We start from the raw sequence: 229,502 nt of genomic DNA, 5'->3' as shown, positions 1-229,502 counted from the left end.
CGGCATGGTGATCGCCTGACCGATCCCCATCAGCCGGTCACGCTTGAGCACGATTCCCGCGATGGCCACGGACAGGCACGAGAAGAATGCGGCCCCCAGCACCACCACCACGACCACACCCAGCAGGCGCACCGGATTCCACGTCATCCCGACCCCGAGGAGTGCCGCCGCAACCACGACCACCACGGCCTGAGCCACCGCGCGGACGCCGGCAGCGAAGGCCTTGCCCGTCACGAGAGCCGCACGCGGAGTGGGTGTCACGAGCAGTTTGGTCAACACCCCGGCGTCCCGCTCCCAGATGATCTGGATGCCGTAGAAGATCGCGACGAACAGCGCCGACTGGGCGATGATGCCCGGCGCCAGGTAGTCCAGATAGGGGACGTCGCCGGTCGGGATCGCACGGATGCGGCTGAACGTCTCCCCGAAGATGACCAGCCACAGAATCGGCTGGATCGCACGGGTCACCAACTCCGACCGGTCGTGGCGCAGTTTCTGCAATTCCACCAGGCAGAACGTCACGATCCGCGACAACAACCGGAGTACACCCCGGAGCGGCGGTTCAACCCATACGGCGGGCGGTGCGGCGGGCGCTACGAACATCCCGGAGCCCTCCCTTCTCGTCGGCGGTGAGACTGTCACCGGTGAAATGGCGGAAAACGTCGTCGAGCGTCGCGCCGGGCCCCAATTCCGCGACGAGCCCCGACGGTGACCCCACCGTCCGCAGTTCGCCGCGGTGCATCAGCGCGACCCGATCACACAGTGCCTCGGCCTCTTCCATGTAGTGGGTGGTGAGCAGCACCGTCATCCCGTACTGCTTCTGCATCTCGGTGACACGCGTCCACACCGAGTCCCGCGCGACCGGATCGAGCCCGACCGTCGGTTCGTCGAGCACCAGCAGCGACGGCCGGTTGACCAGTGCCTGCGCGAGTTCGAGGCGGCGGACCATGCCGCCCGAGAAACTCGACGCCACCCGGTCGGCGACGTCGGTGAGATCCACCATCTCCAGCACCTCGTCCACCCGGCTGCGGCGCTCGGACCGCGGCACGTCGTAGAGGCGGGCGAACCAGGAGACGTTCTCGCGGGCGGTGAGTGCGCCCTCGATCGACAACTGTTGCGGCACATACCCGAGCAGTCGCCGGACGGCCATGGCAGAGGTGCGCACCTCACACCCGAAGATGCTCACGTCACCGTCCTGCAGCGGAAGAAGGGTGTTGAGCAGACGGATCGTCGTGGTCTTCCCCGCCCCGTTGGGCCCGAGCAGGCCGAAGCACTCCCCCGCCTCGATCACGAGGCTCAGGTCGTTCACCGCGGTGTAGTCCCCGAACCGGTACGTCACGTGCGACAGTTCCAGCGCGTCGGGGGACCGCCGCTGTCGGGCGGCGGTGCGGTCCCTGCGAAACATCATCTGACGACCTCCTGATCGCTCTCCACGGCTCGGTCCGGGTGCAGCGCTCCGGCGAGGCGGGTGATGGCGGGAATGGCGGATTCGATGGCCTCCCGGTCCTCCGCGCTCAGGGCGTCGAAGGCGGCGGCGACCTGCACGTTGCGACGGTCACGCCAGCGCTCGACCTGCGCACGCGCCTCGTCGGTGAGTGCGAGGCGGGCGACGCGACGGTCGGACTCGTCCCGCACCCGTTCGATCAGACCGGCGTCGGTGAGTTGCCGCACGAGAGTGGAGACCGTGTTCGCGGCGAGGCCCAGGGCCGCCGCCGCTTCCGCGACGGACGTGCCGGGCCTGCGGCGCAGCAGGCGCACCAATTCCACCTGCGACCCCGTCAGCGGCGTTTCCGGCCACGGGCGGCCGACCAGTCGGCGGGTGTGCCTGCGCAGGAGTCCGATTGCGGCGAAGAGCTGTTCGGCAGGCGCCAGGTGGTCGGGTGCCTCGTTCTGTGCCATGAGGACAATATAGCTCTGTTTCAGAGGTATTACGAGGGGCGGCTACGCTCGGGCGTGCAACCGTGTTCGGACAGCCGAGAGTGACGAGGAGACGACTGTATGTGCCTGGTCCTGTTCGCCTGGCATACCCGCCCCGATCTCCCCCTCGTCGTCGCGGCCAACCGGGACGAGTTCTACGCCCGCCCCACCGAGCCTCTGCAGTGGTGGGGAGACGACTTCGTCGCGGGTCGCGATCTCCTCGCCGGCGGAACGTGGATGGGTGTCACCGCCACCCTGCGATTCGCCGCCGTCACCAACGTCCGCAACGGCACCCCGTCCACCGGCGCCCGGTCCCGCGGGGTACTGCCCGTCGACTTTCTCCGCGGCCGGCTCTCACCCGCCGACTACGCCGAGCAGGTGGCCGCGAACGGCGCCGACTACGGCAGCTTCAACCTGCTCGCAGGCGACACCGAGGAATTGTGGTGGACCACCAACCGGCCCCACGGTCGCAGCCAGCGGGTGCAGCCGGGCGTCCACGGCCTGTCCAACGCCGAACTCGACACACCGTGGCCGAAGGTCACCGGCGGCACACAGGCGTTCGCCGCCGCGCTCGCCGCCGACGACGGCAGCCCCGACGCCGACCCGCAGGGGTATTTCGACGTCCTCGCCGACAGCGACCCGGCACCGTGGGACTCCCTGCCCGACACGGGCATCGAACCCGAACTCGAACGCGCCCTCTCGTCCCGGTTCATCCGCTACCGCGACTACGGGACCCGGGCGTCGACCCTGCTGCGGATCAGGTCGGACGGGACCTTCGACATCACCGAACGACGGTTCGACGAGAACGGAGCCCTCCTCTCAGGTGAGTGACAGTGCCACTCACGTCAGGCGAGGGAGGAACGGATGACGCCCGCCGTCTGATCGAGCGCGATCCGGCTCGGCGACTTCGGCATTCCGCGCAACCCGAAACCGTCACCCGCGGTGCGGGGAACCACATGCAGGTGGACGTGGAACACCTCCTGCCCGGCGGCGATCCCGTCGGCGAGAAACAGGTTCACGCCCTGCGCCCGCATCGGACCGTGCCGCAGCGCAGTCGCGATCCGCTGTCCGGCCGCGAACACCGCCGCCCCGTCCCCGGGGTCGAGGTCCGCGAGCCCGCTCGCGTGCCGCCGCGGGACCACCAGCAGGTGCCCGGACGTCCACGGCCGGATGTCCAGGAAGGCCAGCACGGCGTCGTCCTCGTACACGACACTCGCCTCGGACCGGCCCGAGACGATCTCGCAGAAAATGCAGTTCACGGCGTGTGCACCTCCGGTGCTTGTGCGCCTTTTTGGTAGTCCCCGCTACCAGAAAGGCGCACGGGCGGCGGAGCCGCCTACAGGATCGGGGACGGCTGGTACGCGGCCGCCTCGGGGTGGGCGTCGACGAGCTTCTGCACCTGCGCCACGACCGTCGCGACCTGCGACTCGGCGGCACCGATGAACGCCTTCTTGTCGGCGAGGGCCTCGTCGAGCGCGGCACGGTCGAGCGGCAGCCGGTCGTCGGCGGCGAGGCGGTCGAGGAGGTCGGGTTCCTTGCCCTCCTCGCGCATCGCGAGGGCGACGGCGACGGCGTGTTCCTTGATCACCTCGTGCGCCGTCTCCCGGCCCACTCCCGCGCGCACCAGGGCCATCAGGACCTTGGTGGTGGCGAGGAACGGGAGGTACCGGGTGAGTTCCTTCTCGATGACGGCGGGGTAGGCGCCGAATTCGGCAAGCACCGTCAGGAACGTCTCGATCAAACCATCGATCGCGAAGAAGGCGTCCGGCAGTGCGACGCGGCGCACCACCGAGCAGAACACGTCACCCTCGTTCCACTGCGCGCCCGCCAACTCGGCGGCCATCGACGCGTAGCCGCGCAGCACGACCTGCAGTCCGTTGACGCGCTCGCAGGACCGGGTGTTCATCTTGTGCGGCATCGCCGACGATCCGACCTGGCCGGGCTGGAAGCCCTCGGTGACCAGCTCGTGTCCGGCCATCAGGCGGATGGTGTGCGCGAACGACGACGGCCCGGCCGCCACCTGCACCAGCGCGGACAGCACGTCGTGGTCGAGCGAGCGCGGGTAGACCTGGCCGACGCTCGTGAACACGTGGGCGAACCCGAGGTGCTCGGCGACCTTCTGCTCGAGCGCCTCGAGCTTGGACGCATCACCGTCGAGGAGGTCGAGCATGTCCTGCGCGGTGCCCATCGGGCCCTTGATGCCGCGCAGCGGGTAGCGGTCGATCAGCTCGCGCAGCCGGGTGAGTGCGACGAGGAGTTCGTCGGCGGCGGACGCGAACCGCTTGCCCAGCGTGGTGGCCTGCGCCGCGACGTTGTGCGACCGGCCCGCCATGACGAGGCTGCTGTACTCGGCGGCGCGCTCGGCCAGCCGGGCCGCGACGGCGACACCATGCGCGTGCACGTGTTCGAGCGACCGCAGGATCTGCAGCTGCTCGACATTCTCGGTGAGGTCGCGGCTGGTGAGGCCCTTGTGCACCTGCTCGTGTCCGGCGAGGGCGTTGAACTCCTCGATGCGCGCCTTCACGTCGTGACGGGTGACGCGCTCGCGGTCGGCGATGGAGTCGAGGTCGACCTGCTCCAGCACCCGCTCGTAGTCGGCGAGCGCCTCGGCCGGCACGTCGATCCCGAGTTCCGCCTGAGCACGCAGCACGGCGAGCCACAGCTGACGCTCGAGGACGATCTTGTGCTCGGGCGACCACAACTCGACGAGTTCGGGGCTGGCGTAACGATTGGCAAGGACGTTCGGGATGCGGCTCACGAGTCCTCAGTTTACGGCCGGGCTAGAGCTGAACGTGGTCCGGCCGGTCGAGGGCGGGCGCAACCACGTCGACGACGTCGAGCAGCATCGCCCGCGCAAGAGCCCGCAGGTCGGGGTCGTGCTCGCCCAGCGCGGTCACGACGGCTCCGTCGACGACGGCGACGAGCCGCCGGAGTTGCTCCTGCCGGACGTCGCGGTCGGAGCGTCGCAGGGCCTCGGTGAGGACATCGTCGAGTTGCGCGCGCAGCCGCAACTGGACCTCCCGCAGTTCCGGCCGACGCGCACACGCGGTGAACCGCTCGTACCGGGAGATCAGCCGTTCGCGGCAGTCTTCGCTGATGAGGGCCGGACCGACGAGCAGGTCGAGGAGGAGGTCGACGGTGGATTCGCGGCCGCGGCGTCGGTGCGTGACGTCTTCGACGCGACTGCGCATGACGGCCAGGTCGCGTTCGCCGTTGCATTCGACGGCCTTCGCGATCAGGTCGTCCAGCGACTCGAAGTAGTAGGTGGTAGACGCCAGCGGAAGGTCGGCGCGGGTGGCCACCGAGCGGTGCCGTACGGCGTCGAATCCGCCCTCGAGCAACAGATCGGCGGCAGCCTCGACCAGCGCCTGTCGGCGCCGTTCGCCCTTCGGAGTTGCCGCTGATGACACCAATTCATCCTGCCAGCCGCGGGCCCCGAACCTGGGCGAATTGGACGACAGACCGTGAAGTATGTGAACGCCGGAACCCACCCGCGTAGCGACGGATCGGTGCGGGTGTCGGTGCTCGGCACGGTGACACCGCCGGGCCTCATCGGGTACGGCCTCGGCTACGGGGTCGTGCGCCGCGACCGTCACGACCGGCTTCCTCGAGAATCCGGGCGGCGAGTACGACACGAGTTGCCTCGAGCAGGTGCGGGTGCCGGTCTTCAAGACCAGCTGACGGCCCGCGGTCGGCCGGCGAGGCGACGAAGCCGCACGGCCATCGTCACCATCGCCGGGAAAGTCACGGCGAGGAGGGTGAGCCGCTGGAGAAGCCCGGCAACCTCGTGCAGTGGTGCGCCGCCGGGCATCGCGAACCGGCCGAGCATCACGAAACAGCCCAGACCGATCACCCCGGCGACCCCGACGTATCGCGCCAGGCCGCGCCAGCGCGGATCGGCGGCGAACCGGCGCGACAGCACCACCAGGGCCAGGGCGCTGCAGGAGAAGAACATGACACCCGCGATCACATGGTTGCCGGGGTCGTACGCGTTCCCGCCCTCGTCCTCCCGCAATGGGAACACGGCGGCGAGAACCAGTCCCACCCCCGCGGTGCCGAGCAGACCTGGTCCTGCCCAGCCGAACCGCATCGCGGCGATCCCGCGGTGCAATCCGACCGCGAAGATGAGCAACAGCGCGGCGAAAGCCAGGAAGTTCAGCTGCTGGATCCACCCGCGCGGGTCGGCTTCGAGAGCACTGATCGGGTCGGTGATCGGGTTGTAGTCGTCCCGCAGAAATGCCTCCTGGACGACGAACCCCGCGGTGAACAACAGCGGACCCGCCGCGCCCGCCGTGGCCGCCCACCTTTGGAAGCCGGGGCGCGACACGAGAACTGACGTGGTGACCATGACGTCGACGCTAGCGCGACGGCACCGGTCCCGGCATCGGAGAAATCACCCATCCGGGTCCGGGTGAAACGTGGGTAGTAGTACCCACGATCAGTTGTTCGGAAGGACCGCCCCGGTCGCGGCGTCGACGTCGACGTCGTAGTCCCAGCCCTTCGCGTCGCGGATGTGGATGTGCCACACGGCCACTCCATCGCGTTGCTGTTGCTCCGAGTTCGCGACCGAGCCGCCCGGCACCGTCGCGACAGCGATCTGCTCCGCCTGCTGCTGGGTCACCGCTCCGGCGGCCGGAGCGGGGGCGGGTGTCGCGGTGGTTTGCTGGTTCTGATCGTCGGGGACGATCGCACCGGTAGTCGCGTCGACGTTCACGTCGTAGTCCCAGCCCTTGGCGTCGCGGATGTGGACGTGCCACACCGCTTTTCCGTCCCGCAGCTGTTGCTCGGAGTTCGACACCGTGCCGCTCGGGACCGTCGCGACAGCGATCTGCTCCGCTTGTTCCTTGGAGATCGCCGCTGCCGCAGCTGTTCCGGTGGACGACGTCGACATGGAGGACGCCGTGGTCGTGGCTGCCGTTGCCGCACTGGTGGTGGACGACGTGTCGCCGCTGTCGGAGCCGCATCCGCCCAGCAGCAGCGCGGACGCCGCCACAATCGGGATCAAGCTCGCGCATCGCACACTTCTGGTGGACATGGTGGCTCCTCGATCGCTCGACGGCGTGAACCTGCCAGTCAGAATACGGGAGCGCGGTCTGTTTCGGACCGAGTGCGCAGAAGTTACGGAGCCGCCTCGGGATTCGTCACCTCAACTGCGCAGCCACCGACGGCGTCACCACGTCCGGCAGGACCGCCGCCCGAAATTGCGACGGGCCAGCACGAGCCAGACGACCGGCAGGAAGACGAGCGGGGGGACGCGGACCAGTGCGACCCACAGGATCGCCGCGAGGACGGCCACCACGAACACCAGGGCCCGCAGTGCCGCCGCCTCCCGTCGCGGATCACGCCGCCGGGCGGGCTCGGGTTCGGAGGTGACGCGCTGCTTGGCCGGGAGGTCCGCGAAGAGGGGCACCAGATCGGCGGCGGTCTTGGCGAGGTACGCCTCGCGCACCCGCTCGTCGAACTCGTCGGTCTCGAGCCGTCCGGCAGCGAAGTGTTCGGCGAGTGCCGCCGCGGCTTGTTCTCGTTCCAGGGTTCCGATGCGGACCCCACCAGGAACGGGTGGCTGTGGATGACTGATGTCGCTCATGTCGTCGCCTCATACCCGGTTGTAACACTGTAATCCTAGCCACAGTGTAGGCCTTCTACTGCTGGTCGCGCCCGTGCAAGCCGTCGCGGCGCTGTTCCTCCGCTCGCTCCCGGCAACGCCGCACGAACTCGGCTTCCTCGGGGTCGGCGGGCAGCCGGTCGCCCGGGGTCTTCTGCGGCCGCCCGGCGACGAGCCACAGCACCGAACCGACGAGCGGAAGCAGCAGCACGATCACCAGCCAGCCCTCTTTCGAGAGGTTCCGGAACTGGTCGTCGTCGGTGGTGACGGCGTCGGCGAAGCACAGGACCCACAACACGAATGCGAGCAACGCGACGTACAGCATCGCTGTTCTCCTTGCCTGGCGCGCCCGAACACACGGTGCGCCCAAGTCCATCGAACAACTGCTGCGGCGCCGCCGCAAGAGCCGTGGTCGCGAACCTTCGGTTACAGCCAGCGACCCAGTCGCAGCAGCGATTCCCGGACCTCGGCGGTGGATCCGGCGAACGACAGCCGAACGGTCCGGTCGCCGTGAACGGTGTCGAAGTCGATGCCGGGGGCAAGCGCCAGACCGGTGTCCTGCAGGAGCCGCGAGCACCATTCCGTCGACGTCACGCCGTGGGATCCGCCCAGCAGGTGCCCGATGTCGGCGTACACGTAGAACGCGCCGTCGGCGGGTGCGAGATCGGTGATGCCCAGTTCCGGGAGTCCGGTGAGCAGCAGTTCCCGGTTGACGGCGTAGCGCTGCACGTGGCCGTCGAGTTCGACCCTCGATTCCTCGGTGAACGCGGCGATCGCCGCATATTGCGAGATGGCCGGCGGGCACACCGTCATGTTCGAGGCCAGGCGCTGCAACGGTCGCCGCAGCCCCTCGGGAACCAGCATCCAGCCCAGCCGCCAGCCCGTCATCGAGAAATACTTCGACACCGATCCGACGACGACGGATTCGCGGGACGTCTCCCACGAACTCGTCATGGCCTGCTCGCCGTATCCGATGCCGTGGTAGATCTCGTCGGAGATCAGCAGGGTGCCGTGGTCGTCGCACCAGCGGGCGAGTGCAGCCAGTTCGCCGGGGTCGATGACGGTGCCGGTGGGGTTGGCGGGGCTCGCGACGATCAGTCCGGCCGGCGGCTCGAGCAGAGCGTCGAGCATCGCGACCGTCGGCTGGAACCGAGTGTCCGCCCCGCAGTCGATCTCGATGACGTTGCAGCCGAGCGCGGCGAGCGTGTTCCGGTAGGCGGGGTAGCCGGGGCGGGCCACGACGACGGTGTCGCCGACGTCGAAGGCGGCGAGGAACAGCAGCGTGAACGCGCCCGACGAACCGGTGGTCACGACCACGTCCTCGGCGTCGACGCCGATGCCGGACTTGGCGGAGTGGTATCCGGCGATCGCCTCGCGCAGCGGCAAGATCCCGAACGTCTCCGTGTAGCCGAGCAGATGCCCGTCGAGCACTTCCCGCGTCGCGCGGAGAACCGGCTGCGGGGCGGGAGTGGACGGCTGCCCGGCCGCGAGCGTCAGCACGTCACCGTGAGTGCGCTGACGTTCGGTGGCCGCCTTCCACACGTCCATCACGTGGAAGGTCTGGATGTTGGATCGCTGAGATTCGGGACGCACCCCTTGACGCTAGCGTGATGCGATCACTTCCCCGCCAACGCGTCCCGCTGCGACTCGACCGTCTCCCGGATGGCGCCCACCACCGCGGCGACCTCGGGTCGGCGCAGCGACTCGGCCCGCGCGACGAGCCAGTACGCCAGCTCGGCCTCGACCTGCCCGGGCAGCACGCGCACGAGGTCGTCGTGGCGGTCGGCCATGAAGCAGGGCAGGAGCCCGATGCCCGCCGACGCCCGAGTGGCCTCGACATGCACGAACACGTTCGTCGACGTCACCGATTCGCGCATCGACACGGTGAGTCGCTGCGCGAGGTCGAGTTCGTCGACCTGCAGCATCGAGTCGATGAAGTAGACGAGTGAGTGGTAGGCGAGATCCCCCACCTGTCGCGGTGTGCCGTGCTCGGCCAGGTACGACCGCGCGCCGTACAGCCCGAGGGTGTAGTCGGCCAGCCACAGCGCCTCGGCGCGATGCACCTGGGGTTTGCCGACCACGATTTCGATGTCGAGTCCGGAGCGATGCTGCGACGCCCGGCGCGTGATCGCGACGATCTCCACGGACACCTCGGGATGCCTTCTGCGGATCAGTGCGCCGGCGGGCGCGGCGATGTAGGCGCTGAATCCGTCGGTCGCCGAGACGCGGACGACGCCTTTCAGGTGGTCGGCACCGCCGGGTTCGGCGACGAGTCCGTGGACGGCGGCCTCCACGCGTTCGGCCGCGGTCAGTGCCTGCCGCCCGAGGTCGGTGAGTTCCCACCCGCCCGCGGCCTTCACGAGAACCCGGCCGCCGAGGCTTTTCTCCAGATTCGCGATCCGGCGCGAGATGGTGGTGTGGTTGACCCCGAGGTCGTCGGCTGCGGTGTTGAAGCGGCCGGTCCGCCCCACGGCCAGCAGGACGAGCAGGTCGTCGGCGCTGGGCTTCGCTGTTCCGGACGTCATTTCTGCATATTTGCACATGGCGACTGCATGTTGCGTCATTGTGTGCGCACAAATATGCATCAATACTCGGCAGGACAAATGAACTGTGTCCCCAGTCACAACGGGGTACGGAGTGGAACGAGGAGCGACAGATGAGCGTCGACGAAACCGCGCACGTGAAGGAAGCCCCGCCGTCCGGGCTGAAGAAGGTGGTCGGTGCGTCCATGGCCGGCACCATCGTCGAGTGGTACGAGTTCTTCCTCTACGGGACAGCTGCGACGCTGGTGTTCAGCAAGGTCTTCTTCGCGGCCGGAGACAACGAACTCGACGCGATCATCGCGGCGTTCGTGACGTACGCCGTGGGCTTCGTCGCCCGGCCACTCGGCGGCATCGTGTTCGGTCACTTCGGCGACAAGTTCGGCCGCAAGCAACTGCTCCAGTTCAGCCTTCTCCTCGTCGGCGCGGCCACGTTCCTGATGGGTTGCCTGCCCACCTACGGCCAGATCGGCTACTGGGCCCCCGCCCTGCTCGTCACGCTCCGCTTCATCCAGGGATTCGCCGTCGGCGGCGAGTGGGGTGGCGCGGTGCTGCTGGTGGCCGAGCACAGCCCGAACCGTTCCCGCGGTTTCTGGGCGTCGTGGCCGCAGGCCGGAGTCCCGGCAGGCAACCTCGTCGCGACCGTCGTCCTGCTGATCCTCACGACGACGCTGTCCGATGCGGCGTTCCTGAGCTGGGGCTGGCGCGTCGCGTTCTGGCTGTCCGCGGTGATCGTCCTGGTCGGCTACTACATCCGTACCAAGGTGACGGACGCCCCGATCTTCATCCAGGCGCAGAAGGAGGCGGAGCACATCAAGGAGACGTCGTTCAGCGTCTTCGAGGTGCTCAAGCGCTACCCGCGTGGCGTGCTGACGGCGATGGGCCTGCGTTTCGGCGAGAACGTCATGTACTACCTGGTGGTCACGTTCTCGATCACCTACCTCAAGGTGGTGGTCCACACGGACACCGCGCAGATCCTCTGGTGGATGCTGATCGCCCACGCCGTGCACTTCGCGGTGATCCCGCTGGTCGGGCGGCTCTCGGACACCATCGGCCGCCGTCCCGTCTACATGATCGGCGCGCTGACCGCGGGCACCTGGGGCTTCTTCGCGTTCCCGATGATGAACAGCGGGCACAACGCCGTCATCCTCGGAGCGATCATCATCGGCCTGGTGTTCCACGCGTTCATGTACGCCGGTCAGCCGGCGATCATGGCCGAGATGTTCCCGACCCGCATGCGCTACTCGGGTGTCTCCCTCGGCTACCAGGTGACGTCGATCGTGGCCGGTTCGCTGGCGCCGATCATCGCAGCCAGCCTGCTGAGCAAGTACCACTCGTCCGTTCCGATCGCGGTCTACCTGGCGATCGCCTGCCTGATCACCGTCGTCGCCGTCATCGTCGCCCGGGAGACCAAGGGCATCTCGCTCGAATCGATCGACGCGGCGGACGCACGGATCCTCGCCGACGAGAAGGCGGGAACCTCGGCATGACGGAACAGAACCTGGCCGGGCGCACCGCCCTCGTCACCGGCGGCGCCAGCGGCATCGGCGCAGCCTGCGCCCGGACGCTGGCGGCGCGCGGAGCGCACGTCACGGTCGCCGATCTCGACGAGATTGCCGCCAAGACGCTGGCCGACGACATCGACGGCACCGCGTGGCACATCGACCTCCTCGACACCGACGAACTCACCGAACTGCGCCTCGAGACCGACATCCTCGTCAACAATGCCGGTATCCAGACCATCAGCCCGCTCGAGGAGTTCCGCCCCGAGGACTTCCGGCGCATCCAGAAGTTGATGGTCGAGGCCCCGTTCCTGCTGATCCGCGCGGCACTGCCACACATGTATGACGCGGGATTCGGACGCATCGTCAACGTGTCGTCGGTCCACGGACTCCGCGCGTCGCCGTTCAAGGCCGCGTACGTCACCGCCAAGCACGGCCTCGAGGGACTGTCGAAGGTGACGGCGCTGGAGGGCGGACCGCACGGCGTCACCAGCAACTGCGTCAACCCCGGATACGTGCTGACACCGCTGGTGCAGAAGCAGATCGCGGATCAGGCCCACGTGCACGGCATCAGCGAGTCCGAGGTGATCGAGAAGGTGATGCTCACCGAGAGCGCGATCAAGCGGCTCGTGGAACCGTCGGAGGTGGCATCGCTGGTCGGGTGGATCGCATCCGACGACGCCGGCATGGTGACCGGCGCGTCCTACACGATCGACGGAGGCTGGACGGCCCGGTGACGTGGCCGGCGGTGCGTTCGAATCCGATCGCACCGCCGGTTTCGTCTCAGGGAAGGGCGATGCGTCCCTCCACGGCTGCCAGGCCGATGTCCTTGCGGAAATGGCTTCCCGGCAGCTTCACCGCGGAGATCTTGGCGTATGCGTCCGCACGCGCCTCGCTCAGGTCCGCCCCGACCCCGACGACGCTCAGCACGCGGCCGCCGGCGGAGACCACCTGCCCCTCGACCAGTTTGGTGCCCGCGTGCAGGACGCCATCGCCATCGGCACCGGTGATCACGTCACCGGTGCGCGGCGTGGCCGGGTAGTGCTCGGCCGCGACCACGACGGTCACCGCCGAGCCGTCCTGCCATTCGAGGGGCGCGACCTGATTGAGCGTTCCGGTGGCCGCCGCGTTCAGCAGTTCGCCGAGCGGGCTCTTCAGCAACGCGAGCACGGCCTGGGTCTCGGGGTCACCGAAGCGGCAGTTGAACTCGACGACCGCCGGCCCGTCCTTGCCGATCGCCAGCCCCGCGTACAGCAGCCCACTGAAGGCACTGCCCCGGGCTACCAACTCGGCCGCGACCGGCTTCACGACATCGTCGACGATCTGCGTGACGGTCTGCTCGGGCAGCCACGGCAGCGGTGTGTAGGCGCCCATGCCGCCTGTGTTGGGACCGGTGTCGCCGTCACCGACGCGCTTGTGGTCCTGCGCGGGCAGCAGCGGCACCACGGTCTCGCCGTCGACGACGCAGAACAGCGACACCTCGGGACCGTCGAGGAAGGATTCGAGCAGGACGGGGTGACCGTTCTCGAGCAGTTCGGCCGCGTGATCGCGGGCGGCGTCCCGGTCGGTGGTGACCACGACACCCTTGCCCGCCGCCAGGCCGTCGTCCTTGACCACCCAGTTGGGGCCGAAGCGGTCCAGTGCCTCGTCCAGCTTGGCGGGCGAGTCGACGATCTCGCTGTGGGCGGTCTTCACACCGGCGGCGGCCATGACGTCCTTGGCGAACGCCTTCGAACCCTCGATCCGCGCGGCGTCGGCGGACGGACCGAAGCAGGCGATGCCCGCCGCACGGACGGCGTCCGCGACACCCAGCACCAGGGGTACCTCGGGTCCCACCACGACGAGGTCGGCGCCGAGCTTCTTCGCGAGAGCCGCCACCGCCTCCCCCGACGCGATGTCGACGGCATGCTGCTCGGCGATCTTGCCGATCCCGGCATTGCCGGGCGCACACATCAGGGCACTGACACCCGGATCGCGAGCAAGGGCGAGAAGGAGGGCATGTTCACGGGCTCCGGAGCCGATAACGAGTACGCGCACGGGTGTCAGCCTACGGGCCGGGCCTGGGCACCGTTCCTGCGAGTACCGCCCGCGGTTGACAAGTACTCACTGGTGCCGTGTGGTCCGCGGCGGCAAGGCCGAACACCAGGGCAGGCGCGATGCCTCCCGTGTACGCCCGGTTGTAAAGCCCGCCGGTGTCCGATCCGGCGGCGAACAGGCCGCTGATCGCGCCGCCCGCCGCGTCGAGGACGCGGCCGTGCTCGTCGATGCGGATGCCGTGGAACGGGAAGGTCAGAGCCGGGCATGCCTCGACGAGGTAATACGGACCCTCGTCGAGCGGCGCTGGGTCGAAGCGACGCGGGGGCTGCGCGTCCGTACCGGACGCATGAAGAGACCGGATCTGATCCGCGATGGCGGCGCCGTCGTAGCCCCACTCCTCGGGAAGGTAGGCGAACTCGTCCAGATTCTCTGCGATTCCGCACCGCCCACCCCGGCGCTGCGCGAGGTCGAACTTGTCGAGTGCGGCGGCGCCTTCCACGTAGGTGCCGGTGATCCATTCGCGGTATACCCGCGCGTCGGCGACGAGCAATCCTCGAGACTCGGGCTGTTCGAGCAGGTCCATCGTCGTCAGATGGTCTCCGACCGTCTCGTCCGTGAACCGCCGGTTGTCGAGGTTGAACAGCAGCGCATGCTCGCTGTAGTAGAGCGACAGCGCCACGAAATCGGACGGATCGCGAAAGCGGACACCGGTGGGTACGAGGTGGCCGTAGAAGCCGGACCGATCCGTTCCGGTCGCTGCGCCGACGGATTCGGCCAGGCGTAGTCCGTCACCCGCACTGGCGGGATTGGAACGCAGTTGCATCTCGGACGCCGCGGGGTGGATGTGCGCGGCGGCCAATGCGGAATTCGCCTGGAAACCCCCGGTCGCGAGAATGGTTGCCCGGGCTCGCACTTCACATTCCGTGCCGTCCGAGAGCCTGACACGGGCGCCGACGACGCCACCGTCCGACGTGAGCAGCGCGAGCGTCTCCGCGCTCGAGTACAGTTCACCGCCGTGACTCCGGATTCGCCGGCGGCACTGGTCGATGTAGTGATTCGTGTCGAACTGGTGGCCGGTTCCGTAGCGGAGAACGGTCACCGCGTCCGCGCAGTCGACGCCGAGCGACCGGATCCAGTCGATCCCATCGCGAAACCCGTCGACGAGCGCCCGGCGCAGGGCCGGGTCACCGTCCGGGTTGACCTCGTCCATGACCTGGTGCGACGGCGCGGTCCAGGCATACCCGGCGAATTGGGCGGACCCGCCGATCGCCGCGGACTTCTCGACGACGACGACCGATCGTCCACGGGTCGCCGCCCGCGCTGCCGCAGTCAACCCGGCCATTCCGGCGCCGATGACGAGTACGTCGGTTTCGATTTCTGGCATCTGGTGTTCCTCATCCTCTTCGACCGAGCACTGGCACTACCTGCATCACCGTATCCCCTCAACTGAAGTCAGTTCAAGAGTTTTCGTCGACGGGACCACCCCTGGGAGAACTTGATCGCGATGTGATTGCCGACACAGCATTTCCTCTATACCATCCATCGAACTGAACTCGATTCAAGGAGCGGATGTGCGGAAAATACTTCTCACCGTCGGCGTGGTTCTCGCCACGACGTTGACAGCCTGCGGGACGCAAGCCGGCGACGGCGACCCGGGCGGGCCGATCAAACTCGGCGCATGGCTTCCCCTTTCGGGGCCGCAGGCTTCGGGAGGTCTTCCTCAGGAAGCCGGTACCCAGGCGTTCTTCGACCAGCTCAACGCCGCAGGGGGGATCAACGGCCGCCCCGTCGAGTGGACTCCCGTCGACAATGCCTTCGACCCGCAGCAGACGATTCAGGTGGCGCGACAACTGGTCTCACGCGACAAGGTCGTCGCCATCGTCGGCGCCAACGGCACGGCCACCACGGAGGCAACGTTCCCGTTCGTCCTCGAACAGAACAAGATCCCCATCTTCGGGACCTACGGCGGCTCCGGCGCCTGGTACGACCCGCCGCGGGACGGCCTGTTCGGCAGCCAGACGCTCTACGAGAACCAGGCGCGCGCCGCTGCGCAATGGGCCCTCGACGAGGGCGCGAAGAAGGTCACCGTCATCCGCAACGATCCGGCCGCGTTCGTGAATGTGGGCGCGGTCGCGACGGCCGAACTCGAGAAGGCCGGGGCGCAGGTATCGACGGTCGAGGTCAAACTCGGGACCACGGACTACAGCCCGTTCGTGTCCCAGATCCGTTCGTCTGCACCCGATGCAGTCCTGACGATCCTGCCGATCCAGGAGGCGGCTGCCTACCTCAACGAGATGGCTCTGCAGGGTGTCAAGATCCCCAGCTACGGCTACTCCCCCACGGTCGGTAACAGCCTCCTCGACCTCGCGGGTGCGAACGCGGAAGGGTTCCGTGCCGTGTCGCTGACGCTGCCGCCCACCGCCGACGACCCGGAGGTCGAGGAGTACCGGCAGGCGCTCGCGAAGTACAAGCCGGGCGAGAAGCCCGACTTCTACTCACTGGCAACGTATGGCTCGGCGAAAGCGTTCGCTCAGGTCCTCGCCGGCATCGACGGCGACATCACGTCGAAATCCGTCACCGACGCGATCACCACGAGCGGCACACTCGACACCGGCGTGATGCCTCCTCTCACGTTCAGCTCCGACGAGCATCTCGGCACCGACAGTGTGGTCCGGGTCCAGGTCGAGGGTGGCAAATTCGTCCCCATCGGAGACTTCGTGTCACCGCAGTAGCACGCCGAAAAACGCCTCCAGGTCGGAAATCCCGACCTGGAGGCGTTTTTCGTTGTCGAAGGCGAGCAGTCAGACGGTGAAGCGTCCACGGTTGCTGAGGAGCACCGCACCCACCACGTTCCTGGCTTGTTCCGAAGCGAGGAAGAGCACGTTGTCCGCGATCTCGTCCGGTGTCGCATAGGGCACCGGTGTGTTGTTGACCCACTGCACTTTCAGTTCTTCCGGTGTGCGAGCGGCCATGCCGGTCTCCGTCGGACCGGGAGCGACGAGATTGAGTCGGACGCCGAAGGCCACCACCTCCTTGGCGACGGCCTGACAGAACGCATGAACAGCGGCTTTCGACGCCGCGTAGTGCGGGTATCCGATCAAGGTGTCGAACGCCGACGACGACCCGATCACGACGATCGCGCCGCCTTTCGGCTTCATCGCCCGCACCGCGGAGCGGACCACGTGAAACGTGCCGTCCAGATTGACCGACATCACGCGGCGCCACTGCGCGTCGGTGAGATTCGCCGTCAGGTCGATCGGCGTGCCCGCGGCAGCGGCGTCCGTGATGATCTTCTTGGATTCCGGGTCGTCCACGCCGGCAGCGTGGACGACGACGTCGAGCCGACCCTCGGCGGCGAGGACTTCCGCCATGACGGCGTCGACGGCCTCCGGGTCGGACACGTCGACGCCTCGCACGATCGTCGTGGGGTCGTCGCCGTGCCGCCGGCGCACATTCTCGGCCGCGATGTCGGCCACGTAGACGCGGGCAGCACCCTCACCGACGAGCTGCGCGACGACGGCCGCCCCGATTCCCGATCCGCCGCCGGTGACCAGGGCGATCGCGCCCTCGAACCTGCCCTGTCCTGCCGTCCGAGACATAGTCATGATCTCCGTACTCCCCTTTCTCCGTACCCGATCGAGGTCGGGACAATTCAGTGCAGTTCACCGGTGGGGGCAGGGATGTCCGTACCGAAGTACGCTGCCTCGGCGGTCCGAGCGAATTCCGGCGTGCCACTGTTGCCGCGCGCGACGACCTCACCCTGACGCAGAACGACGACCTCGCTGCAGGATTCGAGCGCGCGCGCGAGTGACTGGTCGAGCAGAATCGTGGTGATGCCGCGGCGTGCCAGCGCATTGACCTGTGAATAGACCTCGTCGACCATCGCCGGGGACAACCCCAATGCGGGTTCGTCGAGGATCAGAACGTCGGGGTCGGCCATCAGCGCCCGGGCGATGGCGACGAGTTGCTGTTCGCCGCCGGACAACGAGCCTGCCGGTATGTCCATGCGAGTGCGGACGCGTTCGGGGAGCCCCAGGCGCAGCTCTTCGAGCCGAGTCCGCAAGGTGCGACCGGAGATTCCTGCGGCATACGCCGCGACCTCCAGGTTCTCCCGCACCGACAGGGTGCGGAACAGCGCGCGGCCCTCGGGAACGAGGCTGAGGCGCAGTGCGTCCGTGCCGGTGACCGTGCGGGTGCCGCCGGTCGACTGCAGGTCGCCGTGCAGGATCCGCCCCAGAGTGCTCTTACCGGCACCATTCGCGCCGACGATGCCGAGAATTCCGCCCGCATGCACGTCGAGATCGATGCCGGACAATGCCTGCACACCCGCGTAGTGGTGCTCGATCCCCCGCACGGAGATCAACGGAGTCGACGTCCGGTCGATCTCGGGTGCGATCAGCGTCGTGTCGATGTTTCCGAGGTACGAGTCGCGGACCTGGCGGTTCTGCAGGACCGTGTCCGGGGTTCCGTCGGCGATCAGCTCGCCGAAGTCGAACGCCACCACCCGGTCTGCGACGGAGAACAGGTCGTCGAGGACGTGGTCGATGATGACCACCGACGTGCCGGAACCCGAGAGTCGCCGGATGTGGCCGGCGAGGGTGTGCCGTTCATCCGCGTCGAGGCCACCGAACGGTTCGTCGAGCACCATCAATCGCGGGTTGTCGGCCAGCGCCGCGATCGCACGGGCCAGGTCGACCCGTTTCTGCAGCCCGAACGGCAGTTCGTCGGGGAGTCGGTGCACGTGGTCGGACAATCCGACACTCGAGAGGACCCGCACCGCACTGTCGCGATCGGTGCGGCGCCCCCAACGGTTGACGACACTGACGTTTTCGAGAACGGTGAGTTCCGCGAAGAGTTCGGCGTGCTGAAAGGTCCGGCCGAGGCCGAGCGAGCGTCGACGAGTCGCGCGCACCCCGTGCAGTGGCCTGCCACCGAGTTCCATCGTCCCCACCACTTCACCGCCACCGATCAGGCCGCAGAGGGCGTTGACGAACGTCGTCTTGCCTGCGCCGTTGGGCCCGATGATCGCGAGCACTTCACCGGCACCCACGCGGAGGTCGATGTCGTGCACGGCCTGGAGCCCGCCGAAACGAACACCGAGCGCCTCTGTCTTCAGCACGGGCGCCGCGGCGTCATGGCCGGGCGTGTCCGTTCCCGAGTCCGACGTGCCGAGCAGGCCCGGTGGGGACGTCGGCAACGTGGGACGGCCGAGTGCACGCGTGGCAGGGACGAACCGGTGCAGCAGCTTTCCCGCCGTCGGGACGATTCCGTCGGCGAGGAACAGCAGGATGAGAATCAGGACACCCCCGATCAGGTACGGCTGGTCGATCGACAGCGACGACGACAACGTCGGTGCGGATGCGAGGAACGCCCCACCGAGAACGGCGCCGATCACACTGCCGGTCCCGCCGAGCACGGTCGCGGCAATCAGGTTGACCGCGAACACCATCGAAAATCCCTCCGGGCTGATGAAGCCCGACAACAAGGCCAGGAGCACACCCGCCAGACCCGCGACACCCGCGCTGATCGCGAACCCGAGGCTCGATTGCAGTTCGGGAGCGATACCGATCGATCTGCCGGCCAGGGGGTGCGTCTTGGCCGCAACCATGCGCATGCGAATGGTCGTGCGGCGCATGAACACCGACACCGCTATGGCGAGACCGAGAACTCCGACGGCCAGGTAGGTGACGTCATCGGACGACGGAACGAGGTCGCCGAACGCGGAGTCGAAGGTGTCGACCGGCACGCCTTGGTCGCCGCCCGTCACGCTCTTCCACGCGCCGATGATCTCGAGCGTCACCAACGTGAACGCCAACGTCAGGAGCGCGACATACAGCACGGAGAAGCGGGAACCAGCGAACCCGAGAAAGCCTCCCAGCACTGCACACAGAGCAACGGCGACGACGGACGTGAAGGCCAGTCCCCAATCGTGACTGCTGCCGTACGCCGTCGCGTACGCGCCGATCGCGACCATCGCGGGATGCCCGATCGACCAGATACCCGTCCACCCGGCCAGAAGCGAGATGGACAGGACGATCAGGCCGTACACCGCGGCAAGTCCGACCGTATAGATCTGGTAGCCCGGCACGAGTCCGGCAGAGAGCAGCACCGCAATCGTCAGGATCGCTGCGGCCGGTCCGCCGAGAAGTTGGCCGGCGCTGTACAGCCGCCGGGCCGGGCCGCCTGCGCCGCGGCCCGAGATGTCCTGTGTGATCATGGATATCAGACCCTCTCGAAGGTTTGGCGGCCGAAGATGCCCTGGGGACGGATGAGCAGCACGAGCACCGCCACGCAGAAGACGAACGTGTCGCGGAAGCTAGCGGAGATATAGGCCGCCGCCAGGTTGTCCAGCACACCGATGACGAGCCCACCGATGACCGCGCCGTACATGCTCGTCAGCCCGCCCAGGAGAATGCCGGCGAACGCCCGGAACAGCACGGGGGCGAGGATCACCGGCGACACCCCGGTCTTCGGGGCGTACAAGAAGACTCCCAGCACCGCCAGCGCCATGCCGAGTGCCCAGGCGATCCGCGCAACCTTGTGGGCGTTGATGCCCATGATCTCGGCGGTCTCGGCCGATTCCGCGACCGCACGCATCGCGGATCCGACCGGTGTGCGCGTGAACAGATACGCGATGGCCGACACGGCCAGCGCGGCGAGCAGAATCGTCGCGAGGTCCTGCAGCATCAGGTTCGAGTTGCCGATCGAGATCGTGCCGTCGATGAGTTGAGGGAATCGTCGCGGCTGCTCTCCCCAGTACTGGCCGATCAGATGTTCGACGATGATCGACAGCCCCATCGTGACGACGAGCGCGGCGAAGAGCTTGCCCTGCCCGAGCGGCCGAATCAGCGCTTCCCGCACCACGACTCCGCTGAGGGCGCCGAAAACCACCGCGACGACCAGGGCGACGACAATGCCCGCGCCGGCGCCGTACGCACTGAGGGCAACGTAGATGGCGAGCGTCGACAATGACGCCATGGCGAAATTCATGACGTCGGTGGATCGGAAGATGATGACCAATCCGAGTCCGATGAGACCGTACACGGCACCGTTGGCGATGCCGGTGGTCAAAGTGATGAACAACTGGTCCACAATGCCTCCGAGGGGCGGCCGGAATTCGAATTGAGTTGACTTCAGTTCAAGTAACGTAGATGACCGCGGGTGTGAGCGCAACCACACCCTGCAGCCCCTGCGAGCACTTGTTAACCGCGGGCGGTCGACAAATACTCACAGGCCGCGGAGCGGCCCTCGGCGACGGCGTGGGCGACCTTGCGCGGCACGAGCGCGTCGCCGATGACGTGCACGCGTGCGCTGCGAGGCGCGAGCAGCGACCAGTCGATCGAGCGCCGCTCACCCGCCACGACGATGCGGTCGACGTCGAGCCGCGACCGCTCCCCCGACAAGGCGTTCTCGAACTCGACCAAACCGTCGGACACCGCGACGAGCGACGACAGCACACGGACGTCGACCGGTGCGCCCGACAGCCGGCGCAGGTACTGAACCCGACCTTCGGCGGGAAGACCCGACGCGAAGGCCGCGGCCGGCGTCAGGACCGTGACCCGGCCGGCGCCGGCGGCCAGCGCGGCCTCGACCGCACTCGCCGCGGGCCAGAGCCCGAATCCGTCGTCGATCACGACGACGTGTCCGGCGCCGCGCAGCGCCGCCCCTCCCCCGGCCAGCGCCTGCGACGACAGCAGCGTGTTCGTTCCTTCCGCTTCGGGCGGAAGCATTTCGACGGCGCCGACGGCGAGGACCACCTCGTCGAAGTCCTCCAGTTCGGCGGCGCTCACCGTGTGGCCCAGACGGATGGCGACTCCCGGCATGTTGGCCGAGTAGAAGTCGAGGAGGCGACGCCAGCCGCTGCGGTGGGGCGCGTCTGCCGCTGTCGCGAGCTGGCCGCCGATCCGCTCGCGCTGTTCGAAGAGCGTGACGTTCCGATCGGGTCCGAGCCGCATCGCACACTCGAGCCCGGCCGGGCCGGCGCCGACGACGGCGATCCGCCGCCGGTCCCCCGACGAGCGTGTCGGCCCCAGCGTGAGCGGGTGCGCCGGGCGCGCGGAATGCCCGGGCGGCGCGAGTTCGGGATTGACCGAGCAGAGCAGGACGGGGTCGAATGCCCTGCAGTCCTCGTTGCACGACACACACGGCCGGACCGAGGCTTCCCGGCCGGTCAGTATCTTCCTCGGGAAGTTCGGGTCCGCGATCAGCGGTCGTGCCACGCCGACGAGGTCGGCTCCCGAACGGAGCGCGGTGTCGATGGACGCACCGGTACGGAACGCCTGTGACACCAGCAGCGGTGCCGCGACTGCGGCGCGCAACCGGCCGACGGCATCGAGGAGCGGTGGGTCGGTGACGGCCATGTCGCGGACGTAGGTGGTGCGTACCCCGACGGTGACGTTGACGTAGTCGAAGCCCGAGAGGTGTGGCAGCACCTCACAGAGCCCGTCCAGGCTCAGGCCGGCCTCGTCGTCGCCTTCCGTGGAGACGCGCACACCGAGGACGACACCGGGGCAGGCGTCGCGAACCGCCGACGCAATTCGGTCGAGAATCTGCACCCGCCGGGACACCGTCGCGGCGTCGCGGCCGACATTGGTGATCGGCGAGAGGAATTGCGCCAGCAGATACCCGTGGGCCGCGTGCAGTTCGACGACCGGGAATCCGGCGGACCACGCGTGGACGGCGGACACGCGAAAGGCGTCGACGATCTCGTCCACGTCGGCGGGCGAGAGGGCGCGAGGCCGCGTCGGTTCGCGCGGCGAACGGACCGCGGACGGCGCGACGGGATGGCTCCACAACTCGGCGCCGAGTGTCTCGCGCCCGAGATGCACCAGTTGGCATGCCGCCACGGCTCCCTCCTCCGTGATCGCCCGCGCCCGAGCCTCCAGGCCGGCGAGGACTTCGGGGCGCCAGGCCTCGGTGATGTTGCCGTTGCGGTTGGTCGAACCGGGTGACACCACCGTGCCGCCGACGATGAGCATCGCGGCACCGCCGGCCGCGCAGCGCCGCCAGTAGTCGTCGTCGCCGCGTGCGGGGATGCCGCCGGCGACGGCGCCCGAGGCGTGCGGCGTCCCGACGAGGCGGTTTGCCAGCCGTAGCGAGCCGATCTGCAGCGGCTGCGCTGCGCGTGGTGTCGTCATATCTATCCCCTAACTGAACTGGATTCACTTCACGCTAGCAGGTGATTGACATCACAAGGACACTTCTTTAGATTCAAACTGATATCAGTTCAATTTAGCGAGGAGCAACATGTCGTTCGTTCTCGTCCACGGCGCAGGAATGGGGGCCTCCTGCTGGGAGCCACTCCTTCCTCTTCTCGAACAGGACACTCTCGCAGTCGATCTCCCCGGACGGGGACGGCGGCGCTCCGTCGACCCGCGGTCCGTCACCCTCGACGACTGCGCCGCCGCCGTCATCGACGACGTGGTGGCGGCCGGCCTCGAGGACGTCGTCCTCGTCGCACACTCCTTCGGGGGCGTGACGGCCCCGCGGGTCATGCAAACACTCGCTCCCCGACTACGGCACGTCGTCTACCTATCCGCCGTCGTCCCGCCCGACGGCACGCGGGTGATCGACCAGATCGACCCGGACGTCCGCACCGCCGTGGAAGCGTCGATAGAAGACGGTGTGTACCGCCAGGATCCGACGGGCGCCGCCGCGATGCTCTGCAACGACATGGATGCCGAGCAGACGGGCTGGACGATCGATCAGCTGGTCGACGACTGCGGCGCCCTCCTCACCGAGTCCGTCGATCTGTCCGGTCTCCGCGCCGACATCCCCCGTACATACGTACGTTTGACCAAGGACGCCTGCTATCCACCCGAATTGCAGGAGAGATCGGCGGCCGTCGTCGGCGGAGACACCGTCTTTCTCGAATCCGGCCACATGGCCATGGTCACGATTCCCGACCGCGTTGCTGCACTGCTCCACGCTCTCGCGTCGTAGGCCCCGTTCGACTCCCCGATTCGTCACCGAACACCCAGGTTCGCACCCGCCGAACCGATTCCGGAAGGACTTTCCTGCCATGAGAAAAGTGCCGATCAAGCTGATGGCCGTCGCGGTGGTCGCAGCTTTCGCCTCCGCCGCATGCGGTTCCAGCGGTTCCGGCGTCAACCAACCCGTGTCGGGCACGTGGGACGACGTCGTCGCGGCCGCCAAGGGCGAAGGCAGCGTGCTGCTGTACTCGAGCCAGAATCCCGCCAATCTCGAGGCCCTCAAGGTGGCATTCGAGCAGGAGTACCCCGAGATCTCGCTCGAGTACGTCCGCGGAACCGACGCCGACATCAACCCGAAGGTCGAGGTCGAGAATCAGACGAAACGCGGCACCGCCGACGTCCACATGCTCACCGACGCCGCCTGGATCGAGACGGCCGCGAAGTCGGGAACCTACTCGACGGATCTCGTCGGGCCGGCTTTCGATGCGCCGGAGTACGAACCACAGAAGAGCATCATTTCCGACAAGTTCTTCCTGACGAGTGCGGCGGTGTTCGCCCTCGGATGGAACACGACAGCGCTTCCCGGCGGTCTGCAGAAGCCGTCAGACCTTCTCGATCCGGCGCTGAAGGGCAAGATCGGCATCGTCAACCCGTCGGGCATTGCCTCCTACGTCGACTTCTACCGATTCTTCGAGAAGAACTTCGGCGCCGATTATCTGCAGAAGCTCGCCGACCTGAAACCGCGCATCTACCCGAGCGCGCTGGGTGTCGCTCAGGCCCTGACCTCCGGTGAGATCGTCGCCACCCCGGTGGTGCAGCCTCTGGTGCGCGAGAAGGAATCCGGTGCACCGGTCGACTGGGCGCTGCCCTCGCCGCCCTGGGGAACGCCCTGGTTCACGCACGCCCTCTCCGCGGCTCCGCACCCGAACGCCGCTCAGGTGCTGGCGAATTTCATGGTGACCCCGGCCGGCCAGAAGGCATTGTCGCTCGGCTACGCGAGCGCCCTCCCCGGCATCGAGGGTGCCGTCGCACGTGCCCAGGACATCGCACTGCCCAACCCGTCCGATCTGACCCCCGAATCGCTCACCGAATATCAGTCCGACTGGGAAAAGCGATTCATCCAGTGACGACGCACGAAACGCGACTGCGTGACACCTGCGCTCTCGTCACCGGTGCGGCACGGGGGATCGGCGCCGCGACCGCGAAACTCTTCCACGCCCACGGGGCGACCGTGTATCTGTGCGACGTCGACGACGACCTCGGGAACGACGTCACAGCGAAACTGGGTGCGGGAGCCCACTATCGACACCTGGACGTCACCGACGAATCGCAGTGGTCGCGCGTGACCACCGAGATGGCGGATCGCGGGCACCCGCTACGGGTTCTCGTCAACTCCGCGGGCGCCGCCTCCAAATCGTCGATCATGCAGACCTCGCTCGCCGAGTTGCGACGCATGATCGACCTCAATCTGGTGGGCACGTTCCTCGGACTGCAGGCCGCGGGCGCCGCGATGACCACAGGCGGATCGGTCGTCAACCTGTCTTCGCTGCGCGGTGTCCTCGCCACCGCCGAACTCGGCGCGTACGGCGCGTCGAAGTTCGGCGTTCGCGCCCTGACACGGGTTGCGGCGCTGGAGTTCGCCGAATCGAATATCCGGGTCAACGCGGTCTGCCCGGGCAGCATCGACACGGCGATCACCGCGGGCGCCGATTTCGCGAACGACGACATGGACGCCTACGTGAAAAGCATTCCGTTGCAACGCCGCGGTATGCCGCTCGAGGTTGCGAAGGCGATCCTGTTCCTCGCGAGCGACGACAGCAGCTACGTCACCGGCACCGATCTGATGATCGACGGTGGAACCTCCGCGGGCGCCCGGACTCCGAAGCGCTCGTCGCCGTGACCGGGACCCTTGCAGGCCGTTCACACCACGGCTATCGTCAAATGAACTGAATTCACTTTATTTCTGACCAACCACTCGCAACCAAGCAGGTGCCAGGTGACATCGCAATTCCGGGTTTCCAACCTGACCAAGACCTTCGGGTCCAATACCATCGTCGACCAACTCGACCTCGATATCGAGGACGGTGAATTCCTCGTTCTGCTCGGCCCCAGCGGTTGCGGGAAAACGACCACGCTCCGCTGTATCGCCGGCCTCGAGACCCCCGAGGGCGGGTCGATCACGTTCAAGGACCACACCGTGTTCGACGCGTCGGCCCGGATCAATGTTCCGGCCTACAAACGCAACATCGGCATGGTCTTCCAGTCCTACGCGTTGTGGCCCAACATGACGGTGCGCGAGAACATCCGATACCCGCTGAAGGTACGACGGATGAAGAGCGCCATCGCCGCCGGCCAGGTCGAGACCGCAGCGGGGATGGTGGATTGTGGCGCCCTGCTCGACCGCTACCCCTCCCAGCTCAGCGGTGGGCAGCAGCAGCGTGTGGCGGTGGCTCGTGGTTTGGCCGCGCAACCCGATCTGGTGCTGTTCGACGAGCCGCTGAGCAATCTCGATGCACGACTGCGCGATCAGGTCCGCTCCCAGATTCATCAACTCCACCAGCGGCTGGGCTTCACCGCCGTCTTCGTCACCCATGATCAGGCCGAGGCGTTTGCGCTCGGCGACCGGCTCGCTATCATGAAGGCGGGCAAGATCGAGCAGTACGACACCCCGGAGCGGGTGTACGAGTCCCCGTCGTCCGACTACGTCGCCGCGTTCATCGGCATGGCGAATCGACTCGAACTCGTTCGGCGCCATGAGGGGTGGACGACGCGAGCGGGCACTCCGGTCGATCTGGGTGCGGCCGGCATCCGTGGCGGACACATCGGCGGCGACGCCGCACTGGGCAGAATGCGTCCCGACGACCTCTCGCTCCATCGTTCGCTCGACGAGGTGGCCCCGGGCGACGTCGGTCTCACCGGCGAACTCGTCACCTCGGAGTACGGGGGGCGCTATTTCGACGTGACGGTCGACGCCGGAGGTGAGCGGTTGTACCTACGCGCGGATGCCGGACGGCACGGGACCTGGTTGCGTGGCGCCACCACGGGATCTCCGCTGGTGGTCAGCTTCTCCCCCAGCGCGCTGCGGGTGTTCCCGCATCCCGACGGGCACGTCGATCTGCAGATACCCGAGTTCGCCACCGCCACTGCTCGATCGGAGGCGTGATGGCTACGGTTGCCCTGAACCGCGGCGTGCGTCCGCTCGTCGTCAGTGCGGTGTGGCGAACCCGAATCGGGTACGGCGCGCTGATGGTGGTCCTCGCGTACCTCATCGTGCTCCCGCTCTTCCGGCTGCAGTCGCTGGCGTTCGAGGACGGCGCGCGCGGGTATCAGGCCCAGTACGGGCGGTACGACATCGCGCAGACCATCCGGACGACCATCGCCCTCGCCGTCACGTCACTCGCCATCGCCATGGTGTTGGGCACGGTGCTCGCGTTCGCGGCCACCAGGCTGCCCCGCCGGCTGAGTTTCCTCCGGATCGTCCCCATCCTGCCCATCGTGATGCCCGCAGTCGCCAATGTCGTCGGCTGGGCGTTCCTTCTCTCCCCGGGTCCCGGGTACCTGAACGCACTCCTGCGGAAACTCCCCTGGTGGAACACCATGGACTCCGGACCGATCGATGTCTACAGCACGCCGTGGATCATCATTCTCACCGGTTTCGGACTCACCTCGTTCGTCTACCTCTTCGTCAGCGCGGGAATGCAGAACATCAGTTCCGAGCACCTCGAGGCCGCGCAGATCAGCGGTTCGTCGACGCTCGGGGTGTTCTTCCGTGTTGTCCTTCCCCTGCTTCGCCCCTCCCTGGTCTACGGCGGCGGAATTGCGCTGCTCCTCGGATTGGGCCAGTTCACCGGACCGCTCCTGCTGGGCCAGAACACCGGCGTGAAAGTGCTCACCACCGAAATGTATCGCCGGGTGTCGGAGTCGCCGGCAGACTTCGCCGCGGCAGCGGCGGCGGGTTCACCGCTCGTCATCTTCGGTGTCGTCGTCGTGCTCGCGCAGAAGATGCTGCTCGGCAATCAGTCGCGCTTCGTCACGCACGGGGGAAAGGCGTTCGCACCGAACACCGGTCGCTCGGCCTGGGCCGCGGTGACGATCTCCGTCTATGCGTTTCTCGCGCTCGTCGTCCCGCTGATCGGACTCGCGATCGTGGCCCTGTCTCCGTACTGGTCGGAAACACTGTCCTGGAATCTGTTCACACTCGACAACTTCCGGGCGCTGTTCCGGACGGCGAGCATCGTCGACTCGGTGTCCACCAGCCTTCTCACCTCCGTCGTGGCGGTCGCGATATGCGTGCCGATCGGCTACCTCACCGCCACGCTGCTCGTGCGCGGTCGCCGACACCGGGTTCTGGGCACCATCGGTGACGTCATCACAGCTCTGCCCCTGGGCATTCCCGCGGTGATCTTCGGCGTCGGGTTCCTGCTGACCTACACCCAGCCGCCGCTGATCCTGTACGGCACCAAAGCGGTCATCATCCTCGTCTACGTCGTGCTGATGGTGCCCTTCTCCACCCGAATGCAGATGACGGCGATGCTCTCCCTCGGGGAGACCTACGCCGAGGCGTCGGCAACCAGTGGTGCGAGCCCGTTCGTCACCAACATCCGGGTGATCCTGCCTCTCATGCGGCCGACCGTGCTCAGTGCCGTCGCCCTGATGTTCATCCTGCTGACCCACGAATTCGCTGCCTCCCTGCTCGTGCGGGCCGCCACGACGCAGGTGATGGGTACGCTGCTGTTCGACCTGTGGGAGAACGGTTCCTACCCGCTGGTGGCGGCGATGGCGCTGCTCATGACGGCGGTGACCAGCATCGGTGTCGTCATCGCGATGCTGGTCGGTGGTCGAAACGTGTTGACCAATCTGTGATGTCGCCCAGCCCTGCCCGATCCGAACGAAGAACGAGGAGTCAAGATGACTGTCGGCCCTGACCGACTCAAGGACAAGGTCGTCGTGGTGACGGGTGCGACCGGTGGAATCGGCGTCGAGATAGTCCGCAGACTCGCCGACGAGGGCGCTCACGTCGTCGCGACCGATCTCGACGAATCTGCCTGCCACGACCTGCTGCGCACTCTCGCCCGGCCCGAGCGACATGCCGCACATGCCCTGGACGTCGCCTCCGAGGACCAGTGGGAGGCGGTGTTCGCCGCAACCGAAACGTCGTTCGGCGCACTCCACGCCCTGATCAACAACGCCGCCATCGGCAGCGTCGCCACGGCCGAGGACGAAACCCGTGCACGGTGGGATCACGTGATCGGGGTCGGCCAGACCGGCACGTGGCTCGGCATGAAACATGGCGGCCCCCTGATCGGGCGCAGCGGCGGCGGTTCGATCGTGAACATGTGCTCGATTCTGGGCACCGTGGGCGGTCTGGGAAACAGCGTCGCCTACGCGGCCGCGAAAGGCGCCGTCCGCACGATGACCAAGAACGCCGCACTGCACTGGGCGAAAGCGGGCGTGCGGGTCAATTCGCTGCACCCGGGGTTCATCGGCACGGCCCCGCTGCTCGAGCGCTGGGAAGGGAGCGAGCGTCATCGCGAGATGCTCGCGGGGACGCCGATGGGACGGCTCGGGCGCGGTGAGGAAATCGCGGCCGCGGTGGCATTCCTCGCGGGCGACGACTCCAGCTTCGTCACCGGTTCGGAGATCTACGCGGACGGTGGGTGGACGGCGGCCTGAGCCGGGCAGACGAACATGGCCTCCGCGCAATGCGGAGGCCATGTTTCTGTGTCAGACGGCGTCGTCATCCCAGGCGGCACAGCGTCTTCCCCACGGTGCGGCCGCCCAGCATCGCGACGATGGCGTCCGGCGCCGACTCGAGACCGTCGAACACAGTTTCCGCGGCAACGAGCCGACCGTCGCGGAGGTAGCTCCCGACCTCGGCACGCATGTCGCCGAGCAGATGGTCGTAGGCACCGGCCCGGAAGCCCTTCACCGTGAGGTTCTTTGCCACGATCTGAAAGAGGTTGTCCGGGCCCGTCGCCTCCCTCTCATAGGACGCGACGGCGCCCGCCATGGCAACTCGGCCTCCCCGCCGAAGGTTGTACAGGGCGGCCTGGAGATGCGTTCCGCCGACGTTGTCGAAGTACAGATCGATGCCGTCGGGCGCCGCGCCGACGAGTGCGTCGGTGAGATCCAGGGTGTGGTAATCGAACGCGGCGTCGAGGCGTAGTTTCTCCGACAGGAACCGGACCTTATCGGCGGATCCCGTACTGCCGACCACGTAATGACCTCTGAGCCGGGCAATCTGCGCAGCGATGCTACCGACTGCTCCCGCCGCCGACGAGATCCAGACGACGTCTCCGGCCGTGAGTTCACCGATGCAGTGCAGTCCCACATAGGCGGTGAGCCCGGAACTTCCCAGCGCGCCGAGATACGACTGCGGCGGATGCTCGCTCGTGTCCAGTTTTGTCACTCCGCCGGCCCCTGCCAGGGTTTCACTATCCTCCCGGATCACGGCGAACTCACGAAAGCCGTTGATGTGCAGCACCGTGTCGCCCGGTTCGAAACTGCCCGCCCGGGACCGGATCACCTCGCCGACGGCCAACCCGGCCAGCGTGTCCCCGAGCCGGAACGGCGGTAGATAGCCGGCGGGTCCGGTGGGCCCGAGACGCATCCGGACGGACGGGTCGATCGACAGCCACGAGTTGCGCACGAGAATGTCGCCGGGACCCAGTTCTTCCGGAACCGTCACCACCTCGAGAGAGAAGTCTTCCGATCGAACTTTCCCCTGGGGATGACGCGCCAGTTTCAGCTCACGACTCTGCACGGGAATCCTTCCATCGAAGTTGCGGACCGCCGGATGTTCGAACGGCCGATCGCTGCCCGGATGCCGCTCAGGCAGCGGAGAAGACGTCGCGGCCGTCTCGGCGGCGAACGGTGATCTGGCCTCGGTCGACCAGGGTGTCGAGGTGCGCGAGAGTCTCGCAGGTGGCGATCATCCGGTTGAACGGGTCCAGTGTGGCGAACGGCCGTTCCCGGCGGGTCCACGTGACGGCCTCCGCCACCGCCGTCGCGGTCACCGGCCCCAGCGACGCCAGCGCGGTGCGCATGGCGGCGAAGCGCCCGTCGTGGTGCGCGAGAAGTTCCTCGACCCGGCGATGAACGCTGGGCGTCGGATCTCCGTGCGCCGGCAGCAGTCGCGAGTCGGGACGGTCGAGCAAGCGGGACAGCGAATCGAGGTAGCGCCCCAGGGGCAGGTCCCACTCGCCGAGTTCGAAGCCGATCGACGGCGTGATCGAGGGCAGGACGTGGTCACCGCTGAAGAGCAGTCCCCGCTGCGTGTCGTGAAACACCATGTGCCCCTTGGTGTGGCCGGGCGTGTGCACGACGTCGAGCGTGTGCTCCCCGATCCGCAGCGGACCCGCGGCGAGCCAGCGATCGGGCGCTTCCCAGTCCGAGGGGTGGAACGGCTCCGCCGCGGTCAGGGCCTCGACGGTGTCCGCCAGGACGGGGGCCCCGGCGCGGCGGAGTTCGTGGAGCGAATCCGTCGGCACATTGCTGCCGAGCGCACTGACCGCCGCCAGTCCGTCGGCCTCGGCGACACCGAGGTGGACGCGTGCACCGTGACGGCGGCGGAGTTCGACGGCGAACGTGTAGTGATCGCGGTGCACGTGGGTGACGTAGATGTCGTGAATCTCCTCGGTGCCGCGGCCGATCCGGCGCAGTGCGCGCTCCATCTCCTCGAAGGTGGTGTCGACTCGCCAGCCGCCGTCGACGAGGGCCAGGCCGTCCGGAGTCTCGAGGGCGTAGACGTTTACGGCTCCGAGACCGTCGTTCGGCATGTGGAGGGGAATGCGATGGACACCGGGCGCCACCTCGTAGCAGCCCGGCTCCATCCACCCTGCCCTCATGATTCGCCGCTGCCCACTTCGACCATCGTCTTCTCCTCGCCCATGACGAGGATTCGCTTTCCGCGCATCTGGCCGACGTTGTCGACTGCCGCTTGCCATTGCGGGCTGGCGAGCGCGGCGTCGAGGTCCTCGCGGGAGTCGAAGCTCAGGATCGACACGCCGTCCCACTCCCGGGACCGGTCGTCCATCGCGTCGAGCACTTCGGTGTGCTGCCATCTCCGCAGGCCGGGGAGCGGATAGGTGACCTCGGCGTGCTCGCCGCGCCACCACTGGATGAACTGCTCGTGGCTCCAGTCGTGCGGACGGGAGGCCAGGACGATCAAGTTGTACATCACTACTCCATTGCTGACATGAATTAGGTTCAATTACTGACGGTGCGCGAAAACCGCCCCACGAGCGCCGCAGATTATGCGCGAACGATACGCAGGGTGGCGTCGCGAACCTGCCTGTTGAGCTGGTCGACGCTCATGTCGCCGTCGGGGCGATACCAACGCCACACGCTGACGACGAGTCCGAGGACGAGTCGGGCCATCAATCGTGGATCGGCGTCGGCGAAGGCCCCGGCACCCATCCCCTTCGCGATGAGAAGAGACCATGCCTCTTCGATCGAATTCACCAGCGCGCGTGAGGTCTGACGCTCGGCTTCTTCCTTCTCGGACTGACGGGGCGTGGCCAGCAGATCCATGTGGCTCTGGAGGATGCGACGCTGCAGGGCGTCCCGAGGGGTCGCCTCCAGCGCGCTGCTGACGGCGGCGCTCAGCGCCTCCACCGGGTCGTCGATGCCCTCGATGGCGGCCGTGAAGCGTTCGAGCGACTCCGCCAACTCCAGACGCATGATCGTCAGCAGGCAGTGCGCCTTGGACTCGAAGTAGTGGTAGAGCGCGGTCTGGCCGATGCCGACCTCGCCGGCGATCGACGCCCACTTCGTGTGCTCGAAGCCCACTTCCCCGAAGCGTTCGATTGCGGCCGTGAGAATGAGCCCGCGCTTGGAACGCGGACCATCGCGGAGCGTCATGGCTTCTACGGACACGGGATCCCCATCCATCTGTTGTCGGGTCGGTACCGGAAAGACTACCTGAACTGAGGTCGGGTCGGGTTGACTTCAGGGGCTGGCGGTGCCGGCGAGCAGGCGTGTTGCGAGACTCACCGCATCCGGTCGAGACAGCTTCCCGACCCGGTTCTGCGGCAGATCGTCGATCGTGAAGACGAACTCCGGCCACTTGAACTTCGGGAACTCGTCGTCCCCGAGGTGCGCGGTCACCTCGGCGAGGGTGATCGGTGCACCGGTGCTCACGACCAGGGCTGCGGCGCGTTCACCGAGTAGTTCGTCCGGCACCGGGACCACACACACCTGGGACACCGTCGGGATGCGCGCGATGGCCGCCTCGACCTCGTTGATGTCGATGTTGCGGCCCCCGCGAATGATGATCTGCTTCTGCCGCCCCATGACCCGGATGCTCCCGTCCTCCGCGACTTCGACGAGGTCGCCGGTGGGCAGGAACCCGTCCGCGGTGAGTTCGGGCGGTGCGGGGACCCCGGCTCGGGCATACCCGACGAAGAGGGAGGGTCCGCTGACCTGAGCATCGCCGACCCGCCCCGGCGGCAGCGGAGCGCCGTGTTCGTCGACCGCTCGGACGACGGTCCCGGGGAAGGGACGACCGTCCCGCCCCAGGCGCACGGCCGGCTCGTCCGAGGGCAGCGGGGTGGTGTGCCCGAGGCATTCGGACATGCCGAACACCCGCAGGAACGTCGTCCCGAGGGTCTGTTCGGCGCGACCGAGCGCGCCGGCGTCCATCGGGCCGCCGCCGACGGTCATCGCTCGCAGCGACGTCAGCGCTCCCGCCGCGTCCGGCGCGACCGCCAGTTGCAGCGCCATGGTCGGGACGAGCATCGTCCACGCAACCCGGTGTTTCCTCACCACCTCGAGGGCGGCGGAGGGCTTCCAGCCGTCCATGCAGACCATCGGTGCGGCCAGCATCGCCGGGAGATACAGCCCGAAGCAGAACGCGGCCACCGACGAGAGCGGAACGAACGCGGCGACCGGATCTCCGGGTTCGAGACCGACCGCGTCGATCGTGCACCGGCAGGCGTACCGGATCGCCGGTTCCGACTGCACCACGCACTTGGGATGTCCCGTCGACCCGGACGTCATCGCGATCGCGACCCCACCGTTCCACCGTGCGACGTCGCTGACCGGTGATCGCGACCAGCGCACAGCCCAGCCGGCCAGCGCGGTCGCCTCTTCCGAGAATTGCTCGTCCGATGCACCCCAGTGCGCCAGCGACTCCTGGTCTGCGATCACCACGTCGGGTGCGATGTCGTGCAGGGCCACGGCGAACTCCGACGGCGTCGCATGCCTGCTGAACACTGCGACGACGCCGCCCCGCAGACCCACCGCGAGTGTCGCGGTCAGTGTCCGCCAGCTGTTGTCCGCCTGCACGAGCACGGTGGGCGATCCGCCGGGGCCCGCGTCCAGCAGTGCGGCGAGTTCGATCGCCGCCGCCGCGATGCCCGAGGCGGTGTACTCGCCCGCGGCGTCGACGACCGCAATCTCATCCGGCGAACTCTGTGCGCGAGCAACGAATTCGCGAGCCAACTCCCACATCCCGCAGACCTCCTGTTAACCGAACCATTGTCATTCTCAGTCATCACGTGCCGGATCGCGCCGGCTTCGCCGGTCACGGCACGAGGACGGCGCGCCCGGTGATCGCTCCGCGGCGCAGGCGGTCGTAGACGTCGAGGGCGTCGTCCAATCGGTATGCGGCCGACTCGACGCTCAACTGCCCTCGATGCGCGAGGTCGACCACCGCCTCGAGATCCGCGCGCGTTCCCCAGAACGGGGCGCTGACCTGCCAGCCGTTGGGTAGTCCGAGGTTCTTGCCGACCGTGAGCCGGCCTCCCCCGCTGCCCACCGTGACCAGCCGGCCACCCGGACCGAGCAACTGCGCGGCCGAGTCCATCGTGGCCGGCGAGCCGACGAAATCGAACACCACGTCGGCATCGGCTCTCGCCACGTCGGCAACCTCCGGGACCGCGCGATCCGCCCCGAGCCGGCGGGCGAGGTCACGCGAGCCCTCCCGCGGATCGACCGCGACGACCGTGCCGGCGCCGAGAGCGCGCAGGATCTGGACGGCGAGATGGCCCAGTCCCCCGACACCGACCACCACGACGACGGAGTGACTGTCGACCAGATCCCGGTTCGTGCGAATCGCGTGGTACGCCGTCAGGGCGGCGTCGGCGAGCGGGGCGGCACTCTCGGGAGCGAGCCCCCGGGTGCGCACCACGAACCGCTCCGAGGGAACGATCATGGCGTCGGCCAGACCGCCGTCGTAGCCGAGACCGCTGCCGATGGCCGGAAGCAGGCCGTCCGCCCGCGGGCGCAGGTCGTGGCAGTAATTCTCCCTGCCTCGCCTGCAGTTGCGGCATTGCCCGCAGGACCAGACGCCGTGGACCACCACGGACTGGCCGATCCACGAACTGTCGGCGTCGGGGCCCGCGCCGACGACGGTTCCGGCCACCTCGTGCCCGAGCGTGAGCGGGAGCGGGTAGTCGAAGACGCCCGCGGGGGCGTCCATGACATGCAGGTCGGATCGGCAGAGTCCGGCCGCCCGGACCTCGATCAGCAGTTCGGCGCCCTGTGGTTCGGGGACGCGCACGCGCAGGACCTGCGCGGGTTCACCCCAGGCGGTCATGCGCACGGCGCGCATCGTGTCGATGGTCATCGTCCTGCCGCCTACCTGGCCGTCCAGCCGCCGTCGACGACGAGCGTCTGTCCGGTGACGTACGACGACGCGTCCGACGCGAGGAACAGCACGGCACCGTCCACTTCACCCGCCCGGCCGCCGCGGCCGAGCATCGTGTTGCGGCGCACCCAGTCGGCTGAACGCTGATTGCTGAACAGTCCGTCGGTCATTTCGGTATCGAACCATCCCGGCACGACGGCGTTGACACGGACGCCCCGCCTGCCCCACTGACCCGCCAGCTCGCGGGTCAGACCGAGGATGCCCGCCTTCGACGCCGCGTAACTCGCACCGCCGATGGGGGCCGTGGACACCAACCCGATCACCGAGGAGATGTTGATGATCGACGTCGCCGCGTCCTCCGGAACGGACGACGTGGCGTACGTGGCGAGGTGGAAGCCCGCGGCCAGGTTCACATCGAGAATCGACGAGAACCCGTCGGCGGTTTCGTCCTCCGCATTCGGAGGTCCGGGCGTACCGGCATTGTTGACCAGGACGTCGACGCGGCCGGTCCGCTCGCGGGCGCGGTCGACCAGCCGGCGGCGGTCGGCGTCGACGGTGATGTCGCATTCGACGGGGACCACGGTGTCGACTTCCTCGGCCAGCGCCGCGAGCCGATCGACCCGGCGGGCGGCCGCGAAGACCGTGGCGCCGGCCGAGGCCAGCGTCCGCGCGAACCCCATTCCCAGCCCGGACGACGCACCCGTGACGACAGCGACGCGACCGTTCAGCTGGAACAGCTCGGGTACGTGCATGTGGTTGCTCCTACTCCTGTTCGTGGCACGCGCGTCAGTAGACGGCGGTGCGTCCGCCGTCGACCGGGATCACGGCGCCCGTGGTGTAGCCGGCGCGGTCCCCGGCCAGATGCACGACGAGGCCCGCGATTTCATCCGGATGCCCCAGCCGCCCGGCGGGGAGCCGGTCGACGATCTTGCCGACGAACTCGTCGTCCCAGTCGGCCGCCATGTCGGTCGCGAATCCGCCCGGCATGATGCAGTTGACCCGCACCGTGGGCGCGTATTCCTGCGCGAACGCCATCGTCAGCGCGTTGAGACCGTTCTTCGACGCCGCGTACATCGCCTCGGGCGGGCTGGGCCGCAGCGCACCGATGCTCGAGATGTTGATGATCGATCCGCCTCCGGCCGCGCTCATCCTGGCGCCGGCCACCGCCATCAGCCGGAACGGGCCCTTGAGGTTCACTTCGATGGTCTTGTCGAACAGCGACTCGGACACCGACTCCAATGTCGGTGACAGGGGCGCGATTCCAGCGTTGTTCACGACGACGTCGAGCTTCCCGAATCGGGTGACGATGTGGTCGACCGCGGTTTCGATCGCGTCCCACTTCCCGACGTGCAGGGCGAGCGGTTCGGCGATCCCGCCGGTGTCCCGGGCGATCGCCTCGGCCGCGGCGACGCACGCATCCTCCTTGCGGCTCGACACGATCACGGTGGCTCCGGCGGCGGCCAGCCCACTCGCGATGGCGTAGCCGAGCCCGCGGGTGGCCCCCGTGACGAGTGCGACCTTGCCCGTCAATTCCTGTGTCGTGGTCATGCGTACTTCTTCAGTTCGAGGCGCGCGATCGTGCGCAGGTGGACTTCGTTCGGGCCGTCGGCGATCTGCAACGCCCGGGTGATCGCGTACAGCCGGGCCAGGATCGTGTCGTCACTCACCCCGGCGGCGCCGTGCGCCTGGACGGCGTGGTCGACCACCCGATGAGCGATCTCCATGGCGGCCACCTTGATCGCGGCGACTTCCGAGCGGGCGGCGGCGTTGCCGCGGGTGTCCATCAGCCACGACGCCTTCAGGACGAGCAGCCGGATCTGGTCGATCTCCATCCGGCTCCGCGCGATCCACTCGCGTACCACGCCGCGGTCGGCGAGTGGACCACCGAATGCGTTGCGCTGCAGGACTCGTCGGCACATCAGTTCGAGGGCGCGTTCGGCCATGCCGATCGCCCGCATCGCGTAGTGCATGCGTCCCGGCCCGAGCCGGCCCTGGGCGATCGCGAATCCGTCGCCCTCGGCGCCGAGCATGTGGTCGGCCGGCACCCGCACATCCGTGAACTGGACCTCGCCGTGGCCGAGCCGGTCCCGGTAACCGAACATGGGCAGATCGCGGAGCACCTCGACGCCGGGGGCGTCCGCGGGCACCAGGATCATGCTCTGCTGCCGGTACGTCGGAGCGTCTGGGTCGGACTTGCCCATGAAGATGACGAGCTTGCAGTCGGGGTCGAGAATGCCCGAGGTGTACCACTTCCGGCCGTTGAGGACGTACTCGTCACCCTCGCGGCGGATGGTCGAGGTGATGTTGGTGGCGTCGGAACTCGCGACGTCCGGCTCCGTCATCGCGAACGCCGACCTGATCGTGCAGTCGAGGAGCGGCCGGAGCCAGCGTGCCTGCTGCTGCGGGGTGCCGTACATGGCGAGAATTTCCATGTTGCCGGTGTCGGGTGCCGAGCAGTTGATCGCCTCGTTGCCGATCACCGAGCGTCCGACCATCTCGGCGAGCGGCGCGTACTCGAGGTTGGTGAGCCCGGCACCCCACTCGCCGTGAGTCATGAAGAGGTTCCACAATCCGAGTTCGCGTGCCTTCGCCTGCAGGTCCAGCATGACCTTCGGCTGCTCGTGCGGGTTGTCGTTGGAGCTGATCTGCTCGTCGTACACGGCCTCGGCCGGATAGACGTGTTCGTCCATGAAGGTGCGCAGCTGTTCGAGCAGTCGCTCGGTGCGTGCGGAGTATTCGAAGTCCACGTGTCGTCCTTTCTGATCAGGCGAGTAGCGCGGTGCCACCGCGGATGAGCTGGGAGATGGTGTCGGGCAGCCGTTCCTGATCGGGGTCGTGGTGGCGGCCCTCCCGGTGCCTGCGCAGGTTGTGACCCATGATGGCCGCCATCTTGAGACGGCCGAGTGCGTTGAACCAATTCATGTCCCGCAGTTCCGGGCCGTCCCCGGTGTAGAGGGCGATCAGTTCGTCCTCGGACGGGAGGCCCGGCACCACGCGCCCCACTCCCGGAAAGTTCGCGCCGTCGGCGAAGACCAGGAACCAGCCCAGCTCGACCCGCGGATCACCGAGGCTCCAGATCTCCCAGTCGATCAGTGCCGCCGGCTCCGTGTCCTGCGCGAGGATGTTGCCGAGCCGGTAGTCGCCGTGCACCAGCGTCGGCGACAGCGCTTCGGGGAGATCGGCGGCGAGGAGACGCAGCAGTTCGTCGCCCCCGCCCACGAGTTCGGGGGGAACGGCGTCCAGGGTGCGTTGCCATCGCGCCAACTCCGCGCCCGGCGACAACGGATCTCCGGCGGCCGGGATGGTGTCGACAGGCACCGCGTGCAGCAGTGGCAGCACCGCGGCGGCCCGGCGCATCCGCGCGGCCGCGACCGCCGGCTCGACCGGGGGTGTGTCGAGCACCGGCTCGAGTGACTCCCCGGCCACGCACTCCATCGCGAACCATGCGGGCCCGCTCTCGTCGACGGCGACGATGCGGGGCACCGGAACCTCCGTCGTTCGGAGCGTGTCCATGATCCGCGCCTGGCGCAGCATGTCGTGCCGGCCGATGGGACGTTGGCCCTCGGGTACCGCCTTGACGACGAGGTCGCCGTCGCCGGTCCGGACTTTGTAGGTCAGCCCGGAGTGCCCTCCGAGCAACGGCTCGAGCGGGCCGACGTCCAGTCCCGGGTTCTGCTCGCGCAGCCGCCGCGCCACACGGTCGTCGAGGGTGATCGTTGCAGTCACGGGCGGGGCTCCCTCGGCAGGCCGAGCACACGCTCGGCGAGGATGTTGCGCTGGATCTCGTCGGTGCCGCCGGCGATGCGGTATCCGGGCGCGCCGAGCACGTGCTCGGTCCACGCGAACGTTCCCCACTCGCCCGAGTCGGCGATCAGATCGCGACCCAGCAACAGCCGGACGACCTCCGAGGTTCGTGCCATGGTGTCGGTGGCGAGCAACTTGCCTACCGAGGCCTCCGGGCCCGGGTCCTTGTCGGCGACCACGGCCGCGGCCACCCGCATTCCGGTCACCCGCTGGACGTAGCTGCGCGTCACGAGATCTGCGACCTTGTCGCGCTCGATCTCGGACAGTTCACGGCCAAGGTGCCGGGCGAGTTCGATCGCCTGATCCGCGTTGGCCAGGCCGAGATTCCCGGCGTCGAGCCGCTCGGCCGCCAGCACGGTCAACGCGACCGGCCACCCTTGGCCCACCGGACCCAGCCGGTAGTCGTCCGACAGTTCGACGCCGTCGAGGTAGACCTCGTTGAAGGAACTGCCCCCGGTCATCTGGCGGATCGGCCGGACGGTGACCCCGGGGGCGTCCATCGGGATCAGGAAGACGGTGAGGCCTGCGTGTTTGGGTGCATCCGGGTCGGTGCGGCACACCGCGACGCCCACGTCGGCGACCCGCGCGCCGGACGTCCAGACCTTGTGTCCGGTGATCGTCCACCGGCCGTCGCGTTCGACGGCCCTCGTGCGGACCGCCGCCAGGTCGGATCCGGCTTCGGTTTCGGAAAACAGCTGGCAGGCAATGATGTCGGTGCGGAGCATCGCCCGCACGTACCGCTCGCGCTGCTCCGGTGTTCCCCACTGCGCAATGGCGGGTGCGACCAGTTGCTGAGTGACCGAGAACATTTCGGTTCGGCGGGGGACGTCGAACGCGTTCTCCTCTCGCCGGAAGGCGAGCACATAGGACATCGGCAGGTCGCGTCCACCATATTCGGCCGACCAGTTCATCGAGCCCCAGCCGGCGTCGAACTTCGCCTGCTCGTATGCGCGGATGTGGTCGGTCTCTTCGCGCTCCTGCTCCGCGGTCCAATTCTCGAAGACGGCGACCGAGTCGGGTCCCACTCCCCACTTGATCTGGGTACGCGGCTCGGCGACCGTCCTCAGCCACGCCCGCGCGTCGTCCACGAACTGGTCCAGGCCGGGCATCGTTGCTTGATTCATGGCTCTTCCTCAGACTGACAGGACGGTGCAGGCACTGATCCCGGGGGCACCGTAGACGTGGGTGAATCCGATGCGCGGGTTTCCGGGGACCTGGCGGGCACCGGCCTCCCCGCGCAACTGCGTGACGATCTCGTGTATCTGCCGGAGACCGGACGCGCCGATCGGTTCCCCGTTCGCGATGCAGCCACCGTCGGTGTTGATCGGGATCCGTCCGCCGATCTCCGTTTCGCCTGCCGCGATGAGCTTTTCCTGTTCGCCGTGCTCGCAGAATCCGCATTCGGCCAGGTGCATGATCTCGGCACCGCTCTCCGTGTCCTGGAGTTGTGCCACGTCCACGTCGGACGGGCCGAGGCCGGCCTGCTCGAATGCCGCGGTTGCGACGGACGTGCTCACGCTGGGTGGGGTTCCCTCACCCTGAATTGCCGGGCCGAACACTTCGAAGGAGCCGAACCGGCGGGTGCCGGCCGCAATGCCCCGCAGTTGCACAGGTCTTCCGCCGAGTCGCCGGACGGCGGCCTCGCTCGCCACGACGACGGCCGCACCGCCCTCGCCGGGTGAGCAGAACATGTACCGGGTCAGGGGGTCGTTGACCATGTCCGCGGCGGCGATCGCCGCAGCGGAGAGGGGTTCACGCCGCCAGGCGTTCGGGTTCAGGGACCCGTTGCGATACGCCTTCTCCGCCACGGCGGCCAATGTGGGCGCGGTGATCCCGTGTTCGCGCATGTACCGCGCGATCTTGATGCCGAAGAACTGTGTGGTGACCATGAGACCTGCCTCGCCGTAGCCGACGGGCAGACCCCAATCCTCCGGTGCGGGATCGAACGCGCCGCGCGGATGTTTGTCGAAACCGACCGCGAGTGCGATGTCGGCGGCGCCCGCACGGATGGCGTTGACGGCCGACACCAGCGCGCTACCGCCGGTCGCGCACCCGTTCTTGACATTGGTGAACGGGATCCCGGTGAGTCCGAGTTCGGACACCAGGGTGTCGGCAAGCCCGGAACCGTCGCTGCCACCGAACGCGACCTGAACATCGGTCCACGCGATGCCGGCGTCGGCCAGGGCGGACGCGATCGCGTCCAGGGCGAGCCCGCGACCCGTCGTGTCGGGCTGACGTCCGAATTTCGAGAGTCCGGCCCCGATGATCGACACGGTGGACATCAGCGGGTCTCCTTCAGATACGCGTCGGTGGCGAACCGGGGCACCGGTGCCGTGGCGACCAAGGTCACCGGCGCCCCACCGTCCAGCTCGGCGAAGTCGTGGCATTCGAGCACGGCTTCGATCCTGATTCCCTCGGGGAGTTCGACGTATCCGACGGCGAACGGCGAGAACCCGTCCGGCGGCGGAACATACGGCGGGGATTTCGGGGCGAACCGCTGAACGGTGTACGCCCAGACCGTTCCGCGTGCACTCACCGTGAACGGCGCCATCGACGTTCCGGCACACCTCGAGCACACGCGGGTGGCCGGGAACGCGACCGCCCCGCAGTCCGAGCAGCGGCGTGCGTCGAGCGCCGGCGCGGTGTGTGTCTCGCCCATCCTCATCCTCTCCTCGGGATTCGTCGTCGCGGTCGGATCAGCGACCGACCCACTTCGGTTCACGCTTTTCGAGGAACGCGTTCACGCCTTCTCGCGCGTCCTCCGACTGCAGCGCGTTGCCGACGGCGAGGTGCTCCATCACCATGAGCGACTGGATGTCCGCGTCGAGACCGCGGTCGATGCACATCTTGGTGAGCTTCATCATGAACGGGCTCTTGTCGACGATCGGTGCGATGAATTCGGCGAGGAGCTTGTCCAGATCGTCGGCCGGCGCCGACGCGTTGATCAGGTCGAAGGCCTCGGCCTCCTTGCCGGTGAGAAGCTTGCCGGTGAGCATGAGCTCCTTGGTCTTGCGCACGCCGATCATGCGGGGCAGGCGGTAGATCGGGCCCGCACCACCGAACAGCGCACGCCGGATGTGGAAGTCGCCGATCCGGGCGTCCTCGGCGGCAATCGCGAAGTCGCACGAGATCATCAGCTCGAATCCGCCTGCGGTGACGAAGCCTTCGAGGACCGCGACGGACGGGGTGTTCATCGAGTACAGGCGGTCGCACACCCGGGCCGACAGCACCGCGACGTCCATCGCGGTGGTGGAGCCGACGTACTTCTCCCGCAGTTCGTCGAGGTCGAACCCCGAGCAGAAGGTGCCCTCACGCCCACGCAGGACCAGGACCTTCAGGTTGGGGTCGCTGTCGACCTCCACGATGATCTCGTCGAGGCGGTGCAGCAGTTCGACGGTGACCGCATTCTTCTTGTGCGGGCGGTTGAGCCACACACGGGCGACGTCGCCGTCCTTCTCGAGCACGATGTGGTCGGTGTCCACCATGTCGGTGTCCTTTCGGGAAAATGAAACTGAACTGGATTCACTTCAGTTCTACTGGGTCGAGGGGAGCCCGTCAATAGCGGGGGAAAGAGTTTTCGTTTTTCGGCCGCCGGCAGGCGGCCCGGTGTCACAGTCCGACGAGATCCGCGATACGACTGCGGTGCGCCCGCGAATCCCCCAGCAGCGGTTCGTCGCCGAGCGCGCGACGCACGTAGGAATGCGCCGCATGTTCCCAGGTGAAGCCGACTCCCCCGTGCAATTGCACGGCTTCCGACGCGGTGGCAATCACGGCCTCGGTGCAGACCGCGCCCGCGACAGCGGCCGGAAGGGCCGCGGCGCCAGGATCTTCCGAGAACACGGCCGCGGCATACCGCGCCGCCGATCGGGCCTTCTCGAGCTCGACGAGAGTGTTCGCCAGTCGATGCTTGACGGCCTGGAACGATCCGATCGCCCGGCCGAACTGACGGCGCTGCATGGTGTATTCCACTGTGCTGTCGAGTAATCGCTCGATCATCCCGACATGTTCACAGGCCAACCCGATCACCGCGAGGCTGTGCAACGCTTCGACCGTGCGCGGTGCGTCGCCGGGTCCGACGAGACGTACCGCCTCCGCGTCGTCGAAGAGCAGATTCGCCTGCCGTCGACTGGGATCGACCACCGGAAGTTCCGCTCTCCGCACCGACGCGGCCCGCAGATCGATCGCATAGAGACCGGGCCCCTCGTCGGACTGCGCGAGTAGCACGACCACATCGGCCGCGCCGCCCTGCACGACATTCGTTGCCCGACCGGACACCGACCATCGGTCACCGACCCGGGTGGCGTCGACGAAGTCGGTCTGTGCGCTCAGGGCGGTGACCGTGGCGACGAGTTCGCCCTGGACCACTCGATCGAGCAGTTCCTCGGCCCGGTGCGACCGCTCGGCCGCGAGCAGGGCGTGGACTCCCAGTGTCGCGGACGTGAGCACGGGTTCGCTGACCAGGGCGCGGCCGCACTCCTCCAGGACGATCCCGAGTTCGACCACGCCGTACCCCAGCCCGCCGCGATCCTCGGGCACCGCCAGCGCGGCGACGTTCATCTCCTTGACGAGCAGCGACCACAACTCGGCGGAATACCCGATCTCGGATTCGGCGGCGACGCGACTGTCCTCGAGCGTCGAATGCCGGTCGAGCAACCGGCGAAGTACGTCCCGGATGTCGTCGTGCTCGGCGACGGGAGTCATCGCCAAGGGTTCGGTCTCGGGCCAGGGGCGGGAATGGGAGGACGGCATTGAACTCTCCTTGAAATTGACGTGAGTTCAGTTTAGTTTCGCAGAACCCAAGACGGCAAGGACTCTCGACAGACCCACCGGTGTTGAACTAAGTTCATTTCATGACCGATGCACTCGTGATCGAGCAGTACTACGCGATCCTCGACAGCGGCCGGATCGACGACGCGGTGGCCTTGCTCGACGAGCAGATCCAGTTCGCGATCGTCCTCCCCGGTACCGTCCGTCGCGGCCACAGCCGCGCCGACATGCTCAGCTACCTGCGGGGACGACCCCCGGTCGATCGACGGCACGTGCTACTCCGCACGAGCAGCGCGGGCGACGTCCAGTTCGCGTACGGCTCCGTCGTCGAAAACGAGACGACGACGACCGGCTACTTCCTCGCCGCCATGCACCTCGACGCCGACGGCGCCATCGACGCCTACGAGGTGTCCTTCGACACGGAATTCAGCATTCTCACACGGGAGTTGGCACATGACACACGCGACTGACCTGGGCCGGGAGACGTCACCGACCCCCACACTGGTCGCGTGGTTCGCGATCATGGATTCCGACGATCCCGACCGCGTCCTGGGCATGATCGCCGACGATTTCCGGATGTCGATCCAATTCTCCACCGGGGGCGGCAATGCCGCCGAGTTCGTCGGCGATCGGGCGGGCCTCGTCGGATACCTGCAACAACGCGAGAAGAGCGTGCTGGTACACGAGGTCCTGGCGGGTGCCCGGGTAGGAGACGTCGAGCTGGCTCTGGGACGCACCACCCGGAACGGCGAATTCGAGGCCTCGTTCAACACCTCGGCGCAACTCGACGAGTCGGGTCTCGTGCGAAGACTGCTCATCTGCCGCACGCCCGAAATCTCGTTCGCCTACTGAAACAGCTGTGCGCGCTTGCCGACCGCGAACGGTCGGCAAGCGCGCACAGCCGGTTTCGATCAGGACGTGAGGTCGTACAGCGTCACTCCGTCGACGGTGACGGCGGTGAAATTCGCCTCCACCCAGGTGGAAATCTCCGACGCGGTACCGTCGCCACCCATTCCGCCGCCTCGGCCGCCGGAGATGAAGTAGTGGATCCGACCGTCGGCCACGTACTGCTGGAACTGCTCGAGGGTCGGTGACGGATCGCTGCCGTTGAACCCGCCGATCGGCATCACCGGATCCTCGGTGGCCAGCTGGTAGCCGGACGCACTGTTGGATCCGATGGCCGCGGCCACCCAGGTGTAGTTGCCGGAATTCTGCTCCAGCAGCGACACCAGTTCCGTGCCGGGGTTGCTGCCGGAGAGAAGTCCCCCGGCAGCGCCGCCACCGAAGCCGCCCATACCGTCGGTGGCACCTGCCGCCGCACCGCCCGGCATGGCGGGCATCGTCGCGCCTGCCGCGCCGTCCGTGCGGCCCATGCGTCCGGCGCCGTCCATGCCGCCGGGGCCACCCATGCCGCCGAAGCCTCCGCGCCCGCCTTCGACGGTGGGTCCCGCCGAGACGATCGAGCCGGTGTGCGGCGTCGCGATGGTGTTCACGGCGTACGCCGTCGGTCCGGCGAGTCCGGTGAACAGCGCGGCCAGTACGACGACCGCCGCGATCCGGCCGCGGGTCGACGCCGGGATCAGCACAGCCACCGCGGCGAGAATGCCGACGACGACCACCGCCCACTTCAGCCACGGCACGAACGACGCGCTGCGGCCGAGCAGAACCCAGGACATTACCGCGGTGGTCAGGAGCGTCACGGCGAGAACCGCACGCACCCACGAGGCGTCGCGCCGTCGCCACAGTGTGACCGAACCGATCGCCACCAGAGCGGCCACGGCCGGTGCGAGTGCCACGGTGTAGTACGCGTGGAAGATGCCCGCCATGAAACTGAACGTCAGGCCGGTGACGAGCAGCCACAGGCCCCACACGAGGAACGATGCACGCTGGGTGTCCACCCGGGGAGCCCTGCCGCGCAACGCCAGACCGGCGACGAGCAGGATCAGTGCGGCCGGGATCAGCCACGCGATCTGACCGCCCTGAGCCGACTCGAACATGCGCGTGATGCCGGTGCTTCCCCACATTCCGCCACCGCCGCCGGGTCCGCCCGCGGGCATGCCGCCGCCGGGTCCGCCCGCGGCCATGCCCCCGCCCGTCGCGGCGTCGCCTGCTCCAACCATCGCCGCCGCGGCGTCTCCCCGATTGCCGCCGGGCGTGACGCTGCCGGTTTCCTCACCGTTCAACCGGCCGAGACCGTTGTAGCCCAGCGTGAGTTCGAGGATCGAGTTGTTCTGCGAACCGCCGATCCAGGGCCGAGACGACGCCGGCCACAGTTCGACGGTCAGCAACCACCATCCGGCGGAGACGATCATCGCGCCGAGCGCGGCGAAGCACTGGGCGAGGCGTTTGCCGAACTTCGGCGGTCCCGCGACGAGATAGGTCAGGGCCAGCGGCGGGACGACGAGCATCACCTGAAGCTGCTTGGTCAGAAAGCCCAAACCGACGAACACGCCGGTCAGCACCATCCAGCGGGTGCGCCCGTCCTCCACGGCCCGCAGCATCGCCCACACGGCGGCGATCATCAGGAGCACCAGCAGGGCGTCGGGGTTGTTGAACCGGAACATCAGCACGGCGATCGGCGTCAGCGCGAGCACCAGTCCCGCCAGCAGACCGGCCGGGGCGCCGAACCACCGCTTGACCGTGGCATACAGCAGGGCGACGGACCCGACGCCGAGCAGCGCCTGCGGCACGAGCATGGCCCAGGAACTGAGCCCGAAGATCCGGACCGACAGCGACATCAGCCACAGCGACATCGGCGGCTTGTCGACGGTGATGGAGTTGGCGGCATCGGACGACCCGAAGAAGAACGCCTTCCACGACACCGATCCCGCCTGGACCGCCGCGGCGTAGAACGAGTTGGCCCAGCCGGAGGCGCCGAGCCCCCAGATGTACGCCACCGCGGTCCCCGCCAGGAGCGCGCCGAGCGCCCACGGCTCCCACCGCCTCCGCGTGGGAGGCGGTGGCGGCGATTCGACCTTCGGTTCTTCGAGGGTCGTGGTCATGCGTGAACTCCTTCGGGACGAGCGTTCCGGAACACCCAGCGCAGGGCTATGAAACGGCTGATGGTGGCGACGAGATTGGCCAGGACGAGCACGGCGAGTTCGACGTGCTTCGACGCGTCCGGGGCCGCCGAGTGCAGGACGAACAGCGAACCGCTGGTGAGCAACAGTCCGAAGGCGAACACGAACAGGCCCTGCAGTTGATGGCGGGCAGCGCCTTCGGATCCGCGCACACCGAACGTGAACGCCCGGTTCGCGGCCGTGTTCAGGACGGCGGTGACGAGCAGCGAGACGGCGTTGGCCCACTGCGCGCCCAGAACCGGATGCAGGATCAGATACAGCAGCGCGTACGCCACGGTGGACGCCACGCCGATCACCGCGAACCGGGCCAGCTGCCCGACCATGCCGCGGGGAACCCCGGGCACCAGCGGCTCGCGACCGAAGCTGTCGCGCAGGCTGCCGATCGGCAGCGAACCGGTCGACAGCGCGCGGCCCACCCGCCACACACCCTTGAGGTCGGCGACCGCGGTCGCGACGATGTCGACGCGGCTGTCCGGGTCGTCCACCCAGTCGACCGGTACCTCGTGGATCCGCAGGCCGGCCCGCTCCGCCAGCACCAGCAACTCGGTGTCGAAGAACCACCCGGTGTCCTCGACCAGCGGCAGGAGCCGCTGGGCGACGTCGGCGCGCATCGCCTTGAACCCGCACTGCGCGTCCGAGAACCGCGCGTGCAGCGCGCTGCGGAGGATGAGGTTGTAGCTGCGGGAGATGAATTCGCGCTTCGGACCGCGGACCACCCGCGACGAGCGGGCGAGGCGGGAGCCGATCGCGATGTCCGAATGCCCCGACAGCAGCGGGGCGATCAGCGGCATCAGGGCGTTGAGGTCCGTCGACAGGTCGACGTCCATGTACGCGACCACCTCGGCGTCGGACGTGCTCCACACCGCGCGCAGGGCGCGGCCACGGCCCTTCTCGTCGAGGTGCACGACGCGGACGCCGTCGATCTCCTCGGCCAGCCGGTCCGCCACCGCGAGGGTGGCGTCGACGCTGGCATTGTCGGCGATGGTGATGCGGGCGGAGTAGGGAACGTTCTCGTCGAGGTGCCGCCGCAGCCGGCGCACGCAACGTTCGAGACCGGCTTCCTCGTTGTAGACCGGCACGACAACGTCGAGCACGGGCGAGGTCTCGGAAATCTCGATTCGTCTCATGGCGCCCGGTGCGCGGGAGAGGGAGTTCGTCGTCATGAGTCCAAGATTCGGCCCGTACGCTCCGACCACTCTGGACGGAGGCTGGGAGTTTCCTGTGCGCTTCGCGCCCGTGAGTGCTTCTTGACGGCGGAAGGTTGATAAGCACTCAGGAGCGGCGAAGCCGCATAATGGCGGCCATGGGATCTGTATTCAGCGCCATCATCAACGGAGATCTGCCCGGACGGTTCGTGTGGGAGGACGAGGACGTCGTCGCGTTCCTCACGATCGCCCCCGTCACGCAGGGCCACACGCTCGTCGTACCTCGCGAGGAGGTGGACCAGTGGCAGGACGTCGACGGCGTGATCTGGAACAAGGTCATGGACGTCGCCCGGATCGTCGGGCAGGCCGTCCGGCCGGCATTCGACGCACCGCGGGCGGGGCTGCTCATCGCCGGCCTCGAGGTGCCGCACCTGCACCTGCACGTGTTCCCCGCCTACGACCTCGGCGATTTCAACATCAGCAACGCCGAGCAGAACCCGTCCCAGGAGTCGCTCGAGGAGGCGCAGGCGAAGCTCAAGGCGGCGCTGCGCGAACTCGGCCACGGGGACAACGTCCCCGACTGACCCCTAACTCGACCGGGGCAGCTCCACGCGGAACGTGGCGCCCTCGCCGGGCCGGCTGTCGACCGTCACCGACCCGCGGTGGGCCGCCACGAGGGCGGACACGATGGACAACCCGAGTCCGCTGCCGCCGCTCTCGCGGGTCCGGGACGCGTCGGTGCGGTAGAACCTCTCGAACACCCGGGCCGCGTCCTGCTCGCTGAGGCCCGGACCGGTGTCGGCCACCTCGAGCACGACGCTCTGCTCGGTGGTGCTGAGCCGTACCGTCACGTCCGCGGTCGCGGGCGTGTGCTTGACGGCGTTGGCGAGCAGGTTGCCGAGGACCTGCCGCAGCCGGGCCTCGTCACCGATCACCTCGGGGGTTCCCGGTCCGGGCAGGATGTCGAGCGCGATCGACCGATCTGGGGCGACGGCACGCGCGCCGTGCACGGCGTCCGATACGACCGACAGCAGGTCGACGGGCCGGGTCTCGAGGGGGCGCTGGGCATCGAGCCGGGCAAGCATCAGCAGATCCTCCACCAGGAGGCCCATCCGCGACGCCTCCCCCTCGATGCGGCTCATCAGGGTTTCCGTGTCGGTCATCGCACCCTGCCGATACAGCTCGGCGAAACCGCGGATGGTGGTGAGCGGGGTGCGCAGCTCGTGGCTCGCGTCCGCGACGAACCGGCGCATCTTCTCCTCCGAGCGCCGCGCCGACTCCTCCGACGCTTCGGTGGCGGCGAACGCGTGCTGGATCTGGGCGAGCATTCCGTTGAGCGCCACGGACAGTCGTCCGATCTCGGTACGGTCGTCCCGTTCCGGGACGCGCCGGTGCAAGTCCCCCGACGCGATCGCCGCGGCCGTCTCCTCCACTTCGACGAGGGGACGCAGGCTGCGCCGGACGACGAAGTAGGCGACCACCCCGAGGACGATCAGCACCACCACGCCGATGATGAGTTGCAGCACGATCAGCCGGTTCACGGTTTCGTCGTTCTCGGTGAGCGTCATCGCGACCGTCGTCTCGATTCCGTCCGGCGCAGTGGTGGTCAGCACCCGCCACCGCACGTCGGAGCCGTCGGCCGAGCCGACCGTCACCGGCACGGTCGCGGGATGGTCGGGCAGCGCGGGCGACACGTCTTCGTCGTTGATCTCCCGGAGCACGGTGCCGTTGGGCAGTGTCGTCCGGACGTAGAACGGGCTCGGGGGGCGACCGGGATTCGGTTCGTCCGGCGGCGGCAGCGGACGGGCCCCGTGGGGCTTCGCCCACCCCTGGGCCGCGTCGTGCAGTTGACGGTCTACCCGGCTGGTGAGGGAATTCTCGAGCGCGGACGTCACCGCGACACCCGACGCGAGTAGCCCGAGCGCGGCGAGGAGGAGCACCGCTCCGACGAGCGTGAACCGGAGCGGCATCGAGCGAATCCACCGTCGCGCAGGCCTGTTCGGAGCGGCAGGGGGTGCCGCCGCGGCCGACTCCCGGCGAGTCGCGGGCGCGGTCATCGCCGCGGTTCGCGCATCACGTAGCCGACTCCGCGGAGGGTGTGGATCAGCGGCGTCTCACCTGTGTCGACCTTCCGGCGGAGGTAGGACACGTACGACTCGACGACCCCGACCTCACCGCCGAAGTCGTAATTCCAGACGTGGTCGAGGATCCGCGGCTTGCTCAGCACCGTGCCCGCGTTGACCATGAAGTACCGCAGCAGCGTGAACTCCGTCGGAGACAGCGACACCAGGTCGCCCGCCTTCCAGACCTCCCGGGTGTCGTCGTCGAGTTCGATGTCGGCGAACTTGATGCGGGCGGACTGCTCCTCCACCGACACCTTGCCTGCCCGCCGCAGGATGACGCGAAGCCGGGTCACCACTTCTTCGAGGCTGAACGGCTTGGTGACGTAGTCGTCCGCGCCGAGGGTGAGGCCACTGATCTTGTCCTCCACGGCATCCTTCGCGGTGAGGAACAGCACCGGTGCGTCGACACCGTCGGCGCGCAACCGCTTGAGCAGGCCGAACCCGTCCATTCCCGGCATCATGACGTCGAGAATGACGGCGTCCGGACGGAAGGTGCGTGCCGTGTCGAGTCCCTCGGCCCCGGTCGACGCCGTCGCCACCTCGAATCCCTGGAATCGGAGACTCACGGAGAGCAATTCGAGGATGTTCGGTTCGTCGTCGACGACGAGGACGCGGGCTTCGACAGGCTTCTCATTCACGCAACCCATCATCACTCGTGACGCTGGATCGTTGCTCGAGGTTTCCTGGGAGATTCCTGTGAGCCGGTACCGCCGGCCCGTGTGGGTGGGACTTCGCTCGTCAGTTGACCACGATGTTGAGGTTGAACACGACCCCGCCGAAGGTCAGGATCGTGTTGGCCAATCCGAGTGTGACACCGCTGTTGAGTGCCCCGAGCAGTCCGAGCATCATGACCTCCATCGTCGCCCCCGGGAAGGGGTGGTGGCGCGCTGTCCGTGCGCGATGCGGATGACACTAAGTCAAGTCCGGAGAATTCGTGGCGACACGCGCACGCGAATTACTTTGAATGAAATCACCGATTCTCATCCGGCGAAAAAGGGTGAAATTCTCGGCGAATGGGCGAGGATGGGACAGTTGCGCTCCGGAGCCGGGAACGAGGGTCGACACGCAAGAGGCAACCCCGCCGTCGATCGGGCAGCGGGGTTGCGTGAGGGGTGCAGTTGCGTTGACGGGCAGGTGAGTTCAGGCAACGACGTTCAGGTTGAGTACCACTCCGCCGAACGTCCCGATCGTGTTGGCGAGTCCGAGGGTGAAAGCGCTGTTGATTGCGGCAAGCAGTCCGAGCATCATGGTGTGCCTCGTTATCTTCCGTGGTATATGCACAGAATTTCCCTGTCGGGCTCGACAATAAATGAGGCCGCATCGGTGTGCGGAATAATGCGCGCATTCGCGATCGTGCGCGGTCCACGAGTCTGTGGACTCGCTCACCACTCACCGGCGCGGAGCGCCTCGTTGGGTACCGTGGATTTCGTCGACACGACATCCGGACGAGCGCACCGTACCCGGCCAGCGACAAGACGGTGCCCGGAGGTTCGTCATGGCGTGGATCGTGCTCGTGTTGTCGGGAATCCTGGAGGCAGTCTGGGCGACCGCGCTCGGCAAGTCGGAAGGCTTCGGCAAACTCGGACCCAGTGTCGTGTTCGGCGTCGCGTTGATTCTGAGCATGGCCGGTCTGGCCTTCGCGATGCGGAGCCTCCCCACCGGAACGTCGTACGCGGTGTGGGTGGGTATCGGCGCGGCACTGACCGTCGGGTACGCGATGGTGACCGGCGCCGAAAGTGCGTCGCTGGTGAAGATCCTGTTGATCCTGGGCATCGTCGGCTGCGTCGTCGGACTGAAGGTTCTGCACTGACCGCAGCGAGACGCTCGATGCTTGTGTGTCGCGGGTTACAGTAATCCCATGAACCTGGTGTCGTTGATGACCCTCCCGGTGCGCGTCGGTCTCGCGGCCGCCGATGTCGGTCTCGGAATCGCCGAGGCCAGCCTGGGCACCGTCCGGACCGCGGTCGCCGGGACCGGTGTCGTCACGGGCATGAGCACCCAGGGCAGCCCGCTCCAGGTGATCAGCCAACTGTCCTCACTCGCGGCCAACGACAGGCCACTCGGGCAGGCACTCCAGCCGGGTGGGCCGCTCGACCGCCTCCTCGCCCCCGGCGGCCCGGTCGACCGTCTCACCGCGGAGGGCGGCACGCTCGAACGACTGCTCGAACCGGGCGGCCCCCTCGAACGGGTGCTCGCGAAAGACGGCCCGCTCGATCGGGTACTCGCCGAGGACGGCACGCTGGAGCGACTCCTCGCCAAGGACGGCCTGCTCGACCGTCTCACCGCCGAACAGGGACCCCTCGAACGGCTGACCGCGCAGGACGGCGCCGTCGAGCGGCTCACCGCTCCGGGCGGACTCGTGGATCGGGCGCTCGCCGAGAACGGCATCCTCGACACGCTGCTGTCGGAGGGCGGTGCGTTCGAACGCCTCATCGCCGAGGGCGGACCGCTCGACCAGATCGTGGCGCTGTCCGAGACGTTGACGGCGCTGGCACCCAACCTCGAGCGGATGAGCGCCAGCATCGACCTGCTGCAGGAGACGGTGGGGGTTCTCAGCGCCGCCGTCGGACCTCTCGGTGACCTGGCCGGCAAGTTGCCGGGACGCTGGTTGAAGGGCAAGGGCGACCGCCCGGGCGTCGACTACACCCTCGGGCCCGCCTGACCGGCGGCGACGCTGCCGCCACTCCGTGCACGTGTCGGTCTCCGGGCGACCGGCCCACCGCGTCCGACACCTGCCTCTGGTATGTATTTCGCATGACACGAACCATCGTTGCGCTGTTGATCCCTGCCGCCCTGCTGCTGGGGGCGTGCAGTTCCGAATCGACCACCACCGAAGCCGAGTCCACGGCGAGCGCAACGAGCGAGGCCGCCGAGGCGGCGTCCGCCGACCTGCCCGCGGTCGCGGACCTGTGCAAGGGGCTGCTCCAGTACGCGAACGGCGCGGAGGCGCGCGCGCAGCAGACCGGTGAGACGTTCGACCGCACGAAGGCCCTCGACGACCTGTTCACCCAGTCTGCCGAGACGGCCGAGTGGAAGGACGCTCCGCAGGAGCGCAAGGACCAGATGACCCAGGCCTACGACGCCGCCAAGACCGGGGCCTGCTGACCCGTTCCCCACCACAGGACGCGAACGCCCGAGCCACGACGCACTGCCGGTCCCCCTCGCGGGGGACCGGCAGTGCGTCGTTGGGGGTGCGTCAGCTACCGACTCCGACTATCTCTTGAGCGATGCCGGCCAACCGAGTCTGGGCCGCGGAGACCACGCCCTGGCGATTCTTGTGAGCTTCCTCGTAGGCGACGACGGTGCGCACGTCGGAGGGATCGGTCAACTCCTTGATCGCGGCGACGGTCTGCGACACGTTGAGATCGTCGTAGTCGGCGATCGGGAGTTCGTCCGCCTCCAGGACGCCACCGGCGGAGCGTGCCGAGTGGATCGCGTCGGCGATCCCGCTCGCTCCCTCGTTGCGAGTGACCTCCTCGGCCGTTTCGAGGGCGGCGTCACGAGAGGCGGCGAGTGTCTTCGCCGCGACGTCGCCCGCGTGGGCGCCTCGCCCGAGCAGCGCGCTCAGCATGGGCGGGGTGGCGCGAGCAGAGTCCAGGGCGCGGTCGATGCCGCGCGCAGACCACGAGACCGGGACGTTGATCAGCCGGATCGTGGCACCGGTCGCAGCCTGGAACGGGGTGCGTCGCAGGGCGGCCGGTCCACCGAGCGCGTCCTCGGCGAGCACCGTGGTCAACCAGTCGACGGTCGCGGCATGTGCGGTGATCAACCGATCGGCCAGCCGGACGACATCGGTCTTGCCTTCGGTGGTCGCGAGGGCCTTCACGTATCGGGCGCGATCGAGCAACTGGTGCTCGAGCGCGAGATCGCCGAGCAGAGCCTCGTCGAACGGTTGCGCCTGTTCCGCCATCGCCTTCAGCGCCGCCGCTACCCGGCCGAGCAGCGGGCCGACGATCTCGGGAACTCCCCCGAGGTCGCGGATGGCACGGTCGATCGCCTGCGCGCGGAGGCGGCCGTTTTCGGCGTTCTCGGTGAGTTCTCGGCGCACGGCTTCGGTGCGCGCCTGCGCGACGCGGGTTTCGGCAACCTGGATTTCGGTGTTGGTGAGGTCCAGGACGGCGCGCAACTGGGTGATCAGGGTGGGAACGGTGGAAATGGTCACAATGTCTCCTTCGCGTTCGTGAGGGTGCGTCGGTCGGGTCAGATCAGGCTCGAAATGAGAAATGCGGCCAGGACAACGCCGGCCAGGACGGATACGGCAGTCGCGGCCGCGAGGATCACCGAACCGGACACGGTCATCGCCGGCACCGCGGCGAGGAGTGCCGCGACGAGGCCGGTTCCGAGCGAGAACCGGCGGTCCGGCTCCTCCTGCTGGTTCTTCGCGTGCCGGGCACTGCGCGTGCGGAAGGGCGTAGGTGCAGCAAGGGTCATGGTGCGATATCCCGTCTGGAGTCGAATGCGGACTGCCGCAACATCACCATCGGCGTGCGGCCCGTTCGAGTCGTCAACTTATCTGCTCTCGTGGATACAGATTTTATTCTATCGGCTGAGCAGTGAAGTTCAACCCGTCAGCGCAATAGAGAAGCGGCCGACAGCGGATTCACGAAAAGAGAACCGCTCCAACCAGCACAGATGGCTCATCTGCCCGATCCCAGCACTCGAGAAGTTTCGGGTGGAGTTCACTCCCCGCCCGCGCTGCGATCCGGTCCGTCCAGCCGCGACGACAGTTCCGCATTCTCGGATTCGAGCGCCAATATCCGCTGAATACCCGCGACGTTCACGCCCTCCTCCATGAGCTGGGCGATGCGTGCCAGCCTGGTCAGATCGTCATCGCTGTACCTGCGGGTGCCGCCACTGGTCCGGGCCGGCGTCAGCAGCCCGCGACGTTCGTACAGCCGCAGAGTCTGCGGGCCGATGCCCGTCAACTCCGACGTCACCGCAATTCCATAGACCCCGCGACGCGAGCGGGGAAGGACATCGATGGTCACAACAGGCTCCCTTCTGCTTAAGGAACACCTGATGTTAACAAACGAATGAAATGAATCTGCCATTAGCGATATAGATTTTGCATTTTCTCCTGCTCAGGCCCCACGGGCTGAAGCGAGGACGTGCAGCGGGTGACGTAATCTCGGACCCGAACCGAACACGAACCGAGGCCGCCCCGGCAGGGTTCGTGGAGGTGTCGTGGCCGGGAGCGCCACGGCCTCTGCGCCAGAGACGAGAGAACCGTGCCGCGCACTCAGGAACACGCCGACCGTTACCGGGACGCTCTGACCGCACTCGCGGCGGCCACCCAGCGACCGGCAAACGTGGTCAATACGGGCGCCGGCTATGCGATCCGGGTCGATTTCGAGTACAACCGTTACCTTCTCGCGTCAAACGCCACCGAGGGACTCACCGACAGCGTCGGGGACACGTCCGAATGGCGGGTCAGCCTCTACCAGGGCGTCTCGGACGGAACCTCCGACGAACTGCTCGCCGCCGCGGAGCACGCGTGGCTGGTCGACGCATTCGATCTCGCGTTCGCGGACATCCGGGCCGAGGGTAAATGGCAGACGGCCGACGCCGCGTTCGACGAGTTCACCCCCACCGACGACGGGTCCGCGAGCTAGCAGGCCGACACCCCTCAGGCGCGGCCGGGCACCTCGGACTGCACGAGCTGCTCCAGTTCCGCGTTTCGCGCTGCCAGAGCGGCGTTCTCGGCTTCGAGGCGGAGGATCTGCCCGATTCCGATCAGATTGACACCGGCTGCAACGAGTTCGGTGATTTTCTGAAGTCGCGCGACATCGTCTTCGCTGTAGCGGCGGGTTCCGCCCCCCGTGCGGGTCGGAGCGATCAGCCCACGCCGCTCGTACAGGCGCAGGGTCTGCGGCCCGATACCCGTCAGCTCCGACGTTACCGAGATTCCGTACACACCCCGCTGCGAACGAAGCGGCACATGAGATGACGTCACCGGGTCTCCCTTCTTCTCAGGGGCGGACCAATCCTATCAAGCCGCGATTCACACAATATGCGGCAGGGGGCGCAGGTTCGCTGCGAGTCGAGCGCCGATCCTCTCCGAGCGCAGACGGCACGCCGAGCGGACATGTGCCCGCCGAGCAGCAATCTTGCCGATATGGGTTGAACTTCTCCGCATAGCGCTGTACAACAAAATCTATATTCTTCAACGCAGATAAGTTCGCTTCACGAACCGCACCCAGGAGAGTCGATGAACACGCCCCACGCGGAGAACACCCCCCACGACGGAGACGTCCTCGTCCTCGGCGCCGGCAGCGGCGGAGCGATCGCCGGTGGCCTGATCGCCACGCTGGCCCTCAGCGCGCTCTCCCTGTTCTCGTCCCTGCCGACGTGACCGGTCCCGCGTTCACACTTCCCGACCACTTCCCTTCACGACAGGACACCGCGCCGATGCCCGCCCACTCCACATCCCACGCCTCCACCACCACGCGAAGCGGGGCAACGATGAGCACCGAGGAAATCAAGGCCCGGATCGAGGCGATGTTCGCCGACGACGCCGCCGACTCGTACCCCGCACTCGTCGAATAGCCACGCCGCCGCCGATGCCGGCCGGTCAGAGAAGGGCAGAGCCATGAACGCGACCACCCAGCTCGTCGAACCGTCGTGCGAGATCCGCCGCATCCCGGCGCGGACGAAGCCGACACATCACACCGTGTCCCGCGACCGGGACCAGTACCGGGACGTGCCCGCGCAGTGCGCGGCGATCGGCCGGCTCGCCGCCTCCGACCCACGCCGTGGCGTACTGCGGCACCGGCTGATCGAACGATGCCTGCCGCTGGCCGAGCACATCGCCCGGCGGTTCCACGGCCGGGGAGAACCGCTCGACGACCTGATCCAGGTGGCCCGGCTCGGCCTGGTCAAGGCCGTCGACCGCTTCGACGCCCGGTGCGGAGAGAACTTCGTGTCGTACGCCGTGCCGACGATCACCGGCGAAGTGCGCCGACACTTCCGGGACACCGGCTGGGCCATGCGTGTGCCGCGCAGCATGCAGGAACTGCACCTCTCCCTCGCCAAAGCGACAACCGAACTCACCACCACACTCGGACGCGCCCCGACCGCGAGCGAATTGGCCGAGGCCCTGGGAATCGACAAAGACGAAGTGGCGCAGGGACTCCGGGTCGCCGACGCCTACAGCACCCTGTCGGTCGACTTCCCGCTCGGCGAGAACGAGCGTCCGTTGTCGGAGACGATCGGCGATCTCGACCCGTCCCTCGCCCACGTCGAGGACCACGTGATCCTCGAGCCCCTCCTGACGTCGCTTCCCGACCTCGAGCGGACCGTCCTCGTCCTGCGCTTCTTCGGGAACATGACCCAGTCGCAGATTGCCGCGCGGGTGGGAGTCTCGCAGATGCAGGTGTCCCGGCTACTGACCAAGACCCTCGCCGACCTTCGCGGAAAACTCGCGGACGTCGGCGGTCAGGCGCCCTGACCGACGGCGAGGAAGTCTTCCCAGGTCCGCTTGCCGGTGGTGCCGCCGATCGACAGATTTTCGCCGGCCCGGTACGCGCGGCCGGCCTTCCCCGGCATCCGCACCGGCATCATGAGTCGATGCCTGCCGTTCGCCCGCAGGTATCCGCGAGCCAGGTCGGCCATTCCGTAGATCGTCGGTCCGGGCAGGTCGGGCACCAGGCCCGCCGGCGGTGCGAGCGTCAACTCCACCAGCCGCGCCACGACCTCGCCCGAGTCGACCGGCTGGAAGCGCAGGCCGCCCGGGACCGGGATCACCGGCAGCCTGGCCACCTTCGACATCATGCTCAGCACCAGTTCGTGAAATTGGGCTGCGCGCAACGTCGTCCACGGCAGTCCTGATTCCGCCACGGCCCGTTCGGCGCCCGCCTTGGAGGCGAACCAGCCGAGTGGAACCCGATCGGCCCCGATCACCGAGATGTACACCAGGTGCCGCACCGTGGCCGCCGACGCGGCTGCCGCCAGATTCCGGGTCGCGACCTCGTCACCCTTGGGGCCGCCCGCGAGGTGCAGCACGGTCTCGACGCCGTCCACCGCGGCCTCGATTCCCGTGCCCTCGAACAGGTCACCGGCCACGTACTCGACGCCGTCGCCGGACTCGCGGAGGTGCCGGCTGAGCACACGCACGTCGCGACCCGCCGCCCGGAGCAGTGGTACCACCTGGCGTCCGAGCGTGCCGGTTCCGCCGGTGACCAGAATGGGTGATGTCATGATCTCTCCTATTCGTTCGACAGCTGATGTCGGTGGTTCTACTGCCAAGACCCGCCGCGAGGGAGGAATGTGACACCGTGGACGACCGCGACGTGCCGACCGTTCGTTTCGAGGAACATCGGCCGCGCCTGCGGGCGGTCGCGTACCGGATGCTCGGCTCGGCGAGTGAGGCCGACGACGCCGTGCAGGAAACCTGGCTGCGGATGAGCCGCGCCGGCATCGACGAGGTCGAGAACCTCGAGGCGTGGCTGACCACCGTGGTGTCTCGAGTGTGCCTGAACGTGCTGCGATCCCGCGAACAGCGTCGCGAGGAACCCCTCGACGCCGTGGTCCACGACCCGGTCTCGGGGCGCGACGCCGGCGGCGATCCCGAGCACGAAGCGATGCTGGCCGACTCCGTCGGTCTGGCGCTGCTGGTGGTCCTCGACACGCTGACGCCGGCCGAGCGCCTCGCTTTCGTGCTGCACGACATGTTCGACGTGCCGTTCGACGACATCGCGCCCATCGTGGGCCGCTCCTCCCCCGCGGTCCGGCAACTCGCCAGCCGTGCCCGCCGACGGGTGAAGGGCGCCGCCCCGGCACCGGAGTCCGCGGATCCGGATCGCCGGCGACGCGTCGTCGAGGCCTACCTGACCGCCACCCGCGCAGGCGATTTCGACGCGCTCGTCGCACTGCTCGATCCGGATGTCGTGCTCCGGGCCGACGCGGCGGCCGGACCCACACGAGCGCCCCTGGTGATCCGCGGCGCGCGGGTGGTGGCCAAGGGCGCTCTCGCCTCCGCCGAGCGGGCGCGCTCCACCGAGACCGCGTTCGTGAACGGCGCGGTCGGGCTCGTGATGGCTCCGCACGGACGGCCGTATGTGGTGCTCACCTTCACGATCGTCGACGGCTGGATCACCGAAATCGACGTCATCGCGGAGCCGGATCGTGTGCGCCGCCTCGAACTCGCCCCTCTCGGTGACTGACAGGATCCCACTGCGGGCGCCGAGTGAAACATGCGACGGAACGGGCCAAGCCCGCGCTTCTATTCGCAACAGTTCCTCGACACCCTCACCACGCCGGAGGAACCCACCCTCCCTGATCGCGTTCGCGAACTCGTCGAACTTCCTCGACTCCACCCGCGCCGAACTCGCGAAACGCCCGGGACGGGCCGACACACTCGACCGCATGAAGAGCGTGGGAAGTTGGAATCCACTGTGGGACAACTTGCCCCAGTGGGATCCGGAGTGGACCGAGCAGTTCATGGCCATGAACGCCACTCCTCGCCGACCGCCTCGGCCTACTCGGCGCCCTGCAGCCGGCACCGCTGGTGTACGTGCTGGCGATCGTGGCCCTGTCCCTCGGCAAGCGGACGTACCCTGCCGGACTCGCGGGGCTCGGGGCGCAGAGTGCCACCGCAGCGGTCAAGGCCTAGGCTTCGTCGGTCGACACAACTCGACAAGTCCCGGTGTCAGCCACCACCGGGACTTGCCGAATCAGCTTCGTGAACGCCCCGCAAGTGCCACGCTTGAGACCATGGACAGCAACAATTCGATGGGTGATCGGTAATGGCCCGGCCGGTACGCGTCGTCGTTCTCGGGGCCGGCTCGTGGGGAACGACGGTGGCTGGTCTCGCCGCCCACAACACACCGACTCTGCTGTGGTCGCGAAATGCGGAAACCGCGGACGAGATCAACACCGAGCACCGCAACTCCCGCTACCTCGGCGACCGCCCACTCCCCGACTCGATGCGGTCCACGGCCGACCTGGTGGAGGCCGCGCAGGAAGCCGACGTTCTCGTGGTGGGGGTTCCGTCGCATGCGGTCCGCAGCACACTCGCTCAGATCACCAACGAGGTCCGAGCGTGGGTGCCCGTGCTGTCGCTGGCGAAGGGACTGGAACCGGGAACCCGGTTGCGTCCCACCGAGGTGATCGCCGAATGCCTGCCCGGTCATCCGGTCGGGCTTCTCGCGGGCCCCAACATTGCGCGGGAGATCGTCGACGGACTGGCCGCGGCATCCGTCGTCGCCACCCAGGATGTTCGGGTGGCCACCGCGTTGCAGCCGTTGTTCGCGTCCGCCGTGTTCCGCGTCTACCGCAACACCGATGTGCTCGGTTGCGAACTCGGTGGCGTGCTGAAGAACATCGTGGCCATCGCGTCGGGGATGGCCGACGGCCTGGATGTCGGCGACAACACCCGCGCGATGGTCCTGGCCCGCGGGCTGGCCGAGATGACCCGGCTCGGGGAGGCGATGGGCGCGAATCCGCGGACGTTCGCGGGACTCACCGGGGTCGGAGACCTCATCGCCACGTGCATGAGTCCCAGTTCGCGCAACCGCCGGGTGGGTGAGTTCATTGCCCGCGGCATGACGGTCGACGAGGCCGTCGCCAAGCTGGGGCAGGTGGCGGAGGGCGTAAAGACCGCCCCCACGGTGATGGAGTTGGCCCGGGACTACAACGTGGACATGCCCATCGCTGCGGAGGTCGAGGCCGTGGTCGCGGGGCGGCAGACTCCGGAAGGCGCCTATCGTGGCCTGCGGAAAGTCGCTGCCGGCGGGGAGCACGAGGTGGCGTGACCGCACAACTGCAACCGGTAGTAGCACTATCTAGACGTTTCTAAGCAATCTCCTAGAAATCTGGGGCAGACTCCTGAGTGGAGGTATCCCGGCTAGCAGCGTCGTGCGGGGACGGCTGCGTGAGAGAAGTCAGCGATGAGTTCACCGACCTCGGTTGGTCCCGGAGACTCGTCTGCGCACGCCTTTCCGCTGTCCCCCGCACAGAGGGGGATGTGGCTCGCGCAGCACGTCGACCCCGCGGTTCCCGTGTCGGTCGCCCAGTACGTCGACATCCGCGGCGAGCTGGACCGTGATGTCCTGACGGCGGCGTGTGCGCAGGCGGCGGACGAATTCGAATCGTCCTTCCTGACAATCTCCGAGACCGACGGGGAACCCGTGCAACGGGTGGAACCGGGACTGGGTGTGACAGTCGGGTACGTCGATTTCCGCGACGCGCCGGATTCTGCAGCGTCGGCGCACGCGTGGATGCGCACCGAGACGGCCGCGCCGATCGATGTCCGGCGGGAGCGCCTGGTGGTCACGTACGTGCTCCAGGTCGGGACGAACCACTATTTCTGGTACTCACGCGCCCACCACATCGCGCTGGACGGTTACGGTTCCATCACGATGGTCTACCGGGTCGCCGCGCTGTACTCCGCCACGGTGCGGGGACTGCCGCCGCCCCCGAACAAAGCCGTCGGTCTTCGCCGTATCCACGAACTCGAGATCGGTTACCGCGAGTCCACTCGCCGGGAATCCGACCGGGACTACTGGTCCGAGACGATGCGCGGCGTCACGCACTCGAGCACCTTGGCGCGCGGCTCCGCACCGGCGACCGCCGACTCCCGGAGCGTCAGCGGAACGTTGACGACGGAGACCGTCGATCAGCTCGAGAAGTGTGCGGCGGTGCACGGCGCCAATCCTGCGACGCTGGCCGTCGCTGCGGTCGCCGGGTATCTGGCGAGGATGAGCGGCGAGGACGATGTCACGCTCAGCCTGCCGGTGTCGGCCCGCACGACGGCTGCGCTGCGCCGGTCCGGTGGCATGGTGTCGAACGTGGTGCCGCTGCGCATCGCGTCTGCCGGGGCGAGGACTGTGGGTGATCTGGTGTCCCGCACGCGGCTCGCGATGTCCGGCGCTCTGCGGCATCAGCGGTACCGGCACGAGGACATTCGCGCCGATCTGGGACTGTCGCCGTCCGGGCCGCGCCTGTTCGGCCCCCCGGTCAACATCATGCTGTTCTCGGAGGAGATCGAACTCGGCGCGCTGAAGGGCCACTTGCAGGTGCTGTCTTCGGGTCCGATCGAGGATCTCCTCGTCAATCTGTACCGGTACGGGCCCCGCGGACAACTGCACCTCGATTTCAAGGCGAATCCGCGACTGTATTCGCCGGACGACGTGGAGGGTCACCACACGAGGTTCCTGCGGTACTTCCGGCACTTCCTCGGCGCCGATGCGTCCCTCCCGGTCGGTGAGCTCCCGGTCCTCACGGACGACGAGACGGCTGCACTGGTTCCCGCCAACGGACCGCCTGGCAGCGCGCCCGTCACGCTCCCCGACGTGTTTCGCGCTGCCGCCGCACAGGATCCGGACGCCACCGCTGTGGTCTGTTCCGGCCGCGGAATCACGTACCGCGACCTCGACGCCGGCTCCGACCGGATCGCTGCGGCGCTGGCGCAGTTCGGTGTCGGGTCCGGCGACGTCGTGGCGCTCGCTTTTCCGCGGTCGCTCGACTACGTGTGCGCGGTCTGGGCCGTCGCGAAGACGGGGGCGGCCTTCCTGCCGGTGGATCCGACCTATCCGGTTGCGCGGGTGCGGCACATGCTCGACGACTCCCGGGCAACGGTCGGGTTGACCACTGCGCAGTACTCGTCGAGTTTGCCGGACACGACCGAATGGCTTCTGCTCGACGACACCGACGGAGCCGAACCCGAGTTACTCGCCCGGGCAACACGACTCGACGACGTCGCCTATCTCATCTACACGTCGGGGTCGACCGGCGCACCCAAGGGGGTGGCGGTCACCCACCGCGGGATCGCCGATCTCGTTTCTGCACAGCGCACTCGACTCGACCTCGACAGTTCGGCACGAGTTCTGCACGTCGCGTCGCCGAGCTTCGACGCCTCGATCTTCGAGCTGCTGATGGCCTTCGGCTCCGGTGCCACGCTCGTGGTCGCCCCGGCCTCGGTGTACGGAGGAACACTACTCGCACAGCTGATGACAGCCGAGCGCATCACGCACGCGGTGATCACCCCGTCCGTCCTGGCGTCGATCGACCCCGGCGAGGTCGACGGTCTCCGCGTCCTCGTCGTCGCCGGTGAGGCGTGCCCCCCGGAGCTGTTGTCCCGGTGGGCCTCCCGGTGCTCGGTCATCGACGCGTACGGACCGGCCGAGACCACCGTGATGGCGACCGTCGGCGATCCCCTCCCCGCGGCGGGCCCGGTCACCGTCGGCCGGCCGATCCGCGGGACGCGAGCGGTGGTTCTCGACCACAGGCTCCGCCCGGTCCCGGTCGGTGTGCTCGGCGAACTGTACGTCGCGGGTACGGCCTTGGCCCGCGGCTACCATCGCAGGGCGCGGCAGACGTCGGAGCGGTTCGTCGCCGACCCCTACGGACCGCCCGGCACCCGCATGTACCGCACGGGCGACACCGTCCGCTGGACTCGCGACCACGAACTCGAATATCTCGGCCGCAGCGACGAACAGGTGAATCTCCGCGGTCTGCGCGTCGAACCCGGAGAGATCGACGCCACCCTGCGCCGCCACCCGGCTGTTCGTTTCGCCGTCACCGTGATTCGCTCGCAGGCCACCGGTGATCAGCTCGTGTCGTATGTGGTGGGAAAGGATGTGAGCGAGCAGGCGTTGCTCTCGTACCTCACCGCCGAACTGCCCCCGCATCTCGTGCCGGCCGCCATCGTCGCGCTGGACGACATTCCACTGACCCCGTCCAGCAAGTTCGACCGCAGTGCGCTTCCCGCGGTCGGCCTCCGGTCGACGATCCGGACCGCGCCCCGCGATGCACGGGAGCGGACGCTGCACGGCATCTACACCGAGATCCTCGGGCCCTCCGATTTCGGTGTGGACGACTCGTTCTTCGCACTCGGCGGCGACAGCATCATGGCGATCCAGTTGGCGTCCCGGGCACGGAGTGCGGGGATCGCGTTCAGTCCGCGCGATGTGTTCGAGCAGCGGACGATCTCCCGGCTCGGTGCGATCGCCGGTCACGACCCCGGCAGGCCGACTCTCGAGGAGCTTCCCGGCGGCGGGATCGGCGACATGCCGCTCACCCCGGCTGCCCGATTCCTTCTCGACCGGGTTCGCGACATCGACCGCTACGCGCAGGCGGTGGTGGTGGAATTACCACCCGGAATGGACGCCGAGCGACTGGGCAGGGTCATCGGCGCCGTCGTCGACCGGCACGACGCCCTGCGGACCCGCCTGGTTCGCCGCTCCGACGGGACGGCGCTTCTCATTGCGAATCCGGTCGGCGCACCGTTGCCGGACGGCACGATCCGCCGGGTGCCGCTCCCCGACCCCGCCGATGCGGTGCAACGCACCCGGGACGAATACGAGGCGGCTGCCCGGCGGTTGAATCCGGCTCTCGGCGTGATGATGCAGTGCGTCTGGCTCGATCCCGGTCCGGACACGCGCGGGCGGCTTCTCCTCGTCGCCCACCACCTGGTGATCGACGGGGTCTCGTGGCGGATCCTGATCGGCGACCTCGCCGCCGCGGAGGCACAGACGCTCACCCTTCCGCCGATCGGCACGTCGCTGCGCCGGTGGTCGCACGGACTGATCGAGCAAGCGCGGCGCCCAGCCCTCAGGTCGGAGCTCACGTTCTGGCGCGACGTGACCGGAGGCGACGAACCGTCGCTCGGGGCGCGGCCGCTCGACGCGCGGCGCGACGTCAATTCGACTGTCTCCCGCATCCACACGGCGGTGCCGGCAACGCACTCGGTGCTGACCGACCTCCCGGCTGCCTTCCACTGCGACGTCAACGACGCACTGCTCACCGCACTCGCCCTCGCGCTGGCGCAGTGGCAGCGCAGCCGGGGGCAGTCGCCCACCGTGCCGGTGATCAGACTCGAGGGCCACGGCCGCGAGGAATCGATCCTGCCCGGGGCCGACGTCTCCCGGACCGTGGGGTGGTTCACCAGCATCTTCCCGATCCGCCTGGACCTGTCGGGAGTGGACCTCGACGCAGCGTTCGCGGGCGGCCGTTCCGCGAGTGCCGCGGTCACGGCGGTCAAGGAACAACTGCGTGCCGTTCCCGGCAAGGGCCTCGGTTACGGGTTGCTGCGGTACTTCGGGGACGCCGCGGCGCGGCAGCTGGGTGAGCGACCCGAGGGTCAGATCGCGTTCAACTACCTCGGCCGCCTCGATATCGCCGGCACCGGTACAGAGTGGCGCCCGGTGCGTGACGGCACCGCCGTGTTCTCGTCGGCGGAGCCGTCGATGCCGGTCACCGCGCTGATCGACATCACGGCGTCCACGACCGACGGTGTCCTCGACACCACCTTCGCGTTCCCGGCCGACGCGATTGCGTCCGAGGACGTGCAGGCGCTGGCCGACCTCTGGGTGCGGGCGCTCACCGCCCTCGCCGCGGTGGCGCGTTCTCCGCACGGCAGCGGGCTCGTCCCGTCCGATCTGCCGCTCGTCTCCGTCGACCGCGCCGACATCGAGGCGTGGGAACGGGAGCATCCCGGACTGCTCGACGTGTGGCCGCTGACGCCGTTGCAGTCGGGCCTGCTGTTCCATGCGGCGCTCGCCGGCTCGGACGCGGATCCGTATGCGATGCAGGTGATCCTGACCCTGTCCGGGCTGATCGACCCTGAGCGACTCCGGAACGCGTGTACCGCCGTCCTCGCGGGGCACGCGAATCTGCGCACCGCCTTCGTGCGCGACGGCCGCGGCGTTCCCGTGCAACTCGTGCTCGACGAGGTGCCGCTGCGCTGGCAGCACATCGACGTCACGGACAGCGACGCCGAGCGGGTTCTCCGCGCGGACCGCACCACCCGCTTCGACATGGCTGCCCCACCGCTGATTCGGTTCGCCCTGCTGTCACGAGGCCCGCACCGTGCCGAACTGGCGATCACGGCCCACCACATCGTGCTGGACGGCTGGTCGATGCCCGTTCTGCTGCGCGAACTCTTCACCGCTTACCGAGACGGCGAAATCCGCACCGAGCCCCCGGATTCGAGTCCGTACCGCGAATTCCTGGAATGGCTGGCGGCGAAGGACATCGAGACGTCGGCGCGCGCGTGGGCCTCGGCACTCGACGGCGTCACCGAACCCGCCGCACCGGAGGAGCGCACCGTCGTCACCTCCGCGGCGGTGCTGGAGTTGAGCGAGGACGACACCGCGGCGCTGACGGCGCGCGCGACGGAACTCGGAATCACGCTGAGCACGGCCGTCCAGGCGGCCTGGGGAATTGTTCTCGGGCAGACCACCGGCCGCGACGACGTCGTGATCGGCGCGACCGTCTCCGGCCGGCCCCCGGAACTCGCCGGCGTGGAAGGCGCGGTGGGGTTGTTCGTCAACACCGTCCCCGTGCGCATCCCGCTCGACCCCGACGCCGAGGCTGCCACCCTCCTCACCCGCCTGCAGGCCGATCACGTCCGCCTCCTCGAGCACCACTATCTGGGGCTCGCGGACATCCAGCGAGCAGTCGGTGTCGCCCCGCTCTTCGACACTCTCGTCGCGTTCGAGTCGTACCCGGTGGACCGGACCGCGCAGTCGGAGACTGTGGACGGAGTCGCGCTGGACGCGGTCCGCGCACACGATTCCTCGCACTACACCGTGACACTCGCGGCGACGGTGGCCGGGACCCTCCGGCTGACGGCGAATTGCCGGTCACCCCGGTACGACGGGAACGCCCTGCTCGCGCGGATGGGCCGCGCCCTCGACCACATCGCCAGGAATCCGCATCAGGCGGTGGGCAGGTTCGACCTTCTCGGCGAGGCGGAGAAGCACAGGGTTCTGCGCACCTGGAACGCGACGGACGTTCCGGTTCCGCGGGTCACCCTGGTCGATCTGTTCGATGCGCAGGTCGCTCGCTCACCCGCTGCCGTGGCGATGGTGTTCGGGGCGGATCCGTTGACGTACGCCGAGTTCGACGCGCAGGCGAATCGACTGGCGCGGCACCTCGTGGCGCGGGGCGTCGGACCGGAAACCGTGGTCGGTGTCTCGATACCCCGATCCCCTCGCCTGCTCGTCGCGCTGTACGCGGTGCTGAAAGCCGGCGGTGCCTATGTTCCGGTCGACCCCGAGCATCCGTTCGCACACAGGGCGCTCGTCGTCGACTCCGCCGCACCCGCATTGCTGCTCACCTCCGGAAATCACACCGCCCCGGACGGCGTGACCGTCCTGGATCTCGATCTGCTCGACGTGTCCGGGTACGACCCTGCGCCGGTCACCGATTCCGTGCGGCACTCACCGCTGCACCCGGCGAACGCCGCGTACGTCATCTTCACTTCCGGTTCCACCGGAAGACCCAAGGGCGTCACGGTGACACACGCGATGATGGTGAACCAGTTCCGCTGGGCGCAGACGCAGACGCCGCTCGACGGTTCCGATGCGGTGCTGCACAAGACTCCGCTCACCTTCGACATCTCCGCGTGGGAACTGTTCTGGCCCCTGCAGACCGGTGCACGGGTGGTGATCGCCGAACCCGGTGGCCACCGCGATCCCCGTTATCTGGCGCGCATCGTCGAGCGGGAATCGATCACGACTCTCCACTTCGTGCCCTCGATGCTGGAAGCGTTCGTGGAGCAGTGCGGGCGCCGGACACCGGCCACGTTGCGCCGCGTGTTCTCCGCAGGGGAGTCGCTGTCGACCGCGACGGCATCGCGATTCACCGAACACAGCACCGCCGCGCTGTTCAACTGGTACGGCCCGTGCGAGGCGGCGGCGGCGACGTCGGAGCCGTTCGACGGCAACGATTTCGGCTCGTCCGTCGCCCTGGGGCGCCCCGTCCAGAACATACGTACGTATGTGCTCGACAGCCGGCTGCGGCCGGTGCCGGTCGGGACGAGGGGCGAGTTGTATCTCGCCGGCACGTTGGCACGCGGATATGCCGGTCGTCCCGACCTCACGGCCGAACGGTTTCTCGCCGACCCCTACGACGGAAGAGGCGGGCGGATGTACCGCACCGGAGACGCGGTGCGGTGGAACGACACCGGCCGGCTCGAGTACCTCGGCCGCACCGACTTCCAGATCAAGTTGCGCGGGCAGCGCATCGAGCCCGGCGAGATCGAGGCAGCGTTGACGTCCGACCCGGCGGTGACCCAGGCCGCGGTCATCGTGCAGCGGCACCCGGACTCCGGAGACCGGCTGATCGCGTATCTCGTTGCCGCGGAGAGCGAATACCTGGACGAGGCCCGGATCTCCGAACGCCTGGCAGACCTGCTCCCGGCCCACATGATTCCGTCGACATTCGTCGCGCTTCCCGCGCTGCCCGTCACGACGAGCGGAAAGCTGGATCGCGCGGCCCTACCGGACCCGTCCACGACGGTGATGTCCGATCCGCCCGCCACCCCCGTCGAGGACGTCGTCGCGTTCGTGTTCGCGGAGGTGACGGGCAGCGGGCAGATCGGAAGGAACGCCAACTTCTTCGCTGCCGGCGGAAATTCGCTGACCGCCGCGCAGGTGGTCGCCCGCGTCGGAGCCGCGCTGGGGACCACCCTCGAACTGCGGGAACTGTTCGACCACCCGACGGTCGCGGGACTGTCCGGACATCTGGCGACACGAACGCATGAGACCGAGCGCGCGCCCCTGGTCCCCCGTCCCCCTGCCGCCCATGTGCCGCTCTCCCTCGCGCAGCAACGATTGTGGTTTCTGAACCGCCTCGACGGCCGCTCGGCCACCGACACCATCCCCGTCGTGCTGCGCCTCACCGGCACGCTCGACGAATCGGCACTGTGCGCGGCGGTGGGCGACGTGATCGAACGTCATGAACCCCTCCGCACGGTCTATCCCGACCACGACGGGATCCCCTGCCAGCACGTTCTGGCCGCCTCCGCCGTGCCGCCCTGCACCGTCCGGAGGACGACCGACGCCGCCGCCCGGGTGCGCGACCTCGTGTCCGCGGGATTCGACCTCACCACCGAACCCCCCATGCGCACCGAACTTCTCGCGGTGCGCGACCACGAGTGGGTGCTGGCCCTCATCGTCCATCACATCAGCGCCGACGGGTTCTCACTGGGACCGCTGGCCCGCGACGTGATGGCGGCGTACCGCGCGCGGGCCCGCGGCGAGACTCCGGCGTGGACGCCCCTCCCCGTCCGGTACTCCGACTACTCCCTGTGGCAACGCGAACGGCGGGACGGGCAGCAGAGCCTGGCGTACTGGACCCGGACGCTGTCCGGGATGTCCGGAACGCTCCCGCTTCCGTTCGACCGTGCGCGACCCGCCGTCGCCACGCATCGCGGCGCCCACATCGAATTCGGTCTCGACACCGAGACCCACCGGCGGATTCGCGCACTCGCGCGCACCCACGACGCCACTCCGTTCATGGTGCTCCACGCGGCTCTCGCCGTCCTCGCGGCCAGATTGAGCGGCACCCCGGACATCATTGTCGGCACGCCGATCGCCGGTCGCGGTCCCCGCGCTCTCGACGATCTCGTCGGAATGTTCGTCAACACACTGGTACTCCGGACCCTCGTCGCGTCCGGCGACCCGTTCGGCGACGTGCTCGACCGGGTGCGGGGTGTCGATCTCGACGCGTACACCCACGCCGACGTCCCGTTCGAGGAGGTCGTCGAGGCGGTCGCGCCCGCCCGGTCGCGCAGCCGGAACCCACTGTTCCAGCTGGCATTCGCCTACCACAACACGGCACCGGTCGCGGTCGACCTGCCTGACGTCTCCGCTCGGATCGTCGAGGTGGACACGGGCACCGCGAAATTCGACCTGCAACTGACCGTCACCGAATCAGTCGACGAGAACGGACCCGGACCGCTCGCGTGCGTCTTCACGTACGCCACCGACCTGTTCGACGACACCACGGTCTCGGGGTTCGCCGCGCGCTTCCGGCGTGTGCTCGGCGCTGCACTCGCACCTCCACCCGTCGTGGTCGGTGACATCGACCTCCTCGACGACGAGGAGAGGCAGGCGGCCCGGCACACGAGTGCGCCGTCGCTTCCGCAACGCACGCTGCCCGACCTGATGTCCGCGGCCGTCGAGCGAAATCCGGACGGCCCGGCGTTGACGGCCGACGGCCGGTCCATGACGTACCGGAAACTCGACGCCGAGTCGAATCGGCTGGCGCGTGCGCTGATGCGGCGCGGGGTGGGTCCGGAGACGGTCGTGGCACTCGGCCTGTCCCGCTCCGCGCTGTCCGTGGTGTCCGTGTGGGCCGTGGCGAAGACCGGTGCCGCCTTCGTCCCTGTCGACCCGCGCTACCCCACGGCGCGGATCGCGTATCTGGTGAACGATTCCGGGGCGGTGCACGGCCTGACCACCGCGCCGGACCGCGAGTCCCTGCCCGACGCCACGGACTGGCTGCTGCTGGACACCCCGGACTTCCGAACCGAATGTCACGGTTACTCTTCGGGGCCGATCATCGATGCCGACCGTGTACAGCCCCTCGAGGCCCGCCACCCGGCGTACGTGATCTACACGTCCGGTTCGACGGGCACCCCGAAGGGCGTCGTGGTGACTCACACGGGCCTCGCCGACTTCACGGCGGAGCAGCGTGAGCGCTATTCGGTGACGGCGTCCTCGCGCACCCTGCACGGTTCGTCGCCCGGCTTCGACGGCGCGGTCCTGGAGATGCTGCTCGCTCTCGGCGCGGGTGCCTGCATGGTGATCGCACCACCGACCGTCTACGGCGACGATCCGCTCACCGACCTGCTGGCCGGCGAGCGGATCAGTCACCTGTTCACCACACCGACGGTCCTGGCGACGGTCGATCCGGGTGCGCTTCGCGACGTCCGGACGGTGGTGGTGGGAGGCGAGCCGTGCCCGCCGGAACTCGCGGTGGTCTGGGCGGCGCGGACGCACCTCTCGCTGTTCAACGGATACGGTCCGACCGAGACGACGGTGATGACGACCATCAGCGATCCCCTGGCGGCGGGCGGCCCGGTCACCATCGGCCGTCCGGTTCGCGGCGCCGCGGTCCTCCTACTGGATTCGCGTTTGCACCCGGTTCCGGCGGGAGTCGCCGGGGAACTGTACGTGTGCGGGCCGGGCGTCGCCCGCGGCTACCACCGCCGGCCCGGGCTGACCGCCGCACGCTTCGTCGCCTGCCCGTTCGGCACCGCCGGAGAGCGGATGTACCGGACGGGTGATGTGGGACGGCGCCACCGGGACGGGTCGATCGAGTATCTGCACCGCAACGACTCCCAGGTTGAACTGCGCGGAGTCCGAATCGAACTCGGCGAGATCGACGCGACTCTCCGCACCCATCCGAGCGTGCAGTTCGCGGCCACCGATGTGCGTGCACTGCGGGACGGCGTCGACGCACTCGTGTCGTACGTGCTCCCCGCACGCGGCCGGACAGTCGATCCCGACCAGTTGATCCGCTTCGTGTCGGAGCGGCTGCCCACCCCCCTGGTGCCCGCGGCCGTGGTCGAGGTGGCAACGGTGCCGCTCACCGGGAACGGGAAGCTGGATCGCGCGGCGCTGCCCGACCCCGCCCCCGCGGACACCGGCTTCGAGGCCCCGCACACTCCCGCCGAACGGGCGGTGGCGACGGTGTTCGCCGAGGTCCTCGGACTCGACCTCGTGGGACGGGACGCGAACTTCTTCGCCCTGGGCGGCACGTCCCTGTCCGCCACGCGCGCCGCATCCCGGATCGGTGCGGCACTGCAGACGACGGTCCCGGTGCGTGCAGTGTTCGACGCCCCCACCGTCTCCGCGCTCGCGGCGGACGTCACCGATCGGACCGAGGGCGCGGCACACGCCGCACTGTCCGTGCGCCCGCGCCCGCCACGGGTACCGCTGTCGCCGGCGCAGCAACGACTGTGGTTCCTCTCGCGGCTTGCCCCGGGCTCCCCCGAATACACCATTCCGATGGTGTTGCGGCTCACCGGGTCGCTGGACGTCGTCGCCCTCGGTGCCGCGGTCGCGGACGTGGTGGGCCGGCACGAACCGCTGCGCACGCTCTACCCCGACAGCGACGGCGTCGCCTACCAGCAGGTGGTCCCGGTGTCGCAGGCCGCTCCCCCACTCGAACCGATACCGGTGTCCCACGGCGACGTCGAAGCACGAGTGGCGACGTTCGCGTCGCAGGGGTTCGCGCTGGGCGCCGAGCCGCCGATCCGCGCCCGGCTGTTCGCGCCGGCCCCGGACGACTGGGTGCTCGCCGTCATGGTCCATCACATCAGTGCTGACGGCTACTCGGTGCCGTTGCTCGTCCGCGATCTGATGACCGCCTACGAGGCCCGGATCTCGGGTGCGGCTCCGCGGTGGGCCGAGCTGCCGGTCCAGTACGCGGACTACACCCTGTGGCAGCACGAGGTACTGGGCGACCGCGACGATCCGCACTCGGTCGCCGCGCGGGAACTGTCGTACTGGACGGACACGCTGTCGGGCGCGCCCGAACAGCTGCCCCTTCCCACGGACCGGTCGCACCCCGCAGTGGCGTCGCACCGCGGCGGCACAGTCGAATTCGCGCTCGACGACGACCTGTACCGGGCGGTGGAGCACACCGCCTCGGCCCGGGCGGTCACCCCGTTCATGGTTGTGCACGCGGCGTTCGCGGTGCTGCTCACCAGACTCGGCGGATCCACCGACATCGTGGTCGGGACTCCCGTCGCGGGACGCGGGGATCAGGCCCTCGACGCACTGGTGGGGATGTTCGTCAACAACCTGGTTCTGCGCACCGAGGTGATTCCGGCGGAAAGCTTCGCGGAACTGCTTGCCAGGGTGCGGGAGGACGACCTGGACGCGTTCGCCCACTCCACAGTTCCGTTCGAGACCGTGGTCGACGCGCTCCGTCCCGCCCGGTCACGCGCACGCAACCCGCTGTTCCAGGTGGCCCTGGCGTTCCAGAACCTCGACCACATCCCGCTCGCACTGCCCGGGCTGCAGGTGTCGGAGATGATTCCCGCCGTCCGGTCGGCCCGATTCGACCTGCAACTCACCGTCGTCGCCGGTCCGGATCCGTCGGCCGAACACATCCGGCGGACGGCCGTGTTCACCTACGCCACCGATCTGTTCGACCATCACACCGTCGTGGAGATCGGCGAACGCTTCCTCCGGACGTTGAGCGAGGCCGTCGCACAACCGGATCTGGCCGTCGGCGACCTCGCCCTCGTCGATCCGGACCCCGTCGTGCCCACCGCGGCGCCCTCCTCCGGTGACACGCTCGTCGATCTCCTCGACCGGCAGGTCGCGGCGACACCCGACGCGACTGCCGTGATCTCCGGCGACGAAGCACTCACCTACCGCGAAGTCGACGAGACGGTCAACCGGCTGGCGCGCCACCTGATCGGCATCGGTGTCGGGCCGGAATCCATGGTGGGACTGGCGATCCGCCGCTCCGTCGATCTTCTCGCCGGAATGTATGCCGTCGCGAAGACCGGAGCGGCGTACGTGCCGATCGATCCCGATCACCCGGCACGGCGCAATGCCGAGGTCATCCGGTCGTCGGGCGCCCACGTCGTCCTCACCACCGAGCGGGATCGGTTCGACATCTCCGACGTCCTGCCGCCGGAGACACGGCTGGTCGTCGTCGACCGTCTGGATCTCGCCGACGTCGACCCCTCGCCGATCTCGGATCACGACCGGATCGCGCCACTGCGGGAGCAGAACCCGGCGTACGTGATCCACACGTCGGGATCGACCGGAACACCCAAGGGCGTGGTCGTGACTCATGCGGCCGTCGTGAGCTTCCTGAGGTGGCGGCAGGACACCGACCCCCTCGGTGCCGACGACACGGTGATGCTCAAGTTGCAATACACGTTCGACGCCTCGGTGCGCGAGTTCTGGTGGCCGCTGATCGCAGGTGCCCGCTTGGTGATCGCTCGACCGGACGGCCACCGCGACCCGCGCCATCTCGCCGAACTGATCGGCAGGCACGGGGTGACCGCAGGCTATTTCCTCCCACTGATGCTGGCCGAGATCCTGGCGATCCCCGATGCCGATCTCACGTCACTGCGGCAGGTGTCGTGCGGCGGCGAGACCCTGCCACCGGACACCGCCCACAATTTCCATGCTCGATGCCCCGACGCGGTGCTGTACAACGAATACGGCCCCACCGAGACCGCGGTCGCCGTGACGCGCGCCGTCGTCGGCGGCGTCGACGCAGCCGTCCCGATCGGGGTGCCCCAGAGCGGGATCGGTGCGCTGGTGCTGGATTCGCGGTTGCATCCGGTGCCCGTCGGCGTGCCCGGCGAGCTCTACCTCGCCGGCGCCCAGCTCGCCCGCGGATATCTCGGGCAACCGGGGGTCACGGCTGCCCGATTCCCGGCCGCTCCGTGGGGTCCGCCCGGCAGTCGTATGTACCGGACGGGCGACGTGGTGCGCCGGCGCCGGGACGGCACGCTCGACTACCTCGGCCGACGCGATCTCCAGGTGAAGATCCGGGGTCAGCGCGTCGAGCTCGAGGAGATCGAGGCGGCGCTGCGACGCCACGACGCCGTCGCGTATTCCGCTGCTGCCGTGTACGAATCCGCGAACGACGGCGCACGGCTGGTGGGCTACGTCGTGCCCCGACCGGGCCTGGTCGTGGACACCCGAACCGTGTCGGCGGAACTGGCGCAGCGCCTCCCCCGGTACATGGTGCCCAATCAGATCGTGGTGCTGGACGCGTTGCCGTCGACTCCCCACGGCAAGCTGGACCGGCGCGCGCTCCCCGATCCCGGTGTGCCGCGGGCGCAGCGGTTCCGCCCGCCGGCCACACGCACCGAGAAACTGGTCACCGCGGTGTTCGGGGACGTTCTCGGCGCCGGTCTGGTAGGGCTGGACGACAATTTCTTCGAGCTCGGCGGCAACTCCCTGTCCGCGACCAGGGCGGCGTCACAGCTGCACGCCGCGACCGACGTCGAGGTGCGGCTCGAATGGTTCTTCACCGACGCGACCGCGGAGGGGATCGCCGGGAGGATCTCGTCGAGTGTCGCCGCGACGACCGCCGCGCTCGGGGTACTGCTGCCCCTGCACCCGGACGGCGCCAGGGATCCGCTGTTCTGCATCCATCCGGCGATCGGATTGGCCTGGTGTTACTCGGGATTGAGTGCGCACCTCGGGCCCGACCGCCCCGTCTACGGTGTCCAGTCCCCGGCCGTGACCGGGCCCGGCGAACGGTTCACGACGATCGCGCAGCGAGCCCATCGATACGTGCGGGAGATCCGGCAGGTGCAGCCGCGGGGGCCGTACCACCTGCTCGGGTACTCGGTGGGGGGCGTGATCGCGCACGCGATGGCCGTCGAGTTGCGTTTGCTCGGCGAGGAGATCGGCCTGCTCGCGATGATCGACAGCTACGCGTCGGCGGAGCGGGACATCCCGGCGCCGACGCTCCCGGATCTCCTGCGGGAATTCGGCGACGGCGCGTCGGATCAGCTCGGACCGGAGCATCTGAGCCGGCTGTACGCGGACTACATCGACGTCATCGACGCCGCCGCCGAATTCCGGCCGGAACGGTTCGACGGCGCTCTGCTGTTCTTCGAGGCGTCGGGGGACGCAGCTCAGCCGGTATCGGCGAGCGCGACGTGGCGGCCGTGGATCGCCGACGACATCGTCGCCCACCCCGTCGACCATCCGCACGCACGGATGACCGACCCGCAGGCGATCGCCGTCATCGGACCGATCCTGGCCGGACACCTGGGCACCGGCTCAGCCACCGACGGGTCGGAGAATCCACCACCCGCCCAGCGCGAGACAGCTCAGCGTCACGAGTAGGAACAAACCCACCCAGACGATGCCGGGGATGTGGGTGAGCCGCGCCAGCTGATCGGCGTCCGATTCGGGGGCCGCGCCGCGGGCGCGTTGACGCTGCAGTTCGAGGACCGGCCGCGGGGCCGCGACGAGCATGAACAGGGTGATCAGATAGGCCGCGGCCACCTGCTGGTCCTGCGTACCGAACCAGACCAGTCCGAACAGCAGCGCCCCGACAACCGTGAGGGAGAACAACCCGTACAGATTCCGGACGAGAATCAGCATGGCCGCGAGGGCTGCCACCCCGATCCACAGCACCGCGACGGCGTGCTGCGTGCCCAGCACCCAGGCCGCGCCGAGCCCGAGTACGGCAGGGCCGACGTAGCCGGCGAACGTCATGAGCACCACGCCGAGCCCGGTCGGTTTTCCGGACGAGATGGCCACACCGGATGTGTCGGAGTGCAGCCGCACCCCTTTCAGGGTTCGACCGAACAGCAGGGCGACCACCAGGTGCGCGCCCTCGTGCACGATGGTCACCACGTTGCGCGTCAGTCGCCACGCGTGCGGTTCGAGGACGAGTATCACCGCCACCACCGCCGTGACCTGAACGATCCAGGGAGCCGGCGCGGGGCTGACCGCGCTCACGCGCTCCCACAGCGATTGCATTCCATTCATCGGCGCCGAGTGTACGGCGACGGGCCGATCACTCCCTGCGTGCCAGCTGTGGAATCAATCCGCCCGCGAGCACGTCGTCGACCTGACGTGGGGACAGCCGATGACGCACCGGGATCTCCACCTCACGGGTCGAGTCGAACAGGGTCAGACGGGGGCCGGACCGAATGGCGTCCCGCACTCCGTCGAGGACCAGCACGTCGTCCTGCCGGATCGTGTCGTAATCGTCCGGATTCTCGAACTCGAGCGCGAGCACACCGAAGTTGGCAAGGTTCTGCCAATGGATACGGGCGAACGAGGTGGCGATCACCGCGTGCAACCCGAGGTAGCGCGGGGTGATCGCGGCATGCTCACGCGAGGACCCCTGCCCGTAGTTGTCGCCGCCGACGATGAAATGCCCCGTGGTCTTCGCCGTCTCCTCCGCGCGCGCCGGATAGGTCTCGTCGACCTGGGTGAACGTGAACCGGGCCAGCTTGGGAATGTTGGAACGGAACGGCAGGGCCCGCGCCCCGGCCGGAGAGATCTCGTCGGTGGAGATGTTGTCGCCGACCTTCAGAAGTACCGGAGCCTCGATGCGGTCGGGCAACGGCGGAAACTCGGGCAGGGACGAGATGTTGGGCCCCTTCACGATTTCGACGTGCCGCGCCTCCTCCTCCGGCAGCGGAGCCACCAGCATGGCCGTGTTGACGGTGGCCTCGTCCGGAAGCGCGAGCTCCGGGTACGGCATCCCCACCTTCTCTGCCCAGTCCCGTGGGTCGGTGATCACCCCGGTGAGAGCCGACGCGGCCGCCGTCTCGGGTGAACACAGCCACACGGAATCCTCCCGGGTGCCCGAGCGTCCCGGAAAATTGCGGGGCATCGTCCGGAGAGAATTCCGGCCGGTTGCCGGCGCCTGTCCCATCCCGATACAGCCCATGCAGCCGGACTGATGAATTCGCGCGCCCGCCACGACGAGTTCGAGCGTGGCGCCCATCCCGGTCAGGTCGGAGAGGATCTCCCGCGAACTCGGATTGATGTCGAAGCTCACGCTCGGGTCGGTCTGCCTTCCGGACACCATGGCCGCAGCGATCGCGAAGTCGCGCAGTCCGGGATTGGCCGACGACCCGATCACCACCTGGCTGACGTCCTCACCGGCGACCTCTCGGACGGGCACTACGTTTCCCGGCGAAGACGGTTTCGCGATCAGCGGCTCGATCGTCGACAGGTCGAGGTGTTCGTGCACGTCGTATTCCGCGCCTGCATCGGCGAGCAGTTCCACGAAGTCGCCTTCCCTGCCCTCGGCGCGCAGGAAATCGCGGACGGCGTCGTCGGCGGGAAAGATGGACGTCGTGGCGCCCAGTTCGGCGCCCATGTTCGCGATCACGTGACGATCCATCGCCGTCAACGTCGTGAGCCCCTCACCGTGGTATTCGATGATTCTGTTCAGCCCGCCCTTGACCCCGTGGCGGCGGAGCATCTCGAGGATGACGTCCTTCGCCGAACTCCAGTCGTGGAGCCTGCCGGTCAACTCCACACCCCAGATCTGAGGCATCCGCAGGTGCAGGGGCTGACCCGCGATCGCCATGGCGACCTCGAGCCCACCGACGCCGATCGCGAGCATGCCCAGCGATCCCGCCGCCGGTGTATGCGAGTCGGAACCGACCATGGTCTTGCCGGGTACGCCGAAGCGCTGCATGTGCGTGGGATGAGAGACCCCGTTGCCCGGCTTCGAGAACCACAGCCCGTACCGTAGGGCGGCGGTACGGAGGAACTCGTGGTCCTCGGCGTTCTTCTCGTCGGTCTGCAGCAGATTGTGGTCGACGTATTGCGCGCTCAACTCGGTCTTGATGCGATCGAGGTGGAGCGCTTCGAGTTCCTGCATCACCAGGGTTCCGGTGGCGTCTTGGGTGAGCGTCTGGTCGATCCGGATCGAGATCTCCTCACCCGGTTCCATCCGGCCGTCGAGGATGTGTGCACCGATGACCTTGCGGGCGACTGTGTCCGACATCGCTGATCCCTTCGTCGTACCTCCAGGATGCGCCGGAGCCACGGCGAGGGCCAGCGCCCGGAACATGTCCGGCACTCGACAGGACAATCTTCGACTCTCTACGCAAATCTGTAGAGAGAGCTAGATTTCGCTAGTCGCTCTGTGCGCGCAGATACTTGCCGAAGTGCGGCACGGTGAAACCGATCGATCCGCGCTCGGCCGAATAGATCAGCCCCTTCTTGATGAGCCCGTCCCGCGCCGGCGACAGCGACGCGGGTTTGCGGCCGAGTGCCGAGGCGATCGCCGCCGTAGCGACCGGGCCCTCGTCCCCGGAGAGGTCGGCCATCGCCCGCATGTACTCCCGCTCGGCCGGCGTCGCGCGTTCGTACCGCGACCCGAAGAACCCGACCGCCAACTCCTCCTCCGCGGTCGGCGCCGCCACCCGGACATCCTCTCCCGTGACGGGGCTCGCCGCGGCCACGTCCCACGTCGCCTTGCCGTAGGCCTGCACGAAGTAGGGGTAGCCGTCGGCCGCGGCGTACAACGCGTCGAGCGCCTCGTCCGTGAACTTCACGTCCTCCCGCTCGGCAGGAGCGATCAACGCCCGATCCGCGGACGCCCGGTCGAGACGGTCGATGCGGTGATAGCTGAACAGCCGCTCCGAATAACTCTTGGACGCCGACAGCACCGCGGGCAGATGCGGCAGTCCGGCACCGACCACGATCAGCGGCGCCGCGTCCTGGCTGAGCTCGTGGCAGGCCCCGCACACCGCCGAGACGTCCGTGGCCCCGAGGTCCTGCATCTCGTCGATGAACAGTGCGATCCCGACCCCGACGTCGCGGGCCAGGGACGATGCGTCGAGCAGCAGTTCCACCAGATCGATCTCGATGTCGCCGGAGTCGGCGCGTCCCTTCACCGCGGGGGCGTCGATGCCCGGCTGCCACCGTTCCCGCATGCCCTTGTCGGCGGTCGCGCGCAGGGCGAACGACTTGAGGACGCCGAGGAATTCCTCCACCCGGTCGGGGTCGCGATGCGAGCCGGCGATCTCACGAACAGCCATGTGCACAGCGGACGACAGCGGCCTCCGCAGTTCCTGATCGGGGCGGGCCTCGACCTTCCCCGTCCCCCACCGCCGCGAGATGGCAGCCGACCGCAGATGGTTCAGCAGGACGGTCTTTCCGACGCCGCGCAGACCCGTCAGCATCACACTGCGTTCCGGGCGACCGCGCGCGATCCGCTCGAGCACCACGTCGAACGCGTCGAGTTGCCTGGTTCGTCCCGCGAGCTCCGGCGGGCGCTGGCCCGCGCCGGGCGCATACGGGTTACGGACAGGGTCCATGACCACGAACGTAACAACCTCTGTTGCCGATTCTGCGTTCATCTAGCGCGTGTCCTAGATTCCGCTATGAAGTCGTAGCGCGGGGTGGGTGGTTCCGCACCCTGCGGTGCCTATCGACGATCGCGCGTTCCCCCGAGGCTTGATGCAGCCGCAGGAACAGGGAGAACGCCATGATCGAGTTGGACGCCAGAGCCGAGTTGGAACGACTCGCGCCCTCCGCAGCGGCGGGCGACGAAGACGCCGTCGAAGAGGTTCTCCGGATCGCGCACCCGCTCGTGCACCGCTACTGCACCACCCGGCTCGAATCGGTGGATCACCCGCACGCCACCGCCGACGACGTCACCCAGGATGTGTGCCTCGCCCTGATGAGCGCCCTGAGGACGTATGAAAATCAGGGAAAGTCGCTCTTGTCCTTCATCTTCGGCATCGCGGCGCACAAGGTCTCCGACGCCCGGCGCCGCGCCACCCGCTGGTCCGCGCCGACCGCACGCTCCGCCGCCGCACACTATGTGGCCGACGTCGAGGACGGCCCCGAGCACCATGTCCTGCGCCGCGAACTCCGCGGTGAGATGGGCGAGCTCGTGGACACCCTTCCGGTCCGGCACCAGCAGATCCTCTTCATGCGGATCATCGTCGGTATGACGGCCGAGCAGACCGCCCGGGTCCTGGACACCACTCCGGGCGCCATCCGCGTCGCTCAGCATCGGGCGCTGAGCCACCTGCGGGCGAGGATCGGTCACGGGCCGGCCCGCTGACGGTTCCCGCTCCACCGTTGCCATTCGCCGGACCGCGTGGTCCGATGGGTTCATGAGCGCAGCCGACGCCGTCCTGCTCGCGATCGGAACGAAGAAGGGCCTCTGGCTGGCCACCAGCCGCGACCGCGCGACCTGGTCGCTGTCGGGCCCGCGCTTCCTGATGAACGAGATTCCGAGCATCGGGATCGACACGCGCGGGGGCCGCACCCGCATTCTGGTCGGGGTCCGGTCGGAACACTGGGGCCCGACCGTTGCGCACTCCGACGATCTGGGGGCCACGTGGACCGAACCGGACCACGGCGCCATCCGCTTCGGCGACGATGACGGTGCCGCGCTCGAGCGGGTGTGGCAGCTCCGGCCCGATACGGACGACCGCCCCGGCGTCGTGTGGGCCGGGTGCGAACCGATCTCGGTGTGGCGGTCCGTCGACGGCGGTGAGCACTTCGACCTCGAGCGTGGACTGTGGGATCATCCCCACCGGTCGGAGTGGGGAGCCGGATATGGCGGCGCTGCAGCACATTCCGTGGAACCGCACCCGGAGGATGCGAACACGGTGCACGTCGCCATGAGCACGGGAGGTGTCTACCGGACCACCGACGGGGGCGCGTCGTGGGAGCCGCGCAACACCGGGATCGCGGCCCATTTCCTGCCGGACCCGAATCCGGAGTTCGGCCAGTGCGTCCACAAGATCGCCCGCGACGCCGTGGTCCCGGACCGGCTGTACGCCCAGAACCATCACGGGGTGTACCGATCCGACGACAGCGGCGACACGTGGAAGTCGATCGCGGACGGCCTGCCGTCCGATTTCGGGTTCGTGATGCTCACCCATCCCCGCCGCGAGGGAACGGTGTGGGTGGTGCCGATCGAGGCGGACCGGGAACGGATCCCCCCGGGCGGCCGGCTCGCCGTCTACCGCAGCGAAGACGCCGGGAACAGCTGGACCCGGCTCGACAGCGGACTGCCGGAACACGACTACAACGTGGTGCTCCGCGACGCCGCCGGCGTCGACACCGCCGACCCGGTCGGCGTGTATTTCGGCACGCGCGGCGGTGAGGTCTACGGCAGCGCCGACGAGGGTGCGTCGTTCACCACGGTCGCGGCGCACCTGCCCGACGTCCTGTGCGTGCGGGCCGCGGTGATCACGTCGTGAGTGGGGGCGTGACCGTGCGGGTTCCGCGGGCGCTCGCGTCGATCGTCGGCGGGGAGCGTTCCGTGCACGTGCCCCTCGACGCCGCCTCGACAGTGTCGGACGTGCTCGACGTCCTCGCCGGGGAGTTCCCGATCCTCGGCCGCCGGATTCGCGACGAGACCGGCGCCCTGCGACGGTACGTCAACGTCTACGTCGACGGTGAGGACGTCCGGCTCCTCGGCGGCGTCGGCACCGAGGTGACGCCTGGGCAGGAACTGCAGATCCTGCAGTCCGTGGCCGGAGGCTGACCGGATTACCCGGCCAGTTCCATCGCCACTGCCCGGGTGGGGGCTCCGTCGCCGTCCTCCAGGACGATCGGGAGGAGGCTGACGAGCGGATTCGGGAAGTCGATCCGGTCGAGGCGGCACAGGTTCTCGCCGATCACTCCGCCGGCGTCGGCGATCAGATGGTGGACCGGATATCCGGCGTCCGGGTGGTCGTCGTCCGGTGTCTCGTCGATGCTCGGTGCGTCGAGGCAGAACGTCCGCACTCCCCGCTCGAGCAGCAGCGTGCAGGCCGCCGGATCGAGGAAGGGATGCGAATAATAGACCTCCGTTCCGTAGTGCCGAGACCACCCGGTGTGGAACACGGCGATGTCGCCCGGGTGCACGTCCTCTGCCCGGGCCGCAATCAGTTCGGCGGTAATGCGTTGCCGCGCAACGAGCTCACGGAGATCGAACACCACGCCGCGGCCGACGAACAGCTCCGGCGCCAGTCGGTCGATGGTCGCGGCCCCCGCCTTCAGATGCGCCGGGGCGTCGACGTGCGTCCCGGACTGCGAGCCGATCCTGACGTCCAGCACGTTGTAACCGTCGCGTTCGAGGGTGCAGTGCCGGATCAGCGTCGGCACCGGGTCACCCGGATACACCTGCATCCCGGACCCGATCGTGTGCGACAGATCCACGATTCTTCGAACATGTGCCATCGGACGATTGTGACCGGCCTCGGCGTCACCGGTCCCGCGATATGCTCGATCACGAGCGAAGAGGTGGTGGCATGACCGATTTTGATCCGCTCGCCACCCAGCGTCACTCGCTGTCGACCATCCCGGCCGAACTGTCCGCAGTCGGCCTCGAGGACGCCAGGGAGATCGGGCACGGTGGGTTCGGGGTGGTCTACCGGTGCGCACAACCCGAACTCGACCGGACCGTTGCGGTCAAGGTCCTCACCGCGGCCCTCGACGCCGAGAACCTCGAACGGTTCCTGCGGGAACAACGCGCCATGGGCAGGCTGAGCGGCCACCCGCACATCGTCAACATCATGCAGGTCGGGACCACCGATTCCGGTCGGCCGTACATCGTGATGCAGTACCACCCCCACGATTCGCTGGACACACAGATCCGCCGGCGCGGGCCCGTCCCGTGGAGCGACGCGCTGCGCATCGGGGTCAAACTCGCCGGCGCGCTCGAAACCGCGCACCGGGTGGGCATCCTGCACCGGGACGTCAAACCGGGAAACATCCTGCTGACGGAATACGGCGAACCTCAGCTCACCGATTTCGGTATCGCCCGGATGTCGGGCGCGTTCGAGACCACGGCCGGCACCGTCACGGGCTCCCCCGCGTTCACCGCCCCCGAGGTGCTGTCGGGGCGGACACCGACCGCCGCCTCCGACGTGTACAGCCTCGGCGCGACCCTGTTCAGCGCGATCACCGGGCACGCCGCCTTCGAACGGCACGACGGTGAGGAGGTGATCGCGCAGTTCCTGCGCATCACCACCCAACCCGTCCCGGACCTGCGGGGCGAAGGTTTCCCCGAGGACCTCAGCGCCGTGATCCAGCGGGCCATGGCCGGGAAGCCGGAAGATCGCCCCGCGTCCGCGGCCGCGTTCGGCGACGAGTTGCGGGAGGTCGAACGCCACCACGGACTGGCCGTCGACGAGATGGCGATGCCCGTCGACGCCGGCGTCCACCACATCGAGGAACCCTCGCCCGGCACGATCTCGACCGTCTCCGGTCCGTTCCGGACGGCCACCACGGGACGCCCCCGCTACACGTCGACACCGCCACCCGCGCCGGCCACCCGGTTCCGGCCACCCGCCGCGACCCGGCAACTCGTCGAACGGAACCGGTTGATCGACCAGTTACGCGCCGGACGCCGACGGCTGCTGACCGTGATCCACGGCCCCACCGGATTCGGCAAGAGCACCCTGGCCGCCCAGTGGCGGAACGTCCTCGCCGAGGAGGGTGTCGCGGTCGCGTGGCTCACCGTCGACAGCGACGACGACAACGTGGTCTGGTTCGTCGCGCACCTCATCGAGGCGATCCGCCGCGTGCGCCCCAACCTGGCCAAGGAACTCGGCCAGGTCCTCGAAGAGCACGACGACGAGGCCGAACGGTACGTTCTCACCTCGCTCGTCAACCAGATCCACGAGAGCGGCGAGCGGATCGCGCTGATCATCGACGACTGGCAGCGCGTGTCCGAGCCCGCGACGATCGGCGCCCTGGAATTTCTGCTCGACAACGGGTGCCACCACCTGCAGGTCGTGGTGACGAGCCGCACCCGGGCCGGGTTGCCGATGAGCCGCATGCGTGTCATGGACGAACTCGTCGAAATCGACTACTCGGAATTGCGTTTCGACGATTCCGAGGCGCGGTCGTTCCTCGTCGACCTCGGTGGCCTGCCCCTCGAGAACGAGGACGTCACCGAACTCCGCGACTCGACCGACGGGTGGGTGGCGGCACTGCAACTGGCGTCGCTCTCGCTGCGCGGGCGATCGGATCCGTCGGAACTGATCGCCGGACTGTCCGGACGCCACCACGCGATCGGCGAATTTCTCGCCGAGAACGTCCTCGACACCCTCGAACCGGAAATGCTCGACTTCCTCCTGGCCACCTCGATCACCGAACGCACCTGCGGCAGTCTCGCGGGCATCCTCGCAGACACCGCGCGCGGGCAGGCGATGCTCGAGGCGGCCGAGGACCGGGACCTGTTCCTCCGCCACATCGACGACGAGCGAACGTGGTTCCGCTACCACGCGCTCTTCGCCGAGTTCCTGCGCCGCCGGCTCGAACGCGACCAACCGGACCGGGTCCAGGAACTGCACCGTGCCGCGTCCCGCTGGTTCTGCGACCACAGCCTGCTCCGCGAGGCCGTCGAGCACGCACTCGCCGGAGGCGAGGAGCAGCGCGCCGTCCAACTCGTCGAGGCCGACGGGTTGCTCCTGCTCGAGCTGTCGCAGTCGGCGACGTTGACGTCGGTGATGGACACACTGCCGCCGCACCTCGTCGCCGCGAGTGCCCGGCTACAGGTCACCACCGCGTGGGCGCATGCGATGGCGCACCGGATGCCGACGGCCGAACGGGCGCTCGAACGCGCCGAGTGGGCGCTCGACCACTTCGACACCGGCGACGCCGCCGCCCTGCGCGCCGAGATCGGCGCCGTCCGCGCCGTGATCGAACTGCGGGCCGATCGGATCGAGCGCATCGACGACCTCGTCGCCGACGTCCTCGCGCAGCCGGAGTCACTGCACCCGTGGGTGGTGTGCGCCGCGTTCAACGTCACGACGTTCGCCGCGGTGTACCGCTTCGACTTCGCGGAGGTGCGCCGGATCCAGGAAGTCGCGCGGCCGTTCTACGAGCGGAACAAAGGACCGCACAACGTCGTTCACGGCCAGAGCTATCTGGGTGTCGCATCGTACGAGCAACTCGACATCGACGACGCCGTCGACCGGTTCCGGCGGGCCCGCCGAGCCGGACGGAAACTGGGCGGGCCGCGGGCGCCGTCCGCCCGGCTCGCCGGGTCACTGCTCGGCGAGGTGCTCTACGAACGCGGAGACGTCGAAGAGGCCGAACGTCTCCTCGACGACGGATACACGCTCTCCGTCGAGACCGGCGGGGTCGATTTCAAGATCGCCCGCTACGTCACCGGAGCCCACGTCAAGGCGCTGCGCGGCGACCGCGAGGAGGCGACGAAACGCCTGCACGCGGGGCTGGAAGTGGCCGAAACCTACTCCCTCGCCAGGCTGCGCGCCCGTGTCGAGAACGAACGTCGCCGGCTCGGCATCACCCCGCACCCCACGCTGCACGTCCCCGAACCGGTTCGATTCGAGGACCGGCGACGCCCCGTGTCGGGGATCGGCGAGATCGTCGCGCAGGTCGAGGAGGCCACCGCGATACGGCATCTGCTCGCCACCGGATCGCCCGCGAACATCGAACTCGCGTGCACCTGGGCGCAGGAGTGGACCGACCGGCTGGCCGGCACCGGCCGCAACCGCGCTCACCTCCTGGCCGAGCGCCTCCGGGTGGCGTGCCTCGCCGCCGCGGGCCGCGAAGACGAGGCGAAGCAGGCCCTCGCCACCATCGCCTCGATCTGCGCGGCGCGCGGACTCCTGCGGGTGCTTCCCGACGGCGGGCCGCTCATCGTCGCCCTGATCACGGATCTGCGGGCCGATCAGCAGGCCGGATCCTGGCAACCCGACTGGGCGACCGTGCCTTCCGGCTTTCTCGACGAACTGCAGAAGTCGATCGCCCCGTACACGATGTGACCCGCGGTCAGGACGAAGTGGCCCGCCAGAGTTCACCGCCCGCGGCGTACTGTTACCAGCCCACACCGATACTTTCCGGTGCGAAGTCGGCGCGGCGGGCGGATCGAATGGAACCTGACGGTCCGAACCGGTTAGATGGGACCTGAGGTTCCGGACAGTGCAGCGTCGTACGTCGGAGTGAACGGAGGCATCGATGCCAGGTCCAGTTGCGAGGTTGGCACCCCAAGCAGTCCTCACTCCGCCCAGCCCTGCCTCTCTGTTCCTCGTGCTCGTCGCCGGGGAGTCCGAGGACGACCGCGCGACGGTGTGCGACGTGATCTCCGGCATCGACGGACTGCTCAAGGCGGTCGGATTCCGCGAACTCGCGGGCTCCCTCTCCTGCGTGGTCGGAGTCGGCGCGCAGTTCTGGGACAGCGTGAGCACGTCGTCGAGGCCGGCGCATCTGCATCCGTTCGTTCCGCTGTCCGGGCCGGTGCACAGTGCGCCGTCGACTCCGGGCGACGTCCTGTTCCATATCAAGGCCGCCCGCAAGGACCTGTGCTTCGAACTGGGCCGTCAGATCGTCTTCGCGCTGGGTTCGGCCGCCACCGTCGTCGACGAGGTGCACGGATTCCGCTACTTCGATTCCCGCGATCTCCTCGGATTCGTCGACGGCACCGAGAATCCCACCGCGGACGCCGCCGCGGACGCCGCCCTGATCGGCGACGAGGATCCCGACTTCCGGGACGGCAGTTACGTGATCGTGCAGAAGTACCTGCACGACATGGATGGATGGAACACGCTGAGCACCGAGGAACAGGAACGGGCCATCGGGCGCACCAAGCTCGAGAACGTCGAACTCGGCGACGACGCCCAGCCGAGCAATTCGCACGTCACCCTCAACAGCATCGTCGACGACGACGGCGTCGAGCACGAGATCCTCCGGGACAACATGGCATTCGGCAGCCTCGGCGAGGCCGAGTACGGCACTTACTTCATCGGGTACGCCAAGGACCCCGGGGTCACCGAGTTGATGTTGCGAAGAATGTTCCTCGGTGAGCCGCCCGGCAACTACGACCGCGTCCTCGACTTCTCCACGGCGGCCACCGGCACGCTGTTCTTCGTGCCGAGCCGCGACGTTCTCGAGTCGCTCGGCGAGCTGTCGGCCGCGGAGGCGTCTTCCGAAGGACCGGTCGAGCCCGCTGCGGCCGATCCGTACGATCTGTCCCTGAAAATCGGTGGCCTCAAAGGAGTATCGCAATGAGTGATTCGAGCAATCTGCACCGCAATCTGGCGCCGGTCACGGAAGCCGCCTGGCAGCAGATCGGTGAAGAGGCCGCCCGCACGTTCAAGCGGCACGTCGCGGGTCGACGTGTCGTCGACGTCGCGGGACCGTTCGGATACTCCTATTCGGCCCACAACCTGGGGCGGGTTACGCCGATCAAGACGTCGGACAGCCGGATCCGGGCGCAGCAGCGGCAGGTCGACCCGCTCATCGAACTCCGGTTCCCGTTCACCCTCAGCCGCGCCGAGGTCGACGACGTCGCACGCGGTTCCCTCGACTCCGACTGGCAGCCCGTCAAGGACGCCGCGAAGGCCGTTGCTTTCGCCGAGGACCAGTCGATCTTCCAGGGATTCGACGAGGCGGGCATCCGCGGGCTCGGACCGTCCAGCGACAACCCGGTTCTCAGCCTCCCGGAGGATCCGCTGCTCATCCCCGACGCCGTCGCGTCCGCGCTGTCGGCGCTGCGCCTCGCCGGTGTCGAGGGACCGTATTCGGTGGTGCTCGACGCCGACGCGTACACCGCGGTCAGCGAAACCCGCGACGAGGGACATCCCGTGTTCCACCACCTGCGCGACCTGGTCACCGGCGACATCATCTGGGCGCCCGCGATCAGCGGCGGGTATGTGCTGTCCACCCGCGGCGGCGACAACCAGTTGACCCTCGGCACGGACCTGTCGATCGGCTACGACAGTCACACCGTCACCGACGTCACGCTCTACCTCGAAGAGACGTTCACGTTCGCCTCGCTCACCGCGGAGGCTGCGGTGGTCCTCGCACGCTGAGACGCGCCGGGGTCGTCAGCCGCCGAACAGCAGGTACAGCCCACCGAAGGTATAGGTGACCATGGTGAGCAGCAGCGCCAGCTGTCCGGTCAGTTGATGGCCCCGCGGCAGGATTCGCACGGATTTGTCGTGTGCCGCAATCACTCCGAGTACATGTCCGGCGAGGACGCAGAGCACCTTGATCGACGCCGTCGCGGCCGGGCGCTCGGACAGGACATAGGAGACCTCGGCATCGCCGAGGCCCAGGAGATTCCATCCCCGTCCCATCGGGTCCGCCAGGTGGATCACCGTCGCCTGCCCCTTCTCCACCAGGTAGGTGAGGTAGTGGGCGAAGACGTAGCCGATGATGATCGGGATCAGCGAATGCGACAACAGCCCGGGCAGAGCGGCGCGCTGCTCGGGGGGCAGGCCGCCCGCGGCCCGGGCAGCCAACCAGAACGACACCCCGACGAAGCCGATGAACACCAGGAGTCCGGCGGTGCGCGCGAGGGTGGCTCCGACCGGGGAATCGATCCCGTCCACCAACCGTGACCACCACGGGAACGCCGAGAAGCTGTCGAAGGCCGTGGACCCGAGCAGGGTGGCCATCAGCGCCACGGACCCGGCACGGACGGGCATCGACCCCAGGTGGTCCAGCGGGCTGCGCAGCACGATCCGGCCGTCGTCGCGGTCACGGCTGAGCGGAGACAGACGCGACGCCAGCGTGCTGTACACCTCGAACGGATCGCCGCGCTCACACCAGCGTTCGCCGCACACGAACGCCCCGGCCGCGGTGATCACGACGTAGGCCAATAGCCAGGCACGGACGGCCGCCACCGATCCCGGGTCGGACGAGGCGAGTTCGAGCCAGACGAAGGCGAACAGTCCGGCGACGGCGGGCCGGTACCCCCACGAATTCCGGTACCGCGCATTACCTTCCGCCGGTGACCGGCCGAGTACGGCGCACAGCGTCCGGTGAACGGTACGGACCGGCGAGAGCACCCGCCAGACCGGGCCGAATGCCAGCGACATCGCGACGAGACCCACCCACAGCAGCACGTAGAACGCGCCCGGCAGGGCGTTCTCCGAGGACGCCGACGGGCCGAAGAACGCCGCGAGGGCCACCCACGCCGCGAACACCAGGGCAAGCACCGCCAGGGTATTCCGCGTGATCGGCGAGTCCGCGAATCGTGTCACCCAGGGCGGCAGGCGGTATCCCGGATTGTCCGGGTCCAGCTTCGGGGTGCGCCACGCGAACGCCAGAACCGCGAAGGAGACGGTGAGCGCCCAACTCGCCCCGATCAACGCATACGTGAACGGGATCGGAAGGTCGGTGGATCCGCCGAGACCGTGCGCGAGAACAGCGGTCATGGATGCACGAGCAGGGTGGCCACCGTCTTACCCGTGTCGTGCAACTCCACCGCCACCTGGCCCGGAACGTCGACGGAGAACTGGGTCTCCTGCGTTCCGGGGTGAATCTCGAACGAATGCTCCGGAACGGCGTGCACGTGCAGTTCGTCGTCGGCGTCGCTCTCGATCCGCACCGTGACGGTCTCCCCTACCGTGGCCTCGATGCGCTCGTCGTTCGGTGTGACCGTGCCACCTGCGATCACGACGTCGATCACCACACCGTCTTCCGTTGCCGACGTGTCGCTGTCGCCCCCGCAGCCCGACACCAGGGCGACGACGACAGCGGGTACCACGACCACGCCGGCCAACCGCCTGATCACCTAGTTCTCCTCGTCCTTTTCACTCACGCCGTTCTTCGCCTTGTCGGCATTCTCCGCGGCTTCCGCCTTGCGGTCCCGGACCGCCAGGTAGATGACCAGGCCGGCCACCAGGAACGCCGGTACGAACGCGGGAATCGCCAGCAGCACCGAGTGATCGGCGAGGTAGACGACGTCCGGGTCGTTCACCGGGTTCATGTCACCGTCACGTCCTCGCGGGCTCCGGTGGTCGCCTGCCCCTGCGTGTATTTGCTGATCCGGCCCGCTCCCCAGGCCAGCGCGGCAATCAGCGCGAGCGTGCACACGAGGACGACCAGCGACGCGGCGCCGAACAGCCAGGACGGGTGATCGAAGTTCCGCTCCCGCTGCAGGATGGTGATCTCCGGGACGAAGTCACGGGTGGAGGACGCGACGGCGGGGAGTTCCTCGGCGCCGATACCCGGGTCGCTGGGCAGGTAGATGGGGACGGCCGTCATCGTCCGCCCGTCCTGCACCCGCAGCAACGTCTTCCACGTTCCGTGGACCGGCACCGGTTCATGGGTCCGGTAGGTGCCGGGTCCGGTGCGTTCGAGTCGGTCGACGGTGAACCCGTTACCCAGGCCGGGACCGCCCTGCCAGGACAGGATGGACACCCAGGCGGGATCGTCGCCGACGAGATCGGGCGGATCGATGCGGACCTCCGCGTCGACCATCCGGCCGCCGTCCGACGCGGCCTCAGTGAGAGCGATTGTCGCCGTGGCGTTCTCCGGGACGATGGCGACCAGACCGTTGGCGGTGGCCCCGGCGATCACCACGACCGTGGCGACCACGATGGTGCGGCTGATCGCCGGGCGCGGAAGACCCTCGGATCGCAGGACCCGCCCGAGCAGCGCACCGCAGGTGCCGGCGGCGATACCCACAGGCAAGGCCATCGCCAGCGCTTCCGGCCACATGCTGGTGGGCCAGGGGTAGATGTACATCGCGTCGATCCACAGCGATTCGAGCCAGAGCCCGACCGTGGCGACGAGCAGTCCGCCGACGGCCCCGAAGGCCACCCGGTTCTTGATCAACGGCGTGAGGGCGAGCAGTTCGACGAGCACCGCGGCACCGAGACACAACTCGAAAACATTGGTGGGAGCGCCGAGAACCGGGCCCACCACGAGAGCGGTGAGCGCACGGACGGCCGCCGCGACCGCGACGGCCACGATCGCCGCGAACGGTCCGAGAACGATGCGCGCCGCCACCAGGGTGAACGCGGCCGCTCCGGCGATCATCATCGGTTGCAGGACCAGACGGAACTGTTCGACGCCGAAGTCGTATTCGATCTGGAACACGGACAGGCCGATGAGCAGACCGCCGAACGTGCCGCACCGCAGGAACCAGATGAGCCTGCTGTCCGGTTTCGCCTCACCGGACATCGCCATCCGGCCCTCGTAATCCAGCAACAGCACACCGATCAGCGACAGTCCTGCTCCACCGATCAACATGAGGTGCGTCGGGCCCCACAGCGTGACGTCCTGGCCGAAGATGCGATGCCAGACGTCGTCGAGGGGAAACCCGATGAGGGCGTAGAGGCCGGCCCCGGCGACGAGAACGCCGCCGACCGGGACGTACCAGGTGCGGGTGATCTTGATCGCCGCCCGACCGGGTTTCTCGTCGCGCGGCAGGATCATCGCCAGCATTCCGGTGATGAACAGCAGGAAGAGCCCGACGAGGATGAAGTAGTGCGCGGGGTTCGCGAGCGGTCCGTTGTCGCGGCCCCGCCCGATGTGCAGGCTGACGTCCCAGATGAAGCCGAAGAAGGCCGTGAGGATCGTCCCGACGAACGTCACGAGCGGCAGCGCCACCCACGGGGGCCGGTCGAGCGCGCGGGCCGCGGCGTCGGCGGTCGTCTGCAGCCACGTGATCTTGCGCGTGCGGTGCAGGTAGGCGATCCACAGCAGACCCACGGTGATGATCGCTGTCGCCACCGAGATTCCGATGATCTGATCGAGTGCCGCACCGCCACCCTCTCCACCCGATTGGGCAAGATTGAGCGAACTCGCAGTAACAGTAACTTGGCTCACGTGGTGATTATGTGCGCCTCGTGCCGAAAATGCCAGACCTTCGCGCCCCCGAGGGGCGATCCGTAGACGAATCTATTCGCATCTGCAATCAGACATAGATATGGCTAGATTCCGCTAGCGACGCCTCCACCAGCGACAACTGCCATCGCCCGCACGTGCAGCCGAGGTACGTGACGACTCCCGTGCTCGTCCGGTGCCGGGATACTTCCTGCCAGTCGTGTTCGTGATGTTCGCTCATGCACTCAGCGTGATGTAATGGCATTGTGCATCTCAACCCTTACGGCGAATACGCGGTCACCCTCGCCGCCGACCTCGCGAATCGTCCGCCCGATTCGACGGACGACCTCGTCGACCGATGTGTCGAGGCCGGCATCGTCGTCGACTTCCCCGTCACCGACGACGACCTGGCCGACGTGCTCGCGATGCTCGACCGGTGGTCGTCGATCGCGGACACCACCAGTGACGAAGACCGGGCAGACCAGGTGAATCTCATGCTCACGAAGGCGTCCGCCTACCCGCGGCTGACCAACCACGCCGGAGACGGCTGGCACCTCCACTACCGCGACGACCAGCAGTCGCTCGCGGGTGTGCTCGAGGCGCTGTTCTCGGTCGGCACCGCACTACACCTCGTCGGGCGCGGCATGCACCGGCTCGGCCGCTGCGCACTCGCCGAGTGCACCGCCATCTACGCCGACACGTCTCGCAACGGCCGTCAGCGGTACTGCTCACCGAAGTGCGCGAACCGGGACGCCGTGCGGCGTCACCGGGCGCGCTGACCCCCGAGCCGGGGGGCCGCTACCGGCTCGACGACAGGAACGCCGTCGAGCCCGGCAGGTCGCCGGGCCGGTGACGGCGTGACTGCACGAGCCCGCGGCGTTCGAGGATCGGCCGGACGCCTTCGCCGAAGTTGAACGCCTCTTCGAGGTGCGGGTAGCCGGACAGGACGAAGTGGTCGAGTCCGAGCGCCGCGTACTCGGCGATGCGGCCGGCGACCTCCTCGTGCGAGCCGACGAGCGCGGTGCCCGCGCCGCCGCGGACCAGCCCGACCCCCGACCACAGGTTGGGGGCCACCTCGAGTGCACGTGCTCCCGCGTCCTTCGAATACGCGCTACCTCCGCCGTGCAATTCCCGCATGCGCCGCTGGCCTTCGGAACCCGACCGGGCCAGGCTCTGCTGCGCCTGCTCGACCGTCGCCGGGTCGAGGGCGGACAGCAGACGGTCGGCCTCGGCCCACGCCTCCTCGGACGTGTCGCGGCTGATCACGTGGAGCCGGATGCCGTAGTCGAGGGTGCGGCCCTGGACGTCGGCGAGGTCGCGAATCCAGGCGATCTTCCCGGCGACGGCACTGGGCGGCTCACCCCACGTGAGGTAGGTGTCGGCGAACTGGGACGCGACGGTGCCCGCGGCCGGCGACGACCCGCCGAAGAAGATCGGCGGTACCGGGTCGGGGATGCGCTGCAACTGCGCGTTCTCCACCCGGATGTACTCGCCCGCGTAGTCGACCGGTCCGGTTCCCGCCCACAGCTTTCGGATGACATCGAGGAATTCGCCGCAGCGTGCGTAGCGCTGGTTCTTGTCGAGGTAGTCGCCGTACGTGCGCTGCTCGTGGTCCTCACCGCCGGTGACGACGTTGAGCAGCAGCCGTCCTTGCGACTGCCACTGGAACGTCGCCGCCATCTGCGCGGCCAGCGTCGGGCTGAGCAGCCCGGGACGCAGCGCGACCAGAAACTTCAGCGTCTCCGTCGTCTCCAGCATCATGGCCGTGGTGAGCCAGGCGTCCTCGCACCACGCGCCGGTGGGCGTCAGGACCGACTCGAAGCCGTTCGACTCCGCCGCCGCGCCGATCTGATTGAGGTACCGCAGCGTGGCCGGGCGGTCTCCTGCCATGGAACTCCCGTGACCGCCGGCCATCAGGTTGCGGGAATCACCGTAGGTGGGAAGGAACCAATGGAAATGCAGAGACACGCGCGATCCTCTTGTCGACGACAGATGGGCAGCGCAGGCCAGTTCATCAACGCGGGCGCCCTGGCGCGAGGGTTTCGATCACCGTGATTCGGAGTAGTGCCCGATCGCAGCGAACCGGGTTACCGTCGCCGCGTTATGACTACGCTGTCCGACGCCCCGTACACACCCTCGACCGAATCCGACCTCGAACGACGCAAGCGGCTCCGCACCGTCGTCGCCGCCAGCCTCCTGGGCACCACGGTCGAGTGGTACGACTTCTTCCTCTACGCGACGGCCGCCAGCCTGGTGTTCAACCAGCTGTTCTTCCCCGACCAGAGTTCGTTCGTCGGCACCATGCTGGCGTTCGCGACCTTCGCGGTCGGTTTCGTGGTCCGGCCGATCGGCGGAGTCGTGTTCGGCCACATCGGCGATCGCATCGGCCGCAAGAAGACGCTCGCACTCACCATGTTCATCATGGGCGTCGCCACCGCCCTGATGGGAGTGCTGCCCACCGCCGCGCAGGTCGGGGTGATCGCACCGCTCCTCCTGCTCCTGCTGCGCATCCTGCAGGGATTCGCGCTGGGCGGTGAATGGGCGGGGGCGGTGCTCCTCGCCGTCGAACACAGTCCCGCGAAGAAACGCGGCATCTTCGGCAGCATTCCCCAGATCGGTCTGGCGCTGGGGCTGGCTTTGGGCACCGGCGTGTTCGCCGCCCTTCAGGTGCTCTTCGACGACGCCCAGTTCCTCACCTACGGCTGGCGAATCGCCTTCCTGCTGAGCCTGATTCTCGTCTTCGTCGGATTCGTGGTCCGGCTGAAGGTCGAGGAGACTCCGGCGTTCCAGGAAGTGCACGACCTCGAGAAGCGCTCCTCCGCCCCACTGAAGGACGTATTCCGCGGACGGGTGCGCCGGGGCAGCATTCTCGGACTGCTCTCCCGCTGGGGTGAGGGCGCCGCGTTCAACACGTGGGGCGTCTTCGCGATCACGTACGCGACCAAGAACCTGGAGTTCGCGAAGATTCCCGTCCTCCTGGTCGTGACGCTCGCCGCGACGGTGATGGCCGTGCTCCTGCCCTTCTCCGGCCTGCTGGTCGACCGGTACGGCGCCAAGAGGATCTACCTCATCGGAATCGCGGCCTACGGAATCGCAGTGTTCCCCGCCTTCGCGCTGTTCGGCACGGAGAACCTCGTCCTGTTCGGTGTCGCGATGGTGCTCGTGTTCGGCGTCGTCCACGCGCTGTTCTACGGGGCGCAGGGGACGCTGTACGCAAGCCTGTACCCCACCGAGATCCGCTACACCGGCCTGTCGGTGGTGTACCAGTTCTCCGGGATCTACGCCTCGGGCATCACGCCGATGATCCTCACGGCCCTGATCGCGGTCGGCGGCGGTACCCCCTGGCTGGCCTGCGGGTACCTCGTCGCCACCTCGGCGGTCAGCGTTTTCGCGACGGCCCTGATCCGGAAGCGGGACCTCTACCTCTGAGACCGCCGAACGGGCCCCGATAGCCGAGTTCGATACGCTGGTGTATCCGATGCGCTAGTGTATCGAATAGTGCTGTCGACCCGATCGGAGGTGGGCCCGTGCCGACGTCACCGGCGCGTTCCTCCGAGCCTGCCACCGACCCGCCTCCGCGGGTGACGAAACGGCGGGGCCAGACCCGCCGTCGCCTGCTCGACGCCGCGGTCGAGGTGTTCGCCGAGAACGGCTTCGGACGGTCGACGGTCGAGCAGATCTGCGAGCGCGGTGGCTACACCCGCGGCGCCTTCTACTCCAACTTCGCGTCGCTGGACGAGATGTTCTTCGCGATGTGGGAACAGCGCTCCAGCGCGATGCTCGCCCAGATCCGGCTCGCCGCCGACTCGTCGAGCATCGACCTCTCCGGGCTCGCACCCGAAGACAAACTCCGCGTCGGCACGGAACTGGTGCTCGGCGTCGTCCCCGTCGACGACCAGTGGTACCGCATCAACGCCGAATTCACCGCCCACGCACTGCGCAACCCGTCGCTGAAGAAGGCGCTCGCGGCCCGCGAGGACACGATTCTGGACACCATCGTGCCGATCCTCGAGAAGGCGCTGCACCGACTCGGGCGCCGCGTCGTCGGCGATCCCCGGGCACTCGGCCGCGCACTGGTGGCCCTCCACGACGGCACGAGCATCCAGTGCCTGATCGAGGACGACGACCGTTCCGCCCACACACTGCGTCGCGAATTGTTCACCCACGTCGTGGCCGCGTACACCGAACCCGACACCACCCACACCCATACACACAGGAAAGAGGGGTCTTCGTGACCGAACAGGCTGATGTGATCGTCGTCGGCGCCGGACTGGCCGGACTCGTCGCCACCTACGAGATGGTCAAGGCGGGGCGGAAGGTCCTCGTCGTCGACCAGGAGAATCCGGCGAACCTCGGCGGGCAGGCCTTCTGGTCGCTCGGCGGCCTGTTCCTCGTCGACAGCCCCGAACAGCGACGCCTCGGCATCAAGGACTCGTACGAACTGGCCATCCAGGACTGGATGGGCACCGCGGCCTTCGATCGCGCCCGCGAAGACCAGTGGCCGCGGTTGTGGGCACAGGCGTATGTCGAATTCGCCGCGGGCGAGAAGCGGCAGTACCTCCACGACCTCGGACTGCGCCTGATGCCGAACGTCGGATGGGCGGAACGGGGCCGCGGATCCGCTCTCGGACAGGGCAATTCCGTCCCACGGTTCCACATCACCTGGGGTACCGGACCGGCGGTGGTCGAGGTGTTCCTCACCCGCGTCATGGCCGCATCGAAGCGGGGACTCGTCACGTTCAAACACCGTCACCAGGTCGACGACATCGTCGTCACCGACGGCGCCGCCACCGGCGTGCGCGGCACCGTCCTCGAACCGTCCACCGAAGCACGCGGTGTGCAGAGTTCGCGAACCGCGGTCGGGGAGTTCGAATTCTCGGCGCAGGCGGTGGTCGTCACGTCCGGCGGCATCGGCGGCAATCCCGAACTGGTCCGGAAGAATTGGCCCGCACGCCTCGGCAAGGCCCCCGAGAACATGCTCGCCGGCGTCCCCGCGCACGTCGACGGCCGCATGCTCGAGATCACCGAAAACGCCGGCGGCAACATCGTCAACCGCGACCGCATGTGGCACTACACCGAGGGCATCCAGAACTGGGACCCGATCTGGCCGAACCACGGCATCCGCATCATCCCCGGCCCGTCGTCGATGTGGTTCGACGGCAACGGAAAACGGCTGCCCAGCCCGAACTTCCCCGGATTCGACACCATGGGCACCCTCGACCACATCATGAACAGCGGCCACCACCACACGTGGTTCGTGCTCGACCAGAAGATCATCGAGAAGGAATTCGCGCTGTCGGGATCCGAGCAGAACCCCGACATCACCGGCCGCGATTTCAAGCTGCTCGCCGAACGCCTCAAGAAGGGGGCGCCGGGGCCCGTCGAGGCGTTCAAGCAGCACGGCGCGGACTTCGTCGTCCGCGACAATCTCCGCGACCTCGTCGACGGCATGAACGCCCTCACCCCCCCGACGCGCCGCTGAAGTACGAGGACCTCGAACGCGAGATCGTGGCCCGCGACCGCGAGGTGAAGAACAGCTACAGCAAGGATTTCCAGATCATGGCGATCCGCAACGCCCGGAACCTGCTGGCCGACAAGATCACCCGCGTGGTCAGTCCACACGAACTGCTCGACCCCAAGAACGGTCCCCTGATCGCTGTCCGGTTGCACCTGCTCACCCGCAAGACACTCGGCGGCCTCGAGACCAACCTCGACTCGCAGGTGATCCGGCCCGACGGCACACCGTTCGAGGGTCTCTACGCCGCCGGTGAGGTCGCCGGATTCGGCGGCGGCGGCGTCCACGGGTACAGCGCGCTCGAGGGGACCTTCCTCGGCGGCTGCATCTTCTCCGGCCGGGCCGCGGGTCGGGCGCTGGCCCGCCTGTAGGCGGCTCCGCCGCCCGTGCGCCTTTTTGGTAGTGGCCGCTACCAAAAAGGCGCACGGGTGCGGAGCGCCTACACTCCGACGAGAGTCCGGTCGCCCGACCCTGAAGCCTCCAGTTCGCGGACCAGCGGCAGGACGTGCGCGCCGAAGTATTCGATCTCCTCCTGGAAGTGCAGGAAGCCGCCCAGGATGAGGTCGACTCCGCGACGGCGGTATTCGACGATGCGCTCCGCGATCTGCTCCGGCGTGCCGATCAGCTGGGAGCGGAATCCGTCGTTGTACTGGACCAGATCCTCGAACGTGGAATCCGCCCACATCCCCGACTTGTCGGCGGTGGACGCCCCGGCCTGCTGGACGGCGGACCGGAATCCCTCGACCGCGGGCTTGTTGGCCTTCTCGATGATCTCGCGGAGGGTGTCGCGCGCTTCCTTCTCGGTGTCGCGGGCGATGATGAATCCGTTGAGCCCGAACTTCACTTCCCGATGGTGTTCGCGTGCGACCCGGCGCACGTCGACGATCTGTTCGGTGATGCCCTCGTAGTCCTTGCCGTTGCTGAAATACCAGTCGGAGTAGCGGCCCGCGTTCTCCCGCGCGGCCGCGGAGTTCCCGCCCTGGAACAGTTCGGGGTTCGGACGGTCGGGCGTGTTCAGCGGTTTCGGTTTGAGCGTGAAGTCGTGGATGCGGTAGAAGTCGCCGCGGAAGTCGACGTCGTCCTCGGTCCAGATCTTGCGGAGCACCTGCAGGAATTCGGCGCTGCGCCGGTACCGTTCGTCGTGCTCGAGCCACGGCTCCCCGAGGTGGGTGAATTCGTCCTTGAACCAGCCGCTCACGACATTCACGGCGAACCGACCGTTCGACAGGTGGTCGGCGGTGGCGCCCAGCTTCGCCAGCACCGCGGGCTGCCACAGACCCGGATGGACCGCGGCGATCACCTTCAGCCGCTCGGTGGCCAGCAGCAGTGCCAGGCTGAAGCTGGTCGATTCGTGCTGGAACTCGGCCCCGTAGCTGGCCTCGTACCGGACCTGGCTGAGCGCGTACTCGAACCCGTTGTTCTCGGCGGTCTGGGCGAGTTTCTTGTTGTACTCGTAATCCCAGCTGGTCCGCTGTTCGATGTCGGACGTGACCAGTCCGCCACTGACGTTGGGCACCCAGTAGGCGAACTTGATCTGCTCAGCGATGTGTTCGGTTGACATACCGTGCATGCAACCCGCCCGCGGCGCCCGCGCCCACCCTTCCGATCACGGCGCGTCCAACCCTTCACCCGGCGCGCGGGTCCGTGTGAGATTCGACGGCATGACAGCCGTACAGGAGAGAAGAGCTGCACAACCGATCGCGAGCGAGACCGACTACGAGACGCTCGCCGCCAGGTTCCGTCCCATCTTCGCGGACATCGCCGAGGGTGTGGTGGAACGCGAACGCGACCACGTCCTCCCCTACGAGCAGATCGACGCTCTGAAACGGGCCGGTTTCGGTGCGGTGCGGGTGCCGACGTCGCACGGCGGGTCGGGCGCGAGCATTCCGCAACTGTTCCGCCTGCTCGTCGAACTGTCCGCGGCGGATTCCAACATCACGCAGGCGCTGCGCGGACATTTCGCGTTCGTCGAGGACCGGCTGGTCGCCACGGACGGACCCGGCCGCGACACCTGGCTTCGGAGATTCGCGGACGGCCAACTCGTCGGCAACGCGTGGACCGAGATCGGCGACGTCGCGCTCGGCGAGGCCGGCACGAAGGTCTCCCCCGTCCCCGGCGAATCCCACTTCGTGGCCAACGGCACGAAGTACTACAGCACAGGATCGATCTTCGCCGACTGGATCGACCTGTACTCGCAGCGCACCGACACCGGGGCCTTCGTGATCGCCGCGGTCGAGGCACGCCAGCCCGCCGTCACGCACAGCGACGACTGGAACGGGTTCGGTCAGCAGACCACCGGCTCCGGCACGTCGACGTACGTGAACGCAATCGTGGAGCCGGAGAACATCTTCGACTTCTCCACCCGGTTCAGGTATCAGACGGCGTTCTACCAGTTGTTCCACCTCGCCACACTCGCGGGAATCGCGCGGGCGGCGACAGACGCGATCGCACGCCGGGTGAAGGCGCGCACCCGCACGTTCAGCCACGGCAACGCCCCCACCTACGCGCAGGACGCGCAGATCCAGCAGGTGGTGGGCGAGGTGTCGGCCGCCGCGCACGCCGCCGAGGCGATCGCACTGCACGCGGCGGAGCCGGCCCAGTGGGCGTACGAGGCCGCGTTCACCGGCGGCCCGGACGAGGAGAAATCCGCCAACATCGCGGCCGAGATCGCATCGGCGCAGGGGCAGATCACCTCCACCGCGCTCGTCGTCCCCGCCACCGCCAAGATCTTCGACGCTCTCGGCGCGTCCGGGGTGGGCCGCGACTGGGACCTCGACCGCTTCTGGAGGAATGCACGCACAGTCGCCAGCCACAACCCCACGGTGTTCAAGGCCAAGGTCGTCGGCGACTTCGAAATCAACGGAACCGAACCCGTCTACGTGTGGGCCATCGGCACCGCACCCAGCGCACAGGGAGCCACGGCATGACCGTCACCACCGAACAGAAGACCTGGGCGGACGCCCCGGCCACCGCCGACGAATGGATCGCGCGTGCGCGTGAAGTGAGCGCGATCCTCGCTCGCGACGCAGTCGAACGTGACCGCGCCGGCGACGCACCGTTCGAGGAGGTCCGGCTCCTCAAGGACAGCGGGCTCGTCACGCTGCTCGGGCCCGCAGAATTCGGCGGCGCCGGACAGCCCTGGGAGACCGCCTACCGGGTGGTCCGGGAGATCGCGCGCGGCGACGGATCCATCGGACAGCTGCTCGGCTATCACTACCTGTGGGCGTGGGCAGTGCGACTCGTGGGCACCGAACCGCAGATCGCGGCCGTCGAGGAGTTGTACACGAGCAGCCGTTTCCTGTTCGGCGGGGCGGTCAACCCGCGCGACACCGACCTCACGATCGTCGACCGCGGGGATACACTCGTCTACTCCGGCGTGAAGTCGTTCTCGACTGGCGGCCGCGCCACCGACCTCACCGTTCTCGAGGGCATCATCGAGGGCACGACCACACACGTGTTCGCGATAGTGCCGACGGCGCAGGACGGCATCGTGTTCCGGGGCGACTGGGACAATCTCGGACAACGCCTCACCGACTCCGGGTCGGTCGAGATCAACGAAGTCGAGGTGGACTGGTCGGGGGCAGCAGGATTCGTGGACAAGGAGTTCCAGCCCCTCGTCTACAACACGCTGAACTTCCCGGCACTCGAGATCGTGTTCGCGAACTTCTACGTCGGCATCGCCCGCGGCGCACTCGACACCGCAGCCGAATACACTCGCACCCGGACCCGTCCGTGGCCGTACGGCGGTGACAACAAGGAACTCGCGACCGACGAGTGGTATATCCGTGAAGGGTACGGCGACCTGCAGTCCAAACTGTGGGCGGTGGACGCATTCGTCGATCAGGTGAACCGCGAAGCGAACACGGTGTTGCACGACGCGCGGGAGAACCTCACGACGCAGGCCCGCGGGGATCTCGCGGTGCGCATCGCGGCGGCCAAGATCCGCGCCGCCGACGTCGCCCTCGAGATCGGCACCAGGGTGTTCGAGCTGACCGGTGCACGGTCCACGTCCAACACGGTGGGCCTCGACATCTTCTGGCGGAACGTGCGGACGCACACCCTGCACGACCCCGTCGCGTACAAGCGGCGCGAGGTGGGCGGGCATCTGCTGACCGGAGAACTGCCTGAACCCACTTGGTACACATAACGTTCCGGAATTCGGAGAGCACATGACCACCGTCCAGAACGCCCACCGCATCACCGACGAGGACGAAGCCCTCACCCTCGCCGCCAATCTCGCCGCACAGTTCGCCGAGGAGGCAGCAGTCCGCGATGCCGGCAGGCACCTCCCGCACGAACAGGTGCAGGCTCTCGCCACGTCCGGTCTGCTCGCCCTCGGTGTTCCCGTCGAGCACGGCGGGATCGACGTGCGCACCGAAACGCTGGCCGAAGTGTTCCGCCTTCTCGCCGAGGGTGATCCGAGCATCGCGCAGATCCCGCACAGCCACTACACGTTCCTCGAGGTACTGCGTCGTCAGGGCACCCCTGCGCAACAGGAGTTCTTCTATTCCGAGGTGCTCGCCGGACGCCGGTTCGCCAACGCTCAGAGCGAGCGCGGAACGACGACCATCGATATCGACGTCACGACACTCACCGAGCAGGGCGGAGACTACGTCGTCGACGGCCGCAAGTTCTACAGCACCGGCGCGCTGTTCGCCGACTGGATCGCGGTGCGGGGCACCCTTCCCGGGACGACGACCCCGAGCGGGAAACCCGCCAAGGGCGTCGCCTACCTGCCGCGCACCACCCCCGGACTGTCGATCGTCGACGACTGGGACGGCATGGGGCAGAAGACCACCGCGAGCGGAACCGTCACCCTGGACGCCGTCCGGGTGCCCGCCTTCCACGTCGTGCCGTTCTCCCCCATCTTCGACACACCCACCACCTACGGGGCGCAGGCTCAGATTCTGCACGCCGCCCTCGACGCCGGGATCGCCGCGTCGGCCCTGAACGAGGGCGTGCGACAGGCACGCCGCGCGCGGCCCTATTTCGAGGCGGGTGTCACCGATGCCGTCGACGATCCCCTGCTGATCCAGCTGGCCGGGGAGGCGGCGGTCAGCATCCGATCCGCGACGGCACTCCTCCGGGAGGGTGCGCGCAGCATCGACACCGCGCGGCGCGAACTGACCGAGCAGAGCGCCGCGATCGCCTCGATCGACGCCGCCGCGGCCAAGGTCGCCGCCGCCCGCGCGTCCCTCGAGGCGTCCAGTGTGCTGTTCGAACTGGGCGGCACCCGCAGTGCGTCGGAAACGTCCAACCTGTCGCGGTACTGGCGCGACGCCCGCACCCACACCCTGCACGACCCCACCCGGTGGAAGATTCAGCACATCGGCCGGTGGACGCTGTCGGGCACCGTCCCGCCCCGCCACGGCCTGCTCTAGGCGGCTCCGCCGCCCGTGCGCCTTTCTGGTTGCTGGGACTACCAAAAAGGCGCACGGGCGCTACGCGCCTACCTCCGCCTTCATGAGGAAGACGTTGTAGTCGGACCACGTCGACATGGTGAAGTACAGTTCGTTGCCGCTCGACCACGGGTGGATGAAACCGCCGTACAGTTCCGGGTACTCGGCGGCGCTGACCATCGGCGCACCGTCGGACCAGAGGCCCTGCGGCGAGTCGGCCTCACGGAGGACGATCGCCGCCTTGGACGTGTCGAGGTACGCCATCTGCCATTTGCCGGTGGCCTGCTCGTAACGCACCGACAATTCGGCGGCGGGGGCGTCCACGATCGGCGTCGCCTCCGTGTAACCACCGACCGGCGTCCAGTTGCCGTTCTGCCAGTACTGGTACGCGGATGTGTTCAGCACATCGGCGGCCGGGACACGGGCCAGTCCGATGGCGCCGAGCCGCGTGTTGGGGGTGCCGAACATGTACACGTAGTCGCCGGCCGGGACCATCGACGCGACCTGGAACTTGGTGACACCGAAGATGTTGTCCCACTTCGCGTACGGGTCCTTGGTCCACGTGGATCCGCCGTCGTCCGAGTAGGCGATGCCGCCGTAGTTCGTCCACCACGTGGCGGGGATGCTGTTCCACGTGCGGATCGACATGTAGCTCATGTACTGCCGGTTCCCGACGGCGAAACCCGACGTCGGGATGGTGGTGATCTCGATGTTGTCGAGTTTGCGGCTGTCGAGCAGTTCCGCAGCGTGGCACCGGCTGTCCTGGACCATGCTGTCGAGGCTCATGCCGTCGGACAGGTTACGGTCGGAGCTGAAACCGAGGACGTTGCTGCGCCAGTCGTCGCCCTGACCGCCGGGCGGCTGGAATCCCTTGCCGACCGTGTCGCCGAACGCGACGGCGATCTGGTCGGGGGCGCTCTCCCACATGATGCCGAGGTCGGTGCCGTTGACCTGGTACCGCTTGTCGGTGCGGCTGACGGAACCGGACCCCGTCACCTTGGCCACGCGGGTCACGTCGCCGATCTTCGGGGTCGCCGGGGCCGGCCTGCGGGGCGCGTCCTCGGTCGCGGGGTGCACCAGGGGCGGCGGCGGGGGCAACTGGATGTCGGCGCCCGGGACGGGGATACCGAAGTGGAAGGGCGTGAACTTCACGCTGACGTCCGGAATGTTCAGCACACTCGACAGGTTCCCGGGGGTCCGGTCGGTCGAGTCGGTGAGGTCGGGGCACGGATCGGTGCACGTGTCAGCGGGCAGCGCCTGCGACACGCGGACAGGATCGGTGACGGGTGCGGGATAGGGCACCGTCGTGATCTTCGGGTACGGGATGGGGACTTCGAGTTTCTCCGGGATCAGCGAGTGCGTCGCGTTCGACACCTCGCTCGCGCACGGACCACTGCCGGGGAGTCCATTGGACACGGCCTCGGGTTCCGCGACGGCAGCACTCTGGTTCGAGTAGGCGATCACGCCCGATCCGATCGCCACAGCCGCGACCGACGCGACCCACCTCTTCGACATCCCCGACCCCTCCGTCACCACCGGCCACACCCGGCGGGGGGAACATAACATCGCTCGTCGGTGGCCGCCGGATCTCACACGCGGTACCTGGCGGTAACATTTCCGCGTCGGAGCAGCACCCCATCACCGCGACCGCGATGGCCCAGCTGCGGAGATCCGACATCGGTGCGCTTCCCCGGGCTTCTCGACGCCGTGGCGTCTCAGGCGCCGGTTCCGAACAGCATGCCCAGCAGGTAGGTGGCGGCGGCGGCGCCGTATCCGATGGCCAATTGGCGTAATGCCCTCTTGACCGGCGGGCCGCCCGACAGCAATCCCACCACGAGGCCGGTGCCGAGCAGCGCGACTCCGACCAGCGCGGCCGCGACCACCAGGGCGGCGGTGCCTTCCATGCCGAAGAGGTACGGCAGCACGGGAATCACGGCACCGGACGCGAAGAAGCAGAAGCTCGCGGCGGCCGCGCCGAGTCCGGTGCCGATCGCCTCGTGCTCGTCAACCGACTCGCGGCCCGAAACGGGCTCGAGCTGAACGGTTTTCTGCAGCACCTCCGCCGCACGTTTTTCGGCGTCCGCCGCCGGCATCCCCCGCGCCCGGTACACGAGCGCGAGTTCGTTCGCGTCGACGTCGAGGAGTGGCACCGCCTCGCGGGCGGCCTGCCCGGGCGCGGAGGCCTCGAGCAGTTCACGCTGCGACCGCACGGACACATATTCGCCTGCACCCATCGACAATGCCCCCGCCAGCAGGCCGGCGAGCCCGGTCAGCAGGACGATGTGAGTGGAGACACCGCTGCCACTGATGCCGAGCACCAGGGCGAGATTGCTGACCAGTCCGTCGTTGGCACCGAACACCGCGGCCCGGAACGTGCCGGACAGGCGATTTCGCCCGCGCGCCGCGAGCGCCCGCACCACTTCTTCGTGGATGGTTTCGTCCGCTCCCATGGCGCGGGTCGCGTCGACGTCGGTCGGGTACGGCGACCGCGTCTCCGCGCGCTGCGCGAGGGCCAGCACGAACACCGACCCGAACCGCCGGGCCAGCACACCGAGGATGCGGGTGCGGACGTCCCCGCGCACGGGCTTGCCGACGTGCTCGCCGAGCAGTTCGCGCCAGTGCGCCTCGTGCCGCCCTTCCGCGTCGGCGAGCGCCAGCAGAATCTCGCGTTCCTCACCGGTCCGCCGTTTCGCGAGGTCGCGGTAGACCGCCGCCTCGGCGCGCTCGTCGGCGAGGTAGCGCCGCCATCTCCGGATCTCGCGCGAACTGGGATTCGGTCTCGCACCCGAATCCGTCGGAGAAACCATCGCCAGCCTCCCGATCGTCAACGGGGAAAGCCTACCGACGGGGCTACCGACCCGCGTCGGTTCGACGTCAGTTCGCGGCGGCGAGGGCCTTCCCGAGCGAGTCCTCGGGTTCGGAGACCACCACGGGATCGCGCCCGGACAGCAGGTCTAGAACGGCCTTCGGCCGGGCCAGCGATTCGCGCACGGTGTTCCTGGCCATCGTGATCGGCCGGCATTCGCATCCGGCGTTGACGCCGGCGACATCGATCCCCGCACCGCGGCACAGCGCGACGGCTCGGGGGACGTGGAAACCCTGAGTGACGATCAGCGCGTTGGTCACCCCGTACGTGTGGACGGCCCGCGCACACGTGTCGTAGGTGTCGAGCCCGTACCGGTCGCCGACGATCCGACTGCGGTCGATGCCCTTCGCGACGAGGTATTCCGTCATCGCCGCGATCTCGTCGCCGGATTTGCCGTTGCCGTCGCCCGAGACGAGCACCGCCCGCGCCCGGCCGTCCCGCACGAGTTGCACGGCGACGTCGAGGCGTCCGGCCAGGTACTCCCGGGGTTTGCCGTCGCGCACCTGTGCGCCGAGGACGATGACCACGGGCGCCTCGGGTGCGTCGTCGACGTCGTAGACATGGCCGGACGCCTCACGCGAGATCCAGACCGTCGAGGCCGCGACGACGAGGACCGCGAGCGCGCCGAAGCCCGCGCCGATGCCGACCAGTCGGCGGACGATTCGTCGTTCCCCCATGCGGCCATCAAACCACAGCGTCAGACGACGGCCGGGTCGTCAGTGGTCAGCGGAACGACGTCGTCGACCAAAACAGGCTGTCCTGCAATCGAGCTCATGCCCGCCGCGAGACCGTTCATCGTCTGCGCGATGGGCGCCCCGCCCGCGCCGGCCGACATAACCTTCATGCCCTCCGGGGTCGCGACGATTCCGCCGACCACCTCCCGGTGCTCGATCGCTGTCCGGACCGCTGTTGACGGCGGGCAGCGCGAACGCCGGCAGCATCGCGGCGATCACAGCGGTGCGTCCCAGCACGACGGCGATCATTTTCACAGGATCGGACGGGCCCTTGCTCGCCCGCTGGGCGGGCTCGTTGTGCGGGTCGAGTGTCCGCGGCTGATCGCGGTGTTCCTCGCCGGATTGCGCCCGGACGGGGTCTCGGTGCCCGCCGATCCTGCCGGAGACCGCTGTAGGGTGACGGGAATGCAGTCAGGGGGGCCTCTGCCACAACCATGGAATCATCCGTGTCGGGGTGACGATCCGCCACCGCCGAACGGCTGGGACGTCGCGATCTCGGCCGCCGCGCTCGTCCTCGCCGTGGCGGTCGCGAGCATCTCGGCGGTGGCGGGTTTGTTCTGGCTGCTGTTCCTGGACTACTGCCCGCCCGAGACCTGCAGCGCCGAGAACGCGTGGATCGCGGTGTGCGTCGCACTCGCGGTCGCCGCGCTGGTCACCGCCGTGGGCGGTGTGGTCACGATCGCACGCATCTCGCGCCGCACCGTGGCGTGGCCGGTGGCTTGCGGCACGGTGATCCTCTGCGCGAGCGCGTGCGCAATCGGGTTCGCCGGGTACGTCTCCGCGACCGGAATCTGAGCCTCAGACCACGTGATGGCGGTCGGTCCGGCTGATCGCGACGGCCGAGACGATCACGCCGACCACCACCCCGACGAGTGTGTCGACGATGCGGCTCACGGCAATGTCCGGCGCGACCGCCGACCCGAGGCCGGTGAGCAGCAGGGCCATGGGCGTGATGGCGACGGATGCGAACGCGTAGTTCTTGATGACGACCAGTTCGGTCAGGGTCTGCAGCACCACGATGACCACGACGGTCTGCCAGTATCCCATCGCGGCGGCGATCAGCCCGGCGGCGAGAACGGCGCCCGCCACGTTGCCGACGAGGCGTTGAATCCCCCGCTGCACGGTCTGACTGAAGTTGAAGCCCTGCATCGCTGCCATCGCGCCCATCGACGCCCACAGTGGATGTTCCAATCCCATTGCCACACAAATCCATCCGGCCAGCGCAGCGGCCGCGGCGATCCGGGTCGCGTTGACGATCCCCTCTCGTGACCGCAGTCCCCGAAGCCCCCCGGCGAGGAATCCTGCCGGCTTCGGCAGCGCGGCGATCTCCGCGCCGAACGCCGAGAGATCACTGCGGCGTTTCACCTTACGGAGTTCGGACTCGTGATCGACAAGGGCACGCAGCGTGTCGTGGTCTCGTTCGTGCGCCCACCGATCGACCACCGCGTCTGCCTCGGCGAGCAGTGCGAACAGCTGGTGGGAGTGCCCGTCCCGGCCCCGGCCGCTGTGTGCGATCACGTCCCGCGCGTTGTCGATCGCCTTGCGTGCGGCCGCGATCGCGGCGTCGTCGTGTGCACGTTCCAGTTCCGCGACGGCGGCGAGTGCCCGCGCCACCGCCAGCCGGGCGGGGCCGAGGGGCACGAACAGGCCGGGCGTCATGGCGGCGATCCAGCCCACGACGACGCCGACGGCCACAGCCACCACGGCCGGGACGAGGTCCGCGAGCGTGGTCGCGGACCCCACTGCGGCGGTGGCCGCGAAGATCAGGATGACGGGCCCGGGGCCGGCGATGCGGAACGCCGCGAGCAGCCACGCGGCGACCCCCGACGCGACGGACATGACCGCGATCTCCACCCAGAGCGACAGTCCCGCGGCACCGAGCAACGCTCCGCCGGCGACGAAGACGATGAGTGCCAAACCGACGAGGCCCGTCTTGCGGGCGAGACGGGGGTACGGCTCGTATCGCCCGAACGCGGCGGTCAGCGCGCCGAGGGCTGCGAAGCCGGCGAGGTTGCCGTGCCCGAGCAGACCGCCGATCACCAGCACCAGCGCCGTCGCCGCACCCACCCGCAGGGCGGGAGCGATGGTGGCGTCCGCGTTGCGGACCTCGAACGCACGCCGCCACGTCGACCGCGCCACGGAATGGGCCAGCGCCTCACGGGAGCGATGGAGCCGGCTGAGGTCGGGTGCGTATCGAGGGGAAGCCTGCATGACCTCAGCGTACCGTATATTTCACTAGTAAAATAGTTATGAATTAGTGTGAAGTTGGTCGCTACGATGGTTTTCATGAGTACTGCCCCACGTCCGGATGAGGACTTCACCGATCGCGTTCGCCGCGAATGGGCCGAGACCCATCCCGACGTGGACACGACACCGATCGAAGTGATGGGCCGCATCACCCGGATCGGATCTCAGGCCTTGCAGCAACTCGACCGGGCCCTGGATGCGAGCGGCGTCTCCCGCGCCGAGTTCGACGTCCTCTGCGTACTCGCCCGGAGCGCCCGGCCACTGCGCGCCAGCGAGGTCACTGCGGTGACGATGCTCAGCGGCGCGTCCACCACCAAGCACGTCGACCGCCTGACCCGGCTGGGACTCATGGAGCGACTGCCGTTCGAACGCGACGGGCGTGTGGTGTTGCTCCACCTGACCGAGGCCGGGCGCGAACTCGTCGACACCGAGTTCCCGCAGCGCGTCGAACGCGATCGGCAGTTCCTCGCCGGATTGGACGAGGACGAATGCGCAGTGCTGGCCGGGCTGCTCCGGCGGATCGCCGCCAACGTCGAATCAGGGATCCGCGGATAACGGCCTTCGCGTCAGGGAATGATCTTCCGGGCCCGGAGGTCGCGGAAGATGTCGAGAAACATCTGCTCGGTCTCGACGAAGCGGTGGAAACCCAGCCGGCGCGCCTTGGATCCGTCGGCGATGACGTCGTAGTCCCAGCCGAAGACGAAATCGCCGAACGCCCACGACGAGACATCCGCGTACGGCGTGGGTTCCAACCCGTACTTCGCGACGAGACCCTTCCACACCGGCTCCTTGTCGGCCATGACGACGTCCATCGACATCGGTAGCGGCGGTGCCACGTCCAACTCGAAGAAGTCCGCGATCTTCGGCAGCATCTCGTTCCAGCGGAACAAGTCGCCGTTATTGATGTTGAACGCCTGGTTGGCGCATTCGGGGGTGGTCGCGGCCCAGACGGTCGCTTCCGCCAGCAGGCCGGCGTCGGTCATCTCGATCAGACTCGTGTACGCGCCGGGCGTCCCCGGAAACCGCAGTGGCACTCCGAGTTCCTTCGACATCGTGGCGTAGACGGCGATCACCAGTGCGAGATTCATCGGATTACCGAGCGAGAATCCACACACGACCGACGGGCGGATCGCGGACCACGTCCAGCGCTTGCCGCGCTGTCGGTCTTCGAGGAACTGCTGCTGATCCACGTTGAACTCGGGCGGCATGTGCGGCGGGTCGCTCTCGCGCGCCGGCGTCTTGAACGGTCCGAGGTGAGCGCCGTAGACCTTGTATCCCTGCATCAGGCTGATGTGCTCGAGCCCGGCAGCGACCGGTTCGAGCGCGTTCACCGTGTTGACGAGCATCGCGACGTTGGGCGCGACGAGCTCTGCCCACGACGGACGGTCCTGGTAGGCGGCATAGAAGACGTGGGTCACGTCGCGCAATTCACCCAGCTTCCCGGCGGCGTCGCGCTCGTCGAGCAGGTCGACCGCGATGTGCCGCACCTGATCGGTGTCGGGCCCTCCCCTGCGGGACAACCCGATGATGTCCCACTCCCCGGTTGACTCGAGGTGGTCGATCAGATTGCCGCCGATCACCCCGCGCGCACCGACGACCACTGCCACTCTCCGCTTCGCCATCACCCATCTCCTATCGGTATATCGCGAAGTTGCGATATACCGATAGGAGCACACATATCGGAAAATCGCGATATGACGGTACGATGGGTCGGGTGAGTGAACTTCCGGACGCGACCGACCTGGCCCTGGTCTTCAAAGCGCTGTCGAATCCGACCCGCGTGCGGATCCTGCAGTGGCTGAAGGACCCGGACAGCTTTCCCCCGCAACTCGAACCCGCCGAAGAGGTGGGTGTGTGCCTGAAGCACATTCAGGCGAGAGCCGAGGTGTCGCAGTCGACGGCCTCGCAGTACATGGCCGCCCTACAGGGCGCCGGCCTGGTCACGAGTCGTCGGATCGGACAGTGGACCCACTATCGCCGCGACGAGGAGCAGATCGCCCGGCTGGCCGAGCACATCCGCACGGAACTCTGAACGGATCAGGGCATCTCGACGGTCTCGGCGCGCGCGATCTCGTCGAGTGCCCGGCGGACGTAGCCGTCGGCGGTGACCTCCGCCGCGCTCACGAGATCGGCGATCACCAAAATCGCGGCCTCGACGGCACGCTCGGGCCTGCGCGGGTTCTCCTCGACCTCCGACACACCGAGCGCGCCGGTCAGCACCGTGACCAGCGAGTCGACGTCGACGGCCGGAAACCACAGGGCCGACGCCCGCACGCATCGGGTGAGCACGTCCTGCACGTCCTCGCCCGTCAGACCGTCCGGGTGCAGCGTCTCGAGGAGTTCGCGGATCACCCCCGCCAGCACCGCGCCGACCTGCTCCGCCGGCAGGGCCGCCAGGTTCTCCGTCGCCTCGGTCAGTGCCGGCGCATCCGCCGCACGGGCCGCGACGAGGGCAGCGTCGAGGGCGTCGGCGATGTCACGCGCGACAGCAGGCCAGTGAGTGGGCCACATCCGGGCAATCCCCTTCTCGTATGGGTCGAACCGGAGACCACTGTCCCACGGAGCACCGACAGTCAGCCCAGCCGCTCGATCAACCGCAGCGCGTCGAACGGGGCGTACCCCTTCATGTCGTTGTCGAAGAAGGCGAAGCAGTCGAGCCCCTGCCCGAGCCGACGTTCGATCGTGCGCGCCCACTCGTCGAGGGCCTCGTCGGTGTAACCGCTGGCATACAACTCCTTGTCGCCGTGCAGTCGCAGATAAACGAAATCGCTCGTCGCCGCGTCCACGTACGGGTACCGGCCTGCGGTGTCCGCGAGGACGAACGCCACGTCGTGCGCGCGGAGCAATTCCCTCGCCTCGTCCGTGTCGAAGCTGGGGTGACGAACCTCGAGCGCATGACGCACCGGCCGATCGGCGTCCGTGTCGGTCCATGCCCTGTCGTCGCTGAGTTTGTCATCGTGCCGCGACGCGAGCGCCGCGGCCTCGGTGGTGGTGCGCGGCAACTGGTCGAAGAATGTTGCGAGACTCGTCGAATCGAACGCGAGCGTCGGGGGCAGTTGCCACAGCAGCGGTCCGAGTTTGGGACCCAGCGCGAGCACCCCGGACGCGAAGAAATTGGCGAGTGCCGTCTCCGCGCCGACCAGCCTCTTCATGTGGGTGATGTAGCGCCCGCCCTTGACGGCGAACACGAAATTCTCCGGGGTCTCGTCACGCCACTTCGCGTAGCTCGTGGGGCGTTGCAACGAGTAGAACGAACCGTTGATCTCGATCGACGTCAATCGTCCCGCGGCGTAGGCCAACTCCTTGCGATGCGCCAGACCGTCCGGGTAGAAGTCACCCCGCCACCCCGGATACGTCCAGCCGGAGATGCCGACTCGGGCCTGCCCCATCCTCCGACCCTAGCGCCGGAACCTATTGCATGTGGCCCGTCCCGGGAGAACCATGAGAGGACACCACAATCGAGGAGGCACCGATGCCGAGATACCTCTGGCAGGTCACGTACTCACCCGACGGCGCGAAAGGGCTGCTCGCAGAAGGTGGCACCGCACGACGCGACGCGATCACACAGATGGTCGAAAGTGTCGGTGGCACAGTCGAATCCTGCTACTTCGCACTGGGTGGCCGGGATCTGTTCGTGATCGGCGACGTGCCCGACGACGTCGCGGCCGCCGCACTCGGCATCCGCACCTCGGCCTCCGGCGCGGCGAGGTCCGAATCGGTGGCGCTGCTGACCCCGGAGCAGGTCGACGACGCAGTCCGCCGGGACGCCGAGTACCGGGCGCCCGGCAGCTGACCGATCGTCCTCGCCCGCGGTAGCCGATATCGTTCTGCAGGATGACGTGCGACGGCGGAATCGGCCGATGGCGTCGAGCCATGTCTGCTGGTCGGACTCACGCAGCGCCCCTGGCTCCATCAGATCTGAGATACCGGAATGAATGACCACAAGGGAAGGTTGCACGCCACATGACGGAGACCAAGAAAGAAACCCCGCAGCTCGGACGTTTCGGCGTCTGGCGTCACGCCGGCGGATTGGCACCCGAAGTGGGTGCGGCGATCGAATCGGCAGGTTACGGCGCGATCTGGATCGGCGGCTCCCCGCCGGCCGACCTCGAGGTCGCCGAACGGCTGCTCGACGCGACATCGACGATCACCGTCGCGACCGGCATCGTCAACATCTGGACCGCACCCGCCGAGGAGATCGCGACATCGTTCCACCGGCTCGAGGACCGCCATCCGGGGCGCTTCCTCCTCGGCATCGGCGTCGGCCATCCCGAGCAGCCCGGACTGAACTACAGCAAGCCGTACGCCGCGCTCGTCGAGTACCTCGACGTCCTCGACGCTGCCGGCGTCCCGGCCGGCCGACGGGTTCTCGCGGCGCTCGGACCGAAGGTTCTCGAACTCTCCGCGGCCCGTGCCGCCGGCGCCCACCCGTACCTGACCACTCCGCAGCACACGAAGGAAGCCCGTGAGCTCCTCGGGCAGGGGCCGGTGCTCGCACCGGAACAGAAGGTCGTGCTGGACACCGACGCGGAGCGGGCACGCCCGATCGGACGTGCGGCTGTCGAGAATCCGTACCTGCATCTCCGCAATTACGTCAACAACCTGAAGCGGCTCGGGTACACCGACGAGCAGATCGAGAACGGCGGCAGCGACGAACTGATCGACGCGCTCGCGGCCCACGGCGACGCGCAGTACGTCGCAGGGCGCCTCCGGGAACATCTGGACGCGGGCGCCGATCACGTCGCCATCCAGGTGCTCCCCGCCGGCGACGATCCGGTGCCGGCCCTGCGGGAACTCGCAGGCGCGCTGGGACTCTGAGCTCCGCTAACGAAATGGTGTGATGACCGGTACCGCATACTGAAAGGGGTTCGCCGAGACGGTCGGGGTATGGTCCCCTTCTGAACGGCAGGCAGGACTGAACGCAAGGTAGGAACTGTGCAAGAGCCAACGGCACGTCCGGTCGGCCCGTACGCTTCGGGGCCGCCACCTGCAGCCCTGACCGTGCATACCGCTTCCCTCGATCATTTCCGCGCCGCCGAACTGTGGCGGGCACTGGTCATCGGCGTGGTCGTCGTCGCCTACACACTGTTCGCGCTGGTCACCTGGCCGGTCCGACGTCGTGGCCGCACCCTTGCGGACGCGGCGTCGGAGGGCCTGGTCAACGGTTTCGAGGTGCTGGGCCCGACGTTCGTCAAGGTCGGGCAGCTGATGGCGTCGTCCTCCGGCGTGTTCCCCGCCCCGCTGGCCAACGCCTGCCTGCGATGTCTCGACGACGTTCCACCGGTGCCCGCACGCGACGCCCGCCGGGTGATCGAGGCTGATTTGGGGCATCCCGTCGACACGCTGTTCGCGTCGTTCGACGACGTCCCCCTCGCCGCCGCATCCGTCGCGCAGGTGCACGGATGCGTACTCCCCGACGGCAGGGAAGCCGTCATCAAGGTTCAACGCCCCGACATCTTCCGTCGCATGGTGGTGGACCTGCGCACCGCGTATTGGGGTGCGCGCATCCTCGAGAAACTGTTCGAGTTCTTCCGTATCGCCAACGCGACCGCCATCATCCGCGACCTCCACGCGGCCACGATGACCGAACTCAACAGCGCGGTGGAGGCCGACCGGCAGGCCCGGTTCAGGACGAACATCGGGGCGTTCGGCGACAACAAGGGCGTCACCACACCCGAGGTGTACTGGGACTACTGCGGTCCGCACGTCATCTGCATGGAACGCATGTACGGCCTGCCCCTCGACCGGTTCCCCGATCTCGTCCACATGGACACCCGCATGCTGATCCGGCGCGGCGTCAAGGTGTGGATCGAGTCCGTCATCCTCCACGGCCCGTTCCACGGCGACGTGCACGCCGGCAACCTGTGGGTCCTCGACGACGGCCGCATCGCGATGCTCGATTTCGGCATCGTCGGTGAGCTGCCCGAGTCGTGGCGGCAGATCCTGCGCGACATGTTCTACGCGACCCTCATCGACGGTGACTTCTCCCGCATGGCCCGCGGCATCCGCAGCCTCGGCTACGCGCAGGACAACGACGCCACCGACGACGAGATCGGACTCCAGGTGGCGGCAGCGCTCGCGCCCATCCTGGGCCGGGACCTCGGCGAACTGCGGCTCAGCGAACTCATCATGGCGCTGATCGGCATCGGCAAGAGGTGGGGCGTCGCCAGCCCCGAGGAGCTCGTCCTGTTCGGCAAGCAACTCGGCTACTTCGAGCGGTACGCCACCGAACTCGCACCCGGCTGGGTGATCGGGCACGACCTGTTCCTGTTCCGCAACGTCTTCCCCGACGCCGTCGCCACGAAGGCCCGCGAACTGGGCGTCGAACTGCCCGACGAGTGACGGGAGACTCACTGCCCGGTCAGAGAATCCAGCACCGAGGCGCGGTGCAGGGGGTGGTCGGGTAGCCGGTCGGGGGTGAGGATCCAGTCGTTGCCCGTCCACGGGTCGGAGACGGTGAGGATGCCCGATGCCGGAATCTGCTGGGCGATGCGTTCGAGCACCGCGACTCCCGGATCCGAAGCGGCTCCGGCGCTGTCGCCGACGATGATCAGCGACGTTCCGACCGCGGGACCGTGATCGGCGAGGTGCACGATGCGTGCGGCGTCTTCGGCGCCGTAACCGTGGGGGAAGTCGCCCAGAATCACCAGCCGCGGCTCGGGAATGCTGTCTCGGATTCCGCTGCGGGCCGCCATTTCTGCGAGGTCGACGCTCTCGGACAGCGCGGTGAGTCGGGCGGTGACGTCGGAGGCCGACGTCACGACGGGCGAATCCAGCACGGCGCCGAGGGGTTCGGTGAGCGTGCGCAGGGAGCCGCTGAGGTCGATGACGGCCAACCGCGGTGCCATTCCCGGCGAGGCCACCAGCGTGCGTACCGCCAGCGCCGCGACCACCGGTGCGGCCTCCGCCGGGTCGCCGACGACCCACAGCGGACGACCGGGCGGGTAGTGGACGCAGAACGGCACCCGCAGCTCACCGAGATCGGGGGCGGACAACTCACCGAGCCGCAGTCCGTCCGCCGCTGCACTACTCGGAACCGGGTTCGTCCAGGCAGCGGATTCGAAGGTGGCCAGCGACCGCGGCAGCAGGGGGTCGATGGCGCGCAGTTCGTCGGCCAGTTGTGTGGTCTCACCGTCGAATTTGCGCTGCGCCTCGGCGACAAGGGCATCGCTGCGCTCCTGCGCGGCGGCCTGCGCCTCCACGACCGCCGGACTGTTGCGTGTGGACGGGTCGGCCACCGACGCGGACAGTTCGTCGTCGAGCCTCGCCTGCGCGTACTCGCGCGAGGACCGGAACGACGCCGCAGACCGGGCCGCGTCCTCGAGGATCATCCACGCTCGCTCGAACGAGTGTGCCGGATCGAGCGGGATGCCTGCGGGCCCGGGCACCGCCGGAATCTGCTCGACCCCAGCGGGTGCCGGCTCGTCCACCTCGACGCCGTGCCGGGTGATCAGTTCGGCGAGGCCGCCGTCGTATCCCTGCCCGACGGCGCGCACCTTCCATTCGGTGCCGCGGCGGTAGATCTCGAGGCAGATCGCGGCCGCCTCGGAACCGACCAGGGGAACGTCGAAAACGACCAGGGGATAGCCGTTTTCATCGGTGAGAGTGACGGAAAGGCCCTGCCGGCAAAGCGTGGCCGGACCACCCGGGGACGCCGAATCCACGCTGACCACGCACAGCACGGCAGCCGCGGCGGGGTCCACTCCGTCCAGTCGCAGCCCGATCGTGCCGTCCGGGTCGAGTTCCACCCCGGCGGCGCGCGGCTGGTTGTAGAACACGAAATGGTCGGACGACAGCGTGCGGGGATCGCCGTCCACGATCAGTGCGGAGACGTCGATCGGCGTCGCATCGACCGCGCGGAAACGCAGTACACGCGACGGCAGCGGGGTGTTCTGCCCCGCGACGAGGTGGACCGTCACCGCCGCTCCTAGACGCCGAGGAAGCGGCCGAGTTGAGGCGCGGCCTCACCGGCGTGCTTGGCCTGGATGCCCTCACCGATGGCCTGCAGCTTCCATTCGCCGCCCACCCGGTACACCTTCGCCATCACCATTCCCGTGAACGGCATCCCGCCCTGCAGGGTGAACCGGGCGAGTTCCGCGTTCGACGTGGTGTCCACCAGGCGGCAGAAGGCGTTTTTCACCTGCTCGAACGTGTGCCCGCGGTACGACGTCACGATGAACACGATGGTCGACACGTGCGGCGGAATGCGCGTGAGATCCACGAGGATCACCTCGTCGTCGCCCGCGCCCTCACCGGTGAGGTTGTCGCCCTGGTGCCGGATCGACCCGTCCTTCGACGTCAGCTGCCCGTAGTAGGCGACGTCGACCATGTTGTCGTCCGCGAACAGAACCGCCGACGCGTCGAGGTCGACGTTCGCGGAACGGTTTCCGAACATGCCGCGCTTCTCGATCGGATCCCAGCCGAGTCCCATCTGGATGTACGTCAGCGCGACGCCACCGTCCTTACGGAGCGTGACCTTCTGGCCCTTGGTGAGGCTGACCGGGCGCGACTTGGTGAGACTGACCTCGGCCGGAGCAGCCGGAGCGGCGGGGGCGGGCGACGCGGTGGGCGGGACCGGTGCGGCCGGCGGCGAGTAGGCCGGTGCCGGTGCGGGCGGCTGCTGGACGGGGGCTGGGGCGGGGGTGGGCGCGGGGGCGGGTGCGGGTGCGTCGTCGACGGACACACCGTGATCGGTGACGAGCGCGGCGAATCCGCCGGCGTAACCCTGCCCGACGGCCCGGACCTTCCACGCACCCTGGCGTCGGTACAGCTCGAGCGCGATGACGATCGACTCGGAGTTCAGACCCTCGATCTTGTACTCGTACAGGAAGTTTCCGGATCCGTCGGCGACCCGTGCCGTGGGCGGTGCGAAGCGGCCGAAGTTGCTGGCGGCGTCGTCGAGGGTGATGACCGCGCGCACCTGGGCGATGTCGGCGGGCACCGCGCCGAGCGAGACCTTCAGCGACGCCGCCTGGCCGGTCGCTCCGGGGACGAGTTGCACCCCGGGACCGGTCGGCTGGTTGAAGAAGACGAAGTCGGCGTCCGAGCGGACCTTCCCCGAGTCGGTGACGAGCAACGCGGACAGGTCGGCGGCGGCCGTCAGTTCGAGGGAGACGATGACGTCGTCGACGCTCAGCGGGCCGTTCTGACCCTTGGCTAGCGGAATGGACACTGCGGTGATTCCTTCACTGTGGGAGCGTCGGGTTTGTCCCGTTTGGTCTGTTTGCCTACAACCTACAAAAGAGCGCCGGCCGCCGTCGTCCCCGCACCCCGCGCGACGCGGTCCGCGAACCAGCGCAGGATCTCCTCACCGGCGGCGATCCCGCTGCTTCCGGTGACCGACAGCGTCGGATGCTGCCAGTCGAGCGTTTCCAGTTCGCCGTGCCGGGGACGGATGGCGGCGTCGGCGGCACTGAGCATGTTGGCGTCGAGGGCCCCGTCCCCCGCCGCCAGCACTGCCGCTTCCGGCTCGAGCACGCCGTCTTCGACGAGCCGCGAACGGACCTCCGCGACGGCTCGGCTCTTGCACACCGCGTCGGGCATCGTGTAGATCTTGCGTCCCTGCCGGGACGCTCCCCATCCGCGGTCGACGCACCAGTCGTTCCACTCCTCGACGAAGCCCGCCGGCATCGCGTCGAGATCCACGACCAGGTAGGAGAACAGGTCGTCGGCCACCCGGGACGAGCGAACCCAGCTCTCGTCGACGCGGCGACTCAGCTCGGCGCCGACCTCCACCAGGGACGCTCCGCCGTCGGCCATCGCGATGTCGACGCCCGACCGCCACGCTTTGTCGGGTACACCGTCGACGAGGATGTTCCCGCCGTTGGTGGTGATCGCATACCGCCACGGCGCCCCCGGCAGGTCGATGCGCTGGAACTGCGCGACGGTGCGCGTGGTGGTGGGCACGACGACGGCCGCCGCGGTGAGCTCCCGCAGCATGGCCTCCGCCGCCGACGTGACGTAGGACAGCGGTTTGCCGTCGTACACCTCGACGCACAGCAGGTCCTCGTCGCCGGGCCGCCCGGCCACGTCGCTCTCGGCGACGGCGAGTTCCATGGCCCCGCGCGAGTAGATCATGGTCCGGTCGAGGTCGGTCGCGATCAACGCGGTCATCTCACATCCTTGATCAGGCCCATGCACGAATACGCCAGGCCGGGAACCTCTTCGACGGGAACCGAACGCGCGGCGGCGAGCAGCCGGATGTGCGCGTGCTCGGGGGCGTCCAGGTCGCGGACGAGCACCCGCCACGGCACCCGCCGCAGCAACACGCGGGTGGTCTCGCCGACGCCCGGTTTCACGAAGTTCACGCTCCGGATGCCGTACTGCTCCCGGACCGCTTCGACGGACGTCCAGCCCTCCCACGTCGGGGTCCGGTCCGACCGCTGCAGGACCTCGACGTCGCCGGGAACGTACCCGCGCACGTCGTCGAAGGAGGCACCGACGGAGTCGAGGAGGTGATTCGACACGTCCTCGCCCGCCAGGTGCGCGTAGAACTTGGCGCCGTGGAAGTCGCCGGGCCCGATCAGCGTGTCGTTGAGGACCGTCCGCGACACCAGACCCGACACGGTCGAGTTCAGGCACGCGGACGCAATCAGGAAGTCGTCGCGGGTACCGAACGTGCGGACGCAGTGCCCGGGATCCGCGAGGACCGCGAGGTCGCCGTCGAATTCCGCTCCACCGGCCGCGCGGTAGTCGGCCAGCGCCTGCGACAGCTCGCGGGCGATGGCGCCCTTGCCCGTCCAGCCGTCGACGAAGACCACGTTCGCCGGGTCGTGACGCCGCGCAAGGTAGTCGAGCGCGACCGCGTCGATCCCCCGGTCCCGGACGATCGACACGGCGTAGTGCGGCAGCGTCAGCCCGTGGACCTCGCGCGCCCAGCGGCGCATGAGCACACCCACCGGCGTCCCCGCCCGGGCCAGAGAGACGAGGGTGACGTCGCGGCCCCGCTCGGCCAGTACGAGGTCGGTGACCGTTCCGACCGCACGCGCCAACCGAATGGCACTGTCCTGCAGCACCTTCTCGAACAGCTCGCGGTACTCCGCGTCGGGCTGGTACTCGACGGGCAGAGTCTCCGCATAGTGGGCGTCGCCCGACTGGATGCGGCGCTCCCGCTCGGCGACATCGGCTTCGAGGTCGACGTGCGACAGGTCCTTGAGCAGCCATGCCACCTCGTCGGCGGCGTACGAACCGAACGCCGGGCCGGTCAGTGGCGCCGTCACGACGTCGCTCCCACCCGGGCGGCCCGCAGCGCCCGCGGGTCGGCTCCGGACACCACGCCGAGGACCACGTCCGTTCCCGACGCCGTGAGGACGTCGAGGAGACCACCGGATGCGGTGAGCCGGTCGGTGTCGGCGGGCGAATCGATCACCGCGACCACGACCGCGTCCTCGTCCTCGTCCGGCCACTGCGCGTTGTACAAGAAACGCGGCTGGTCCTCCCCGGCCTCGGGAGCCGTGAAACGGAATCCGCGGCGCAGCGGGTACCCCGGCTCGTCGAGGACGTACGCGGGTGAACGCGTCGTCGTCTGGAATCGCACCCGGAAGCCGGCCGCGGACAGCGCGTCCGAGATGCGCAGCGGCAGATACATCAGCTCTTCGTGCCCGACGACGATCACCGGGCGCTGCGGGTCGAGTCGATCGCCGAGCGCCGCGGCCGCAGACGCGACGGCCACGTCGAAGTGCTCGGCATCCTCCCGCAGGAATCCGTGCCGCCCACCCTCCGGAACCGCTGCGGGCCAGACCATGTCGACGCGCTCGACGGTCCCGTTCCGCTCGCCGACCGGGTTGAGAACCGGGTCCGGTAGGGCGGCGACGCGATCGATCAGCCCGTCCGGAAGCTCGGTGCGCCCCGACGCCACGCTCACGCTGTCGATCTGCACACCCAATTCGGTCGCGGCGGCGTCGACGGCGTCGCGGTGGGACTGCTCACGCATGTCGACGAGGGACGCCACGACGTACCGGCTGCGGGGGTTCTGCCGGTGCAGCGCGCGGATCGCGTCGACCGCGGTGGCACCGGTGGAGATCTCGTCGTCCACGAGGACGAGAGGGCGATCGCCCGTGAACAACTCGACGGACGTCGGCTGCAGCTGATGACTGGTCGCGTGCGAGTGACCCTCCTCGAACCCGGCGGACGTCTCGATCTCGGGGACGTCCCGGCGCGTCGAGTGCAGGTAACACCGGGCGCGCAACCGGGTTGCGACACAATGACCCAGACCCGTTGCGGTCTCCGCGAATCCGAGCACGACGGGATCTGCGTCCGGTCCGAGTACCCCGGCGACCAGTTCACCGAGACGGTCGCCGGCCGCGATCACGGCACCCGGGTCGGCGGGCACGTGCTTGCCGAGGACCGTCGAGACGAGCAGATGCGCGCGCCGCGGGTTGCGCCGCAGTCCGGGCTCGACGAGTTCGGGGACGGTCACCCCCGAGCCCGAATCCACGTGGGCGAGCGTCAACCCGAGATGTTCCGTGGCCCACGGCACCGCGCGCACGGCGATGGGTGAGCTCATCGGACGGCCAGTGCGGTCAGTAGATCCACGAACGTGATTCCCTCGTTTGTCACGCCGAACACCTTCGCCCGGACGAGCGTCTTCTCGGCCCAGCTGCGGTGCGGGCGCATTTCGTTCATCTTGTTGCGGTACCCCGACGCCTGGACGCCGCCGGCACTCTCCGCGCCGAGAATGTCGACGGCGTCGTGGTATTCCTCGTGCGTGACCGCGGACAGGGCATGTACCGCCGCGACGTGGGTCGGGTGGATGACCGTCTTGCCCTGGATGCCGTTGGCGCGGTCGAGGGCGATCTCCCGGAGCAGACCGTCCAGATCCCGGCTGACCAGCTGCTGACGGAAACGCACCTCGTTGTGCTCCTCGAACGGCGTGGCGCGCAGGGTGGGCCGGAACATCCGCTCGTGATCGGCGAAGTACTCCCACACCGGACCGGTGATGACGTGCCCCGCATCGTCGGCGCGCCCCAGGAAGTTGACGATGCCGGCGATCGCGTCCGCCACCACCCGCACGTCGTAGATCGTCAGGTCGCGGTCGCGGCGGATGCCGAACGTGGCACACATGTCGGTGGCGCCGATGCGCACGGCGAGGATCCGCTCGCGGTGTTCGACGAGCAGTGCGCCGATCTTCGCGAGTTCGTCGTCCCGGGTCTCCCGGTGCACCAGCATCGGCGACTCGAGCACGGGCATCGCGTACAGGTGCTTGCCGAGTCGTTCCGACGCCGCAGCCAACTCGTCGAGGAACTCGCGTCCCGTCGCACTGCCGAACTTCGGAATCACGAACCCGGACAACACGTCGACGCCGGTGGTCAGCAGGTCGGCGATCCGCCGGAGATCCTCGGCCGCCCGCACCCGCACGAACAGCTGCATCCGCGCGCCGCCGTCGACCGCGAGCCGGTCCAGCGCGTCGACGGCGTTGAGCAGCGCCGGTTCCACCTGGTCATCAGCCACCGCGTCTTCGAGGTCCAGGACCATCGAACACACACCGTCACCGGACCGGCGAAGGATCGTCTCCGCGAGGTCCGGCCTCGTCGCCGGCACGTACAGCGTCGCGCCCAGCGCGACGGCCAGCACCGCACGATCCTCGTCCGGCCCGAGCGCCTGCGGCGCGTGCAGGAACAGCCGCCCGTGCGTCTCGGGATCGAGATGGTGAAAGTGCCGCACCTGCCGCACACGCGGCACCGCCGTCGACAGATCTTCGCTAATGCTCATCGTCCCCCCGTGTCATCGCTGCCCTGTGTGTCCTCTCATCTTCTGAACCACCTCGGCAATGAACACCGATACGGCATCGAGCTGGGTGACGTATGCCCAGTAGTCCGGATGCCTGCCGGTCAGTGTCCCTGCAATTCGGTCGATCCGCTCGAGCTGAGCGTCGAGCACCGACCCCCATTCCCGCACGAGCCCGCGATTGACAGCCAACATCTGGGCGTCGCGGAGGCGAAATCTGATCTCGTCTTCCTTCGCCCGCGGGTTTTCCCGGACCTCCCGCAGCAACAACAGGCGATCGGTGACGCCGTCCACGCTCGCCTCGGCGTCGACCAGGTGGGTCCGCGCCGCGGCGGTCAGGTCGAGCGCACCCTCCGGGTTTCCCCCGGTCAGCGCGTTTCGAGCCTGCGCGAGATCGGTTTCCGCCTGCTCGATGTGCCTGCGGCTCTCGCGGTCGTTGTGAACGAGGTCGGCCGAACTGGCCGCGTTGAACTCGCGCAGCAGCGCCGAATACGCGGGCGCGAGCCGTTCGGCCCGCGTCTGCACCGCGGCGATCCTCGTCGTCACCGACGACACCGCGTGCGCTGCGTCCCGCTCCTTGGACGGCGCGGCGGCCAGCGCCTTCTCGAGCGCCGCCGACTCCTCCCGAACCCGCGCCGCCGCGTCCCGGATCGGGTTGGCTCCCCGCGCGCCCTGCAGCGCCACGACCGCGGCGTCGAGTGCCGCATCCCGCTCCCGCATCGACGGGTACCCCGCGTACGCGGCGCCCTCGGTCTGCGCGCGCTGCTGCGCGGCCGCGGCGACCTGAAGGGCCTGCTGGGCGAGTTGCGGAACGGCCGCCAGCATCGCGGTCGACTCCTCGAGATGCCCGCGGTGTGTGCGATAGAACTCGTCGAGCGTCTGCGTCGCGCCCACCAGCTGCCGCGTCACCTGCTCGAAGGCTGCGGTCGCCGCCGGCGAGGGGTCGTCGCCGAACTGGTCTTCGGCCGCCAGATACGACGTCGCGGCCTGGTAGCAGCCGTCGCGCACCGGCTCCCACGCCCGCCGGATTCCGCGTTCGGGGGAGAGCTGCCCGGACGCGTCCACGGCCGCGGCGGCAATGCTCTGCCGGTTGTCCATGTCGAGAAACGCTGCGACCATCGTGTCGTGGGCGCGACGAGCCGAGTCGTCGTTCCGGGCTCTCCCTCGGAAGCGTCCCGCCCATCCGCTCGTCACGTTCTGAATCGTACTGGTCGGGGCGACAACACCGGCGGGTCCGGAATCGCCTGTGCACAAACCTGTGGACAGTGCGCGGGATGGGACAAGTCGGACAAATTCACTATCGTGGTGTTGCACGACGAACCCGGAGCTTCGACAGCAGTCGAGGGTCCACCCACCTCCTCTCGAAAGGACCCCTGAATGGGCGTCAGCTTGACCAAGGGCGGCAATGTTTCTCTCACGAAGGAGGCGCCGAACCTGACCGCGGTGGCGGTCGGACTCGGATGGGATGCCCGCTCGACCACCGGCACCGACTTCGACCTCGACGCCAGCGCCATCGGTGCGGGTGCCGACAAGAAGGTCGTGTCGGATCAGCACTTCGTGTTCTTCAACAACCTGCGGTCCCCGGACGGCTCGATCGAGCACATCGGTGACAACACCACCGGTGAGGGCGAGGGCGACGACGAGGTGATCAACGTCAACCTGGCCGCGGTCCCCGCGAACATCGAGAGCATCCTGTTCCCCGTCTCCATCTACGATGCGGAGACGCGGTCGCAGTCGTTCGGTCAGGTGCGCAACGCCTACATCCGCGTCGTCGACCAGGCCAACGGCAACGAGCTCGCCCGCTACGACCTGTCCGAGGACGCGTCGACCGAGACCGCTATGGTTTTCGGCGAGCTGTACCGCCACGGCGCGGAGTGGAAGTTCCGTGCAATCGGGCAGGGCTACGCGTCCGGGCTGGCCGGTATCGCCCGCGATTACGGCGTCAACGTCTGACAGTCGTTCCGATCTCCAGCCGGGGGAGGGTGTCATGGCCCTGCCGTGAACCCTTCCCCGGTGCTCGTCCCCTGCAGTAGCCACCCTGCATGCCCACTAGAGAAAGGCCACGCTTCGTGGTTCTGCGCATATTCGGTCTCTCCTTCGCGGTCACGATCGTCTCGTTGATCGTCGCCGCGATCTACGGCGGCCCCCAGGCCGTCCTCCTCGTGCTGATCCTCTCGATCCTCGAGATCTCGCTGTCCTTCGACAACGCCGTCATCAACGCCACCGTCCTGCGCCGCATGAGCGACTTCTGGCAGAAGATCTTCCTCACCGTCGGCATCGTCATCGCGGTGTTCGGCATGCGACTGGTCTTCCCCCTCGTCATCGTGTGGCTCGCCTCCGGGCTCGGCCCCGTCGCCGCCCTCGACCTGGCCCTCAACCCGCCCGCCGACGGCGCCGCCTACTTCCCCGACGGCAGCGCCAGCTACGAAACCCTGCTCACCGACGCGCACCCGCAGATCGCGGCGTTCGGCGGCATGTTCCTGCTCATGCTGTTCCTCGGCTTCATCCTCGAAGAGCGCGAGATCACCTGGCTGTCCTGGCTGGAGAAGCCCCTCGCCCGCGCCGGCAAACTCGACCAGCTGGCCGTCGTCATCGCCGGTGTCCTGCTGCTGATCACCGCCGCCTACATCGCCCCCGAGGACACCGTCTCCACGGTGATGATCGCCGGCGTCCTCGGCATGGTCACCTACATCGCCGTCAACGGCCTCGGTGAACTGTTCAACACCCCCGAGGAAGGCGAGGACGGCGAGATCGTCGAAGGGTCCGGCGGCCCGACCGCCCTGGCCAAGGCCACCGGCAAGGCCGGGTTCTTCCTGTTCCTCTACCTCGAGGTCCTCGACGCGTCGTTCTCCTTCGACGGTGTCATCGGTGCCTTCGCGATCACGTCCGACCCGATCATCATCGCCCTCGGCCTCGGCTTCGTCGGCGCGATGTTCGTCCGGTCCATCACCGTGTTCCTGGTCCGCAAGGGCACCCTCTCGGACTACGTCTACCTCGAGCACGGCGCCCACTGGGCCATCGGCGCACTGGCCGTGATCCTGCTGGTGTCCATCGGCTACCACGTCAACGAGAACGTCACCGGACTCGTCGGCGTCGCCCTCATCGGTGCCGCGTTCATCTCCAGCATCGTCCGCAACCGCAAGGCGGCCGCGGCGGCCGGCACCCTGGACGACGACGTGGACGAGAAGAAGTCGGTGCCCGTCGGCTAGGTTCTGCCTGTACTCACATCCAGCGGCAGTGCTCGTGACTCGGTCACGGGCACTGCCGCTCGACACTGGAAAGGGCACCCATGGGGCGGCTGCTCGAGAAGTCGAAGAAAGTGGTGGAGGCGCAGCTCGCCGGAACCACCATCCGCGCGATACAGGGTTCGATGATCGCCTACGAAGGCAATGTCAGTTTCAAATCGGCGGGTTTCGGTGGCGGTGACGGGGTGCTCGCCGGAATGAAGCGGCGCGCCACGGGCGAGGCGCTGTCGCTGATGGAATGCTCCGGGAACGGCGTCGTCTACCTTGCGGTGGGCGGCCAGTACATCTCCGTCGTCGACCTCGCGAACGAAACCCTGCAGGTGGAGTCGCAGCAGCTTCTCGCGTTGAGCGGCAACCTGAACACCAACGTCACGTTCACCGGACTGCGCGGCGGGGTCGGCGGGCAGGGTCTGTTCACCACGACCGTCTCCGGTCAGGGCCAGGTGGCCCTGCTGTCCGCCGGCGGTCCGCTCGTCCACCTGGAGGTGTCGCCGCAGTACCCGCTCGTGGTCGATCCCGACGCGTTCGTGTCGGCCCGGGGGCAGGTGACACAGTCGTTCGTGACGGATGTGTCGTGGCGCAACGCCGTGGGTCAGGGCAACGGTGAGGCCTTCTCGCTGCGGTGGGACGGTCACGGCGTCGTCTCCATTCAACCGGCAGAGCGGTGAACACCATGGTCTTCTCGAAGGTGAATTCGAAGGTCGTCAAGGTCGACGTCGGCGCGGCGGGAGGTGTGGTGGCCCGCACCGGCGCGATGCTGTTCTACACCGGGCAGGTCCAGTTCTCGCCGCATCAGGTGCCGGGCTCGCAGTCCATGGCCGGCATGGGTGGCTTCACCCGGATGGCCGGACGCATGATGCAGGGCGAACACGAACGTACGATGCTCGCTCAGGGGCAGGGTGTGGTGCACTACGGCCACGCCGGACTCGAGGTGCACGTCGTCGACATGTCGCAGGGCGGCGCCCTGTGCGTCGAGGCGTCCCGGCTGCTCGCGCACAATGCGGGCCTGCAGAGTTCGGTGGTCTCCGTGACCAGTCAGGGCGGCGGCGGGGGGCGCGGCATGCTCGGCGCCCTGCGCGGCGCGGCCGCGGGCGCACTCTCCGGGACCGGGATGTTCACGACGCAACTGTCGGGGTACGGGTCGGCGGTCCTGCTCGCGCACGGCGGTTTCATCGAACTGCCTGTGGGCGGACCGAATCCGGTGTTCGTCGACCCCGACGCGTTCGTCGGCACGTACGGAAGCGTTCAGGTGGAACTGAAGTCGGCCGTCGGCTGGCGCGAGGCCATGGGCCGCGGCGTCGGGGAAGCCATGCAACTGCAGTGCACGGGTCAGGGCATCGTCTACGTTCAGGCTTCGGAGGAGAAACTGTGACCGCCATCCACAACCCGTCGACACTCGGCGCCAGCGACAACATTCCCGACAACAGCTACGCATTCTGCATCGACCTCACCGCGCCGTGGTTCATTCGCAAGGGTGCGATGATCGCGTACTACGGCCAGATGCAGTTCCAGGCCCTGACCCACGGATTGCACGGCGCCGCACTGCACATGGTGGCCAACCAGTTCTCGGCGCCGCTGTACATGGGTGACTATGCGGTGGCCGAAGGGTTCGGGAAGCTGATCATCGGCGACCGCGGCTACGACATCAACTCCTACGACCTCGACGACGGCAACCTCACCATCCGGGCGTCGAATCTCCTTGCGTTCGAACCGGGTCTGGCCCTGAACCAGTCGATCGTGCCCGGATTCCTGACGCTCATCGGAACCGGCAAGTTCCTGGCATCCTCCAACGGTCCGGTGATGTTCGCCGAACCTCCGTTGCGCATCGACCCCGAGGCGCTCGTCGGCTGGGCCGACTGTCCGTCCCCGAGCCACCACTACGACCAGGGGTGGATCAGCAACTTCCTCGCCGCCGGCGCCCACATGATGGGAATCAACTCCGGGGAGGAACGGCAGTTCGACTTCACCGGCGCCGGAACGGTTCTGATCCAGTCGAGTGAGAAGGTGCTCAGCGACACGCATGTCGTGCGCAGTATCGAGGGCCAGATCCACGGCATCACCCCGAGCGGTCTGCAACGACTCAACGGCGTGATCGCGGCCAAGCTGGCGGAGCAGCCACGCTGACCTTCAGGAGATTGCCAGGCTGAGCGGAGAGTCGTGGCAGGGACGGGGAGCAGTCTGATCTGTGTCAGGAAGTTCTGACACAGCATCCGATACGTTCCAGGAGGAACCGCATGAAGTCCGTCGTGACCAAGGCCGTCGCAACCGGTGGTATCGCCCTCGCAGCTCTCGGCATCGGGGCAGGCGTCGCCAGCGCCGACCCCGTGAACCACAACCCCGCCCCCGCTCAGCAGCAGCAGGCCCCGCAGCCCCAGCACGACCAGCAGCAGGCTCCCGCACCGAGTCCGCACGGATTCTGGTTCTTCGGCACCTGGGTTCCCCTGCCCTGATCTGCGTTCCCTCGCAGGACGGCGGTGCCCTTCGACGCTCCCACGGCGCCGAAGGGCACCTTCGTATCTCTACCGTGTGGCCCGTCTACCGTGTGGGCCGCAGACTCGGGTTCGGACCGAGAGTGATCGTGCGGGTTCGCGGGAGGAGACCGATCTCCTTCCACCCGACGGTCAGCGTGATCGTTCCCGACTCCGGATAGTCGCTGATCCAGTAGTGCGGCGCGGAATGATATTCGGACGCGCCCTCGGCGTCCGGCACCGACGGCGAATGGGGGTGGCGCGGATCGGCGACGCCCTCCACGTCGTCGACGCGAACGTTCACCGCGAGATACGACCATCGCGCCGACGGATCGTCGGGATCGTCGAGCGGACGCGTCTCGTGGCGTGCCAGGTCGGCGGATCTGCCCCTCGCGGTCAGCTCGATGTGCAGCAGCATGCCCGTGGGGTGGGCGACGACCTCCGACAGGCGCAGACTCAGATCACGGCTCGTCACGAGCTCGACCGGCCCGTGTACCGTGACTCCCTCCGTGGCGGGCGGTGGTGCCGCCGGCCACCGCCTCTTGCGCATGCCTCAATCGTCCCACCGGCCACGACCGGCTGCCACAGCTACGTTTGCCGGCTCAGGGCAGCTGGGCCATGCCGTATACGTTCGTCGCCCGGACCCGGAGCACCTGCCGGCGCTCGGCCACCATCGCCCGGCGGAAATCTTCCCAGTCGTCGTGCTCCTTTCCGGCCGCCTGCCGGAACACCCCGACGAGTTCGTCCGCCGCCGCATCGTGCGGATCCGCCGCGACGGCACTCAGCTCCGCGTCACCCTCGACGACGGCATAGCTCCAGAAGTCGGTCGCGCTGACGTGCAGCGACACCCGCGGGTCCCGGGCGGCGTTCCGGGTCTTGGCCCGGTCCGCCGTCACCGACACCCTCGCCGTCTGCGTGTCGGGATCCCAGGCGTAGATCACGTTGGACAATTGCGGACGCCCGTCGCGTTTGATCGTCGCCAGGACCGCACGGTTGTGGGCGGCGACGAGATCGAGAAGTGGGCGCCGGTCGTCATTCGCATCGAGGCTCATGATTCACCCAACCACGGACCCCGAAGCGGTGTTCCCGCCCGGGGTCGGGGCGTCCTGGTCGCGATCCGGGGCGCTCCTACCGACGAGTAGGGCGCCATTATCGGAAAACATTGGCCGATAACGTGTTCCAGGACAACTCCGGCTACCGACCGGTACAGATTCTCGTGTGGGATCTGCCGTTCTTCTCGGGTACGCTCTCGTGATCCCGAGCCGGAAGGACCACACGTGAACGACTCATATCTCGTCATCGGCGAAACGACCGTGGCCCGAAGGGTCTGTGCATCCCTCCGCGAAAGGGACTTTCAGGTACGTCACCTTGTCGCTCCCGACGACGACGAGCTTCGAGTCGCCATGGCGGACGAACCCCGCGCGATGGCGGTCCTGGTGCGGGACGACGTCGTCGCGCTGCGGTACGCACTGGCGGCCGCGCACATCTCGGCGTCGGTTCCGTTGATGGTGACGATCTTCGACCGCACGGTCGCAGATCAACTCGCGCACCTGCTGCCGCAGTGCGAGGTGACGTCGCCCGCCGACCTCGCCGCGCCCACGCTCGCGGGGCCCTGCCTGGATCCGGACCTCGTCGCGGCCCGGCACGCGGGCGACCGGATGCTGACGGTCCGCATGATCGACGGCCACCCGGAGGGCGCGCACGTCGACCTGCCCCGGCGGAACTGGTGGCGGATGGCGGCAACCGGCGCGACCGGTCTGCTGCGGTCCCACGACATCGGCACCCGCATCCTGCTCGGCGGGCTCGCGGGTCTGCTCGCCGTCCTGTTCGCCGACTGGATGTGGCTGATCCTCGGCCAGCACGTGGCACCGCTCGACGCGTTCAACGAAGCGGTGCGGGTGGTGACCACCGTCGGTCCCGGAGCCGAGACCCACGGCAGTCCCGCCTACGCGGTGTTCGCCTCCGTCGCGATGCTCTTCACCGTCGTGTTCACGGCGATGTTCACCGCCGGCATCATCGAGCGCCTCCTCGGCCCCCGCCTGGTCGGTCTGGTGGGCAGCCGCGTCCTGCCCCGCTCGGGGCACGTCATCGTCGTGGGTCTCGGCCAGGTCGGGCTCCGGCTCTGCCGGGAACTGCAGGCTCTCGGCGTCGCGGTGGTGGGCGTCGAACGCGATCCGCACGCCAAGAACCTGCGGCTCGTGCGGTCGATGAACATCCCCACCGTGGTGGGCCACGGCGGCGACCGCGGACTCCTCGAACGACTGGGTGTCGGCCGCGCCCTCGCGCTGGCCGCCGTCGGTTCCGACGACCTGGACAACATCGCGGTGTCGGTGGCGGCGCAGGCCGTCTCGCCCGGACTGCGGCTGGTCCTGCGGGCCGGGGAGCAGGAGGCGATCGCGGAGACGAGGTCGCTGCTGCGGCTCGGGATCATCCGTGACGTCACCAGCCTCAGCGCCACGTACATGGTGGCCAAACTGATCGGCCTGCAACCGCAGGGCGTCGTGGCGGACGGCAGCCACCTCTACCTGGAGGTGCCGGCGGCAGACGGCTCCGAGCCCGACTTCACCGAGCTGCCCGTGTCACCGCGGATGAGCTGCCGGCACCTCGTCACCGCGTAGCGGCCTAGCCGGTCACGGCCAGCGCGTCGATCTCGACGAGCATGACCTCGTGCGGGAGGTCGACGAACACCGTGGTCCGGCACGGCAACTGCCCGCTCGGCACGTTCTCCGCGATGAATTCTCCGTACACGTCGTTCATCGCGGAGAAGTCGTCGCGGGTGGTGAGGTAGACGCGGAACATCAGCACGTCCTCGACGCTCGCGCCCCCGGCTTCGAGGATGGCCTTGATGTTCGCGAGGGTGCGGCGGGTCTGCTCACGGACGTCGCCTTCGGCGATGTACTCGTTGGTGACGGGGTCCATCGGTCCCTGCCCCGACACCTGGAGCATGTTGCCCTTCTTGATGCCCTGACTGAACGTGTGTGCGGGGGCGGGGGCGCCTTCGGTGCGGATGACGGTGGTGTCGGACATGTCGATTCTCCTGTGTGTGATTACTTTTCGAGCGGACGGGGGTTGTCAGGGCTGGGCGCGGTAACCGCAGTCGCGGGAGATCCGCGCTCCCACGGCCTGGAGGGGTTCGAGTAGATCGAGGACGCGTTCGTAGCTGAGCACGACGTCGGGCACCGAGACGGAGACTGCGGCGACGACGCGACCGGACGCGCTGCGAATGGGAACGCCGATGCAGTTGACGGACGGCTCGTTCTCCTCCTGGTCGTGCGCCCAGCCCTGCTCCCGGACCATGCGGATCTCGTCGAGGTAGCGTTCGGGAGTCGTGATCGTGTTGGCCGTGCGGGAGGAGAAGTCCATCGAGTCGACGATCGGCCGCAGCTCGGAATCCGGCAGGTCGGCAAGGATCACCTTGGCGACCGCCGTCGAATTGAGGTTGGCGCGCAGACCGATTCGTGAGTACATCCTGATCTGATCGTGCGATTCGAGTTTGTCGATGTACACCACGTCACCGCCTTCCATCGCGGCGAGGTGCGTGGTGCGCCCGTACTCGCGGTTGAACGCGACGAGGTGTGGTGACGCGATGCGCCGCACCTCCCGCTGATCGGTGGCCTGCGCGGCGAGTTCGAAGATGCGGGAACCGAGGTGGTACTGGTTGCTGTTGTCGCGGAACGTGAACCGCTCGTCGGACAGCGTCCGGAGCAGCCGGAGCACGGTGGTCTTGTGGACACCGGTGGATTCGGCCAGCTGGTCGAGGTTGGCGGGGCCGTTGCCCAGCTGCACCAGCAGATGCAGGGCACGGGAGACACTCTGACTCATCCGTTCACTCCACTTTCCCGAGAGAGAAGCCGTCGGCGGTGACGACTGTTGCGGCCCAGTTCGATTCGGAACATCCGAGCAGGGCGTCGAGCAACTCGGCGGGCGGCGGCGGCGCCGAGTCCGCCGCCACCGTCAGGGTGGCCGCGGCGCCGATGTGCCCGCGGCGCAGACAGCGGGACTGGTCGTCGCCGCGCACGATTCCGCTGAGATACCCGGCAGCGAATGCGTCACCCGCGCCGACGGGTTCGACGACGTCGACGCGGAGCGCGGGGACCGCGACACTCCGGCCACTCCGGTCGACGGCCAGCGCGCGATGCGCTCCGTCCTTGACCACGACGGTGGCCGGCGCCGGCAGGAGAAGCCGCAACTCGTGCGGATCCGCGGTGCCGAGCACGCGCTGGGCCTCGTCCGCGCCGACGAGCACCAGGTCGGCGAGGTTCGCCAGTTCCACGACCATCCGCGGGTCGCCGTCCGGCCACAGTTGCTCACGCCAGTTGACGTCGAAACTGACGACACCGGGGATGCCCGGCCGGTCGCGGAGCAGTCGCCGCATGAGCGCGAGGCACGAATCGGACAGGGCCGGTGTGATTCCGCTGCAGTGCACCACGCGGGCCCGGCCGAACAGTTCCGCGACCGCCGGTGTGTCGAGGAATCCGGGATCCATGGCGGACGCCGCCGAACCCGCCCGGGAATAGCGGCTGTCGGTCCGCGGCTCGCCGTGCTCGTCGAGGGCGGTGGTCTTCGAGTAGTGCGCGGTGGGCCTGCCGGGATCGACCTCGACGGCGCGGACGTCGACTCCCCGGGCCTGCAGTTCGGTGCGGATGAGGGCGCCGAACTCGTCGTCGCCGAGCCTGCCGACCCAGGCGGCCGGGACACCCAGCGCGGCGAGCCCGGCGGCGACGTTCGCCTCGGCGCCGGCCAGGTGGAGCGTCGAATTCGGGGCCACGAGGACCATCGCCTCACCGAGGCACGCGACACCGGACTCGGAGGTGGGGGTCGATTCCTGCACTTGTTACCTCTACGACTGCTCGGACCGGCACGGGACGGCGTTTCGAGGGCCCGCGCCCCGGCGATGCATGACACACCGGACCGTTGACGATGACCCAGGCCAATGCTAGACATAGGTGACGCAAAAACGCAATCAACGTTGCATATAGCGCAACGTAGCACTTCAAATGCCCTTAATCTGACGAGGGCAAGTCCCGCAGAACCCGAACGACAGGATCGACGATGACCATCAGCGGACCGGACACACTCGATTCCCGCGCCCTGGCGGAGCTCGACGAGTTGCGCTTGTCCGACGTGGACAAGGCCCTCCCCTCCGCCGCCAACGGCCGGACCAAGTCCGAGTTCCTCGCGACGCAGCCGAGACTGTCCGCCTTCAGCACTCCGGTGATGGTTCTCGACGAGACGGCCATCGCCGGCAATCTCGACACCATGGCGGCGTGGTGCGCCGCGCACGGCGTCGACCTCGCTCCGCACGGCAAGACGACGATGTCTCCGGTGCTGTGGGACCGGCAGATCCGCAGCGGCGCGTGGGGTATCACGCTGGCGAACTTCGGCCAGCTCCGGGTGGCAGTGCGATTCGGCGCTCGACGGGTGCAGATCGCGAATTCGCTTGTCGACCCGACCGCGTTGCGGTGGCTGGCCGAGCAGATGGAGACGAACCCGGACCTCGAGGTCCTGATGTGGGCCGACTCCCCGCAGACGGTCGACGCGATGACCGCGGCCCTCGCGGACGTCACGGTGGTCCGGCCGCTGCCCGTGCTCGTCGAACTCGGCGGCGAGGGCGGACGCACCGGCGCCCGATCCGTGGCCGAGGCCGTCGCGGTGGCCGACCGGATCGCGGAGAGTCCCGCACTACGGTTGGCCGGCGTCTGCGGGTACGAGGGCGCGCTCGCGCACGACGCGTCCGAGGAGTCCCTCACCCGGGTCCGAACCTACCTCCGGTCGATGGCAGAACTGCATCGGCGGCTGGCGACCGAGGGCCGGTACCCGGAAGGGCAGGACGTCTACGTGACCGCCGGCGGCAGCGCCTACTTCGACGTGGTCGCCGAGGTTCTCGCCGAACTGGCCGGTGGCAGAACCAAAGTGGTGGTCCGCGCCGGCGCCTACATCATTCACGACGACGGCTTCTACACCGGGATCTCACCGTTCGGCCGCGGCGCCGACGCCCAGGCGCGCCGGCTCACGTCGGCGATGCACACGTGGGCCCGGGTGGTGTCCCGCCCCGAGCCGGGTCTCGCCCTGCTCGACGCCGGCAAGCGCGACGTCCCGTTCGACGAGGGCCTGCCCACCGCGCAGGTCGTCGCCGACCAACTCGGGTCGACGCCGCGTCCCCTCGTCGGCACCGAAGTGACCGCCGTCAACGACCAGCACGCGTTCCTGCGGCTCGATCCCGCACGGCCCGAACACGATCTGCGTGTCGGGGACGTCGTCCGCCTCGGCCTGTCGCACCCGTGCACCGCGTTCGACAAGTGGCGGTGGATACCCGTCATCGGTGACGACTCCGACGACCCCGTCGTCGTCGACCTGATCCGTACCTTCTTCTGATCCCCCGCCGAGGACTTCCAACCATGACCACTCTGATCCGCTCCGCCACCGTCGTCGACGGCTCGGAGTCGCCACGGTACCGCGCCGATGTGCTCGTCGACGGAGACCGGATCGCCGACATCCGGCCCGAGGCAGACCACTCAGGCACCGAACGTCCGACCGCGGACCGCGTGATCGACGCCGAGGGCCTGGTACTCGCGCCCGGTTTCATCGACATGCACGCCCATTCCGATCTGCAGATCCTGATCGACCCCGAGCATCCGTCGCGGATCACCCAGGGCGTCACCACCGAGGTCCTCGGCCAGGACGGACTGTCCTACGCGCCCGTCACCGACGACGTGCTCGCGGTGGTCCGGCGCAAGATCGCGGGCTGGAACACCGACCCCGAGGACTTCGACTTCTCCTGGCGGAGCGTCGGCGACTACCTCGACCGGCTCGATCGGGGCATCGCCACCAACGTCGCGTATCTCGTCCCGCACGGGGTGGTCCGGGCGCTGGTGGTCGGCTGGGACGACCGGCCGGCGACGCCGTCGGAGATCGCGGAGATGCAGCGGATCGTGGCGCAGTCCATGGCGGAGGGTGCGGTCGGGTTGTCCGCCGGGCTGACCTATACGCCGGGGATGTACGCGGACAACGAGGAACTGCTGGCACTGTGCCAGACCGTCGCGCAGTACGGCGGCTATTTCTCCCCGCACCACCGGTCCTACGGCGCAGGCGCGATGGAGGCCTACGCCGAGATGATCGACCTGACGTCGCGGGCCGGGTGCGCACTGCATCTCGCTCACGCCACGCTGAACTTCGGACCCAACAAGGGCCGCGCTCCCGAACTGCTGGCCCTGCTCGACGAGGCCGAATCCGCGGGTGCCGATATCAGTCTCGACACCTACCCCTACCTTCCCGGCGCCACCACGCTGTCGGCGATCCTGCCCAGCTGGGCGTCGGCGGGCAGCATGGAACAGACACTCGACCGGCTCCGGGATCCGGTTGCCCTCGAACGCATCCGGGAGCACCTCGAGGTCACCGGATCCGACGGTTGCCACGGGGTCATCGCCGAGTGGCACACCCTCGAGATCAGCGGTGTCCAGAACGCGGAACTCGACGGCTACGTCGGAAAGACCGTCGCGGACATAGCCGCCGCCGAGAACCGCGACCCCTTCGAGGTGTGCATCGACATCCTGATCCGCGACCAGCTGGGCAGCGGCATCCTGCAGCACGTCGGGCACGAGGAGAACGTGCGCGCGATCATGCAGCACCCCCGGCACACCGGCGGCAGCGACGGACTGCTCGTCGGCGGAAAGCCGCACCCACGCGCATGGGGAACGTTCGCACGGTACCTCGGGCACTACAGCCGCGACCTCGGCCTGATGTCGCTCGAGGAGTGCGTCGGTCACCTCAGCGGCCGGGCCGCCACCCGGTTGCGACTCGTCGACCGCGGATTCGTCCGCCGCGGATACGCCGCCGACCTCGTGCTGTTCGATCCGGACACGGTCGCCGACACCGCGACGTACGAGCAGCCGCGCCAGGCGGCGGCCGGGATCTCCCACGTCTTCGTCCGTGGCTGCCTGGCCCTCGAGGACGGCCGCCTCACCGGCGCCACCGCCGGAAGATCGTTGCGCCGCGAAGAAGGAGGAGCAGTCCGATGACCGAGATCGACATTCTGCGTGCCGACCGGGTCCTGACGGTGGTACGCGCGGAGACCATCCCCGACGCCGCCGACCTGTGCCACGCACTCGCCGAGGGCGGAATCCGGACGGTCGAGCTGACGTTCACCACGCCGGACGTGCTCCACCACCTCGGCCGCGCCGCCGACGCCGCAGCCGCGGCAGGCAGCATCCTCGGCGTCGGCACCGTGATGACCGGCGATCAGGCCGCCGCCGCGATCGACGCAGGCGCCCGGTTCCTCGTCACCCCCGGCATCCGTCCCGACGTCGCGAAAGTCGCGACAGGACGGTCGATTCCCGTCTTCCTCGGCGCGTTCACCCCCACCGAGGTGGCCATGGCCGTCGATCTCGGCTCGGCCGCGGTCAAGATCTTCCCCGCCAAGCGGCTCGGCCCCGACTACCTGTCCGACCTGCACGGCCCGTATCCCGGCGTCGAACTCCTGCCGTCGGGCGGCATCAACGGTTCCAATGCCCGCCAGTTCCTCGACGCCGGCGCCCTGGCCGTGTGCGCGGGCACCAGCGTCGTTCCACCGGCCAGTGTCGCCGCGGGCAACTGGACCGACATCACCGACCGCGCACGCGCGTTCGTCACCGCGCTCTCGGCCTGAGCACCCCTCCCCCTCTTCCTGGAGACGCAATGACGTCGTTCGTCGACTGGCTGCAGCACGACACAGCCGGACTCCTCACTCTCGCAGCGGTATCCATCGCCGTGCTGCTGGTCCTCATCATCAAGCTCAAGCTCGAGCCGTTCATCGCGCTGATCGTCGTCGGCGTCGGCGTCGCTCTCATCGCGGGAGTGCCGGTGGTCGAACTGGTCGGCACCCCCACGTCGGCGGCCGACTCCATACTGGAGAAGGGTTTCGGCGGGATCCTGGGGCACATCACGCCGATCATCGGTCTGGGCACCGTCCTCGGCGCGATGATGGAACGCTCCGGCGGCGCCGACGTCCTCACCGAACGACTTCTGAAGTTGTTCGGCCCCAGGGGCGCTCCGCTCGCGATGGGCGTCACCGGACTGGTCCTCGGCATCCCCGTCTTCTTCGACATCGGCATCTTCATCCTCGCCCCGCTCGTGTACGTGGCGGCCAAGCGCGGCGGTAAATCGCTGGTGATGTACGCGATGCCGATGCTGGCGGGCCTCTCCATGACCCACGCCTTCCTGCCGCCGCACCCGGGCCCCGTCGCCGCGGCCGGTCTGCTGCACGTCGACATGGGCTGGATCATCATCATGGGCCTCGCGTGCGGTATCCCCGCATGGTTCGTCAGTGGCGTCGTGTGGGGTACCTGGATCGGCAAGCGCGTGATCATCGAGGTCCCGGACGAGTTCATCCCGGAGGAGCGGGAAGCCGCCGAGAACCCGCCGCCGCTGTGGCTGATCTCGTTCATCATCCTGGTGCCGATGGTGCTGATCCTCGGTGCGACGGTCGGCAATGTGGTCCTCGACGAAGGCTCGACGCTGCTGTCGGTCCTGATCTTCCTCGGCACACCCACGATCGCGCTGACCATCGCCGTCCTGCTGGCGCTGTACCTGCTCGGGACCCGGCGCGGAATCACGGCGCAGGAGATCGGGGCGATGTCCGCGGCGGCGTTGAAACCGGTCGGCATGATCCTGCTCGTCGTCGGTGCGGGCGCGTTCTTCGGCGCGGTGCTGCGGGCCACCGGGGTCGGGCAGGCCCTCGCCGACTCGATGGACGCCCTCGGTCTGCCAGTCATCCTGTCCGCGTATCTGATCAGCTGCGCACTGCGCATCGCCCAGGGCTCGGCGACCGTCGCGATCGTCACCACCGCCGGCGTCATCGAACCGGCCATCGCCGCTGGGAACTACTCGTCCGCGCAGATCGCGCTGATCGTGATCGCCGTATCGGCCGGATCCATCATCGCCAGCCACGTCAACGATGGCGGATTCTGGATCGTGTCACGCTATTTCAACATGTCTGTGAAAGACACCCTGAAGACGTGGACGGTGCTCGAAACGATCCTGTCGGTGGTCGGCTTCGCGATGGCGTCGCTGATCTGGGTGCTCGTCTAGCCGCCGAAGTCCGCGTCGCGCAGCACCCGCGCCGCACCCGCGAACGTCCGCACCTGCCGGTCGTCCCAGACATGGGCCGGCACACCGCCACCGAGCAGCGTGCGGACGAGGGCGGGGTCTTCGCCGATCGGCACGTCGCTGCCCGCGATCACGATGTTGCCGTACCGGCGGCCCTTGAGCATCGCCGGGTCGGCGATGACGGTGGTGTGCGGAAACACGCCGCCGATGGTCGCAGCCTCCCGGCGCGCCAGCACCAGGTCGCGGGTGTCGCCGCAATTGACCGCGTAGATCCCGCCCGGCGCCAGCACCCGCCGCACGTGCCCGGTGAACTCCGCGGTCGTCAGCGGCGCCGGAGTCGTGTTGCCGGCGAAGACGTCGCGCACGATCAGATCGCGGCTCGATTCCGTCAACGTCTCGGTCACCGCCCGCGCCTCACCCACCCGCAGTCGCAGCAGTGGGGCCCGCGGCAGGTCGAACCATTCGCGCACCAGGTCCGCGAGCCTGCCGTCGAGTTCGACCACCACCTGCCGGGCGTCCGGGTACCGGGCGGCGAGATGCCGGGCCAGCGAGCAGGCGCCGCCGCCGAGGTGCAGGGCCCGCACCCGCTGCTCCGTCCCCCAGTGCGAGGCGACCAGTTCGGCGATCCACCGCATGTACTCGAAATCGAGGTGGGTGGGATCGGACAGGTCGATGTGGGAACTCTCGACCCCGTTCACCTTCAGCACCCAGCCGTGCGGGTTCAAGTGATCCTCCGCGAGTTCGCACGTCCCCGTGTCGATCGGATACACCCCGGCGACGGGACCCCCGTCGGAAGTCCGGGCAGCCCGACCGCCGCGCTGCCTGCCCATCGTCCGTCGTCCCTACTGCTCGCACCGTCCACTCGCGCCTGCTGCGAGAATCGTGCTCCCACGATACCGGGACGACACGCGGGTGACCTACCGTGGAGACGCGCACGAGAAGGGACGACGATGGAACCTCAGGAAGTCGACTTCGCGCACACCGAGGGCGCAGCGAAGCGGCGACGCGAGAAGGCGATGGGACTCGCGCGGTACGTGTGGGATCGCGGGATCAGCGGTCAGGAACTCCTCGACCTGACCGACACCACACTGCGGAAACTCGCCCGGGCGGCCGGGTCGAACCCGCCCAGCACCATGGAAACCTGGATCACCGTCGTCGAACTGCTCGAGCAGAAGACCGCGTGGGCGCAGCGCCACCCCGACCATCCGGCCGCCACCCCGGCCCACCGGGACGAGAAGATCATGTGGGTGAAGCCGCCGATCGTCCCCTGGACGGAGTGACCCCCCGGGCGTGCTTGTCAACCGCCCGCGGTTGACAAGTACTCACAGGCGGAGCATGAGGATGCGGTCGTCGCCGTCGCCCGGATCGCCGCGACCGTCGCGGTTGCTGGTGCTGAACCAGAGGTCACCGCCGGGTGTCGCGACGACGGTGCGCAGTCGCCCGAATTCGCCCTCGAACAGCGATTGTGGTTCGCCCAGCGATCCGTCGCCGCCCACGGGGATCCGCCACAGTCGTTCGCCGCGCAGCGCCGCCACCCACAGCGAACCGTCCAGGAAGGCGATCCCGGACGGGGACGCGTCGCCGGTCGGCCACTGGATCACCGGGTCGACGAAGCCCGCCTCGCCGGACTTCCCCTCGACCTCCGGCCATCCGTAGTTGGCGCCGGGTCGGATCAGGTTCACCTCGTCCCAGGTGTTCGCCCCGAACTCGGTGGCCCACATTCGGCCGGCGTCGTCCCACGCGAGGCCCTGCACGTTGCGGTGCCCGAGCGACCACACGGGTGAGCGTGGGGTGGGATTGTCGGCCGGGATCGACCCGTCGGAATTGATCCGCAGGATCTTGCCGCCGAGCGAGGACGGGTCCTGCGCGCGGGGCCGGTCCCCGGCTTCCCCGGTGGCGACGTACAGCTTGCCGTCCGGGCCGAACGCGATCCGGCCGCCGTCGTGGATCGATCCGGCGGGGATGCCCGTCAGGATCGGTGTCGGTTCACCGAGGCTGCTGCCGTCGAACCGCAGGGCGACCACCCGGTTGTCGTCGTTCGTGGTCAGATACGCGTAGATCGTCTGATCCGACGCGTAGGCGGGCGAGACGGCGAGGCCGAGCAGGCCCGATTCGCCCTGCGCCGCCACACCGGGCACGTCGCCGATCACGGTCGTGTCGCCGTTCGCCTGCAGGTGCCGGACGGTGCCGCTGTCCCGTTCGGCGATCAGCGCCGTCCCGTCCGGCAGGAGCGCTATCCCCCACGGCACGTCGAGGTCGGACGCGACGACGGCCGGTTCGCCCGCGGCCGGCGCGGCGGCGGTCGTCGTCGGCTGCGCGGAATTGCCCTCGGACTGGCAGGCTGTGCACGAGAGCACCACCAGCACCGCGGTGGCCGCGAAAAGTCGCTGTCCCATGGGGGTCCTCCCGTCGCGCGGCCGCACGCTGTCCATCCTCCCCCAGGTGAGTGGCAATGTGTCCTCGCACACGCATATTCACTCACGTGGGGCTGCGGGTGCCTAGACTCGACGTCATGGCCACGTCCTCCCGAGCCGGTGCGACAACGGCGATCGACGCCCGACGTTCGGCGGGTAAGGCGGCCCGCGAGGCGCTCCCCCGCAAGGCCCAGGGTGCGTTCGTCCTTCCGGAGCGCGACCCGGTGGCGATGATCGAAGCCCAGAATGCGACCCGGTTGCAGTCGCTGGTGCCGATCCGGATCGGACGCATGCTCGAGTCGCCGTTCGCGCTGTACCGCGGCTCGGCCGCGATGATGGCGCACGACCTCGCCGACTCACCGGTCACCGGATGTCAGGTCATCGCTTCCGGCGATGCCCACCTCGCCAACTTCGGGCTGTTCGCCTCGCCCGAACGCCGGATGCTGTTCGACCTCAACGACTTCGACGAGTCGTACCCGGCACCCTGGGAGTGGGACGTGCGCCGACTCGCCGCGAGCGTGTGGATCAACGGGCGCGACAATTCGCACACCGAGGAGCAATGCGCCGCGTCCACCACTGCCGCCGTCCGCTCCTACCGAAGCGCTCTGGCTGGGCTGTTTCAACTGACCGCCACGGAGCGGTACTACTTCCAGGAAGAGACGGACGTTCTCGAGCATGATCCGGGCGCGCAGAAGCGCGAGATCCGTGCGGTCACTCAGAAGGCACGCAAACGGACGTCCGAACAGGTGCTTCGCAAACTGACCACGACGGAGGAGGACGGCCGGCCGTTCATCGTCGATCAGTTCCCCGTCATCCGGCACTCCGAGAACTACGATCTGGGCCGCATCACCGAGCTCTACCTCCTCTATCTCGCCACCCTGCGCGCGGACATCCGGCTGTTGCTCACGCAGTTCGAGGTGGTCGACTACGCGATGCGCATCGTGGGAGTGGGCAGTGTGGGAACCCGCTGCTGGTTGATACTGCTGCAAGGGCCGGCCGGCGAGCCGCTCTTCCTGCAGGCCAAGGAGGCGCCCCAATCAGTCCTGGAGACACACGGGAAGGTCACGACCGCACCGGAATCGATCATTCGTGCCGTCGCCGAGAAGGGCCAGGGGTCCCGAGTCGTCGGCGCGCAGCGAATCCTTCAGGCGCAATCGGATCCGTTCCTGGGATGGGTGCAAGGTGTGGAGGGCGACGACGGGCGTCTGCGCGACTTCTACCTCCGCCAGTTCCGCGACATGAAGGGGTCCGTCGACCTGCACACCCTGGATCCGTCGCGGTCGGCCCGGTACGCGAGGCTTTGCGGGTCGATGCTCGCCCGCGCGCACAGCCAGAGCCCCGGATCCGCCTTCGTCACCGGATATCTCGGCAACGGGGATGCCTTCGACCGGGCCGTCACCGACTGGGCCCGCCTCTACGCGGATCAGTCCGAGAAGGATTACGACGCACTGCGGGCGGCAGTGAAATCGGGGCGGCTTCCTGCGGAAACGGGCCTCTAGCCAGCCACGGTAGGATGGCGGCGTGCGCGAATCGGGGAGCTGCTGAGGTGGCCGAGGAACGGTATTTCCTCGAGTCCCTGGACCGCGGTTTGAGCGTTCTCGAATGCTTCGACGACCAGCACCGTGCGCGCACTCTGAGTGAGGTGGCGCAGGCCGTCGGGATCACCCGGTCCACGGCGCGGCGCATTCTGCTCACCCTGGTGGACAAGGGGTTCCTGCGACTCGACGGCCGCAACTTCTCGCTGACACCGCGCGTGCTCCGGTTCGGCTTCTCCTACCTGGCCGCGCTGCGGCTGCCGCAGGTCGCGGATCCGCACATCGAGGCTCTCGCGAAGGAACTGGGCGAGACCATCTCGGTGACCATCCTCGACGGCCCCGACGTGGTGTACGTGGCACGGGTGCGTTCACCGCGAATCATCCGTATCTCCATTACGGTGGGCATGCGGTTTCCCGCGTACGCGACGTCCACGGGACGTGTTCTGCTGGCCGGACTTTCGGCCGACGCGCTCGACGACTACCTGAAGTCCACCGAATTCCGGTCGTTCACACCCCACACGATCTCCGACGCCGAGCAACTGCGTGCCGAGGTCCGGACGGTTGCCGCGGACGGCTGGTCGATGTCGGAGAACGAACTCGAGATCGGCATCCGCGGGGCGGCCGTGCCCATCCGGGATCGGACGGGCACCGTGGTCGCCGCCCTCAACTCCTCGCTGCAGGGCACCCAGTACACGCGGGACGACGTCGAGGCGTCGGTGGTGCCGAGCCTGGTGGCGACGGCGGAGCGGATCGGGCTGGACCTGTCCCTCGGCTAGCCGTCAGGCGTGCGTGTCCCGCCGTGCGACGAACGACGGTAGGTGCTCAGCGCGCGTTCTCGAGCTTCGCCGACGCGTCGGCGTCCGACGCCGCCGCACCCGAATCGGGCTGCAGTCGCCATGCGATCAGGGCGCTGACGATGCAGCCGCCGGCCAGGTACACGGCCACGAGGTGCCAGGAACCCCCGCTGGCGGTGACCAGGGCGGCAGCGATGAACGGGGTGAAACCGCCGCCGATCGCACTGGCCACCTGGTAGCCGACCCCGGCACCGCTGTAGCGGTACTCCGCCCCGAACATCTCGGTGAACAGCGGCTGCTGCACGCTGACCACCATGTCGTGCGAGATGTTGACGAGGAGCACGGCCAGGATGACGGTGCCGATCATCGACCCGTGTTCGAGGAAGATGAAGAACGGGAACGCGCACACCGCGCCGATCAGCGCACCGAGGATGTAGACGCGACGACGGCCGTGCTTGTCGGACAGCCAGGCGAACAGCGGGATCGTGCCGATGCCCACGGCGCCGACGAGCAGTCCGACGTCGAGCATGAAGTTGCGCTCCATGCCCAGTTCCTTGGTGGAGTAGCTCAGCGCGAACGTGGTGACGATGTACATGGAGAAGAGTTCGGCGAAACGCAGACCGATGATCTGCAGGAATGCCTTCGGGTGGTTGCGCAGCGCCTCGACGAGCGGAATCCGCTTCTTCTCCTGCTTGTGCTGCTCCTCTTCGACCTTCTCGACCTTGTCGACGAACTCGGGGCTCTCCTGGACGCCGGCGCGGATCCACAGGCCGATGCCGACGAGGACGACGCTGGCGACGAACGGCACCCGCCAGCCCCACTGGCTGAACGCCTCCTCGGTGGTCAGGTTGCTCATGAGCATGACGAATCCGGTGGCGAGGATGAGTCCGACCGAGTAGCCGACCTGCACGCCGCTGCTGTAGAACGCCTTCTTCTTCGGCGGCGCGCTCTCCACCGCCATCAGCGCGGCACCACCCCACTCGCCGCCGACGGCGAAGCCCTGGATGGCGCGCAAGGCGACGAGCAGAACCGGCGCCCACCAGCCGACCGCGGCGAACGACGGCAGCAGTCCGATCAGGGCGGTGCTCGTACCCATGATCAGCACGGTGAGGATCAGCATCCGCTTGCGTCCGATGCGGTCGCCGTAGTGGCCGAACACCACGCCGCCGAGCGGGCGGAACAGGAATCCGACACCGAACGTCGCGAACGCGGCGAGCGTCCCGATCGCGGGGCTGACGTTGGGGAAGAACTCCGAGTTGAAGACCAGGGCCGCGACCAACCCGTAGAGCAGGAAGTCGTACCAGTCGATGACCGCGCCGACGAAGCTGCTCAACGCTGCGCGTCGCGCCTGCTTCTCGGCCGCCGGGGTGAAGGCGTGATCGCTCATTCCGCTGTCCCGTCTACGTTTGCGCCAGATCCCGTTCGCATGCCGAACGCCTGTCCGCTGATTGAATAATGTGACGGTAGCCATAGCGTTTACGCGTTGTCAAGGCAGTGCAGGTGCGCGGTACTGCCGTTTCGTCCAACCGGGTTGCTCGAAATTCACCGAATCGGCGGTACCTCCGCCCCGGCGACTCGTACACACTTTCCCGAATCAGCGACGCACATCACATCCGGAGTAGCGCCGAAGGGATTTCTCCATGTCAGGTACCACCGATCCGCAGCTTCAGCACTCACTGAAGAAGCGGCACCTCTCGATGATCGCTATCGCGGGGGTGATCGGCGCAGGCCTCTTCGTGGGCTCCGGGGTCGCGATCCGCGAGACGGGCCCCGGCGTTCTCGTCGCCTATGCGCTCGCGGGCATCGTCGTCATCCTGGTGATGCGCATGCTCGGCGAGATGTCGACCGCCAACCCCGAGACGGGGTCGTTCTCGGCGTACGCGGACCGCGCGATCGGACGGTGGGCCGGATTCAGCATCGGCTGGCTCTACGCCTGGTTCTGGATCATCGTCCTCGGCATCGAGGCGACGGCCGGTGCCGTCATCATGAACCGCTGGATCCCCGACGTCCCGCAGTGGAGTTGGGCACTGATCCTGATGGTGCTGCTCACGCTGACGAACATCGCGTCCGTGAAGTCGTTCGGCGAGTTCGAGTTCTGGTTCGCGTCGATCAAGGTCGCGGCCATCGTCATCTTCCTCGCGCTCGGCGTCCTCGCGATCTGCGGAGCCCTGCCCGGCGTCGAAGCACCCGGACTCACCAACCTGACCGGTCACGGCGGGTTCTTCCCGAACGGGGCCGGTGCCGTGTTCGCGGCCGTGCTCGTCGTCGTGTTCTCGTTCTTCGGCGCCGAGATCGCCACCATCGCGGCCGGTGAATCCGCGAACCCCGTTGCGGCAGTGCGCAACGCCGTGCGCTCCGTCGTGTGGCGCATCCTCATCTTCTACATCGGATCCATCGCCGTCGTCGTGACGCTGCTGCCGTGGGACGACGCGTCCGTCGCGCTGAGCCCGTACGTCGCCGTCATGGACTCGTTCGGTATTCCTGCGGCCGGCAACATCATGGACGTCGTCGTGCTCACGTCCGTGCTGTCCTGCCTGAACTCCGGGCTGTACACGGCGAGCCGGATGATCTTCTCGCTCTCCCGCCGCGGCGACGCCCCGGCCGCACTGTCGAAGATCGGCTCGTCCGGCGTCCCACGTCAGGCCGTTCTCGTCTCGACGGTCGTGGGCTTCCTGACGGTGGGCCTCAACTACCTGTACCCGGACACTGTGTTCCTGTTCCTCGTCAACTCCTCGGGAGCGATCGCGCTGTTCGTGTGGCTGGCGATCTCGGTGTCGCAGCTGCGGATGCGGCGTCAGCTCGAGGCGGAGGGCAAGGACCTCACGCTGAAGATGTGGCTGTTCCCGTACCTGACGTGGTGCACCATCGCCGCCATCGTCGCGCTCTGCGTCGGCATGCTGGTGTTGCCGGAGACCAGGAGCCAGATGTACGTCTCGATGGGACTCGCCGCCGTGGTGGTCGGAATCGGAATCTACCGTCAGCGCACGCGCGGGGCCACCGGCGAGACGCCGGATCCCACGACCGCCGGCGAGACGGTCGACGCCCTCCGACCTTGAAGTTCACCGTTGGCCGCGCTGGCGATCGTGCAGTCGATCGACGAGGGCCGGGCGGTGCGCCTGTGACGGCAGGCCGCTACATGATCAACCCGCTGGGACGGCGCCGCAGCGGCGACTGTTCCTGCACGGGCATCGAATTCGGCGGGACGGGGTAGGGCGCACCGGCGTTCAGCGTCCCCGCGGCCACGTTCGGCCCGCACTGGGCGATCGCCGCCTGCAGGCGTGGCCCCGGGTCCGTCATCGCGGGCACGCCGGCGTTCGGCGCCGACGAGAAGTCGAACACGGACGTCATGTCGCCGACGGCGCCGCGACGCCAGTCGGTGAGATTGGGGACGGGTACACCGAAGCGCTTCTCGAGAAGCCGTAACTGCGAGGTGTGGTCGAACGTGTCGGACGCGACGAGGCCGCCGCGACTGTACGGCGAGATGATCAGCGACGGGACCCGGAAACCGAGGCCGATCGGGCCCGGATTGTTGTCGCTCTCCGACACCGTGTTCAACGGAACCGTCAGGTATTCACCCGGGGTGCCCGGCGGCGGAGTCGGCGGGGTGACGTGGTCGAAGAAGCCGCCGTTCTCGTCGTAACTGATGATCAGTGCCGTCTTCTCCCAGATCGCCGGGTTGGACGTGAGGATGTCGAGTACCTCGACGATCCCGACCGCGCCCGCGGCCGGGGGCAGCGCCGGGTGCTCGCAGGTGAAGATGTTGGGCACGATCCAGGACACCGCGGGCAGGGTTCCGTTCGCGACGTCGGCCCGGAAGTCGTTCGGGTACGTCGGATCGAGCCCGCGTCGGGCGAGTTCCGAATTCGGGTCGCTGTATTGCTTGAAGCAGCCGAGCATTCCGTCGAGCGCGACGCTCGACACGGGCCCGAGATCCTTGTTGGCGTACACCTTCCAGCTGACGCCGGCCTCCTGCAGATTCTCCGGGTAGGTGCGCCACGAGTAGGTGAACCTGGGGATCACCGTCGGCGTCTCGACCAGCGGTCCACCGGCCAGACCGTCCGGATCGATCGTTCCCGTCATCCAGTACAGCCGGTTCGGATCAGTCGGTCCGAGCACCGAGCAGAAGTAGTGATCGCAGATCGTGAAGGCGTCGGCGAGCTCGTAGTGCACGGGGATGTCGGCCCGCGTGTAGTAGCCCATCGTCGCGGGACCGTTGAGCGGTCCCTCGTGCGCGACGTGCACCGGCATCCACCGGTCCATCGCGCCGCCGTTCCACGCGTCGTGCTGCGGACCCCACGCATGGGTCGGGTCGTTGATGCATTCACCGTCGAGGTGTGCGCCCTGCGTGGTGTCGAGGCGAAACGGGTTGAGATACCCGGTCGGGGTCGGCCCCGCACCCGGCGTCCAGCCGTACTGCTGCCACGCCGGCGACGGGTCGTCGAAGCCGCGCACCCCCGACAGCGTGCCGTAATAGTGGTCGAACGACCGGTTCTCCTGCATCAGGTAGACGAAGTGCTCGATGTCGTTCAGCGATCCACTGCCGCCCGGATCCTGCGCGTAGGCACGGTCGATGACCGGGCCCGCCCACGAACTGAGGAAAGCGGCGCCACCGGCCGCTGCGGCGGAGGCGAGAAACTTGCGACGTGAGATGTCCGATGCCGGGGTCACGGATCGTGACGGTAGTCGCTGCGGACGCCGCCCGCCCGGTGAATGCGCGGGTTGCCCTACCGCGGGCCGAAAGGCACGTCACCTTCCAGCGTGATGCGGTGCATGACGCGGTGCTGGGTTCCGTAGTCACGGTTGGCGTAGTGCACGGTGCTGCGGTTGTCCCACAGCACGAGGTCGCCGAGCCGCCACCGGTGGCGCACGATGTGCTCGGGTTTGGTGAGGTGCGCGTAGAGGAAGTCGAGGATTCCGCGACTCTCCGCCTCGGACACTCCGGCGATGTGGGACGTGAACCCCGGGTTCACGAAAATGCCCTTGCGCCCCGTCTCCGGATGAACCCGCACGACGGGATGCTCGACGGGCACGAGCGCCGTGACTTCCTCACCGTCCCAGACGTTTCCCTTGCCGCCACGTTTCTGCGCGAGGTAGTACCCGAACTCCCGGTTGCCGTCGTGCACTGCCGTGAGCTGATCGATCATCTGCCGCACGGGCAGTGACAGTGACTCGTACGCGAGTTGGCTGTCGGCCCAGTTGGTGTCGCCACCGTGCGGTGGGAGAACGACGGGGCGGAGGATCGATCCCAGCGGCGGTCGCTTCATGAACGTGACGTCGGTGTGCCACACGTCGGCGAAACCGTTGTCCTGACTGTCGAGCGCGTACACCTCCTGCGCGACGTCGCCGCTGTCGTGGACGGGGTGGCCCGCGGTCAGCCGCCCGAGTCGGCGACCGAACTCGATGTGGCTTCCGTCGTCGAGCGACTGGCCCCGCAGGACCAGAACCTTGTGTTCGGTCAACGCCGACCGGATCGCGGCCACCTCGTCGTCGGTGGCAGTGGCGACGTCCAGGCCGATGATCTCGGCGCCGAACGACGGGCCGAACTTGTCGAGCGTCAGCGACGCAGCTCTGGTCTCGAATGCAATGCTCATGATTTTCTTTCGCGAAATTGTCGAGGGTCGGCCCGGACCTGCGAACGCGGAGAATGCGCGAGGAATTACCGAAAGGCCGATGGCTACCGAGGAGTGGACAGCACGCGGTACGCGCGCCGGACCGTCAACAACAACACATGTTGGCGCACGTACGGCACAGGTCGACGGTGAGGCGTCGCACCAGGTGAGTCGTATGCACGACCCAATTCCTACCGGACCGGAGGGAAATGAGCAAGCGCGGGGCAACCGTGCGGGGTCAACTCCAGCGCGCCTGCCCGCCGTCGAGCGGAATGGTGGCACCGGACAGGTAGCCGGCGTCGGGGCCGACGAGGAAGACGACCGCGCGCCCGATGTCCTGCTCGCAGTCGCCGATCCGGCCGAGCGGGATCGACTTCACGAATTCCGCGGCTTCCTCGGGGTTGTTCTCCGTCCACCATTTCAGGCCCGGTGACAGCGCATGCGGGGCGACCGCATTGACCCGGATGCCGTCGGGTCCCCATTCGCTGGCCGCGGTGCGGGTGAGCGAGCGCATCGCCTCCTTGGTGGCCGCGTACAGCCCGTAACCGCTGGTGTCCCACCGCACCGCCGAGGAGCTGACCAGATTGATGATCGACCCGCCGCCGCGCGCCTTGAGGTGCGGATAGCACAGCTGCATGAGGAACAGGGTCGCCACCGGACCGACCGCCAGCGCCCGGTCCAGCAGTTTCGGGGTGACGTCGAGGAGCGGTCCGAGCGCGCTGGCATTGGCGTTGTTGATCAGGATGTCGAGGCCGCCGAACACGTCCACGACGCGGTCGACCATCGGCGCCAGCTGATCGCGCTTGCTCACGTCGCAGACGATCGGCTCGGCGATTCCGCCGAAGTCGGCGATGGCGGCGCACGTGTCGACGAGTTTCGCCTCCGTCCGCCCGACCACCCCGATCCGGGCGCCCTCCTTGGCCAACGCGAATGCCATGCCCGCGCCCACCCCCTGACCGGCGCCGGTGATCAACGCGACCTTGCCGTCCAGCGTGCCCATCAGGTGTCCGCCCATCGGTTGGCTGTGAGATGGAAACTCGGGACGTCGGCCAGCGACACCACCGCTTCGTACGTGCGCTCGTACCCCGTGTGCGCGATCCGCCACCGACCGTCGGCGCCCCGCCGGTAGCGGTCGGAGTAGAACGCCGCCCCGCGCAACAACATGCCGTGCTCCGGGATCAGCACGGTGTCGGAGAGGTACCACCGTCCCGTGGCCGCATCGGCGTCCACGTCGATCTCCGGATGACCGCAGTGATGCTCGGTGATGGTGTTCGATCCGAGGTTTGACTTCATGTACTCGACGAGCGCGTCGCGTGAGTCGAAGGTGAGGCGCTCACCGTAGTTCGCTGTGGCGTCCGGCAGCAGGGTGTCGGCGAACTCGTCCCAGCTCTTCGTGTCGAGCGCACGGAGATACGCGTACTTGAGCCGGCTGATCGCCGCGACTGCCTCGAGATCGGAAACTGACACCTGTTCTACATACCACGGCCGGCACGCCGAGCGGAGCGACTCGCACTATCTACTGACGCTTCCAGCACTATCTACTGACGCTTCCAGCGTCGATGGGCAGGGCGACGGACGTGATGTACCGCGCCTCGTCCGACGCCAGGAACAGTGCGGCGTTGGCGACGTCGACCGGTTCGATCCAGGGAATCGGCAGCATGTTCATCGTCACCGCGGCCGCCGCGAATTCCTCCCGGGTGGGGTGCTCGAGGTCGGGCCGGAACGCCCGCCGCACCATGTCGTTCTGAATCATGTCCGTGTCCACGTTCGTCGGATGGACACTGTTGACGCGGACCCCGTGCGGGGCGAGTTCCTTCGCCAGCGACCGCATCAGTCCCACCACCCCGTGCTTGGCCGCCGTGTAGTGGGCGACACCGACGAGCCCCCGCAGACCGGCGATGGAACTCGTCAGGATCATCGCGCCGCCTCCCCGCTCGATGAGATGCGGGGCCGCCGACTTGCACGTCTGCCACACCCCCGTCAGGTTGACGTCGAGCATCGTCTGCCACGTCTCGGAGTCCAGTTCCAGTGCCGCACCCGACGACGTGATGCCCGCCGTGGCGCACACGAAGTCCAGCCCGCCCAGTTCCCCGGCCGCCGCCGTGACCGACTCGGCGAGCGCGTCGCCGTCACGCACGTCCACCTGCGCAGTCACGATCCGACGGCCGGTGTCGCCGACCAGTTTCGCGGTCTGCTCCAAATCCTCCGGACTCGCCGGCGGCGTCACCACCGTGCCGACCGGGCCGCACAGGTCGACGGCCACGACGTCGGCACCCTCCTGCGCGAACCGCAATGCCTGCGCCCGGCCGATCCCGCGTGCGGCACCGGTGACCAGGACGACTCTTCCGTTCACTCGACCTGTCATCTCTACACCTTCTGGGTCAGTCCGGCATCGACCACGAGTTGTGTGCCGGTGATGTATCGCGATTCGTCGGAGGCCAGGAACAGCAGCGCGTTGCTGACGTCGCGCGAGTCCAGCCACGGCACGGGCAGCATGTGGTTGGCCGCGAGAACCGGCACGACGTCGTCGTGGGTCGGATTCTCGAGGTCCGGCCGCAGCCGTGCCATCGTCGCGGGGTTCAAGGTCATGCGGGTGCCGACGGCGCCGGGGTGCAGCACGTTCACCCGGATGAACTGCGGTCCGAGTTCATTCGCGAGGGTCCGGGCCAACCCGACCACGGCGGTCTTGGACGCCGAATAGTGGGCGGCCCCGGCCACCGCCTTGATGCCGGCGGTCGAACTGACGATCACGACGGAACCGCCACCGTCGCGCATCGCCGGGACCGCGGCCGTCGCCGTGTTCCAGACCCCGGTGAGGTTGACGTCGAGCGACCGGTGCCAGTCCGCGTCGTCGATCGTCCAGGCCGGGCCGGGGTTGTCGCAGACACCCGCGTTCGCTACGACGACGTCGAGGGGGCCCAGTTCCTCGACCCCCGCCGCGACGGCTGCCCGCAACGCGGACGGGTCCCGGACGTCGGCATGTGCGACGACCGCCCGCCGGCCGAGTTCGCCGACCTGCCTGCCGGTCTCGGCGAGATCGGACTCCGCCGACGGCAGATCGACGACGACCACGTCGGCGCCCTCCTCGGCGAGCCGAACCGCGTGACTGCGTCCCATGCCGTTCCCGGCACCGGTGATGAAGGCGACCTTGCCTGCCATCCGTGACATCGGTATTTCCCTTCTAGTCGAGGTGGCCGGGAGTCGGGTAGCTGCGCAGGGACAGCCCCACCCGCCCGTCCTCCACCGCGTCGTCGATCGATCCACGCAGGGCGCCACAGGTGGGAACGAACATCGAGTGCTCCCCCGCCTCGGCGCGCGACGCGAATTCCGGGCACGTCTGCTCGGCGTCGTCCAGCCACTGCACGCTGGTGTGCGCCTCGCTGTATTTCTCCACGAGCACCGCGTTGCCGCAGCGCCGGCATTCGACGGGAAGCACTCAGCCCACCGCCCCGGCTGCTGCATGCCGGGCACCGACCCAGCCGAATACCATCGCGGGACCGATCGTCGCGCCGGCACCGGCGTAGTCGTTGCCCATCACGGACGCGGACGTGTTGCCGGTGGCGTAGAGCCCGGGGATCGGGACGCCACTGCCGTTCAGCACCTGGCTGTGCTCGTTGCACACGAGACCACCCTTGGTGCCGAGGTCGCCGGCTTCCATCCGCACCGCGTAATACGGAGCCGTGTCCACCTCGTCCATGGTCGGGTTGGGCAGTCGCGGGTCGCCGTAGTAGCGGTCGTAGGCGCTGTCGCCGCGACCGAAGTCGGCGTCGACTCCCGCCCGGGCGAACCCGTTGAACCGGGTGATCTCCGCGGACAGCGACTCCGCGGGAACACTCATCTTCTGCGCGAGTTCGCCGAGAGATGCGGCGCGCTGCATCAGCCCGGTCTCGAACCATTCGGCGGGGAACTTCTGCCCGGGCATCACCCCACCGAACTGGTAGCGGCTCTTGGCCTTCGAATCGAAGACGAACCACACGGGGTCGTGGCCACCGGCGATCTGATCGTGGACGAAGGAGACGTACGGGGACGCTTCGTTGGTGAACCTCTTGCCGTTCTGGTCGACGATCACCGACGGCGGGATCGACCGTTCCGACACGAGGACGTGCATGATGCCGTCCGGCCGCCGGAACGACGGCATCCACCAGGCGTCGTCCATCAGGTCGAGGGCGGCACCCACCTGCTCGCCCGCCACGATGCCGTCACCGGTGTTGTCGGGTGAGCCGGCGCTGTAGTTGTCCTTGCCACCCTCGCGGAGGTACCGCTTCCGCATCTCCTCGCTCTGCTCGAATCCGCCGGTGGCCATCATGACGCCGCGACGGGCGCGGATACGCAGTTCTCGCCCGCCGGATGCGACGACCGCGCCCGTCACCGCACCCGGCCCGTCCGTGATCAGGCTCTTCAGCGGAGAATTCAGCCACAGCGGAACCCCGGCCTCCTGCAGCGTCAGCCGCAGCCGGCCGACCAGCGCCTGGCCCAGCGTCTCCATCCGCCTGCGCCGCACCATCGCCACCACCGAACGCCAGCCGACGCCCAGCGCGGTCCGCCGACCGGCCCAGGTGCGGAAGAACATGTTGAGATGCCGGAACTCGGTGGACGTCATGTACAGCCCGCCCGGCATCGCGAGCGAGTTCGGGCGCTGCAGTGCGCGATCGGCACCGAGTTGGTTCATGTCGAACGGCAGCGGTTCGACCGTCCGCCCCTTCGGCCGGCCGCCCACATTTTCTGGGTGGTAGTCGGAATAGTCCTCGCACCAGGAGAACCGGAGATGCGGGCAGTTCTGTTCGAAGAACCGCATCATCGCGGGCCCCTGCTCGATGTACGCGTCGAGGCGTTCGGCCGGCACGCTGTCGCCGACGATCGACTCCAGGTACTTGCGGACGTCGGCGGGGTCGTCTGCTCGGCCTTCACGGACGAGGATGGGCGAGTTGGGGATCCACAGCGCGCCACCCGACAGGGCCGTCGAACCGCCGTACACCCCGGACTTTTCGACGAGAAGGGTGTCGAGTCCCCGTGCGGCCCCGGCGAGGGCGGCGGTCATTCCACCCGCACCGCTGCCGATCACCAGGAGATCGACCTCCCGGTCCCAGTTCTGCTCGTCTACGCTCATCGTGCACACCTTCCGAAGTGGTCTCGATCACACCCTGCCGGTCTCAATTGTTTTTTCCCACAGTTCTTCCCGCCGAGTGGGAGACCGCGCGGCTACGTCACAGCGGTGAAGATGCCGAGCCCGCCGCGGTACACCAGCAGCGGTGGCACGTCCCTGAGCACGTCGAGTCCGGTGACCCGCGCGACGACGATGGTGTGATCGCCCGCGTCGTGCTCGAATTCGACGGTCGCCCGCACCTGGGCCAGCACGCCGTCGAGCGCCGGGGCGCCGTTGTCGGCGTGCGACCAGCCGACGTCGGCGAACTTGTCGGCGCCGCTCGTCGCGAACGTCGCGCACACGTCGCGCTGATCGTGGGCGAGGACGTTGATGCACACGTGTTCGCTCGCCCGCAGCCGCGGCCAGCTGGTCGACGTCCGCGCCGGGCTGAACGACACGTACGGCGGGTCCAGCGACAGCGACACGAACGACTGGCACGTGAAGCCGTGCGGAGTGTCGCCGTCGTGTGCGGTGATCACCGTGACCCCGGTGCAGAAATGCCCGAGCACCGACTTGAGCTGGGCGGGGTCGACGCGTCGCACCACCGGCGGCACGGGTTCTTCGGTTCGGGTCATCGTGTCTCCTCGGATCGACGGGTTGCGTTCAGCCTCGCCGCGGCGCCTCCCGGCGCGGAATGCCCCGTCCCGCCCAGCGGCAGCCTTTCGCATGCCGAAGCCCGAACGCTCGGTTGATAAGCTCGGGAAATGCCTTCGTCCGACCCCACACAGAACTCCGGGTTCGCCGGCCTCCGCTCCACGAGCTGGCCGGTACTCGGCATCCTGTCGTTCGGCGAGGAGCTGTCCGGCTACGACCTGAAGAAATGGGCGTCGTACAGTGTGCGTTTCTTCTACTGGAGCCCGTCCTTCAGCCAGGTGTACTCGGAACTGAAGAAGCTCGAGGACGCGGGATACGTGACGTCGAGGACGGTCGTCGACGACGCGGCGCGGGTGAAACCCAAGCGCCTGTACAAGATCACGGACGCCGGGATGGCCGTGATCCGCAGCTGGGCGCGGGAGGCGCCGATCGATCCCCCGGTCCTCAAACACGGGGTGATGCTGCGCATGTGGCTGGGCCACCTCACCGAGCCCGAACAACTCAAAGAGGCTCTCGAGGAGCACATCTCGTACGTGGAGGGGATGAGAAGGCAGGCCGCCCTCGACGCCCGCGATTCCGACGTCGAACCGACGTGGGCGTTCGCGCACATGGTCAACAAGTGGTCCGAACGCTACTACGCGGCCGAGAGCGAACTGGCGAAGCAGATGCTCGCCGACATCGACGAGGCCGCCCTGCGGATGCACGGTGAGGGCACGCCGGAACGTCCCGGCGCACCGAAACCGAACGAACCGCATTCGATCCGGCGTTCCCGCGAGGCGCAGCAGGAGTACCAGGCCGCGATGAAGGCGGCACGGGACGCGGACGACGAGGCGGACGGCGAAGACTAGGTCGACGGGGTTCCTGCCCGCTCGGCCATCAGATCCCGCAGTCGCGGCCACAGCTCTCGCCGCTCGGTCTGCGCCGCGGTCATCGCGTCGATCGTCAGGAATCCGTGGAACATTCCCGCGACTCGCCGGCAGTGCACGGGCACACCGGCGTCGGCGAGTGCCGCGGCGTACTTCTCCCCCTCGGATCGCAGCGGATCGCGTTCGGCGGTGATCACGATCGCGGGGGGCAGCCCACCGAGATCCTCGGCCCGCACGGGGGCGGCGTAGACGGGTACGTCGTCGCGGCGATCGGGCAGGTACTGATCCCAATACCATTGCATCGCAGCGCGGGTGAGGAAGTGATCCTCCGCGAACTCCTCGTAGGACTCGGTGTCGAAGACCGGTTCGATGACCGGGTAGATCAGTAGCTGCCCGGCGACGGCGGGGGCGCCCCGGTCCCTGGCCATCAGTGCGGCGACCGCGGCAAGGTTGCCCCCGCTGCTGTCGCCGGCGACGAGAAGCCGGTCCGAGTCGCCGCCGAACTCGTGGGCGTGCTGCGCGATCCAGCACGTCGCGGCGTAGGCGTCGTCGGCTGCCGCGGGCCACCGCGCCTCCGGCGCCAGGCGGTAGTCGACGGAGACGACGACGGCGCCGGTCCCGGTGCACATCGCACGGCAGAAGCCGTCGTGGCTGTCGAGGTCGCAGATCACGAACCCGCCGCCATGGAAGTAGACGACGACGGGCAGGGGCTCCGCCGGGCGCGCCACGGGCGAATAGATCCGCACCCCGATCGGGCCTGCACCACCCGGTATCTCCCGATCCTGCACGGCACCCACCGGTTCGGCGTCGACGACGGCCGTGCGTCCTGCTTTCGTCGCCGCCCGTGCCTGCGCACCCGTCATGGTCTCCACCCGGGGGAAGTTGTCGTTCAATCCCCGGAGAATGGTCTCGGCCTGCTCGTCGAGCGGCATTCGTGCTCCTTCGTCTCAGGCGGAGTATCGGTCGGCGCGGCCGGCGGCGGGGGTCGCGGCCGACATGTAGTTGCGCCAGGTGCCCTTCGCGGACATGCGAATCGGTGCGGTGAGGCGGTGATCGAGCTTGATCTGACTGCTCGGACCGCACACCGAGATGGCCGCGACCACGTTGTCGTCGGTGCCCACCGGCACGGCGACACAGCTGACGCCCACGAGGTCCTCTTCCCGGTCGTACGCCGCGCCGCGTTCGCGGGTCTTCTGCAGTTCGGCGCGGAACGCCGCGGGTGAGTCGATGCTGAACCGGGTGCTGCGGGGCAGGCCCGCCTCGACGACACGGTCGACCACGGTCTCGGGCGAGTGGGCGAGCAGCACCTTGCCGACGCTCGTACAGTGCGCGGGCTGGCGGCCGCCGACCCGGGACGGCAGCCCGACCCCGAATCGTCCGGCGATCTTCTCCAGGTAGACGACGTCGATCCCCTCGAGCACCGCGAGATGCACGGCGTGCCCGGTGAGGCGATGGAGTTCGTGCAGGAACGGCAGCGCGGCCCGGTGCAGGCGGTCCTGGTGCACGGCGAGCGACCCGAGTTCGAACAGTCGCATGCCGAGTTCGTAGTCCCGGCCTTCCCGGCGGAGCCACCTCAGCTGGACGAGACGTTCGAGCATCCGGTGCGCGGAGGATCGCGGAAGCCCCGTGCGGCGCACGATCTGCGCGAGCGTGAGCCTGCCCGGTCCGTCGAAGGCGTCGAGGAGCAGGGCGGCGCGATCGAGTCCGGCGGTGGGGGTGGGGCTGAGTGACGTCGTCATGGGGACCTCCGTAGCGGCGCTGCCGTAAGCGGCGTCGCGGTGTGTGACTGGCGACACTTACTATAAATAGGCATATACCTATTTGCAATAGTGCTCCGTGCACGCCCCCGAACAGCCAAAAGGCCCGGCGCGCGCATCGACAGATACGCGACCGGGCCCCGACCTCTTCTACATCGCCGCCAGCGGTTCACTTCCGGACCAGTCGTGGCCCCAGTAGCTGTCGGCGGTGATCTCCTCCGCGGAGTAGTACTTCTCGTCCACCTTCATGCCCTCGGTGCCGAACTCGACGTCCCAGCCGCCGGGGGCACGCACGTAGAACGACACCATCTTGTCGTTGGTGTGGCGGCCGAGGGTCGAGGAGACGGAGAACCCGTCCTTCACGACACGATCGAGCGCCTGCCCGACGGCGTCGAGCGTGTCGACCTCCACCATGATGTGCACCAGACCCGGCGCTCCGCCGTGCGGTGCGGGGCACAGCGCCAGGCTGTGGTGACGCTCGTTGACGCCCATGAAGCGCACCCGCATCGGGCCGAACTCCGGCGGCGCCGGGATACGGAAGGCGCCGCGGGGCAGGAAGCCGAGCACCTCGGTGTAGAAGTCGAACGCTCCGCTGAAGTCCATCACCGGCAGCACGACGTGGCCGAGGCCCTGCGCCCCGGTCACGAACTTCGCGCCGAACGGGGTGACCACCGGGCTGTGGTCGAGGACCGCGCCGTGGAAGATCTCGATCGTCGCGCCGGTCGGGTCCTGGAACGTCACGACCTCCTCGACCCGCCGTGCGTCGGCCTCCTCCACCGACAACGGTTTGACGGCGATGCCTGCAGCCTCGACCGCCTCCTGGACGCGCACCAGGCCCGCGTGATCGCGGACCTCCCACCCGATGGTGACCACCTCGTCCGTCTCGCCCGGCACGACCACGATGCGGGCCGCGCGCTCGTCCATGCGGAGGTAGAGGGCGTCCTCGTCGGGACCGCTGCCCTCGGCGAATCCGAGAACGTCGAACGCGAACGTCCGCCAGCGCTCCAGGTCGTTGGTCTGGATCTTGACGTAGCCCAGTCCCTTGATGTCTGTCATGTGTTGTCCTTCTGCTGTTTTCGAGGTCCGACGGCGGTCAGATCATCGACTTGAGGTTGTCGGCCGGGTCGAGGCCGAGCGAGCTGAGCGCCGACGCGTGGTACACGGTGCTCGGCACGTGGATGGCGTGCGCGAGGCCGGCGTGCGCGTCCCGCCAGTACCGCTGCAGGGGCTTGTCCATGCGCAGCGCGTTGCCGCCCGACCGCGCGAAGATCTGGTCGACGGCGGTGACCGCACGCCATGCGGCCCGCACCTGGGTGCGACGGCCGGCCGCGCGGTCCTCGAACGTGACCTCCTTGCCCGACTCGACGAGATCCCAGATCTTGTCGACGTTGGCGAGCAGTTCCTGACGGGCGGCGTTGATGTCGGCCGCCGCCTCACCCACCGCGAACAGGACATACGGGTCGTCCTTGATCGCGGTGCCCTGCGCGCCGACGCGGTCGCGCTGGTAGTCGAGGTGAGCGGCCAGGGCGCCCTCCGCGATTCCCACGACGGCCGAGGAGATGCCGAGCGGGAACATCGTCGACCACGGCATGTTGTACAGCGTCTCGGTGCGGCCGAACTTCTGCACCGCGGTCCCGTTCATCACCTCGTCGGCGTCCATCACCCGGTAGTCGGGGACGAACGCGTTCCGGACGATGATGTCCTTCGAACCGGTCCCCTTGAGTCCGACGACGTTCCACGAGTCCTCGACGATCTCGTAGTCGCTGCGCGGCAGGATCATGTGCAGCATCTTCGGCGGCAGCGCCATGGCGCCGTCCTTGTCGCCGAGCATCGCGCCGAGGAAGATCCAGTCGCAGTGATCGGTTCCCGACGAGAACTGCCAGCGACCGTTGAAGACGTAGCCGCCGTCGACCGGGGTCGCGATCCCCGTCGGCGCGTACGGCGACGCCATCCAGGTGTCGGTGTCGGCTCCCCACACCTCGTCCTGCACCTTCGGGTCGGCGAATGCCAACTGCCAGGGATGCACGCCGACGATGCCGCACACCCATCCCGTGGCCGGGTCGAGCGACGCCGCCGTCATCACCGTTTCCGCGAACTCGCGGGGGTGCGCCTCGTAACCGCCGTACTTGCCGGGCTGCAGCAACTTGATCGGGCCGGCCTCGCGGAGCTTCTTCGCCGTGTCGTCGGGCAGCCGGCCGATCCGCTCGGCCTCGGGCGCCTGATCGCGGAGTTGATCCGCGATCGCCATGATGTTGTCGAGAACCTCGTGGGTCATCTGTCGTGTCCTTCTACTCGCTACTCGGTGCAGGGTCAGGCGTTGGTGTCGAGCGGCACGACGCCGTTGGCGAGGTTGTCGGCAACCTCCGCCTCCCAGCTCTGCACCGCCCGGGTGGTGTCGATCTCGAATTCGAAGCGCTTGGTCATGTCGTCGGTGATGTCCTCGACGTCGACGTAGAACTGCTGGTACCAGCGGCGCAGCTGGTAGACGGGGCCGTCTTCCTCCGACAGCAGCGGGTTGTCGATGCGCGACTTGTTCAGCCAGATGTCGACGTCCTGCTTGAATCCGAGCTCGACGCCCTCGGCGAACTGCGCTGCCATGCCGTTGGCCACCTCGTCCGACAGCCCCTCGGGCTTCTTGACCATGGCGCCCCACTGCAGGACGAACGAATTGGCAGTGACCGGGTAGTGGCAGTTGATCAGCACCGTCTCGATCATCATGCCGTTCGCCTCGCTCCACAGCTTGTCGATCATGTAGGACGGGCCGAAGTACGACGCGTCCGAGCGCAGCGTCGAGTTGGGGTCGTCGTAGCTGGTGCCCACCGAGATGTCGTGGCGCGGCGTCGACTGCATGTACTGGGTGGCCACGTGCCCCTCGAAGACGTTCTTGAAGTAGCGCGGGAACGAGAAGTGGACGTAGTAGAAGTGCGCCATGTCGACCACGTTGTCGACGATCTCGCGGCAGTGCGAGCCCTCGACGAGCAGCGAATTCCAGGTCCAGTCGGTCCATTCCGAAGAACCGAATCCCTCGATCTCGGGAATCGTCACGTCGGCGGGCGGCGGGTTGCCCTGCGGGTCGTTCCAGACGTAGAGCTGCCCGTTGCGCTCGATGGTCGTCCAGGCCCGGGTCCGCGCCAGCGGCGGGACGCGTCGCGCGTACGGGATTCCCGTGCACTTGCCGTTGCCGCCCCAGCGCCAGTCGTGGAAGGGGCACGCGATCGAGTCGCCCTTAACCGTGCCGTGCGCCAGGTTGCCGCCCATGTGACGGCAGTAGGCGTCGAGCACACTGAGCGTCCCGTCGGACGTCTCGAACACCACCAGCGACGTCCCGAACGCGTCGATCTGATGGGGGGTGCCGTCCCTGAAGGTCTTCGCCAGACCCAGGCAGTGCCACCCGCGCGCGAAACGCGTTGGTGCCGATCCCACTTCGATCATCCGGACTTCATCGCCGTCAACGGCACTGTTGCGCGCCATGTCTACCTCCGCCTCGCTGTACGTCAAGAACACCCTCGGGGTGTGGTGTAGCTCATAGTCGACGCGTCGGGCCCGCTGCGGTACCCGACTCTCCCACTCAGCGAGAGGCTTTCGGGGCAAGCGGAAAGTGTCGGGATGCCGGCATCCCGATCACAGGGACCGCGCACCCCATTCGCCCACCGCGGGGACTACCGTTCGAAACACAGACCCGTGAAATGGGAGGACCGATGGCCGCACTCATCGCTTCGCAGCCGTACGCAGCAGAGATCCGCCGGCTGTGCGCCGACGCCGTCCCGAACGGGGTGGCCGTCACCCCCGAGCCCGGGGCGGCGGTCGAGCAGGACCTCCTCTTGCTCCGGCCCCGGACCTCTCCGGATCTGTCGCCGCAGGTCCGGCGGGTGGGCGAGCACGATCTACTCGTGCAATTCCGCAACCGCGACGAGCAGCTGGTCTACGAGGTTTGGACCAACAGCTTCACCGGGACGGTCACCCCCGAGGATCGGTCGGTGGACCTCCTCGAGCGGCACGGCGCCGAGCAATTCCCCGGCACCCTCCGCAGGTTCCGCACGCGCATCCGGCGGTCGGTGCCGTCCGGTGCCGACCTGTCGTCCGCGCTGCAGCAGACGTACGTCCAGGACGGCGCCCGCATGGCCGACGTGACCATCACGTGCACGCTCGACGGTGCCGTGCTCGCCCAGGCCTGGGCCACGTACGAACTCCTCGACTGAGCGCTCTTCTCCCACGAATCGGTCAGCCGCGCAGGTAATTACCTGCGCGGCTGACCAATGTCCGTGAAACTATCCCACCGGGTCGGCCAGCCGCGCCCGCGACCGGCTGAACTCGAACCCGCGGAATCCCTCCTCGGCGACCTCTGCACAGATCCGCCCGTACGCGCCGAAGCCCCCGATGTACGGCATGAACACCCGCGGCTTGCCCGGGATGTTGGCGCCCATGTACCACGAGTTCGCCAGCGGGAACAGCGTCTGCGCGGCGAGTTCACGGCAGTGCTCGACCCACTGCTCCGTGGCGGGCACCGACGCCTCCACCGCGTCGTAGTCCTTCTCCCACAGATGCGCGATGCAGTCCGCAATCCAGTCGACGTGCTGCTCGGCGCCGAGCACCATGTTCGCGAGCACCGACGGGCTGCCCGGTCCGGTGACGACGAACAGGTTCGGGAAACCCGGAACCCCCAGACCCAGATAGGTTTTCGGCCCCTCGCTCCAGTACTCGGCCAGCGACACACCACCCCGGCCGACTATCCGCATGCGGTCCAGGGCGCCCGTCATGGCGTCGAATCCGGTGGCGAACACCAGCGTGTCGAGGGTGTAGTCGGCGTCGGCGGTGGTGATGCCCGACGCGGTGATCGACTCGATCGGCGCCGCCTTGAGATCGACCAGGGTGACGTTCGGCCGGTTGTACGTTTCGAAATAATGGGTGTCGGTGACGATCCGCTTGGTCCCGATCGGGTGATCGTTCGGGATCAGCTTGTCCGCGACAGCCGGGTCGTCGACGAGACGGCGGATCTTCTCCTCCGCGAACTCCCGCGCGGTGGCGTTCGCGGCGTCGGTCTTCGTCTGGTCCGGAAAGGTTTTCGCGAACAGCACTCCCCCGAGCTTCCACCGCACCTCGTAGGCCTCCCGACGTTCGTCTTCGGAGACCTCCAGAGCGGACTTCGGGTGCGCGTTGTACGGGGAACCGCCCCCGCTCTCCCTGGAGAGGCGCCGGCGTTCGTCGTATCCGGCCTTGATCGCGCGCCGCATCTCGTCGTCCCACGTCTCGTTACCGGCCGGGACGCTGTAGTTGGCGCTGCGCTGGAACACGTACAGGTGCTCCGCCTGCTCGGCGATCAGCGGAATCGACTGGATGCCCGACGACCCGGTGCCGATGATCCCGACCTTCCGGCCGGTGAAGTCGACGCCCTCGTGCGGCCAGTGACCGGTGTGATACGAGTCGCCCGTGAAGGATTCGCGTCCCGGAATGCCGGGCATGTTGGCCGTGGACAGCGCGCCCGTCGCGAAGATGCAGAACCGGGCCGACAGGACGTCGCCGCGGTCGGTACGCACCTCCCACCGGAGCGACTCCTCGTCCAGTTCCGCCGACGTCACCCGCGTGTCGAACAGGAAGCGGTCGCGGAGGTGGAACCGGTCCGCGACATGATTGATGTACTCCAGGATCTCCGGCTGCGTCGCGTATTTCTCGCTCCAATCCCACTCCTGCTCGAGTTCCCGCGAGAACGAGTACGAGTAGTCGACGCTTTCCACGTCGCACCGGGCACCTGGATAGCGGTTCCAGTACCACGTGCCGCCCACACCGGCGGCCGCCTCCACACCCTGAACCGTCAGACCCAGGCTTCGCAGTTTGTACACCGCGTACAGACCCGCGAAACCCGCGCCGACGACGACCGCGTCCACGTCGCCGATCCGATTCGCACGAGCATCATTCTCGGTGCGTGCACTCACGGGCGCGCTCCTCTCCCATTCGACAGACACATTCGGCAGCAAGGCCTGTCTGGGACGGTAAGTCGCGAAACCGGGGCGGCCACAGGCTCGTTCCCGGTGAGCGGTCGGGCAGCTGCTAGCTCGACACGACGGGGGCGAGATCGGGGTCGATCACGTCGGCCAGCGCGTCCCACGGCACGGTGACCGTGACGAGTCCGATCGCGTGCGGCCCCACCTGATAGTCGTTGAAGTGGATCTCCATGCCATCCGGGGTGGCCAGCCAGTTGGCGAAGTTCGCCTCGGTCGGCTCGACGCCGCTGCGCTCGAAGTCCGGTCCGGCGACCGTCGCCGGGAGCAGGCGCGCGGATTCGTCCGACAGCTTCTGCAGACCGGCCGGAAGGTCGGGGAAGAGGTCGCCGAGGGTGATCGGGGCAGCCGTGTCGGCATTCACCACCACCGTCGCGACGATCGGGGTGGGATGCGCGCCGGGCGGATCGGCGTTCCACGACGTCACCAGCAGGCCGCTGATCACGTGCTCGCCGATGTGCGCGACGCTGTGGTCCTCACTGCTCAGCGTGAAGGAGTCGGTGCCCCAGCCGTCGATCTGGTCCTGCAGCGCGGCATGCATCGATTCGTTGAACTCCGCCGTGACCGCCGGATCGCCGCCCTCGATCTGCGGGATGGTCACGTCGTAGCCGACCCGGCCGGTGGAACCGGTGACCTGCAGTTCGGTCTCCGTGTAGGGCTGGGTCCCGGACGCGGTCGCCTCGGTGCCGGTCGTGTCCGCGGCGGAGACGGTCGTCGGTGCCGACGGCTCGCTCACCGCCGTGCCGGAACGATCGGAGCAGGCGGCCGGCGCGAGGAGCGCGGCGACGCCGAGCAGTGACACCAGAACAGATCTCCGCATGCCGCTCATCCGCTATCTCTACCACGTCGATTCCCCTGTCATCTACCGATCGGGTCGACGATGGTGTGCAGACCGTCGATGAAACCCCGTGCGGTAGATGCGTCGTAGAGGTCGGCGGAATACACCAGTTCGGCATCGATGCCGTCGGGTCTCCCGTCGGCATCGTGCCGTTCGGCGAAGTGGAAATGCAGATCGCACTTGGCGATGTCGAGTGGACGGGGTGTGACCTCGAAGTCGAGCCCGGACACGTTAAGGGCTGCGGGAGCGAAGTTGTTCAGCGACAGCGCAACCTGGAACAGCGGGTGCAGGGACGGCGACCTCGGCGGGTCGAGCACCTGGACGAGTCGCTCGAACTGTACGTCCGCGTTCGCCAGAGCACGAAGCTCCACGCCGCGCGATCGATCGACGATGTCGCACAGCGTCATCGTCGGGTCGACCCGCGTTCGCAGTACCAGCGTGTTGACGAACATGCCGACCACGTCGTCGAGCGCCGGGTCTCCCCGACCCGCGATCGGAGTCCCGATTGCGACGTCGGGATCTCCGCTGAGGCGGGCCAGCAGTACCGCAACTGCCGACCTGAGCGCCGTGAACAGGCTGGCGTGGTGCTCGTGCGCGGTGGCCAGCAGGCCTCGATGCGCATGCACGTCGAGGGAGAACGGAAGCCGACCCGCTCGATAGGTCCACCGCTTCGGCCTGGGACGATCGATGGGCAGCGCGAGCTCCCCCCGAAGTCCCGACAGTTCCTTCGTCCAGTGTGCGATCTGCTTGGACGCGACGCTGTCCGGGTCGTCCTCGTCCCCGAGCAGTGCCCGACGCCACACCGTGTAGTCGGCGTAGTGCACGATCGGGGGCTCCCATGCGGGCTCACTGCCCGTCGACCGGGCGCGGTAGGAGTCGGCGAGGTCTCGTGCCAAGGGTGCGAGCGACCAGCCGTCTGCGGCGATGTGGTGGATGACGCAGGCGAGAAGGTGGTCGCGGTCGCCGAGCCGGAACAGCCGGGCGCGCAGAGGAGGCTCGCGCCGCACGTCGAATCCCGCGGACAAAAGCTCCGACGTCTGCGCCGCCATGTCCGCCGCACCGGTCACCACCGGACTCAGGTCGGGCAGCGCATCGGCCACGTCGAGCACGTGCTGGTACGGCCCCGACAGCGAATCGGGGAAGACTGTCCTCAGTGCACGATGCCGTTCGAGGACGTCCGCCATCGCCGAGCGCAGGGCATCGACGTCGAACCCGCCGCGCACTCGTACCGTGAAGGGGATGTTGTGGAGAGCGGGTTCCCCGACGCTGCGGTCGATGAAGCTTTGCGACGGAGACAGCGGCACGAGAGTGGGCAGCGGTGTTGCACCCAACTTCGGTCCGTGCGGCGGGCGGGTGTTCGGTGGGTGCGCGCAGGCCTGCGCTATCGTCAGTGCGAGTGCCGCAACCGTCGGTGCATCGAAGAGTTCGCGCACGCCCAGCGTGGTGCCCAGCTCGGCGTTGATCGTCGCGACCACCCGGATGGCGGACAGTGAATCGCCGCTGAGATCGAAGAAGGAATCGTCGGCGCCGACCGAATCCACGCCGAGGACCCGGGCGAACACTCGTGCAACGCGGCGCTCGGCCGGGGTTTCGGGGTCACGGTGAGGCACCGTATCCGAGCCGAACTCCGGCATCGGGAGCGCCGCCCGGTCGAGCTTCCCCGTCGGTGTCAGCGGGATCGAGTTCACGAGCATGATCGATTTCGGAACCATGTAGTCCGGCAGGAACCGTGCCAGCCGCGCTTTCACGACTTCGCGATCGATCGACGCGTCGCCCTCGGCCATGATGTAGGACACCAGGTTCGGATCGCCGGCCGAATTTCGTTGCACCACCGTCGCGGCGAAGGTGACGCCCGGATGCGTGGTCAACGTGGCGTCGATCTCGCCCAGCTCGACACGGAATCCGCGGATCTTGACCTGGTCGTCGGACCTGTCCAGGAACTCGAGCGTTCCCTCCTCCGTCCACCGCACCACGTCCCCGGTGCGGAACATCCGGGATCCACCGCGGCCGAACGGGTCGGCGACGAACCGGGAAGCGGTCAGCCCGTGGCGACGGTGGTAGCCCCGGGCGAGTGCCGGAGTGGCGAGGTAGAGCTCACCGACAGCGCCCGGCGGAAGCGGACGCAGGCGGCGATCCAGAACCACCGCGTCCACGCCGCGCATGAGCGAGCCGATCGTCATCCTCCGATCCGGTGACACCGGATCCGTGAGGGTGACGCTGCACGTCGACTCCGTCGGACCGTACGCGTTCCGCACGGTCCGGCCACCGGCCCACCGCCGAGCCAGCTCCTGCGGGCACACCTCCCCTCCGACCAGCACCAACTCCAGTTCGTCCGCCGCGGCGGAGTCGATGGCGGCCAGCGCGGACGGTGTCGTCAGGAGGTGGGTGACGCGTTCGTCGCGCAACAGTCGTGACAGTTCCTCGCCGCCGAAGACGCCGGGCGGGGTCACGACGAGCGTCGCGCCGCCGATACAAGCCGCGAGCACTTCGACCAGCGCCGTGTCGAAGCTCGGCGAGGCGAAATGCAGAATACGACAACGCGGGGACACCGCGTACTTGTCCCGAATCTCCTGCGCGAGGTTGGCGAGGCCGCGATGAGTGACGACGACGCCCTTCGGCGCCCCGGTCGACCCGGACGTGTAGATCAGATATGCGGGATGGTCCACGAGCTGCGGACGGGACCGTTCCGCATCGGGGAGAGCCGCGGAAGAGGCTTCTTCACACAATTTTTCGAGATCGTCGATATCGGTAGTCAGCCAAGCGACGGTGCCGGGCAGTCGGGCACGCTCCGAGCGAACGGTCAGCCCGACTGTCGCGCCGCAATCGCCCAGGGTGTACGCAATGCGAGCGCTCGGGTGCGAGGGATCGATCGGAGCGTAGGCCGCGCCGGCCTTCGCGACGGCCCACAACGCCAGCACCGACTCGATCGACCGCGGAATGGAGACCGCGACGATGTCCTCGGGCCCGATGCCCCGGGCGGTAAGGAGCCGGGCGAGCCGGTCGGCAAGCCGGTTCAGATCGCGGTAGGACAATTTCCGCCCGCGGTCGCGGATCGCGATCGCCTCCGGGTGACCTGCGACGGTCGCCGCGAGAAGGCGGTCGAGTGTGATCGGGTCGGCATCCGGAAGTCCCTGCGCGGGAGCGAATTCTTCGCGTTCGGCGGCGAGGAAGACGTCGAGGTCCGCAACCAGCACTTCCGACTCGAACGATGTGGTGAACCTGTCGAGGAAGGCGAGGAACCGCGCGTGATGTCCGGTCAGTTCGGCATCGTCGTACAGTGCCGGATTTCCCTCGAAGTCGATCCGGGCGGCACTGCCCTCGGCCCCGGGATAGATGTTGACGGCAAGGTCGGCGACGGGACCGGTGGTGAGTACCCGAACCGTCCCGTTCACGGCGCCGAGCGCGATCTCCTTCGTGAACATCATGACGTTGACCACCGGACCGAAATGCAGCAGTTCGACACCGCCCGTTGCGAGGTCCCGGCCGATGTCCTCGCGGCGGTAGCGTTGATGCCGCAACGCCGCTGTCAACGCCACCTCGACGGTTCCGACCGCATCACGGACGGTGGCAGAGCCGATTCCCCTCAGCCGCAACGGGATCACATTGGAGACCGAACCGCCCGAATGCCTGAGGCGGGCCGTCGTCCTCGCCGACACCGGCAGTGACACCACCACGTCGTCGACGCCGGTCATCCTGGCGAGGTAGGCGGCGAAGGCGGCGACAGTCACAGCGGTGGGATTCCGCGGGCCCTCGCTCGGACGCCCGTGCCCGGTCGCTTTCCGGGCGTCGGTGTCCGGTCGCGCCGCGCGGCCGCTCAGGCTGAGGACCGACGCCGGGCCGCTGCCCTGTTCGCGCCAGTAGTCGCGGTCCCGGGCGAACCGGGTGGAGGCCCGGTACGTCGCGTCCTCCTGCACGAGACGTTCCGGTCCCACGATCCGGCAATCCGGTGGTTCCCTGCCCTCGACGGCGGCGACGTACAGTTCGGCGGTGCGGCTCATCAGCATCATCGCGGCGTACCCGTCCGACACGATGTGGTGAGCGCGGGAGTACCAGTAGTAGTGATCGTCGCCCAGCTGAAGAATGTGCGAGACGAGGAGCGGTCCGTCGTACATGTCGGTACGAGCGCTCCGGTCGTTCCGCATCCAGCGGTGGGCAGCTTCGACGGGATCGTCCTCGCTGCGAAGGTCGGTGGTGGGTACCCGATCGTCGGCAACCGGGTTGACGACCTGATGCGGCTGCCCGTCGACGTCCACCAGCCGCACCGCTCCCCAGCCGAATTCGAGATTCGCGCGACGGGTGGCGTCACACAGAACGGCAAGCTCGACCGGACCGCGCAGATCGACGTAGTGGGCGATGACGTACGGGATCTCCGGCGTGAGCTGTTGCGCGAACCAGATGGATCGCTGCGCTGCGGCCAGGGGAAAGGCGCCCACGGTCGATCGCGTCGGACGCCCGAGCGGGCGTTCCACGATGGCGACCTCTGGCCGGGCAAGTGTGGGCCTGTCCGGGCAAGCGCAAGTCGTGCCGCCGGACTGCTGCGAATCGAAATCGAAATTCATCGTTCCCCCTCGGTCTACGCTCCGCGCTCCATCACCCCACTGCGCAGAGTCGTCACGGATGTCGGATCGGCGACGGATACGGCACCCACCATCAGCCTGCGCGACCCGCACCGCCCACACCAGGCACCCCAGGGTGTGCACCTGCCTACCCTCGAAATTGGGGAGGTACCCCGGCCGCCATCCGAGTAGCGTCGAACGGGTGACCATTCGCCTTGGATACCAGATGCCGAATTTCAGTTACTCCACTCCCGTCACGGAACTCTTTCCCACTGTCATCGCGCAGGCGAAGGAAGCCGAATCCGCGGGATTCGACACCGCGTTCGTGATGGACCACTTCTACCAATTGCCGGGTCTCGGCGCGCCTGACGAACCGATGCTCGAGGCGTACACCACCCTCGGCGCCCTCGCCACGGCCACCGAGAAGATCCAGCTGTCCGCACTGGTCACCGGCAACACCTACCGCAATCCGCCGATGCTCGCCAAGACGGTGACCACGCTCGACGTCGCCAGCGGCGGCCGGGCGGTCCTGGGAATCGGAGCAGGCTGGTTCGAACTCGAACACAAGCAGTTCGGTTACGAGTTCGGCACGTTCACCGACCGATTCGAGCGCCTCGACGAGGCACTGCAGATCATCGCGCCGATGCTGCACGGGGAACGTCCGACGTTCGACGGCAAGTGGTATCACGTCGAGAACGCGATCAACGAGCCGCGAATCCGCGACGACCTGCCGATCATGCTCGGTGGTGGCGGCGAGAAGAAGACGTTCGGTCTCGCCGCCCGGTTCGCCGATCACCTGAACATCATCTGCAACACGAGCGAGTTGCCGCGCAAGCTGGAAGCGCTCGACGCGCGGTGTTCGGAGATCGGCCGCGACCGGTCCACGCTGGAAACCAGTTATCTCGCGTTCGTCATCATCGACGAGGACGGCGACCGCGCCCGGCAACTGCAGCGCGACTTCCTGCTCACGCAGGGTGTCGACCTGTCGACGGTGTCGGACGAGGAACGCGCCGCCGCCACCGACCGGCAGTTCTGCGGTGCGCCCGACGAGGTCGCCGAGCAGCTGAAGACCCGGGTCCTCGACGCGGGAATCGACGGCATCGTCCTCAATCTCGTCGCCAACGGGCACGAACCCGGAATCGTCGAGCTGACCGGGCGCACGTTGCGACCACTCGTCGACGCCTGAGAGTCCCGGAATACGCGCACTACCTCTGCGGTTACACCCGGAGGTAGTGCGCGTGGCCAACCTCTCGCGCCTCGGTGACGAAAGGTGAAGAAGCCCGTGAGTGCTGTTCTGTCGATTCTGGATCTGGCCTACATCCGCGAGGGCGACACCGCACGCGACAGTTTCGAGGCCAGCGTGAAACTGGCGCAACTCGCGGAGACCCGCGGATACCGCCGCATCTGGTACGCGGAACACCACAACATGCCGTCGATCGGCTCCTCCGCGACGAGCGTCCTCATCGCGCACGTCGCCGCGCACACGGACAGCATCCGGCTCGGCGCCGGCGGCATCATGCTGCCCAACCACGCGCCGCTGACGATCGCCGAACAGTTCGGCACCCTCGCGACGCTGCACCCCGGCCGCATCGACCTGGGACTCGGCCGCGCCCCCGGCAGCGACCAGAAGACGATGTACGCGCTGCGCCGCGACCCGGCGTCCGCGGACCGGTTCCCGCAGGACGTGCTGGAACTCCAGGCCTACCTCCGAGGCGTGTCACGGGTTCCCGGCGTCGACGCGATTCCCGGCAAGGGCACGAACGTTCCCCTCTACATCCTCGGGTCCTCGCTGTTCGGCGCGCAGCTCGCCGCGAAACTCGGCCTCCCCTACGCCAACGCGTCCCACTTCTCCCCCGACTCGCTCGTCGACGCCGTCACGCTGTACCGGGAGCGCTTCGAACCGTCCGAGGACCTGTCCGAGCCGTACGTGATCGCCGGCGTCAACGCGATCGCCGCCGACACCACCGAGGACGCGCACCGGCAGTTCGAGGCGTCCCTGCGGCGGCGGGTGGTGCAGATGGTCGGCCGCGGGCAGAAGTTCACCCCCGAGGAGGTCGACCTCATCATGACGTCGCCCGCGGGTCAGCAGGTCGCGCAGATGGTGCGCTATTCGGCCGTCGGCACCCCCGGCGAGGTCAAGGCGTACCTCGACGAGTTCGCCGAGCACGCACAGGCCGACGAACTGATCGTCGCGTCCCATGCCGAGGACACCGCGTCCTGGTTGAAGACGTACGACCTGCTCGCCGACGAGTGGCGCTCCGCGCCCGTGCACCTTTCCGGTAGCTAGCACAACCAGAAAGGCGCACGGGCGGCGAAGCCGCCTACGCGTGGACGATCACACCGCGCAGGTTCTTTCCGTCCCGCAGATCCTGGTAACCCTCGTTCACCTGCTCGAGCGTGTACTTGGTGGTGATCAGCTCGTCGAGCTTGAGCTGACCCGCGTCGTACAGGCGCAGCAGGCGGACGATGTCGTACTGCGGGTTGGCCGAGCCGAACAACGTGCCCTTGATCGTCTTCTGATTCAGGGTGAGATCGGTACCCGACACGTGCACGGTGAGCTTGGCGGGGTCGGCGAGTCCGGTGATGACGACGGTGCCGCCCTTGCCGATGACTGCGGTCGCGTTCTGGACCACCTCTTCGTCGACGGTCCCGACCAGGATGAGTGCCTGGTCGGCGCCCTGTCCCCAGGTCAGTTCGTTGACCTTCGCGGCAGCCTCGGCGGCGTCGGCGAACGCGTGGGTGGCACCGAACTTCAGTGCGGCCTCCCGCTTCATCGCCACCGGGTCCACCACCACGACGTACTTGGCGCCGGCACTGACCGCTCCCTGCACGGCGTTGATGCCGAGTCCGCCGATGCCGTAGATGATGACGGTGTCACCGGCGCGGACTCCGCCGGCGTACACCGCGGTGCCCCAGCCGGACGGCACACCGCAGCCGACGAGGACGGCGGTCTCCAGCGGCAGCCAGTCGTCCACCTTCACCACCGAGTGCTGCGAGATGGTGGCCCGCTCCGAGAACGTGCCGAGCATGCACATGGCACCGAAATCGTCCTTGCCCGAGTGGAACCGGAAGGAGCCGTCGGGCATCGAACCCTCGAGGATGGTGGCACCCATGTCACACAGGTTCTGGCGACCGGTGGCGCAGTAGCGACACGTCCCGCAGTTCGGGATGAAGCTGCAGACCACGTGGTCGCCGGGCTTCACCTTGGTGACACCGGGGCCGACTTCCTCGATGATGCCCGACCCCTCGTGCCCACCGACGATGGGGTAACGCGGCGGCAGATCGCCGTCGGTGAGGTGCAGGTCCGAGTGGCACAGGCCTGCCGCGACGTACTTGATGAGCACTTCGCCGGGCCCCGGGCCGTCCAGTTCGAGTTCCATGATCTCGAACGGCTTGCCGGCTTCGAGCAGAACCGCTGCTTTGGTCTTCATGTCTTCTCCTCTTCGAGTGACGATGTCGAGTGACGGTCAGAGTGCGATGTTGACGGCTTTGGTCTGGGTGTAGAGGTCGATGGCGGTGGCCCCGAGCTCACGTCCCCATCCGGACTGCTTGTATCCGCCGAACGGCATGGCGGTGTCGAACCCGTTGTACTGGTTGATCCACACCGAACCGGCCTTGAGCTGGCGGGCGGTGAGGTGCGCCTTGGACAGGTCCTTGGTCCAGATTCCGGCGGCGAGACCGTAGATGCTGCTGTTCGCGGCCTTCGCGACTCCTTCCTCCGCGTTGAACGGGAGCGCTGCGACGACGGGGCCGAAGATTTCCTCCTCGACGATGCTGAACTCGGGCTTGACGTCCACGAATACCGTGGGCTCGACGTAGAAGCCGGTGTCGCCCCATCGCTTTCCGCCGGTGAGGGCGCGGGCGCCGTCGGCGAGTCCGGCTGCCAGGTAGCCGGTGACCTTGTCGAGCTGCTCCTGGGACACCAGCGGTCCGAGCTGGGTGGTGGGATCGAGTCCGGGGCCGATCTTCACCTGACTGGCGGCTTCGGCGACGGCAGCAGTGAAGTCGTCGAAGATGCTGTCCTCGACGAACATCCGGGTGCCTGCGACGCAGCACTGGCCGTGGTTGAACAGCCAGGCGTTGAGGGACCCGGTGACGGCGGCATCGAAGTCGGCGTCCGCGAACACGACGTTGGCGCTCTTGCCGCCGAGTTCGAGCGACACCTTCTTCAGGTTGCCGCGGGCGGCGTCGACGATCTTCTTCCCCACCTCGGTGGAGCCGGTGAACGCGATCTTGTCGACGTCGTCGTGAGCCGACAGTGCGGCGCCCGCGTCTCCGTAGCCGGTGACGATGTTGACGACGCCGGGCGGGAAGCCGGCCTCCTCGAACACCTCGCCGAGCAGGAGCGCGGTGAGCGGCGTCTGCTCCGCGGGCTTGAGGATCACGGTGTTGCCGGCGGCGAGCGCGGGTGCGAGCTTGAACGCGGCCATGAGCAGCGGGAAGTTCCAGGGAACGATGAGCCCGCAGACGCCGACGGGCTCCCGCAGCGTGTACGCGTGGAATTGGCCGCCGGGGACGAACGGCATGCTCACGTTGACCGTGCTGCCCTCGATCTTGGTGGCCCAGCCTGCGAAGTAGCGGAAGATGTCGGCCGACCACGCGACGTCGACGGCCGCGGCGATGCCCGCAGACTTGCCGTTGTCCAGCGCCTCGAGCTGACCGAATTCGTCGGCCCGCTCGGAGAGGATGTCGCCGACGCGCCAGATCAGGCGTTCGCGTTCGTTGGGCTTCATGGTGGACCACGGGCCCTCGTCGAATGCCGTGCGGGCGGCCCGGACTGCGCGGTCGACGTCCTCGGCGCCACCGCGTGCGACGGTGGTCAGCACCTGCCCGGTGGCGGGGTCGATCGTCTCGAACGTCTCGCCGCTAGCCGATTCCACCCACTGCCCGCCGACGAGGAAACGCTTGGTGCCGGACAGGAAGTTCCGTACCGACGGCAGGAGTTCCGCCTGGCTGGGTTCGATCGTCGCTGTCATCAAAACCTCCGAAGTTGTGAATGTGACGTGGCTCATAGTGCACTGGTTGCCATATCACTAACTGTCCTGACTTCGGACACCTCCGGACGGTTGAACTTCGGGGAAGGAAACTGCTGCTAGACGCTAATTTCGAGGGCACGCATCCGGACATACAGCGTGCTTCGGCTGATGCCCAGCGCCGCCGCGGCGTGCACCTTGTTGCCGCCGCATTCCTGCAGTGCGTCGACGATGGCCTGGCGTTCGGCGCGTTCACGACCCGCCAGCCGGGACACCCGCGTCAGCGTCCGGTAGAGGTCGGGCAGATCGGCGACGGCGATGCGCGCGCTGGTGCGCCTGCCCGCGGCCGCCGCCAGCACGACCGACAGTTCCGCGAGGTTGCCCGGCCAGTCTCGGGCGATCAGCGCGTCGAGCGCGCTCGCCGTGAGCCTGAGGCCCGGCTCGATCGAATCGAGGACCGCCTGCGCGAGGTCCGCGAACTCGCGGGTGCGCTGGCGCAGTGGTGGCAGCACGACCTGCCCGGCGCAGCGGCCGACCAGACCGGCCGCCCCCGGCGACAGGTCGGCGAGAGGCGAACTCGTCATCACGATCCGCGGCCCCGACTCCGCCGCGAGAAGCTTCACGACCAGCGGCAACATCGATTCCGGCAGCAGTTGCACTTCTTCGATCGCCAGGACGGCAGCGGGCCCCGCCGCCAGCGCCAGCAGACGGTCGACCCACGCCTCGGCGCCGTCGAGTGCGATCGCGGCCGCGTCCATGCAGACGAGAGACCGGTCGCTCGCCAGATCCCGGACCGCGGTGGTCCTGCCGGTTCCCGGTTCGCCGCTGATCACCACCGCGTCCCGGGTCTCACGCAGCCGCGCCAACTCCGATCTGCTGCGCTCGACGACGGAACTCGACGGCGCCTTGCCCCGCCGGATCGGGGTGCTGGTGCGGCGGTCCGGGCGCACGACGAACACAGCCCCTCCGTCGGTGCCCGCCACGTAGTCGGCGCGAACCAACGCCGGTTCGCCCGAGGACAATTCGATTCGCACCGTCTTCGACTGGTCCGGGCGAAGGTCCGCGGCGAGCCCCCGCAACGTCGCGTGGTCTGACACCTGGAGGAGGTCGAGCGCGACCCGGTTGCTGAGGAGGATGTCCTCACCGATCGCGGTGACCGCCATCTGGTTCTGCGGCGACACCCGCTGGAACGCGTCCACGAGCCGCTGCTGCGACACCCTCGACCCTTCGAGGAGGCGTCGTTCGATGTCGCTCGCGGCACGAGCGAGGAACGGGGCGAACAGCGGGTTGGCCCGCGACGCGACGCCCGTCATGTCGAGGATGCCCTCCACGCGGCGCGTCACCGGATGGACGATGGGGTGGCCGTAGCAGCTGAGGTCCTTGAACCGTTCGAGGTAGTGCTCCTCACCGTGGATCACGACGCCGCGCCGGACCTCCAGCGGCGTTCCCAGCGCGGTGGTCCCGACGCAGTCCTCGCCGAACCGTGAGCCGAGCACCGCACCGGCGGCGTCGATCATTCGCTCGAGTTTGCGGCCGTCGAAGAGGCGGGCGACGATGCGACAGTCGCGGTCGGCGAGCAGCACGCAGAAACCGGTGCCCTGGAGTTGCTGTTCCATCTCGTCGAGGACCGGCCGTGCCGCCTGCAGGAGCCGGCTGGACTTGTCCAGGTCGGGGCAGGGATCATCGTCCGGCGTCGAACTCGGTTCCAGCCCGCTGAGCGCCGAGCGCTTCCAGGACAACGCGATCTCCGGACGCATCGCCGACTGTCCGGTCATGCCGCCAAACTCCAACCTCGACTCCTCGCCGCGCTCGGTTCGGTCGTGCACCGGCGCACCACCCACACCCGAACGTACCCACACAGTGTGACCCACGCCATAGTGCCCGGGAGTCGCGACGGGCAACTGTCCGGATTCCGGACAGTGCTCGTTTGCACTCAGGCGAACAGCCCCCGCACGAAGGGGATCGTGTCGGCCTGCGAATCGATGAGCGTGCCGCTGTGGTCGGTGGGATACGTCTTGAACGTCACCGGTTCGCCATTGGCGGTCAGCGCCGCGACCAGGGAAAACGCCGACGGCGCGGGCACGTCGACGTCGGTGAGGCCCTGCCCGATGAACAGCGGACGGTCGTAGCCGCTCGTCGGGACGCCCATGTAGTCCACCAGCAGCCCGTGGAGGTTGGGGACCTGGTTCAGCGGCCTACTGAACAGGTCACCGACCACCACCCCTTCCGCGGCGTCGTGAAGTTCGTTGACGCACAGCTGTTCCGCCGCGTTCACATAGTGCTCGCCCAGCGGTGTGAGGTACGAGTCGAGGTCGATCTCGGGGCGCGCCGACCGCAGTCCCGCGAGGATGTAGAACAGGTACGAGGTGAGTCCGGCGGGGATCGCCGTGGGCGGCACGCCCGGACCGAGCGGCAGCAACGTCAGCTCGATGTTCGCGGGAACACCCGTTCCCACGGCCCCGCGGTAGTCCAGCGAATCGCCGCCGTACTCGGTGGCGTACCGGGCGGTGGTGATCGCGGCGCCGCCGCCCTGCGACTGCCCGACCACCACCCACTTGTTCGACAGCGCCCCGTCGACGGCCCGGGCGGCCTTCACGGAATCGACGACGCTGTGCGCCTCGACCTTTCCGTCGAGGTACGGCATCACACCGGGTGTGCCGAGGCCGACGTAGTCGGTGGAGACGACGGCGTAGCCCTGCTCGAGCCAGCGTCCCAGGTACGGGTAGTCGCGCTCGGGGAGGGCCGGTCCGACGAGCGAGGGTGCGCAGTCGTCCGCGAGGCCGGACGTGCCGTGCGCCCACGCGACCACCGGCCATCCCCCGGCGGGCGGCTCCCCCGGCGGCACGTACACCGCGCCGCTGCTGAGGGCGGGGTTGCCGTCGGATCCGATCGACCAGTAGGTGATTCGTTGCGCGTCGGCGGTGCCGGGAAGCCAGAGGCCCGTGGGCAGCGGTTCGACCTCGACGACGCTGCCCGCCGAGCGGTCGGCGTCGTCGGCGAACGCGGTCGGGGCGGCGAGGCACGTGCCGGCCACCATCAGGGAGGCGATCGCGATGCCGGCCACGGCTCGCGTCGTCAGCACCGAGTGTGTCTTCACCGCTTCAACATAGAGCGTCACCCCCACGTGAGCGGCAAAGCGCACCGGAGCACGCTTTGCCACTCAATTGGGCTACTGCCGGGAGGCGAGATCCCGTCCCCTGGTTTCCGGAATCGTGACCAGCGCGACGGTCGAGACCGCGAGGAGCGCGAGCGCGTACCACTGGAACAGTTCCGGTGAACCGCGGTCGGCGAAGAACGTCTGGACGTACGCCGCGGTCCCGCCGAACGCCGCGACACCGATCGAGTACGGCACTCCGACACCGGCGGCGCGCAACCCGGTGGGGAAGAGTTCGGCCATCATCGCGGGCATGACCGACAGGATCGCACCCATCACGAAGAGGGCGATCGCCATCGCGACGAACAGGGTGAGCGCGCTGTGCCCGATCATGGCGTTGAGCGGAAACAGCAGGGCCGCGATGCCGAAGTTCCCGATGTACAGCACCGGTTTGCGTCCGATCCGGTCCGACACGGCGCCCCAGAACGGCAGCGACGCAATCAGTACGAGGTTCGCGCCGACCCCCGCCCAGAGTGCCCCGGACGGATCTATGCCGCGGACGGCGATCGCGTACGCCGGCGCCGACACCGCCCACACGTAGTAGACGACGGTGCCGCCGACCGTGAAGAACAGGATCTGGAACACCTGCCGCCGGTGCGCCACGAACAGCTGCCACATCGACTGCTTCGCGGTCTCGTCGCCCGACTCCTCGTAGACCTCGGTCTCACTCATCCGGGACCGCATCCACAGCACGAACAGGCCGAGTACGCCGCCCAGCAGGAACGGCACCCGCCAGCCCCAGTCGGCCATCTGCTCCGCGGTCAGCGTCGTCGTGAGCAGGGCGCCGAGCAACGTGCCGACGACGACACCGGTGGTGTTGGAGATGTAGATGAGACTGGACCAGAGTCCGCGCCGCGCCGTCGGCGCGAATTCCACGATGTAGGTCTGCGCGGACGGCAACTCGCCGCCGTGCGCGACGCCCTGCGCGAGCCGCGCCAGGACGAGGACGACCGCCGCGGCGACGCCGATCGTCTGATGGGTCGGGGTCAGACCGATGACCAGGCTGCCGACCGCGGCCAGTCCCACGGCGAGCGTCATCGACAGTTTGCGCCCCCGCCGGTCCGACAGCCAGCCGAACAGCAGACCGCCGAACGGCCGGGCGACGAATCCGACGGCGAAGACACCGAACGACGCGAGCAGGTCGGAGACCGGTGAGCCGGTGTGGAAGAACTGCGGGGCGAAGAACGCGGCGAACGTCGCGTAGACGGTCCAGTCGAAGTACTCGATCCCGTTGCCGGTGCCCACCCCGACGATCGCCCGGGCCTTCTCCCAGCGCTCGGATCTCGGCAGGCCGGTGTGCGGTCCGGCGTTCACGGACCCGCTGTCGGTGGCGATCTCGGTCATCGTGCGTCACTTCCCGCCGCTGCTGCGGCCATGTCGAGAGGAGCGTCGTCGGCGCCGGCCTTGTCGAGCCTGCGCACGGCCAGTCCGGCGTAGATGGCGGCCGCGTCGGCGAGCACCGCGTCGTCGAATTGCGCTCGGGGCGAATGGTTCATGGGGGCGGCCGCGGGGTCGGTACCCGGCATGCACGCACCGAGCCCGATGAAGGCGCCGGGCACTTCCTGCAGCACGTAGGAGAAGTCCTCGGATCCCGCCATCGGATGTGTGACCGTCTCGTATCGGTCCTCGCCCATGAGGTCGCTGACGACCTCGGCACCGAACGCGACCTCGTTGCCGTCGTTGACGGTCATCGGGAACTCGGGATCCACGGTTACGTCGACGTCGACACGCTGCGCGGACGCCACTCCCTCGAGCACCCGCCGCAGCGCGGCAGGCACCTTCTCGTAGGTGGCGGGCGAATAACACCGGACGGTCGCCTCGAACCGCGCGTCATCGGGGATGATGTTGTGCCGCGAACCGGCCTGCACGTTCGCCACCGTGACGACGACCGGGTCGAAGACGTCGAAGGTTCGGGTCACCATGGTCTGCAGCGACGTGATCATCTCCGCCATCGCGGTGATCGGATCACGCGCCGTCGACGGGGACGACCCGTGTCCGCCCGCCCCGCGGACCGTGACCGTCAGCTTGTACGACGCCGCGAGCAGCGTGCCCGCCTTGGAGAAGAACCGACCCCGAGGCTTCTGGCAGGAGAACACGTGCATGCCGTAGGCGGTGTCCGCGCGGCGTCCCGAGGCGTCGAGGACCCCCTCGTCGACCATCACCTTGGCACCGTCCCACCCTTCCTCCCCAGGCTGGAACATCAGCACGACGTCACCCGCCAGATGGTCGCGGTGGCGGCTGAGCAGTTGCGCGGCGCCGACCAGCGCTGCGGTGTGCATGTCGTGCCCGCATCCGTGCATGGCGCCGTTCTGCGCTGCGAAGTCGAGGCCGGTCTGTTCGGTCACCGGGAGTCCGTCCATGTCCGCGCGCAGCAGCACGGTCGGCGCGGCGCCGACCGGACGCCGGCCGCCGCGGAGCACCGCGGTCACGGACGTCGTGCGGGTTCCCGTCGCGATCTCGAACGGCAATCCGGCCAACGCCGCGAGGACCGTCTCCTGTGTGCGCGGCAGGTCCAGTCCGACCTCCGGTTCGCGGTGCAGCACACGGCGCAACTGCACGAGGTCGCCTTGTAGCGCGCGGGCGTCGTCCACGAGATCCATTGCTCTCCTTATGTCGGTGGTCACGTTCAGAGCCGAATGCGGCGGTGGTCATATGCTGTGATGCGCGAAGTGACGGACGACCGAGATCGTCGAAAACGATCATCCGAACGGACCCGAAAGGCCTTTGATGACTGAAATGCTGACAGAATCCGAGCTTTCGCTCATTCATGCCTTGCAGATCCGCCCCCGCGCGACGTGGGCCGAGCTGGCCCCGATCCTGCGGACGACGTCCGCCACTCTCGCCAGGCGGTGGGAGTCGATCACCGAACGCGGACTGGCCTGGATCACCGCGTACGCCGCGCCGATGACGGGCGCGGGTGCGTTCACGGCCATGATCGAGGTGACCTGCGACCTCATCGGCACCAGACCGCTGGTCGAGGCGCTCACCCAGGACCCGCGCGTGGCGTCGATCGAGCACGCGGCCCGGGGCCGGGACCTCATCCTGACGGTCCAGACGGGGTCTCTGCACGAATTATCCGACCTCGTCCTCGAAGAGTTGCCGGGCCACCCGAGCATCCGTTCGACCCGGACCCACACCTGCACGGCACTCCATGCGGAGGGCAGTCGCTGGCGACTGGATTCCCTGGACACCGCCCAGTCGGCGGCGGTCGCCGCGCTCGAGAGCACCCCGCCGCAGTCCGGGTCGGCTCGGCCGGAGAGTCTGACGGACGAAGTGGCGCGCGCGCTCGTCCGCGAACTCACCCGGAACGGCCGGGCGTCGGCGCGGGAGATCGCCTCGGTCATCGACCGGCCCGCCTCGTCGGTCCGCCGGCAACTCGCGGGACTGTTGCGCTCCCGCGCGGTGGTTCTGCGGTGCGACGTCGCCCAGGACGCGACGCGGTGGCCGATCACCGTCACCTGGTGGTGCCGACTGCCCGTGCGCGCGCACCGGGAGGTGGTCGAAATCGTCAACACCCGCCCCGAACTGAGGTTGTGTATGTCGCTCACCGGACCCGCGAACTTCCTCGTCAGCATGTGGGTGCCCTCGCTGCCCGACCTGCTGCGGGTGCAGGAATGGCTGGAGAGCCGCGCACCCAGCCTGGAGATCATCGACTCGTCGGTGACGCTCCGGTCCCGCAAGCGGATGGGGTGGGAACTCGACACCCACGGCCGCGCGACCGGATTCGTCACTGCACACGGCGACTGACCACTACGGTCGAATGCGGCACCATCGGACCGGCCGAAGCAGGTGATCACCGTGACCTCAACCGCGAAAACGTCGACTACCGGCGAGCGCGCCGACTTGCTGGAATCGCTGGCGAAACATCGCCACTTCCTCCGCTACACCGTCCGCGACCTCACCGACGAACAGGCCGCGCAGCGCACGACGGCGAGCGAACTGTGCCTCGGCGGACTCGTCAAGCACGTGTCGGACACCGAGCGGGTGTGGGCCGATTTCATCGTGCGCGGCACCGACGCGGTGCGCGGTGGCCCCGTCGACGGCACCGGAACCGACAACCGAGAAAAGGAATTCACTCTGCGCGGCGACGAGACGCTGGCCGGCGTCCTCGACCGCTACGCACACATCGCGCACCGCACCGACGAGATCGTGGCCTCGTTGCCCGACCTGGACATCTCGCATCCGTTGCCGCCCGCGCCGTGGTTCGAACCCGGGTCACGCTGGTCGGCGCGCCGGGTGCTGCTCCACATCATCGGGGAAACTGCCCAGCACGCCGGTCACGCCGACATCATCCGGGAGGCCCTCGACGGCGCGAAGACGATGGGCTGAGCCGACCGCGTTTCCGGGCGTCGATGAGGAAACGAGTCGAGTGGGCCACGAACGGCCCGGTCGCCTCGATCGGGTCGTGGAGTTCCACGGCGCCGATCTCGAAGAACTGGGAGAAATACGTGCCAGCGGGTTGCGGGACGCAGCAACGGATCGATCGAGCGGATTCTCTGGGGAAGCACCGGGCAGCGGCCGACGTTGAAGGGAACATGACCGCACTGGAGCCTCGCATCCGCATCGCCGAGGAGCGAGCCGACGCCGAGCGTCGCATTGTGTCGCTGACCGGCCGTTTCTCCGCGATCGTGGAGGGATCGGAATATACGACGGACGACGACGAACACGACCCGGAGGGCTCGACGATCGCGTTCGAACGGGCCCAGGTGTCGGCGCTGCTCGCCGGCGCCCGGCGCGAGGTCGAGGACCTGACGGCGGCGCAACAGCGACTCGACAGCGGGACGTACGGCCTGTGTATCCGGTGCGGGCGGCCGATCTCGGAAGCCCGGCTCGATGCGCTACCCGCCGCGCTGACATGCATCGACTGCGCCGGCTAGGGCAGGAGGGCTCCCCACTCGCGTGCGGCCACGTCCCGTGCCCGTCGGTGGTCGTCGGCTTCGGGGTGGACACCGTCCGCAAGGTCGGCGAGTGCTTCCGCCAGATCCCCGACATCGACCTGATGTCGCATGGAGGAGTCGAGTAGTTCGTCGAAGGCCTGATCCGCGCTGTACGAGCTTCCGCGCGCGGTGGTCAGGAATTGAATCGCAGAGTCCAATGCGGACAGATGCCGTGTCGCGCGGGTGTCGCGGTGAGCTTCGAGCGTCAATATTCCGCCTCTGAGGTGTCGCCACTGGGCGTTGCCGGTCACTTGTAGCCACATCACATCACGATCCCGGCGTCTGTGTCGCCGAATAGAGACCGTGTCCGAAAGTTGTTTATCGGCAGCAGGATACGAAGCGCGTCGAGATGTTTGTAACTCCCGTTACTACCGCGAAGTTCTACCCGGGAGTAGGTAGCCCGCGGGATCACATTTCTGAATGACTCCAGATCCGCGGATCGAATCCGAACAGACCGGCCATTCCGGAATACTGGCCACCGGGCGGAATTCTCCACCCGACGCGATTGGACGGCCGTGCGCCGCGTAGTCCCTGTGGACCCGTGACCAGAACTGTTCAGAATCGGGATGATTGACGTGAAACTCGTCGTCGACCTCAATCGGTGCCAGGGGTACGCGCAGTGCGTGTTCCTCGCACCCGACGTCTTCACCCTGCACGGGGAAGAGGCCCTTCTCTACGACGCCGGCCCCGCGGACGACGAACGCGACCGTGTCTCCCAGGCCGCCGCTGCCTGCCCGGTGCACGCCATCACAACCGACCTCCCCGACCGACGCGATGAGCAGTGACGTGCGGATCGTCATCGTCGGAGCGTCGCTCGCGGGACTGCGCGCCGCGGAGGCACTGCGTGGGCTCGGCTTCGACGGGTCGCTGACCCTGATCGGCGACGAACCCTACGAGCCCTACGACCGGCCGCCCCTGTCGAAGGCCGTGCTCCTCGGGATCATGCCGCCCGACCACGCGGCGCTGCCGTACCGTTTCGACCTCGACGCGAAATGGCGACTCGGCGTCCGGGCCACCACCCTCGACCTGGAGAACAACGCGGTGGTGCTGAGCGACGGCGCCGTCGTCGAATTCGACAAGGTACTGATCGCCACCGGCGTCCGGGCCAGGCCGTGGGCGAACTCGTCGGAGGCGGCGCTCGACGGGGTTTTCACCATCCGGACGTGTGACGACTCCAGGGCGCTCAACGAGCGACTGTCGGCCGGGCCGCGCCACGTCCTGGTGATCGGCGCCGGGTTCACCGGATCGGAGATCGCGTCGGTATGCCGGGAACGCGGACTGTCCGTGACGGTCACCGAGCGAGGTCCGGCGCCGCTGGTCGGTGCGCTCGGCGGGGTGGTGGCGTCGGTCGCGGCCGAGATGCAGCGCGACCACGGCGTCGACCTGCGCACCGGCGTCACGGTGACCGGGCTCGACGGCGACGGCAGCGGGCGACTGTCCCGCGCGCACCTGTCGGACGGGACCACACTCGACGTCGATGTCGCCATCGTCGCGCAGGGCAGCATCCGCAACACCGATTGGCTGGCGGGATCCGGTCTGGCCGCGGGGCCCCGCGGAGTGACGTGCGACGCCGGCTGCCGTGCGTTCGACATCAACGGCATCGTCACCGATAACGTCTTCGTCGCCGGTGACGTTGCGCGACAGCCTCATCCGCTCTACGACTATCAGCTGCTGGCACTGGAACACTGGGGCAACGCCATCGGTCAGGCCGAGGTGGCGGCGCACAACATGATGCACGAGGGTCTCCGGCGGCGGCCACACCTCGAGATTCCGGCGTTCTGGTCCAGCCAGTTCGGCGTCAACATCAAATCTGTCGGCATCCCCACCTACTCCGATCAGGTGGTGATCACGCAGGGCTCCGTCGCGGACCGGCGGTTCGTCGCAGCATACGGCTTCCGGGGTCGCGTCACCGCGGCCGTGGCGTTCAACCAGGGCAAATGGCTCGATTTCTACCGCGGACTGATCGAGTCGGCGGCGGCGTTCCCACCCGAATTCGATGTCATGGACCGGACCGAGCCGTTCGAGGTCCGCGCGTCCGAGTTGCCGGATCCGGCGGTGCTCAGCCACGGACCCACCGTCGCGGTGACCGGTCACCTGCCCACCGAACGCCGCGTCGAGTTCGTCTCGCTACCGAAGTAACAGGGAGAGTGTCCATGTCGCGTGCGCAGCTGTTCCAGCGGATCACCGACCAGGCGAGCAGGCCGAATCCGTATCCGCTGTACGAGGAACTCCGGGAGACCCGGGTAGCGCCTCAGGACGACGGCTCGTACCTCGTCGGCCGGTACTACGACGTCATGGCGCTGCTTCACGATCCGCGGATCAGCTCCGATCTGCACAACCGGGGTGCGGGACTTCCCGGTGCGGATCGGGCGAGCAACGCACCGGATTCCTTCCTCAAACTCGATCCGCCCGAGCATGATCGGCTGCGACGGCTGACGACCCGTCAATTCGGTCCACCGCACAGCCCCCACCGAATCGACTCCATGCGCGGCGAACTCGCCACCCTCGTAACGGAGCTCGTCGACGGCCTCGACGGCAAGGAGCGCATCGACGTCGTCGACGACTTCGCCTACCCGTTCCCGGTGTCCGTCATCTGCCGGCTTCTCGGGGTGCCACATGAGGAGGAACCCCGCTTCCACGCGTGGGCCGACGAGTTGGTGGCGTCCATCGACCCGCGGCACAACGCCGGTGGCAATCCGCGCGCGGAGGCGGCACAGAAGGCGCAGATGGAGATGGCCATGTTCATGGCCGGTCTCATCGAGGAGCGACGCCGCAATCCCGGGGACGACATGCTGTCGGGTCTGGCGAACGATTCGAGTCCCGACGGCCAGTTGGATACCGTCGAGTTGGTCACGAACTCCATCCTGCTGTTCATCGCCGGGCACGAGACGACCGTCAATCTCATCACCAACGGCATGCTGACGTTGCTCCGCAATCCGGAAGCGCTCGAACGACTTCGCGCCGAGCCCGAGCTGATGCCGCACGCCGTCGAGGAGCTGCTCCGGTTCGAACCGCCCGTGCATCTGCTGGGCCAGCGGACACCGATCGTCGACATCGACATCGACGGCGTCACCGTCCCGAAGGGTTCACCGCTCGTCCTCGCCTTGGCGTCGGCCAATCGTGATCCCGAACGCTTCGACGACGCCGACCGGTTCGTCCCCGACCGCAAGGACAACCAGCACGTCGGTTTGGGCAGCGGCATCCACAGTTGCTTCGGCGCCCCGCTCGCCCGCCTCGAAGGGCAGATGGCGCTGACCGAACTCATCCGCCGTCTCCCGAATCCGCGCCTCGTCGAGGACCCGCCGCCCTACCGGCCCAATCCGGTGCTGCGGGGTCCGCGGCACCTGTTGGTGGACTGTGGGTGACGGGGGCTGACCGCGCTTGCTCGATCAACTCACCGGGGTGATGTCGGTGGTTGACACGCGGTCTTCGGGTGGGGTCGATGTGCGGTGGCGGGATCCATTCGGTCCGGCCCGGGTGCGCGGAATGTTCTGGCGCGGATCTCGTCGTCCACCCGGCCGGGCCGTCGTTGACCTGGGCATGGCAGGCGTCGCACACCAGGGCCAGGCTGTCGATGTCGGTGCGCCCACCCTTGTGCCAGTCCGTGACATGGTGCACCGCACACAGACTCGCCGGTGCTGCGCACCCGGGCCGGGTGCAGCCCGCGTCTGCCGCGATCAGGGCGAGGCGCTGATCGGCGCCGGCCAGACGGCGCCGTCGCCCCAGGTGCAGCGGACGACCCGCATGGTCGAACAGCGCGAGCACCGGATGCGCGTCCTCGGCCAGGGCCAAGGCGTCCTCGATCGGGAGTAGTCCGCCTGTCGCCGTCGTGGCGCGACCGCCGATCGCTCGTTCCAATTGTTCGAGCGTCATCGTGACGATCACGGTGGTCGGCAGTCCCCGGTGCCGGCCGAGCACGCCCGAGGCGAGCAGTACGCGGAACATCGCGCTGAACGCGTCGTGATGACGTTGCGCCGCGGTGCGGGTATCGCGGGCGGCCGCCGCCGCCAACACCTCTCGATCGACCGACGGGTCTTCGGCGTCGCCGGTCGGCGACGCGGGATCGTCCGGGTTGTTCATCCCCGGCCGGGCCCATTTGGCGAGAATCGGATCGAGCAGCGCCCGCGCGACAGGGTCGAGTTCCCCGGAGATTTTCGACATCAGTTCGGTGTCTTGCCGCCCGATCGAGATACCCCGCCGGCGTTTCCGGTCACGGTCGTCGCCGAGGTTCCCGTCCGGATTCAGATATGCCAGCAACCGGTGCCCGGCCTGCTCCACGTCCTCCGGGGTGCCGTCCCGGGCGAGACGGGCCAGCACCGCCTCCGCGTCGGCGAGCGCCTCGTTGCCCACGGCGTGGGGGATCTTGCGCATCACCTTCGCGACCGCGCGCGCATGGCCCACACCGATGTCGCCGTCACGCTGCGCTGCAGCGGTTTCCGGTAACACCGGCGGCATCGGGTCACCGGACAGGTTGTGCCACACCCCCAGCTCGCGGGCCGCGGTGACACGGGCGGACGCGTCCGCCGCCGAGATCCGGAGCACGTCGATCAGCATCTTCTTCGGTGAGTTGTAACCCAGACTCGCCGGGACCGAGCGCTCCACACTCTCCACGATCAGCCGGTGCGAGAGGGCATCCGCTCGGCGAAGCGACTGCTCCACCCCGCGCATCACGTCGACTACCTCACCGTCCGACAATTCCGTCAACCCCGCATCGAGGAGCCCGTCGACCGCGGCAGCGAGCATCGACAGATGCTGCGCCACGTGGCTTTTCACCGACCCCCCAGTCGAACTCATGCGCGAATACTACCGCGGGGGTCCGACACGTTCTGGAGGCGAACACCGATGGCCCGACCGTCTCGGCACCGCGAGATTCATGAGCACACCGGTAAGTCGAACTTGGGCAGCGGAAGACCGAGACCTACGAGTGACGTAGCTATCGCACGAGGTCTGCTGTGCGCGCTCTTGCCGAGACTCTCCGTCCGACTGATCAGAGCCCGCGGTCGCGCAGTGATTCGGAGGGGGTCACGCCGTACTTGCGGCGGTAGGCGGCGGCGAATCTGCCGGTGTGCATGATTCCCCAGCGGGTTGCCACCTCGGAAATGGTTGTACAGGAACCGCTTCCGATCAGGTCTGCGTGAACGCGCTCGAGACGGACGTCGACGAGGAATTCCGTCGGCGTCATGCCCACGTATTCGCGGAAGCCCTGCTGCATGCGGCGGACGCTGACGCCGACGAGTTCGGCCATCTCGCCGGCGGTCCAGGGACGTGCAGGGTCCTCGTGGATGGCGTCGATGACGCGCTTGACGATGCGCGGGCGGATACCCGGAGTGCCCGTGTCGTCCTCCGGCATCGCGGTGAGCACGAGCGCGGTGGTCAGGGCGCCGCACAGTTGCTGCGACACCTGGCCACTGCGCAGGAGACTGCTGTCGTGCAACGCCTGGTCGGCGATGGAACGCACGAACCGGAGCCACTCGGCCCCGGAGCCGGACCGCAGGTCGAGTTGCCGCGGCAGCACCTGCCCCGGCCGGGCGAGGACACGGTCCATTTCCCGCTGCAGGTAGTCCCGGTCCACCTTGAAACCGATGATCTCGCACGTGCTACTCCAGTTCGTGATCACGGTCCGGGTGTCGGGCGGGCAGATGGTCGCCAGCCCCGGCGTCGAGGTCACCTCCGTGCCGCCGGTAACGGACACGATGCGGCCGGCCAGAGGGATGTTGATGCCGTACGCACCGGGGTGGTCGGACTCGATCGACACGGGCGCCCCGAAACCGATCCGGGCGAGCCTGGACGCCCCCACCTGGGACGACTCCAGCGACGACCGCGCCGCCGTGTCCCGGGACAGCGGACGCAGCTCGTGGGGGAAGTAGGCGTCCGCGACCACCTCGTGAACCTCGTCCCAGTCGGTGAACCCGGGACCTTCCAGCTGTCCTCGCATGCGTCGTCCCAGACCTCTCACCTCGCGCAACGACCGCGCATGGGCAACTCCCGACCCTAGCATCGCCTGTGACTCGCGTCACTGCAAGCACCCGCGACCGCCGTCCGGGAAACCCGTTTCGCGTTCCGGATCGCGGTTTCGCAATGCGGATCGACGGACTGTGATGCCCGTCATACGTTGTGCAGGTCCCCATCGCAGGGGGTTATCGCACGAATCGTGCAGAAAGGCGGTCAGGAGAAATGGACCAGCGCACTCTGCGTAACATTTTCGGCCAGTTCGCCAGCGGCGTCACCGTCATCACGTGCGCTAATGCCGACGGCGAGCCGCACGGGGCGACAGTCACCGCGTTCACGGCCATCTCGATCGAGCCTCGGCTGTGCCAGGTGACGTTGACCCGCAAGTCGAAAGCGTGCAGCTACCTGGACGGCGCGCCGTTCGCGGTAAACATTCTGGCCGCCGATCAGCTCGACACCGCCATGCACTTCGCCGGCAAACCGCAGCGGACGGAACCCGCGTGGGACTCCGCGGGGATAGCCCCCGCACTGTCCGGCAACGCGGCCACACTGACGTGCTCGCCGTGGGCGTCCTACGACGGTGGCGACCACGTCATCTTCATCGGCGAGATCGTCGATGCGTCCGTGGACCCGACGAAGGACCCACTGCTGTTCTACCGCAGCACCTTCCACGATCTGGGTGCCGCCTCGGGCAGCACGGCGTGGAATGGCTGTCTCGACGACCCCCACAGCGGATGGTTCGACGCCGCCGCGTCGTTTACTCCGCTCCACCTGCAGCTCGCCCAGGCTGCCTCGTAATTCTCATCGAAGGGAACATCATGACCACCACCGAAGCTGCCCCCGAGACCGTTGTCGACCGCACGAAGGTCAACACCGCCGCAGACTGTGAGGCCAACCGCACCGACAACTTCGCCACCCGCCCGATGACCGGCGACGAGTACATCGAGTCGCTGCGAGACGACCGCGAGATCTGGCTCCACGGCGAACGCGTGAAGGACGTCACCACCCACCCGGCGTTCCGCAATCCGGTGCGGATGACGGCCCGGCTCTACGACGCGATGCACACCGGTGAGCACGTCGACACCCTGACGACGCCCACCGACACCGGCAACGGCGGCGTGACGATGCCGTTCTTCCGGGCGTCCACGTCCTCGGAGGACCTGCTGAAGGACCGCGACGCGATCGCCACCTGGGCGCGCATGACCTACGGCTGGATGGGCCGCTCCCCCGACTACAAGGCCTCGTTCCTCGGCACCCTCCATGCGAACAAGGAGCTGTACTCGCCGTTCCAGGCCAACGCGGAGCGCTGGTACAAGGAGTCGCAGGAGAAGGTCCTGTACTGGAATCACGCGATCATCAACCCGCCGGTCGACCGCCAGCTGCCGCCCGACGAGGTCGGCGACGTGTTCATGAAGGTGGAGAAGGAAACCGACGCCGGACTGATCGTTAGTGGCGCCAAGGTCGTCGCGACCGGTTCGGCGATCACCAACTACAACTTCGTCGCCCACTACGGCCTGCCGATCAAGAAGAAGCAATTCGCCCTCATCTGCACGGTGCCGATGGACGCACCGGGGGTGAAGCTGATCTGCCGCACGTCCTACACCCAGCAGGCCGCGGTCATGGGCAGCCCGTTCGACTACCCGCTGTCCTCGCGGATGGACGAGAACGACACGATCTTCGTCTTCGACAAGGTGCTGGTGCCGTGGGAGAACGTCTTCATGTACGGCGACGTGGACAAGATCAACGCGTTCTTCCCGCAGTCCGGGTTCCTGCCTCGGTTCACCCTGCAGGGCTGCACCCGACTGGCCGTGAAGCTCGACTTCATCGCCGGCCTGCTGATGAAGGCCCTCGACGCGACCGGCGCAGGCGGTTTCCGCGGCGTGCAGACGCGGGTCGGTGAGGTCATCGGCTGGCGAAACCTGTTCTGGTCGTTGACGGAATCGATGGTCCGCGACCCCGAGCCGTGGGTGGGCGACACCGTCATCCCCAAGCTCGAATACGGTCTCACGTACCGGATGTTCATGCAGCAGGGGTACCCGCGGATCAAGGAGATCATCGAGCAGGACGTCGCGTCCGGCCTGATCTACCTGCCGTCGTCGTCCGCCGACTTCAAGAGCCCCGACGTGCGCCCGTACCTCGACAAGTACGTCCGCGGCTCCGAAGGCATGCCCGCGGTCGAGCGGGTCAAGATCATGAAGGCGCTGTGGGATTCGGTGGGCAGCGAGTTCGGTGGCCGCCACGAACTGTATGAGCGCAATTACGCCGGCAACCACGAGGGTGTGAAGGCGGAACTGCTGATGTTCGCCGAAAATCGGGGAACGGTCAGCTCGATGAAGGGACTGGCCGAGCAGTGCCTGTCCGAGTACGACCTCGACGGCTGGACGGTGCCCGACCTGATCGGCAACGACGACGTCTCCTACTTCGGCCGCAGCTAGTTTTCACAGACCAGGAGAAACCATGACCACCATCGAAAGTCCCACCGCGGTCGGCTCCGGTAACGCAGCGACCGACAAGTTCAAGGGCGCCCGATTCATGGCCGACACGTCCCCGGAACGCCTGTCCGCCATCGCCACCGAGGCTCTCGCCGGGTTGAGCGCGCTGATCCAGAAGCATGCCGTCACCTATCCGGAGTATCGCGTCCTCAAGCAGTGGCTCATCGACGTGGGCGAGGGCGGCGAGTGGCCGCTGCTGCTCGACGTCTTCGTCGAGCACGAGGTGGAAGAGGTGAACTCCCGGAACTTCCGGGGCACCAAGGGCAGCATCGAAGGACCGTATTACGTGCCCGGGGCGCCGGAACTACCCGCGCAGTGCACCCTCCCCATGCGGGACGAGGACCGCGTCCACACCCCGCTCGTCCTCCGCGGGCAGGTGACCGATCTGGACGGCGGCGGACTCGGAGGCGCGCTGATCGAACTCTGGCACGCCGACGACGAGGGCTACTACTCGCAGTTCGCGCCGCACCTGCCCGAGTGGAACCTCCGCGGCGCTGTCGTCACCGACGCCGACGGCCGCTACGACATCACGACCATTCAGCCTGCGCCGTACCAGATTCCGACCGACGGCCCGACGGGTCAGTTCATCGAGGCCGCGGGCTGGCATCCGTGGCGTCCTGCGCACCTGCATCTGCGGGTGACTTCGCCGGGCAAGCAGCCGATCATCACCCAGCTGTACTTCGCGGGTGGCGACTGGATCGACGACGACGTCGCCACCGCGACGAAACCCGAACTGCTCCTCGATCCGCAGCTCGACGACGCCGGGCGTAAGGTCGTTACCTACGACTTCGCGCTCGATCCCGCCGTGGACTGAGACACCGACCATTTGCCCTGGGCGACGCGAGATATCGCGTCGCCCAGGGTTTCAGACGTTTGTGGAGGAAGTATCATGCCGAGCAACTCGCAGGCGCGGACGACCGAGTTCGTGCACACCGCGACCGCGGTGATCGAGGTCGTCGTCGAGGGCGACGGGCCGACGGTGATCCTGTTGCCGTCCCTCGGCCGCGAGTCGTACGACTACGACGAGGTCGCGGACGGGCTGGCGCAGAACGGGTTCCGGGTCGCCCGGCCGCAGCCGCGGGGCATCGGCCGCAGCGCAGGACCGCTGGAGAACATCACGTTGCACGATCTGGCCGCCGACGTCGGAGCGGTGATCGAGGCGCTGCACAACGGCGCGGCGGTGGTGGTCGGTCACGCCTTCGGGCACTACGTCGCGCGCATGCTGGGCGCCGATCGGCCCGACCTGGTACGCGGGGTCGTGGTGGCCGCCGCCGGGGCCCGTAACTATCCTGCGGCGCTCACCGAGCTGGCGGTGAAGTGCTCGGATTCCTCGCTGCCCGACGCGGAGCGGATCGGCTACCTGCAGACCGGCTTCTTCGCCCCCGGCAACGATCCGGCGGAGTGGCTCATTGGCTGGTATCCGGAAGTGTCACGTCGGCAGCTCGCCGCGTCCGCCGCCACCCCGAAGGACGAGTGGTGGGCGGTCGCGCATCAGCCGATCCTCGACCTGCAGTCCGCCCTCGACCCGTTCCGTCCTCGCGAGACGGCGAACGAATTGCGGGACCGGTTCGGCGAACTGGTCACCGTGTCCGTCGTCCCGAACGCGAGCCACGCGCTCATGCCGGAAGCGCCCGCACACGTAGTGCGGGCGCTCACCGACTGGATTCGGGATCTCGACAGCTGAGGGGTCAGACCCTCTCGAAGATCGCCGTCAGCCCCTGGCCGCCGCCGATGCACATCGTCTCGAGGCCGTACCGCGCGTCGCGACGCTCCATCTCCCGCAGCAGTGTCGTGAGGATCCGGACGCCCGTCGCCCCGACCGGATGCCCGAGCGAGATCCCCGAACCGTTGACGTTGGTGCGCTCGAAATCCTGTGCGCCGAAGTTCCATTCGCGCGTGACCGCGAGCGCCTGCGCCGCGAAGGCCTCGTTCAGTTCGATCAGGTCGATGTCCGAGAGCGTGAGCCCGGCACGCTTCAGGGCCCGCTCGGTGGACGGGACCGGCCCGATGCCCATTTCGGACGGCTCCACACCCGCGACCGCCCAGGTCACCAGGCGGGCGAGCGGACGGAGACCGAGACGTTCCGCCTCCGCCCGGGTGGTGACGAGACAGGCCGCCGCACCGTCGTTCTGTCCGCTGGCGTTGCCGGCGGTGACGGTTGCGTCGGGGTCGGTGCGGCCCATGATGGGCCGCAGGCGTGCCAGCGACTCGACCGTCGTGTCGGCGCGGGGATGCTCGTCCCGGTCCACCACCTGCGGATCGCCCTTACGGACGGGCACTTCCACCGGAACGATCTCCTCGGCGAACTTCCCCGAGTCGATCGCGGCCACCGCCCGCTGATGGGAGCTGGCCGCGAGTTCGTCCTGTTCCTGGCGACTGATGCGGTACTTGCGGCGCAGGTTCTCCGCCGTCTCCAGCATGCCGCCGGGCACCGGATAGTGGCGTCCGCCGGCGGTGACGCGGCCGCGGGCGAGCCGGTCGTGCATCGCCGCCGGGGCACCCTTGGCTCCCCATCGCATCGCCTCGGTGTAGTACTCGGCGCGGCTCATCGATTCCACGCCGCCGGCGATCACCAGTTCCGCGACTCCCGTCTGCACGCGCATCGCCGCGTCGAGCACGGCCTGCAGTCCCGATCCGCAGCGACGGTCGAGTTGCTGGCCGGGAACCGTCACCGGCAGGCCCGCGTCGAGGGCCACGACCCGGCCGATGGCGGGCGCCTCGCCGTTCGGGTAGCACTGGCCGAAGATCACGTCGTCGATGCTGCCCGGGTCCACCTGGGTGCGAGCGAGCAGTTCGGACACGACGCGGGCGCCGAGGTCGGCGGCGGGAACGTCCGTGAACTGGCCGCCGTATCGGCCGACGGGGGTGCGCAGGGGCTCACAGACGACGACATCGGTCGCCTGGGCGTTCGAATTTTCAGGCACTGCGGAAATCCCTTTCGTGATCGGTCCACTGCTGCGCCCATTCGCGCAGCTCGACCGCTCGGATCTTGGCTCCGTTACCGCCCACGGTGGTCGGCATCTCCTCGATCATGTGCACGGCGGCGGGAACCTTGAACGCCGCCAACGACTCTGCGCACCAGGCCTTGAGCTCGGCGGCGTCGGCGTCGGTTCCCTCCGTCGGGACGACGAACGCGACGGCCTCGGTGTATCCGCCGCGGCCGGTGATGCCGACGACCTTCGTGAGGTGGACGGCGTCGTGCTCGGCCAGCCGGTGCTCGATCTCGGCGGGATCCACCAGGAATCCGCGCAACCGGAGCACATCGCCCATCCGGCATACATACGTATAGCCGCCGTCGCCGGTCGCGACCGCGAGGTCGCCGCTGCGGAACCACCCGTCCGACGTGAACGCGCGCGCGGCCGCATCGGGGTTGCCGAGGTACGCGTCGACGACGTTCGGTCCGCGGACCTGCAGCTCACCCTGTTCGCCGTCGGGGAGAACGGAGTCGTCGAGCGGGTCGGCGATCCGGATCTCGATTGCGGGTTCCACCGGGCGCCCGCCCCCGTTCCAGCGCACCGATTCCGGGTCGGTGACGTCCCACAGCAGCATCAGGGCGAACACCTCGGACGACCCGAAGACACCGGTGGTCACGGCGTCGAATTCGTCGCGAACCCACGCCGCCACCTCGTGCGACCGACCGAGGAAGTCGGCGATCCCGAGCCGCTTCAACGACGACAGGTCGGCGCGTTCACCGCCCCGCCACGTGTCGTGGAGGCGAGCGAAGAGGTCGTCGCCGCCCACCACGTGCGTCACCTTCAGCGACTGCATGCGCCGCAGCGTCGTCGCGGCGTCGAAGACGGGTTCCATCAGCAGGGCGCCGCCGCCGGCGAGAGTCGCCAGGGCGGTGCTGAATCCGAACACCCCCGACACCGGCAGCACGCAGAGGGTGACGTCGCCGGGTTCGACATCGAGGACGGCGGCGTCGGCCCGCGCATGCCCGACCACCGCCGATTCGCGGTGAGCCGCCAGTTTCGGGACTCCCGTGGAACCGGATGTGGTGAAGGCGACCGCGAGCGGGTCGTCGGGGGCAGCCCGTTCGCCCGCAGCGGTGGTGGTTGCCATGTCGGGCGTTTCCGGCGCCCGGACCCCGCCGGTGTCCGCGCTGCCCGCCGCCCAGGCGCCACCGCCGAGGTCGAACCGCGCCGGGTCGATCGCCTCGCCGGCGGTGCCCGGCCCGTGTACGACGGCGACCGTCGGGGCCGGGAGATCGACGGAGCGCTGTGCCTCGTCCAGCCGTCCGAACAGGTCGAGGCCGTGGAACCGGTCTGCCACGGCCACGACCGCCGGTCGCGCCGACGTGAGGATGTGCGCGATCTCGTGCGTGTTGTAGCGGGTGTTGACGCCGATGACGTGTGCGCCCACGGCCGACGAGGCGAGTTGCCAGACGATGGCGTCCGACCAGTTCGGCAGCAACACGGCCACACACTGGCCGCGTCGGACACCGACTCGGTGCAGTTCCGACTTCACGGCATCGACCCGGGCGCGCAGATCGGCGCGGCTACCGACGATCGGGTGTCCGTCGACCACGTCCACGGTGACGGCGGCATCCGGGTCGGCCGTCACCAGTTCGTCGAGCAGCGAGGCGAGGGTGCCACGGCGCGTGGCCGTGTCGTGGGCGGTCACGAGAGTACCGCCGCCGCGCGCAGTTCGGTCAACCAGCCGTCCGCCACCGAGGCGAAATCGTCGATCTCCTCCATGGGGTAATGGCCGATGTCCTCGAGCAGGGTGAACGTCGCAAGTCCCGGGCGGGCGGCGTCGATTTGCGACGCGGCCTGCGCGACGAGTCCGGCCTGGATCCACGGGTCCTGCGCTCCGGCGACGATCCGGATGGGGCAGGTGATCTCGGCGAGACGCTCACGCACGTCGTGGGTTCCCCAAGCGATGAGGTCCGAGGACGAGATCTCCGGGTCCTCACGCTTGTGCATCGTGGCGATCAGGCGGGCCTTCACCTCGGGCACGGACTGTCCGATGGAGGCCAGTGTGCCGAGGTACGTGCGGTCCGAACGGCTGGGTCCCGCAACGTCTTCGAGTTCGCGACGCAGTCCGCCGACGTTGACGCGACCGGGTCCGGCCTCGGCTTCCATCGCGATCGCCCCCGCCAGCGGTCGGGACGGCCTGGTGGCCAGTTCGAGGGTCAGCTTGCCCCCGATCGAACATCCCATGACGAACGGGCGTGCGACGTCGAGCGCGTCGAGGACCTTCCCGAGCCAGTCGCCGAACGTGACGATACTGGTGACGGGGCCGTCGACCGCGGGCTCGGAACGCCCGTGCCCCGGAAGGTCGGGGACGATCACCCGGTAGCCCCGCCGGGCCAGGTCGGACGCGACGTGCCGCCACTGGACTCCGCTCTGCCCCGCGGTGTGCAGGCACAGAACGGTGGGCGTCTCGGCGGTCGAGTAGTTCTCGGGGGTGACGATCTCGACGAAGCCGAGCGCCCCGTCGATCTCCAGGTACCGGGCCTCGATCATGACCGAGCCTCCATTCCGCGGGCATGGGCGATGATGATGTCGAGCGGCTTGGTGAGTCGCAGGTACTCGTACCCGTCACCGCTGGAGGAGAATTCGCCGCGGATGGCGCGGCGCATGAAGTCGTTGTGCTCGGCGAACATCAGGTCGACCCACGTCTCGGCGGGCGCGACGAGCGTGAACGTGGCCCCGCCCGGGACGCGGCGCACGACGTCGATGATCCGGCCGCGGTAGATCCGCAGGTGCAGTTCACGGGCCCGGCCCGACGCGTCGGTGCAGCGCAGGCCGACTGTGCCGTCCCACGTCGACAACGACGACGCGAAGGCGGGGTCGGCGGACAGGGACTCACGGAGAAGCTCGCCCCAGGCGGGAGTGCAGAAGTCGACCGCGGGATCGTATCGGACGTCGGATGATTCGGGCAGAAGCCACGTCTCGATTCCCTGCTCGCGGACAGATCCACCGTCGTCGACCAACCGCACGTGCCGATCGACGACGTTCCCGTTCCCCGCCTGCTCGACGCGCGTGACGACGGACTCGGTGTGGACGACGTCGTCGCCGGTCACTGACGACTGCGAATTCCATTGCAGCCCGGTGCGGGTGGCTCCGGCCGCCGGAGCGGGTGTGAGCGCCCCCGCCGTGGCGATTCCGGTCAGGGACGTATCCGGCAGGGACAGCGCGAGTTCGGAGACCCGCCTGGTGTCGCTCACTGAGCGATCGCCGACCGCGATGCTGATGGTGGGTGCGCTCATTCGGCTGCCTTCCCCAGCAGTTCGTCGGAGATGATGCGCATCTGGATCTCGCTGGTGCCCTCGAAGATCTTCGTGAGCCGCGCGTCCCGCCAATGCCGCTCCACCTGGAAATCGGTGGTGTACCCGGCGCCACCGTGGATCTGCACCGCCTCACTGGTCACCCGCTCGGCCATCTCCGTCGCAACGAGTTTGCACATCGACGCCTCCAGCGAACACCGCCGACCGGTGTCGATATCGGTGGCCACCGAATACATCAGCTGCCGCGCGGCCTCGATATCGGCGGCCATCTTCGCGATCTTGAACCGCAGATGCTGGAAGTCGGCCAACTCGTGCCCGAACTGACGCCGGGTGTGCAGATACGCGATCGAATCCTCGAGTGCACCGCGGGCCAGACCGATCGCCCGGGCCGCGGTGTGCGCCCGCCCCACCTCGAGCCCGGACACCGCCAGGTAGAACCCCTTGCCCTCCTCGCCGAGCATCGCCGACCCGGGCACCCGGAAACCGTCGAACGACAACTCCCACGTGCTCCAGCCGAAATACCCGATCTTGCGGATCTTCGTGCCGCTGATCCCCGCCGGGAACCCACCGCGCTGCTTGTCGATCAGGAACGCACTGATCCCGCGGTGCGGCTTCGCCGGATCCTTCTGCGGATCGGTCCGCGCGAACAACACCAGGTAATCGGCTTCGTCGGCGTACGTGCACCACATCTTCGTGCCGCTGATCACCCAGTCGTCGCCGTCGCGGGTGGCCCGGCAGGAAATGTTCGCCACATCCGACCCGGCCTCGGCCTCCGACAACGCGTACGCCCCCAGGTACTCGCCCGCCGCGACCTTCGGCAGCAGCGCGGCCTCCTGTTCCGGGGTGAACCCGCCGCCCATCCCGTTGCCCCGGGCGAGCAGACCGGACACGCTCATCCACGCCCGCGACAACTCCTCCGCGACCAGGCAGTACTCGAACACCCCGAGACCGAGACCACCGTGCTCCTCCGGGATCATGATCCCGAAGAAGCCGACCTCGGCCATCGCCTTCTTCAACGTGTCGGGAATGGTGCCCTGCACCGGATCGAGTTCGTTCGCGATCGGCAGCACCTGCTTCATTGCGAAATCGCGAGCCAGGTCACGGATCGCCAATCGGTCCTCGGTGAGATACCGCGGTGAGTCTGTACGCGGCTGCGACGGCCGGTGAGTCATGGACACTCCTCATCCACTCGAACTACGGGGCGCGCGATACGGGAGAACTCGCGGTTCTGCACTCGGATCACATTAACGCTTGTTCACCCAGTAGAGCATGAGCCGGGTCGACCGTCAATGCCGAACGCGCCCGAGTCAGGCGGGACGGTGTCCGACCAGGTTGAGCGCGTAGACCCCATACGAGTCCGCCACCGCCTGCGCGGACAGCGGGCCGTCCGGCCGGTACCAGAGCGCGATGCCGGCACACATGGTCAGCACGGCGGTCACCGCTTGGTGGACGTGCGGGACGTCGAAGTCGCCGCCCGCCACCCCCGCTTCGGCGATGGTGACGAACAGGTGTTCCTGGGCATCGCGCGAGCCGACGACCCGTTTGCGATCGACCTCGTCGAGGTAGCGCAATTCGGTGTTGGCCACGAGGCAGGCGCGCTGGTTACGCGCGGTGTACAGCGAATGCGCGACCACCGCGGCCGTCCACTGCTCCGCGGGTGCGGATCCCGCTTTACGCAGGGCGTTCCGGGTGGCGCTGAACTGCTCGTCGCTGGCGGCCCGGAGGATCTCGACCAGTAGTTCGTCCTTGTTCTCGAAGTGGTTGTACACGTTGGCGGCGCTGCAGCCTGCGCGTTTCGCGATGGTGCGCATGGTCGCGGCGTGGAAGCCGGCGGTGTAGAACTCGTCCAGCGCTGCGTCCAGGATTCGCTGCCGGACGTGGCTAGTCACCGTGCCGCTTGACCGAGTGTTCATCTCTCGGAGAGTAGGTGCAGCGTGCGGTGTGGGCAACAAACCTGCCGGAAGATGCAGCTCAACCGCCCTCGATCGGTGAACGGCGGTACGTGTTGACCGCGGACGTGATGTCCGTTATGGTCCACATCACATGAACGACCGTTAATAAGTCGCTCGCACATTCCGCACATCGCACCGTGGAGGTATGCCGCCTTGAGCACCCTCGAAGAACGTATTCGCCGCCTGGAAGACCTCGAGGCCATCCGATACCTCGACGCGCAGTACTGCCGCCATCTCGACGACGGCAACTGGGACGCCCTGATGGACCTCTTCACCGACGACGGCGAATTCGACGGACTGTCGAACCCGAAGGGCAAGCGCGCGATGCGAGAGTTCTTCGCCGGACTCGCCCCCGGTGGTCTCACCGCGTTCTGGCACTTCATCACCAACCTGGAAATCGATCTCGACGGCGATCGTGCGACCGTCCGCTCGTTTCTATGGCAGCCGTGCGTGTCCGACGGCGCCGCCTCCATCGCCGCGGGTCGCTACACGGACGAAGCCGTCAAGATCGACGGTCGCTGGCTGTATCGCGTCAAGCAGGTGCGCTTCCACTACTTCGGACCACTGACCGAGGGCTGGGACGAGAACCAGTTCGCCCTCGACACGGCACGGCGCGCGGCGGTGAACGCGTGAGCACCGAATCGCCCACCGCCGTGCCCGGCGCGGCGGTCTGGTCACCGATCCTCGCACTGCCGGAGTTCGTCGAACTGCGGCGCCGCCGCCGGGCCGTCACCACCGGTCTCGGCCTGGTCGCGATCGCACTCTTCTCGGCGTTCCTCGTCGGATTCGCCTACTTCCCCGAATTCCTCGGCGACAACACCGCGTTCGGCATTCCGCTGTCGCTGTGGGTGGTGTTCTCCCAGTTCGCCGGCACCTGGGTGCTCGTGTTCGCGTACTTCCGGCTCTCCCGCACCTACATCGAACCCGCCGCCGATGCCGCCGTCCGCGCCATCGCACACCGTGATCAGGAGCATGCGTCATGACCGGCGACACCGATTTCCTCGCCATCGGCATCTGTGCCGCCGTCATCTCCCTCACCTTGTGGGTGACGTTCGCAGCGTCGCGCCGAAGCCGCAGTGCCACCGGATTCTTCGCGGCGGGCCGCTCGATCACCGGGTGGCAGAACGGATTCGCGATCGCCGGTGAGTTCATCTCCGCGGGCAGCTTCCTCGGCACCACCGGCTTGATCTTCTACAAGGGAGTCGACGGCGCCGTCATCCTGTGCACGTCGGTGATCTCCTTCCTCCCCGTCCTGTTCCTCCTCGCGGAGAAGATGCGCAACGTCGGAAAGTTCACTCTCGCCGACGTTCTGGTATTTCGGACCGGCGCACGACGGGTCCGGGTGGTGGTTGCGCTCAGCACCATCGTCACCGGCACGTTCGTGCTGCTCGCCCAACTAGTCGCGGCGGGCGTTCTCCTCGAGTCGGTCTCCGGGATTCCGTTCGGGCTGTCCGTCGTGGTCGCCGGATCGCTCATGGGGATCTACGTCTTCGTCGGCGGAATGCTGGCCACCACGTGGGTTCAGGTGATCAAGTCGTCCATCCTGTCGATCCTGGCGGTCGTGGTGTGCCTCGGCATCCTGGCGAAGTTCGGATTCAGCGTCCCGGGCATGCTCGGGGCGGCAACCTCGAACGCGAAGGCCGGTGACGCCATCCTGTCGCCGGGCCTGATCTTCGGGCAGACCGGTGCGATCAACCTGATCTCGTACTCCCTGGCGTTCGCGCTCGGCACCGCCGGCATGGCGCACATCCTCATCCGCTTCTTCACCGTCCCCGAGGCCGCAACGGCGCGGAAATCGCTCGGCTGGACCGTCGCACTGTGCAGCGTCTTCTACCTGATCGTCATCGTGATGGGCTTCGGCACCGCGGCGCTCCTCGGTCCCGACGGGGCGGATCAGGTCGGTGCGGGCGGCAACCTCGCGGCTCCCACGCTGGTCACGGAACTCGGTGGCGGTGTCGGCACCATCGGCGGATCGATCGCGCTGGCCATGGTGGCAGCCGTCGCGTTCGCGAGCATCGTCGCCGTCGTCGCGGGCGTCGTGATCTCCGCGGCAGGAACGTTCGCCCACGACGTGTGGCCCACCCTCACCCGCAGGAAGACCGCCGACGCCGGCACCGAGACCGCGGACGCCCGCGAGGCCAAGGTCGCCCGATACGCGGCGGTCGCGTTCAGCATCGTCGCGATCGGACTGACGATGGCGATCGGCGACACCACCAACATCACGTATTTCATGGGAATGGCGTTCATGGTCGCCGGCAGCGCGCACCTGCCCAGCCTGCTGCTCTGCCTGAACTGGCGGCGCTTCAACAGCAACGGCGCCGTGTGGGGAATCTCGGTGGGACTCGCATCCACGGTCGTCAGCCTGCTGTTCACCGAAGCGCTCTGGCTGGGTAGTGGACCGGCGCCGTTGACCATCCAGTTGCCGGTGATCATCACGATGCCGCTCGGGTTGGCCGCCGCCGTGATCGGTTCACTCACCGCCGAACGCCGTCAGGGCCGGTCGGCCGATCGGGACGAGAAGTTCGCCGAGATGCTGGTCCGGGCCGAAACCGGAATCGGCGCGGAACTCGCCGAAGCGCACTGACCCTCGGTGATCCAGGGCGCGCTACTCCTCACGCGCCCTGGATCACCGCGCGCGTAGCATTCGTGACGGAATCCGCGAACTCGAGAAGCGAGGCAGCCGTGATCTTCATCGTCGTCAACTTCACCGTGAAACCGGACCACGCGGACGGCTGGCTCGACCTGGTGCGGCCGTTCACCGACGCGACCCGGAACGAACCGGGCAATCTGTGGTTCTACTGGTCGCGCGCGGTCGAAGATCCGAACCTGTACGTCCTCGTCGAAGCGTTCCGCGACGACGACGCCGCCGCCGCCCACGTGCAGAGCGACCATTTCCAGAACGCGATGGCCACCTTGAAACCCGCCCTCGCCCAGACGCCACGGATCATCAACACCACGATCGACGGCACCGAGTGGTCCCTGATGGGTGAACTCGAAGTCGACTGACCCGTCCGGCTTCACCCTGAAGTCTCGTGCAACGCGCGTTAGCCTGGAAACGTGGCTTCCGATCTCTCCGACTTCGACGCAGTGATCTTCGACTTCTCCGGCACACTGTTCCGGCTGGAAGAAGACGACAGCTGGATGTCCGGCCTCACCGACCACGACGGTGAACCGTTCGACCTCCACCAGCAGGCAGAACTGATGCGACGCATGACGGCGCCGGTCGGTCAGACCGTCGAGATGGACGCCGCCGAGCACCATGCCTGGATCAACCGCGACCTCGACCCGCGGTTCCACCGGCAGGCGTACCTCGACGTGCTGCGGAAGTCCGGGGTCGCGCACGAGGACCAGGCGGTCGGGCTGTACGAGCGGCTGATCGACCCGGGATGCTGGAGCGCCTATCCCGACACCGCGGAAGTGCTTGCGTCACTGAAGGACCGAGGAATCAAGGTCGCGGTACTGAGCAACATCGCGTTCGACATCCGGCCGGCGTTCACGGATCTGGGAGTCGAGCATCTCGTCGACGAATTCGTGTTGTCGTTCGAGGTGGGTGCGGTCAAACCGAATCCGAAGATCTTCGAGCACGCCCTCACCGCACTCGGTTCCGAACCCGAGCGGACCCTGATGATCGGCGACAGCGAGGAAGCTGACGGCGCCGCGCGGAAGGTCGGCTGCGCGTTCGCACTCGTCGAACCCGTTCCCCTCGCGGAGCGCCCGGATGGTCTCCGCAGTGCGCTCAGGGCCTTCGGCCTGTGAGTACTTGTCAACCACGGGCGGTTGACAAGTACTCACGACCGGAGCAACCCGCGGCCGGTGACGAGGGGTAGGTCGAGTGCGGTCACGAGCCCGGGTTTCGCCTCGACCACGGCACGGACCGAATTCACCAGGCGCATCGCGGTGACGATCATCCCCGACACGTTGTGGTCGCCGTGCTCGCCGTGGTGGTTGAACTCGACGGTCATCATCGGCTCACCCGTGATGTCGATCCGGTAGCACCCGTCGCCGCGGGTGGGTTTCGGCCAGTCCGGTTGCTGCTCGGGGTGGGTGCGGGTGACGTGCTCGAGGACCACCCGCGGCACCCCGTCGACGGTGCCGATCACCTCGAACCGCACCGCCGCGACCGTCCCCTTCGCGATGTGGCACGACAGGGTGTCCAGATCCGTCTCGGCGGGGACGCGTTCGAACTTCTCGACCAGCGGTTCGTCGAGCGTGACGCCGAGCCCCGCGGCAATCTGACGGACGACGCTCCCCCACGCCAGCGACAGCACACCGGGCTGGAACAGCATCGGCGTCTCCTCGACGGGTTTGCCGAAACCGAAGATCTCACTCATCACCACCGGCTGGTAGTAGGTGGAGTAGTCGGCGATCTCGGAGCAGCGCACCTCGTCGATCCGCTGCGACAGGCTCGTCATGGCCAGCGGCAGAACGTCGTTCGCGAATCCGGGGTCGATGCCGTTCACATGGAGGCTCGCCCCGCCCTGCTCGCCGGCACGGCGAATCCGGTCGACGAGTTCGTCCGGGACGACACCCATCGGGTACTGCAACAGAACCGGACCCGACGACACGACGTTGATGCCGGCATCGAGGAACGAAATCAGATCCTCGATCGCGTCGAAGATGCGGTCGTCCGTCATCGCGGTGTGCACGATGCAGTCAGGCTTCAGGGCGAGGAGTGCCGCCTTGTCGTCGGTCGCCGTCACCCCGAGTTCCCGGCCGAGACCGGCCAGTTCACCGGCATCTTTCCCGACCTTCTCCGGGCTGGACACCCACACGCCGACCAGTTCGAGGTCGTCGCGGGCGTCGATGCCTGCGATGGCATGACGCCCGACCGTACCGGTGGACCATTCGACGACGCGATAGCTCATGCGTTCTCTCCGAGTTCCAGAAGTAGTACCCCTCCCGCGAATGTAACAGGTTCTAGTGCCCGGACCGCCGTGTTCGCGGCGACCGGCGTGCTCGTCGCATTCGCCGGCCACCCGTGGTGGGGGCCGTTCTTCGCCGTCGTGGCGACGGCCGACGTTCGCGGCGCGCTCGGGCACGCCGGAGTAGGCGACTACCAGCGGTACCCGAGCAAGCCGAGTACGAATTCGAGCCAGTCGGGCAGTCCGGGGTCGCGGAACATCGAGGGCCTCCTCCGCACGGTGAAACGGTGTCGCACTGTCTATCGATCGGCACGACCCCGGTGTTAGAACGCTGCCCGCGTCTAGATTTACAAATCAGCCGTTTTGTCTAGACCATGGATCGAAAAGCGTGTACTGTCCAACCCGGAGTGAGCTGGTTCATACCGGCGCAGGGACTGGACGAGGAGGTTCGGATCGTGACGACGTCGAATATCGGCAGGACGACAGAGGAAGCACCACCGGAAGCCTGGCGCGACCGCAAGCGCTACCTGTGGCTGATGGGGTTGATACCCCCGACCGCGCTGTTCCTCGCCGCGGGGCTCGTGTGGGCGTTCCATCAACTCGGCTGTTCGGCGGTTGCTCCGGTCTGGTGGTGGATCGGTGCGCTGTTGCTGTTCATCGTGCTCCCGATCCTCGACAGGTTCTTCGGACCCGACGGCCAGAACCCGCCCGAGGAAGTGATGGAACAGCTCGAGAACGACAGGTACTACCGGTACTGCACCTACGTGTTCATCCCGTTCCAGCTGGCGAGCCTGGTGTTTGCGTGCTACCTCTGGTCGGCGGACAGCCTCTCCTGGCTCGGCATCGACGGCGGCCTCGGACTGGTGTCGAAGATCGGTGTCGCGTTCAGCGTCGCCGTCATGGGCGGCATCGGCATCAACACCGCCCACGAGATGGGTCACAAGAAGACCGACCTCGAACGCTGGCTGGCCAAGATCACTCTCGCCCAGACCTTTTACGGCCACTTCTACATCGAGCACAACCGCGGCCACCACGTCCGAGTCGCGACACCCGAGGACCCGGCGAGTTCACGTTTCGGAGAAAGCTTCTGGGCGTTCCTGCCCCGCAGCGTGTGGGGAAGCCTGAAGTCGTCGTGGGAGCTCGAGAAGACTCGGATGCAGCGACTCGGCAAGAGTACGTGGAGCATTCACAACGACGTGCTCAACGCGTGGTTCATGTCGGTGGTGCTGTTCGGCGCGCTCATCGCGATATTCGGTCCGGTCGTCATCCCGTTCCTGGTCATCCAGGCCGTCTACGGTTTCTCGCTCCTCGAAACGGTCAACTACCTCGAGCACTACGGCCTGATGCGTCAGAAGACCGCCAGTGGCCGCTACGAGCGTTGCGCGCCCGCACACAGCTGGAACTCCGACCACATCGTGACCAACATCTTCCTGTACCACCTGCAGCGCCACAGCGACCATCACGCGAACCCGACGCGGCGGTACCAGACGCTGCGGAGCATGGACGGCGCCCCCAATCTGCCCAGCGGATACGCCAGCATGATCACGCTCGCGTATTTCCCACCGCTGTGGCGCAAGGTGATGGACCACCGGGTGCTCGACCACTACGACGGCGACATCACGCGCGTGAACATCCAACCCGGCAAGCGCGAGAAGGTCCTGGCCGAGTACGACGGCGGAGTTCGGTGATGGCCGCCTACCAGTGCCCGGTCTGCGACTACGTCTACGACGAAGCGTCCGGCGCACCCCGTGAAGGATTCCCAGCCGGCACCCCTTGGGCCGATGTGCCCGAAAACTGGCCGTGCCCTGATTGCGGGGTCCGCGAGAAGATCGATTTCGAAACGAAGGTGGCTTGACATGAGTACCGATTTCAAGCTTTTCCGCTGTGCCCAGTGCGGATTCGAGTACGACGAGGCCGAGGGCTGGCCGGAGGACGGTATCGAGCCGGGCACCAGGTGGGATGATATTCCCGAGGACTGGTCATGCCCCGACTGCGGGGCAGCCAAGGCCGATTTCGATATGGTCGAGGTCAGCCGGGCGTGAGCGCCGTGCCGAATCCGTCCACCGAATTGTCGACGGTAGTCATCGTCGGGTCGGGTATCGCGGGGGCGAGCGCCGCGCAGACGCTCCGCTCGGAAGGTTTCCGCGGGCGCGTCGTCCTGATCGGAGACGAACCCTCACCGCCGTATCGGCGCCCGGCGGTGTCGAAGGACCTCCTGTCGGGTGCCACGGCCGCGGAGAAGGCCGCACTGAAGCCCGGCTCGTTCTGGAACGAGCAAGACATCGAACTAATCACCGGCGCAACGGCCGTCGGACTCGACACCCGGACACGGCGCCTGACGCTCGCGTCCGGGGAGACACTGCACTACAGTGCTCTGCTGCTCGCGACCGGCGGCCGGGCGCGCCGCCTCGACGGCGTCTCCGGTGCGCATGTCTTCACGCTGCGGTCGATGCGCGATGCCGAGTCCCTGCGCGCGTCGATTCGACGCACCGGTTCCCTGCTCGTGATCGGTGGGGGTCTGATCGGATGCGAGGTCGCTGCCACGGCGCGGTCACTCGGCGCCGAAGTGACCGTTCTCGAACGAGACCCGTCGCTTCTCGGTCGCATTGTGCCCCCGGAAGTCTCGGCGAGAATCGCCACGCTGCACCGCGAGAACGGCGTCGACGTCTGCACGGATGTCGCGCTGTCCTCGCTCGAGGTGCGCGACGGCTCCGCGCGCGCCCTTGCGGACGACGGTCGCTGCTGGAGCGCCGGCACCGTCCTCGTCTCGGTGGGCACCGTCCCCGAGGTGACGCTCGCGGCCGCGGCGGGACTGCGCGTCCACAACGGCATCACCGTCGACGGGCAGTTTCGCACCTCCGCCGACGGCGTCTACGCGGCCGGAGACGCGGCCAACATCCCCGGTGTCCGCGGCGGCGACCGATATCGCTCCGAACACTGGAACGGCGCTCAGGCACAGGGAATTGCCGCCGCGCGGTCGATCCTCGGGACACCCCAGCCGTTCACGGACGTCCCGTGGGGATGGTCCACCCAATACGGCCACAACGTGCAGTTCGCCGGCGCGACCCGTTTCGACGACGACTACGTGGTCCGCGGTTCGATCGCGGATCGCGATTTCACGGCGATCGCGGTGCGCAAGGACGTCCCGGTCGGGGTCATCGCCGTGGGCCGACCGAAGGATCTCCGGACCGTGCGCACCCTGATCGCCCGGGGCCGCAAGGTCGACCGCGCCGCGTTGGCGGACGAGTCGGTCGCTCTCACGGACGTGCCCGCCGGCGAGCGGGAAGGCTTGAAAACGCCCGCCCGCTAGCATCGACGTCATGTCCGCACACGACCGCGTCAGCGCAAAGGGGTGCCGACATAGTTCTCGGCGATGAGGGTGCGGCCGGCGACGGAGCGGGTGACCATGTCGAGCTCGGCGACCTGCCGCTTGTGGCCGAATCCGGTGTCGTCGGGGAGTCGGTGCAGCATCGAGGACATCCACCAGGAGAAGTGCTGGGTCCGCCACACGCGCGGGAGGACGGTGTCGGTGTAGCCCTCGAGCCCGGCCCGGCTGCGGGTGGCGAAGTATTCGCCCATCGCCTCGGACAGGAAGTAGACGTCGGCGATCGCCAGGTTCATGCCCTTCGCGCCGGTGGGCGGCACGGTGTGGGCGGCGTCGCCGGCGAGGAAGAGGTTGCCGTGCTGCATGGGCTCGCACACGAAGCTGCGGAACTGGAGGATCGACTTCTGGAAGATCTTGCCGTCCTTGATCTCCGCGCCTTCACCGTCGACGCGGGCGTGCAGTTCCGACCAGATGCGGTCGTCGGACCAGTTGTCGACGGAATCGTCGGGGTCGACCTGCAGGTAGTGCCGCTGGATGTCCGGGGTGCGGGTGCTGATGAGGGCGAAGCCGCGGGGGTGGTTGGCGTAGATCAGTTCCTCCGACGAGGGCGGGGCCTCGGCGAGGATCCCGAACCAGGCGAACGGGTACTGGCGGAAGTGGTCGGTGCGCACGGTGGTCTCGGGGATGAGTCCGCGGGTGGAGGTCCGCGACCCGTCGCAGCCGGCGACGAGCGCGCAGGTGAGCGTCTGCTCGTTGCCGTCGGCGTCGACGTACGTGATCTTCGGGGTGTCGGACGTGTGACCGAGGATCTGCACGTCGGAGACGCCGAACCGGATGTCGCCGCCGTCCTCGAGGCGCCTGGCGATGAGGTCTTCGAGGACCTCGTGCTGCGGGTAGACGGTGACGGCGCGGCCGTTCGTCAGTTCGTCGAAGTCGATGCGGTGACCGCGGCCGCCGAATCGCAGTTCGATGCCGTGATGGGTGAGTCCCTCGCGCTTGACGCGGTCGCCGAGTCCGGTGTCGACCATCAGGTCGACGGTGTTCTGCTCCAGCACGCCGGCGCGGATGGTGCCCTCCACCTCCTCGCGGGTGCGGATTTCGAGCACGACGGAATCGATGCCCTTCAGGTGCAGGAGATGGGACAGCATCAGTCCTGCGGGACCCCCGCCGACGATCCCGACCTGTGTGTTCATGAGCAGACTCCTCGCGTAGTTCGTGGCACCAGTCACTGTGCTGCGAAGGAGCGGCCCGCAACACCCCCACTTTCACTGAGTGAAAGACGAGCTAGGCGACGCCCCGGGAAATGCCTCGCGCCGCCGCCACGACCGCGGGGATCAGAGGCGCGGGATCCTTTTCCGCCGGAACCACGACGGACACCGCCGCCACCACCTCACCCGTCGACCGCGACACCGGCGCGGCCACGGCCAGCGTTCCGACATTGAGATGTTCACGGCACGTGACCCACCCGGTCCGGCGGATGTCGTCGAGGGTGCTGCGCAGGCGATGCTCGGTGGTGATGGTGGACGGGGTGAAGCGTTCGAGGCCCGCCGCGAGGACGTCGTCGAGCAGATCCGAACCGCCGAACGCCAACAGCACGAGGCCGCCGCTCGACGCATGCAGCGGCAACCGGCCACCGGCCCTGCCGACGACGGTCACGGCACCGCGCGCCGACAACCGCTCGAGGTAGAGCGCCTCCAGATCCTCCCGGACCACGAGTTGGACATTCTCCCGCGTCGCCTCGTACAGGTCCTCGAGGTACGGCAACGCCACCTGCCGCAGTCCGTGGGCGCGGGGCGCGAGCGCACCCAACTCCCACAGCCGCACCCCGATCTCGTAGTGCCCGTCGTCGACGCGTTCGAGCGCGCCGTTGCCGACGAGTTGACGGCACAGCCGATGGACGGTGGGCAGCGGCAGTCCGGTGCGGCGGCTCAGCTCCGACTGCGACAGTCGCGGCCGCTCCGACGTGAACGACCCCAGCACCAGGAAGGCACGTCCCAGCATGCTGCGGTCGTCTTCGGGCATGCCGCCAGTATCCCGGTCACCACCAGCGGGTGGCCATGCCGATCTGCCGGTCGAGTTCCGGGCCGAGGCTGCGAACGTACGTCGCCGAGAGGTGATGCGAATCGTGGTAGACGAGGATGTTCCCTTGCACCGCACGGCAGATCGCCACATCACACACGGCATCCGTGAGGTCGAGCGGATACACCGACGGCAGGTCGCGGGCCGCCTCGAGGGTGGGATTGTCCGGGGCGAGGAGGTCGTCGCGCGGCAGTCCGCAACTGTCGGCGTCGCCGCCGTCGGCGAGGCAGTCGACGGCCGAATACGGGACGGCCTCGTGGTGCAGCCACGGGGTATCGCGGATGCCGAGGAACGGGAGCCCGAAATCGGCGAGCCGCTCCCACAGGCCCACGTAGTCGTCGGGCGTGACGTCGCCGGCCCCCTCGTCGTTGGGACGCGACGACGTCGAGAACACCCAGTCCGGACGGTGATCCCGCAGCCGGTCCAGGACGTCGCGGGACCAGTCGCCGCAGTCGGGATACGGTTCGCCGGCGAGCAGCGGGACGTCCGCGACGGTGAGGGGGCACCCATCTTGAGGTACGTCTCGACTCGGATGCCACGCTGCTGTCCGATGCGGTCGAGCGCGGGCACCCAGTGCTCGGCATGGGAACTGCCCACGACCGCGATCGTCCGGTCGGCGAACGCGTCGCCGTAGGCGCAGGTGACGACGTCGCGGGTGCTCAGGTCGGAGATGCAGCCGTCGAGCGTCGGCTGCGGCAGGTCGCCCGACGCCTTGAGCAGGGTGGGTCGCATGTCCGCGCGCGGTGCGAACACGCCGTCCGTCAGCGACGCTGCGCCCGGGTAGAGCCACGGGTCGAGGTCGCCGACGCGGGCGGTCGTCTCCGGGTTGCGGACGAGGTACGCGTGCCAGCCGGACGCCGAGCCGACGACGGCGACACCGAGGACCGCGACCAGCGCCGTGAGCGCGCGTCCCGGACGGGCCCCGCCCCGGAACCGCACTTCGATCAGCCGCTGCGTGAGCCACGCCAGCGTCAGCGACACGAGGATCACCGCGAGTCCGCCGAGCGCTCCGACCGCGGGCCGCTCCCGCCACGTGAGGTAGAAGATGAGGATCGGCCAGTGCCACAGGTACAGCGAATAGGCCAGGCCACCGAGCTCGACGAACGGCCGGGACGCCAGCATCGTCACGATCCCCGGCTGATCGGACGGGCCGGTTCCGGCGAGGATCAGCGCCACGGCCCCGCCGACCGGGATCAGGGCCGCCGGCCCGGGGAACACGGCGGCGCCGTCGATCAGGAACCCGCACCCGAGGACCACGGCGAAGCCTGACACCGCAAGGACCACTCGCCACCCGCGGGGCAGGTCGACCCGGTGCACGACGAGCGCGAGCAGTGCACCGGCGAGCAGTTCCCACAGTCGCGCGAACGTGTCGAAATACGCCCACGACTGCCGGTCCTGTGACAGCGCCGCGGCATAGACGAACGACCCGACGAATCCCGCCGCGAGTACGCCGCCGAGCAGGGGTCGCACGAGACCGATCCGGCGGCGGCACGTCCCGGCCACGCCCGCGACGACCACGAGGGCGAGCACATAGAACTGGCCCTGCACGGACATCGACCACAGGTGCTGCAGCGGGCTGACCGACGCGTCGGCGGCAGCGTAGTCGGCTGCCGTCCGAGCCAGTTGCCAGTTCTGCACGTACAGCAGCGACGCGAGGAGCTGGTCCGCGATCCCCGACCACTGCGTGAACGGTCGCTGGATCACGGTTACGACCGCGGTCACGGCCGACACCACCACCAGTGCGGGCAACAGCCGGCGGGCGGTGCGCCGCAGGACGGCGGGGACCGACGGACCCGAGTCCGCACCCAGGCGCCGCACGAGCATGCCGGTGAAGAAGAACCCGGAGAGCACCAGGAAGATGTCGACGCCGCCGGACACTCGCCCGAACCACACGTGATAGGCGACCACCAGCGCGATCGCGATTCCACGCAGCCCGTCGAGGTCGTACCGGTAGCCGCTCGCCGTGGACGGCGGTGCGGCAGCGTGGCGCGGACGGCTCGTAGCCACCTGGGGGTTGGTTCTCACAGTCCGTCCTGGCTCATCGACTCGGTACGCGGTCGATTATCCACACGGGGTTTACCAGTTCTTGACCAACCTGTGGCGACAGTGGGCGGACGCCCGGGGTCGGCGGACCGCCCCCATGTCGAGTAGCCATGTTTGACAGGCAACTATGGCGCACCACACAATAAGTGCGCCTACAGAACTAGGGTTCGCATCGCGAACACCGCTCGAGTCGAGGACATCATGACCACTTCCCAACGAAGCGCCGCCCGCGCCTCCACCGCCCTCTGGGTCGCGCCCCTCTGCTGGGTGGCCGTGCTGCTCGACGGTTTCGACCTGGTCGTCCTCGGCGCCGTCATTCCCTCGCTCCGCGAGTACAGCGACTGGAATCTGTCTACGGGCGCGATCACGTTCATCTCGACGTTCGGCCTGGTCGGCATGACAATCGGCGCGCTGGTCATCGGCACGCTCACCGACGTCATCGGACGCCGGCGCGCCCTGCTGTACGCGGTGGCCGCGTTCTCGATCCTCACGCTCCTCTGCGCGGCCGCGCCCAACCCGTTCCTCTTCGGGCTATTGCGCTTCCTCGCTGGTGTCGGTCTCGGCGGCGCGCTGCCGACCGCACTTGCCCTGGTCAACGAATTCTCGAAGAAGCAGGGCGGCGGCTCCGCCTCGACACTGCTGATGACCGGATATCACGTGGGTGCCGTTGCGACTGCGGCGCTGGCGATCGTCCTGATCGAACCGTTCGGCTGGCGCTCGATGTTCGTCGTCGGCGCCCTGCCCGCGGTGGTGCTGATTCCGCTGATGCTGCGCTACCTCCCCGAGTCGCCCTCGTACCTGCTGGCACACGGCAAGCGCTCCGAGGCCGAGGCCCTCGCGAAGCAGTACGACCTGGAACTGGAACCCGCGCCCACCGAAGACGCAAAGGTCGCGAGCGCGGCCAACCCGGTGCGTGCCCTCTTCTCGCGCCCGTTCCTGCGCAACAGCATCGCCATCTGGGTCACCTCGTTCATGGGACTTCTGCTCGTCTACGGCCTCAACACGTGGCTGCCGACGATCATGCGGGAGGCGGGCTACGACCTCGGCGCGTCGCTGACGTTCCTGCTGATCCTCAATGCCGGCGCGGTGGTCGGACTGCTGATCGCGGGCGGCGTCGCCAACAAGATCGGTCCGCGCACGGCGGCCATCATCTGGTTCGCGGGCGCTGCGGTGTTCCTCGCCCTGCTCAGCGTCAAGGTGTCGTTCGGCATTTACGCCCTGGTGTTCCTCGCCGGTTGCTTCGTGTTCAGCGCACAGGTTCTCGTCTACGCGTTCACGAGCGCCAACCACCCGCCGCAGATCCGTGCGACCGCCCTCGGCTGGTCGGCCGGGGTGGGCCGGGTCGGCGCGATCTGCGGACCCATCCTCGGCGGCGTCCTGCTGGGCGCCGGCTACGCGGTCCCGTGGGGATTCTATGCATTCGCCCTAGTCGGGCTGTTCGGAGCGATCGCCATCTCGTCCACCCGGACGGTGCACTGAACTCCTGACAGCGGTTCGATGAATTTCGGGCGCAGGTGTGGTCTATATCGGCGACGATGAATCGACGAGGACCTGTGAGAGGAACCGCGCCATGAAACCCATCACCCCCTGCCTCTGGTTCGACACCGAAGGCGAAGAGGCTGCCAAGTTCTACACGTCCCTGTTCCCGAACTCGCGGATCACCGAGGTCACCCACTACGGTCCGGACACTCCCGGCCCGGAGGGGAAGGTGCTGACGGTGTCCTTCGAGATCAACGGACAGCCGTTCACCGCGCTCAACGGCGGTCCGCAGTTCACGTTCGACGAGGCCATCTCCTTCGAGATCCGGTGTGCGGATCAGGAAGAAGTGGACAGGTACTGGGACGCCTTCACCGACGGCGGCGAGGAAAGCCAATGCGGTTGGGTCAAGGACCGTTTCGGAGTGTCCTGGCAGGTGGTCCCGGAGCGGCTGTTCGAACTCCTGTCCGACCCGGACACGGAGAAGGCGCAGCGCGCCATGCAGGCGATGCTGAAGATGCGCAAACTCGACGTCGCCGAACTCGAGAAGGCGGCCGCGCAGGCGTGACGCCTGCCATCATCGTCGAAGTGGGCTGAGCACCACCCCCGACGACAGGGTCAGCACCTGGTCGGCGCGGGCGGCATCGGCGGTGTCGTGCGTCGCCACGACGACGATCGCACCCCGCGCGGCCTCTTCGTCGACGGCGGCGCCGATCACGGCGCGGGCCTCCGCGTCGAGACCGGTGGTCGGCTCGTCGAGGAGCAGCAGGTCGCCGCGTTGCACGAGCGCCTGCGCGAGCAGCGCGCGCTGACGCTGCCCACCCGACAGTGCGCCGATCCGCCGGCTGCCGAGGTCGGCGAGACCGAGTCGGGTCAACGCGCCGTCGACGGCATCGCGGTCGCCGGGAGTGAGCCGCCGCCACACTCCGCGTCGGTGCCACGCTCCCATGGCCGCCACCTCCCGCACGGTCAGCGGTAGCTGATCGCTCACCGCATTGCGTTGCGGCACATACGCCGTGGACAATCGGCTCGTGCCGTCGATCAGTCCCGACGTCGGACGCACGATGCCGGCGAGGCACTGCAGGAGCGTCGACTTCCCCGAACCGTTGTGACCCACGACGGCCGTGACGGTGCCCGGCGCGAGACGCACACTCACACCGTCCAACGCCGGGGTCGAGCCATACCGGACCGCGATTTCGCTTACGACAATCATTATCGTTAGATTAGCAGGGTGCAGTGGTTACTCGATCCCCTGATGGTGTCCTTCGTCCGGCGCGCGCTGTTCGCGGGCATGCTGGTGTCCGTGCTCTGCGGACTCGTGGGCACCTGGGTCGTGTTGCGCGGCATGGCCTTCATGAGCGAGGCCATCTCACACGGCATGCTCCCCGGAGTGGCCGTCGCCTATCTCGCGGGCGCGAATCTCCTCGTCGGCGCGGCCGCGAGTGCGGTCGTCATGATCCTCGGCGTCGCCTGGGTATCGAAGCACTCGCGACTGTCCGAGGACACCGGAATCGGCCTGCTGTTCGTCGGCATGCTCACAGTCGGTGTCGTGATCGTCTCGCGCGCACGGTCGTTCGCGGTAGATCTCACCGCCTTCCTGTTCGGTGACGTCCTGTCGGCGACCCGGGGCGACCTGATCTGGCTCGCGGCCGCGGCCGCCGTCGCCGGGATCCTCTCGGTGCTCGCGTACCGCCCGTTCGTCGCCCTCGTATTCGACGAACGCAAGGCCCACACTTTGGGACTGCGGCCTCGGTGGGCCCACCTCGCCCTGCTCGCACTGGTGGTCCTCGCGGTGGTCGCGTCGTTTCGCATCGTCGGCACCCTGCTCGTGTTCGGACTCCTCGTCGCGCCGTCCGCCACCGCCGCGCTGTTCGGCAAGTCGATCGGCGCCACTATGGCCGTCGCCGTGCTCCTCGGCTGGTCCGCCACTTTCGCGGGGCTGATCGTGTCGTGGAATGCCGACACCGCCGCGGGCGCGACGATCGCCGGACTCGCCGTGCTCCAGTTCTTCGCCGCGGCCCTGGCCCGCTCGGCGTCGCGACGCCTGCGACCTGCCGTTCTGCCCACTCCCGTACCCGTTCGATAGATGGAGAACGCGAATGCCGAACACGACCCCCACCCGCGCAGCGATAGCCGCGGTCGCCGTACTGACCCTCGGCGCCTGCGCGGCCCCCGACGAGGAGGCCGCCTCCCCCGGTGGCCGGAGCCAACCGGGTAGCGATCTCGCCGCCGAGGCGGGATCGACGGAGGTCGAGGGTCCCGAACCCCGACTCGTCGTATCCGACGCCGACTCGGGCCGCGTGGACGTGCTCGACCTCGCGACCGCGGAGACGCTCCATTCGTTCGAGTTCGACAACCCGGCGCGCATCACGACGGTGAAGGACCGCTACGCGTTCGCGGTGGACGGTGCCGGCGGCGCCGTGCATGTGGTGGACGGCGGATCCTGGACCATCGACCACGGTGACCACACCCACTCGTACACCAAGCCGCCGGTCGAACTCGGCGCCGTCGAGGGCGGCGGGCCGTCACACGTGATCGAGGGCGACGACGCGGTGGCGACGTTCTTCGACGGCGACGGCGCCGCCCGCGTCATCGACTTTGCCGCGCTCCGCAAGGACAGCATCGACGTCGGAACCGTCGTGGAGACGGACGGCCCGCATCACGGCGTCGCCCTGCCGATCGCCGACGGTGTCGTGGTGTCGCGTGCGGCCGCGTACGGAACCGATTCCCGCCCCGCCGGATTCGAGTTCAATCCCGGGAACGGGGAGGTCCCGCGGCGGTTCGACACCGCCTGCCCGAACACGCACGGCGCGGCGGTGACCGACACTGACGTGCTGGCCGCCTGCGACGACGGACTGTTCCTCGCGACCACGACCGCAGGCGCCTGGACGTCGGAGAAGATTCCGTACCCGGCGGGCATCGACGCCGCCACCCGCCCCACGTCGGTCCGCGGGCAGGACGGACTGCCGATCCACGTCGCCGCGGCGGGACCGGCCGCCACCAACGACGGGGTGTTGATCTTCGATTCCCGCACCCGGGGGTGGACACACGTCCGAACCGCGGATCGGGTGGTGGATGTCGCATTGCCGGGCGACGGCCGCTCCGTGTTCGCGGTCCTCGCGGACGGCACCTTCCGCATGTACGACACGACGTCCGGCGCGGAAACCGCCTCGTCGCGCGTGCTGGCCGCCCCCTACGACGCGACTGTGACTCCGCCGGTCGTCGTCGTCGGCGGCACCCGCGCGTACGTCTCGGATCCCGCGTCGAAGACGGTGGCCGAGATCGACTTCCGGGACGACGCGCGGGTGGCGCGCACACTCGACGTCGGCGTCGCCGCGTCCACCCTCGGCGTGGTCGGGCTGTGATCCGGATGCGGCGCCTGCTGGCGCCGGCCCTGCTCACCGCGCTCGCGTCGCTGTCCGTGACTGCGTGCGCCCCGGGTGCCGCCGACGGGCCGGTCGTGGTGGTGACCACGAACATTCTCGGCGACGTGGTGCAGAACGTCGTCGGCGATCAGGCCGACGTGATGGTGCTGATGCCGAGAGGCGCCGATCCGCACTCGTACGAGATCTCGGCGTCGGATGCCGCGCGGGTGGAACGCGCCGACCTCCTCGTCTCCAACGGTCTCGGCCTCGAGGGAGGAATCGGCAGAACCGTGGACGCCGCGCACTCCGAGGGAATCCCGATCCTGCAGGTCGGCGACGCCGTGCGACCGATCGAGTATCGCTCCGGACAGTTCTCGGGCACCCCGGATCCGCATGTCTGGACCGACCCGGACCGCATGCGCGAGGCCGTCGCCGTGATCCGCGACGCGGTGCTCGATCACATGCCGGAGATCGAAGAGAGCAGCGTCCGCGCGAACTCCGAGAACTACGCCCGGCAACTCGACGAACTCACCGCCCGGATGACCGAGCGGCTCGCGGCCGTCCCCGCCGACCGGCGAAAACTGGTGACCAACCATCACGTCTTCGGTTACCTGGCAGAGCGTTTCGGGTTCGAGACGGTCGGGGCGGTGGTTCCCAGCGGGACCACCCTGGCGTCGCCCAGCGCGTCCGACCTCTCGGGTCTCGCCGCGACGATCACCGCGGCGAGAGTACCCGCGATCTTCGTCGATTCGTCGCAGCCCGATCGGCTCGCGCAGGTGCTGGCCTCGGAGGCACGGGTTCCCGTCGCCGTCGTCTCGTTGTTCACGGAATCACTGGGTGAACACGGCTCGGGCGCAGGAACATACATCGAGATGATGGATTCGAATTCGCTCGCGATCGAACAGGCGCTGCGGTAGCCGACACATCGCCACATGCACACCTACGACTTTGACAATCGTTTGCAATAACGGGTACTTCTCATGGGTGACCCTTATGCGTAGACCACACTTCCCCGCCTCCGTTGCTGCCGCGGCAGTCTCGGCGGCGCTCCTCACGTCCTGCTCCACCGACTCCGGCGCCGCCGAGGCGACGACCACCGACTCGGCCACGCCGCGGCTGGCAGTGAGCTACGACGGCGGCGTGCTGATTCTCGACGCGGCGAGCCTCGACGTGGTCGGTTCGGCCGAGGTGGACGGCTTCGCCCGGCTCAACCCCGCCGGCGACGACCGGCACGTGCTGGTCAGCACCGGCAACAGCTTCACCGCGCTCGACACCGCCGAACCCGCCCTCACGGACGTCTCGTTCGAGGCGAAGACACCGGGGCACGTCGTCCGGCACGACGGAAAGACCGTCCTGTTCGACGACGGGACCGGACTGGTGCGCGTGTTCGACCCGGCCGGACTGTCCGACGGCACGCCCGCCACCACCGAGTTCACCACGCCGGAAGCGCATCACGGCGTGGCCGTCGAATTGTCCGACGGCAGCCTGCTCACCACCGTCGGCAACGAGGACGAGCGCACCGGCATCGTCGTCCTCGACCGCGACCGCACGGAGATCGCGCGCAACGAGGACTGCCCCGGTGTGCACGGCGAGGCCGTCGCCGCCGACGAGACGGTGGTCGTGGGATGCCAGAACGGCCTGCTGATCTACCGGGACGGCGTCATCACGAAGGTGACGAGTCCCGACCCCTACGGGCGCATCGGCAATCAGGCCGGCGACGAGGACTCACCGATCATGCTCGGCGACTACAAGACCGAACCTGACGCCGAACTCGAACGCCCCGAACGGGTTTCCCTCACCGACACCGTCACGGGACAGCTCGCCCTTGTCGACCTCGGCACCAGTTACACGTTCCGGTCGCTCGGACGCGGTCCGCACGGTGAGGCACTCGTCCTCGGTACCGACGGCGCCCTGCACGTGATCGACCCGGGCACCAAGGCCGTGACCCGGACCGTCGACGTCATCGACGTGTGGACCGAGCCGGACAAGTGGCAGTCGCCGCGGCCGGCCCTGTACGTGCAGGACCACACCGCCTACGTGACCGATCCCGCGAACAGGAAGATCCACACGATCGACCTCGACACCTGGGCTGTGTCCGGGCAGACCGATCTGCCGGAAACCCCCAACGAGATCACCGGCGTCACGGGCTGATTCGGGGATCTACTCCTGCGACGTCAGCGGTCCCAGTTCCGCGTCGAGCGCCTCCTGCACCACCGCCATCGCCGACAATCCGGCGGGGGCACCGCAGTAGGCGCTCGCGTGGATCACCGCTTCGACGATCTCGGTGCGGGTCAGCCCGTTTCGCAGCGCGCCCCGCACATGCCCCTTCAATTCGCCGTGCGCGCGCAGCGCAATGAGCATGCCGAGGTTGAGGAGGCTGCGGCTGCGGCGGTCCAGCCCCGGCCGATTCCACACGGCACCCCAGACGTGCTCGCTGACGAACTCCTGCAACTGCTCGCTGTCGGTCCCCGCCGTCCGGTCGAGCGCACGTTCGACGAAGTCGGGCCCCATCACGTCCCGCCGCACCGCCAGACCCGCCTCGACGGCCGCACTCCGCCCGGGTTCTTCACTGGTCATCGTTCGCTCCTGTTCGCTGCCTACGACATCTCGGCGACAACTCTACGAGGCGCCCCGATCGGCGCGTGTGAGCGCGACAACGCCGCGGGCGGATTGCGCGTGCCGAAGATGTTCGAGTCCACCCTCGTACCGCAGCCGGCGCGGAAGCAACCCGTCCGCCGGGTTGACCGGCACGTGGGTCCGCGAACGGGCGACCCACGACCACCGGCGTCCCGGCCGCGACCGGCGTTCGGTGGCGTCGCCCACCCTGGCCACGTGCGGAGTGGAACCGAACCGGATCCGCGCATATCCGACGGCAACCGCGAGCGCATCCTTCACCCCCGCCGTGGTCGCGTAACCACGCTTCCCCGTGCTCAACCCGTGCCCGGGCAGATCCACGACGACGACGTCGACCCCGCTCTCCGCCAATTCCACCGCGAGGGGCGTGAGGTATCGCGCATGGAGTCCGGGCGGCGCGGGCAGGACCACGCTTGCCCCGCCACCCGACCGCGCCGTGTGGACCTCGGCGTGCACGGTTCCAGTCGCCGCGGGAATCTGGACGTGCTCGAGCCCGCGGCCGTCGACCCCGACGAATTCGGATGCCGGCTCCAGCGCCGCCTCGCAGGCGATCCGGCGTTCGAGCGCGTCCTCCCCGCGCACCAACGCCTTTCTCTGCAGCAGGATCATGACGGCCGCCGATTCCCGGGCCGTCAGCGTCGGTGCCCATCCCGTGGCTTTCGTGAGTCGCGTGGAATCGACGACGGTCTCACCCGCGGTCACCCACTGACCGGAGAACGCGGTGAGCCCGAGCCGGAACGCGATGTTCGCCGCCACGACCGCCGGCCGTTCGGGCACGTCGAACATCCGCTGCCCCTGCATGGCGGCGAGTTCGCGCACGCCCACCCAATCCCTCGGTCCGAGGTTGAAGGGCCCCACGAGATCCTGCTTCACGGCGCGGTGGAACGCGTCGGCCATGTCGCGCTGGTGCAGGAACTGATACGCGGCCTCGTCGGCCCGCGGAAACGCACCGACCGGGCCGGTGAGCTGGTCGATACCGTCATTGGAGAAGTCCTGGCCGATGATGTAGGTGGGGCGCAGCATCGAGATCGCCATCTCGCCCGGATGCCTGCGCAGCCACCACTCGGCGTAGTGCTCGACCTCGGCCTTGTCGTGGAAGTAGTACCGGTCGGGATCGCCTGCGGGATAGACGTCCTCGTCCACCGGCTTCGACCGCAACTCCGGACCGTACGCGTTGATGCTCGACGCGATCACGACGCGTACCGCGCCGGCGCGGTACGCGGCGTCGATCACGTTGCGGGAACCCCGCAGATTGATGTCGTGGGTTGCGGTCTTGTCGCGGATCTCCTCCACGACGAACGCCAGGTGGACGACGGCCTCGCAGCCGCGGAACACGTCCTCGATGCCCGGGTCGCGGACGTCCATCCGGACGGATTCCAGTTTCGGGTGTTCGAGCGGGAGTGGTCGCCTGCTGAGCCCGATCACCGTGTCGATATCCGGATCAGCCAGCAGGACAGGAAGAATCGCGGCGCCGAAGTCGCTGGTCGCCCCGGTGACGGCCACCTTCATCACGCCGCGGCCTCCGTCACGGTCTCGGAGATCACTTCCACCGCCCGCCGCAACTGGGCGTCGGTGTGGGTGGCCATGACGCACAGCCGGAGCATCGCACCCGACCGGGGGACGGCGGGATACAATGCCGCACTGGTGAACACACCCTTGTCGAACAGGGCGCGCCATAGAATCATCGCCTCGAGGTCGTCCCCGACGTGGACCGACACGATGGGCGTCACCGTCTCACCCCCGCCTGGCAGCGGCGACAACGCACCCACGTCGAGACCGTTTCCCTCGAGCCCGGACCGCAGGACCGCGGCGTTGTCCAGTGCGCGCCACGCCCGCTGCTCACCCTCCGCGCTGCGGATCAGCCGCACCGCCGCGAGCGCCGCCCCCACCGCGGCCGGCACTCCGGACGTCGTGAACAGGAAGGCCCGGGCATTGACTCGCAGCGAATCGAGAAGATTCCGGGACCCCGCGATGAATCCCCCTGTGGAGCTGGGACTCTTGGACAGCGATGCCATGCGGATGTCGGTGTCGCCGTCGATCCCGAGCAGTTCTGCGGCACCGGTCCGGTGCGCACCGAAGATGCCGAGACTGTGCGCCTCGTCCACCATCAAGGCCGCACCGTGACGGTCGCACAACGCGGAGATCGCATCCAGCGGGGCGAGGTCGCCCTCCATCGAATACAACCCGTCCACGACGACCAGCACCGCGCCGTCACCGTCCGCCTTGTCGTCGAGGATGCTCTCCAGGTCGGCGACGTCGTTGTGCCGGAACTTGCGGACCGTGGCACCGGAGAGTGCGCACCCGTCGCGGATCGAGGCGTGCGCGGCGGCGTCGACGACGATGACGTCACCGACGCCGGCGACCGCGCTGATCGTGCCGAGATTCGTTTGATAACCGGTGGTGAATACCATGGCATCCTCGGTGCCGTGCCATTCGGCGATCTCCGATTCGAGTTCGAGGTGCAGGTCCATGGTGCCGTTCAGCAACCGGCTTCCGGTGATGGCACCGCCGAACGTGTCGAGTGCGTCCTGCGCTCCCTGCCGGATGGCGGGGTGATCTGCCAGCCCGAGATAGTTGTTGGAACCGAGCATGATCCGGTCCGCGCCCTCCACCTGGACGACCGGCGCGGTCACGGACTCCATCACGCGGAAGTACGGACTCACGTCCGACTCGCGGACCGCCCGGAGTAGATTTACCCGGTCGTCGCCACCCAGCCTCTGGATCAGCTTGTTCAAGGCCATCGATACCAACTCCTCGCGGTGTGCATGATCGGGATTTGTCAGTTGATTCGGAGCGGCGCCGGATCCGGTTTGGTGCCCGTCACCGACCAAACCGGATCGGTCATCGCTCCGAATGCCCCTTTGGATATCCCTGGAATCCGGAATTTCCGCGAAACAATTCGAGGAGTGTCATGACCGCATTGATGGCCCGTGAACACGCAGCGCTGAAGTCTTTTCTGCCCGATCTCGCCGCCTATCTGGACGAGATACCACTGCTCACGCTGGAGGGCAGAGACAGCGGGGCCATTCGCCGGTTCCGGGACGCAGGCGGTACCGCACTGACCATCCCGAAGGAGTCCGGCGGGCTCGGGGCCACCGCCTTGGAGGCCGTGCGGGTGCAACGGGCGATCGGGAGCAGGTCGCCCTCGCTGGGCGCGGCCACCACCATGCACCATCTGTCGCTCGCCACCCTCAACGAATTCGCGCAGGAGGCCACTGACGAAGACCGCGCGCTCATCAAGAGCCTGGTCGAACAACGCGCCATCGTCGCCTCCGGATTCTCCGAGGGCGTCACCGGAGGCAGCGTGTTCATCCCCACGATGACCGCCACGAAGAAGGGCTCGAGCTACATCGTCAACGGCAGCAAGAAGCCGTGCAGCCTGTCGAGTTCGATGGACCTGCTCACCGCCAGCGTCGAGGTCGACACCGGGGAGCGGGCGATCGCGCTGATCCCCGCGGGCACCCCCGGGATCTCGGTGCGACCGTTCTGGGAGAGCTGGATCCTCGCCGGAGCCGAGAGCGACGAGGTACACCTCGAAGACGTCGAGGTGCCCGCCGACCTCGTCCTCCTCAACGGGGCCGACGACCCCGACGGACAGCATGAGATGACCGGGTACCTGTGGTTCGGCATGCTGGTCACCGCCAACTACCTGGGTGCGGCGAGCGCGCTGCTCGAACGTCTGCTCGCGGCGGGCAAGGACGACTACGAGGGTTACGTCCGCGCCGCCGCCGACGTGGAGAACGCGATGGCCGCGATCGAGAACATCGCCCGCGCCGTCGACGAAGGCGAACGCGGACAGGACATCTCGGTGCGACTGCTGCTCTCGCGCATCGCGATACGAGAGGCACTCGTCCGCGCGTCCGCCGCGGCCGTCGAGTCGCTCGGCGGGATCGCGTTCATCAAGTCCTCCGACATCGGCTACCTCGCCGCCGCCGTCCACGCCTTCGCCTTCCACCCGCCGTCGCGGCGTTCGGTGTCCGAATCGCTCGCCAAGTTCCACGCCGGAGACGAATTCGCCTTCGTCTGACGCGCCCGCGGTCCAGGCTGTCGGTGGTCGGAGCTATACATGTTCCGTACCACCGACCGCCGGCCCAGGAGCTGTCATGCCCACCGAACACGACGTTCGCGCGATGATGCTGGCATTGCCGGAGGCCCACGAGGTCGTCGTCGCCAACTGGGGCGATCAGCCCACGTTCCGTGTCCGCAAGAAGATGTTCGGTCTCGTCGGGTACGGCGCCCCCACCGCCTGCCTCAAGGCGACGAAGGAAACGCAGGCGGCACTGTTGCAGGAGGATCCCGAGATCTTCCTGGTCGCGCCGTTCTTCGGACGGTGGGGCTGGATCGACGTCGTCCTCGACCGCGTCGACGCCGAAGAACTCGCCGAACTCGTCGAAGAGGCCTGGCGCCTCACCGCCCCGAAACGCGTCGTCGCGGCGTACGACGCGGGCTCCGCTACCCCCCGTCCGTGAACCGGCCGAGCTGGTGGCGCAGCGCCGTGTCGAGGTCGGGACGCCGGAACCGGTGACCACGCGCGAGGAGCTTGCCGGGGGTCACGCGCTGGTCGGCCAGGGCGAGTTCGCGCGCGCCCTGTTCGCCGAGCAGCAGCTTCGGACCGAAGTCGGGCACCGGAAGAAACGCCGGGCGGTGCAGCACCCTCGCGAGGACGGCGGTGTACTCCTCGTTGCGCACCGGGTTCGGCGCCACCGCGTTCACCGGGCCGCTCAATTCCGAGTCGACGACGGCACGGTGGTACACGTCGATCAGATCGTCGATGTCGATCCACGACAGCCACTGTGTTCCCGCACCGAGCCGCCCGCCGAGCCCGACCTCGAACAGCGGCCGCTGCAGGCGCAGCACCCCGCCGCTCGTGGACTGGACGATCCCGGTGCGGACGTGGATCACTCGCAGGCCCGCGTCGGTTGCCGGCGTCGCTGCGTCCTCCCAGTCCGCCACCACGTCGGCGAGGAACCCGTCGCCGCGCTCGTCCTGCTCGCGGAGCACCTCGTCGCCGCGGTCGGGGCCGTAGTAGCCGATCGCCGACGCACTGACGAAGATTTTCGGTCCCGTGCCGGACTTCGCGGCCACCTCCGCAAGCCGCCGGGTGGGGTGTATGCGACTGTCCCTGATCGCGCGGCGGTGCCCGTCGGTGAAGCGGCCCGCGATGGACGCCCCCGCGAGGTGGATCACCGCATCGACCCCGTCGAGCAGGTCGGCGGCCGGCGCATCCGGGTTCCAGCGACGCTCGTCCGGTGTGGCGGGGGCGCGGCGCACGAGCCGGATCACCCGATGCCCGCCCGTGCTCAGGAACGCGGTGAGGGCGGAGCCTACGAGTCCCGAGCTTCCCGTGACCGCGATCGTCAGAGGGTCCGGCCGGACCGTGGCCGCCCAGTGGTGCCGGGCGATGTCGTCGGCGAGTTGGCGGTGCCGGTAGACGAACGTCGAGCGGAGGAAGTGGCCGGGCACGACGGTGTCGACGCGGTCGGTGACCCGGGTCCGGTCCTCCGACACGACGTCGAACGTGTGCGTGTGCCGCCACGGCACCAGCAGTCGCAGCGGCAGGGCGGCCGAATAGTCGACGAACCGGTGCGGGGGGTCGTATTCCTTCGCGTCGTGCTGCGCGACCCACGTCAGGCCGCCGGGCATCCGTAGCTCCGCACGGCCCGATTCCAGAGATTCGGATTCCTTCGCGAGCGACAGTGGCTGCCAGGGCGGTGACAGCCGGGTGAACGCCCCGGCCCTCGCGTGCCAGGCGAACAACTCGTCCCGCGAGGCCTCGACCACGCTCGAATACACGATGCCCATGACCCGACCTTAGCCCCGATAGCGGGCGAGGCGATCACAACGACGAGTAGCGTGTGGGAATGACGCAGTTACGTGTACTGGTCACCGGCGCCACCGGATACATCGGCGGACGCCTCGCTCCCCGGCTCGCCGCAGCCGGCCACCGGGTGCGGGTGCTGGTGCGTTCACCCGAAAAACTGACCGACGTGCCGTGGGCGTCGAACGTCGAGATCGCGCGCGGCGATCTGAGCGATCCCCAATCCCTTTCTGCTGCTTTCGCGGACGTGGATGTCGTGTACTACCTCGTGCATTCGATGGGAGGTTCGGACGAATTCGAGAATGCCGAACGCATCAGCGCGGAGAACGTGGCCGAGGCGGCGCGCACGGCCGGTGTCGGCCGCATCGTCTATCTCGGCGGCCTGCATCCCGAGTCGGCGGACCTCTCACCGCACCTCCGCTCCCGCACCCAGGTGGGACAGATTCTCATCGACTCCGGTGTTCCCACAATGGTTCTGCAGGCCGGCGTCGTCATCGGTTCCGGTTCGGCCTCGTTCGAGATGATCCGCCACCTCACCAACCGGCTCCCCGTGATGACCACTCCACGCTGGGTGAACAACAAGATCCAGCCGATCGCGGTGCGCGACGTGCTGCACTACCTCGTCGCCGCGGCCGAGGCGCCCCTGCCGCGCAGTCGCACCTTCGACATCGGCGGTCCCGACGTCATCCGCTACGGCGAGATGATGCAGACGTACGCCGAGGTCGCCGGACTGCGTCAGCGCCGCATCCTCGTCCTCCCGGTGCTGACCCCGAAACTCGCCGGACTGTGGATCGGACTGGTCACCCCGATCCCCCGTTCACTCGGGCGGGCACTGATCGAATCGCTCCACAACGACGCCGTCGCCGCCGAACACGACATCGACGACGTGATCCCGCCGCCGAGGGAGGGCCTGACCTCGTACCGCGACGCGGTGCGATTGGCGTTGCGGCGCATCGACAACGGCGAGGTCGAAACGACCTGGGCCAGCGCGTCACCGGTGGGCGCCCCGTCCGACCCACTCCCCTCCGACCCCGATTGGGCCGGCGAGGTGGTCTACACCGACGAACGCACGAAGGATTGCGAAGCGGACGCCGACACACTGTGGAGCGTCGTCGAGAGCATCGGCGGCGAGAACGGCTGGTACTCGTTCCCGCTCGCCTGGTCCGTGCGCGGCTGGCTCGACCGCGTGGTCGGCGGCGTCGGGCTCACCCGCGGACGCCGGAACCCGAAACAGCTCAACACCGGTGACCCCCTGGACTTCTGGCGGGTCGAACGCATCGAACGGGGAACGCTGCTCCGGCTGCGCGCCGAGATGCGGGCACCGGGCGGGGCGTGGCTCGAATGGCGCGTCCACCGCGTGGACCCCGACCGGTCCCGGCTCTATCAGCGCGCCATCTTCTTCCCGAAAGGCCTGGCCGGACGGTTGTATTGGTACTCCATCCTCCCCTTTCACGGCATCATATTCAAAGGCATGATGGAGAACATCACCGGCTCCGCGGCCCGTCAGACCGTGCAGAGCGGCTGAATTCCCTCTCGTCCTCCGGTGGCCGGAGACGTCAGCAGCAGGCACGAGTTGTATCCGCGAGACTCCACCACCTGCCGAATCTGCGTCCACCCCGCCTCGTCCACCGCCGGCGTGCGGGAAAGGACGAACCCCGACACCCGGGCCGGATCGCCGACGAGCGCCCACGAGTAGTCGTCGGCGATGTAGGTGACCACGTAATTGGTGGGTCCGTCCGCGGAACTCTGGAACGGCACGTCCGGGAAACTCACGTGGAGTTGCGCGTTGGTGACCGGATCGTTGACCCGAGCATTTCCGGTGATGCCGTTGGCTCCGCCCGTCCAGGTGGTGCACGAATTGGCGACGCTGACGTTCGACGGGTCGACGAGTCCGTACGCCGCCTTCGTGTCCCGCGCGCAGTCCAGATTGAAAGGCTGTGGCACAGCGGCCAACTGATACCACGTCCCGAGGTATCGCGGGACATCGAGGGACGGAACCGGTGCGAGCGCACCGGGCTGAGCCTGTGCCGGGCTCGCCGCCAGTACCGCGGCCGCAACGACAGTCAACAGTCCGGCGGCGAATCCACGTGCCTTCGAGAGGGTCATCTCGGGTCCTTTCACGGTTGTGCCCTTTCAGGGCATTCGACGCCACTTCCGGATCGGATGGGTCGATCCAAGAAGAACTTTTCGACCCATCCGCCACGGAGACCGCTCCGAATGCCTGCCGATGGTGCTCATCCGCACCCACACCGGAGAGAGGCAATATTCCATGAACATCACCACACGAGTTCTGGCAGTCGCAGCGAGCACGTCCCTGGTCCTGCTGGGCGCAGCGTGTTCGTCGGACGACAGCGACTCGTCGAGCAGCAGCAGCTCGGCGGCCATGACGTCCGAGTCGATGTCGTCCGGTTCGATGTCCTCGTCCGCGATGGCCGATCCCGCCGCCAACCTGGTGGGCCCCGGTTGCGCCGAGTACGCGAAGACGGTGCCGGACGGCGCCGGTTCCGTCAGCGGCATGGCGCAGGACCCGGTCGCGACGGCCGCGTCCAACAACCCGCTGCTCACCACCCTCACCGCCGCCGTGTCCGGTCAGCTCAACCCACAGGTCAACCTCGTCGACACGCTGAACAGCGGACAGTTCACGGTCTTCGCACCGGTGGACGCCGCGTTCGCGAAGGTCGATCCGGCCACCATCGAGACCCTCGAGACCGATCCGGCCCTGCTCACCAAGGTCCTGACGTACCACGTCGTCCCCGGCCAGATCGCGCCGAGTGACATCGCCGGCCAGCACCCGACCGTCGAGGGCGGCACGGTCACCGTCACCGGTTCGGGCGACGACCTGAAGGTCAACGACGCCGGCGTCATCTGCGGCGGCGTCCAGACCGCCAACGCCACGGTATACCTCGTCGACTCCGTCCTGATGCCGCAGTAGGCACACTCCGTTCACAGTTCTCCCCCGCCCGGCGGCATCGGTCCATCCGAAGCCGCCGGGCCGCCCCGATGTGAGTGGGAATGCGTGGTCCGGCACGGCTTTCCCACTCGCGTGCGGGTGCCGGCGGTGCTCCCATCCGACACAAGTTCAGCTCCGAATAATTGATATGGAGAAAGGCTCAGCCCCCGCCCCTGCGTACGTGCTCGTGCTGCCCGGCGGAAAACCTCGCAGCACGGAGCCCTCACGGTTCTGGCACCTGTCGAATCTGCGGATGGCCTGGATGGTCCGGTCTCTGCGGTGCACGCTCGGGCGGCACGGGATAGCCGTGGACCGGTTGCAGTACCGGGTCCGGGGATGGAACGCGCCCGAGAACAGTCCCGTTCACGACGCCCGGATCGCCCTCGAGCGGGCCCGGCTCCGGTTCGGGGACGTCCCCGTTGCCGTCGTCGGACATTCGATGGGCGGCCGCGTCGCCGCGCACCTCGCCGCCCTCGACAACGTCCGGGCGGTCGCCGCGCTCGCACCCTGGTGGCCCGATTCGGACGGCGACCTGGTGCCCGCCGACCGCAGCCTGATGGTCGCGCATGGCACCGCCGACCGGTGGACGGATCCGACGTCGTCCCGGCTCCAGACCGAACGGGCACTGGCCCGCGGAGTGAACGCCTCGTGGACCCCCCTCTCCGGGGCCGGCCACTTCATGCTCACCCGGCCCAGGTGGTGGCATCGGATCACCGCCGATTTCGTACTCGACGCCTTCGCCGCCGAGGGCGTCATCCCCGTATCGACAGACCAGAAAGCAGGTCGCAATGCCTGATCCGGAGAAGCTCGAACGCAGGAACGTCGCCGTGATCGGCAGCGGCGTCGCAGGTTTGACCGCCGCCTACGTTCTGTCCCGCCACGACCGAGTCACGCTCTACGAGGCCGACACCCGTCTCGGCGGCCACGCCCACACCCACCACCTGACGCTCGACTCGGGCGCGGAGGTCGACGTCGACACGGGCTTCATCGTGCACAACGACCGCACCTATCCCACCCTGCTGCGCCTGTTCGCCGAACTCGACGTGGCCACCCAGGATTCGGACATGTCGATGTCGATCCGATCCGACGTGAACGGACTCGAGTACGCGGGCGCGAAGGGAATTCGAGGGCTGTTCCCGACGGCGCGCACCCTGGCCCGGCCGCGCTACTGGCGCATGCTCGGCGAGGTCATCCGATTCCACCGCTGCGCCCGCGCAGTCCTCGACACCCCCGCCGGCGACGTCGGCACACTGGAATCGCTGGGCGAGTTCCTGAGCCGCAACGGTTTCAGCGCGTACTTCGTCGAGAACTTCATGACGCCGTTGGTCGCGGCGGTGTGGTCGTGCGATCCCACGACCGCCGCCCACTACCCGGCCCGTTACCTGTTCACCTTCCTCGATCACCACGGGATGCTCACCGTGTTCGGATCCCCCACCTGGCGCACGATCAGCGGCGGCTCGGCCCGCTACGTCGAGAAAGTGGCGGCGCACCTCGACGAGATCCTCCTCGGAACCCCTGTCCAGCAAGTGGAACGCACCCCCGACGGCGGCGCATGCGTCGTCGACGGCCGCGGCGACGTCCGGTACTTCGACGCCGTGGTGGTGGCCGTGCACCCCCGCCAGGCGCTCGCGATGCTCGTCGACGCGTCGGAACTCGAGGCGGAGGTCCTCGGGGCCATGCCGTATTCGGTGAACCACGCCCAACTCCACACCGACGACTCGCTGCTGCCCCGCGCGGAGAACGCCCGCGCGTCCTGGAACTACCTGACTCCCGCCGACAGCACCGACGCGTCGGGTGTGATCGTCACCTACGACATGACCCGGCTCATGCGCCTGGACACGGTGCGCGACCGGCGGTTCCTCGTCACTCTCGGCGGGAAGCACCTGGTCGACCCGTCGACGGTTCTCGCCGAGATGACGTACGAACACCCCGTCTACACACCCGATTCCGTTACCGCACAGAAACAGTTGGGTGAACTCGGTTCCGAGACGTTCGCGTTCGCGGGCGCATACCACGGCTGGGGCTTTCACGAGGACGGGGCGCTCTCGGGGCTGCGCGCCGCCGAGCGGATCGGCAGGTCGTGGGACGCACGGGCCGGACGACGGCACGAGCGGGAGACGGTGTCGTGACCGCGCCGGCGATCTACTCGACGCGGATCCGGCACGCGCGCACCGAGCCGGTCCGCAACACGTTCGAGTACTCGAGCTACAGCTGGTACGTAGACGTCGACGACCTGCCCCGTCTCCCCCGATGGCTGCGGCCGTTCGCCCGCTTCCGCGCCGAGGACCACTTCGAGGCCAACCTCGCCACGGGCGACGACACGCTGCGCACCCGGGTGGATGCATTCCTCGCCGCCCGCGGCGTCGACCTCCGCGGCGGACGGGTGACGTCCCTCCTCAACGCGCGGGTGCTCGGCTACGTGTTCAATCCGCTCAGCGTGTACTGGTGCCACGGCACCGACGGCAACCTGCGGTGTGTCATCGCCGAGGTGCACAACACGTACGGTCAGCGGCACGCGTACCTGATCCGGCCCGACGGCAGCGACCGGGCCGAGGTGGACAAGCAGTTCTACGTCTCCCCGTTCAACGACGTCGGCGGCCGCTACGACATGCGATTCCCCGAACCCGGCGACACGCTGTCCCTGAACGTGGTGCTGCACCGGGACGGGCACGCCCCGTTCACCGCGACGGTCCGAGGGAAGCGACAGCCGGCCACTCGCCGCACGGTCCTGAGGACTCAACTTCGCACTCCCCTGGCACCTCTCGTGGTGTCGGCTCGAATCCGCATCCAGGGAATCACGTTGTGGGCCCGCGGACTCCCCGTCATGGCTCGGCCCGACGGCCGTCAGAAGGAGACAGTTCAGTGAGAAGGAACAAGGACACCGACATGGACCGTTCGCCTGCTGTGAGCACCGCCGATCTCGCCGTCACCGACGAGGACCCCCGGATCGACAACCGGATCTGGCCCGGGCTGGCCGACGTCCCGACCGGCCCGCGCGCCGCGGTGTCGGCGAAGGTCGCCGACCGACTGTTCCGCCGCGCGGCCGCCGACCTCGACGTCCGCATCGAGTATCCCGACGGCACCCTGGTGGGTG

At 68.1% G+C, this 229,502-nt stretch carries 209 protein-coding genes, 3 pseudogenes and 1 riboswitch (2 of these 213 only partly in view); of the genes and pseudogenes, 95 read left to right on the top strand and 117 right to left on the bottom strand.

From position 1 onward, the window contains the following. The 3 genes in view from H0B43_RS23985 to H0B43_RS23975 are tightly spaced (each overlapping or abutting the next) and all read right to left on the bottom strand, a layout consistent with a single transcriptional unit that may run on beyond the window. Positions 1–600, bottom strand: the 5' portion of a protein-coding gene (locus H0B43_RS23985) for an ABC transporter permease (RefSeq protein WP_185725664.1). It extends 219 nt beyond the left edge of the window; 600 of the gene's 819 nt are visible here — the first part of the coding sequence; its start codon is at positions 598–600; its stop codon lies off the left edge, out of view. After that, entirely contained in the window at positions 560–1,405 is an 846-nt protein-coding gene (locus tag H0B43_RS23980; RefSeq protein WP_185725665.1) for an ABC transporter ATP-binding protein, read from the bottom strand. Before H0B43_RS23980 ends, H0B43_RS23985 begins: the two co-directional genes overlap by 41 nt. Continuing rightward, positions 1,402–1,896 carry a MarR family winged helix-turn-helix transcriptional regulator gene (locus tag H0B43_RS23975; protein ID WP_185725666.1) on the bottom strand — a complete coding sequence of 165 codons (495 nt, stop codon included), beginning with the start codon at positions 1,894–1,896 and terminating at the stop codon, positions 1,402–1,404. Before H0B43_RS23975 ends, H0B43_RS23980 begins: the two co-directional genes overlap by 4 nt. 99 nt (positions 1,897–1,995) lie before the next feature. Here H0B43_RS23975 and H0B43_RS23970 point away from each other — a divergent pair, with 99 nt between their 5' ends. Continuing rightward, positions 1,996–2,745: an NRDE family protein gene (locus H0B43_RS23970; protein ID WP_185725667.1), complete on the top strand. Its 750-nt coding sequence runs from the start codon at positions 1,996–1,998 to the stop codon at positions 2,743–2,745. Between the two features lie 14 nt (positions 2,746–2,759). Here H0B43_RS23970 and H0B43_RS23965 read toward each other — a convergent pair whose 3' ends face one another. The 9 genes from H0B43_RS23965 to H0B43_RS23925 all read right to left on the bottom strand — a co-directional run bounded on the left by H0B43_RS23965 (position 2,760) and on the right by H0B43_RS23925 (position 10,044). Next, on the bottom strand, positions 2,760–3,173 hold the full coding sequence (locus H0B43_RS23965) for an HIT domain-containing protein (RefSeq protein ID WP_185725668.1): 414 nt from the start codon (positions 3,171–3,173) through the stop codon (positions 2,760–2,762). A gap of 77 nt (positions 3,174–3,250) precedes the next feature. Further along, entirely contained in the window at positions 3,251–4,672 is a 1,422-nt protein-coding gene (purB, locus tag H0B43_RS23960) for an adenylosuccinate lyase (RefSeq protein WP_185725669.1), read from the bottom strand. Between the two features lie 22 nt (positions 4,673–4,694). Further along, a complete protein-coding gene (locus H0B43_RS23955) occupies positions 4,695–5,324 on the bottom strand; it encodes a TetR/AcrR family transcriptional regulator (RefSeq protein WP_185725670.1) in 630 nt (209 codons plus the stop codon). Positions 5,325–5,581: 257 nt separating this feature from the next. After that, complete coding sequence (locus H0B43_RS23950) at positions 5,582–6,262, bottom strand: DUF998 domain-containing protein (protein WP_185725671.1); 681 nt, start codon at positions 6,260–6,262, stop codon at positions 5,582–5,584. 90 nt (positions 6,263–6,352) lie between these two features. Next, positions 6,353–6,949, bottom strand: coding sequence for a PepSY domain-containing protein (locus H0B43_RS23945; RefSeq protein ID WP_185725672.1), 597 nt, complete (start codon positions 6,947–6,949; stop codon positions 6,353–6,355). Between the two features lie 135 nt (positions 6,950–7,084). Continuing rightward, positions 7,085–7,501, bottom strand: coding sequence for a DUF1707 domain-containing protein (locus H0B43_RS23940; RefSeq protein WP_185725673.1), 417 nt, complete (start codon positions 7,499–7,501; stop codon positions 7,085–7,087). Positions 7,502–7,556: 55 nt separating this feature from the next. Beyond that, entirely contained in the window at positions 7,557–7,844 is a 288-nt protein-coding gene (locus H0B43_RS23935) for a PLDc N-terminal domain-containing protein (RefSeq protein WP_185725674.1), read from the bottom strand. A 101-nt stretch (positions 7,845–7,945) separates the two neighbouring features. After that, positions 7,946–9,112 (bottom strand): pyridoxal phosphate-dependent aminotransferase, encoded by a 1,167-nt coding sequence (locus H0B43_RS23930; RefSeq protein WP_185725675.1) that lies wholly within the window; start codon positions 9,110–9,112, stop codon positions 7,946–7,948. Between the two features lie 23 nt (positions 9,113–9,135). Then, on the bottom strand, positions 9,136–10,044 hold the full coding sequence (locus H0B43_RS23925; RefSeq protein ID WP_185725676.1) for a LysR family transcriptional regulator: 909 nt from the start codon (positions 10,042–10,044) through the stop codon (positions 9,136–9,138). 131 nt (positions 10,045–10,175) lie between these two features. Here H0B43_RS23925 and H0B43_RS23920 point away from each other — a divergent pair, with 131 nt between their 5' ends. Together H0B43_RS23920 and H0B43_RS23915 are read left to right on the top strand one after the other, a co-directional pair. Continuing rightward, positions 10,176–11,549, top strand: coding sequence for an MFS transporter (locus tag H0B43_RS23920; protein WP_185725677.1), 1,374 nt, complete (start codon positions 10,176–10,178; stop codon positions 11,547–11,549). Continuing rightward, positions 11,546–12,298 (top strand): 3-hydroxybutyrate dehydrogenase, encoded by a 753-nt coding sequence (locus tag H0B43_RS23915; RefSeq protein ID WP_185725678.1) that lies wholly within the window; start codon positions 11,546–11,548, stop codon positions 12,296–12,298. Before H0B43_RS23920 ends, H0B43_RS23915 begins: the two co-directional genes overlap by 4 nt. Before the next feature lie 46 nt (positions 12,299–12,344). Here the strand turns inward: H0B43_RS23915 and purD are convergent, their stop codons facing one another. Continuing rightward, positions 12,345–13,598: a phosphoribosylamine--glycine ligase gene (gene purD / locus H0B43_RS23910; RefSeq protein ID WP_185725679.1), complete on the bottom strand. Its 1,254-nt coding sequence runs from the start codon at positions 13,596–13,598 to the stop codon at positions 12,345–12,347. Positions 13,599–13,608: 10 nt separating this feature from the next. Beyond that, positions 13,609–14,982 (bottom strand): FAD-dependent oxidoreductase, encoded by a 1,374-nt coding sequence (locus H0B43_RS23905; protein WP_185725680.1) that lies wholly within the window; start codon positions 14,980–14,982, stop codon positions 13,609–13,611. A 187-nt stretch (positions 14,983–15,169) separates the two neighbouring features. Between H0B43_RS23905 and H0B43_RS23900 the strand changes: the two genes are divergently transcribed. After that, a complete protein-coding gene (locus tag H0B43_RS23900; protein ID WP_185725681.1) occupies positions 15,170–16,330 on the top strand; it encodes an ABC transporter substrate-binding protein in 1,161 nt (386 codons plus the stop codon). Positions 16,331–16,399: 69 nt separating this feature from the next. Here H0B43_RS23900 and H0B43_RS23895 read toward each other — a convergent pair whose 3' ends face one another. The 4 genes from H0B43_RS23895 to H0B43_RS23880 form a co-directional block, all read right to left on the bottom strand. Continuing rightward, complete coding sequence (locus H0B43_RS23895; protein WP_185729815.1) at positions 16,400–17,197, bottom strand: SDR family NAD(P)-dependent oxidoreductase; 798 nt, start codon at positions 17,195–17,197, stop codon at positions 16,400–16,402. Positions 17,198–17,250: 53 nt separating this feature from the next. Further along, the gene (locus H0B43_RS23890) at positions 17,251–19,815 is read right to left on the bottom strand and encodes an ATP-binding cassette domain-containing protein (protein WP_185725682.1); all 2,565 of its coding nucleotides are present in this window, start codon (positions 19,813–19,815) and stop codon (positions 17,251–17,253) included. 5 nt (positions 19,816–19,820) lie between these two features. Next, a complete protein-coding gene (locus tag H0B43_RS23885) occupies positions 19,821–20,690 on the bottom strand; it encodes a branched-chain amino acid ABC transporter permease (RefSeq protein ID WP_185725683.1) in 870 nt (289 codons plus the stop codon). Positions 20,691–20,800: 110 nt separating this feature from the next. After that, entirely contained in the window at positions 20,801–22,735 is a 1,935-nt protein-coding gene (locus tag H0B43_RS23880; RefSeq protein ID WP_185725684.1) for an FAD-dependent oxidoreductase, read from the bottom strand. Between the two features lie 109 nt (positions 22,736–22,844). Between H0B43_RS23880 and H0B43_RS23875 the strand changes: the two genes are divergently transcribed. From H0B43_RS23875 to H0B43_RS23850, 6 genes are all read left to right on the top strand, one after another. After that, entirely contained in the window at positions 22,845–23,540 is a 696-nt protein-coding gene (locus H0B43_RS23875; RefSeq protein WP_185725685.1) for an alpha/beta fold hydrolase, read from the top strand. 79 nt (positions 23,541–23,619) lie between these two features. Then, a complete protein-coding gene (locus H0B43_RS23870) occupies positions 23,620–24,657 on the top strand; it encodes an ABC transporter substrate-binding protein (RefSeq protein WP_185725686.1) in 1,038 nt (345 codons plus the stop codon). Then, the gene (locus H0B43_RS23865; RefSeq protein WP_185725687.1) at positions 24,654–25,430 is read left to right on the top strand and encodes an SDR family oxidoreductase; all 777 of its coding nucleotides are present in this window, start codon (positions 24,654–24,656) and stop codon (positions 25,428–25,430) included. The genes H0B43_RS23870 and H0B43_RS23865 overlap by 4 nt, the downstream gene beginning before the upstream one ends. 96 nt (positions 25,431–25,526) lie before the next feature. Beyond that, the gene (locus H0B43_RS23860) at positions 25,527–26,693 is read left to right on the top strand and encodes an ABC transporter ATP-binding protein (RefSeq protein ID WP_185725688.1); all 1,167 of its coding nucleotides are present in this window, start codon (positions 25,527–25,529) and stop codon (positions 26,691–26,693) included. After that, positions 26,693–28,393: an iron ABC transporter permease gene (locus H0B43_RS23855; protein ID WP_185725689.1), complete on the top strand. Its 1,701-nt coding sequence runs from the start codon at positions 26,693–26,695 to the stop codon at positions 28,391–28,393. The genes H0B43_RS23860 and H0B43_RS23855 overlap by 1 nt, the downstream gene beginning before the upstream one ends. Positions 28,394–28,438: 45 nt before the next feature. Beyond that, positions 28,439–29,203 (top strand): SDR family NAD(P)-dependent oxidoreductase, encoded by a 765-nt coding sequence (locus H0B43_RS23850; protein WP_185725690.1) that lies wholly within the window; start codon positions 28,439–28,441, stop codon positions 29,201–29,203. A 64-nt stretch (positions 29,204–29,267) separates the two neighbouring features. Here H0B43_RS23850 and H0B43_RS23845 read toward each other — a convergent pair whose 3' ends face one another. From H0B43_RS23845 to H0B43_RS23775, 15 genes are all read right to left on the bottom strand, one after another. Continuing rightward, positions 29,268–30,293 carry an NADP-dependent oxidoreductase gene (locus tag H0B43_RS23845; protein WP_185725691.1) on the bottom strand — a complete coding sequence of 342 codons (1,026 nt, stop codon included), beginning with the start codon at positions 30,291–30,293 and terminating at the stop codon, positions 29,268–29,270. A gap of 67 nt (positions 30,294–30,360) precedes the next feature. Next, positions 30,361–31,377 carry an MBL fold metallo-hydrolase gene (locus H0B43_RS23840; RefSeq protein WP_397517450.1) on the bottom strand — a complete coding sequence of 339 codons (1,017 nt, stop codon included), beginning with the start codon at positions 31,375–31,377 and terminating at the stop codon, positions 30,361–30,363. Continuing rightward, complete coding sequence (locus H0B43_RS23835; RefSeq protein WP_185725692.1) at positions 31,374–31,709, bottom strand: EthD family reductase; 336 nt, start codon at positions 31,707–31,709, stop codon at positions 31,374–31,376. The genes H0B43_RS23840 and H0B43_RS23835 overlap by 4 nt, the downstream gene beginning before the upstream one ends. A gap of 74 nt (positions 31,710–31,783) precedes the next feature. After that, positions 31,784–32,392 (bottom strand): TetR/AcrR family transcriptional regulator, encoded by a 609-nt coding sequence (locus H0B43_RS23830; protein ID WP_185729817.1) that lies wholly within the window; start codon positions 32,390–32,392, stop codon positions 31,784–31,786. 87 nt (positions 32,393–32,479) lie between these two features. Continuing rightward, a complete protein-coding gene (locus H0B43_RS23825; protein ID WP_185725693.1) occupies positions 32,480–33,982 on the bottom strand; it encodes a class I adenylate-forming enzyme family protein in 1,503 nt (500 codons plus the stop codon). Between the two features lie 73 nt (positions 33,983–34,055). Beyond that, complete coding sequence (locus H0B43_RS23820) at positions 34,056–35,099, bottom strand: NAD(P)-dependent alcohol dehydrogenase (RefSeq protein ID WP_185725694.1); 1,044 nt, start codon at positions 35,097–35,099, stop codon at positions 34,056–34,058. Between the two features lie 11 nt (positions 35,100–35,110). After that, positions 35,111–35,872, bottom strand: a complete 762-nt coding sequence (locus H0B43_RS23815) for an SDR family NAD(P)-dependent oxidoreductase (RefSeq protein WP_185725695.1) — start codon at positions 35,870–35,872, stop codon at positions 35,111–35,113. A 34-nt stretch (positions 35,873–35,906) separates the two neighbouring features. Further along, on the bottom strand, positions 35,907–36,668 hold the full coding sequence (locus H0B43_RS23810) for an SDR family NAD(P)-dependent oxidoreductase (protein ID WP_185725696.1): 762 nt from the start codon (positions 36,666–36,668) through the stop codon (positions 35,907–35,909). Further along, the gene (locus H0B43_RS23805) at positions 36,665–37,867 is read right to left on the bottom strand and encodes an acyl-CoA dehydrogenase family protein (protein ID WP_185725697.1); all 1,203 of its coding nucleotides are present in this window, start codon (positions 37,865–37,867) and stop codon (positions 36,665–36,667) included. The genes H0B43_RS23810 and H0B43_RS23805 overlap by 4 nt, the downstream gene beginning before the upstream one ends. 16 nt (positions 37,868–37,883) lie before the next feature. After that, a complete protein-coding gene (locus H0B43_RS23800; protein ID WP_185725698.1) occupies positions 37,884–38,846 on the bottom strand; it encodes a phosphotransferase family protein in 963 nt (320 codons plus the stop codon). After that, positions 38,843–40,048, bottom strand: coding sequence for an acyl-CoA dehydrogenase family protein (locus H0B43_RS23795; RefSeq protein WP_252189717.1), 1,206 nt, complete (start codon positions 40,046–40,048; stop codon positions 38,843–38,845). Before H0B43_RS23795 ends, H0B43_RS23800 begins: the two co-directional genes overlap by 4 nt. A gap of 9 nt (positions 40,049–40,057) precedes the next feature. Further along, complete coding sequence (locus H0B43_RS23790) at positions 40,058–41,206, bottom strand: thiolase family protein (RefSeq protein WP_185725699.1); 1,149 nt, start codon at positions 41,204–41,206, stop codon at positions 40,058–40,060. After that, entirely contained in the window at positions 41,206–41,583 is a 378-nt protein-coding gene (locus H0B43_RS23785; protein ID WP_185725700.1) for a Zn-ribbon domain-containing OB-fold protein, read from the bottom strand. Before H0B43_RS23785 ends, H0B43_RS23790 begins: the two co-directional genes overlap by 1 nt. 37 nt (positions 41,584–41,620) lie before the next feature. Beyond that, entirely contained in the window at positions 41,621–42,409 is a 789-nt protein-coding gene (locus H0B43_RS23780; RefSeq protein ID WP_015888600.1) for an enoyl-CoA hydratase/isomerase family protein, read from the bottom strand. A 124-nt stretch (positions 42,410–42,533) separates the two neighbouring features. Beyond that, positions 42,534–43,673 (bottom strand): acyl-CoA dehydrogenase family protein, encoded by a 1,140-nt coding sequence (locus tag H0B43_RS23775; RefSeq protein ID WP_185725701.1) that lies wholly within the window; start codon positions 43,671–43,673, stop codon positions 42,534–42,536. Between the two features lie 101 nt (positions 43,674–43,774). Between H0B43_RS23775 and H0B43_RS23770 the strand changes: the two genes are divergently transcribed. Further along, complete coding sequence (locus H0B43_RS23770; protein ID WP_185725702.1) at positions 43,775–44,161, top strand: hypothetical protein; 387 nt, start codon at positions 43,775–43,777, stop codon at positions 44,159–44,161. Continuing rightward, the gene (locus tag H0B43_RS23765) at positions 44,145–44,543 is read left to right on the top strand and encodes a hypothetical protein (RefSeq protein WP_185725703.1); all 399 of its coding nucleotides are present in this window, start codon (positions 44,145–44,147) and stop codon (positions 44,541–44,543) included. Before H0B43_RS23770 ends, H0B43_RS23765 begins: the two co-directional genes overlap by 17 nt. A gap of 59 nt (positions 44,544–44,602) precedes the next feature. Here the strand turns inward: H0B43_RS23765 and H0B43_RS23760 are convergent, their stop codons facing one another. Both H0B43_RS23760 and H0B43_RS23755 read right to left on the bottom strand, forming a co-directional pair. Continuing rightward, positions 44,603–46,693, bottom strand: coding sequence for a glycosyltransferase family 39 protein (locus H0B43_RS23760; RefSeq protein ID WP_185725704.1), 2,091 nt, complete (start codon positions 46,691–46,693; stop codon positions 44,603–44,605). After that, a complete protein-coding gene (locus tag H0B43_RS23755) occupies positions 46,690–47,934 on the bottom strand; it encodes a bifunctional glycosyltransferase family 2/GtrA family protein (RefSeq protein WP_185725705.1) in 1,245 nt (414 codons plus the stop codon). Before H0B43_RS23755 ends, H0B43_RS23760 begins: the two co-directional genes overlap by 4 nt. 140 nt (positions 47,935–48,074) lie before the next feature. Here H0B43_RS23755 and H0B43_RS23750 point away from each other — a divergent pair, with 140 nt between their 5' ends. Beyond that, positions 48,075–48,500, top strand: coding sequence for an HIT family protein (locus tag H0B43_RS23750; protein WP_185725706.1), 426 nt, complete (start codon positions 48,075–48,077; stop codon positions 48,498–48,500). Between the two features lie 3 nt (positions 48,501–48,503). Here H0B43_RS23750 and H0B43_RS23745 read toward each other — a convergent pair whose 3' ends face one another. Both H0B43_RS23745 and H0B43_RS23740 read right to left on the bottom strand, forming a co-directional pair. Further along, positions 48,504–49,886: a cell wall metabolism sensor histidine kinase WalK gene (locus H0B43_RS23745; RefSeq protein WP_185725707.1), complete on the bottom strand. Its 1,383-nt coding sequence runs from the start codon at positions 49,884–49,886 to the stop codon at positions 48,504–48,506. An 83-nt stretch (positions 49,887–49,969) separates the two neighbouring features. Then, entirely contained in the window at positions 49,970–50,686 is a 717-nt protein-coding gene (locus tag H0B43_RS23740; protein ID WP_005561510.1) for a response regulator transcription factor, read from the bottom strand. A 776-nt stretch (positions 50,687–51,462) separates the two neighbouring features. Further along, positions 51,463–51,524: riboswitch (guanidine-III (ykkC-III) riboswitch) on the top strand. Positions 51,525–51,534: 10 nt separating this feature from the next. On the opposite strand from H0B43_RS23740, the gene H0B43_RS23735 reads away from it, so the two are divergent. The 3 genes from H0B43_RS23735 to H0B43_RS23725 all read left to right on the top strand — a co-directional run bounded on the left by H0B43_RS23735 (position 51,535) and on the right by H0B43_RS23725 (position 53,144). After that, positions 51,535–51,849, top strand: a complete 315-nt coding sequence (locus H0B43_RS23735; protein ID WP_185725708.1) for a multidrug efflux SMR transporter — start codon at positions 51,535–51,537, stop codon at positions 51,847–51,849. 48 nt (positions 51,850–51,897) lie between these two features. After that, positions 51,898–52,701, top strand: coding sequence for an ABC transporter (locus H0B43_RS23730; protein ID WP_185725709.1), 804 nt, complete (start codon positions 51,898–51,900; stop codon positions 52,699–52,701). Between the two features lie 92 nt (positions 52,702–52,793). Further along, the gene (locus tag H0B43_RS23725; protein ID WP_185725710.1) at positions 52,794–53,144 is read left to right on the top strand and encodes a hypothetical protein; all 351 of its coding nucleotides are present in this window, start codon (positions 52,794–52,796) and stop codon (positions 53,142–53,144) included. A 91-nt stretch (positions 53,145–53,235) separates the two neighbouring features. On the opposite strand, the gene H0B43_RS23720 is transcribed toward H0B43_RS23725, so the two are convergent. From H0B43_RS23720 to H0B43_RS23710, 3 genes are all read right to left on the bottom strand, one after another. Continuing rightward, positions 53,236–54,201: a ferritin-like domain-containing protein gene (locus H0B43_RS23720; RefSeq protein WP_185725711.1), complete on the bottom strand. Its 966-nt coding sequence runs from the start codon at positions 54,199–54,201 to the stop codon at positions 53,236–53,238. Positions 54,202–54,239: 38 nt separating this feature from the next. Continuing rightward, a complete protein-coding gene (locus tag H0B43_RS23715) occupies positions 54,240–54,470 on the bottom strand; it encodes a hypothetical protein (RefSeq protein WP_185725712.1) in 231 nt (76 codons plus the stop codon). A 248-nt stretch (positions 54,471–54,718) separates the two neighbouring features. Further along, positions 54,719–55,027 carry a MerR family transcriptional regulator gene (locus H0B43_RS23710; RefSeq protein ID WP_185725713.1) on the bottom strand — a complete coding sequence of 103 codons (309 nt, stop codon included), beginning with the start codon at positions 55,025–55,027 and terminating at the stop codon, positions 54,719–54,721. 240 nt (positions 55,028–55,267) lie between these two features. Between H0B43_RS23710 and H0B43_RS23705 the strand changes: the two genes are divergently transcribed. Continuing rightward, on the top strand, positions 55,268–55,651 hold the full coding sequence (locus tag H0B43_RS23705; protein WP_185725714.1) for a hypothetical protein: 384 nt from the start codon (positions 55,268–55,270) through the stop codon (positions 55,649–55,651). 14 nt (positions 55,652–55,665) lie between these two features. On the opposite strand, the gene H0B43_RS23700 is transcribed toward H0B43_RS23705, so the two are convergent. Further along, a complete protein-coding gene (locus H0B43_RS23700) occupies positions 55,666–55,992 on the bottom strand; it encodes a MerR family transcriptional regulator (RefSeq protein ID WP_185725715.1) in 327 nt (108 codons plus the stop codon). 255 nt (positions 55,993–56,247) lie between these two features. Between H0B43_RS23700 and H0B43_RS23695 the strand changes: the two genes are divergently transcribed. From H0B43_RS23695 to H0B43_RS23685, 3 genes are read left to right on the top strand one after another with little or no spacing between them, the layout of a single operon-like run. After that, positions 56,248–56,391 (top strand): hypothetical protein, encoded by a 144-nt coding sequence (locus H0B43_RS23695; RefSeq protein WP_185725716.1) that lies wholly within the window; start codon positions 56,248–56,250, stop codon positions 56,389–56,391. A 56-nt stretch (positions 56,392–56,447) separates the two neighbouring features. Further along, positions 56,448–56,585 carry a hypothetical protein gene (locus H0B43_RS23690; protein ID WP_185725717.1) on the top strand — a complete coding sequence of 46 codons (138 nt, stop codon included), beginning with the start codon at positions 56,448–56,450 and terminating at the stop codon, positions 56,583–56,585. Between the two features lie 43 nt (positions 56,586–56,628). After that, positions 56,629–57,486: a SigB/SigF/SigG family RNA polymerase sigma factor gene (locus H0B43_RS23685; protein WP_185725718.1), complete on the top strand. Its 858-nt coding sequence runs from the start codon at positions 56,629–56,631 to the stop codon at positions 57,484–57,486. On the opposite strand, the gene H0B43_RS23680 is transcribed toward H0B43_RS23685, so the two are convergent. Beyond that, the gene (locus H0B43_RS23680) at positions 57,474–58,235 is read right to left on the bottom strand and encodes an SDR family oxidoreductase (RefSeq protein WP_185725719.1); all 762 of its coding nucleotides are present in this window, start codon (positions 58,233–58,235) and stop codon (positions 57,474–57,476) included. The two genes, H0B43_RS23685 and H0B43_RS23680, sit on opposite strands and share 13 nt — an antisense overlap. A gap of 77 nt (positions 58,236–58,312) precedes the next feature. Between H0B43_RS23680 and H0B43_RS23675 the strand changes: the two genes are divergently transcribed. From H0B43_RS23675 to H0B43_RS23660, 4 genes and pseudogenes are all read left to right on the top strand, one after another. After that, a complete protein-coding gene (locus H0B43_RS23675; RefSeq protein ID WP_185725720.1) occupies positions 58,313–59,200 on the top strand; it encodes a sigma-70 family RNA polymerase sigma factor in 888 nt (295 codons plus the stop codon). 293 nt (positions 59,201–59,493) lie between these two features. Then, positions 59,494–59,649, top strand: a pseudogene (locus H0B43_RS23670) (multidrug DMT transporter permease); the annotation flags it as partial. Positions 59,650–59,782: 133 nt separating this feature from the next. Then, on the top strand, positions 59,783–60,790 hold the full coding sequence (locus tag H0B43_RS23665; protein WP_185725721.1) for an NAD(P)H-dependent glycerol-3-phosphate dehydrogenase: 1,008 nt from the start codon (positions 59,783–59,785) through the stop codon (positions 60,788–60,790). Positions 60,791–60,925: 135 nt separating this feature from the next. Next, positions 60,926–75,607 (top strand): non-ribosomal peptide synthetase, encoded by a 14,682-nt coding sequence (locus H0B43_RS23660; protein WP_185725722.1) that lies wholly within the window; start codon positions 60,926–60,928, stop codon positions 75,605–75,607. Here the strand turns inward: H0B43_RS23660 and H0B43_RS23655 are convergent. From H0B43_RS23655 to H0B43_RS23645, 3 genes are all read right to left on the bottom strand, one after another. Then, positions 75,542–76,258 (bottom strand): M50 family metallopeptidase, encoded by a 717-nt coding sequence (locus tag H0B43_RS23655; RefSeq protein ID WP_185725723.1) that lies wholly within the window; start codon positions 76,256–76,258, stop codon positions 75,542–75,544. The two genes, H0B43_RS23660 and H0B43_RS23655, sit on opposite strands and share 66 nt — an antisense overlap. Before the next feature lie 28 nt (positions 76,259–76,286). Next, positions 76,287–78,242, bottom strand: a complete 1,956-nt coding sequence (locus tag H0B43_RS23650) for an aconitate hydratase (protein WP_185725724.1) — start codon at positions 78,240–78,242, stop codon at positions 76,287–76,289. A gap of 130 nt (positions 78,243–78,372) precedes the next feature. Beyond that, positions 78,373–79,560, bottom strand: coding sequence for an AAA family ATPase (locus H0B43_RS23645; RefSeq protein WP_185725725.1), 1,188 nt, complete (start codon positions 79,558–79,560; stop codon positions 78,373–78,375). 170 nt (positions 79,561–79,730) lie between these two features. Here H0B43_RS23645 and shbA point away from each other — a divergent pair, with 170 nt between their 5' ends. The 3 genes from shbA to H0B43_RS23630 are packed head-to-tail and all read left to right on the top strand — an operon-like array spanning position 79,731 to position 81,752. Next, a complete protein-coding gene (gene shbA, locus H0B43_RS23640) occupies positions 79,731–80,315 on the top strand; it encodes an RNA polymerase sigma factor ShbA (RefSeq protein ID WP_185725726.1) in 585 nt (194 codons plus the stop codon). Positions 80,316–80,367: 52 nt separating this feature from the next. Beyond that, positions 80,368–81,465 (top strand): exo-alpha-sialidase, encoded by a 1,098-nt coding sequence (locus tag H0B43_RS23635; RefSeq protein ID WP_185950078.1) that lies wholly within the window; start codon positions 80,368–80,370, stop codon positions 81,463–81,465. Beyond that, the gene (locus H0B43_RS23630) at positions 81,462–81,752 is read left to right on the top strand and encodes a MoaD/ThiS family protein (protein WP_185725728.1); all 291 of its coding nucleotides are present in this window, start codon (positions 81,462–81,464) and stop codon (positions 81,750–81,752) included. Before H0B43_RS23635 ends, H0B43_RS23630 begins: the two co-directional genes overlap by 4 nt. 5 nt (positions 81,753–81,757) lie before the next feature. On the opposite strand, the gene H0B43_RS23625 is transcribed toward H0B43_RS23630, so the two are convergent. Continuing rightward, entirely contained in the window at positions 81,758–82,429 is a 672-nt protein-coding gene (locus tag H0B43_RS23625; protein WP_185725729.1) for a cyclase family protein, read from the bottom strand. Between the two features lie 71 nt (positions 82,430–82,500). Between H0B43_RS23625 and H0B43_RS23620 the strand changes: the two genes are divergently transcribed. The 3 genes from H0B43_RS23620 (at position 82,501) to H0B43_RS23610 (ending at position 88,035) form a co-directional block, all read left to right on the top strand. Continuing rightward, a complete protein-coding gene (locus tag H0B43_RS23620; protein WP_185725730.1) occupies positions 82,501–85,989 on the top strand; it encodes a serine/threonine-protein kinase in 3,489 nt (1,162 codons plus the stop codon). Positions 85,990–86,182: 193 nt separating this feature from the next. Next, a complete protein-coding gene (locus tag H0B43_RS23615) occupies positions 86,183–87,232 on the top strand; it encodes a Dyp-type peroxidase (protein ID WP_185725731.1) in 1,050 nt (349 codons plus the stop codon). Further along, complete coding sequence (locus tag H0B43_RS23610; protein ID WP_185725732.1) at positions 87,229–88,035, top strand: family 1 encapsulin nanocompartment shell protein; 807 nt, start codon at positions 87,229–87,231, stop codon at positions 88,033–88,035. Before H0B43_RS23615 ends, H0B43_RS23610 begins: the two co-directional genes overlap by 4 nt. Before the next feature lie 15 nt (positions 88,036–88,050). Here H0B43_RS23610 and H0B43_RS23605 read toward each other — a convergent pair whose 3' ends face one another. The 4 genes from H0B43_RS23605 to H0B43_RS23590 are packed head-to-tail and all read right to left on the bottom strand — an operon-like array spanning position 88,051 to position 91,786. Continuing rightward, positions 88,051–89,385, bottom strand: coding sequence for a hypothetical protein (locus tag H0B43_RS23605; RefSeq protein WP_185725733.1), 1,335 nt, complete (start codon positions 89,383–89,385; stop codon positions 88,051–88,053). Beyond that, on the bottom strand, positions 89,382–89,744 hold the full coding sequence (locus H0B43_RS23600) for a hypothetical protein (protein ID WP_185725734.1): 363 nt from the start codon (positions 89,742–89,744) through the stop codon (positions 89,382–89,384). Before H0B43_RS23600 ends, H0B43_RS23605 begins: the two co-directional genes overlap by 4 nt. Then, complete coding sequence (locus tag H0B43_RS23595) at positions 89,745–89,939, bottom strand: hypothetical protein (protein ID WP_073358825.1); 195 nt, start codon at positions 89,937–89,939, stop codon at positions 89,745–89,747. After that, complete coding sequence (locus tag H0B43_RS23590) at positions 89,936–91,786, bottom strand: hypothetical protein (protein ID WP_185725735.1); 1,851 nt, start codon at positions 91,784–91,786, stop codon at positions 89,936–89,938. The genes H0B43_RS23595 and H0B43_RS23590 overlap by 4 nt, the downstream gene beginning before the upstream one ends. Before the next feature lie 263 nt (positions 91,787–92,049). On the opposite strand from H0B43_RS23590, the gene H0B43_RS23585 reads away from it, so the two are divergent. After that, positions 92,050–92,562 carry a CGNR zinc finger domain-containing protein gene (locus H0B43_RS23585; RefSeq protein ID WP_185725736.1) on the top strand — a complete coding sequence of 171 codons (513 nt, stop codon included), beginning with the start codon at positions 92,050–92,052 and terminating at the stop codon, positions 92,560–92,562. 19 nt (positions 92,563–92,581) lie between these two features. Here the strand turns inward: H0B43_RS23585 and H0B43_RS23580 are convergent, their stop codons facing one another. Continuing rightward, the gene (locus tag H0B43_RS23580; RefSeq protein ID WP_185725737.1) at positions 92,582–93,751 is read right to left on the bottom strand and encodes an LLM class flavin-dependent oxidoreductase; all 1,170 of its coding nucleotides are present in this window, start codon (positions 93,749–93,751) and stop codon (positions 92,582–92,584) included. Positions 93,752–93,886: 135 nt separating this feature from the next. On the opposite strand from H0B43_RS23580, the gene H0B43_RS23575 reads away from it, so the two are divergent. The 3 genes and pseudogenes from H0B43_RS23575 (at position 93,887) to H0B43_RS23565 (ending at position 97,669) form a co-directional block, all read left to right on the top strand. After that, positions 93,887–95,212 carry an MFS transporter gene (locus H0B43_RS23575; protein WP_185725738.1) on the top strand — a complete coding sequence of 442 codons (1,326 nt, stop codon included), beginning with the start codon at positions 93,887–93,889 and terminating at the stop codon, positions 95,210–95,212. Positions 95,213–95,310: 98 nt separating this feature from the next. Next, on the top strand, positions 95,311–96,018 hold the full coding sequence (locus tag H0B43_RS23570) for a TetR/AcrR family transcriptional regulator (RefSeq protein ID WP_185725739.1): 708 nt from the start codon (positions 95,311–95,313) through the stop codon (positions 96,016–96,018). Continuing rightward, positions 96,015–97,669 (top strand): annotated as a pseudogene (locus tag H0B43_RS23565) (FAD-binding dehydrogenase). Before H0B43_RS23570 ends, H0B43_RS23565 begins: the two are co-directional and overlap by 4 nt. Positions 97,670–97,737: 68 nt before the next feature. Here the strand turns inward: H0B43_RS23565 and sfnG are convergent. Next, positions 97,738–98,859, bottom strand: a complete 1,122-nt coding sequence (gene sfnG, locus H0B43_RS23560) for a dimethylsulfone monooxygenase SfnG (protein WP_185725741.1) — start codon at positions 98,857–98,859, stop codon at positions 97,738–97,740. A gap of 100 nt (positions 98,860–98,959) precedes the next feature. Here sfnG and H0B43_RS23555 point away from each other — a divergent pair, with 100 nt between their 5' ends. The 3 genes from H0B43_RS23555 to H0B43_RS23545 are packed head-to-tail and all read left to right on the top strand — an operon-like array spanning position 98,960 to position 102,679. After that, complete coding sequence (locus H0B43_RS23555; protein ID WP_185725742.1) at positions 98,960–100,225, top strand: acyl-CoA dehydrogenase family protein; 1,266 nt, start codon at positions 98,960–98,962, stop codon at positions 100,223–100,225. Next, positions 100,222–101,445 (top strand): acyl-CoA dehydrogenase family protein, encoded by a 1,224-nt coding sequence (locus H0B43_RS23550; protein ID WP_185725743.1) that lies wholly within the window; start codon positions 100,222–100,224, stop codon positions 101,443–101,445. The genes H0B43_RS23555 and H0B43_RS23550 overlap by 4 nt, the downstream gene beginning before the upstream one ends. Before the next feature lie 22 nt (positions 101,446–101,467). Then, positions 101,468–102,679: an SfnB family sulfur acquisition oxidoreductase gene (locus H0B43_RS23545; protein WP_185725744.1), complete on the top strand. Its 1,212-nt coding sequence runs from the start codon at positions 101,468–101,470 to the stop codon at positions 102,677–102,679. 60 nt (positions 102,680–102,739) lie between these two features. Here the strand turns inward: H0B43_RS23545 and H0B43_RS23540 are convergent, their stop codons facing one another. From H0B43_RS23540 to H0B43_RS43235, 4 genes are all read right to left on the bottom strand, one after another. Next, positions 102,740–104,212: a DUF4185 domain-containing protein gene (locus H0B43_RS23540; RefSeq protein WP_185725745.1), complete on the bottom strand. Its 1,473-nt coding sequence runs from the start codon at positions 104,210–104,212 to the stop codon at positions 102,740–102,742. 200 nt (positions 104,213–104,412) lie between these two features. Further along, positions 104,413–105,504, bottom strand: a complete 1,092-nt coding sequence (locus H0B43_RS23535) for a VIT1/CCC1 family protein (RefSeq protein ID WP_185725746.1) — start codon at positions 105,502–105,504, stop codon at positions 104,413–104,415. Positions 105,505–105,571: 67 nt separating this feature from the next. Beyond that, entirely contained in the window at positions 105,572–106,240 is a 669-nt protein-coding gene (locus H0B43_RS23530) for a vancomycin high temperature exclusion protein (RefSeq protein ID WP_185725747.1), read from the bottom strand. A 20-nt stretch (positions 106,241–106,260) separates the two neighbouring features. Beyond that, positions 106,261–106,407, bottom strand: coding sequence for a hypothetical protein (locus H0B43_RS43235; RefSeq protein ID WP_397517451.1), 147 nt, complete (start codon positions 106,405–106,407; stop codon positions 106,261–106,263). Between H0B43_RS43235 and H0B43_RS43230 the strand changes: the two genes are divergently transcribed. Then, a complete protein-coding gene (locus H0B43_RS43230; protein ID WP_397517544.1) occupies positions 106,406–107,092 on the top strand; it encodes a hypothetical protein in 687 nt (228 codons plus the stop codon). The genes H0B43_RS43235 and H0B43_RS43230 overlap by 2 nt on opposite strands. A 3-nt stretch (positions 107,093–107,095) precedes the next feature. Here the strand turns inward: H0B43_RS43230 and H0B43_RS23515 are convergent, their stop codons facing one another. Further along, positions 107,096–108,508 (bottom strand): FUSC family protein, encoded by a 1,413-nt coding sequence (locus tag H0B43_RS23515; protein WP_185725748.1) that lies wholly within the window; start codon positions 108,506–108,508, stop codon positions 107,096–107,098. A gap of 66 nt (positions 108,509–108,574) precedes the next feature. Here H0B43_RS23515 and H0B43_RS23510 point away from each other — a divergent pair, with 66 nt between their 5' ends. Continuing rightward, on the top strand, positions 108,575–109,099 hold the full coding sequence (locus H0B43_RS23510; RefSeq protein WP_185729820.1) for a MarR family winged helix-turn-helix transcriptional regulator: 525 nt from the start codon (positions 108,575–108,577) through the stop codon (positions 109,097–109,099). An 11-nt stretch (positions 109,100–109,110) separates the two neighbouring features. Here the strand turns inward: H0B43_RS23510 and H0B43_RS23505 are convergent, their stop codons facing one another. Further along, the gene (locus H0B43_RS23505; RefSeq protein ID WP_213015229.1) at positions 109,111–110,166 is read right to left on the bottom strand and encodes an SDR family oxidoreductase; all 1,056 of its coding nucleotides are present in this window, start codon (positions 110,164–110,166) and stop codon (positions 109,111–109,113) included. Positions 110,167–110,258: 92 nt separating this feature from the next. On the opposite strand from H0B43_RS23505, the gene H0B43_RS23500 reads away from it, so the two are divergent. Continuing rightward, positions 110,259–110,576: a helix-turn-helix transcriptional regulator gene (locus H0B43_RS23500; protein WP_185725750.1), complete on the top strand. Its 318-nt coding sequence runs from the start codon at positions 110,259–110,261 to the stop codon at positions 110,574–110,576. A gap of 5 nt (positions 110,577–110,581) precedes the next feature. Here H0B43_RS23500 and H0B43_RS23495 read toward each other — a convergent pair whose 3' ends face one another. Both H0B43_RS23495 and H0B43_RS23490 read right to left on the bottom strand, forming a co-directional pair. Continuing rightward, positions 110,582–111,055 (bottom strand): hypothetical protein, encoded by a 474-nt coding sequence (locus tag H0B43_RS23495; RefSeq protein ID WP_185725751.1) that lies wholly within the window; start codon positions 111,053–111,055, stop codon positions 110,582–110,584. A 62-nt stretch (positions 111,056–111,117) separates the two neighbouring features. Beyond that, positions 111,118–111,933, bottom strand: coding sequence for a DUF72 domain-containing protein (locus H0B43_RS23490; RefSeq protein ID WP_185725752.1), 816 nt, complete (start codon positions 111,931–111,933; stop codon positions 111,118–111,120). A gap of 83 nt (positions 111,934–112,016) precedes the next feature. Between H0B43_RS23490 and H0B43_RS23485 the strand changes: the two genes are divergently transcribed. The 3 genes from H0B43_RS23485 (at position 112,017) to H0B43_RS23475 (ending at position 114,886) form a co-directional block, all read left to right on the top strand. Further along, entirely contained in the window at positions 112,017–112,337 is a 321-nt protein-coding gene (locus tag H0B43_RS23485; RefSeq protein WP_185725753.1) for a GYD domain-containing protein, read from the top strand. Between the two features lie 170 nt (positions 112,338–112,507). After that, complete coding sequence (locus H0B43_RS23480; protein WP_185725754.1) at positions 112,508–113,362, top strand: LLM class F420-dependent oxidoreductase; 855 nt, start codon at positions 112,508–112,510, stop codon at positions 113,360–113,362. 117 nt (positions 113,363–113,479) lie between these two features. Then, entirely contained in the window at positions 113,480–114,886 is a 1,407-nt protein-coding gene (locus tag H0B43_RS23475; RefSeq protein ID WP_185725755.1) for an AarF/ABC1/UbiB kinase family protein, read from the top strand. Between the two features lie 8 nt (positions 114,887–114,894). On the opposite strand, the gene H0B43_RS23470 is transcribed toward H0B43_RS23475, so the two are convergent. From H0B43_RS23470 to H0B43_RS23440, 7 genes are all read right to left on the bottom strand, one after another. Continuing rightward, positions 114,895–116,463, bottom strand: a complete 1,569-nt coding sequence (locus tag H0B43_RS23470) for a TerD family protein (protein ID WP_185725756.1) — start codon at positions 116,461–116,463, stop codon at positions 114,895–114,897. Between the two features lie 8 nt (positions 116,464–116,471). After that, positions 116,472–117,716, bottom strand: a complete 1,245-nt coding sequence (locus tag H0B43_RS23465) for a TerD family protein (RefSeq protein ID WP_185725757.1) — start codon at positions 117,714–117,716, stop codon at positions 116,472–116,474. A 62-nt stretch (positions 117,717–117,778) separates the two neighbouring features. After that, positions 117,779–118,657: an HAD family hydrolase gene (locus tag H0B43_RS23460; protein WP_185725758.1), complete on the bottom strand. Its 879-nt coding sequence runs from the start codon at positions 118,655–118,657 to the stop codon at positions 117,779–117,781. Continuing rightward, on the bottom strand, positions 118,654–119,763 hold the full coding sequence (locus tag H0B43_RS23455) for a cysteine protease StiP family protein (protein ID WP_185725759.1): 1,110 nt from the start codon (positions 119,761–119,763) through the stop codon (positions 118,654–118,656). Before H0B43_RS23455 ends, H0B43_RS23460 begins: the two co-directional genes overlap by 4 nt. Further along, positions 119,760–121,049 carry a phosphoribosyltransferase family protein gene (locus tag H0B43_RS23450; RefSeq protein WP_185725760.1) on the bottom strand — a complete coding sequence of 430 codons (1,290 nt, stop codon included), beginning with the start codon at positions 121,047–121,049 and terminating at the stop codon, positions 119,760–119,762. Before H0B43_RS23450 ends, H0B43_RS23455 begins: the two co-directional genes overlap by 4 nt. Further along, complete coding sequence (locus tag H0B43_RS23445; RefSeq protein WP_185725761.1) at positions 121,046–122,254, bottom strand: HpcH/HpaI aldolase/citrate lyase family protein; 1,209 nt, start codon at positions 122,252–122,254, stop codon at positions 121,046–121,048. The genes H0B43_RS23450 and H0B43_RS23445 overlap by 4 nt, the downstream gene beginning before the upstream one ends. A gap of 12 nt (positions 122,255–122,266) precedes the next feature. Beyond that, complete coding sequence (locus H0B43_RS23440) at positions 122,267–123,388, bottom strand: hypothetical protein (protein ID WP_185729821.1); 1,122 nt, start codon at positions 123,386–123,388, stop codon at positions 122,267–122,269. 258 nt (positions 123,389–123,646) lie between these two features. Between H0B43_RS23440 and H0B43_RS23435 the strand changes: the two genes are divergently transcribed. The 6 genes from H0B43_RS23435 (at position 123,647) to H0B43_RS23410 (ending at position 127,964) form a co-directional block, all read left to right on the top strand. Beyond that, the gene (locus tag H0B43_RS23435; protein WP_087555181.1) at positions 123,647–124,222 is read left to right on the top strand and encodes a TerD family protein; all 576 of its coding nucleotides are present in this window, start codon (positions 123,647–123,649) and stop codon (positions 124,220–124,222) included. A gap of 116 nt (positions 124,223–124,338) precedes the next feature. Further along, positions 124,339–125,478, top strand: a complete 1,140-nt coding sequence (locus tag H0B43_RS23430) for a DUF475 domain-containing protein (protein ID WP_185729822.1) — start codon at positions 124,339–124,341, stop codon at positions 125,476–125,478. A gap of 80 nt (positions 125,479–125,558) precedes the next feature. After that, a complete protein-coding gene (locus tag H0B43_RS23425) occupies positions 125,559–126,182 on the top strand; it encodes an AIM24 family protein (protein WP_185725762.1) in 624 nt (207 codons plus the stop codon). Positions 126,183–126,187: 5 nt separating this feature from the next. After that, positions 126,188–126,886, top strand: coding sequence for an AIM24 family protein (locus H0B43_RS23420; protein ID WP_185725763.1), 699 nt, complete (start codon positions 126,188–126,190; stop codon positions 126,884–126,886). Then, positions 126,883–127,638, top strand: coding sequence for an AIM24 family protein (locus H0B43_RS23415; RefSeq protein ID WP_011595185.1), 756 nt, complete (start codon positions 126,883–126,885; stop codon positions 127,636–127,638). Before H0B43_RS23420 ends, H0B43_RS23415 begins: the two co-directional genes overlap by 4 nt. Positions 127,639–127,748: 110 nt before the next feature. Further along, positions 127,749–127,964, top strand: coding sequence for a hypothetical protein (locus H0B43_RS23410; RefSeq protein ID WP_185725764.1), 216 nt, complete (start codon positions 127,749–127,751; stop codon positions 127,962–127,964). Positions 127,965–128,049: 85 nt separating this feature from the next. On the opposite strand, the gene H0B43_RS23405 is transcribed toward H0B43_RS23410, so the two are convergent. Then, positions 128,050–128,532 carry a hypothetical protein gene (locus H0B43_RS23405; protein ID WP_185725765.1) on the bottom strand — a complete coding sequence of 161 codons (483 nt, stop codon included), beginning with the start codon at positions 128,530–128,532 and terminating at the stop codon, positions 128,050–128,052. A gap of 52 nt (positions 128,533–128,584) precedes the next feature. Further along, positions 128,585–129,034, bottom strand: a complete 450-nt coding sequence (locus H0B43_RS23400; RefSeq protein WP_185725766.1) for a PPOX class F420-dependent oxidoreductase — start codon at positions 129,032–129,034, stop codon at positions 128,585–128,587. Positions 129,035–129,259: 225 nt separating this feature from the next. Here H0B43_RS23400 and H0B43_RS42890 point away from each other — a divergent pair, with 225 nt between their 5' ends. Next, positions 129,260–130,600 carry a TrkA family potassium uptake protein gene (locus tag H0B43_RS42890; protein ID WP_185725767.1) on the top strand — a complete coding sequence of 447 codons (1,341 nt, stop codon included), beginning with the start codon at positions 129,260–129,262 and terminating at the stop codon, positions 130,598–130,600. 4 nt (positions 130,601–130,604) lie between these two features. On the opposite strand, the gene H0B43_RS23390 is transcribed toward H0B43_RS42890, so the two are convergent. From H0B43_RS23390 to H0B43_RS23380, 3 genes are read right to left on the bottom strand one after another with little or no spacing between them, the layout of a single operon-like run. Next, complete coding sequence (locus H0B43_RS23390; RefSeq protein WP_185725768.1) at positions 130,605–131,009, bottom strand: RidA family protein; 405 nt, start codon at positions 131,007–131,009, stop codon at positions 130,605–130,607. A gap of 45 nt (positions 131,010–131,054) precedes the next feature. Continuing rightward, a complete protein-coding gene (locus H0B43_RS23385) occupies positions 131,055–131,804 on the bottom strand; it encodes an IclR family transcriptional regulator (protein WP_185725769.1) in 750 nt (249 codons plus the stop codon). Between the two features lie 4 nt (positions 131,805–131,808). Next, positions 131,809–132,813, bottom strand: coding sequence for a sugar kinase (locus tag H0B43_RS23380; RefSeq protein ID WP_185725770.1), 1,005 nt, complete (start codon positions 132,811–132,813; stop codon positions 131,809–131,811). A gap of 221 nt (positions 132,814–133,034) precedes the next feature. Between H0B43_RS23380 and H0B43_RS23375 the strand changes: the two genes are divergently transcribed. Genes H0B43_RS23375 through H0B43_RS23360 form a run of 4 tightly spaced genes read left to right on the top strand, consistent with a single transcriptional unit; the run spans position 133,035 to position 138,047 of the window. Further along, the gene (locus tag H0B43_RS23375; protein WP_185725771.1) at positions 133,035–134,357 is read left to right on the top strand and encodes an amino acid deaminase; all 1,323 of its coding nucleotides are present in this window, start codon (positions 133,035–133,037) and stop codon (positions 134,355–134,357) included. Positions 134,358–134,380: 23 nt separating this feature from the next. Further along, on the top strand, positions 134,381–136,000 hold the full coding sequence (locus H0B43_RS23370) for an amidohydrolase family protein (RefSeq protein ID WP_185725772.1): 1,620 nt from the start codon (positions 134,381–134,383) through the stop codon (positions 135,998–136,000). Next, the gene (locus H0B43_RS23365) at positions 135,997–136,626 is read left to right on the top strand and encodes a bifunctional 4-hydroxy-2-oxoglutarate aldolase/2-dehydro-3-deoxy-phosphogluconate aldolase (protein WP_185725773.1); all 630 of its coding nucleotides are present in this window, start codon (positions 135,997–135,999) and stop codon (positions 136,624–136,626) included. The genes H0B43_RS23370 and H0B43_RS23365 overlap by 4 nt, the downstream gene beginning before the upstream one ends. 29 nt (positions 136,627–136,655) lie before the next feature. Then, a complete protein-coding gene (locus tag H0B43_RS23360; protein WP_185725774.1) occupies positions 136,656–138,047 on the top strand; it encodes a GntP family permease in 1,392 nt (463 codons plus the stop codon). On the opposite strand, the gene H0B43_RS23355 is transcribed toward H0B43_RS23360, so the two are convergent. Continuing rightward, on the bottom strand, positions 138,044–138,895 hold the full coding sequence (locus H0B43_RS23355) for a spermidine synthase (protein WP_185725775.1): 852 nt from the start codon (positions 138,893–138,895) through the stop codon (positions 138,044–138,046). The two genes, H0B43_RS23360 and H0B43_RS23355, sit on opposite strands and share 4 nt — an antisense overlap. A 120-nt stretch (positions 138,896–139,015) precedes the next feature. Here H0B43_RS23355 and H0B43_RS23350 point away from each other — a divergent pair, with 120 nt between their 5' ends. After that, on the top strand, positions 139,016–139,345 hold the full coding sequence (locus H0B43_RS23350; RefSeq protein WP_185725776.1) for a hypothetical protein: 330 nt from the start codon (positions 139,016–139,018) through the stop codon (positions 139,343–139,345). 42 nt (positions 139,346–139,387) lie between these two features. On the opposite strand, the gene H0B43_RS23345 is transcribed toward H0B43_RS23350, so the two are convergent. After that, the gene (locus H0B43_RS23345) at positions 139,388–140,461 is read right to left on the bottom strand and encodes a sorbosone dehydrogenase family protein (RefSeq protein ID WP_185725777.1); all 1,074 of its coding nucleotides are present in this window, start codon (positions 140,459–140,461) and stop codon (positions 139,388–139,390) included. A gap of 116 nt (positions 140,462–140,577) precedes the next feature. Here H0B43_RS23345 and H0B43_RS23340 point away from each other — a divergent pair, with 116 nt between their 5' ends. Next, complete coding sequence (locus H0B43_RS23340; RefSeq protein ID WP_185725778.1) at positions 140,578–141,978, top strand: DUF2252 domain-containing protein; 1,401 nt, start codon at positions 140,578–140,580, stop codon at positions 141,976–141,978. Between the two features lie 14 nt (positions 141,979–141,992). After that, a complete protein-coding gene (locus tag H0B43_RS23335) occupies positions 141,993–142,790 on the top strand; it encodes an IclR family transcriptional regulator C-terminal domain-containing protein (RefSeq protein ID WP_185725779.1) in 798 nt (265 codons plus the stop codon). 46 nt (positions 142,791–142,836) lie between these two features. Here H0B43_RS23335 and shiA read toward each other — a convergent pair whose 3' ends face one another. Further along, the gene (gene shiA / locus H0B43_RS23330) at positions 142,837–144,195 is read right to left on the bottom strand and encodes a shikimate transporter (protein WP_185725780.1); all 1,359 of its coding nucleotides are present in this window, start codon (positions 144,193–144,195) and stop codon (positions 142,837–142,839) included. A 253-nt stretch (positions 144,196–144,448) separates the two neighbouring features. Here shiA and H0B43_RS23325 point away from each other — a divergent pair, with 253 nt between their 5' ends. Next, the gene (locus H0B43_RS23325) at positions 144,449–145,864 is read left to right on the top strand and encodes an amino acid permease (RefSeq protein WP_185725781.1); all 1,416 of its coding nucleotides are present in this window, start codon (positions 144,449–144,451) and stop codon (positions 145,862–145,864) included. A gap of 76 nt (positions 145,865–145,940) precedes the next feature. Here H0B43_RS23325 and H0B43_RS23320 read toward each other — a convergent pair whose 3' ends face one another. The 9 genes from H0B43_RS23320 to H0B43_RS23280 form a co-directional block, all read right to left on the bottom strand. Next, positions 145,941–147,476 carry an alkaline phosphatase family protein gene (locus tag H0B43_RS23320; protein ID WP_185725782.1) on the bottom strand — a complete coding sequence of 512 codons (1,536 nt, stop codon included), beginning with the start codon at positions 147,474–147,476 and terminating at the stop codon, positions 145,941–145,943. Positions 147,477–147,532: 56 nt separating this feature from the next. Continuing rightward, a complete protein-coding gene (locus tag H0B43_RS23315) occupies positions 147,533–148,399 on the bottom strand; it encodes a TauD/TfdA family dioxygenase (RefSeq protein WP_185725783.1) in 867 nt (288 codons plus the stop codon). A gap of 256 nt (positions 148,400–148,655) precedes the next feature. After that, on the bottom strand, positions 148,656–149,417 hold the full coding sequence (locus tag H0B43_RS23310) for an SDR family NAD(P)-dependent oxidoreductase (protein ID WP_185729823.1): 762 nt from the start codon (positions 149,415–149,417) through the stop codon (positions 148,656–148,658). Continuing rightward, on the bottom strand, positions 149,417–149,884 hold the full coding sequence (locus tag H0B43_RS23305) for a nuclear transport factor 2 family protein (protein ID WP_185725784.1): 468 nt from the start codon (positions 149,882–149,884) through the stop codon (positions 149,417–149,419). The genes H0B43_RS23310 and H0B43_RS23305 overlap by 1 nt, the downstream gene beginning before the upstream one ends. A gap of 67 nt (positions 149,885–149,951) precedes the next feature. Beyond that, on the bottom strand, positions 149,952–150,782 hold the full coding sequence (locus H0B43_RS23300) for a mycofactocin-coupled SDR family oxidoreductase (protein ID WP_185725785.1): 831 nt from the start codon (positions 150,780–150,782) through the stop codon (positions 149,952–149,954). A gap of 2 nt (positions 150,783–150,784) precedes the next feature. Then, positions 150,785–151,585: a mycofactocin-coupled SDR family oxidoreductase gene (locus H0B43_RS23295; RefSeq protein ID WP_185725786.1), complete on the bottom strand. Its 801-nt coding sequence runs from the start codon at positions 151,583–151,585 to the stop codon at positions 150,785–150,787. 13 nt (positions 151,586–151,598) lie between these two features. After that, positions 151,599–151,853, bottom strand: coding sequence for a hypothetical protein (locus tag H0B43_RS23290; RefSeq protein WP_185725787.1), 255 nt, complete (start codon positions 151,851–151,853; stop codon positions 151,599–151,601). Further along, the gene (locus tag H0B43_RS23285) at positions 151,854–153,524 is read right to left on the bottom strand and encodes an FAD-binding protein (RefSeq protein WP_185725788.1); all 1,671 of its coding nucleotides are present in this window, start codon (positions 153,522–153,524) and stop codon (positions 151,854–151,856) included. 92 nt (positions 153,525–153,616) lie between these two features. After that, a complete protein-coding gene (locus H0B43_RS23280) occupies positions 153,617–154,135 on the bottom strand; it encodes a flavin reductase family protein (protein WP_185725789.1) in 519 nt (172 codons plus the stop codon). 129 nt (positions 154,136–154,264) lie between these two features. On the opposite strand from H0B43_RS23280, the gene H0B43_RS23275 reads away from it, so the two are divergent. After that, entirely contained in the window at positions 154,265–155,002 is a 738-nt protein-coding gene (locus H0B43_RS23275) for a PadR family transcriptional regulator (protein ID WP_185725790.1), read from the top strand. Here the strand turns inward: H0B43_RS23275 and H0B43_RS23270 are convergent. The 5 genes from H0B43_RS23270 to H0B43_RS23250 all read right to left on the bottom strand — a co-directional run bounded on the left by H0B43_RS23270 (position 154,999) and on the right by H0B43_RS23250 (position 160,248). Next, positions 154,999–155,952, bottom strand: coding sequence for an alpha/beta hydrolase (locus H0B43_RS23270; RefSeq protein ID WP_185725791.1), 954 nt, complete (start codon positions 155,950–155,952; stop codon positions 154,999–155,001). The genes H0B43_RS23275 and H0B43_RS23270 overlap by 4 nt on opposite strands. 15 nt (positions 155,953–155,967) lie before the next feature. Then, positions 155,968–156,759, bottom strand: a complete 792-nt coding sequence (locus H0B43_RS23265; protein ID WP_185725792.1) for an IclR family transcriptional regulator — start codon at positions 156,757–156,759, stop codon at positions 155,968–155,970. Positions 156,760–156,927: 168 nt separating this feature from the next. Next, positions 156,928–157,833: a biphenyl-2,3-diol 1,2-dioxygenase gene (bphC, locus tag H0B43_RS23260; protein ID WP_185725793.1), complete on the bottom strand. Its 906-nt coding sequence runs from the start codon at positions 157,831–157,833 to the stop codon at positions 156,928–156,930. 37 nt (positions 157,834–157,870) lie between these two features. Beyond that, on the bottom strand, positions 157,871–159,052 hold the full coding sequence (locus H0B43_RS23255) for an acyl-CoA dehydrogenase family protein (RefSeq protein WP_185725794.1): 1,182 nt from the start codon (positions 159,050–159,052) through the stop codon (positions 157,871–157,873). A gap of 35 nt (positions 159,053–159,087) precedes the next feature. Continuing rightward, entirely contained in the window at positions 159,088–160,248 is a 1,161-nt protein-coding gene (locus H0B43_RS23250; protein ID WP_185725795.1) for a Rieske 2Fe-2S domain-containing protein, read from the bottom strand. Between the two features lie 227 nt (positions 160,249–160,475). On the opposite strand from H0B43_RS23250, the gene H0B43_RS23245 reads away from it, so the two are divergent. Further along, entirely contained in the window at positions 160,476–160,976 is a 501-nt protein-coding gene (locus H0B43_RS23245) for a hypothetical protein (protein WP_185725796.1), read from the top strand. Positions 160,977–161,045: 69 nt separating this feature from the next. Here the strand turns inward: H0B43_RS23245 and H0B43_RS23240 are convergent, their stop codons facing one another. The 3 genes from H0B43_RS23240 to H0B43_RS23230 form a co-directional block, all read right to left on the bottom strand. Further along, entirely contained in the window at positions 161,046–162,668 is a 1,623-nt protein-coding gene (locus tag H0B43_RS23240; protein ID WP_185729824.1) for an NAD(P)/FAD-dependent oxidoreductase, read from the bottom strand. Positions 162,669–162,822: 154 nt separating this feature from the next. Next, complete coding sequence (locus H0B43_RS23235) at positions 162,823–163,602, bottom strand: RsiV family protein (RefSeq protein WP_185725797.1); 780 nt, start codon at positions 163,600–163,602, stop codon at positions 162,823–162,825. Positions 163,603–163,631: 29 nt separating this feature from the next. Then, complete coding sequence (locus tag H0B43_RS23230) at positions 163,632–168,170, bottom strand: non-ribosomal peptide synthetase (RefSeq protein ID WP_185725798.1); 4,539 nt, start codon at positions 168,168–168,170, stop codon at positions 163,632–163,634. A gap of 199 nt (positions 168,171–168,369) precedes the next feature. On the opposite strand from H0B43_RS23230, the gene H0B43_RS23225 reads away from it, so the two are divergent. Together H0B43_RS23225 and H0B43_RS23220 are read left to right on the top strand one after the other, a co-directional pair. After that, on the top strand, positions 168,370–169,353 hold the full coding sequence (locus H0B43_RS23225) for an LLM class F420-dependent oxidoreductase (protein ID WP_185725799.1): 984 nt from the start codon (positions 168,370–168,372) through the stop codon (positions 169,351–169,353). A gap of 96 nt (positions 169,354–169,449) precedes the next feature. Continuing rightward, entirely contained in the window at positions 169,450–170,454 is a 1,005-nt protein-coding gene (locus tag H0B43_RS23220) for an LLM class flavin-dependent oxidoreductase (RefSeq protein ID WP_185725800.1), read from the top strand. Positions 170,455–170,488: 34 nt separating this feature from the next. Here the strand turns inward: H0B43_RS23220 and H0B43_RS23215 are convergent, their stop codons facing one another. The 6 genes from H0B43_RS23215 to H0B43_RS23190 all read right to left on the bottom strand — a co-directional run bounded on the left by H0B43_RS23215 (position 170,489) and on the right by H0B43_RS23190 (position 178,894). Further along, on the bottom strand, positions 170,489–171,598 hold the full coding sequence (locus H0B43_RS23215) for an NDMA-dependent alcohol dehydrogenase (RefSeq protein ID WP_185725801.1): 1,110 nt from the start codon (positions 171,596–171,598) through the stop codon (positions 170,489–170,491). A 36-nt stretch (positions 171,599–171,634) separates the two neighbouring features. Further along, positions 171,635–173,143, bottom strand: a complete 1,509-nt coding sequence (locus tag H0B43_RS23210) for an aldehyde dehydrogenase family protein (protein WP_185725802.1) — start codon at positions 173,141–173,143, stop codon at positions 171,635–171,637. A 116-nt stretch (positions 173,144–173,259) separates the two neighbouring features. Continuing rightward, a complete protein-coding gene (locus H0B43_RS23205; RefSeq protein WP_185725803.1) occupies positions 173,260–174,915 on the bottom strand; it encodes a sigma-54-dependent Fis family transcriptional regulator in 1,656 nt (551 codons plus the stop codon). Between the two features lie 158 nt (positions 174,916–175,073). Further along, positions 175,074–176,177, bottom strand: coding sequence for a S9 family peptidase (locus H0B43_RS23200; protein ID WP_185729825.1), 1,104 nt, complete (start codon positions 176,175–176,177; stop codon positions 175,074–175,076). A gap of 132 nt (positions 176,178–176,309) precedes the next feature. Continuing rightward, on the bottom strand, positions 176,310–177,638 hold the full coding sequence (locus H0B43_RS23195) for an MFS transporter (protein ID WP_185725804.1): 1,329 nt from the start codon (positions 177,636–177,638) through the stop codon (positions 176,310–176,312). Continuing rightward, positions 177,635–178,894 (bottom strand): M20 family metallopeptidase, encoded by a 1,260-nt coding sequence (locus H0B43_RS23190; protein WP_185725805.1) that lies wholly within the window; start codon positions 178,892–178,894, stop codon positions 177,635–177,637. The genes H0B43_RS23195 and H0B43_RS23190 overlap by 4 nt, the downstream gene beginning before the upstream one ends. 127 nt (positions 178,895–179,021) lie before the next feature. On the opposite strand from H0B43_RS23190, the gene H0B43_RS23185 reads away from it, so the two are divergent. From H0B43_RS23185 to H0B43_RS23175, 3 genes are all read left to right on the top strand, one after another. Next, on the top strand, positions 179,022–180,041 hold the full coding sequence (locus H0B43_RS23185) for an Lrp/AsnC family transcriptional regulator (protein WP_185725806.1): 1,020 nt from the start codon (positions 179,022–179,024) through the stop codon (positions 180,039–180,041). 42 nt (positions 180,042–180,083) lie between these two features. Further along, positions 180,084–180,623 (top strand): DinB family protein, encoded by a 540-nt coding sequence (locus H0B43_RS23180; protein WP_185725807.1) that lies wholly within the window; start codon positions 180,084–180,086, stop codon positions 180,621–180,623. 206 nt (positions 180,624–180,829) lie between these two features. After that, a complete protein-coding gene (locus tag H0B43_RS23175) occupies positions 180,830–181,171 on the top strand; it encodes a TraR/DksA C4-type zinc finger protein (protein ID WP_185725808.1) in 342 nt (113 codons plus the stop codon). Here the strand turns inward: H0B43_RS23175 and H0B43_RS23170 are convergent. Continuing rightward, entirely contained in the window at positions 181,168–181,440 is a 273-nt protein-coding gene (locus H0B43_RS23170) for an ANTAR domain-containing protein (protein ID WP_185725809.1), read from the bottom strand. The two genes, H0B43_RS23175 and H0B43_RS23170, sit on opposite strands and share 4 nt — an antisense overlap. A 357-nt stretch (positions 181,441–181,797) precedes the next feature. On the opposite strand from H0B43_RS23170, the gene H0B43_RS23165 reads away from it, so the two are divergent. From H0B43_RS23165 to H0B43_RS23155, 3 genes are read left to right on the top strand one after another with little or no spacing between them, the layout of a single operon-like run. Next, on the top strand, positions 181,798–182,016 hold the full coding sequence (locus tag H0B43_RS23165) for a ferredoxin (protein WP_185725810.1): 219 nt from the start codon (positions 181,798–181,800) through the stop codon (positions 182,014–182,016). Further along, entirely contained in the window at positions 182,006–183,370 is a 1,365-nt protein-coding gene (locus tag H0B43_RS23160; protein WP_185725811.1) for an NAD(P)/FAD-dependent oxidoreductase, read from the top strand. The genes H0B43_RS23165 and H0B43_RS23160 overlap by 11 nt, the downstream gene beginning before the upstream one ends. 14 nt (positions 183,371–183,384) lie before the next feature. Continuing rightward, positions 183,385–184,596 carry a cytochrome P450 gene (locus H0B43_RS23155; protein ID WP_185725812.1) on the top strand — a complete coding sequence of 404 codons (1,212 nt, stop codon included), beginning with the start codon at positions 183,385–183,387 and terminating at the stop codon, positions 184,594–184,596. Here the strand turns inward: H0B43_RS23155 and H0B43_RS23150 are convergent. Together H0B43_RS23150 and H0B43_RS23145 are read right to left on the bottom strand one after the other, a co-directional pair. Continuing rightward, positions 184,493–186,025, bottom strand: a complete 1,533-nt coding sequence (locus H0B43_RS23150; protein WP_252189721.1) for an HNH endonuclease signature motif containing protein — start codon at positions 186,023–186,025, stop codon at positions 184,493–184,495. The genes H0B43_RS23155 and H0B43_RS23150 overlap by 104 nt on opposite strands. A gap of 193 nt (positions 186,026–186,218) precedes the next feature. After that, positions 186,219–187,166, bottom strand: a complete 948-nt coding sequence (locus H0B43_RS23145) for an AraC family transcriptional regulator (protein ID WP_185725813.1) — start codon at positions 187,164–187,166, stop codon at positions 186,219–186,221. A 239-nt stretch (positions 187,167–187,405) separates the two neighbouring features. Here H0B43_RS23145 and H0B43_RS23140 point away from each other — a divergent pair, with 239 nt between their 5' ends. From H0B43_RS23140 to H0B43_RS23125, 4 genes are all read left to right on the top strand, one after another. Beyond that, positions 187,406–187,978, top strand: coding sequence for a flavin reductase family protein (locus H0B43_RS23140; protein WP_185725814.1), 573 nt, complete (start codon positions 187,406–187,408; stop codon positions 187,976–187,978). Between the two features lie 20 nt (positions 187,979–187,998). Then, complete coding sequence (locus H0B43_RS23135) at positions 187,999–189,615, top strand: 4-hydroxyphenylacetate 3-hydroxylase family protein (protein ID WP_185725815.1); 1,617 nt, start codon at positions 187,999–188,001, stop codon at positions 189,613–189,615. A gap of 22 nt (positions 189,616–189,637) precedes the next feature. Then, positions 189,638–190,486: a catechol 1,2-dioxygenase gene (gene catA / locus H0B43_RS23130; protein WP_185725816.1), complete on the top strand. Its 849-nt coding sequence runs from the start codon at positions 189,638–189,640 to the stop codon at positions 190,484–190,486. 75 nt (positions 190,487–190,561) lie between these two features. Further along, positions 190,562–191,356, top strand: coding sequence for an alpha/beta fold hydrolase (locus tag H0B43_RS23125; protein WP_185725817.1), 795 nt, complete (start codon positions 190,562–190,564; stop codon positions 191,354–191,356). Positions 191,357–191,360: 4 nt separating this feature from the next. On the opposite strand, the gene H0B43_RS23120 is transcribed toward H0B43_RS23125, so the two are convergent. The 6 genes from H0B43_RS23120 to H0B43_RS23095 all read right to left on the bottom strand — a co-directional run bounded on the left by H0B43_RS23120 (position 191,361) and on the right by H0B43_RS23095 (position 197,817). Next, entirely contained in the window at positions 191,361–192,596 is a 1,236-nt protein-coding gene (locus tag H0B43_RS23120) for an acetyl-CoA C-acetyltransferase (RefSeq protein ID WP_185725818.1), read from the bottom strand. Continuing rightward, positions 192,589–194,295, bottom strand: a complete 1,707-nt coding sequence (locus H0B43_RS23115) for an AMP-binding protein (protein WP_185725819.1) — start codon at positions 194,293–194,295, stop codon at positions 192,589–192,591. Before H0B43_RS23115 ends, H0B43_RS23120 begins: the two co-directional genes overlap by 8 nt. Next, positions 194,292–195,140: an alpha/beta fold hydrolase gene (locus H0B43_RS23110; RefSeq protein WP_185725820.1), complete on the bottom strand. Its 849-nt coding sequence runs from the start codon at positions 195,138–195,140 to the stop codon at positions 194,292–194,294. The genes H0B43_RS23115 and H0B43_RS23110 overlap by 4 nt, the downstream gene beginning before the upstream one ends. Next, on the bottom strand, positions 195,137–195,886 hold the full coding sequence (locus tag H0B43_RS23105) for a hypothetical protein (protein WP_185725821.1): 750 nt from the start codon (positions 195,884–195,886) through the stop codon (positions 195,137–195,139). Before H0B43_RS23105 ends, H0B43_RS23110 begins: the two co-directional genes overlap by 4 nt. Further along, positions 195,883–197,076 carry an acyl-CoA dehydrogenase family protein gene (locus tag H0B43_RS23100; RefSeq protein WP_185725822.1) on the bottom strand — a complete coding sequence of 398 codons (1,194 nt, stop codon included), beginning with the start codon at positions 197,074–197,076 and terminating at the stop codon, positions 195,883–195,885. The genes H0B43_RS23105 and H0B43_RS23100 overlap by 4 nt, the downstream gene beginning before the upstream one ends. Before the next feature lie 135 nt (positions 197,077–197,211). Then, the gene (locus tag H0B43_RS23095) at positions 197,212–197,817 is read right to left on the bottom strand and encodes a TetR/AcrR family transcriptional regulator (protein ID WP_185725823.1); all 606 of its coding nucleotides are present in this window, start codon (positions 197,815–197,817) and stop codon (positions 197,212–197,214) included. A gap of 192 nt (positions 197,818–198,009) precedes the next feature. Between H0B43_RS23095 and H0B43_RS23090 the strand changes: the two genes are divergently transcribed. From H0B43_RS23090 to H0B43_RS23070, 5 genes are all read left to right on the top strand, one after another. Then, complete coding sequence (locus H0B43_RS23090) at positions 198,010–198,489, top strand: nuclear transport factor 2 family protein (RefSeq protein ID WP_185725824.1); 480 nt, start codon at positions 198,010–198,012, stop codon at positions 198,487–198,489. Then, the gene (locus H0B43_RS23085; protein ID WP_185725825.1) at positions 198,486–198,839 is read left to right on the top strand and encodes a DUF485 domain-containing protein; all 354 of its coding nucleotides are present in this window, start codon (positions 198,486–198,488) and stop codon (positions 198,837–198,839) included. The genes H0B43_RS23090 and H0B43_RS23085 overlap by 4 nt, the downstream gene beginning before the upstream one ends. Next, complete coding sequence (locus tag H0B43_RS23080; RefSeq protein ID WP_185725826.1) at positions 198,836–200,440, top strand: cation acetate symporter; 1,605 nt, start codon at positions 198,836–198,838, stop codon at positions 200,438–200,440. Before H0B43_RS23085 ends, H0B43_RS23080 begins: the two co-directional genes overlap by 4 nt. A 98-nt stretch (positions 200,441–200,538) precedes the next feature. Next, on the top strand, positions 200,539–200,862 hold the full coding sequence (locus tag H0B43_RS23075) for a putative quinol monooxygenase (RefSeq protein WP_185729827.1): 324 nt from the start codon (positions 200,539–200,541) through the stop codon (positions 200,860–200,862). A gap of 51 nt (positions 200,863–200,913) precedes the next feature. After that, positions 200,914–201,612, top strand: a complete 699-nt coding sequence (locus H0B43_RS23070) for an HAD family hydrolase (RefSeq protein ID WP_185725827.1) — start codon at positions 200,914–200,916, stop codon at positions 201,610–201,612. A 32-nt stretch (positions 201,613–201,644) separates the two neighbouring features. On the opposite strand, the gene H0B43_RS23065 is transcribed toward H0B43_RS23070, so the two are convergent. Then, positions 201,645–202,721 (bottom strand): diacylglycerol kinase, encoded by a 1,077-nt coding sequence (locus H0B43_RS23065; protein WP_185725828.1) that lies wholly within the window; start codon positions 202,719–202,721, stop codon positions 201,645–201,647. Between the two features lie 452 nt (positions 202,722–203,173). Here H0B43_RS23065 and H0B43_RS23060 point away from each other — a divergent pair, with 452 nt between their 5' ends. From H0B43_RS23060 to H0B43_RS23045, 4 genes are read left to right on the top strand one after another with little or no spacing between them, the layout of a single operon-like run. Beyond that, entirely contained in the window at positions 203,174–204,406 is a 1,233-nt protein-coding gene (locus H0B43_RS23060; RefSeq protein ID WP_185725829.1) for an alkane 1-monooxygenase, read from the top strand. Next, complete coding sequence (locus tag H0B43_RS23055) at positions 204,406–204,573, top strand: rubredoxin (RefSeq protein WP_185725830.1); 168 nt, start codon at positions 204,406–204,408, stop codon at positions 204,571–204,573. The genes H0B43_RS23060 and H0B43_RS23055 overlap by 1 nt, the downstream gene beginning before the upstream one ends. Before the next feature lies 1 nt (position 204,574). Continuing rightward, on the top strand, positions 204,575–204,760 hold the full coding sequence (locus tag H0B43_RS23050) for a rubredoxin (protein ID WP_185725831.1): 186 nt from the start codon (positions 204,575–204,577) through the stop codon (positions 204,758–204,760). Continuing rightward, positions 204,757–206,028 carry an FAD-dependent oxidoreductase gene (locus H0B43_RS23045; protein ID WP_185725832.1) on the top strand — a complete coding sequence of 424 codons (1,272 nt, stop codon included), beginning with the start codon at positions 204,757–204,759 and terminating at the stop codon, positions 206,026–206,028. The genes H0B43_RS23050 and H0B43_RS23045 overlap by 4 nt, the downstream gene beginning before the upstream one ends. 29 nt (positions 206,029–206,057) lie before the next feature. Here the strand turns inward: H0B43_RS23045 and H0B43_RS23040 are convergent, their stop codons facing one another. The 3 genes and pseudogenes from H0B43_RS23040 to H0B43_RS23030 all read right to left on the bottom strand — a co-directional run bounded on the left by H0B43_RS23040 (position 206,058) and on the right by H0B43_RS23030 (position 210,147). Beyond that, on the bottom strand, positions 206,058–207,236 hold the full coding sequence (locus H0B43_RS23040) for a 4-hydroxybenzoate 3-monooxygenase (protein ID WP_185725833.1): 1,179 nt from the start codon (positions 207,234–207,236) through the stop codon (positions 206,058–206,060). Between the two features lie 91 nt (positions 207,237–207,327). Then, entirely contained in the window at positions 207,328–208,044 is a 717-nt protein-coding gene (locus H0B43_RS23035) for an IclR family transcriptional regulator (RefSeq protein ID WP_252190045.1), read from the bottom strand. Between the two features lie 37 nt (positions 208,045–208,081). Beyond that, positions 208,082–210,147, bottom strand: a pseudogene (locus tag H0B43_RS23030) (acyltransferase family protein). A gap of 219 nt (positions 210,148–210,366) precedes the next feature. Between H0B43_RS23030 and H0B43_RS23025 the strand changes: the two are divergent. Together H0B43_RS23025 and H0B43_RS23020 are read left to right on the top strand one after the other, a co-directional pair. Further along, the gene (locus tag H0B43_RS23025) at positions 210,367–211,644 is read left to right on the top strand and encodes an aromatic acid/H+ symport family MFS transporter (RefSeq protein ID WP_185725835.1); all 1,278 of its coding nucleotides are present in this window, start codon (positions 210,367–210,369) and stop codon (positions 211,642–211,644) included. 91 nt (positions 211,645–211,735) lie between these two features. Beyond that, entirely contained in the window at positions 211,736–212,209 is a 474-nt protein-coding gene (locus H0B43_RS23020; protein ID WP_185725836.1) for a VOC family protein, read from the top strand. A gap of 9 nt (positions 212,210–212,218) precedes the next feature. Here the strand turns inward: H0B43_RS23020 and aztA are convergent, their stop codons facing one another. Continuing rightward, positions 212,219–212,854, bottom strand: coding sequence for a zinc ABC transporter ATP-binding protein AztA (aztA, locus tag H0B43_RS23015; RefSeq protein WP_185725837.1), 636 nt, complete (start codon positions 212,852–212,854; stop codon positions 212,219–212,221). A gap of 18 nt (positions 212,855–212,872) precedes the next feature. Here aztA and aztB point away from each other — a divergent pair, with 18 nt between their 5' ends. The 4 genes from aztB to aztD all read left to right on the top strand — a co-directional run bounded on the left by aztB (position 212,873) and on the right by aztD (position 217,157). Then, positions 212,873–213,727 (top strand): zinc ABC transporter permease AztB, encoded by an 855-nt coding sequence (gene aztB / locus H0B43_RS23010; RefSeq protein ID WP_185725838.1) that lies wholly within the window; start codon positions 212,873–212,875, stop codon positions 213,725–213,727. Between the two features lie 13 nt (positions 213,728–213,740). Continuing rightward, the gene (locus H0B43_RS23005; protein ID WP_185725839.1) at positions 213,741–215,006 is read left to right on the top strand and encodes an ABC transporter; all 1,266 of its coding nucleotides are present in this window, start codon (positions 213,741–213,743) and stop codon (positions 215,004–215,006) included. 5 nt (positions 215,007–215,011) lie between these two features. Then, on the top strand, positions 215,012–215,923 hold the full coding sequence (gene aztC, locus H0B43_RS23000; RefSeq protein WP_185725840.1) for a zinc ABC transporter substrate-binding protein AztC: 912 nt from the start codon (positions 215,012–215,014) through the stop codon (positions 215,921–215,923). Between the two features lie 76 nt (positions 215,924–215,999). Beyond that, positions 216,000–217,157 (top strand): zinc metallochaperone AztD, encoded by a 1,158-nt coding sequence (gene aztD, locus H0B43_RS22995; protein WP_185725841.1) that lies wholly within the window; start codon positions 216,000–216,002, stop codon positions 217,155–217,157. 9 nt (positions 217,158–217,166) lie between these two features. Here aztD and H0B43_RS22990 read toward each other — a convergent pair whose 3' ends face one another. The 3 genes from H0B43_RS22990 to H0B43_RS22980 are packed head-to-tail and all read right to left on the bottom strand — an operon-like array spanning position 217,167 to position 220,381. Beyond that, entirely contained in the window at positions 217,167–217,583 is a 417-nt protein-coding gene (locus tag H0B43_RS22990; protein WP_185725842.1) for a carboxymuconolactone decarboxylase family protein, read from the bottom strand. Positions 217,584–217,625: 42 nt separating this feature from the next. Next, positions 217,626–219,149 (bottom strand): NAD-dependent epimerase/dehydratase family protein, encoded by a 1,524-nt coding sequence (locus H0B43_RS22985; protein WP_185729828.1) that lies wholly within the window; start codon positions 219,147–219,149, stop codon positions 217,626–217,628. Further along, entirely contained in the window at positions 219,149–220,381 is a 1,233-nt protein-coding gene (locus H0B43_RS22980) for a pyridoxal phosphate-dependent aminotransferase family protein (RefSeq protein ID WP_185725843.1), read from the bottom strand. The genes H0B43_RS22985 and H0B43_RS22980 overlap by 1 nt, the downstream gene beginning before the upstream one ends. 170 nt (positions 220,382–220,551) lie before the next feature. On the opposite strand from H0B43_RS22980, the gene H0B43_RS22975 reads away from it, so the two are divergent. Next, complete coding sequence (locus H0B43_RS22975; RefSeq protein ID WP_185725844.1) at positions 220,552–221,667, top strand: acyl-CoA dehydrogenase family protein; 1,116 nt, start codon at positions 220,552–220,554, stop codon at positions 221,665–221,667. 76 nt (positions 221,668–221,743) lie between these two features. Then, positions 221,744–222,109 (top strand): MmcQ/YjbR family DNA-binding protein, encoded by a 366-nt coding sequence (locus H0B43_RS22970; protein WP_185725845.1) that lies wholly within the window; start codon positions 221,744–221,746, stop codon positions 222,107–222,109. Here H0B43_RS22970 and H0B43_RS22965 read toward each other — a convergent pair. Continuing rightward, a complete protein-coding gene (locus H0B43_RS22965; RefSeq protein WP_185725846.1) occupies positions 222,093–223,442 on the bottom strand; it encodes a TIGR01777 family oxidoreductase in 1,350 nt (449 codons plus the stop codon). The two genes, H0B43_RS22970 and H0B43_RS22965, sit on opposite strands and share 17 nt — an antisense overlap. A gap of 59 nt (positions 223,443–223,501) precedes the next feature. On the opposite strand from H0B43_RS22965, the gene H0B43_RS22960 reads away from it, so the two are divergent. Next, positions 223,502–224,983: an SDR family oxidoreductase gene (locus H0B43_RS22960; RefSeq protein WP_185725847.1), complete on the top strand. Its 1,482-nt coding sequence runs from the start codon at positions 223,502–223,504 to the stop codon at positions 224,981–224,983. Here the strand turns inward: H0B43_RS22960 and H0B43_RS22955 are convergent. Further along, a complete protein-coding gene (locus H0B43_RS22955) occupies positions 224,962–225,564 on the bottom strand; it encodes a lipocalin family protein (RefSeq protein ID WP_185725848.1) in 603 nt (200 codons plus the stop codon). The two genes, H0B43_RS22960 and H0B43_RS22955, sit on opposite strands and share 22 nt — an antisense overlap. Before the next feature lie 163 nt (positions 225,565–225,727). Here H0B43_RS22955 and H0B43_RS22950 point away from each other — a divergent pair, with 163 nt between their 5' ends. From H0B43_RS22950 to H0B43_RS22930, 5 genes are all read left to right on the top strand, one after another. Then, the gene (locus H0B43_RS22950; RefSeq protein WP_185725849.1) at positions 225,728–226,390 is read left to right on the top strand and encodes a fasciclin domain-containing protein; all 663 of its coding nucleotides are present in this window, start codon (positions 225,728–225,730) and stop codon (positions 226,388–226,390) included. Between the two features lie 166 nt (positions 226,391–226,556). After that, complete coding sequence (locus H0B43_RS22945) at positions 226,557–227,204, top strand: dienelactone hydrolase family protein (RefSeq protein WP_185725850.1); 648 nt, start codon at positions 226,557–226,559, stop codon at positions 227,202–227,204. Next, positions 227,197–228,537, top strand: a complete 1,341-nt coding sequence (locus tag H0B43_RS22940) for an NAD(P)/FAD-dependent oxidoreductase (RefSeq protein ID WP_185725851.1) — start codon at positions 227,197–227,199, stop codon at positions 228,535–228,537. Before H0B43_RS22945 ends, H0B43_RS22940 begins: the two co-directional genes overlap by 8 nt. Then, complete coding sequence (locus H0B43_RS22935) at positions 228,534–229,274, top strand: DUF1365 family protein (RefSeq protein WP_185725852.1); 741 nt, start codon at positions 228,534–228,536, stop codon at positions 229,272–229,274. The genes H0B43_RS22940 and H0B43_RS22935 overlap by 4 nt, the downstream gene beginning before the upstream one ends. After that, a protein-coding gene (locus H0B43_RS22930; protein WP_185725853.1) for a class I SAM-dependent methyltransferase crosses the window boundary here: on the top strand, positions 229,271–229,502 show its 5' end (the start). The gene runs 1,157 nt beyond the window's last position; only the first 232 of its 1,389 coding nucleotides appear in the window; it begins with the start codon at positions 229,271–229,273; the stop codon falls past the right edge of the window. Before H0B43_RS22935 ends, H0B43_RS22930 begins: the two co-directional genes overlap by 4 nt.

The organism is Rhodococcus sp. 4CII (assembly GCF_014256275.1).
Lineage (GTDB): Bacteria > Actinomycetota > Actinomycetes > Mycobacteriales > Mycobacteriaceae > Rhodococcus_F > Rhodococcus_F wratislaviensis_A.
The sequence above is the reverse complement of the archived record's forward strand: the minus strand, read 5'-3'. Positions and strand labels throughout refer to the sequence as shown.

Bases quoted from the DNA above. Each gene is read 5' to 3' on its own strand.
- H0B43_RS23980 (WP_185725665.1), bottom strand. From the start codon at position 1,405: ATGATGTTTCGCAGGGACCGCACCGCCGCCCGACAGCGGCGGTCCCCC.
- H0B43_RS23975 (WP_185725666.1), bottom strand. From the start codon at position 1,896: ATGGCACAGAACGAGGCACCCGACCACCTGGCGCCTGCCGAACAGCTC.
- H0B43_RS23970 (WP_185725667.1), top strand. From the start codon at position 1,996: ATGTGCCTGGTCCTGTTCGCCTGGCATACCCGCCCCGATCTCCCCCTC.
- H0B43_RS23950 (WP_185725671.1), bottom strand. From the start codon at position 6,262: ATGGTCACCACGTCAGTTCTCGTGTCGCGCCCCGGCTTCCAAAGGTGG.
- H0B43_RS23945 (WP_185725672.1), bottom strand. From the start codon at position 6,949: ATGTCCACCAGAAGTGTGCGATGCGCGAGCTTGATCCCGATTGTGGCG.
- H0B43_RS23940 (WP_185725673.1), bottom strand. From the start codon at position 7,501: ATGAGCGACATCAGTCATCCACAGCCACCCGTTCCTGGTGGGGTCCGC.
- H0B43_RS23935 (WP_185725674.1), bottom strand. From the start codon at position 7,844: ATGCTGTACGTCGCGTTGCTCGCATTCGTGTTGTGGGTCCTGTGCTTC.
- H0B43_RS23925 (WP_185725676.1), bottom strand. From the start codon at position 10,044: ATGACGTCCGGAACAGCGAAGCCCAGCGCCGACGACCTGCTCGTCCTG.
- H0B43_RS23920 (WP_185725677.1), top strand. From the start codon at position 10,176: ATGAGCGTCGACGAAACCGCGCACGTGAAGGAAGCCCCGCCGTCCGGG.
- H0B43_RS23915 (WP_185725678.1), top strand. From the start codon at position 11,546: ATGACGGAACAGAACCTGGCCGGGCGCACCGCCCTCGTCACCGGCGGC.
- H0B43_RS23905 (WP_185725680.1), bottom strand. From the start codon at position 14,982: ATGCCAGAAATCGAAACCGACGTACTCGTCATCGGCGCCGGAATGGCC.
- H0B43_RS23895 (WP_185729815.1), bottom strand. From the start codon at position 17,197: ATGTCTCGGACGGCAGGACAGGGCAGGTTCGAGGGCGCGATCGCCCTG.
- H0B43_RS23890 (WP_185725682.1), bottom strand. From the start codon at position 19,815: ATGATCACACAGGACATCTCGGGCCGCGGCGCAGGCGGCCCGGCCCGG.
- H0B43_RS23880 (WP_185725684.1), bottom strand. From the start codon at position 22,735: ATGACGACACCACGCGCAGCGCAGCCGCTGCAGATCGGCTCGCTACGG.
- H0B43_RS23875 (WP_185725685.1), top strand. From the start codon at position 22,845: ATGTCGTTCGTTCTCGTCCACGGCGCAGGAATGGGGGCCTCCTGCTGG.
- H0B43_RS23870 (WP_185725686.1), top strand. From the start codon at position 23,620: ATGAGAAAAGTGCCGATCAAGCTGATGGCCGTCGCGGTGGTCGCAGCT.
- H0B43_RS23855 (WP_185725689.1), top strand. From the start codon at position 26,693: ATGGCTACGGTTGCCCTGAACCGCGGCGTGCGTCCGCTCGTCGTCAGT.
- H0B43_RS23850 (WP_185725690.1), top strand. From the start codon at position 28,439: ATGACTGTCGGCCCTGACCGACTCAAGGACAAGGTCGTCGTGGTGACG.
- H0B43_RS23840 (WP_397517450.1), bottom strand. From the start codon at position 31,377: ATGAGGGCAGGGTGGATGGAGCCGGGCTGCTACGAGGTGGCGCCCGGT.
- H0B43_RS23835 (WP_185725692.1), bottom strand. From the start codon at position 31,709: ATGTACAACTTGATCGTCCTGGCCTCCCGTCCGCACGACTGGAGCCAC.
- H0B43_RS23830 (WP_185729817.1), bottom strand. From the start codon at position 32,392: ATGACGCTCCGCGATGGTCCGCGTTCCAAGCGCGGGCTCATTCTCACG.
- H0B43_RS23825 (WP_185725693.1), bottom strand. From the start codon at position 33,982: ATGTGGGAGTTGGCTCGCGAATTCGTTGCTCGCGCACAGAGTTCGCCG.
- H0B43_RS23820 (WP_185725694.1), bottom strand. From the start codon at position 35,099: ATGACCATCGACACGATGCGCGCCGTGCGCATGACCGCCTGGGGTGAA.
- H0B43_RS23815 (WP_185725695.1), bottom strand. From the start codon at position 35,872: ATGCACGTACCCGAGCTGTTCCAGCTGAACGGTCGCGTCGCTGTCGTC.
- H0B43_RS23810 (WP_185725696.1), bottom strand. From the start codon at position 36,668: ATGACCACGACACAGGAATTGACGGGCAAGGTCGCACTCGTCACGGGG.
- H0B43_RS23795 (WP_252189717.1), bottom strand. From the start codon at position 40,048: ATGAATCAAGCAACGATGCCCGGCCTGGACCAGTTCGTGGACGACGCG.
- H0B43_RS23790 (WP_185725699.1), bottom strand. From the start codon at position 41,206: ATGTCCACCGTGTCGATCATCGGGGCCGGACTCTCGAAATTCGGACGT.
- H0B43_RS23785 (WP_185725700.1), bottom strand. From the start codon at position 41,583: ATGGGCGAGACACACACCGCGCCGGCGCTCGACGCACGCCGCTGCTCG.
- H0B43_RS23780 (WP_015888600.1), bottom strand. From the start codon at position 42,409: ATGGTGGACACCGACCACATCGTGCTCGAGAAGGACGGCGACGTCGCC.
- H0B43_RS23775 (WP_185725701.1), bottom strand. From the start codon at position 43,673: ATGCCGTCCTCCCATTCCCGCCCCTGGCCCGAGACCGAACCCTTGGCG.
- H0B43_RS23770 (WP_185725702.1), top strand. From the start codon at position 43,775: ATGACCGATGCACTCGTGATCGAGCAGTACTACGCGATCCTCGACAGC.
- H0B43_RS23765 (WP_185725703.1), top strand. From the start codon at position 44,145: ATGACACACGCGACTGACCTGGGCCGGGAGACGTCACCGACCCCCACA.
- H0B43_RS23760 (WP_185725704.1), bottom strand. From the start codon at position 46,693: ATGACCACGACCCTCGAAGAACCGAAGGTCGAATCGCCGCCACCGCCT.
- H0B43_RS23755 (WP_185725705.1), bottom strand. From the start codon at position 47,934: ATGACGACGAACTCCCTCTCCCGCGCACCGGGCGCCATGAGACGAATC.
- H0B43_RS23750 (WP_185725706.1), top strand. From the start codon at position 48,075: ATGGGATCTGTATTCAGCGCCATCATCAACGGAGATCTGCCCGGACGG.
- H0B43_RS23745 (WP_185725707.1), bottom strand. From the start codon at position 49,886: ATGCCGCTCCGGTTCACGCTCGTCGGAGCGGTGCTCCTCCTCGCCGCG.
- H0B43_RS23740 (WP_005561510.1), bottom strand. From the start codon at position 50,686: ATGGGTTGCGTGAATGAGAAGCCTGTCGAAGCCCGCGTCCTCGTCGTC.
- H0B43_RS23735 (WP_185725708.1), top strand. From the start codon at position 51,535: ATGGCGTGGATCGTGCTCGTGTTGTCGGGAATCCTGGAGGCAGTCTGG.
- H0B43_RS23730 (WP_185725709.1), top strand. From the start codon at position 51,898: ATGAACCTGGTGTCGTTGATGACCCTCCCGGTGCGCGTCGGTCTCGCG.
- H0B43_RS23725 (WP_185725710.1), top strand. From the start codon at position 52,794: ATGACACGAACCATCGTTGCGCTGTTGATCCCTGCCGCCCTGCTGCTG.
- H0B43_RS23715 (WP_185725712.1), bottom strand. From the start codon at position 54,470: ATGACCCTTGCTGCACCTACGCCCTTCCGCACGCGCAGTGCCCGGCAC.
- H0B43_RS23695 (WP_185725716.1), top strand. From the start codon at position 56,248: ATGAACACGCCCCACGCGGAGAACACCCCCCACGACGGAGACGTCCTC.
- H0B43_RS23690 (WP_185725717.1), top strand. From the start codon at position 56,448: ATGCCCGCCCACTCCACATCCCACGCCTCCACCACCACGCGAAGCGGG.
- H0B43_RS23685 (WP_185725718.1), top strand. From the start codon at position 56,629: ATGAACGCGACCACCCAGCTCGTCGAACCGTCGTGCGAGATCCGCCGC.
- H0B43_RS23680 (WP_185725719.1), bottom strand. From the start codon at position 58,235: ATGACATCACCCATTCTGGTCACCGGCGGAACCGGCACGCTCGGACGC.
- H0B43_RS23665 (WP_185725721.1), top strand. From the start codon at position 59,783: ATGGCCCGGCCGGTACGCGTCGTCGTTCTCGGGGCCGGCTCGTGGGGA.
- H0B43_RS23660 (WP_185725722.1), top strand. From the start codon at position 60,926: ATGAGTTCACCGACCTCGGTTGGTCCCGGAGACTCGTCTGCGCACGCC.
- H0B43_RS23655 (WP_185725723.1), bottom strand. From the start codon at position 76,258: ATGAATGGAATGCAATCGCTGTGGGAGCGCGTGAGCGCGGTCAGCCCC.
- H0B43_RS23650 (WP_185725724.1), bottom strand. From the start codon at position 78,242: ATGTCGGACACAGTCGCCCGCAAGGTCATCGGTGCACACATCCTCGAC.
- H0B43_RS23645 (WP_185725725.1), bottom strand. From the start codon at position 79,560: ATGGACCCTGTCCGTAACCCGTATGCGCCCGGCGCGGGCCAGCGCCCG.
- shbA (WP_185725726.1), top strand. From the start codon at position 79,731: ATGATCGAGTTGGACGCCAGAGCCGAGTTGGAACGACTCGCGCCCTCC.
- H0B43_RS23635 (WP_185950078.1), top strand. From the start codon at position 80,368: ATGAGCGCAGCCGACGCCGTCCTGCTCGCGATCGGAACGAAGAAGGGC.
- H0B43_RS23625 (WP_185725729.1), bottom strand. From the start codon at position 82,429: ATGGCACATGTTCGAAGAATCGTGGATCTGTCGCACACGATCGGGTCC.
- H0B43_RS23620 (WP_185725730.1), top strand. From the start codon at position 82,501: ATGACCGATTTTGATCCGCTCGCCACCCAGCGTCACTCGCTGTCGACC.
- H0B43_RS23615 (WP_185725731.1), top strand. From the start codon at position 86,183: ATGCCAGGTCCAGTTGCGAGGTTGGCACCCCAAGCAGTCCTCACTCCG.
- H0B43_RS23610 (WP_185725732.1), top strand. From the start codon at position 87,229: ATGAGTGATTCGAGCAATCTGCACCGCAATCTGGCGCCGGTCACGGAA.
- H0B43_RS23605 (WP_185725733.1), bottom strand. From the start codon at position 89,385: ATGACCGCTGTTCTCGCGCACGGTCTCGGCGGATCCACCGACCTTCCG.
- H0B43_RS23595 (WP_073358825.1), bottom strand. From the start codon at position 89,939: ATGAACCCGGTGAACGACCCGGACGTCGTCTACCTCGCCGATCACTCG.
- H0B43_RS23575 (WP_185725738.1), top strand. From the start codon at position 93,887: ATGACTACGCTGTCCGACGCCCCGTACACACCCTCGACCGAATCCGAC.
- sfnG (WP_185725741.1), bottom strand. From the start codon at position 98,859: ATGTCAACCGAACACATCGCTGAGCAGATCAAGTTCGCCTACTGGGTG.
- H0B43_RS23555 (WP_185725742.1), top strand. From the start codon at position 98,960: ATGACAGCCGTACAGGAGAGAAGAGCTGCACAACCGATCGCGAGCGAG.
- H0B43_RS23550 (WP_185725743.1), top strand. From the start codon at position 100,222: ATGACCGTCACCACCGAACAGAAGACCTGGGCGGACGCCCCGGCCACC.
- H0B43_RS23545 (WP_185725744.1), top strand. From the start codon at position 101,468: ATGACCACCGTCCAGAACGCCCACCGCATCACCGACGAGGACGAAGCC.
- H0B43_RS23540 (WP_185725745.1), bottom strand. From the start codon at position 104,212: ATGTCGAAGAGGTGGGTCGCGTCGGTCGCGGCTGTGGCGATCGGATCG.
- H0B43_RS23535 (WP_185725746.1), bottom strand. From the start codon at position 105,504: ATGGTTTCTCCGACGGATTCGGGTGCGAGACCGAATCCCAGTTCGCGC.
- H0B43_RS23530 (WP_185725747.1), bottom strand. From the start codon at position 106,240: ATGGGGGAACGACGAATCGTCCGCCGACTGGTCGGCATCGGCGCGGGC.
- H0B43_RS43230 (WP_397517544.1), top strand. From the start codon at position 106,406: ATGCCCTCCGGGGTCGCGACGATTCCGCCGACCACCTCCCGGTGCTCG.
- H0B43_RS43235 (WP_397517451.1), bottom strand. From the start codon at position 106,407: ATGAAGGTTATGTCGGCCGGCGCGGGCGGGGCGCCCATCGCGCAGACG.
- H0B43_RS23515 (WP_185725748.1), bottom strand. From the start codon at position 108,508: ATGCAGGCTTCCCCTCGATACGCACCCGACCTCAGCCGGCTCCATCGC.
- H0B43_RS23510 (WP_185729820.1), top strand. From the start codon at position 108,575: ATGGTTTTCATGAGTACTGCCCCACGTCCGGATGAGGACTTCACCGAT.
- H0B43_RS23505 (WP_213015229.1), bottom strand. From the start codon at position 110,166: ATGGCGAAGCGGAGAGTGGCAGTGGTCGTCGGTGCGCGCGGGGTGATC.
- H0B43_RS23495 (WP_185725751.1), bottom strand. From the start codon at position 111,055: ATGTGGCCCACTCACTGGCCTGCTGTCGCGCGTGACATCGCCGACGCC.
- H0B43_RS23490 (WP_185725752.1), bottom strand. From the start codon at position 111,933: ATGGGGCAGGCCCGAGTCGGCATCTCCGGCTGGACGTATCCGGGGTGG.
- H0B43_RS23485 (WP_185725753.1), top strand. From the start codon at position 112,017: ATGCCGAGATACCTCTGGCAGGTCACGTACTCACCCGACGGCGCGAAA.
- H0B43_RS23480 (WP_185725754.1), top strand. From the start codon at position 112,508: ATGACGGAGACCAAGAAAGAAACCCCGCAGCTCGGACGTTTCGGCGTC.
- H0B43_RS23460 (WP_185725758.1), bottom strand. From the start codon at position 118,657: ATGACCGCGTTGATCGCGACCGACCTCGACCGGACCATGATCTACTCG.
- H0B43_RS23450 (WP_185725760.1), bottom strand. From the start codon at position 121,049: ATGAGCTCACCCATCGCCGTGCGCGCGGTGCCGTGGGCCACGGAACAT.
- H0B43_RS23445 (WP_185725761.1), bottom strand. From the start codon at position 122,254: ATGAGCATTAGCGAAGATCTGTCGACGGCGGTGCCGCGTGTGCGGCAG.
- H0B43_RS23440 (WP_185729821.1), bottom strand. From the start codon at position 123,388: ATGGTCGCAGCGTTTCTCGACATGGACAACCGGCAGAGCATTGCCGCC.
- H0B43_RS23435 (WP_087555181.1), top strand. From the start codon at position 123,647: ATGGGCGTCAGCTTGACCAAGGGCGGCAATGTTTCTCTCACGAAGGAG.
- H0B43_RS23425 (WP_185725762.1), top strand. From the start codon at position 125,559: ATGGGGCGGCTGCTCGAGAAGTCGAAGAAAGTGGTGGAGGCGCAGCTC.
- H0B43_RS23420 (WP_185725763.1), top strand. From the start codon at position 126,188: ATGGTCTTCTCGAAGGTGAATTCGAAGGTCGTCAAGGTCGACGTCGGC.
- H0B43_RS23410 (WP_185725764.1), top strand. From the start codon at position 127,749: ATGAAGTCCGTCGTGACCAAGGCCGTCGCAACCGGTGGTATCGCCCTC.
- H0B43_RS23405 (WP_185725765.1), bottom strand. From the start codon at position 128,532: ATGCGCAAGAGGCGGTGGCCGGCGGCACCACCGCCCGCCACGGAGGGA.
- H0B43_RS23400 (WP_185725766.1), bottom strand. From the start codon at position 129,034: ATGAGCCTCGATGCGAATGACGACCGGCGCCCACTTCTCGATCTCGTC.
- H0B43_RS23390 (WP_185725768.1), bottom strand. From the start codon at position 131,009: ATGTCCGACACCACCGTCATCCGCACCGAAGGCGCCCCCGCCCCCGCA.
- H0B43_RS23385 (WP_185725769.1), bottom strand. From the start codon at position 131,804: ATGAGTCAGAGTGTCTCCCGTGCCCTGCATCTGCTGGTGCAGCTGGGC.
- H0B43_RS23375 (WP_185725771.1), top strand. From the start codon at position 133,035: ATGACCATCAGCGGACCGGACACACTCGATTCCCGCGCCCTGGCGGAG.
- H0B43_RS23370 (WP_185725772.1), top strand. From the start codon at position 134,381: ATGACCACTCTGATCCGCTCCGCCACCGTCGTCGACGGCTCGGAGTCG.
- H0B43_RS23365 (WP_185725773.1), top strand. From the start codon at position 135,997: ATGACCGAGATCGACATTCTGCGTGCCGACCGGGTCCTGACGGTGGTA.
- H0B43_RS23360 (WP_185725774.1), top strand. From the start codon at position 136,656: ATGACGTCGTTCGTCGACTGGCTGCAGCACGACACAGCCGGACTCCTC.
- H0B43_RS23355 (WP_185725775.1), bottom strand. From the start codon at position 138,895: ATGGGCAGGCAGCGCGGCGGTCGGGCTGCCCGGACTTCCGACGGGGGT.
- H0B43_RS23350 (WP_185725776.1), top strand. From the start codon at position 139,016: ATGGAACCTCAGGAAGTCGACTTCGCGCACACCGAGGGCGCAGCGAAG.
- H0B43_RS23345 (WP_185725777.1), bottom strand. From the start codon at position 140,461: ATGGGACAGCGACTTTTCGCGGCCACCGCGGTGCTGGTGGTGCTCTCG.
- H0B43_RS23340 (WP_185725778.1), top strand. From the start codon at position 140,578: ATGGCCACGTCCTCCCGAGCCGGTGCGACAACGGCGATCGACGCCCGA.
- H0B43_RS23335 (WP_185725779.1), top strand. From the start codon at position 141,993: ATGGCGGCGTGCGCGAATCGGGGAGCTGCTGAGGTGGCCGAGGAACGG.
- shiA (WP_185725780.1), bottom strand. From the start codon at position 144,195: ATGAGCGATCACGCCTTCACCCCGGCGGCCGAGAAGCAGGCGCGACGC.
- H0B43_RS23325 (WP_185725781.1), top strand. From the start codon at position 144,449: ATGTCAGGTACCACCGATCCGCAGCTTCAGCACTCACTGAAGAAGCGG.
- H0B43_RS23315 (WP_185725783.1), bottom strand. From the start codon at position 148,399: ATGAGCATTGCATTCGAGACCAGAGCTGCGTCGCTGACGCTCGACAAG.
- H0B43_RS23310 (WP_185729823.1), bottom strand. From the start codon at position 149,417: ATGGGCACGCTGGACGGCAAGGTCGCGTTGATCACCGGCGCCGGTCAG.
- H0B43_RS23300 (WP_185725785.1), bottom strand. From the start codon at position 150,782: ATGACAGGTCGAGTGAACGGAAGAGTCGTCCTGGTCACCGGTGCCGCA.
- H0B43_RS23295 (WP_185725786.1), bottom strand. From the start codon at position 151,585: ATGTCACGGATGGCAGGCAAGGTCGCCTTCATCACCGGTGCCGGGAAC.
- H0B43_RS23285 (WP_185725788.1), bottom strand. From the start codon at position 153,524: ATGAGCGTAGACGAGCAGAACTGGGACCGGGAGGTCGATCTCCTGGTG.
- H0B43_RS23280 (WP_185725789.1), bottom strand. From the start codon at position 154,135: ATGACCCGAACCGAAGAACCCGTGCCGCCGGTGGTGCGACGCGTCGAC.
- H0B43_RS23275 (WP_185725790.1), top strand. From the start codon at position 154,265: ATGCCTTCGTCCGACCCCACACAGAACTCCGGGTTCGCCGGCCTCCGC.
- H0B43_RS23270 (WP_185725791.1), bottom strand. From the start codon at position 155,952: ATGCCGCTCGACGAGCAGGCCGAGACCATTCTCCGGGGATTGAACGAC.
- H0B43_RS23265 (WP_185725792.1), bottom strand. From the start codon at position 156,759: ATGACGACGTCACTCAGCCCCACCCCCACCGCCGGACTCGATCGCGCC.
- bphC (WP_185725793.1), bottom strand. From the start codon at position 157,833: ATGACAGACATCAAGGGACTGGGCTACGTCAAGATCCAGACCAACGAC.
- H0B43_RS23255 (WP_185725794.1), bottom strand. From the start codon at position 159,052: ATGACCCACGAGGTTCTCGACAACATCATGGCGATCGCGGATCAACTC.
- H0B43_RS23250 (WP_185725795.1), bottom strand. From the start codon at position 160,248: ATGGCGCGCAACAGTGCCGTTGACGGCGATGAAGTCCGGATGATCGAA.
- H0B43_RS23245 (WP_185725796.1), top strand. From the start codon at position 160,476: ATGGCCGCACTCATCGCTTCGCAGCCGTACGCAGCAGAGATCCGCCGG.
- H0B43_RS23235 (WP_185725797.1), bottom strand. From the start codon at position 163,602: ATGAGCGGCATGCGGAGATCTGTTCTGGTGTCACTGCTCGGCGTCGCC.
- H0B43_RS23230 (WP_185725798.1), bottom strand. From the start codon at position 168,170: ATGAATTTCGATTTCGATTCGCAGCAGTCCGGCGGCACGACTTGCGCT.
- H0B43_RS23215 (WP_185725801.1), bottom strand. From the start codon at position 171,598: ATGAAGACCAAAGCAGCGGTTCTGCTCGAAGCCGGCAAGCCGTTCGAG.
- H0B43_RS23210 (WP_185725802.1), bottom strand. From the start codon at position 173,143: ATGACAGCGACGATCGAACCCAGCCAGGCGGAACTCCTGCCGTCGGTA.
- H0B43_RS23205 (WP_185725803.1), bottom strand. From the start codon at position 174,915: ATGACCGGACAGTCGGCGATGCGTCCGGAGATCGCGTTGTCCTGGAAG.
- H0B43_RS23200 (WP_185729825.1), bottom strand. From the start codon at position 176,177: ATGGTGGCCGGCACGTGCCTCGCCGCCCCGACCGCGTTCGCCGACGAC.
- H0B43_RS23195 (WP_185725804.1), bottom strand. From the start codon at position 177,638: ATGACCGAGATCGCCACCGACAGCGGGTCCGTGAACGCCGGACCGCAC.
- H0B43_RS23190 (WP_185725805.1), bottom strand. From the start codon at position 178,894: ATGGATCTCGTGGACGACGCCCGCGCGCTACAAGGCGACCTCGTGCAG.
- H0B43_RS23185 (WP_185725806.1), top strand. From the start codon at position 179,022: ATGACTGAAATGCTGACAGAATCCGAGCTTTCGCTCATTCATGCCTTG.
- H0B43_RS23175 (WP_185725808.1), top strand. From the start codon at position 180,830: ATGACCGCACTGGAGCCTCGCATCCGCATCGCCGAGGAGCGAGCCGAC.
- H0B43_RS23165 (WP_185725810.1), top strand. From the start codon at position 181,798: ATGATTGACGTGAAACTCGTCGTCGACCTCAATCGGTGCCAGGGGTAC.
- H0B43_RS23160 (WP_185725811.1), top strand. From the start codon at position 182,006: ATGAGCAGTGACGTGCGGATCGTCATCGTCGGAGCGTCGCTCGCGGGA.
- H0B43_RS23155 (WP_185725812.1), top strand. From the start codon at position 183,385: ATGTCGCGTGCGCAGCTGTTCCAGCGGATCACCGACCAGGCGAGCAGG.
- H0B43_RS23150 (WP_252189721.1), bottom strand. From the start codon at position 186,025: ATGAGTTCGACTGGGGGGTCGGTGAAAAGCCACGTGGCGCAGCATCTG.
- H0B43_RS23145 (WP_185725813.1), bottom strand. From the start codon at position 187,166: ATGCGAGGACAGCTGGAAGGTCCCGGGTTCACCGACTGGGACGAGGTT.
- H0B43_RS23140 (WP_185725814.1), top strand. From the start codon at position 187,406: ATGGACCAGCGCACTCTGCGTAACATTTTCGGCCAGTTCGCCAGCGGC.
- H0B43_RS23135 (WP_185725815.1), top strand. From the start codon at position 187,999: ATGACCACCACCGAAGCTGCCCCCGAGACCGTTGTCGACCGCACGAAG.
- catA (WP_185725816.1), top strand. From the start codon at position 189,638: ATGACCACCATCGAAAGTCCCACCGCGGTCGGCTCCGGTAACGCAGCG.
- H0B43_RS23125 (WP_185725817.1), top strand. From the start codon at position 190,562: ATGCCGAGCAACTCGCAGGCGCGGACGACCGAGTTCGTGCACACCGCG.
- H0B43_RS23110 (WP_185725820.1), bottom strand. From the start codon at position 195,140: ATGATCGAGGCCCGGTACCTGGAGATCGACGGGGCGCTCGGCTTCGTC.
- H0B43_RS23105 (WP_185725821.1), bottom strand. From the start codon at position 195,886: ATGAGCGCACCCACCATCAGCATCGCGGTCGGCGATCGCTCAGTGAGC.
- H0B43_RS23100 (WP_185725822.1), bottom strand. From the start codon at position 197,076: ATGACTCACCGGCCGTCGCAGCCGCGTACAGACTCACCGCGGTATCTC.
- H0B43_RS23095 (WP_185725823.1), bottom strand. From the start codon at position 197,817: ATGAACACTCGGTCAAGCGGCACGGTGACTAGCCACGTCCGGCAGCGA.
- H0B43_RS23080 (WP_185725826.1), top strand. From the start codon at position 198,836: ATGACCGGCGACACCGATTTCCTCGCCATCGGCATCTGTGCCGCCGTC.
- H0B43_RS23065 (WP_185725828.1), bottom strand. From the start codon at position 202,721: ATGAGCTATCGCGTCGTCGAATGGTCCACCGGTACGGTCGGGCGTCAT.
- H0B43_RS23055 (WP_185725830.1), top strand. From the start codon at position 204,406: ATGGCCGCCTACCAGTGCCCGGTCTGCGACTACGTCTACGACGAAGCG.
- H0B43_RS23050 (WP_185725831.1), top strand. From the start codon at position 204,575: ATGAGTACCGATTTCAAGCTTTTCCGCTGTGCCCAGTGCGGATTCGAG.
- H0B43_RS23040 (WP_185725833.1), bottom strand. From the start codon at position 207,236: ATGAACACACAGGTCGGGATCGTCGGCGGGGGTCCCGCAGGACTGATG.
- H0B43_RS23035 (WP_252190045.1), bottom strand. From the start codon at position 208,044: ATGCTGGGACGTGCCTTCCTGGTGCTGGGGTCGTTCACGTCGGAGCGG.
- H0B43_RS23025 (WP_185725835.1), top strand. From the start codon at position 210,367: ATGACCACTTCCCAACGAAGCGCCGCCCGCGCCTCCACCGCCCTCTGG.
- H0B43_RS23020 (WP_185725836.1), top strand. From the start codon at position 211,736: ATGAAACCCATCACCCCCTGCCTCTGGTTCGACACCGAAGGCGAAGAG.
- aztA (WP_185725837.1), bottom strand. From the start codon at position 212,854: ATGATTGTCGTAAGCGAAATCGCGGTCCGGTATGGCTCGACCCCGGCG.
- H0B43_RS23005 (WP_185725839.1), top strand. From the start codon at position 213,741: ATGCCGAACACGACCCCCACCCGCGCAGCGATAGCCGCGGTCGCCGTA.
- aztC (WP_185725840.1), top strand. From the start codon at position 215,012: ATGCGGCGCCTGCTGGCGCCGGCCCTGCTCACCGCGCTCGCGTCGCTG.
- aztD (WP_185725841.1), top strand. From the start codon at position 216,000: ATGCGTAGACCACACTTCCCCGCCTCCGTTGCTGCCGCGGCAGTCTCG.
- H0B43_RS22990 (WP_185725842.1), bottom strand. From the start codon at position 217,583: ATGACCAGTGAAGAACCCGGGCGGAGTGCGGCCGTCGAGGCGGGTCTG.
- H0B43_RS22985 (WP_185729828.1), bottom strand. From the start codon at position 219,149: ATGAAGGTGGCCGTCACCGGGGCGACCAGCGACTTCGGCGCCGCGATT.
- H0B43_RS22980 (WP_185725843.1), bottom strand. From the start codon at position 220,381: ATGGCCTTGAACAAGCTGATCCAGAGGCTGGGTGGCGACGACCGGGTA.
- H0B43_RS22975 (WP_185725844.1), top strand. From the start codon at position 220,552: ATGACCGCATTGATGGCCCGTGAACACGCAGCGCTGAAGTCTTTTCTG.
- H0B43_RS22970 (WP_185725845.1), top strand. From the start codon at position 221,744: ATGCCCACCGAACACGACGTTCGCGCGATGATGCTGGCATTGCCGGAG.
- H0B43_RS22965 (WP_185725846.1), bottom strand. From the start codon at position 223,442: ATGGGCATCGTGTATTCGAGCGTGGTCGAGGCCTCGCGGGACGAGTTG.
- H0B43_RS22960 (WP_185725847.1), top strand. From the start codon at position 223,502: ATGACGCAGTTACGTGTACTGGTCACCGGCGCCACCGGATACATCGGC.
- H0B43_RS22955 (WP_185725848.1), bottom strand. From the start codon at position 225,564: ATGACCCTCTCGAAGGCACGTGGATTCGCCGCCGGACTGTTGACTGTC.
- H0B43_RS22950 (WP_185725849.1), top strand. From the start codon at position 225,728: ATGAACATCACCACACGAGTTCTGGCAGTCGCAGCGAGCACGTCCCTG.
- H0B43_RS22945 (WP_185725850.1), top strand. From the start codon at position 226,557: ATGGAGAAAGGCTCAGCCCCCGCCCCTGCGTACGTGCTCGTGCTGCCC.
- H0B43_RS22940 (WP_185725851.1), top strand. From the start codon at position 227,197: ATGCCTGATCCGGAGAAGCTCGAACGCAGGAACGTCGCCGTGATCGGC.